Origin of the sequence: Streptomyces sp. V1I1 (assembly GCF_030817355.1) — a bacterium.
GTDB lineage: Bacteria > Actinomycetota > Actinomycetes > Streptomycetales > Streptomycetaceae > Streptomyces.
Genome location: NZ_JAUSZH010000001.1, coordinates 5,703,628 through 5,929,382, shown reverse-complemented (window position 1 = coordinate 5,929,382; position 225,755 = coordinate 5,703,628). Strand labels below are relative to the sequence as shown.

Annotated in this window: 205 protein-coding genes, 4 tRNA genes, 10 pseudogenes and 1 riboswitch (2 of these 220 only partly in view); of the genes and pseudogenes, 110 read left to right on the top strand and 109 right to left on the bottom strand. The window is 70.0% G+C overall.

Translation table 11 applies throughout. From position 1 onward, the window contains the following. The 4 genes from QFZ67_RS27755 to QFZ67_RS27740 form a co-directional block, all read left to right on the top strand. Positions 1-439: the end of an N-acetylmuramoyl-L-alanine amidase gene (locus tag QFZ67_RS27755; protein WP_373430248.1), read on the top strand. It extends 527 nt beyond the left edge of the window; only the last 439 of its 966 coding nucleotides appear in the window; the start codon falls outside the window, past its left edge; the stop codon is at positions 437-439. A gap of 150 nt (positions 440-589) precedes the next feature. Beyond that, complete coding sequence (locus QFZ67_RS27750) at positions 590-1,387, top strand: hypothetical protein (RefSeq protein ID WP_307663781.1); 798 nt, start codon at positions 590-592, stop codon at positions 1,385-1,387. A gap of 111 nt (positions 1,388-1,498) precedes the next feature. Then, a complete protein-coding gene (locus QFZ67_RS27745) occupies positions 1,499-2,509 on the top strand; it encodes an LLM class F420-dependent oxidoreductase (RefSeq protein ID WP_307663780.1) in 1,011 nt (336 codons plus the stop codon). A gap of 86 nt (positions 2,510-2,595) precedes the next feature. Continuing rightward, a complete protein-coding gene (locus QFZ67_RS27740) occupies positions 2,596-2,889 on the top strand; it encodes a hypothetical protein (RefSeq protein WP_307663779.1) in 294 nt (97 codons plus the stop codon). 263 nt (positions 2,890-3,152) lie between these two features. On the opposite strand, the gene QFZ67_RS27735 is transcribed toward QFZ67_RS27740, so the two are convergent. The 3 genes from QFZ67_RS27735 to QFZ67_RS27725 form a co-directional block, all read right to left on the bottom strand. Continuing rightward, positions 3,153-4,223, bottom strand: a complete 1,071-nt coding sequence (locus QFZ67_RS27735) for a prenyltransferase (RefSeq protein WP_307663778.1) — start codon at positions 4,221-4,223, stop codon at positions 3,153-3,155. Next, complete coding sequence (locus QFZ67_RS27730) at positions 4,220-4,954, bottom strand: class I SAM-dependent methyltransferase (protein WP_307663777.1); 735 nt, start codon at positions 4,952-4,954, stop codon at positions 4,220-4,222. The genes QFZ67_RS27735 and QFZ67_RS27730 overlap by 4 nt, the downstream gene beginning before the upstream one ends. Positions 4,955-5,234: 280 nt before the next feature. Continuing rightward, on the bottom strand, positions 5,235-6,563 hold the full coding sequence (locus tag QFZ67_RS27725; protein ID WP_307663776.1) for a glycosyltransferase family 4 protein: 1,329 nt from the start codon (positions 6,561-6,563) through the stop codon (positions 5,235-5,237). A 199-nt stretch (positions 6,564-6,762) separates the two neighbouring features. Between QFZ67_RS27725 and QFZ67_RS27720 the strand changes: the two genes are divergently transcribed. Then, entirely contained in the window at positions 6,763-7,389 is a 627-nt protein-coding gene (locus QFZ67_RS27720; RefSeq protein ID WP_307663775.1) for a TetR family transcriptional regulator, read from the top strand. A gap of 47 nt (positions 7,390-7,436) precedes the next feature. Here the strand turns inward: QFZ67_RS27720 and QFZ67_RS27715 are convergent, their stop codons facing one another. Beyond that, positions 7,437-7,898, bottom strand: a complete 462-nt coding sequence (locus QFZ67_RS27715) for a MarR family winged helix-turn-helix transcriptional regulator (RefSeq protein ID WP_307663774.1) — start codon at positions 7,896-7,898, stop codon at positions 7,437-7,439. 85 nt (positions 7,899-7,983) lie between these two features. On the opposite strand from QFZ67_RS27715, the gene QFZ67_RS27710 reads away from it, so the two are divergent. Next, complete coding sequence (locus QFZ67_RS27710; protein ID WP_307663773.1) at positions 7,984-8,997, top strand: VOC family protein; 1,014 nt, start codon at positions 7,984-7,986, stop codon at positions 8,995-8,997. Positions 8,998-9,153: 156 nt separating this feature from the next. Here QFZ67_RS27710 and QFZ67_RS27705 read toward each other — a convergent pair. The 5 genes and pseudogenes from QFZ67_RS27705 to QFZ67_RS27685 form a co-directional block, all read right to left on the bottom strand. Beyond that, positions 9,154-9,372 (bottom strand): annotated as a pseudogene (locus QFZ67_RS27705) (VOC family protein); the annotation flags it as partial. Further along, a pseudogene (locus tag QFZ67_RS27700) lies at positions 9,360-9,503 on the bottom strand (AraC family transcriptional regulator); the annotation flags it as partial. The pseudogenes QFZ67_RS27700 and QFZ67_RS27705, both read right to left, overlap by 13 nt. A 160-nt stretch (positions 9,504-9,663) precedes the next feature. Then, entirely contained in the window at positions 9,664-9,897 is a 234-nt protein-coding gene (locus QFZ67_RS27695) for a ferredoxin (RefSeq protein WP_307663772.1), read from the bottom strand. Beyond that, positions 9,897-11,357 carry an aldehyde dehydrogenase gene (locus QFZ67_RS27690; RefSeq protein WP_307663771.1) on the bottom strand — a complete coding sequence of 487 codons (1,461 nt, stop codon included), beginning with the start codon at positions 11,355-11,357 and terminating at the stop codon, positions 9,897-9,899. Before QFZ67_RS27690 ends, QFZ67_RS27695 begins: the two co-directional genes overlap by 1 nt. Before the next feature lie 285 nt (positions 11,358-11,642). Further along, positions 11,643-12,473: an alpha/beta fold hydrolase gene (locus QFZ67_RS27685; RefSeq protein WP_307663770.1), complete on the bottom strand. Its 831-nt coding sequence runs from the start codon at positions 12,471-12,473 to the stop codon at positions 11,643-11,645. A 58-nt stretch (positions 12,474-12,531) separates the two neighbouring features. Here QFZ67_RS27685 and QFZ67_RS27680 point away from each other — a divergent pair, with 58 nt between their 5' ends. Continuing rightward, a complete protein-coding gene (locus QFZ67_RS27680; RefSeq protein WP_307663769.1) occupies positions 12,532-13,005 on the top strand; it encodes a MarR family winged helix-turn-helix transcriptional regulator in 474 nt (157 codons plus the stop codon). 91 nt (positions 13,006-13,096) lie between these two features. Here QFZ67_RS27680 and QFZ67_RS39170 read toward each other — a convergent pair whose 3' ends face one another. Beyond that, complete coding sequence (locus QFZ67_RS39170; protein WP_099504217.1) at positions 13,097-13,171, bottom strand: 50S ribosomal protein bL37; 75 nt, start codon at positions 13,169-13,171, stop codon at positions 13,097-13,099. Between the two features lie 277 nt (positions 13,172-13,448). On the opposite strand from QFZ67_RS39170, the gene QFZ67_RS27675 reads away from it, so the two are divergent. Next, positions 13,449-14,486, top strand: coding sequence for an MBL fold metallo-hydrolase (locus QFZ67_RS27675; protein ID WP_307663768.1), 1,038 nt, complete (start codon positions 13,449-13,451; stop codon positions 14,484-14,486). Between the two features lie 88 nt (positions 14,487-14,574). On the opposite strand, the gene QFZ67_RS27670 is transcribed toward QFZ67_RS27675, so the two are convergent. Beyond that, a complete protein-coding gene (locus QFZ67_RS27670) occupies positions 14,575-14,823 on the bottom strand; it encodes an SCO4226 family nickel-binding protein (protein WP_307663767.1) in 249 nt (82 codons plus the stop codon). A 222-nt stretch (positions 14,824-15,045) separates the two neighbouring features. Continuing rightward, positions 15,046-15,118: riboswitch (cobalamin riboswitch) on the top strand. Positions 15,119-15,247: 129 nt separating this feature from the next. On the opposite strand from QFZ67_RS27670, the gene QFZ67_RS27665 reads away from it, so the two are divergent. The 6 genes from QFZ67_RS27665 (at position 15,248) to QFZ67_RS27640 (ending at position 22,299) form a co-directional block, all read left to right on the top strand. Next, on the top strand, positions 15,248-16,489 hold the full coding sequence (locus QFZ67_RS27665) for a prenyltransferase/squalene oxidase repeat-containing protein (RefSeq protein WP_307663766.1): 1,242 nt from the start codon (positions 15,248-15,250) through the stop codon (positions 16,487-16,489). Continuing rightward, entirely contained in the window at positions 16,489-17,145 is a 657-nt protein-coding gene (locus tag QFZ67_RS27660) for an SCO2322 family protein (protein WP_307663765.1), read from the top strand. Before QFZ67_RS27665 ends, QFZ67_RS27660 begins: the two co-directional genes overlap by 1 nt. Positions 17,146-17,854: 709 nt before the next feature. Then, a complete protein-coding gene (locus QFZ67_RS27655; RefSeq protein ID WP_307663764.1) occupies positions 17,855-18,940 on the top strand; it encodes an energy-coupling factor transporter transmembrane component T in 1,086 nt (361 codons plus the stop codon). After that, positions 18,937-20,730: an ABC transporter ATP-binding protein gene (locus QFZ67_RS27650; protein WP_307663763.1), complete on the top strand. Its 1,794-nt coding sequence runs from the start codon at positions 18,937-18,939 to the stop codon at positions 20,728-20,730. Before QFZ67_RS27655 ends, QFZ67_RS27650 begins: the two co-directional genes overlap by 4 nt. Then, positions 20,727-21,557 (top strand): ECF transporter S component, encoded by an 831-nt coding sequence (locus QFZ67_RS27645; RefSeq protein ID WP_307663762.1) that lies wholly within the window; start codon positions 20,727-20,729, stop codon positions 21,555-21,557. Before QFZ67_RS27650 ends, QFZ67_RS27645 begins: the two co-directional genes overlap by 4 nt. 316 nt (positions 21,558-21,873) lie before the next feature. Next, a complete protein-coding gene (locus tag QFZ67_RS27640; RefSeq protein WP_307663761.1) occupies positions 21,874-22,299 on the top strand; it encodes a transglycosylase SLT domain-containing protein in 426 nt (141 codons plus the stop codon). 137 nt (positions 22,300-22,436) lie between these two features. Here the strand turns inward: QFZ67_RS27640 and QFZ67_RS27635 are convergent, their stop codons facing one another. Then, positions 22,437-23,606, bottom strand: a complete 1,170-nt coding sequence (locus QFZ67_RS27635) for a steroid 3-ketoacyl-CoA thiolase (RefSeq protein ID WP_307663760.1) — start codon at positions 23,604-23,606, stop codon at positions 22,437-22,439. 264 nt (positions 23,607-23,870) lie between these two features. Here QFZ67_RS27635 and QFZ67_RS27630 point away from each other — a divergent pair, with 264 nt between their 5' ends. Then, positions 23,871-25,127 (top strand): cytochrome P450, encoded by a 1,257-nt coding sequence (locus QFZ67_RS27630; RefSeq protein WP_307663759.1) that lies wholly within the window; start codon positions 23,871-23,873, stop codon positions 25,125-25,127. Between the two features lie 211 nt (positions 25,128-25,338). Here the strand turns inward: QFZ67_RS27630 and QFZ67_RS27625 are convergent, their stop codons facing one another. Then, the gene (locus QFZ67_RS27625; protein ID WP_307663758.1) at positions 25,339-26,052 is read right to left on the bottom strand and encodes a TetR/AcrR family transcriptional regulator; all 714 of its coding nucleotides are present in this window, start codon (positions 26,050-26,052) and stop codon (positions 25,339-25,341) included. A 184-nt stretch (positions 26,053-26,236) separates the two neighbouring features. Here QFZ67_RS27625 and QFZ67_RS27620 point away from each other — a divergent pair, with 184 nt between their 5' ends. After that, positions 26,237-27,289, top strand: a complete 1,053-nt coding sequence (locus QFZ67_RS27620) for an alcohol dehydrogenase catalytic domain-containing protein (protein WP_307663757.1) — start codon at positions 26,237-26,239, stop codon at positions 27,287-27,289. A gap of 125 nt (positions 27,290-27,414) precedes the next feature. On the opposite strand, the gene QFZ67_RS27615 is transcribed toward QFZ67_RS27620, so the two are convergent. Together QFZ67_RS27615 and QFZ67_RS27610 are read right to left on the bottom strand one after the other, a co-directional pair. After that, positions 27,415-27,660, bottom strand: a complete 246-nt coding sequence (locus QFZ67_RS27615) for a DUF397 domain-containing protein (RefSeq protein WP_307663756.1) — start codon at positions 27,658-27,660, stop codon at positions 27,415-27,417. Next, a pseudogene (locus QFZ67_RS27610) lies at positions 27,635-28,467 on the bottom strand (Scr1 family TA system antitoxin-like transcriptional regulator). The gene QFZ67_RS27615 and the pseudogene QFZ67_RS27610 overlap by 26 nt, the downstream one beginning before the upstream one ends. Before the next feature lie 118 nt (positions 28,468-28,585). Here QFZ67_RS27610 and QFZ67_RS27605 point away from each other — a divergent pair. Continuing rightward, positions 28,586-28,945 carry an ATP-binding protein gene (locus QFZ67_RS27605; RefSeq protein ID WP_307665990.1) on the top strand — a complete coding sequence of 120 codons (360 nt, stop codon included), beginning with the start codon at positions 28,586-28,588 and terminating at the stop codon, positions 28,943-28,945. Between the two features lie 102 nt (positions 28,946-29,047). Here the strand turns inward: QFZ67_RS27605 and QFZ67_RS27600 are convergent, their stop codons facing one another. Then, positions 29,048-31,012, bottom strand: a complete 1,965-nt coding sequence (locus tag QFZ67_RS27600; RefSeq protein ID WP_307665989.1) for a bifunctional glycosyltransferase 87/phosphatase PAP2 family protein — start codon at positions 31,010-31,012, stop codon at positions 29,048-29,050. 318 nt (positions 31,013-31,330) lie between these two features. On the opposite strand from QFZ67_RS27600, the gene QFZ67_RS27595 reads away from it, so the two are divergent. From QFZ67_RS27595 to QFZ67_RS27580, 4 genes are all read left to right on the top strand, one after another. After that, complete coding sequence (locus QFZ67_RS27595; RefSeq protein ID WP_307663755.1) at positions 31,331-32,014, top strand: O-methyltransferase; 684 nt, start codon at positions 31,331-31,333, stop codon at positions 32,012-32,014. Between the two features lie 41 nt (positions 32,015-32,055). Then, positions 32,056-32,391 (top strand): antibiotic biosynthesis monooxygenase, encoded by a 336-nt coding sequence (locus QFZ67_RS27590; RefSeq protein ID WP_307663754.1) that lies wholly within the window; start codon positions 32,056-32,058, stop codon positions 32,389-32,391. A gap of 360 nt (positions 32,392-32,751) precedes the next feature. Then, positions 32,752-34,128, top strand: coding sequence for a beta-propeller fold lactonase family protein (locus QFZ67_RS27585; protein ID WP_307663753.1), 1,377 nt, complete (start codon positions 32,752-32,754; stop codon positions 34,126-34,128). A gap of 374 nt (positions 34,129-34,502) precedes the next feature. Next, positions 34,503-34,982: a GNAT family N-acetyltransferase gene (locus tag QFZ67_RS27580; RefSeq protein WP_307663752.1), complete on the top strand. Its 480-nt coding sequence runs from the start codon at positions 34,503-34,505 to the stop codon at positions 34,980-34,982. Positions 34,983-34,998: 16 nt separating this feature from the next. Here QFZ67_RS27580 and QFZ67_RS27575 read toward each other — a convergent pair whose 3' ends face one another. After that, positions 34,999-37,047, bottom strand: a complete 2,049-nt coding sequence (locus QFZ67_RS27575; RefSeq protein ID WP_307665988.1) for an MFS transporter — start codon at positions 37,045-37,047, stop codon at positions 34,999-35,001. A gap of 174 nt (positions 37,048-37,221) precedes the next feature. Here QFZ67_RS27575 and QFZ67_RS27570 point away from each other — a divergent pair, with 174 nt between their 5' ends. Then, entirely contained in the window at positions 37,222-38,166 is a 945-nt protein-coding gene (locus QFZ67_RS27570) for a peptidoglycan-binding protein (protein ID WP_307663751.1), read from the top strand. A gap of 150 nt (positions 38,167-38,316) precedes the next feature. Beyond that, positions 38,317-38,988 (top strand): HAD-IA family hydrolase, encoded by a 672-nt coding sequence (locus QFZ67_RS27565; protein ID WP_307663750.1) that lies wholly within the window; start codon positions 38,317-38,319, stop codon positions 38,986-38,988. 248 nt (positions 38,989-39,236) lie between these two features. Here QFZ67_RS27565 and QFZ67_RS27560 read toward each other — a convergent pair whose 3' ends face one another. Together QFZ67_RS27560 and QFZ67_RS27555 are read right to left on the bottom strand one after the other, a co-directional pair. Continuing rightward, complete coding sequence (locus QFZ67_RS27560) at positions 39,237-39,821, bottom strand: TMEM165/GDT1 family protein (protein ID WP_307663749.1); 585 nt, start codon at positions 39,819-39,821, stop codon at positions 39,237-39,239. A gap of 305 nt (positions 39,822-40,126) precedes the next feature. After that, complete coding sequence (locus QFZ67_RS27555) at positions 40,127-40,867, bottom strand: ABC transporter permease (RefSeq protein ID WP_307663748.1); 741 nt, start codon at positions 40,865-40,867, stop codon at positions 40,127-40,129. A gap of 230 nt (positions 40,868-41,097) precedes the next feature. Here QFZ67_RS27555 and QFZ67_RS27550 point away from each other — a divergent pair, with 230 nt between their 5' ends. The 5 genes and pseudogenes from QFZ67_RS27550 (at position 41,098) to QFZ67_RS27530 (ending at position 47,437) form a co-directional block, all read left to right on the top strand. Continuing rightward, positions 41,098-41,751: an HNH endonuclease family protein gene (locus tag QFZ67_RS27550; RefSeq protein WP_307663747.1), complete on the top strand. Its 654-nt coding sequence runs from the start codon at positions 41,098-41,100 to the stop codon at positions 41,749-41,751. 97 nt (positions 41,752-41,848) lie between these two features. Further along, positions 41,849-43,537 (top strand): alkaline phosphatase D family protein, encoded by a 1,689-nt coding sequence (locus QFZ67_RS27545; RefSeq protein WP_307663746.1) that lies wholly within the window; start codon positions 41,849-41,851, stop codon positions 43,535-43,537. 178 nt (positions 43,538-43,715) lie between these two features. Continuing rightward, positions 43,716-45,959, top strand: coding sequence for an FAD/NAD(P)-binding protein (locus QFZ67_RS27540; protein ID WP_373430247.1), 2,244 nt, complete (start codon positions 43,716-43,718; stop codon positions 45,957-45,959). An 85-nt stretch (positions 45,960-46,044) separates the two neighbouring features. Then, a complete protein-coding gene (locus QFZ67_RS27535; protein ID WP_307665986.1) occupies positions 46,045-46,506 on the top strand; it encodes a DoxX family protein in 462 nt (153 codons plus the stop codon). Between the two features lie 267 nt (positions 46,507-46,773). Then, positions 46,774-47,437 (top strand): annotated as a pseudogene (locus QFZ67_RS27530) (DedA family protein). On the opposite strand, the gene QFZ67_RS27525 reads toward QFZ67_RS27530, so the two are convergent. Next, a complete protein-coding gene (locus QFZ67_RS27525; RefSeq protein ID WP_307663745.1) occupies positions 47,391-47,666 on the bottom strand; it encodes a DUF2277 domain-containing protein in 276 nt (91 codons plus the stop codon). The pseudogene QFZ67_RS27530 and the gene QFZ67_RS27525 overlap by 47 nt on opposite strands. 130 nt (positions 47,667-47,796) lie before the next feature. Beyond that, complete coding sequence (locus tag QFZ67_RS27520; protein WP_307663744.1) at positions 47,797-48,984, bottom strand: serine hydrolase; 1,188 nt, start codon at positions 48,982-48,984, stop codon at positions 47,797-47,799. Positions 48,985-49,251: 267 nt separating this feature from the next. On the opposite strand from QFZ67_RS27520, the gene QFZ67_RS27515 reads away from it, so the two are divergent. From QFZ67_RS27515 to QFZ67_RS27470, 10 genes and pseudogenes are all read left to right on the top strand, one after another. Further along, on the top strand, positions 49,252-49,866 hold the full coding sequence (locus QFZ67_RS27515; RefSeq protein WP_307663743.1) for a peptidase inhibitor family I36 protein: 615 nt from the start codon (positions 49,252-49,254) through the stop codon (positions 49,864-49,866). Positions 49,867-50,081: 215 nt separating this feature from the next. Then, entirely contained in the window at positions 50,082-50,900 is an 819-nt protein-coding gene (locus tag QFZ67_RS27510; RefSeq protein WP_307663742.1) for a glycosyltransferase family 2 protein, read from the top strand. Next, positions 50,809-52,017, top strand: a complete 1,209-nt coding sequence (locus QFZ67_RS27505; protein WP_307659208.1) for an IS701 family transposase — start codon at positions 50,809-50,811, stop codon at positions 52,015-52,017. The genes QFZ67_RS27510 and QFZ67_RS27505 overlap by 92 nt, the downstream gene beginning before the upstream one ends. Before the next feature lie 119 nt (positions 52,018-52,136). Beyond that, positions 52,137-52,343, top strand: a pseudogene (locus QFZ67_RS27500) (glycosyltransferase family 2 protein); the annotation flags it as partial. Positions 52,344-52,542: 199 nt separating this feature from the next. Next, the gene (locus QFZ67_RS27495) at positions 52,543-52,860 is read left to right on the top strand and encodes an ArsR/SmtB family transcription factor (protein WP_373430133.1); all 318 of its coding nucleotides are present in this window, start codon (positions 52,543-52,545) and stop codon (positions 52,858-52,860) included. Between the two features lie 172 nt (positions 52,861-53,032). Then, a complete protein-coding gene (locus tag QFZ67_RS27490) occupies positions 53,033-53,662 on the top strand; it encodes an RNA polymerase sigma factor (protein WP_307663741.1) in 630 nt (209 codons plus the stop codon). Further along, positions 53,659-54,441, top strand: coding sequence for a hypothetical protein (locus QFZ67_RS27485; protein ID WP_307663740.1), 783 nt, complete (start codon positions 53,659-53,661; stop codon positions 54,439-54,441). Before QFZ67_RS27490 ends, QFZ67_RS27485 begins: the two co-directional genes overlap by 4 nt. 229 nt (positions 54,442-54,670) lie before the next feature. Then, a complete protein-coding gene (locus tag QFZ67_RS27480; protein ID WP_307666132.1) occupies positions 54,671-54,868 on the top strand; it encodes a hypothetical protein in 198 nt (65 codons plus the stop codon). Next, entirely contained in the window at positions 54,786-55,616 is an 831-nt protein-coding gene (locus tag QFZ67_RS27475) for a tetratricopeptide repeat protein (RefSeq protein WP_307665985.1), read from the top strand. The genes QFZ67_RS27480 and QFZ67_RS27475 overlap by 83 nt, the downstream gene beginning before the upstream one ends. A 91-nt stretch (positions 55,617-55,707) precedes the next feature. Then, positions 55,708-56,637 carry a hypothetical protein gene (locus QFZ67_RS27470; protein WP_307663739.1) on the top strand — a complete coding sequence of 310 codons (930 nt, stop codon included), beginning with the start codon at positions 55,708-55,710 and terminating at the stop codon, positions 56,635-56,637. Between the two features lie 246 nt (positions 56,638-56,883). Here QFZ67_RS27470 and QFZ67_RS27465 read toward each other — a convergent pair whose 3' ends face one another. The 3 genes from QFZ67_RS27465 to QFZ67_RS27455 form a co-directional block, all read right to left on the bottom strand. Continuing rightward, the gene (locus tag QFZ67_RS27465; protein ID WP_307663738.1) at positions 56,884-57,939 is read right to left on the bottom strand and encodes a serine hydrolase; all 1,056 of its coding nucleotides are present in this window, start codon (positions 57,937-57,939) and stop codon (positions 56,884-56,886) included. Positions 57,940-58,430: 491 nt separating this feature from the next. Next, the gene (locus QFZ67_RS27460) at positions 58,431-59,405 is read right to left on the bottom strand and encodes an NAD(P)-dependent alcohol dehydrogenase (protein WP_307663737.1); all 975 of its coding nucleotides are present in this window, start codon (positions 59,403-59,405) and stop codon (positions 58,431-58,433) included. Positions 59,406-59,690: 285 nt separating this feature from the next. Next, positions 59,691-59,762 (bottom strand) — tRNA-Val (locus tag QFZ67_RS27455). Between the two features lie 202 nt (positions 59,763-59,964). On the opposite strand from QFZ67_RS27455, the gene QFZ67_RS27450 reads away from it, so the two are divergent. From QFZ67_RS27450 to QFZ67_RS27430, 5 genes are all read left to right on the top strand, one after another. Further along, positions 59,965-60,777: a DUF4097 family beta strand repeat-containing protein gene (locus QFZ67_RS27450; RefSeq protein WP_307663736.1), complete on the top strand. Its 813-nt coding sequence runs from the start codon at positions 59,965-59,967 to the stop codon at positions 60,775-60,777. Between the two features lie 71 nt (positions 60,778-60,848). Next, positions 60,849-62,225, top strand: coding sequence for a hypothetical protein (locus QFZ67_RS27445; RefSeq protein ID WP_307663735.1), 1,377 nt, complete (start codon positions 60,849-60,851; stop codon positions 62,223-62,225). A gap of 266 nt (positions 62,226-62,491) precedes the next feature. Continuing rightward, positions 62,492-63,061 carry a DUF4383 domain-containing protein gene (locus QFZ67_RS27440; protein ID WP_307663734.1) on the top strand — a complete coding sequence of 190 codons (570 nt, stop codon included), beginning with the start codon at positions 62,492-62,494 and terminating at the stop codon, positions 63,059-63,061. Between the two features lie 62 nt (positions 63,062-63,123). After that, positions 63,124-63,768, top strand: a complete 645-nt coding sequence (locus QFZ67_RS27435; protein WP_307663733.1) for a FadR/GntR family transcriptional regulator — start codon at positions 63,124-63,126, stop codon at positions 63,766-63,768. 73 nt (positions 63,769-63,841) lie between these two features. Continuing rightward, entirely contained in the window at positions 63,842-64,066 is a 225-nt protein-coding gene (locus QFZ67_RS27430; protein ID WP_307663732.1) for a zinc ribbon domain-containing protein, read from the top strand. A 30-nt stretch (positions 64,067-64,096) separates the two neighbouring features. Here QFZ67_RS27430 and QFZ67_RS27425 read toward each other — a convergent pair whose 3' ends face one another. The 3 genes from QFZ67_RS27425 to QFZ67_RS27415 are packed head-to-tail and all read right to left on the bottom strand — an operon-like array spanning position 64,097 to position 68,612. Beyond that, on the bottom strand, positions 64,097-64,966 hold the full coding sequence (locus tag QFZ67_RS27425; RefSeq protein WP_307663731.1) for an HAD family hydrolase: 870 nt from the start codon (positions 64,964-64,966) through the stop codon (positions 64,097-64,099). After that, entirely contained in the window at positions 64,963-67,449 is a 2,487-nt protein-coding gene (locus QFZ67_RS27420) for a phosphoribosyltransferase (RefSeq protein ID WP_307663730.1), read from the bottom strand. Before QFZ67_RS27420 ends, QFZ67_RS27425 begins: the two co-directional genes overlap by 4 nt. Then, positions 67,446-68,612 carry an HpcH/HpaI aldolase/citrate lyase family protein gene (locus tag QFZ67_RS27415; RefSeq protein WP_307663729.1) on the bottom strand — a complete coding sequence of 389 codons (1,167 nt, stop codon included), beginning with the start codon at positions 68,610-68,612 and terminating at the stop codon, positions 67,446-67,448. The genes QFZ67_RS27420 and QFZ67_RS27415 overlap by 4 nt, the downstream gene beginning before the upstream one ends. 177 nt (positions 68,613-68,789) lie before the next feature. Here QFZ67_RS27415 and QFZ67_RS27410 point away from each other — a divergent pair, with 177 nt between their 5' ends. Next, on the top strand, positions 68,790-69,674 hold the full coding sequence (locus tag QFZ67_RS27410; protein WP_307663728.1) for a TerD family protein: 885 nt from the start codon (positions 68,790-68,792) through the stop codon (positions 69,672-69,674). A 6-nt stretch (positions 69,675-69,680) separates the two neighbouring features. On the opposite strand, the gene QFZ67_RS27405 is transcribed toward QFZ67_RS27410, so the two are convergent. From QFZ67_RS27405 to QFZ67_RS27380, 6 genes are all read right to left on the bottom strand, one after another. Next, on the bottom strand, positions 69,681-70,418 hold the full coding sequence (locus tag QFZ67_RS27405) for a Tellurium resistance (RefSeq protein WP_307663727.1): 738 nt from the start codon (positions 70,416-70,418) through the stop codon (positions 69,681-69,683). A 108-nt stretch (positions 70,419-70,526) separates the two neighbouring features. Further along, positions 70,527-71,663, bottom strand: a complete 1,137-nt coding sequence (locus QFZ67_RS27400) for a DUF475 domain-containing protein (protein ID WP_307663726.1) — start codon at positions 71,661-71,663, stop codon at positions 70,527-70,529. Between the two features lie 75 nt (positions 71,664-71,738). Further along, on the bottom strand, positions 71,739-72,314 hold the full coding sequence (locus QFZ67_RS27395) for a TerD family protein (RefSeq protein WP_307663725.1): 576 nt from the start codon (positions 72,312-72,314) through the stop codon (positions 71,739-71,741). A 104-nt stretch (positions 72,315-72,418) separates the two neighbouring features. Continuing rightward, entirely contained in the window at positions 72,419-72,994 is a 576-nt protein-coding gene (locus QFZ67_RS27390) for a TerD family protein (RefSeq protein ID WP_307663724.1), read from the bottom strand. Between the two features lie 122 nt (positions 72,995-73,116). Next, complete coding sequence (locus QFZ67_RS27385; RefSeq protein WP_307663723.1) at positions 73,117-73,575, bottom strand: peroxiredoxin; 459 nt, start codon at positions 73,573-73,575, stop codon at positions 73,117-73,119. Between the two features lie 108 nt (positions 73,576-73,683). Further along, on the bottom strand, positions 73,684-74,121 hold the full coding sequence (locus QFZ67_RS27380; protein WP_266544289.1) for a DUF3052 domain-containing protein: 438 nt from the start codon (positions 74,119-74,121) through the stop codon (positions 73,684-73,686). Between the two features lie 459 nt (positions 74,122-74,580). Between QFZ67_RS27380 and aceE the strand changes: the two genes are divergently transcribed. After that, on the top strand, positions 74,581-77,313 hold the full coding sequence (aceE, locus tag QFZ67_RS27375) for a pyruvate dehydrogenase (acetyl-transferring), homodimeric type (protein WP_307663722.1): 2,733 nt from the start codon (positions 74,581-74,583) through the stop codon (positions 77,311-77,313). Positions 77,314-77,393: 80 nt separating this feature from the next. Further along, entirely contained in the window at positions 77,394-78,188 is a 795-nt protein-coding gene (locus tag QFZ67_RS27370; protein ID WP_373430246.1) for a potassium channel family protein, read from the top strand. A gap of 40 nt (positions 78,189-78,228) precedes the next feature. Here QFZ67_RS27370 and QFZ67_RS27365 read toward each other — a convergent pair whose 3' ends face one another. After that, positions 78,229-78,600, bottom strand: coding sequence for a peptidase inhibitor family I36 protein (locus tag QFZ67_RS27365; RefSeq protein WP_307663720.1), 372 nt, complete (start codon positions 78,598-78,600; stop codon positions 78,229-78,231). A 198-nt stretch (positions 78,601-78,798) separates the two neighbouring features. Further along, on the bottom strand, positions 78,799-80,400 hold the full coding sequence (locus QFZ67_RS27360; RefSeq protein ID WP_307663719.1) for an MFS transporter: 1,602 nt from the start codon (positions 80,398-80,400) through the stop codon (positions 78,799-78,801). A 115-nt stretch (positions 80,401-80,515) separates the two neighbouring features. Here QFZ67_RS27360 and QFZ67_RS27355 point away from each other — a divergent pair, with 115 nt between their 5' ends. The 3 genes from QFZ67_RS27355 (at position 80,516) to QFZ67_RS27345 (ending at position 83,470) form a co-directional block, all read left to right on the top strand. Then, positions 80,516-81,175, top strand: a complete 660-nt coding sequence (locus QFZ67_RS27355) for a TetR/AcrR family transcriptional regulator (protein WP_307663718.1) — start codon at positions 80,516-80,518, stop codon at positions 81,173-81,175. Positions 81,176-81,314: 139 nt separating this feature from the next. Then, positions 81,315-82,526: an alpha/beta hydrolase gene (locus tag QFZ67_RS27350; RefSeq protein WP_307663717.1), complete on the top strand. Its 1,212-nt coding sequence runs from the start codon at positions 81,315-81,317 to the stop codon at positions 82,524-82,526. A 74-nt stretch (positions 82,527-82,600) separates the two neighbouring features. Next, complete coding sequence (locus tag QFZ67_RS27345) at positions 82,601-83,470, top strand: DUF4429 domain-containing protein (RefSeq protein ID WP_307663716.1); 870 nt, start codon at positions 82,601-82,603, stop codon at positions 83,468-83,470. Positions 83,471-83,670: 200 nt separating this feature from the next. Here the strand turns inward: QFZ67_RS27345 and QFZ67_RS27340 are convergent, their stop codons facing one another. Then, the gene (locus QFZ67_RS27340; RefSeq protein WP_307663715.1) at positions 83,671-84,684 is read right to left on the bottom strand and encodes an aldo/keto reductase; all 1,014 of its coding nucleotides are present in this window, start codon (positions 84,682-84,684) and stop codon (positions 83,671-83,673) included. A 5-nt stretch (positions 84,685-84,689) separates the two neighbouring features. After that, complete coding sequence (locus QFZ67_RS27335) at positions 84,690-85,145, bottom strand: MerR family transcriptional regulator (protein ID WP_307663714.1); 456 nt, start codon at positions 85,143-85,145, stop codon at positions 84,690-84,692. 87 nt (positions 85,146-85,232) lie between these two features. Here QFZ67_RS27335 and QFZ67_RS27330 point away from each other — a divergent pair, with 87 nt between their 5' ends. Both QFZ67_RS27330 and QFZ67_RS27325 read left to right on the top strand, forming a co-directional pair. Then, a complete protein-coding gene (locus QFZ67_RS27330; RefSeq protein WP_307663713.1) occupies positions 85,233-85,694 on the top strand; it encodes a GNAT family N-acetyltransferase in 462 nt (153 codons plus the stop codon). A gap of 10 nt (positions 85,695-85,704) precedes the next feature. Continuing rightward, the gene (locus tag QFZ67_RS27325) at positions 85,705-86,523 is read left to right on the top strand and encodes a serine hydrolase (protein ID WP_307663712.1); all 819 of its coding nucleotides are present in this window, start codon (positions 85,705-85,707) and stop codon (positions 86,521-86,523) included. Positions 86,524-86,558: 35 nt separating this feature from the next. On the opposite strand, the gene QFZ67_RS27320 is transcribed toward QFZ67_RS27325, so the two are convergent. Continuing rightward, on the bottom strand, positions 86,559-87,239 hold the full coding sequence (locus tag QFZ67_RS27320) for a pirin family protein (protein WP_307663711.1): 681 nt from the start codon (positions 87,237-87,239) through the stop codon (positions 86,559-86,561). Between the two features lie 93 nt (positions 87,240-87,332). Between QFZ67_RS27320 and QFZ67_RS27315 the strand changes: the two genes are divergently transcribed. From QFZ67_RS27315 to fabF, 5 genes are all read left to right on the top strand, one after another. Beyond that, a complete protein-coding gene (locus QFZ67_RS27315) occupies positions 87,333-88,517 on the top strand; it encodes a CdaR family transcriptional regulator (RefSeq protein ID WP_307663710.1) in 1,185 nt (394 codons plus the stop codon). A gap of 89 nt (positions 88,518-88,606) precedes the next feature. Next, complete coding sequence (locus QFZ67_RS27310) at positions 88,607-89,518, top strand: ACP S-malonyltransferase (protein ID WP_307663709.1); 912 nt, start codon at positions 88,607-88,609, stop codon at positions 89,516-89,518. 17 nt (positions 89,519-89,535) lie between these two features. Beyond that, positions 89,536-90,537, top strand: a complete 1,002-nt coding sequence (locus QFZ67_RS27305) for a ketoacyl-ACP synthase III (protein ID WP_307663708.1) — start codon at positions 89,536-89,538, stop codon at positions 90,535-90,537. A 54-nt stretch (positions 90,538-90,591) separates the two neighbouring features. Then, entirely contained in the window at positions 90,592-90,840 is a 249-nt protein-coding gene (locus QFZ67_RS27300; protein WP_078077492.1) for an acyl carrier protein, read from the top strand. A 77-nt stretch (positions 90,841-90,917) separates the two neighbouring features. Further along, a complete protein-coding gene (gene fabF / locus QFZ67_RS27295) occupies positions 90,918-92,180 on the top strand; it encodes a beta-ketoacyl-ACP synthase II (protein WP_307663707.1) in 1,263 nt (420 codons plus the stop codon). A 115-nt stretch (positions 92,181-92,295) separates the two neighbouring features. Here the strand turns inward: fabF and QFZ67_RS27290 are convergent, their stop codons facing one another. After that, on the bottom strand, positions 92,296-92,790 hold the full coding sequence (locus tag QFZ67_RS27290; protein WP_307663706.1) for a DUF3145 domain-containing protein: 495 nt from the start codon (positions 92,788-92,790) through the stop codon (positions 92,296-92,298). 261 nt (positions 92,791-93,051) lie between these two features. Between QFZ67_RS27290 and QFZ67_RS27285 the strand changes: the two genes are divergently transcribed. Continuing rightward, entirely contained in the window at positions 93,052-93,969 is a 918-nt protein-coding gene (locus tag QFZ67_RS27285; protein ID WP_307663705.1) for an SGNH/GDSL hydrolase family protein, read from the top strand. 173 nt (positions 93,970-94,142) lie between these two features. Then, positions 94,143-95,384, top strand: a complete 1,242-nt coding sequence (locus QFZ67_RS27280) for a pyroglutamyl peptidase (RefSeq protein WP_307663704.1) — start codon at positions 94,143-94,145, stop codon at positions 95,382-95,384. A gap of 529 nt (positions 95,385-95,913) precedes the next feature. On the opposite strand, the gene QFZ67_RS27275 is transcribed toward QFZ67_RS27280, so the two are convergent. Then, positions 95,914-96,522, bottom strand: coding sequence for a LysE family translocator (locus QFZ67_RS27275; RefSeq protein ID WP_307663703.1), 609 nt, complete (start codon positions 96,520-96,522; stop codon positions 95,914-95,916). Positions 96,523-96,604: 82 nt separating this feature from the next. Between QFZ67_RS27275 and QFZ67_RS27270 the strand changes: the two genes are divergently transcribed. Continuing rightward, a complete protein-coding gene (locus QFZ67_RS27270; protein WP_307663702.1) occupies positions 96,605-97,330 on the top strand; it encodes a carbon-nitrogen hydrolase family protein in 726 nt (241 codons plus the stop codon). A 220-nt stretch (positions 97,331-97,550) separates the two neighbouring features. Here QFZ67_RS27270 and QFZ67_RS27265 read toward each other — a convergent pair whose 3' ends face one another. Further along, complete coding sequence (locus QFZ67_RS27265; RefSeq protein WP_307663701.1) at positions 97,551-100,826, bottom strand: Ig-like domain-containing protein; 3,276 nt, start codon at positions 100,824-100,826, stop codon at positions 97,551-97,553. A gap of 717 nt (positions 100,827-101,543) precedes the next feature. Next, positions 101,544-102,332, bottom strand: coding sequence for an EI24 domain-containing protein (locus tag QFZ67_RS27260; RefSeq protein ID WP_307663700.1), 789 nt, complete (start codon positions 102,330-102,332; stop codon positions 101,544-101,546). Between the two features lie 227 nt (positions 102,333-102,559). On the opposite strand from QFZ67_RS27260, the gene QFZ67_RS27255 reads away from it, so the two are divergent. Continuing rightward, positions 102,560-105,109, top strand: coding sequence for a M14 family zinc carboxypeptidase (locus QFZ67_RS27255; RefSeq protein ID WP_307663699.1), 2,550 nt, complete (start codon positions 102,560-102,562; stop codon positions 105,107-105,109). Positions 105,110-105,166: 57 nt separating this feature from the next. Here QFZ67_RS27255 and QFZ67_RS27250 read toward each other — a convergent pair whose 3' ends face one another. After that, the gene (locus QFZ67_RS27250; RefSeq protein WP_307663698.1) at positions 105,167-105,610 is read right to left on the bottom strand and encodes an organic hydroperoxide resistance protein; all 444 of its coding nucleotides are present in this window, start codon (positions 105,608-105,610) and stop codon (positions 105,167-105,169) included. A gap of 65 nt (positions 105,611-105,675) precedes the next feature. After that, positions 105,676-106,695, bottom strand: coding sequence for an NADP-dependent oxidoreductase (locus QFZ67_RS27245; RefSeq protein WP_307663696.1), 1,020 nt, complete (start codon positions 106,693-106,695; stop codon positions 105,676-105,678). A 90-nt stretch (positions 106,696-106,785) separates the two neighbouring features. Here QFZ67_RS27245 and QFZ67_RS27240 point away from each other — a divergent pair, with 90 nt between their 5' ends. After that, on the top strand, positions 106,786-107,229 hold the full coding sequence (locus tag QFZ67_RS27240) for a MarR family winged helix-turn-helix transcriptional regulator (protein ID WP_307663695.1): 444 nt from the start codon (positions 106,786-106,788) through the stop codon (positions 107,227-107,229). An 18-nt stretch (positions 107,230-107,247) separates the two neighbouring features. Here the strand turns inward: QFZ67_RS27240 and QFZ67_RS27235 are convergent, their stop codons facing one another. After that, the gene (locus tag QFZ67_RS27235) at positions 107,248-107,943 is read right to left on the bottom strand and encodes a hypothetical protein (RefSeq protein ID WP_307663694.1); all 696 of its coding nucleotides are present in this window, start codon (positions 107,941-107,943) and stop codon (positions 107,248-107,250) included. Between the two features lie 143 nt (positions 107,944-108,086). On the opposite strand from QFZ67_RS27235, the gene QFZ67_RS27230 reads away from it, so the two are divergent. The 4 genes from QFZ67_RS27230 to QFZ67_RS27215 all read left to right on the top strand — a co-directional run bounded on the left by QFZ67_RS27230 (position 108,087) and on the right by QFZ67_RS27215 (position 112,192). Continuing rightward, positions 108,087-108,644: a hypothetical protein gene (locus tag QFZ67_RS27230; protein WP_307663693.1), complete on the top strand. Its 558-nt coding sequence runs from the start codon at positions 108,087-108,089 to the stop codon at positions 108,642-108,644. A 136-nt stretch (positions 108,645-108,780) separates the two neighbouring features. Beyond that, a complete protein-coding gene (locus QFZ67_RS27225; protein WP_307663692.1) occupies positions 108,781-109,824 on the top strand; it encodes a rod shape-determining protein in 1,044 nt (347 codons plus the stop codon). Positions 109,825-109,892: 68 nt separating this feature from the next. Beyond that, positions 109,893-110,510 carry a LysE family transporter gene (locus QFZ67_RS27220; protein ID WP_307663691.1) on the top strand — a complete coding sequence of 206 codons (618 nt, stop codon included), beginning with the start codon at positions 109,893-109,895 and terminating at the stop codon, positions 110,508-110,510. A gap of 890 nt (positions 110,511-111,400) precedes the next feature. Then, entirely contained in the window at positions 111,401-112,192 is a 792-nt protein-coding gene (locus tag QFZ67_RS27215; RefSeq protein ID WP_307663690.1) for a VOC family protein, read from the top strand. Here QFZ67_RS27215 and QFZ67_RS27210 read toward each other — a convergent pair. The 5 genes from QFZ67_RS27210 to QFZ67_RS27195 all read right to left on the bottom strand — a co-directional run bounded on the left by QFZ67_RS27210 (position 112,146) and on the right by QFZ67_RS27195 (position 117,863). Beyond that, positions 112,146-114,137, bottom strand: coding sequence for an RICIN domain-containing protein (locus QFZ67_RS27210; RefSeq protein WP_307663689.1), 1,992 nt, complete (start codon positions 114,135-114,137; stop codon positions 112,146-112,148). The genes QFZ67_RS27215 and QFZ67_RS27210 overlap by 47 nt on opposite strands. 336 nt (positions 114,138-114,473) lie before the next feature. Further along, complete coding sequence (locus tag QFZ67_RS39165) at positions 114,474-114,662, bottom strand: TOBE domain-containing protein (RefSeq protein WP_373430132.1); 189 nt, start codon at positions 114,660-114,662, stop codon at positions 114,474-114,476. Between the two features lie 25 nt (positions 114,663-114,687). After that, a complete protein-coding gene (locus tag QFZ67_RS27205; protein WP_373430131.1) occupies positions 114,688-116,421 on the bottom strand; it encodes an ABC transporter permease in 1,734 nt (577 codons plus the stop codon). Positions 116,422-116,537: 116 nt separating this feature from the next. Next, a complete protein-coding gene (gene modA / locus QFZ67_RS27200) occupies positions 116,538-117,344 on the bottom strand; it encodes a molybdate ABC transporter substrate-binding protein (protein ID WP_307663688.1) in 807 nt (268 codons plus the stop codon). A 123-nt stretch (positions 117,345-117,467) separates the two neighbouring features. Next, positions 117,468-117,863: a molybdopterin-binding protein gene (locus QFZ67_RS27195; protein ID WP_307663687.1), complete on the bottom strand. Its 396-nt coding sequence runs from the start codon at positions 117,861-117,863 to the stop codon at positions 117,468-117,470. Between the two features lie 135 nt (positions 117,864-117,998). Between QFZ67_RS27195 and QFZ67_RS27190 the strand changes: the two genes are divergently transcribed. The 3 genes from QFZ67_RS27190 (at position 117,999) to QFZ67_RS27180 (ending at position 120,381) form a co-directional block, all read left to right on the top strand. Further along, positions 117,999-118,418: a molybdopterin-binding protein gene (locus tag QFZ67_RS27190; RefSeq protein ID WP_307663686.1), complete on the top strand. Its 420-nt coding sequence runs from the start codon at positions 117,999-118,001 to the stop codon at positions 118,416-118,418. Positions 118,419-118,492: 74 nt separating this feature from the next. Beyond that, positions 118,493-118,867: a hypothetical protein gene (locus QFZ67_RS27185; RefSeq protein WP_307663685.1), complete on the top strand. Its 375-nt coding sequence runs from the start codon at positions 118,493-118,495 to the stop codon at positions 118,865-118,867. A 137-nt stretch (positions 118,868-119,004) separates the two neighbouring features. Continuing rightward, complete coding sequence (locus QFZ67_RS27180) at positions 119,005-120,381, top strand: PP2C family protein-serine/threonine phosphatase (protein ID WP_307663684.1); 1,377 nt, start codon at positions 119,005-119,007, stop codon at positions 120,379-120,381. A 36-nt stretch (positions 120,382-120,417) separates the two neighbouring features. Here QFZ67_RS27180 and QFZ67_RS27175 read toward each other — a convergent pair whose 3' ends face one another. Continuing rightward, a complete protein-coding gene (locus QFZ67_RS27175) occupies positions 120,418-122,226 on the bottom strand; it encodes a fatty acyl-AMP ligase (RefSeq protein WP_307663683.1) in 1,809 nt (602 codons plus the stop codon). A 73-nt stretch (positions 122,227-122,299) separates the two neighbouring features. Next, positions 122,300-124,096, bottom strand: coding sequence for a fatty acyl-AMP ligase (locus tag QFZ67_RS27170; protein WP_307663682.1), 1,797 nt, complete (start codon positions 124,094-124,096; stop codon positions 122,300-122,302). A gap of 430 nt (positions 124,097-124,526) precedes the next feature. Between QFZ67_RS27170 and QFZ67_RS27165 the strand changes: the two genes are divergently transcribed. Continuing rightward, on the top strand, positions 124,527-125,825 hold the full coding sequence (locus QFZ67_RS27165; protein ID WP_307663681.1) for a beta-ketoacyl synthase: 1,299 nt from the start codon (positions 124,527-124,529) through the stop codon (positions 125,823-125,825). Here QFZ67_RS27165 and QFZ67_RS27160 read toward each other — a convergent pair. Continuing rightward, positions 125,789-126,598 carry a LuxR C-terminal-related transcriptional regulator gene (locus QFZ67_RS27160; RefSeq protein WP_307663680.1) on the bottom strand — a complete coding sequence of 270 codons (810 nt, stop codon included), beginning with the start codon at positions 126,596-126,598 and terminating at the stop codon, positions 125,789-125,791. The two genes, QFZ67_RS27165 and QFZ67_RS27160, sit on opposite strands and share 37 nt — an antisense overlap. Before the next feature lie 319 nt (positions 126,599-126,917). Here QFZ67_RS27160 and QFZ67_RS27155 point away from each other — a divergent pair, with 319 nt between their 5' ends. Next, the gene (locus QFZ67_RS27155) at positions 126,918-127,961 is read left to right on the top strand and encodes an AraC family transcriptional regulator (protein WP_307663679.1); all 1,044 of its coding nucleotides are present in this window, start codon (positions 126,918-126,920) and stop codon (positions 127,959-127,961) included. A gap of 71 nt (positions 127,962-128,032) precedes the next feature. Next, positions 128,033-128,167 carry a hypothetical protein gene (locus tag QFZ67_RS27150; protein WP_307663678.1) on the top strand — a complete coding sequence of 45 codons (135 nt, stop codon included), beginning with the start codon at positions 128,033-128,035 and terminating at the stop codon, positions 128,165-128,167. A gap of 24 nt (positions 128,168-128,191) precedes the next feature. Here the strand turns inward: QFZ67_RS27150 and QFZ67_RS27145 are convergent, their stop codons facing one another. After that, positions 128,192-128,638, bottom strand: a complete 447-nt coding sequence (locus QFZ67_RS27145; protein WP_307663677.1) for a hypothetical protein — start codon at positions 128,636-128,638, stop codon at positions 128,192-128,194. Positions 128,639-128,804: 166 nt separating this feature from the next. Between QFZ67_RS27145 and QFZ67_RS27140 the strand changes: the two genes are divergently transcribed. After that, on the top strand, positions 128,805-128,960 hold the full coding sequence (locus tag QFZ67_RS27140; RefSeq protein WP_307663676.1) for a DUF6131 family protein: 156 nt from the start codon (positions 128,805-128,807) through the stop codon (positions 128,958-128,960). 189 nt (positions 128,961-129,149) lie between these two features. Here the strand turns inward: QFZ67_RS27140 and QFZ67_RS27135 are convergent, their stop codons facing one another. Continuing rightward, positions 129,150-129,506, bottom strand: coding sequence for a PRC-barrel domain-containing protein (locus tag QFZ67_RS27135; protein ID WP_307665984.1), 357 nt, complete (start codon positions 129,504-129,506; stop codon positions 129,150-129,152). A 520-nt stretch (positions 129,507-130,026) separates the two neighbouring features. Between QFZ67_RS27135 and QFZ67_RS27130 the strand changes: the two genes are divergently transcribed. The 3 genes from QFZ67_RS27130 (at position 130,027) to QFZ67_RS27120 (ending at position 134,157) form a co-directional block, all read left to right on the top strand. After that, positions 130,027-131,676 carry a BTAD domain-containing putative transcriptional regulator gene (locus tag QFZ67_RS27130; protein WP_307663675.1) on the top strand — a complete coding sequence of 550 codons (1,650 nt, stop codon included), beginning with the start codon at positions 130,027-130,029 and terminating at the stop codon, positions 131,674-131,676. A gap of 47 nt (positions 131,677-131,723) precedes the next feature. Beyond that, positions 131,724-132,944, top strand: coding sequence for a tetratricopeptide repeat protein (locus QFZ67_RS27125; protein WP_307663674.1), 1,221 nt, complete (start codon positions 131,724-131,726; stop codon positions 132,942-132,944). 343 nt (positions 132,945-133,287) lie between these two features. Beyond that, positions 133,288-134,157, top strand: a complete 870-nt coding sequence (locus tag QFZ67_RS27120; RefSeq protein WP_307663673.1) for a DUF4394 domain-containing protein — start codon at positions 133,288-133,290, stop codon at positions 134,155-134,157. A gap of 1,598 nt (positions 134,158-135,755) precedes the next feature. Here QFZ67_RS27120 and QFZ67_RS27115 read toward each other — a convergent pair. Together QFZ67_RS27115 and QFZ67_RS27110 are read right to left on the bottom strand one after the other, a co-directional pair. Beyond that, the gene (locus QFZ67_RS27115; RefSeq protein ID WP_307663672.1) at positions 135,756-136,325 is read right to left on the bottom strand and encodes an NADPH-dependent FMN reductase; all 570 of its coding nucleotides are present in this window, start codon (positions 136,323-136,325) and stop codon (positions 135,756-135,758) included. 43 nt (positions 136,326-136,368) lie between these two features. Continuing rightward, entirely contained in the window at positions 136,369-136,608 is a 240-nt protein-coding gene (locus QFZ67_RS27110) for a hypothetical protein (protein ID WP_307663671.1), read from the bottom strand. On the opposite strand from QFZ67_RS27110, the gene QFZ67_RS27105 reads away from it, so the two are divergent. Beyond that, positions 136,553-137,455 carry an ABC transporter substrate-binding protein gene (locus QFZ67_RS27105; RefSeq protein WP_307665983.1) on the top strand — a complete coding sequence of 301 codons (903 nt, stop codon included), beginning with the start codon at positions 136,553-136,555 and terminating at the stop codon, positions 137,453-137,455. The genes QFZ67_RS27110 and QFZ67_RS27105 overlap by 56 nt on opposite strands. Before the next feature lie 415 nt (positions 137,456-137,870). On the opposite strand, the gene QFZ67_RS27100 is transcribed toward QFZ67_RS27105, so the two are convergent. The 5 genes from QFZ67_RS27100 to QFZ67_RS27080 all read right to left on the bottom strand — a co-directional run bounded on the left by QFZ67_RS27100 (position 137,871) and on the right by QFZ67_RS27080 (position 142,296). After that, positions 137,871-139,079, bottom strand: coding sequence for an ABC transporter permease (locus QFZ67_RS27100; RefSeq protein ID WP_307663670.1), 1,209 nt, complete (start codon positions 139,077-139,079; stop codon positions 137,871-137,873). Beyond that, complete coding sequence (locus tag QFZ67_RS27095) at positions 139,076-139,897, bottom strand: ABC transporter ATP-binding protein (RefSeq protein WP_373430245.1); 822 nt, start codon at positions 139,895-139,897, stop codon at positions 139,076-139,078. The genes QFZ67_RS27100 and QFZ67_RS27095 overlap by 4 nt, the downstream gene beginning before the upstream one ends. Before the next feature lie 5 nt (positions 139,898-139,902). Further along, a complete protein-coding gene (locus QFZ67_RS27090) occupies positions 139,903-141,108 on the bottom strand; it encodes a peptidoglycan-binding domain-containing protein (RefSeq protein ID WP_307663668.1) in 1,206 nt (401 codons plus the stop codon). Between the two features lie 26 nt (positions 141,109-141,134). Next, positions 141,135-141,629, bottom strand: a complete 495-nt coding sequence (locus QFZ67_RS27085) for a hypothetical protein (protein ID WP_307663667.1) — start codon at positions 141,627-141,629, stop codon at positions 141,135-141,137. A gap of 247 nt (positions 141,630-141,876) precedes the next feature. Further along, positions 141,877-142,296, bottom strand: a complete 420-nt coding sequence (locus QFZ67_RS27080; protein ID WP_307663666.1) for a hypothetical protein — start codon at positions 142,294-142,296, stop codon at positions 141,877-141,879. Between the two features lie 1,126 nt (positions 142,297-143,422). On the opposite strand from QFZ67_RS27080, the gene QFZ67_RS27075 reads away from it, so the two are divergent. The 3 genes from QFZ67_RS27075 (at position 143,423) to QFZ67_RS27065 (ending at position 146,670) form a co-directional block, all read left to right on the top strand. Then, positions 143,423-143,578 (top strand): DUF6131 family protein, encoded by a 156-nt coding sequence (locus QFZ67_RS27075; protein WP_307663665.1) that lies wholly within the window; start codon positions 143,423-143,425, stop codon positions 143,576-143,578. A gap of 146 nt (positions 143,579-143,724) precedes the next feature. Continuing rightward, positions 143,725-144,795, top strand: a complete 1,071-nt coding sequence (locus tag QFZ67_RS27070) for an acyl-CoA desaturase (RefSeq protein ID WP_307663664.1) — start codon at positions 143,725-143,727, stop codon at positions 144,793-144,795. Positions 144,796-145,395: 600 nt separating this feature from the next. After that, positions 145,396-146,670 (top strand): DUF6177 family protein, encoded by a 1,275-nt coding sequence (locus QFZ67_RS27065; protein ID WP_307663663.1) that lies wholly within the window; start codon positions 145,396-145,398, stop codon positions 146,668-146,670. Between the two features lie 189 nt (positions 146,671-146,859). On the opposite strand, the gene QFZ67_RS27060 is transcribed toward QFZ67_RS27065, so the two are convergent. From QFZ67_RS27060 to QFZ67_RS27040, 5 genes are all read right to left on the bottom strand, one after another. Further along, positions 146,860-147,267: a PIN domain nuclease gene (locus QFZ67_RS27060; protein WP_307663662.1), complete on the bottom strand. Its 408-nt coding sequence runs from the start codon at positions 147,265-147,267 to the stop codon at positions 146,860-146,862. Then, positions 147,264-147,497: a type II toxin-antitoxin system VapB family antitoxin gene (locus QFZ67_RS27055; RefSeq protein ID WP_175331083.1), complete on the bottom strand. Its 234-nt coding sequence runs from the start codon at positions 147,495-147,497 to the stop codon at positions 147,264-147,266. The genes QFZ67_RS27060 and QFZ67_RS27055 overlap by 4 nt, the downstream gene beginning before the upstream one ends. A 340-nt stretch (positions 147,498-147,837) precedes the next feature. Further along, positions 147,838-147,911: transfer RNA gene (locus QFZ67_RS27050), tRNA-Ile, on the bottom strand. Between the two features lie 201 nt (positions 147,912-148,112). Beyond that, positions 148,113-148,185 (bottom strand) — tRNA-Asn (locus QFZ67_RS27045). 5 nt (positions 148,186-148,190) lie between these two features. Further along, positions 148,191-148,263, bottom strand: a tRNA-Asn gene (locus tag QFZ67_RS27040). 173 nt (positions 148,264-148,436) lie between these two features. Here QFZ67_RS27040 and QFZ67_RS27035 point away from each other — a divergent pair. From QFZ67_RS27035 to QFZ67_RS27020, 4 genes are all read left to right on the top strand, one after another. Next, entirely contained in the window at positions 148,437-148,736 is a 300-nt protein-coding gene (locus QFZ67_RS27035) for a YtxH domain-containing protein (protein ID WP_307663661.1), read from the top strand. A gap of 65 nt (positions 148,737-148,801) precedes the next feature. Continuing rightward, a complete protein-coding gene (locus QFZ67_RS27030; RefSeq protein WP_307663660.1) occupies positions 148,802-150,247 on the top strand; it encodes an FGGY family carbohydrate kinase in 1,446 nt (481 codons plus the stop codon). Between the two features lie 91 nt (positions 150,248-150,338). After that, complete coding sequence (locus QFZ67_RS27025; RefSeq protein ID WP_307663659.1) at positions 150,339-152,072, top strand: ABC transporter ATP-binding protein; 1,734 nt, start codon at positions 150,339-150,341, stop codon at positions 152,070-152,072. Beyond that, on the top strand, positions 152,069-154,003 hold the full coding sequence (locus QFZ67_RS27020) for an ABC transporter ATP-binding protein (protein WP_307663658.1): 1,935 nt from the start codon (positions 152,069-152,071) through the stop codon (positions 154,001-154,003). Before QFZ67_RS27025 ends, QFZ67_RS27020 begins: the two co-directional genes overlap by 4 nt. A gap of 144 nt (positions 154,004-154,147) precedes the next feature. Here QFZ67_RS27020 and QFZ67_RS27015 read toward each other — a convergent pair whose 3' ends face one another. From QFZ67_RS27015 to QFZ67_RS26995, 5 genes are all read right to left on the bottom strand, one after another. After that, positions 154,148-155,407: an RNA polymerase sigma factor gene (locus QFZ67_RS27015; RefSeq protein ID WP_307663657.1), complete on the bottom strand. Its 1,260-nt coding sequence runs from the start codon at positions 155,405-155,407 to the stop codon at positions 154,148-154,150. Positions 155,408-155,502: 95 nt separating this feature from the next. Next, on the bottom strand, positions 155,503-157,407 hold the full coding sequence (gene dnaG, locus QFZ67_RS27010) for a DNA primase (protein ID WP_307663656.1): 1,905 nt from the start codon (positions 157,405-157,407) through the stop codon (positions 155,503-155,505). Between the two features lie 35 nt (positions 157,408-157,442). Beyond that, positions 157,443-158,705, bottom strand: coding sequence for an NAD(P)/FAD-dependent oxidoreductase (locus QFZ67_RS27005; protein ID WP_307663655.1), 1,263 nt, complete (start codon positions 158,703-158,705; stop codon positions 157,443-157,445). A gap of 129 nt (positions 158,706-158,834) precedes the next feature. Beyond that, a complete protein-coding gene (locus QFZ67_RS27000; RefSeq protein WP_307663654.1) occupies positions 158,835-160,187 on the bottom strand; it encodes a deoxyguanosinetriphosphate triphosphohydrolase in 1,353 nt (450 codons plus the stop codon). Positions 160,188-160,233: 46 nt separating this feature from the next. Beyond that, positions 160,234-161,145, bottom strand: coding sequence for a sirohydrochlorin chelatase (locus QFZ67_RS26995; RefSeq protein WP_307663653.1), 912 nt, complete (start codon positions 161,143-161,145; stop codon positions 160,234-160,236). 227 nt (positions 161,146-161,372) lie between these two features. On the opposite strand from QFZ67_RS26995, the gene QFZ67_RS26990 reads away from it, so the two are divergent. The 3 genes from QFZ67_RS26990 (at position 161,373) to QFZ67_RS26980 (ending at position 164,995) form a co-directional block, all read left to right on the top strand. Then, positions 161,373-162,059: a vancomycin high temperature exclusion protein gene (locus tag QFZ67_RS26990; RefSeq protein ID WP_373430130.1), complete on the top strand. Its 687-nt coding sequence runs from the start codon at positions 161,373-161,375 to the stop codon at positions 162,057-162,059. Positions 162,060-162,110: 51 nt separating this feature from the next. Beyond that, positions 162,111-162,692, top strand: a complete 582-nt coding sequence (locus QFZ67_RS26985) for a TIGR03086 family metal-binding protein (protein ID WP_307663652.1) — start codon at positions 162,111-162,113, stop codon at positions 162,690-162,692. 194 nt (positions 162,693-162,886) lie between these two features. Then, positions 162,887-164,995, top strand: a complete 2,109-nt coding sequence (locus tag QFZ67_RS26980) for a molybdopterin oxidoreductase family protein (RefSeq protein ID WP_307663651.1) — start codon at positions 162,887-162,889, stop codon at positions 164,993-164,995. Between the two features lie 7 nt (positions 164,996-165,002). Here QFZ67_RS26980 and QFZ67_RS26975 read toward each other — a convergent pair whose 3' ends face one another. The 3 genes from QFZ67_RS26975 to QFZ67_RS26965 all read right to left on the bottom strand — a co-directional run bounded on the left by QFZ67_RS26975 (position 165,003) and on the right by QFZ67_RS26965 (position 166,524). Next, on the bottom strand, positions 165,003-165,440 hold the full coding sequence (locus QFZ67_RS26975; RefSeq protein ID WP_307663650.1) for a gamma-glutamylcyclotransferase family protein: 438 nt from the start codon (positions 165,438-165,440) through the stop codon (positions 165,003-165,005). Next, complete coding sequence (cutA, locus tag QFZ67_RS26970) at positions 165,437-165,760, bottom strand: divalent-cation tolerance protein CutA (RefSeq protein WP_307663649.1); 324 nt, start codon at positions 165,758-165,760, stop codon at positions 165,437-165,439. The genes QFZ67_RS26975 and cutA overlap by 4 nt, the downstream gene beginning before the upstream one ends. A gap of 113 nt (positions 165,761-165,873) precedes the next feature. Beyond that, entirely contained in the window at positions 165,874-166,524 is a 651-nt protein-coding gene (locus QFZ67_RS26965; protein WP_307663648.1) for an NADPH-dependent FMN reductase, read from the bottom strand. 284 nt (positions 166,525-166,808) lie between these two features. Between QFZ67_RS26965 and QFZ67_RS26960 the strand changes: the two genes are divergently transcribed. Then, positions 166,809-167,315 carry a hypothetical protein gene (locus tag QFZ67_RS26960; protein WP_307663647.1) on the top strand — a complete coding sequence of 169 codons (507 nt, stop codon included), beginning with the start codon at positions 166,809-166,811 and terminating at the stop codon, positions 167,313-167,315. A 97-nt stretch (positions 167,316-167,412) separates the two neighbouring features. After that, complete coding sequence (locus QFZ67_RS26955; protein WP_307663646.1) at positions 167,413-168,042, top strand: class F sortase; 630 nt, start codon at positions 167,413-167,415, stop codon at positions 168,040-168,042. A 46-nt stretch (positions 168,043-168,088) separates the two neighbouring features. Here QFZ67_RS26955 and QFZ67_RS26950 read toward each other — a convergent pair whose 3' ends face one another. Both QFZ67_RS26950 and QFZ67_RS26945 read right to left on the bottom strand, forming a co-directional pair. After that, positions 168,089-168,877: a TSUP family transporter gene (locus QFZ67_RS26950; RefSeq protein ID WP_307665981.1), complete on the bottom strand. Its 789-nt coding sequence runs from the start codon at positions 168,875-168,877 to the stop codon at positions 168,089-168,091. Between the two features lie 90 nt (positions 168,878-168,967). Beyond that, on the bottom strand, positions 168,968-169,840 hold the full coding sequence (locus QFZ67_RS26945; protein WP_307663645.1) for a putative protein N(5)-glutamine methyltransferase: 873 nt from the start codon (positions 169,838-169,840) through the stop codon (positions 168,968-168,970). Between the two features lie 284 nt (positions 169,841-170,124). On the opposite strand from QFZ67_RS26945, the gene QFZ67_RS26940 reads away from it, so the two are divergent. Genes QFZ67_RS26940 through QFZ67_RS26925 form a run of 4 tightly spaced genes read left to right on the top strand, consistent with a single transcriptional unit; the run spans position 170,125 to position 175,245 of the window. Next, the gene (locus QFZ67_RS26940) at positions 170,125-171,291 is read left to right on the top strand and encodes an NAD(P)/FAD-dependent oxidoreductase (protein ID WP_307663644.1); all 1,167 of its coding nucleotides are present in this window, start codon (positions 170,125-170,127) and stop codon (positions 171,289-171,291) included. Between the two features lies 1 nt (position 171,292). After that, complete coding sequence (nirB, locus tag QFZ67_RS26935) at positions 171,293-173,893, top strand: nitrite reductase large subunit NirB (protein ID WP_307663643.1); 2,601 nt, start codon at positions 171,293-171,295, stop codon at positions 173,891-173,893. Next, a complete protein-coding gene (gene nirD / locus QFZ67_RS26930) occupies positions 173,890-174,273 on the top strand; it encodes a nitrite reductase small subunit NirD (RefSeq protein WP_307663642.1) in 384 nt (127 codons plus the stop codon). The genes nirB and nirD overlap by 4 nt, the downstream gene beginning before the upstream one ends. A 48-nt stretch (positions 174,274-174,321) precedes the next feature. After that, positions 174,322-175,245, top strand: a complete 924-nt coding sequence (locus tag QFZ67_RS26925) for an oxidoreductase (protein ID WP_307663641.1) — start codon at positions 174,322-174,324, stop codon at positions 175,243-175,245. Between the two features lie 48 nt (positions 175,246-175,293). Here QFZ67_RS26925 and QFZ67_RS26920 read toward each other — a convergent pair whose 3' ends face one another. Then, positions 175,294-175,518 carry a hypothetical protein gene (locus QFZ67_RS26920; protein ID WP_307663640.1) on the bottom strand — a complete coding sequence of 75 codons (225 nt, stop codon included), beginning with the start codon at positions 175,516-175,518 and terminating at the stop codon, positions 175,294-175,296. Positions 175,519-175,711: 193 nt separating this feature from the next. Between QFZ67_RS26920 and QFZ67_RS26915 the strand changes: the two genes are divergently transcribed. Next, positions 175,712-176,869, top strand: coding sequence for an alkaline phosphatase PhoX (locus QFZ67_RS26915; protein WP_307663639.1), 1,158 nt, complete (start codon positions 175,712-175,714; stop codon positions 176,867-176,869). A 16-nt stretch (positions 176,870-176,885) separates the two neighbouring features. Here QFZ67_RS26915 and QFZ67_RS26910 read toward each other — a convergent pair whose 3' ends face one another. From QFZ67_RS26910 to dusB, 3 genes are all read right to left on the bottom strand, one after another. Beyond that, a complete protein-coding gene (locus QFZ67_RS26910; RefSeq protein WP_307663638.1) occupies positions 176,886-177,878 on the bottom strand; it encodes a helix-turn-helix transcriptional regulator in 993 nt (330 codons plus the stop codon). Between the two features lie 553 nt (positions 177,879-178,431). Beyond that, positions 178,432-181,149, bottom strand: a complete 2,718-nt coding sequence (gene ppdK, locus QFZ67_RS26905) for a pyruvate, phosphate dikinase (protein ID WP_307663637.1) — start codon at positions 181,147-181,149, stop codon at positions 178,432-178,434. Between the two features lie 559 nt (positions 181,150-181,708). After that, positions 181,709-182,854: a tRNA dihydrouridine synthase DusB gene (dusB, locus tag QFZ67_RS26900; protein ID WP_307663636.1), complete on the bottom strand. Its 1,146-nt coding sequence runs from the start codon at positions 182,852-182,854 to the stop codon at positions 181,709-181,711. Positions 182,855-182,906: 52 nt separating this feature from the next. Between dusB and QFZ67_RS26895 the strand changes: the two genes are divergently transcribed. From QFZ67_RS26895 to QFZ67_RS26880, 4 genes are all read left to right on the top strand, one after another. After that, positions 182,907-184,361, top strand: a complete 1,455-nt coding sequence (locus QFZ67_RS26895; protein WP_307663635.1) for an MFS transporter — start codon at positions 182,907-182,909, stop codon at positions 184,359-184,361. A 96-nt stretch (positions 184,362-184,457) separates the two neighbouring features. Further along, positions 184,458-186,968 carry a LuxR C-terminal-related transcriptional regulator gene (locus tag QFZ67_RS26890; RefSeq protein WP_307663634.1) on the top strand — a complete coding sequence of 837 codons (2,511 nt, stop codon included), beginning with the start codon at positions 184,458-184,460 and terminating at the stop codon, positions 186,966-186,968. A 156-nt stretch (positions 186,969-187,124) separates the two neighbouring features. Continuing rightward, positions 187,125-187,859, top strand: coding sequence for a dioxygenase (locus QFZ67_RS26885; RefSeq protein WP_307663633.1), 735 nt, complete (start codon positions 187,125-187,127; stop codon positions 187,857-187,859). Positions 187,860-187,889: 30 nt separating this feature from the next. Then, positions 187,890-189,053: a hypothetical protein gene (locus QFZ67_RS26880; protein ID WP_307663631.1), complete on the top strand. Its 1,164-nt coding sequence runs from the start codon at positions 187,890-187,892 to the stop codon at positions 189,051-189,053. Here QFZ67_RS26880 and QFZ67_RS26875 read toward each other — a convergent pair. Then, positions 189,043-189,521: pseudogene (locus tag QFZ67_RS26875) on the bottom strand (hypothetical protein). The gene QFZ67_RS26880 and the pseudogene QFZ67_RS26875 sit on opposite strands and share 11 nt — an antisense overlap. 106 nt (positions 189,522-189,627) lie before the next feature. On the opposite strand from QFZ67_RS26875, the pseudogene QFZ67_RS26870 reads away from it, so the two are divergent. Further along, positions 189,628-189,813, top strand: a pseudogene (locus tag QFZ67_RS26870) (MFS transporter); the annotation flags it as partial. An 82-nt stretch (positions 189,814-189,895) separates the two neighbouring features. Here the strand turns inward: QFZ67_RS26870 and QFZ67_RS26865 are convergent. Next, on the bottom strand, positions 189,896-190,096 hold the full coding sequence (locus QFZ67_RS26865; RefSeq protein WP_307663630.1) for a DUF6243 family protein: 201 nt from the start codon (positions 190,094-190,096) through the stop codon (positions 189,896-189,898). Between the two features lie 206 nt (positions 190,097-190,302). Here QFZ67_RS26865 and QFZ67_RS26860 point away from each other — a divergent pair, with 206 nt between their 5' ends. Further along, positions 190,303-190,587, top strand: a complete 285-nt coding sequence (locus tag QFZ67_RS26860; RefSeq protein ID WP_307663629.1) for a hypothetical protein — start codon at positions 190,303-190,305, stop codon at positions 190,585-190,587. A 29-nt stretch (positions 190,588-190,616) separates the two neighbouring features. Here the strand turns inward: QFZ67_RS26860 and QFZ67_RS26855 are convergent, their stop codons facing one another. Together QFZ67_RS26855 and QFZ67_RS26850 are read right to left on the bottom strand one after the other, a co-directional pair. Further along, a complete protein-coding gene (locus QFZ67_RS26855) occupies positions 190,617-190,820 on the bottom strand; it encodes a hypothetical protein (protein ID WP_307663628.1) in 204 nt (67 codons plus the stop codon). Positions 190,821-191,064: 244 nt separating this feature from the next. After that, positions 191,065-192,447, bottom strand: coding sequence for a glycine--tRNA ligase (locus tag QFZ67_RS26850; RefSeq protein WP_307663627.1), 1,383 nt, complete (start codon positions 192,445-192,447; stop codon positions 191,065-191,067). A gap of 143 nt (positions 192,448-192,590) precedes the next feature. Between QFZ67_RS26850 and QFZ67_RS26845 the strand changes: the two genes are divergently transcribed. Genes QFZ67_RS26845 through QFZ67_RS26830 form a run of 4 tightly spaced genes read left to right on the top strand, consistent with a single transcriptional unit; the run spans position 192,591 to position 195,787 of the window. Next, positions 192,591-193,616, top strand: coding sequence for a metal ABC transporter substrate-binding protein (locus QFZ67_RS26845; RefSeq protein WP_307663626.1), 1,026 nt, complete (start codon positions 192,591-192,593; stop codon positions 193,614-193,616). After that, a complete protein-coding gene (locus tag QFZ67_RS26840) occupies positions 193,616-194,398 on the top strand; it encodes a metal ABC transporter ATP-binding protein (RefSeq protein ID WP_373430244.1) in 783 nt (260 codons plus the stop codon). The genes QFZ67_RS26845 and QFZ67_RS26840 overlap by 1 nt, the downstream gene beginning before the upstream one ends. 2 nt (positions 194,399-194,400) lie before the next feature. Further along, positions 194,401-195,294: a metal ABC transporter permease gene (locus QFZ67_RS26835; protein WP_307663624.1), complete on the top strand. Its 894-nt coding sequence runs from the start codon at positions 194,401-194,403 to the stop codon at positions 195,292-195,294. Positions 195,295-195,349: 55 nt separating this feature from the next. Beyond that, positions 195,350-195,787 carry a Fur family transcriptional regulator gene (locus QFZ67_RS26830; protein WP_307663623.1) on the top strand — a complete coding sequence of 146 codons (438 nt, stop codon included), beginning with the start codon at positions 195,350-195,352 and terminating at the stop codon, positions 195,785-195,787. 204 nt (positions 195,788-195,991) lie between these two features. Here the strand turns inward: QFZ67_RS26830 and QFZ67_RS26825 are convergent, their stop codons facing one another. Genes QFZ67_RS26825 through QFZ67_RS26815 form a run of 3 tightly spaced genes read right to left on the bottom strand, consistent with a single transcriptional unit; the run spans position 195,992 to position 197,928 of the window. Beyond that, positions 195,992-196,837: an isoprenyl transferase gene (locus QFZ67_RS26825; RefSeq protein WP_307663622.1), complete on the bottom strand. Its 846-nt coding sequence runs from the start codon at positions 196,835-196,837 to the stop codon at positions 195,992-195,994. Between the two features lie 22 nt (positions 196,838-196,859). Beyond that, positions 196,860-197,606, bottom strand: a complete 747-nt coding sequence (gene recO, locus QFZ67_RS26820) for a DNA repair protein RecO (RefSeq protein ID WP_307663621.1) — start codon at positions 197,604-197,606, stop codon at positions 196,860-196,862. 52 nt (positions 197,607-197,658) lie between these two features. Then, positions 197,659-197,928 (bottom strand): DUF1905 domain-containing protein, encoded by a 270-nt coding sequence (locus QFZ67_RS26815; protein ID WP_307663620.1) that lies wholly within the window; start codon positions 197,926-197,928, stop codon positions 197,659-197,661. 153 nt (positions 197,929-198,081) lie between these two features. Here QFZ67_RS26815 and QFZ67_RS26810 point away from each other — a divergent pair, with 153 nt between their 5' ends. Beyond that, positions 198,082-200,604, top strand: coding sequence for a SpoIIE family protein phosphatase (locus QFZ67_RS26810; protein ID WP_307663619.1), 2,523 nt, complete (start codon positions 198,082-198,084; stop codon positions 200,602-200,604). Positions 200,605-200,631: 27 nt separating this feature from the next. Here the strand turns inward: QFZ67_RS26810 and QFZ67_RS26805 are convergent, their stop codons facing one another. Together QFZ67_RS26805 and QFZ67_RS26800 are read right to left on the bottom strand one after the other, a co-directional pair. Further along, the gene (locus QFZ67_RS26805; RefSeq protein ID WP_307663618.1) at positions 200,632-200,847 is read right to left on the bottom strand and encodes a hypothetical protein; all 216 of its coding nucleotides are present in this window, start codon (positions 200,845-200,847) and stop codon (positions 200,632-200,634) included. Continuing rightward, positions 200,844-201,083 carry a hypothetical protein gene (locus QFZ67_RS26800; RefSeq protein ID WP_307663617.1) on the bottom strand — a complete coding sequence of 80 codons (240 nt, stop codon included), beginning with the start codon at positions 201,081-201,083 and terminating at the stop codon, positions 200,844-200,846. The genes QFZ67_RS26805 and QFZ67_RS26800 overlap by 4 nt, the downstream gene beginning before the upstream one ends. A 114-nt stretch (positions 201,084-201,197) precedes the next feature. On the opposite strand from QFZ67_RS26800, the gene QFZ67_RS26795 reads away from it, so the two are divergent. Both QFZ67_RS26795 and QFZ67_RS26790 read left to right on the top strand, forming a co-directional pair. Then, positions 201,198-202,031 carry a helix-turn-helix transcriptional regulator gene (locus tag QFZ67_RS26795; protein WP_307663616.1) on the top strand — a complete coding sequence of 278 codons (834 nt, stop codon included), beginning with the start codon at positions 201,198-201,200 and terminating at the stop codon, positions 202,029-202,031. After that, entirely contained in the window at positions 202,013-202,282 is a 270-nt protein-coding gene (locus QFZ67_RS26790) for a DUF397 domain-containing protein (RefSeq protein ID WP_307663615.1), read from the top strand. The genes QFZ67_RS26795 and QFZ67_RS26790 overlap by 19 nt, the downstream gene beginning before the upstream one ends. Here QFZ67_RS26790 and QFZ67_RS26785 read toward each other — a convergent pair. Further along, on the bottom strand, positions 202,233-203,075 hold the full coding sequence (locus QFZ67_RS26785; protein ID WP_307663614.1) for a hypothetical protein: 843 nt from the start codon (positions 203,073-203,075) through the stop codon (positions 202,233-202,235). The genes QFZ67_RS26790 and QFZ67_RS26785 overlap by 50 nt on opposite strands. A gap of 307 nt (positions 203,076-203,382) precedes the next feature. Here QFZ67_RS26785 and QFZ67_RS26780 point away from each other — a divergent pair, with 307 nt between their 5' ends. Then, positions 203,383-204,744 carry an FAD-dependent oxidoreductase gene (locus QFZ67_RS26780; protein WP_307663613.1) on the top strand — a complete coding sequence of 454 codons (1,362 nt, stop codon included), beginning with the start codon at positions 203,383-203,385 and terminating at the stop codon, positions 204,742-204,744. Positions 204,745-205,103: 359 nt separating this feature from the next. Here the strand turns inward: QFZ67_RS26780 and QFZ67_RS26775 are convergent, their stop codons facing one another. The 5 genes from QFZ67_RS26775 to leuA form a co-directional block, all read right to left on the bottom strand. Further along, positions 205,104-205,772 carry a response regulator transcription factor gene (locus QFZ67_RS26775; protein ID WP_307663612.1) on the bottom strand — a complete coding sequence of 223 codons (669 nt, stop codon included), beginning with the start codon at positions 205,770-205,772 and terminating at the stop codon, positions 205,104-205,106. Next, complete coding sequence (locus QFZ67_RS26770; protein ID WP_307663611.1) at positions 205,769-207,001, bottom strand: sensor histidine kinase; 1,233 nt, start codon at positions 206,999-207,001, stop codon at positions 205,769-205,771. Before QFZ67_RS26770 ends, QFZ67_RS26775 begins: the two co-directional genes overlap by 4 nt. 374 nt (positions 207,002-207,375) lie before the next feature. Then, entirely contained in the window at positions 207,376-209,466 is a 2,091-nt protein-coding gene (locus tag QFZ67_RS26765) for an MMPL family transporter (RefSeq protein WP_307663610.1), read from the bottom strand. A 238-nt stretch (positions 209,467-209,704) separates the two neighbouring features. Continuing rightward, a complete protein-coding gene (locus QFZ67_RS26760; protein WP_307663609.1) occupies positions 209,705-210,397 on the bottom strand; it encodes a TerB family tellurite resistance protein in 693 nt (230 codons plus the stop codon). Positions 210,398-210,848: 451 nt separating this feature from the next. Next, on the bottom strand, positions 210,849-212,609 hold the full coding sequence (gene leuA, locus QFZ67_RS26755; protein WP_307663608.1) for a 2-isopropylmalate synthase: 1,761 nt from the start codon (positions 212,607-212,609) through the stop codon (positions 210,849-210,851). 295 nt (positions 212,610-212,904) lie between these two features. Here leuA and QFZ67_RS26750 point away from each other — a divergent pair, with 295 nt between their 5' ends. Together QFZ67_RS26750 and QFZ67_RS26745 are read left to right on the top strand one after the other, a co-directional pair. Further along, positions 212,905-213,972 carry a M4 family metallopeptidase gene (locus tag QFZ67_RS26750; RefSeq protein ID WP_307663607.1) on the top strand — a complete coding sequence of 356 codons (1,068 nt, stop codon included), beginning with the start codon at positions 212,905-212,907 and terminating at the stop codon, positions 213,970-213,972. A gap of 25 nt (positions 213,973-213,997) precedes the next feature. Continuing rightward, entirely contained in the window at positions 213,998-214,264 is a 267-nt protein-coding gene (locus QFZ67_RS26745; RefSeq protein WP_307663606.1) for a protealysin inhibitor emfourin, read from the top strand. Here the strand turns inward: QFZ67_RS26745 and QFZ67_RS26740 are convergent. From QFZ67_RS26740 to QFZ67_RS26685, 12 genes and pseudogenes are all read right to left on the bottom strand, one after another. Next, positions 214,248-214,880: a TetR/AcrR family transcriptional regulator gene (locus QFZ67_RS26740; RefSeq protein ID WP_307663605.1), complete on the bottom strand. Its 633-nt coding sequence runs from the start codon at positions 214,878-214,880 to the stop codon at positions 214,248-214,250. The two genes, QFZ67_RS26745 and QFZ67_RS26740, sit on opposite strands and share 17 nt — an antisense overlap. A gap of 67 nt (positions 214,881-214,947) precedes the next feature. Further along, a complete protein-coding gene (gene era, locus QFZ67_RS26735) occupies positions 214,948-215,898 on the bottom strand; it encodes a GTPase Era (protein WP_373430243.1) in 951 nt (316 codons plus the stop codon). Positions 215,899-215,909: 11 nt separating this feature from the next. Further along, positions 215,910-216,307: pseudogene (locus QFZ67_RS26730) on the bottom strand (DUF916 domain-containing protein); the annotation flags it as partial. Positions 216,308-216,363: 56 nt separating this feature from the next. Further along, positions 216,364-217,447, bottom strand: a pseudogene (locus tag QFZ67_RS26725) (beta-xylosidase); the annotation flags it as partial. A 21-nt stretch (positions 217,448-217,468) separates the two neighbouring features. Further along, positions 217,469-217,822: a cytidine deaminase gene (locus QFZ67_RS26720; protein ID WP_307663603.1), complete on the bottom strand. Its 354-nt coding sequence runs from the start codon at positions 217,820-217,822 to the stop codon at positions 217,469-217,471. Positions 217,823-217,906: 84 nt separating this feature from the next. Continuing rightward, positions 217,907-218,608: a hypothetical protein gene (locus tag QFZ67_RS26715; RefSeq protein ID WP_307663602.1), complete on the bottom strand. Its 702-nt coding sequence runs from the start codon at positions 218,606-218,608 to the stop codon at positions 217,907-217,909. Positions 218,609-218,890: 282 nt separating this feature from the next. Then, entirely contained in the window at positions 218,891-219,244 is a 354-nt protein-coding gene (locus QFZ67_RS26710) for an MmcQ/YjbR family DNA-binding protein (RefSeq protein WP_307663601.1), read from the bottom strand. Beyond that, positions 219,241-220,524, bottom strand: coding sequence for a hemolysin family protein (locus QFZ67_RS26705; protein WP_307663600.1), 1,284 nt, complete (start codon positions 220,522-220,524; stop codon positions 219,241-219,243). Before QFZ67_RS26705 ends, QFZ67_RS26710 begins: the two co-directional genes overlap by 4 nt. Continuing rightward, on the bottom strand, positions 220,521-221,018 hold the full coding sequence (ybeY, locus tag QFZ67_RS26700; RefSeq protein ID WP_307663599.1) for an rRNA maturation RNase YbeY: 498 nt from the start codon (positions 221,016-221,018) through the stop codon (positions 220,521-220,523). The genes QFZ67_RS26705 and ybeY overlap by 4 nt, the downstream gene beginning before the upstream one ends. A 12-nt stretch (positions 221,019-221,030) precedes the next feature. Then, a complete protein-coding gene (locus QFZ67_RS26695) occupies positions 221,031-222,056 on the bottom strand; it encodes a PhoH family protein (RefSeq protein WP_307663598.1) in 1,026 nt (341 codons plus the stop codon). A 140-nt stretch (positions 222,057-222,196) separates the two neighbouring features. Further along, positions 222,197-223,306, bottom strand: coding sequence for a carbohydrate kinase family protein (locus tag QFZ67_RS26690; protein WP_307663597.1), 1,110 nt, complete (start codon positions 223,304-223,306; stop codon positions 222,197-222,199). A gap of 139 nt (positions 223,307-223,445) precedes the next feature. Then, positions 223,446-224,750: a glucarate dehydratase family protein gene (locus QFZ67_RS26685; protein ID WP_307663596.1), complete on the bottom strand. Its 1,305-nt coding sequence runs from the start codon at positions 224,748-224,750 to the stop codon at positions 223,446-223,448. A gap of 83 nt (positions 224,751-224,833) precedes the next feature. Here QFZ67_RS26685 and QFZ67_RS26680 point away from each other — a divergent pair. Then, a pseudogene (locus tag QFZ67_RS26680) lies at positions 224,834-224,956 on the top strand (IclR family transcriptional regulator C-terminal domain-containing protein); the annotation flags it as partial. 359 nt (positions 224,957-225,315) lie between these two features. Here the strand turns inward: QFZ67_RS26680 and QFZ67_RS26675 are convergent. Continuing rightward, positions 225,316-225,755: the final stretch of an adenosine deaminase gene (locus QFZ67_RS26675; RefSeq protein WP_307665980.1), read on the bottom strand. Its footprint extends 562 nt past the window's final position; 440 of the gene's 1,002 nt are visible here — the last part of the coding sequence; the start codon falls outside the window, past its right edge; the stop codon is at positions 225,316-225,318.

Genomic DNA, 225,755 nt, shown 5'->3' with positions numbered 1-225,755 from the left:
CGATCGTCCGTTCGGTCCTTGCGTGGACGAACGGGCGCGGATCGGCAACAAGGCCGGGGCCGACGCGGTCGTCTCCGTCCACGCGGACGGCTCGGGCGTCGGCAACCGCGGCTTCCACGTCATCCTTCCCGCCCTGGTCAAGGGCGGTGCGGCGGACACCGCGAAGATTGTCGCCCCGTCCCGCGACCTCGGCGAGCGGATCGCCGGAAAGTTCGTACGCGCGACCGGCAGCGCCCCCTCCAACTACGTCGGCGGCGGCACCGGGTTGGACGTACGCGAGGATCTCGGCGGCCTGAATCTGTCCACCGTGCCCAAGGTGTTCATCGAATGCGGCAATATGCGTGACCCGAAAGACGCCGTCCTGCTGAAGAGTTCGAGCTGGCGGCAGAAAGCGGCGCAGGGAATCGCGGACGGGATCGGCAGTTACCTCCAGAGGTAACAGTGCGATACCCGGCAGACGGCCGGAGCGGGCAGACGATAGATTCACCTCTACGATGGGGAGTCACCCCCGAGCTCCGCGCCGTGAACACCGCCACACCGGCGGCAGCGACGACCGCCCCCGATGAGACGACCGACGAAGGACTTTTACGTGAACATCCGCTCCCTGACCCGAGGTGACGGCGTGGTGATCGGAGCAGCGGTCCTGCTGTTCATCGCCTCGTTCCTCAACACGAGCGACTGCTCCGGCTCCCTCTGCGACGCTGTCCCGAACACCTGGGAGTTCTCGCCGATGGGGTGGGGCAGCTACTTCCCCGGCGTGGTCGGCGCAGCGCTGATCGTGGTCAACCGCGGGCTGCCCCAGCCCCGCAAGGTCGCGGGTCTGGACCTCGGACAGCTCGGTGTCGCGCTCACCGCCGCTTCCGCCTGGGTCATCCTCATGTGGATGTTCGAGGCGGAGGACGCGGGCGGTGCGCTCATCCTCGGCTTGATCGCGAGCCTGTTGCTGGTCGGCGCCGCGGTCGCCACTCCGCTCGTCCCGGCCCTCCAGGCCGCCCTCATCGGCGCCCCGAAGCCCGCGGCGACCCCGTACGGCGCGCAGCCGGGCGTCCCCGGAGCCGGCTACGGCTACCCGGGCGCCCAGCAGCAGCCCTACGGTGCGCAGCCGGGTCAGCCCCAGCCGTACGGCGCCCAGCCGCAGCCGGGTCAGCAGCAGGCACCGGCGGCGCCGCAGCAGGCCGGCGGCGCCGCCGACTTCACGCCGTTCTGGTTCGCGGTTCCGGTGGCCCGTCCGCTGTACGGCGAGGACGGTTCACCGACCCCGATCGCCGAACTCGCGCCGGGCACCTGGTACCTCGCGGTCGAGCAGCGCGGTCCGGGCCTCATCGCCCAGACGCAGGACGGCCGCCGTGGCGTCCTGCAGGACACCTCGGGTATCCAGCGCGGCTGACGCGCGCGACTGACGCACACGGTCGTTCAACGGCCCCTCGCCCTTCCGGGCGGGGGGCCGTTGCCGTACCCTGACGCCCCGTCAGAAACGTACCGCTGGAGGGGACCCGGTATGCGACTCGGCCTTGCTCTCGGCTACTGGGGCCGCGGCCCCGACCCCGGCCATCTGGAACTCGCCCGCGAGGCCGAACGGCTCGGCTACGACTCCGTGTGGACCGCGGAGGCCTGGGGCTCCGACGCCTTCACCCCCCTCACCTGGATCGCGGCGCACACCTCCCGTATCCGGCTCGGCACAGCGGTGGCCCAGATGGCCGCCCGCACACCCACCGCCACCGCGATGCACGCGCTCACCCTGGACCATCTCTCCGGCGGCCGGATGATGCTCGGGCTCGGCCTGTCGGGACCGCAGGTGGTGGAGGGCTGGTACGGCCGCCCCTTCCCGAAGAGCCCGCTGACGGCGACCCGCGAGTACGTGGACGTGATCCGCCAAGTCCTCAGGCGCGAGGCCCCTGTTGAGCTGGCGGGCCGCTTCCACTCACATCCGTACGCCGGTGAGGACGGCAGCGGTCTGGGCAAACCGCTCAAGCCCATCACGCATCCGCTGCGTGCCTCACTGCCCGTCCTGCTGGGCGCCGAAGGGCCGAAGAACATCTCCCAGACGACGCGCATCGCCGACGGCTGGCTCCCGTTGTACTGGTCGCCACTGCGCACGGACGTGTACGAGGCCTCCCTCACCGAGCTGCCCGATGGCTTCCTGATCGCGCCGATGGCCCGCGCCAAGGTCTGCGACGACGTCGCCGAGGGGCTGCTCCCGGTCAAGGCGATGCTCGGCTTCTACATCGGCGGCATGGGCCACGCGGCCCGTAACTTCCACGCCGACCTGATGGCGCGCATGGGATACGCGTCCGAGGCCGGGCGCATCCAGCAACTGTTCGCCGACGGCCGCCGCGAGGAGGCCGTACTCGCCGTCCCCGACGCCTTCGCCGACGAGATCTCACTCGTCGGACCGCGGCAGCGGATCGCCGAACGCCTGGAGCTGTGGCGCAAGGGCCCGGTCACCGACCTGCTGGTGACCGCCTCGGACCCGCACACCCTCCGGGTCCTGGCCGAGCTCAACTCGTAGACCCAAAAGACCCGGGGACTCCGGGACTCGGCCCTCGGGCGGGACCGAAAGGGTTTCACAGGCTCACAAGCGGCAACCCGGAGTGTATGAGCCTCAGTCAACGCAAGGGAACGAATCAGGCCGCGACGGTCGTCACGATCGTTGCCGATGTCATGGCCGTCATCATCGGCCTCTGGATCCTGATGTATCTGCTGGACGCCAACCGCGCCAACGACCTGGTGGGCTTCGTCCAGGATGCCGCCCGCTGGCTCGCCGGCTGGTCCTACGACCTGTTCACCTTCGACGAAGCATGGGCACGAGTCGTCGCCGGCTACGGCCTCGCCGCCGTGGTGTACCTCTTCGTCGGCCACGCGGTGGCGGGGCGCCTGCGGAGGCACTAGGGGGTGACCGGGGGCCCCACCCCGCCCGTTCCCGTAACCGGGGGCAAGCCCCCGGACCCGCCCCCCTACGCCCTGCGGGCGTGGGGAACCCCCAGTACGCCCTTCGGGCGTGTCCTCAATCGCCGGAGGGGCTGAAAATTCAGCCCCTCCGGCGATTGAGGAGCGGGGTCCGGGGCGGAGCCCCGGTTACGGGATGGGGGTACCTCCCAGGCGAAGCTCTGGGGGAGGGCGGGGTGGGGAACAGGCCCGCCGCAGGCGCACCCCTAGCAGCACTCCGGCGCCAGCCCCCGCGGCAGCCGCTCCCCGCCGAAGACCGCGGTGGTCGCCTCGTCCCCCCCGAGCGCGGCCACCGCCAGCAGCAGCGATCCCGCCGTCCAGGTGGTGAGCTCCTCCGGCCAGACGGCCCGGTTGCCCTCGAAGACGTAACCCGTCCAGTACAGGCCGCCGTCGGCCCGCAGATGCTGGACGGACTGGAGGATCTCCAGCGCCCGGTCGGACTCGCCCATCACCCATAGGGCCAGGGCCAGTTCGCAGCTCTCACCGCCGGTCACCCAGGGGTTGGGCAGCACGCACCGCACCCCGAGGCCGGGGACCACGAAGTCGTCCCAGCTCTGCTCGATACGGGACTTGGCCTCCACGCCCGTCAGCGCGCCGCCGAGGATCGGGTAGTACCAGTCCATGGAGTAGTGGCTCTTGTCGAGGAAGCGCTCGGGGTGCCTGCATATCGCGTGCGCGAGCGCGCCCGCCGCCAGCTCCCAGTCGGGCTGCGGCTCTTCGCGCTCCTCGGCGATCGCCAGCGCGCAGCGCAGCGCCTGGTGGACCGACGAACTGCCGGTCAGCAGCGCGTCGTTCACCGCGGTGCCGTCCGCCTCCCGCTTCCAGCCGATCTGGCCGCCGGGCTGTTGCAGCTCCAGTACGAACTCGATCGCGGCGAACACGGCCGGCCACATCCGGTCGAGGAACATCTCGTCGCCGGTGGCGAGGTAGTGGTGCCAGACGCCGACGGCGATGTACGCGCAGAAGTTCGTCTCACGGCCGCGGTCGGTGGGGCGGTCCACGTCGCCGTCGTGATACGCGGCGTACCAGGACCCGTCCTGGTTCTGGTGCCGCGCCAGCCACTCGTACGCACGGGCCGCGGCGTCGTGCTCGCCCGCCGCGTCCAGCGCCATGGCGGTCTCGGTGTGGTCCCACGGGTCGAGGTGATGCCCGCGGAACCACGGGATCGCGCCGTCCTCGCGCTGCGCGGCGAGTATTCCCGCGACTGTCTCGGCGGCTTCCTGCGCGGTGAGCACGCCGGGCAGGACGAGGTGTTCCGTACGGCCAGGAGAGGTCACTTGGCGGCCGCCGCAGGCAGATGCGGCTTGGTCGCGTACGCCACGAAACTCTTGCCGATCAGCGGGTTGAGCGCCTGCTCGGCGAGGCGGGTGGCCAGTGGCTTCTTCATGATGTCCCAGACGAGCAGTTGGTGGTACGCCTTGACCGGCAGGGCCTTGTCGTTGTCCACGCCGAAGGCGCACTTGAGCCACCAGTAGGGCGAGTGCAGCGCGTGGGCGTGGTGCGTGCCGTACGGCTTGAGTCCGGCCTCCTGCATCCTGCCGAGCAGCTCGTCGGCCTTGTAGATGCGGATGTGGCCGCCCTCTACCTCGTGGTACGCGTCGCTGAGCGCCCAGCAGATCTTCTCGGGGCCGTAGCGGGGGACGGTGACGGCGATGCGCCCGCCGGGCTTGAGGACCCTCACCATCTCGGCGAGCACGCCCTTGTCGTCCGGGATGTGCTCCATCACCTCGGAGATGATCACGACGTCGAACGACTCGTCGGGGAAGGGGAGGTTGAGGGCGTCGCCCTCCATTGCGGTGGCGGTCGCGCCCTCGGGCGCCTCCCCGGCGTCCTTCATCGCGGCGAACCACTTGGCGACCTCGCGGATCTCCTCGCCGTTCTGGTCGAGCGCCACGACCTGCGCACCGCGCCGGTAACACTCGAACGCGTGCCGCCCGGCGCCGCACCCGAGGTCGAGCACGCGGTCGCCTGCGGCAAGCGGAAAGCGGGAGAAGTCGACGGTCAGCACGTGATCCTGCTTTCGCAGTCGAGGGAACCAGTACGTGTTGCGGTGCGCGGCAATTGTGGACCGCGTCCACAACTGGGGCCGCGGAGCGGTCGGGAAACGCGGACCGCTGAGCGGTCACAGCCCCGCCGCGCGGATCGCCGGGACACCGGGACCGTGGACCCGTGTCCACTCATCGGGCCGCGGTACGCACGACGGGCCGTGACCTCGGGGTGCCGGGCCACCAGGCACCCCATCGGGCCGCGGAGCGGCCGGGAAACCGGGGGCACGGAGCATGCCGCCGTCACCGGGGCACCCCGGAACGCGTCGCGATCGCCTCGCGGTAGTGCTCCGCCGTGCCGATCGCAGCCTGGCGCCAGGTGAACCGGGCCAGCACCCGCTGCCGGCCCGCCGCCCCCAGCCGTACACGCAGCTCGGGATCGCCCAGCAACCGCCCGAGCGCCGCCGCCAGCGCCCCCGCATCACCCGGCGGCACCGCCAGGCACGTCTCCCCGTCCGGCCCGGCCACCTCCGGAATCGCACCCCCGGTCGTGGCGACGAGCGGCGTCCCCGTCGCCATCGCCTCCGCCGCCGGCAGCGAGAAGCCCTCGTACAGCGACGGCACACACGCGATCTGCGCGCCCCGTACCAGGTCGACCAGTTCCGCGTCCGTGATCCCCTTGACGAACTCGACCGCGTCCTCGAGCCCGTACCGCTCGATGAGCTGTGCGACCGGCCCGTCCTCCGCGCGCTTGCCGACGACGACGAGATGCGCGGCGGGGTTCTCCGTACGGAGCTTCGCCAGCGCCTCAACCAGGTGCACGAGGCCCTTCAGCGGGACGTCCGCGCTGGACGTGGTGACGATCCGGCCGGGGACCTCCGCGACCGCCGGGTTGGGCGACCACAGGTCCGTGTCGGCCCCGATGTGCACGACATGGACGCGATCGCTCCGCACCCCGAGGTGGTCCACGATCTCCTGCTGCGAGGAGCCGGAGACGGTCAGCACGGACGGCAGCCGCCGGGCCACCCGCTTCTGCATCCGCGTAAAGCCGTACCAGCGCCGCACCGAGGCCCGCCGCCGCCAGCCGTCCGCGGCGTCCAGCTCCAACTGGCGGTCGACCGTGATCGGGTGGTGGATGGTGGTGACCAGCGGCGCACCGAGGTCGGCCAGCAGCCCGTACCCGAGCGTCTGGTTGTCGTGGATGACGTCGAACTGCCCGCGCCGCGCCGCCAGATGACGCCGGGCGCGCAGCGAGAAGCTCAGCGGTTCGGGGAAGCCACCGGTCCACATCGTCGCGACCTCGACCGCGTCGATCCAGTCGCGGTACTCGCCGAGCTTCGGCGTACGGAACGGGTCCGGGCTCCGGTAAAGGTCCAGGCTGCCCAGCTCGGTGAGCGGCACGCCTTCGTCCAGTACGGGATAGGGCTGCGCGCCGATCACCTCGACGCTGTGGCCGAGCCGGGCGAGCTCGCGCGAAAGGTGCCGCACATAGACGCCCTGGCCGCCGCAGAAGGGGTTGCCCTTGTAGGTGAGGAGCGCGATTCGCAGCGGATCGTCACCACCGGACGGACGCCCGGACGACCCCCCGGACAGGCCCGGACGAGGGCCGGCCTCTATGGCCTCAGCGGTCACTCACGGCCCCCTTCTCACTGCGTTTTCGCCGGAGCGTAACCGCTCGCGCTAATCTAGAACAAGTTACAGACTTGATCGTTCAAGGAGCTTCGAATCTACCGGCAGGTAGTGCCGCTGTGAGGGCCGGATCAGGTGATTCGCGCCACGACGGGCACGCTGCCATGCTGTGCGATCCGGACTCGTGCGTGGAACGGGACATATGAGAGCGGAAGCCAAGTCTGCGGGGTCGGCGTCGCCACCCCTGACAGAACGCCAGGAGGCGCGTCGGCGCCGCATCCTGCACGCCAGTGCGCAGCTGGCCAGCCGGGGCGGATTCGACGCCGTGCAGATGCGCGAGGTCGCCGAGTCCTCGTCCGTCGCGCTCGGCACGCTCTACCGTTACTTCCCCTCCAAGATCCACCTGCTGGTCGCCACCATGCAGGACCAGCTCCAGCACATGCACACGACGCTGCGCAAGCGGCCCCCGGCCGGGGACACCGCGGCGGAACGGGTCGCCGAGACGCTGATGCGGGCGTTCCGCGCGCTCCAGCGGGAGCCGCATCTCGCGGACGCGATGGTGCGGGCGCTGACCTTCGCGGACCGCAGCGTGAGCCCCGAGGTGGACACGGTGTCCCGGCAGACGACGGCGATCATCCTGGACGCGATGGGTCTGGAGAACCCGACGCCGGAACAGCTCTCCGCGGTCCGCGTGATCGAGCACACCTGGCACTCGGCGCTGATCACCTGGCTCTCGGGCCGGGCGTCGATCGCCCAGGTGAAGATCGACATCGAGACGGTGTGCCGTCTGATCGACCTGACGGAAAAACCCGGCTCGTCCGGCGTTTGAGGAGCGGGGTCCGGGGCGGGGGAAACGGCCTTGACGCGCGGCCGTTCTCATCCGTCGAGTGCCGCCGCCATGTGGTCGAGGTCGGCGAGGAGATGGGCGAGACGTTGCTCCGGGACGGCGTCGGTCATGCGCTGGTCGATGGCGTAGACGGCTGAGCGTGCCGCCGCGAGGCGACGGTGGCCCTCCTCGGTGAGGTGGGCGGGCAGAGCGCGACCGCGGTCGGTGGTGGCCGGCCGGGTGATGAGGCCGGCGTCCTGCAGTCCGCGAAGGACGACGTTCATGGACTGCCGCGTGACGAAGGTGCCGCGGGCCAGCTCGGCGTTGGACAGGCCGGGTTGCTGGTCGAGGAGTTCGAGGCAGGCGTACTGCGGCACCGTCAGGCCGTACTCACGCAGCGCTCTGTCCATCGCGCCGCGCAGCGCCGCGGCGGCGCGCTTGAGGCGGTATCCCAGGCGCTCGGTCACGTCGGCGGCCGGCGAGGCCTGGCTGGAAGCAGTCCCATCATGCATGTCAGGAGTTTGACATGTAAGCGCGGCGCCGTCTATCTTCTGCATATGTCAAAGTCCTGACATGCAACACGATCGAGGAGTACTCATGACTGTCACCGCCGGCGGGCCGGACTTCATCGCTCTGCAGGTGCGCGATGTCGAAGCGGCTGCCGCCTTCTACGAGAAGCATCTCGGGCTGCGCCGGGCGCCTGCCTCGCCGCCCGGCGCCGTGGTGTTCGCCACCCCCTCGGACGGCAGGGTGCTGCGCCTGGCGTTTCCCGCCGACGACGGCCACTCGACGGTGAGCGCGGAGGTGAGGCAGGCGGAGGACTCGGAGGGCACCGTGCAGGCGGATGTCACCGTGCACACCGGGAATCCGGGCGAGGACGGGATGGGCACGGCATCTGCGGAATCGGATGGGATGAGCGCGGTGCGGGCGCAACTGGCCCGCATCCTCTCGCTCGACGTCGACGGCAGCGGGTTCCCACGGCTCGCCGAGGACGATCCCGTCGTGGCCGAGCTCATCGCGGCGTACCCGGGGTTGCGGCCGGTGTGTTTCTACTCGCCGTACGAGGCCGCGGCCTGGGCGGTCATCGGCCACCGCATCCGGATGGTCCAGGCCGCCGCGATCAAGGCCCGCATCGCCGAGCGCCATGGACAGCGCTTCGCCGTTGCCGGGGGGTCGCTGCACGCCTTCCCCACCCCGCCGGCGCTGCGCGGACTCAGCCGTGTCCCGGGCCTGCCCGAGACGAAGGTGAAACGGCTGCGCGTCCTCGCCGACGCGGCTCTCGCCGGTGATCTCGACGCCGCCCGGCTGCGCGCGATGCCAGTGGAAGACGCCCTCGCCCATCTGCGGACCCTGCCCGGCATCGGCCCCTTCTCCGCGGAGCTCATCCTCATCCGCGGCGCCGGACACCCCGACGTCTTCCCCCGCCATGAACGCCGGCTCCACGCTTCGATGGCCGAGGCCTACGGCGTCGGCGATCCCGACGCCTCCGATGCGCGCCAACTCGCCGGGATCAGCGACCACTGGGCGCCCTACCGCAGTTGGGTCGCACTCCTGCTGCGCACCCGCCGCGAGGAGAAGGCCGGGCCGGCCCGCGGTCGCTCGGCGCGGTAGTGCCCGCGGCGGTCAAGTCCGCCGGCACCGCAACGGGTCGTGTGACGGGCAGCGGCGACCCGCTTCGACAGACGGGCCTACGTCTTTCACGGCACCGTTACCGTTGCCGCGATCCGGCTCCGGCTCCGGCTCCGCCCGCAACCCGTCGGACAGTGATCAGTCCTTCGGCTGGGTGAAGCGGATGTGGTTGCCGAAGGGGTCGCGGAGGCCGCAGTCGGTTCCGTACGGGCGATCGGTGGGTTCCTCGGTGAACTCGACGCCCCGGCCCAGCAGCGTCTCGTACGTCTTGCGGCAGTCGTCCGTGCTGAAGATGAGATGGCCACCCATCACGCCCTTGGTCACCAGCTCGCGGACCTGCTGCGCCGTCTCCTGCGCGTGAAGTGCGCCTGCGACACATGGGCGATCCGGGCCAGGGCCGGGACGTCCAGAGGCTGTGCGTAGGCGCGGTCCATCGCATCCCGTGCCCGAAGCATGCGGCGGTTGGACTCTTCAACAGCGCGGCTCACGACGCCATCCCACCACGGCTCTCCGCCGTCCGCGACAGTCCGGTGCCCGATCCGCTCCGCCCCGTCCCAGCGCAAGGCGGTGCACCACGACGGCCCGCGCCCAGCAGTACTGCCAACCAGAGCGTGTCCGGCGAGTCACCTACGACCCACCGGACAGCCCCTAGTCCTCCGGCGGAAAGACCGGCTCCCCGCTCTCGAGCACTTTGATCGCGATCGCCTCCACCGGGCAGTTCTCCGCCGCCGCAAGGAGCTGCTCATTGGCATCGGTGTCCGCGGTCTGCGGATGCGACTGCCGTGCCGAGTCCAGCGCGAACCCGTCCGGCGCGTGGCTCACGCACATGCCCGAGCCGATGCACACGCTCCGGTCGACCTCGACGTGCCAGCGGTCACCCATCACTTACTCCCGTACTCGGCCGGCAGATGGATCATCTTGTGCTCCAGGTACGAGCCGTAGCCCTCGGGCCCGAACTCTCGCCCCAGGCCTGAGTTCTTGTAGCCACCGAACGGCCCGAGCATATCGAGGCTGAACGTATTGACGTTGTATGTCCCGGTTCTGACTCGCCGAGCGAAATCGACGCCGCGCTCGACGTCCGCGGTCCAGACGCTGCCGCTGAGCCCGTAGTCGGAGTCGTTCGCGATCTTCGCCGCCTCGCTCTCGTCCCCGTACGGCAGCAGACAGATCACCGGCCCGAAGATCTCTTCGCGGGCGATGCGCATCGAGTTGTCGACCCCGCCGAAGAGCGTCGGCTCGACGTACCAGCCCCGCTCCACTCCGGCCGGGCGCCCGCCGCCGGTGAGGATCTTGGCGCCTTCCTCCTGGCCGATCCTGATGAAGTCGAGCGAACGCTGCTGCTGGCGCCTCGCCACCAGCGGCCCGACCTGCGTCGCCGCGTCGAGCGGGTCGCCCACCACCAGCGCGGAGGCCGCCGCCCCGAACGCCTCGGCGATCTCGTCGTAACGGGTGCGCGGCGCGAGGATACGGGTCTGGGCCACACACGCCTGCCCGTTGTTCATCCACGCCGCGGGCACGATCCCGGCGACAGTCGACTCCAGGTCCGCGTCCGGCAGGATCACCGCCGCCGACTTGCCGCCGAGCTCCAGGGTGACGCGGGTGAGATTGCGCGAGGCGACCTCCATGACCCGCTTGCCCGCGACGACCGAACCGGTGAAGGACACCTTGTCGACGCCGGGGTGCCCGACCAGGTACTCGCTCACCTCCCGGTCTGCGGGCAGGATCGACAGGACGCCTTCCGGGAGCCCGGCCTCCTTGGCGATCTCGCCGAGGATGTACGAGTCGAGGGGTGACTCGGGCGAGGGCTTGAGCACCACGGTGCAGCCGGCCAGCAGCGCCGGGCCCAGCTTGGCGGCGGCCGTGAACTGCGGGACGTTCCACGGTATGACGGCCGCGACGACGCCCACCGGCTCCCGTCGTACGAGGATCGGCCCGAGCACTCCGGCCCGCCGCTCCTCGTGCGGATAGTCCCGCGCGACCGTGATCGCCGCGTCCCAAACCATCATCGCGCCGAGCGCCTGGGCGAGGACGCTCCAGGAGTACGGGGAGCCGTTCTGCGAGCTGATGGAGCGGGCGATCTCCTCGTGCCGTACGGCGATCGCGTCCTTGATCCGGCTCACCACCGCGATCCGCTCATCCAGCGTCGCCCGCGGCCAGGGCCCTTCGTCGAATGCCTTGCGAGCGGCGGCCACCGCCCGGTCGACGTCCGCGCGGGAGGCGTGCGGAACGCGCCCGATGACCTGCTCGGTGTGGGGCGAGACGACCTCGATGACGTCGCCGCCGAGGGGATCGGTCAACTCCCCGCCGATGAACAGTTTTCCGTGTTCCACAAGCTCGGTCATGGCTGCTGCCTCCCGCTGCCCGGCGCTTTCTGACACTGTTTCAGAACTGATATCAGTTCTAGTTATAGGGAGCAATGGCCACGACGAAAGAGCCCTCGACCAGCAGTTTCCCACCGGGCGGGCTTGAGCTGCGCAGGCCGTCATGGACCCGTGGGGCGGGCGCTTCCGGGCAGCGCCACGGCGGCGGACTCATTCGCGACAGGCGTTCACGCCGACAAACCAACTGACTAGCCGCGGACACATTGGCAGCGGCGGGCGACGGCCTGGTGTCGTCAGAGCCCTTCGTCAGCTCTCTTGAGCGAATAGGGCCTGCACGAAATCCCCAAGGATCTCGTTGAAGGCATCCGGTCGTTCCATGTTGGGGTAGTGCGCGGTGCCTTCGACGGTTGCCGCACGGCCGTTGGCGACGGTGTGTACGAGGCGTTCGGCCATGCCGATGAGGTCGTCTCCATCGATGCCGCCATTGATGGCCAGCACCGGGATCGTGATCTTCGCTGCTCGTGCCCAGGTATCGGTCACGGGCACGCTCCAGTCGCGTTCGGTGCTGGTGTGTTTGGCGATCGTCCGTATGGTCATCTCGCGCAGCCGTCGCACGACCTTCTGGTCGACGTCGCCGAGCGTGCGGTGCGGGCCGGCCGCGGACAGCAGTGCGGCGTTGATCCAGCCGTCGGTGTCGCCGGCGGCCAGGGCGCGGGCTTGCTCGGCGAAGATGCCCTTGGTCCAGGAGTCGTGGAACTCGCGCTCACTGGTTCCACCGCCGCTGACGACCAGAGCATGGACCAGATCGGGGTGCTCCAGTGCGGTGTCGACCGCGATGCTCGCGCCCATCGACAGTCCGACGAGGACCGCGGGGCCGACGTCGAGGTGGCGTAGCAGAGCGGCGAGGTCGTCGGTCTGACGGAATGGTCTGCTTGCGTTGGAGGATCCGCCGTGTCCGCGGGCGTCCGGTGCGATCACCCGGTAGTTCTGCGCGAGGACCGGCGTCTGGTCATCCCACATGCTGTGGTCCAGGTAGCCGCCGTGCAGTAGCACCAGCGGCCGGCCTACCCCGACGTCGCGGTAGGCGAGGTGGCCGTCCTCGGTCTCGAACGAGAACATGTCAGAAGCAGCAGTCATGACAACCAAGGTGCCATCTTCTTTGGGAGATTGGCAACCAAGGTGTCATCCTGGTGGGGTGACCGACGCCGACCCGCCCCTCACACCCGATGACCTCGCCCACCGGCTCACGGAGGTGTTCGACCTCGTGGGTCCGCTGTACCGACGCGTGCAGCGCAAAGTCGAACAGGCCGCACCGATCGAGGAGCTGTCCGTCGGCGTGCGCGCCGTCCTGGACCTGCTCCGCGAGAACGGGCCCATGACCGTCCCGCAGATGGGCCGCGCACAGGCGCTGAGCCGGCAGTTCGTGCAGCGCATGGTCAACGACGCCGCGGCGGGGCAGCTGGTCGAGATCACCCCGAACCCCGCTCACCAGCGGTCTTCGCTGATTCGGCTGACCGACCGGGGCAGGGCGGCTATCACCGCTGTGATTGCCCGCGAGCATGCTTTGCTGCGTGAGGTGGACGGGGACCTGACCGACGCCGACGTGACGGCTTGCGTACGGGTACTCACGAGGATGCTTGAGCTCTTCGACAACGTCGACGTGAACTGACTCGCATGCTGCGCTTCGGGACGGCGCTGCACGAACAACTGCGGCAGACCTCATCGACGCCGGGGAACCGGCGGCCGTGTGCTCGGTCGGCTCAGGCGTTGGGGCGCTTGCCGTGATTGGCCTTCTTCTTCTTGCGGCCGCGTCGCTTGTTCCCTCGCTTAGCCATGGCGCACATCTCCCTAATTCAGGACTTTCCACACCTCCGCCAGTCTAGATTCGGCCTGAGGTGTCCGCATCAGCGGTTTCGCGGCCACAGCGCCTACCGGCCGGCCCCTCTCCGGGCCGTGCGAGGTTGACCAACGCCGACAGCCCATGACAGTCAGCCGAGGCATCGCCGCAGGTCAGCCAACTCCCCAGGAACAACAGTCGACTTGGGCGACCATTGGAACCAGTTCTAGTTATAGTGAGCAATGGCCGTGCCGCCGAAGAGAGATGAGAGCCTCATGACGCAGGTGACCGACCACGGCGGGGGCGTCTGGTCCATCGAGGTGCCCATCCCGGACAACCCCCTCGGCCACACCCTGGTCCACCTGCTCGACACCGACCGCGGCCCCGTCCTCATCGACACCGGCTGGGACGACCCGACGTCCTGGGACACCCTCACCGCCGGCCTCGGCTCGCTCGGCGTCTCCGTCGCCGAGATCCACGGCGTCGTCATCACCCACCACCACCCCGACCACCATGGCCTGTCCGGGCAGGTCCGCGACGCGTCCGGCGCGTGGATCGCGATGCATGCCGCCGACAGCACGGTGGTACGCCGCACCCGCGAGGCCGAACCCGGGCTCTGGCTCGACTACTTGGCGGACAAACTCACCAGGGCGGGCGCCCCCGACGCGCACATCGAGCCGCTGCGCGCGGCCCGCGCCTCGGGCCGGATGCGTACCCTGCCGGGGCTGCGCGCGGCCCTGCCCGACCGGGAGATCGTCCCCGGCGAGCTCCTCGACCTGGTGGGCCGGCGGCTGCGCGCCATCTGGACCCCGGGCCACACCCCCGGCCATGTCTGCCTCCACCTGGAGGAGAGCCACCCGGCGAACCGGCCGGGCAACGGCCGACTCTTCTCCGGCGACCATCTCCTGCCCGAGATCACCCCGCACATCGGCCTGTACGAGGACCCGGACGACACCACCGTCACCGACCCCCTCGGCGACTACCTCGACTCGCTGGAGCGGGTGGGCCGCCTCGACCCCGCCGAGGTGCTCCCGGCGCACCAGTACGCCTTCCCCGACGCGGCCTCCCGGGTACGGGAGTTGCTCGCCCACCACGAGGAGCGCCTCACCGGCCTGCTCGCCCTGCTGGCCGAGCCGCTCACACCCTGGCAGGTCGCCGAGCGCATGGAGTGGAACCGGCCCTGGGAGCAGATTCCGTACGGATCACGGAACATCGCGGTCTCGGAGGCGGAGGCGCATCTGCGGCGGCTGGTGAAGCTGGGACGCGCGGAGGCGCTGTCGGGCAGTGTCCCGACGAAATACGTGGCGGCGTAGGCGTATCGGAGAGCAGGCGTTCCCAACGGTCCCGCGGAGCGCCGTACGGACGGCCGCCGGGGGGCCGCGGGACCGGCCTCGGTTGTTACTAGACAGACAGTGGCACGGGGTGGATTTCGCTGGCCGGGTGACCGGTTCGCTCGTGTATGCGCTTCACCGCTTCCGCGGAGGGCGCCTCGGACAGGCAGTACACGACTCCCGCGTCGGGGTCGGCCCACGCCCGCTCGAAGTGCACTCCTTCCTCCGCCTCGATCTCCAGGTCCGCCCGGTGTGCCGCCGAGAGCTGCTCAGCCGTGATGCCCTCCATGCCGTGGTGGACGTCCATAAACGTGGTCATCGCCCGCCACCTCCAGTTGTGTCGTCGGTCATGGGCTTCGGCACGGATGAGGAGGCGCGTCGTCCCGCCCTGGTGCCGGAGCCCTCCTCCCACCATCGTGCGCCCGCCACCTCCATGAGGCGACCCGGGTCGCCGCCTCATCCGTACTCGGGTATCCGCCCCACTCCCAGCCGGCGACCGGCCGGTAGATACAGTGGCCGAGTCGTCATCATGCCCGTACGGGGGGAAGCCGGTGCAAATCCGGCACTGACCCGCAGCCGTGAGCCGCCGTCGCAGGCGGTGAGTCGGAATGCCCCGTACGCGGTCGTGACCGGCTCGTTGCCACCGGAACCGCCGGTGGCAGGCACCGTCGAGGCATACGGAGCCGAGCCCTGGTGCCTCAGCGTGCCTGTGCCCGGCTCCCGCAGGAGAGGCCCAGCCCGCCATGACCACCGTTCGCCGCAGCGCCGCAGCGCTCGCCGCCTCCGCCGTACTCGGCATGGCCATCGCCTCGGCCGCCGCACCGGCCGCGATCGCAGCGCCGACCCCGACGCCCTCCACCGTGCCGCCGTCCGGCCTGTACGGCACGGGCGATCCGACCTACGACGGCGTCTGGCGGCAGTCGCTCGCGCTGCTCGCGCAGGACACGGTGGGCGTCAAGCCCGCCGCGAAGGCCGTGGACTGGCTGGCCGGGCAGCAGTGCGACAGCGGGGCCTTCCCCTCGTACCGCGCCGACGCGACCAAGCCGTGCGACGCGAAGCTGCCGCTGAACTCCAACGCGAGCGCGGCCGCCGTGCAGGCGCTCGCCGCGCTCGGCGGGCAGGAAGCCACCGTGAAGAAGACGGTCGGCTGGCTGAAGTCCGTCCAGAACGCGGACGGCGGCTGGGGCTACAACCCGGGCGGGGCCAGCGACGCGAACTCCACCTCCATAGTGATCGGCGCGCTCGCGGCGGCAGGTGAGAAGCCGGACGCAGTGAAGTCGAAGGGCGGCAAGACGCCGTACGAAGCGCTGCTGACGTTCGCGCAGCCGTGCGGCGGGAAGGACGGCGGCGCGTTCCTCTTCCAGCCGAAGCAGCCGGGGATCGTCGCCGACTCCACCGCGGCCGCGGTGCTCGGCGCGCACGGCAAGGGCTTTGTCGTGACCGCAGGCGCGAAGGACGCGAAGGGCACGGTCTGCGAGAAGTCGACGACCGTCGAGGGCGCGGCGCACAACGGCGCGGCGTATCTCGCGACCGCGCTCGCCAAGACCGGCCATCTCAACACCCCGCCGATGCCGGGCGCGACGGACCCGGCCGAGAAGCCGGACTTCGGCAACACGGCGGACGCGGTCATCGCGCTGACCGCACAGGGCCTGGGCGACCAGGCGAAGAAGCCGCTCGCGTGGCTGCAGCAGAACTCCGCGGCCTGGGCGAAGGAGTCGGGCCCGGCGGCGTACGCGCAGCTGATCCTGGCGGCGCACGCGGCCGGCGCGGACCCCAAGATCTTCGGCGGTACGGACCTGGTGGCGGCCTTGAACGCGACGGGCCCGGCACCGGAGAAGTCCGCGACTTCCGAGAAGCCTGAGAAGTCCGAGAAGTCCGACTCCGGCTCGGACGCCGGGGTGTGGTGGATCGTCGGCGCGTTCTTCGTCGCCAGCATCGGCGCGGGCATCCTGATCAGCGGCCGCCGCAAGAACCAGCAGCACTGATGCGTACGCGACTGCTCGCCCTGGTCCTCGCGCTCGGCACCGCACTGACGGTGCTGGGCGCGGGGCCGGCGCAGGCGGCCGGCTACCGCTACTGGTCGTTCTGGCAGAGCAGCGGCGGCACATGGACGTACGCGACGCAGGGCCCGGCGACGGCGAAGCCCGCGGACGGCTCGGTGAGCGGCTTCCGGTTCTCGGTGAGCGAGGACAGCGGGGATTCGGCGCAGCCGCGTACGACTGCGGACTTCGAGGCGATCTGCGGCGGTACGCGGCCGAAACCGGGCGCGAAGCGGATCGCGCTCGTCATCGACTCCGGCACGCAGGCGGACGCCCCGTCGGGCGAGGCGCCCCCGGCGTCACGGGTGGCGTGCGCGCAGGTGCGGCCGGACGCGACGACCGCGGAGGCGCTGGCGGAGGTGGCGAAGCCGCTGCGGTACAACAGCCAGGCGCTGCTCTGCGCGATCTCGGGCTATCCGAAGACGGGCTGCGGCGAGCAGGTCGCGGCAACGGAGCCGAAGGCCTCGGCCGCGCCCAAGGCAGACGCCGACGACGACAGCGGCCCGTCGGTGGGCCTGCTGGCCGGCTTCGGGGCGATCCTCGCGCTGGGCGCGGCGGCTGTGTGGCAGTCCCGCCGCCGCAGGTACCCCGGTCCGCGGTGAGCGGGCGTTGATGGTTGCTCTCCGGTGGGTGGCTTCGCGGGCGAACCCCGACAGGACCGCGCCCCGTACCCCCGCGCCGCAGGTACCCCGGTCCGCGGTGAGCGTGGGCCAGGGGGCGTTGACGGTTGCTCTCCGGTGGGTGGCTTCGCGGGCGAACCCCGACAGGACCGCGCCCCGTACCCCCGCGCCGCAGGTACCCCGGTCCGCGGTGAGCGTGGGCCAGGGGGCGTTGATGGTTGCTCTCCGGTGGACGGCTTCGCGGGCGAACCCCGACAAGACCGCGCCCCGTACCCCCGCGCCGCAGGTAGCCCGGTCCGCGGTGAGCGTGGGCCAGGGGGCGTTGGCGGCCGTTGTCCGGGGCTCATTTCTCGGGAAAGCCCCGAAGGCCCCGGCGGCAAGCTCCGACGCGCCCGCGGCCGTCCCGTCCCGGTGGGGAGGGGCCGTGCAGGGTGGTTCCCGCAGGGGATCGGCGGCAATCACCGGGTCACTGGACAACGGCCCGTACGCCGCCGACCCCGAGGAGTCCAGCCCGACGGGGCCGGTACCGGGTCCGACGTTGGCGTGGGCCAGAGGGCGTTGGCGGCCGCTGTCCGGTGGGTGGACTCGCGGGCGAACCCGGCCACCGGCCCCGGCGACCACCCCGGAACCCGCGCCCCGTACCCCCGCGCCGGAGGCGACCCGCGTACACCCCCGCAGGCTCCGGCTCCGGGTGCCCGAGGCGAATCGGAGCAACGCCGTTCACGCCGGGGCCTGGTGGCTGTGGGCCCTCGGGCTTGCCACCGCCGCGTCCCGGACCACCAACCCCCTCCTCCTCGGCCTCCTCGTCGGCGTCGCCGGATACGTCGTCGCCGCCCGCCGCACCGACGCCCCCTGGGCCCGCTCCTACGGCGCCTTCGTCAAGCTCGGCCTCGCCGTACTCGTCATTCGGCTGCTCTTCTCGGTCTTCCTCGGATCCCCGATCCCGGGTACGCACACCCTGTTCACGCTGCCCGAAGTACCGCTGCCCGACTGGGCGAAAGGCGTCCGCGTCGGTGGCCGGGTCACGGCCGAGCAGTTGATCTTCGCTCTGTACGACGGTGCCAAGCTGGCGACCCTGCTGATCTGCGTGGGCGCCGCGAATGCGCTCGCGAATCCGGCGCGGCTGCTCAAGTCGCTGCCGGGTGCCCTGTACGAAGTCGGCGTCGCCGTCGTCGTCGCCATGACGTTCGCGCCGAACATGGTCGCCGACGTCGTACGCCTGCGTACCGCCCGGCGTCTGCGCGGCCGGCCCACCGGCGGCATCAAGGCGATCGCCCAGATCGGACTGCCCGTCCTGGAGGGCGCGTTGGAGCGCTCCGTCGCGCTCGCCGCCTCGATGGACGCGCGCGGATACGGTCGTACCGCCCAGGTCCCGCCCGCCGTACGCCGGACGACGACCGTCCTCACCCTCGGCGGGCTCCTCGGCGTCTGTGCCGGCTCCTACGGACTGCTGGCCGCCGCGGGCGCGTCGTACGGTCTGCCGCTCCTCGTCGCCGGGCTGCTCGCCGCTCTCGCGGGCCTGCGGCTCGGCGGCCGCCGCTCCGTACGCACCCGCTACCGCCCCGACCGCTTCGGCCCGCGCTCCTGGCTGGTCGCGGGATCCGGCGCGGCCGTCGCCGCGCTGCTGATCAGGGCGGGTACATACGCCCCGGAGGCGCTGCACCCCGGCGTCGTACCGCTGACCGCGCCGACGCTGCCGCTGTGGCCCGCCGCGAGCGTACTGATCGGCCTGCTCCCCGCCTTCGTGGCCCCGCTCCCCTCGAAGGAGACCCCGTGATCCGTTTCGAAGACGTATCGGTGACGTACGGCAACGGCGACAGCGACGGTGACACCGACGCGCCCGCGATCCGTGGCGTCGATCTGACCGTCCCCGAAGGCGAGTTGGTGCTCCTCGTCGGCCCGTCCGGTGTCGGCAAGTCGACACTGCTCGGCGCCGTGTCCGGGCTCGTCCCGCACTTCACCGGTGGCACTCTCCGCGGCCGCGTCACCGTCGACGGCCGCGACACCCGCACCCACAAGCCCCGCGAACTCGCCGACCTCGTCGGCACGGTGGGCCAGGACCCGCTCGCCCACTTCGTCACCGACACGGTCGAGGACGAGCTGGCGTACGGCATGGAGTCGCTGGGCCTCGCCCCCGAGGTGATGCGCCGCCGCGTCGAGGAGACCCTCGACCTGCTCGGCCTGGCCGAGCTGCGAGACCGCCCGATCGCCACGCTCTCCGGCGGTCAGCAGCAGCGCGTCGCGATCGGCTCGGTGCTCACGCCGCACCCGAAGGTGCTCGTCCTCGACGAGCCGACGTCCGCGCTGGACCCGGCGGCGGCGGAGGAGGTGCTGGCGGTGCTGCAGCGTCTGGTCCACGACCTCGGTACGACGGTCCTGATGGCCGAGCACCGCCTGGAGCGGGTCGTGCAGTACGCGGACCAGGTCATCCTGCTGCCCGCGCCCGGGGAGCGCCCGGTGATCGGGGCGCCGGCGGAGGTCATGGCAGTGTCGCCGGTGCATCCGCCGGTGGTGGCGCTGGGTCGGCTGGCGGGGTGGGACCCGCTGCCGTTGTCGGTACGGGATGCGCGGCGTCGGGCCGGTGCGTTGCGGGAGCGCCTGGCGGATCTTGCCCCCACCCCGCCCCATCCCGTAACTGGGGCTCCGCCCCAGACCCCCGTACGGCCTTCGGCCGTGTCCTCAATCGCCGGACGGGCTGGATTTCCCGTCTGGCGATTGAGGCGCGGGGTCTGGGGCGGAGCCCCGGCAACGGCGCGGCGCAATCCAGCCCCGCCGGCGATTGATGCGCGGGGTCCGGGGCGGAGCCCCGGCTCGGGCGGACCGCTCGCCGAGGTTCGCGCGCTCGGCGTTCGGCGCGGGCGCATCGAGGCTCTCCGCCGCGTCGCCCTCACCGTCGCCCCCGGCGAGACCATCGCCCTCATGGGCCGCAACGGCGCCGGAAAGTCCACCCTCCTCGCCGCCCTCGTCGGCATGCTGGAGCCCACCTCCGGCACCGTCCTCGTCGGCGGCCGCACCCCCCACCGCACCGACCCCCGCGAGCTCATCCGCCAGGTCGGCCTCGTCCCGCAGGAGCCTCGCGATCTGCTGTACGCGGACACGGTGGCCGCCGAGTGCGCGGCCGCCGACGCCGACGCGCACGCCGCCCCCGGCTCCTGCCGTGCCCTGGTCGGCGAGCTGCTGCCCGGCGTGCCGGACGCGACCCACCCGCGCGACCTCTCCGAGGGGCAGCGCCTCGCCCTGGCGCTGGCCGTCGTGCTCACCGGCCGGCCGCCGCTGCTCCTCCTCGACGAGCCGACCCGCGGTCTGGACTACGCGGCGAAGGCCCGCCTCGTCGGCATCCTCAAGGCCCTGGCCGCCGAAGGGCACGCCATCGTCCTGGCCACCCACGACGTGGAACTGGCGGCCGAGCTCGCGCACCGGGTGGTGATCCTCGCCGACGGCGAGATCCTCGCGGACGGCCCGACCCCCGAGGTCGTCGTCTCCTCCCCCGCCTTCGCGCCGCAGGTCGCCAAGGTCCTGGCCCCGCAGCAGTGGCTGACCGTCGCCCAGGTACGGGAGGCGCTATGACCACGCCCCAGGCCCGCGCCGTACGCCTCGGCCCCCGCTCCATCGCCGCCCTCGCCCTGATCAGCGCGATCGGCGTCATCGCCTTCGGCTGGCCGCTGCTCGCCGACGCCGACTCCGGGCTCGCCCACTCCTCAGACGCCCCCTGGCTCTTCGCCGCGCTGCTCCCGCTCCTCGTGGCCGTCGTCGTCGCGACGATCGCCGACACCGGGATGGACGCCAAGGCGGTGGCGATGCTCGGCGTACTGGCCGCGGTCGGGGCGGCCCTGCGCCCCCTCGGCGCGGGCACCGCGGGCCTGGAGCCCATGTTCTTCCTGATGGTGCTGAGCGGCCGGGTCCTCGGCCCGGGCTTCGGCTTCGTACTCGGCTCGGTCACGATGTTCGCGTCCGCCCTGCTCACTGGCGGTGTGGGCCCGTGGATGCCGTTCCAGATGCTGTCGATGGGCTGGTTCACGATGGGCGCGGGGCTCCTGCCGGGACCGGACCGGCTGCGCGGCCGTGCAGAGCTGCTGATGCTGGGCGCATACGGAGCCGTCGCCGCGTTCGCCTACGGCACCGTGATGAACCTCCAGGGCTGGACGTACATCGGCGGCCTCTCCTCCGGCATCTCCTTCCACCCCGGCGATCCCGTCCACGAGAACCTGGTCCGCTTCCTCACCTACTGCGCGGCGACGTCGTTCGGCTGGGACCTGGGCCGCGCGGTGCTCACGGTCGTACTGACCCTCACCATCGGCCAGACCCTCCTCAAGGCGCTGCGCCGAGCCACCCGACGCGCCAACTTCGAGGCGCAGGTCACATTTCAGACCCCTGAGAGGGTCCCTCCGGGGTGAGCCGCCCCACACGGCTTTGGCCAGTACCAAGCGGGATAGTAGACACCATAAACCCGAACAAACCCGCCCATCTATTCCCTGACCTGCACGAATAGCACCTGTCAAGCCCCAGCGCCTTTCACCCCAGGTGCGAGCTCGGCTAGTAACAAGGGTCGTTGCGGCGGCGCGAGCAGCTCGCTAAAACTGGTCCAGTCGCAAGGCGCCCCGTGCTCGCCCCCGAGCCCAACGCGCCTTTCAGGCGGCCGGGTTCCCCCTCGTACACACGAGATTCCGGCATGCCCGCGTGACCGCCCTGTACCCGACGTTAGGTCTCTCTGTGTCTCGCTCGATCATCCGCCGCATCGCCAACCGTCCGAAGGCCGCCTTTGTCGGCTCCGCGCTCGTGGTGAGCTCCGCCGCCATGGTGCTCGGCGCCAACCCGGCCACCGCCGCTGAGGCTCCCGCCTCGCCGTCCGGGTCCCCCAAGGCGATCGCCCAGAAGATGATTGGCGACGAGGCGCAGTTCCAGTGCTTCAGCAAGATCGTGTCGCACGAGAGCGGCTGGGACGTGAACGCGTCCAACCCGTCCAGCGGCGCGTACGGCCTGGTCCAGGCGCTGCCGGGCGGCAAGATGGCCTCCGCCGGCGCGGACTGGAAGACCAACCCCGCGACGCAGATCGAGTGGGGCCTGGACTACATGAAGTCGCGCTACGGCAGCCCGTGCGGCGCGTGGGCGTCCTGGCAGGCCAAGGGCTGGTACTGATCCAGCCCGCCCCCTGGGGCTTCGCCCCGGACCCCGCGCCTCAAACTCCCCCAGACTTCGTCCGGGGGGACCCCCCACGAGGCTGAAATTCTCCGGCGATTGAGGACGCAGGGGGTCGTAGGGGGACGGCAGTCCCCCTACAGCCGCTGAATGATCGTGCCCGTCGACAGCGCCCCGCCCGCACACATCGTCACCAGCGCAAACTCCTTGTCCCTGCGCTCCAGTTCATACAGCGCCGTCGTGATCAGCCGCGCCCCCGTCGCCCCCACCGGATGCCCGATCGCGATCGCGCCCCCATTGACGTTGACCTTCTCCAGGTCCTGCTCGAAGACCTGCGCCCAGCTCAACACCACCGACGCGAACGCCTCGTTGATCTCGACCAGGTCGATGTCCTTCAGCGACATCCCCGCCTTGCCCAGCACCGCGCGCGTCGCGTCGATCGGCCCGTCCAGGTGGTAGTGCGGGTCCGCTCCGACCAGCGCCTGCGCGACGATCCGCGCCCGCGGCTTCAGCTTCAGCGCCCGCGCCATCCGCTTCGACGCCCACATGATCGCCGCCGAACCGTCGGAGATCTGCGACGAGTTCCCGGCCGTGTGCACCGCCGTCGGCATGACCGGCTTCAGCTTCGCCAGCGCCTCCATGCTCGTGTCCCGCAGACCTTCGTCCCGGTCTACGAGCCGCCACATGCCCTGCCCCGCCGCCTGCTCCTCCTCCGTCGTCGGCACCTGCACCGCGAACGTCTCGCGTTTGAAGCGCTCCTCCGCCCACGCCACCGCCGCCCGCTCCTGCGACAACAGTCCCAGCGAGTCGACCCGTTCCCGGGAAAGACCGCGGTTGCGCGCGATGCGCTCCGCCGCCTCGAACTGGTTCGGCAGGTCCACATTCCACTCGTCGGGGAACGGCTTGCCCGGCCCGTGCTTGGACCCGCTCCCCAGCGGCACCCGCGACATCGCCTCGACGCCGCAGCTGATCCCGACGTCGATGACCCCGGCCGAGATCATGTTCGCGACCATATGACTCGCCTGCTGCGACGACCCGCACTGGCAGTCCACCGTCGTCGCCGCCGTCTCGTACGGCAGCCCCATCGCCAGCCACGCGTTCCGCGCGGGGTTCATGGACTGTTCGCCGGCGTGGGTGACCGTGCCACCCACCACCTGCTCGACGCAGTCGGCGTGGATGCCGGTGCGGCCGAGGAGTTCACGGTAGGTCTCGCCCAGCAGATAGGCGGGATGCAGATTGGCGAGCGCGCCTCCGCGCTTGCCGATGGGGGTGCGTACGGCTTCGACGATGACGGGTTCCGCGGCCATGAGCTCGTCCTCTCCTCACACAGCCGCTGAGCGTCCCGGCACCCCGCGGCCGAACTAGTACGCGTTCTAGTTCTCTGTGCAGTCTGATAAGTGCTACCCCCGGTACGCAAGGGTCTTGCACGCCCCTGCTGCGGCCCTCACCCGCAACAGATCCCGCCGTGGCCCTTGCCACTTGTAGAACTCGTTACTACCTTTCGGTCAACTTCTGATGGGTCGTCAGACAAGCCGCTGTCACCGACACCACCGCCAGACCTGGAGTTGACCTTGAAGCTGCCGAAGGACTGCCCCCATCTGCCAAAAGGGTTCGACTTCACCGATCCCGATCTGCTCCAAGCCCGCATCCCCCACCCGGAGTTCGCCCAGATGCGGCAGACCGCCCCGGTCTGGTGGTGCGCACAGCCGGCCGGTATCTCCGGCTTCCAGGACGAGGGCTACTGGGTCGTTACCCGTCACGCCGACGTCAAGCACGTCTCCACACATCCCGAACTCTTCTCCTCCAACACCAACACCGCCGTCATTCGCTTCAACGAGTCCATCAGCCGTGACCAGATCGAGGTCCAGAAGATGATCATGCTCAACATGGACCCGCCCGAGCACACCCGCGTCCGCCAGATCGTGCAGCGCGGCTTCACCCCGCGGGCAGTCCGGTCCCTGGAGGACGCACTCCGCTCCCGTGCCCGCACCATCGTCGAGACCGCGCTCGCCGGCGCGAAGGACGACGGCAGCTTCGACTTCGTCACCAACATCGCCGTAGAGCTCCCCCTCCAGGCCATCGCCGAACTCATCGGCGTACCGCAGGAGGACCGCGCCAAGATCTTCGACTGGTCCAACAAGATGGCGGCGTACGACGACCCCGAGTACGCCATCACCGAAGAGATCGGCGCCGAGGCGGCGATGGAGATCGTCTCGTACTCGATGAACCTCGCCGCCGCCCGCAAGGAGTGTCCGGCCAAGGACATCGTCAGCCAGCTCGTCGCGGCCGAGGACGAAGGCAACCTCTCGAACGACGAGTTCGGCTTCTTCGTGATTCTGCTGGCGGTCGCGGGCAATGAGACGACGAGAAACGCCATCAGCCACGGCATGCACGCGTTTCTCACGCACCCCGAGCAGTGGGAAATCTACAAGCGGGATCGGCCGGAGACCGCGGCGGAGGAGATCGTGCGCTGGGCGACGCCCGTCGTCTCCTTCCAGCGCACGGCAACCCAGGACGTGGAGCTGGGCGGTCAGCAGATCAAGAAGGGCGACCGGGTGGGCCTCTTCTACTCATCCGCCAACAACGACCCCGAAGTCTTCGACGCGCCCGAGCAGTTCAACGCCACCCGCGACCCGAACCCCCACCTCGGCTTCGGCGGCGGAGGCCCGCACTTCTGCCTCGGCAAGTCCCTTGCCGTGATGGAGATCAACCTGATCTTCAACGCGATAGCCGACGTCCTGCCCGACCTGCGCCTCGCGGGCGACCCGCGCCGGCTGCGCTCGGCCTGGCTGAACGGCATCAAGGAACTCCAGGTCACGCACGGCTGACCTGCGATGCCGTGGGAGGCAGGGGCCATCCACCCACGTCAGGCCCTTGCCTCCCGCCGGGACGCCCGGGCTGACGGTGACGGTCTGAGCCGCCTCATGGCTCACCGCCCCACGCCAGACGCCGGCCGCGCCCTTCGCGCGGCTTACGCAACTGACCTCGACGCCTCCCCGAGCCTGCCGCCGTGCTGATCGGCTGGAGGGACCGGACCGGTCAGCGCGCTGGGGCCTGCTGACCGGTCCGGTCCTTCAGGTCTCGCTCTTGCAGCAGTCGTGCGGTCTGCTCGGACACCGGTGCGGCCACCAGTGCGGTGACCAGGTCGACCAGCCGGCTCGTGAACAGCCGGTCGTCCCTGCGCGGGCGGGCGGCGGCACGGGCGGCGAGTTCGGCGTGGCAGAAGCGCAGGGCGGTGAAGCGGGTGTGGAGCACCGTGGTCGACTCGGGACGCAGCAGAGGCTCCACCAGGCGCCGCCAGGCGTAGATGCTTGACCCCTCGTTCGGCACGACGAGCTCTACCAGGGGTTCGGGCCGGTTGAGCAGTTCGGCCACGATCTGCAGGAACTCACGGCCGCCGTCGGGATCGGCGAGTTTCGCGGCGGCCGGCAGCACCAGGGCAGCGGCGAGGGAGCGAAGATCGACGGTGCCACTGTCCTCGTACTGCTGCAGCAGTACCTCCCGGCGGGCATCCACCGCAGGGAGGTGTTTGTCGAGTACGGCCCGCAGCAGACCCGCCCGGTCGCCGAAGTGGTACTGCAGGGCCATCGCATTGCGCTGGTCGGCGGCCCGTTTGATCTCGCTGAGCGAGACACCGTCGACGCCCTTCGCCGCGAACAGCTGCTCGGCGGCGCGGATGAGTGTGCCGCGGGTGTCACGGGGCTTCCGGCTCCGGGGCGGCGTGGCCGGTTCGGGCGTCTCATGTGCTGTCACGGGTGCCCATCGTAGCGTCATCACGCCAGAGTGATACGGTCGCATTAAATGTTAATTCAAGCACCTTGATGCGCGTGGGAGACCCATCCATGTCCTCGGACTTCGAGACCGACCCCGACTTCCAGCGGCGACCCGACCGGATCGATGCCACCGGCGCCACCCTGCGCCTGGATGGAGGAATCCAGTGAAGGCACTGACTTTCCACGGCCGCCACGACATCCGTTACGGGGACGTTCCCGACCCGGCGGTCACCAGCCCCACCGACGCGGTCGTCCAGGTCACCACGGCCGGTATCTGCGGCAGCGACCTGCACATCTACGACGGCAACGGGTTCAGTCCGGAGATCGGCTACACCCCGGGACACGAGTGCGTCGGCGTGGTCGTCGACACCGGCGACCAGGTCACCCGCTTCAAGCCCGGCGACCGTGTCCTGGTTCCCGCCTCGGTCGGCTGCACCCTGTGCAGAACGTGTGCGAGGGGGCTCACCGGCAGGTGCGAGCGCGCCCAGGCCCCGACGGACCTGTGCTACGGAGTGAGCCCGCAGCTTCCGGGCAGTCAGGCCCAGGCCCTGGCGGTGCCCCACGCCGAGGTCAACCTGGTGCACTTGCCCGAAGGCATCTCCGACGATGCCGCCGTCGTCCTGACGGACAACGCCCCTACGGCCTGGTACGGCTGCCGCCGCGCCCGCATCCAGCCCGGCGAAACGGTCCTGGTCATCGGTCTCGGGCCGGTCGGCCTCATGGCCGCCCAATCCGCCTTCGCCATGGGCGCCGCCCGCGTGCTGGGCGCAGACCTGGTCGCGGAGCGCCGCGCCTTCGCCGCAACCCTGGGCGTCGAGCCGGTCGAGGGCGAGGACGCACGGACGGCCGTACGGGAGATGACCGCAGGACGCGGACCGGACGCCGTGATAGAGGCCGTGGGCTCGGACGCCACCATCCAGCTCGCCCTCAAAGCCGTCCGGCAGGCCGGCCGGGTCAGCGTCATCGGGGTCAGCCATAACAAGGCGTTTCCCATCCACATGGGAATGGCCCAGGTCAAGGAGTTGGAGTTCGCCATCGGACTGTGCTCGACTCATTACGAACTCCCTGCCCTGATCGCCCTCACCCAGGCCGGACGGATAACGCCGGAGGTCGTGGTCTCCCACCGCCTCGCCCTCTCCGAGGGCACCGCGGCGTACGAACTGTTCGACAGCCGCGCCGACGGTGTCCGCAAGGTCCTTCTCGACCCTGCCTGCTGATCCATCTCGGTGCTGCCGCCGCGTCACGCACCCCCGTGCCGGCGGCAGCGCCACACCTCCGACCGCCCGTCACACGCCGGGAAGCAGCCGCCTGCGCTGCTCACCCCGCCCACACGCGGCGACCACTAGAGCGCGTCGACGAATGTCGCGAAGACGGCGGGGGCGAGGGTGAGGGCGGGGCCGGAAGGATTCTTCGAGTCGCGTACGGCGACGGTGTGGAGGGTCTCGGCGATCTCGACGCAGTCGCCGCCCTGGTCACTGCTGTAGGTCGACTTGCGCCACGCCGCACCGCCGAGCGGGGCGCACTCCACGCAGGACCCGCCGGTGTCGGTGCTGTAGCTGGACTTACGCCACCTCGTGCTGCTCCCCATAGCGTTCCTCCATCGTGCGCCGGATCAGCTCCGCCGAATCCTGGATGGACAGGGCGGCGGCCTGGAGGTGATCGTAACGGCGCGAACGGGCCCCGAACTCATCCGGGTTAGCGCTTGGATGCCCGGCCTCATAGCCCTCGCTATAGACGATGGCCGGGTCGCTTGCGAATCGGAAGAGGTCGAAGGAACCCGGCAATCCAGCGTGCGCCCCGACCTTGAACGGCAGTACCTGAATGTGCACCCGGGAGTTGGACTCGAAGCTCAACAAGTGGGCCAGTTGGTTCCGCATGACCTCCGTGCCTCCAATCTCCTGACGCAGCACCGTCTCGCCGAGAACCACCCAGAGCACCGGCGGCTTTTCCTTCTCCAAGATGCGCTGCCGCGCCATCCGGGCGGCTGTTCGGTTGTCCAGATCACTCTGGTCCACGACGCCGAGCACATCCCGCGCGTACCCCTCGGTCTGCAGCAGCCCGTGCACCAGCTGCGGTTGGAAGACATAGATCTCACTGGCCCGCGCCTCAAGCTCCGCCACCTGCTGGAACCACGCCGGGAGTTGGCTCCGCAGTACCAGCCCCAGCAGGCGCGTCAATAACCCGCCCGCACCCAGCGCAACGTCCACCGCTCGCTGAACTCCGCCGTCGGCAACTTCCGCGCCGTCTCGATCTGGCCGACCAACGACCCCGTGTAGTTGATGATCGCGCCCAGCTGCTTCTGCGTAAGCTCCGCCGCCTCGCGGTATCGCCGCAGCTCGTAACCGTAGTAGTCCAGCGGCGACGCGCTCGGGTCGAGGACGTTGATATGGGTCATGGCGGCATCCCCTCGTTCAACTCCGCCAACGGCAGGGCACGTTGTATCCGGCCCGTAGCCGAGAGGAGTCAACACAGCTCACGCTCGTACCGTGAACGAAGAACTTTCCCAGTACGGCATGCGCTTCACCGTCGGCGAGCACTCCGCGCGGCACGTCCGGCGGATCGTCCGCAGCTACCTCGGCGTGTGGGGCATGCCCGAACTGACCGACGCCGCCGAGCTAACCGTGACCGAGCTGCTCGCCAATGTCGTACGCCATGTGCCCGACCGGCACTGTGGGTTGCTGATCCTGCGGCATCCGGAAGGCCTACGGGTCGAGGTCTCCGACCGCGCGCTGGAGCTGCCGCTGGCCCGCGACGCGGGCGGCGACGAGGAGTCGGGCAGAGGGCTTGCTCTGCTGGATGCCGTCGTGGACAAGTGGGGCGTGGAAACAAGACGCGGACCAGGCAAGACGGTGTGGTTCGAGGTGGGACAGTAGCGCCCAAGTGGCGGAACCGGCGCCGCGGGCGGATGCTGGCTTGAACGCGACGATCCACCCCAGGGGGTGCGGGCACAACCCGTACTCCCTGGGCCGCGCGTGCTACTTCGGCGCGGCCGGGACCGGGGTTTCGACACGCGCCCGTGCGGGCGGCACCGCGCCCTGTGGCACCAGGAGATCGCGCCGACCGGCCAGTACGTACGTGAGGCCGAAGCCCGCACCCACCACCGCTGCTCCGCCCGCCGCGTCGAGTACCCAGTGGTTCGCGGTGGCGACGATCGCGCAGACGGTGAAGAGCGGGTGGAGCAGGCCGAGGAGCTTCATCCACAGCTTGGGCGCGAGGATGAAGACGACCAGGCCGCACCAGAGGGACCAGCCGAAGTGCAGCGAGGGCATGGCCGCGTACTGGTTGGTGACGGCGGTCATCGCGCCGTAGTCCGGGTTGGCGAGGTCCTGCGGGCCGTGGACCGTGTCGATGAAGCCCATGCCGGGCATCAGGCGCGGCGGGGCCAGCGGGTAGAGCCAGAAGCCGAGGAGCGCGAGGACCGTCGCGAAGGCGAGCGAGGAGCGTGCCCAGCGGTAGTCGGCGGGGCGGCGGACGTACAGGACGCCGAGGATGGCGAGCGGGACCACGAAGTGGAAGGACGTGTAGTAGAAGTCGAAGAAGGCTTCGGCCCACTTCGCGTTCACCACCGCGTGGTTGACCCAGTGCTCGATGTCGAGGCCGAGGGCTCGCTCGACGGAGATGATCTGACGGCCGTGCTCCTCGGCTGCGGCGACGCCGCCGGTCGCGGCGGCGCGTATGTGCGAGTAGACGGAGTAGCCGACCCGGATCACCAGGAGTTCGAGGAGCAGGTTGGGGCGGCTGAGGACGCGCCGCCAGAAGGGCAGCAGCGGTACCTGAGCCCAGCGGGCCGGGGCGGGCGTTGCGTACTCGGTGGGGACGGGCCTGCGGAAGTACGGCGAGGTGCGCGGCAGGAAGGGCACGGCGCAGGCCGCGGCGAGGGCGGCGATCAGCAGGACGTTGTCGCGTACGGGGTAGAGCACCGCCATGTTGGGCAGCAGCATCTTCCCGGGCAGGGTCATCGCCAGGATGATCAGGACCGGCCAGAGCATGCGGTCGGAGGCGCGCTTTCCGACGCGGCCGACGACGGCGAGGAGCACCCACAGGAGCTGGTGCTGCCAGGCGGTGGGCGAGACGGCGACGGCGGCGCAGCCGGTGAGGGCGACGGCGAGGAGAAGCTGGCCGTCCTGGGCGTACCGGACGGCGCGGCGCAGGCCGAACCAGCAGACGACCGCGGCGAGGGCGACGTACAGGGCTATCTCGAGCGGGCCCTCGAGGCCGAAGCGGAGCAGCGCGCCGTGCAGGGACTGGTTGGCGAGGCTGTCCGGGCGGGCGCCGAGGCCCGCGCCCGCGACATGGTGCACCCAGTAGGTCCAGGAGTCGCTGGGCAGCGCGGCCCAGGCGAGCGCGGAGAGGGCGGCGAAGGTGCCTGCTGAGCTGACGGCGGCGCTTCTGCGGCCGGTGAACCAGAGCAGTGGCGCGAAGAGGAGGACGGTCGGCTGAAGGGCCGCGCCGAGGCCGATCAGTACGCCCGAGGATCTCTCCCCCCGCGCGGCGAAGCAGCCGAGGAGGACGAGCAGGACCGGGATGATGCTGGTCTGGCCGAGGTAGAAGCTGTTGCGTACGGGCAGCGACAGCATCAGCAGGCTGATGGCGATGGGCGCGGCGAGCAGGCCGCTGCGGCGCGAGACCGGGCCGGGCAGGGCGCGGGCGACGACCAGGCCTATGCCGACGACGAGCAGGAGAGTGCCGAAGGTCCAGGCGACGCCGAGGCTCTGCTCGGCGGAGCGGGCCAGTGGTTTGAGCACGAGTCCGGCGAAGGGCGTGCCGGCGAACTTGTCGGCGTCGTACAGCGAGCCCTTCACATGCAGGACGCCGTGCTGGCCGATCCAGGTCTCCAGGTCGGCCAGCCGCTCACCGGGCGGCTGCCGGAGCACCGCCGCCGTCTGGCGTATCGCAAGTACGGCGGCTACGAGCCAGAGGGCGGCCCTGGCCGCGCCCATCCTCGTGTCCGTCGTCGCACTCCCGCGCACGCTGTGCTCCGCGTTCGCCACGTCGCGCCGCGCCTCCCCTACGTTCCGCGTTTACGTTCCGCTACGTTCCGCGTTTCTGGTTCATAGAGCCTCGCATTGCTCCATGAAGGAGACTCAGGCAACCCCCTCTTCGCCTGACTGTCACCCCGTTTTGGCTGAATATCTCTCGGGACATCTTCCGGGACGGCACCGGAACTGCGAGTTCCGCAGCGCCGACGGCGCAGGCCAGTCCTGCCACCGCCGCTGATTCCCGTGCCGCCGCCGGTCGACTGAAATAGGTTGGGGCGTATGACCAAGGAGCAGCCCCAGGACCAGTGGAACGCCGTCGACAACTACGTCACCCACCACCTCGCGCCCGCCGACGAAGCCCTCACCGCGGCCCTCGCGGCGAGCGAAGCGGCCGGTCTCCCACCCATCCAGGTCGCGCCGAACCAGGGCAAGTTGCTGTATCTGCTGGCACAGATGCAGGGCGCGCACACGATCCTCGAAATCGGCACGCTGGGCGGCTACAGCACGATCTGGCTGGCCAGAGCGCTGCCGGAGAACGGCAGGCTGATCTCCCTGGAATACAACCCGGCCCACGCGGAGGTGGCCCGCGCGAACATCGCCCACGCGGGCCTCGACAAGATCGCCGAGGTCAGGACGGGCCCGGCGCTGGAGACGCTGCCGAAGCTGGCGACGGAGCCGGGCGCGGGCCCGTTCGACCTGGTCTTCATCGACGCGGACAAGCAGAACAATCCGCAGTACGTGGAGTGGGCGCTGAAGCTCAGCCGGCCCGGCAGCGTGATCATCGTCGACAACGCGATCCGGGGCGGCGCGGTGGTGGACGCGGACAGCACGGACCCGGCGATCGTCGGCACACGGCGGATGTACGAGCTGCTGGCACAGGAGCCACGGCTGGACGCGACGGCGGTCCAGACCGTGGGCGCGAAGGGGTACGACGGGTTCCTGCTGGGGCGTGTGGTGGCCTGAGGGGCCGTCGGCGGGCGTCTGCCGTACGGCAGGATGGGCTCATGAGCATCGTGAAGATCAACGTCCTGACCGTTCCCGAGGAGCAGCGCGAGGTGCTGGAGAAGCGCTTCGCGTCCCGTGCGGGCTCGGTGGAGAACTCCGACGGCTTCGAGTGGTTCGAGCTGCTGCGCCCGCTCGAAGGGACCGACCAGTACCTCGTCTACACGCGCTGGGCCGACGAGGCGTCCTTCCAGGCCTGGATGGAAGGCTCGATGCGCGCCTCGCACGGGGGTGGGGGCGGAGGCGGCGAGGGTGGCGAGCGGCCGAAGCCCGCCGCCAGCGACTCCACACTGTGGTCGTTCGAGGTCGTGCAGCAGGCCGCACCGAAGCAGGGCTGACATTCGCGGTCATCACGCGCCTCCGGCCAGCGGCGCCGGGGGCGCGTCGCTGTCCGCCCGCGGGCGGGCGACGACGGTGACCGCATGGGGTACTTGACTCCTCCGTACGGCCCTCATTCACGGGGTTCGAGCAGACGCGAGCTGATCACGGCGCTTAGCGTCGGCTGCGGCGATCATCAGCGCCGCGGCGATCCCGGACGTCCATGACAGGGCATCGATCGCCGCCTTCGTTCGGAGCACGGGAAAACACTTCGGTGTCGTGCACTGCAGGAGGTCTTCATGTCGGGTATCGCAGTATGGGGGGCGCCGGAACGGGGAAGCCCGGGGCGAAGTCGTGGGGGCGGGGGTTCGTGGTGGGTCATGGTGCGGGCCTGGGTGGCGGGAGTGGCGGTCCTGGCCGGCCTGGCCGTCCCGATCACCCTGGCCACGCCCGCCGCCGCGCAGACCAGAACCGTCGTCTACGTCGCCAACTCCGGCTCGAACGACGTGTCGGTGATCGACACCGCCACCAACACCGTCACCGCCACCGTCCCCGTCGGCACCGGCCCCGATGGGGTGGCGGTCACCCCGGACGGCTCCCGCGTATACGTGACCAACACCGGCGCGGACAGCGTGTCGGTGATCGACACCGCCACCAACACCGTCACCGCCACCGTCACCGTCGGCCCCGTCCCCCGAGGCGTGGCGGTCTCCCCGGACGGCTCCCTCGTCTACGTCACCATCGGCGGCGCGAACAGCGTGTCAGTGATCGACACCGCCACCAACACCGTCATCGGGGACCCCATCCCCGTCGGCGCCGGCCCCGATGGGGTGGCGGTCTCCCCGGACGGCTCCCGTGTGTACGTCGCCAACCTCGGCGCGGACAGCGTGTCGGTGATCGACACCGCCACCAACACCGTCATTGCCAACGTCATCGTCGGCCTCGTCCCCCGAGCCTTGGCGGTCTCCCCAGACGGCTCCCTCGTCTACGTCACCATCGGCGGCGCGAACAGCGTGTCAGTGATCGACACCGCCACCAACACCGTCATCGGGGACCCCATCCCCGTCGGCCCCGTCCCCCGAGGCGTGGCGGTCTCCCCGGACGGCTCCCGCGTCTACGTCACCAACAGCGGCGCGAACAGCGTGTCGGTGATCGATACGGCCACCAACACCGTCACCGCCACCGTCACCGTCGGCACCGGCCCCCTTGGTGTGGCGGTCTCCCCGGACGGCTCCCGCGTCTACGTCGCCAGCACCGCCACGGAGGACGTGTCGGTGATCGACACCGCCACCAATACCGTCATCGGGGACCCCATCCCCGTCGGTGACCGCCCCGATGGTGTGGCGATCGGGACCATCACTACTGAGCGGACCCCGACCAAGCTGACACTCAAGGCGGAGAAGAAGAAGGGGAAGGACACCCGGGGCAACGACGGCCTCACGCTGAAGGCCAAGCTGACCGCCGAGGGCCAGCCTCTGGAAGGCAAGACCATCGACTTCACCACCAACTCCACCTCGCTGTGCACCGACACGACCGACAGCAGGGGCAAGGCCACTTGTAAGGTCCCAGGCAAGCAGGACAAGGAGACCTGCTACACCGCCACCTTCTCCGGCGACGACACCAACGAGCCCTCCACCGCCACCGTCTGCAAGAAGGGCGACAACGGCAAGCCCGACCCCGGGTCAGGACTGCTCGACCAGAGCAGCGTCCGTGACCAGGTGCAGGCCGCCATGGCCTCGGCGGGCTTGCAGGGCTGAGACCTCGCCCGATGGCGTACGGATCAGGTATAGAGAGTCGCATGACGACCTGGTCCGTACGCCATCGGGCGCTTCGACACCGCAACCGCCCTGGCGGCAGGGCCCTGGACGGCACTTCGTAGAGTGAGCGACCCTGTATGCGGGTCCCGCAACCACGACTGGTCCGGGAGCCGCTTGACGCGCGGGAGGGGGCTCCTCTGCTGCGCCTGCTACTCGTCGTCGTCGGCGCTGCTCGCCACGATGCAGACCAGCTCCGCCATCCACACCGAGCACGCAGCCCGCCGGCACGTGGCACGTGGCACGTGGCACGTGGCACGGGTTGAGCGGCGGAAATCGTTGGCCGCGGGGGCTGTCCGTCCGGTACAGAGACCGGTATGACCACCTGGACGCTGGCCCCCGAGGCCTTCGACTCCCCCGACGCGAGCGCCCTGCGGCGTGACTACTACGACGAGGTCGCGAGCCGCTACTGGAAGCGGCCCGCGACCCCCCGGGAGATCGACGAGGGGCTCGCCGGGGACGGCGTCGAGCAACTCACGCCGCCCACCGGCCAGTTCGTCGTCGGACGGTACGGCGGCAAGGCGGCGGCCTGCGGCGGCATCCTGCTGCTGGACGCCGAGCGCGCCGAGCTCACGCGGGTGTATCTGCGGCTGGCCTTCCGCGGCAAGATGGGCGCCGGGCTGCTGCTGCGGACGCTGGAGGACGAGGCGCGCGGGCTGGGCGCGCGGCGCATGGTTCTCAATACGCGGCTCGACCTGATCGAGGCACGCACGCTGTACGTCCGGCACGGCTACGCCGAGATCCCGGCGTACTGCTCGGGTCCGTACATGGAAATCTGGTACGGCAAGGAGCTGTGAGGCGGCAGGGCGGAGTTCACGCCGAGTGGTCGCGCCTGGGCTGCGGGCCGTTCGGCCGCTCCTGGTCCGAGCCGCACAGCTCCGCGGTCAACTCCCGGACCAGTTGCACCAGATCGGTCGGCCGCTCCGGTCCCCACCAGTCGCCAAGCAGCTCCGCGAGCGAGTCTTCGCGGGCCTTCGCCAGCCGTACGGCCGTCTCCATGCCCCGGTCGGTGAGCATCAGATCCAGGCCCTCGCGGCGGGCGAGGCCGCGTTCCTCCAGCTGGCGGGCGGCCTCGGTGATGACGCGCAGCGGCACGAGCGTGGAGTCGGCGAGCAGCGCGGGCTCGACGATGCCGTGGCGGCGGATGCGCAGCAGCAGCCAACTGGCCGCGGGCAGCAGGTCGTACCCCGCCCTCTCGGTGATCTTCTCGTAGATCTTGCGCCGGCCCTCGCGCGAGCCGAGGACCGACAGGGCCCGCGCCACCTCCTCGTGGGAGGAGCGGTGGACCGGGTTGGACGCCAGGGTCTCGGTGGGATCGGGCGCGGTGACCGAGCCGCGCAGCTTGTCCTCCTTGAGGAAACAGGAGACGAGGAAGGCGACGACGACCACGGGCACGGCGTACAGGAAGACGTCGGTGATGGACGACGAGTACGCGTGGAGCACCGACGGACGCAGCGCGGGCGGCAGTTCGGCGATCAAGCGCGGGTCGGCGGCCAGCTGGCCGGGGCCGACGCCGGAGGGCACGGACCGTCCGGCGAGCGCGTCGGTCAACATGTCCTCCAGCCGGCTGGTGAAGATCGAGCCGAAGATGGCTACCCCGAACGAGGCCCCGATGGAGCGGAAGAAGGTCGCGCCCGAGGTGGCGACGCCAAGGTCCTCGTAGCTGACGGCGTTCTGGACGACGAGTACGAGCACCTGCATGACCAGGCCGAGACCGGCGCCGAAGACGAAGAAGTACGCGCTCATCTCGCCGGTGGAGCTGGACTCGTCGAGCCGGTGGAGCAGCAGCAGGCCCACGGCGGTGATGGCGGTGCCCGCGATGGGGAAGACCTTCCAGCGTCCGGTGCGGCTGACGAGCTGCCCGGACAACGTCGAGGTCAGCAGCAGGCCGAGGACCATCGGCAGCATGTGCACACCGGAGATGGTCGGTGAGATGCCGTGCACGATCTGCAGGAACGTCGGCAGATAGGTCAACGCGCCGAACATCGCGAAGCCGACGATGAAGCTGATGACGGCGACGAGCGTGAAGGTGCGGATCCGGAACAGCTTGAGCGGCAGCACCGGTTCGGCGGCGCGCTGCTCGACGTACACGAAAACCACGAGGAGCACGGCGGCGAGTACGGCGAGGCCGATGATCTGCGCCGAGCCCCAGGCCCAGGTGATGCCGCCGAGGGAGGCGACGAGGACCAGGCAGGTGGTGACGGAGGCGATGAGGAAGGTGCCGAGGTAGTCAATGGTGTGGCGGGTCCGGCTGGCCGGGATGTGCAGCACGGCGGCGATGACGAGCAGCGCGACGATGCCGATGGGGAGGTTGATGTAGAACACCCAGCGCCAGCTGAGGTGTTGGGTGAAGAACCCGCCGAGCAGCGGGCCGAGGACGCTGGTCGTGCCGAAGACCGCGCCGAACAGGCCCTGGTACCTTCCGCGTTCGCGTGGCGAGACGATGTCGCCGACGATCGCCATGGACAGCACCATGAGGCCGCCGCCGCCCAGGCCCTGGAGCGCGCGGAAGCCGATGAGCTGCGGCATGTTCTGGGCGACGCCGCACAGCGCGGAGGCGATCAGGAAGATGACGATGGCGGCCTGGAAGAGCTTTTTGCGGCCGTACTGGTCGCCGAGCTTGCCCCACAGAGGGGTGGCCGCGGTCGAGGCGAGCAGGTACGCGGTGACGACCCAGGACAGATGGTCCATGCCGCCGAGATCGCTGACGATGGTCGGCAGGGCGGTGGAGACGATGGTCTGGTCGAGGGCGGCGAGCAGCATGCCGAGGAGCAGTGCGCCGATGGCTGCCAGGACGGCCTGCCGGTTCTGGCCCTCGCCCGGGGCCGGATTCACGGCCTGAGTGCTCACTTCCTGAGCCATGCCGATCTCCTCGGTTACGCGGCCCTCCATCACTCTCCTCCCCATCCTGGGCGTTGCGACCGGTTACGGCCTGGCGAGCGGGCGGTGCCGGGCGGCACCGGGCTGCCGGGCGCCGTTGGGAGTCGCGAGGGGGCTCTGCATAATCGCTCGCAGCGCAAGGGGAGGGAATCAGCAATGACCGGACAACTGTGTCCTGAATGCGGTACGCCGCGAGATACCGAGGGCAGAGCCGGGCCCGGCTGCGCCTGCGCGGAGGGGGCTGCGGACGCGGTACGGGCGGAGAGGGATACGGAGAGGGAGGCGGGGAGGGATGCGGAGGTCGCGGCGGCCGAGGATTTCGATCCGCTGCGCGTACGGCCATACGTAACGCTGCAGAACGTGGCCGAGAGCGGTCCCGCGCCGGACGGGGCGACGGTGCCGCTGCCATTGCCAGTGCCAGTGTCGCTGCCGCTGCCGGACGCGGTGGATGTGGCGCCGCACGACGAGCCGGCGGCTCTCGACCCCGTGGACCTCACCCCAGTGCGGCACCGCGGGCGCCGGCGGTCGCACAAGGGGTTCATGGTGGTCGCGGCGGCGGTGACGGTGGCCGGGACCGCGGCGTTCGCCGGAGGGCTCTTCTCCGGGGACGACGAACGCGAAAAGGCCCTGCCGGACAGGGGGACGAGCGCGCCGACCGTGAGCGCACTGCCGGACACACCCACGTCATCGCCATCCGGGTCCGCGTCCGCGTCCGCGTCGGCCGACGCCTCGGCCTCGCCGTCCGGTGCGGCGTCGGCGGGGCAGTCCTCGGCGAGTACGTCCGCCGACTCCTCCGCAGCTGCAAACCCGTCGGCCCCACCGCCCTCGACGGCGCAGGCCACGGGTTCGGTGTCCGAGGAGCCACAGACGCCGGGGTCGGGCACGCTGCGCAGCGGGGACAGCGGACCGGAGGTCGTGGAGCTCCAGCAGCGGCTGGCCAAGGTGCTGCTGTACGTGGGCCCGATGGACGGACAGTACGGACAGTCGGTCGAGGACGCGGTGCGGTCGTATCAGGACAGCCGGAACGTCAAGGGTGATCCCAAGGGGGTCTACGGACCGAAGACGCGCCGGGCGCTGGAGGCGGAGACGAGCGAGCCGTGAGTCTCCGGTCGCTTCGGGCGGGAAGCGAGGCGGGGTAGCGCCGACCGGTCTGTTTTTGTATCGTGGTTGAACAAAGTGGTTCCGCCCGCACTCCCTGACCGGCGGGCGGAACCGCCTTGTCTCTCTTCTCCCGCGCCTTGGAGTACGCCGATGCCGGCAACCGTCCTGCCGCCCGTTCTGACCGCCCGTGCCCTCATGCTCGACATGGACGGCACCATCGTCAACTCGGACGCGGTGGTGGAGCGCTGCTGGCGCGTCTGGGCGGCCGAGCACGGCCTGGACCCGGACGAGGCACTGAAGGTCGTCCACGGCCGGCAGGGGTACGCGACCATGGCGGCGCTTCTCCCGGACCGGCCGATGGAGCAGAACCACGCCGACAACCGCGTGATGCTCGCCCAGGAGACCGCGGACACCGAAGGCGTCGTCTCCGTCGCGGGCGCCCCGGCCTTCATGGCGGCGATCGCCGCGCTCCCGCACGCCCTGGTGACCTCGGCGGACGAGGCGCTCGCCCAGGCCCGGATGACCGCGGCCGGCCTGCCGATGCCGCGAACCCGGGTCACCGCCGAACGCGTCGGCGTGAGCAAGCCGGACCCGGAGGGCTTCCTCAAGGGCGCGGCGGAGCTGGGCTTCGCCCCGGCGGACTGCGTGGCCTTCGAGGACTCGGAGGCGGGCATCGAGGCAGCGAGGTCGGCGGGGATGCGGGTGGTGGGGGTGGGCCCGCGCGCGTCGGCACTGGCCCCGGACGTCCACGTCCAGGACCTGACGGTGCTGCGCGTGGAGTCGACACCCGACGGCACTATCCGCCTCCACGTCACGAAGTAACCGGGGCTCCGGCCCCGGACCCCGGACGCCCTTCGGGCGCTGTCCTCAATCGCCGGACGGGCTGAAAAGTTCTGCCCGTCCGACGGGCCCCGGCCGGACGGGCCGGCAAATCCAGCCCCGTCGGCGATTGAGGCGAGGGGTCTGGGACGGAGCCCCAGTTCGGGAAGGGGCGGGGCGGGGAACAAGCCCGCCGCAGGCGCCCCGCCCCGCCCGCACCCCAGCCGCACCCCCAGCCGCCCCGCGCAGCCCTACCCCGCCAGCGCCTCATAAAGGCTGAACCCCGCCAGCGCCAGCATCACCCCCGCCGCCACCCTCGTAATCAGCCGCAGCGGCACGTACTTCATCAGCGTCCGCCCGCCCAGGATCCCGATCCCCGCCACCGCCCACAGCGCCAGCACCGCACCGATCCCCACCGAGAGCGGGTTGTCGTAGCGGGCCGCGAGGTTCGCCGTCATGATCTGGGTCAGATCGCCGAACTCCGCGACCAGGATCAGCATGAAGCCCGCCCCGGACACCTTCCAGAAGGACTGGTCGGCCGGGGCCTTGACCTGCTCCTCCTCGCCGTCGTCCTTCTTCATCAGCAGCATCAGCGCGCCTGCGAGGAAGAGCAGGCCGACCACCGCCTGCACCAGCCGGTGCGGCAGCAGGGTCAGCACGCTGCCCGCCGCGACGGCGAGCGTGACATGGACGGCGAAGGCGGCGGCGACACCCGCGAAGACGTACGAGGCGCGGTAGCGGGTGCCGAGCATCAGACCGGCGAGGGCAGTCTTGTCGGGGAGTTCGGCGAGGAAGACGACACCGAAGGTGACCGCCATGACGGTGAAGCTGATCACGGTTGGGATTCCTCAATCGGTCGGGCGCGGCCCTGCCGAGAGTCCTGAGCGTTTCAGGGGTCGCTTCGGCACGGCAGCACCATGAATGGATACATGGGCACTGCGGCCGAAGGTCTCGCTGACGGGCCTCACCGAGGTCTCGAAACCGAGGTCTCAACAAACCGAGGTCTCGAAACCGCCGAGTTCTCGAAACTCGAAAAGGTCCGCCTCCGGGCGCCGGCCGGGCACGTGGCCCAGCAGTATGTCGACGATCCGGCGAAGAGCTACTCCCCTTCTGCTCCGTCAAGGGTACGGCACCCCGGCCGTCAGGCCGGATCGCGGTAGAGCCGCCCCCGCGCCACCAGCTCCAGCACCAGCGACACCGCCACCGCCTGCACCGCCATCAGCGCGACCAGTACAAACAGCTGCACCGCGCCCGCCAACAGCGGTGACGCCCCGCCGAGCAGCATGCCGACGAACGCGCCCGGCAGTGTGACCAGACCCACGGTCCTGGTCTGATCGAGCCCCGGCAGCAGCGCGTCGGACGCGGCCTCGCGCGCCACCTCCATCCGGGCGTCCCGGTCGAGCAACCCGAGCGCCATCCCCGCCTCCACCTCGCCGTGCCGCAGCTTCAGCTCGTCCAGGGCCCGCCGCCCGCCGAGCACGGTCGCGGTGAGCGCGCCGCCGATGAGGATGCCGGTCACCGGGATCAGTGCGATGCCCTTCAGCGGGACCATGCCCGTGAGCAGCAGGGCACAGACGACGGGCACGACGCCCGCGGCGATCGGCAGCCAGGCCCACAACCAGGTCTTGTTCGCGGTGATGCGCCGGCCTGCCGTGCGTACCGCGACCGCGTACATCAGCAGCAGAAACGCCAGCAGCAGCGGTACGGAGCGGACCACCCAGCCGATCACCAGGGAGACGGCCCCGAGTTGGACCGCGGCCCGCACGCCGGCCACGGCGATCTCGCGCCCCCGTCCCAGCTGAGCGACGGCTGCCACCGTCGCCGCGACGGCCAGCAGCACGGCCAGCACGACTCCGAACGTGACATTGACCGACAGCAGCACCCGGCAACCCTACGCCGCCGCATGCCATCTGCCGGGGCGTCATAACCCTTGATATCCGGAGAATTTCATGGGTGTCCAGGTCGGCCCGGGGAGTTCCGGGGCGTCAGAACACTTGATGTGACGTGCCCATGTCGCCACCCTGTTACCTGGCGCCCACCCCCAAGAAACCTGGCGCCGCCAACATGGCCACGCCCGAACGGCCAAGTTCCCCCCACATCAAAGGAGTTCGCATGCCTGGTGTCTACGCGCGTCGCTTCCGCCGTATAGCCGTACTCGCCGCAACCTCCGCCCTCGCCGCCACCGGTCTGCTCGCCACCGCCCCCACCGCGCAGGCCTCCCCGCCCACCCCGATCAGCGCCGCCACCGCCCGTACCTACCTCGGCCAGCTGACGGTGCAGGCGGAAGGCTCCTCCACCGGCTACAGCCGCGACAAGTTCCCGCACTGGATCACCCAGTCGGGCGCGTGCAACACCCGTGAGGTCGTCCTCAAGCGCGACGGCCAGAACGTCCAGCAGGACTCCAGCTGTGCGGCGGTCAGCGGCACTTGGTACTCCGAGTACGACGGCGCCACCTGGTCCCTCGCCTCCGACCTGGACATCGATCACGTCGTGGCGCTCGCCGAAGCCTGGCGCTCCGGCGCGAGCAGCTGGACCACGGCCCAGCGGCAGTCCTTCGCCAACGACCTCACCCGCCCGCAGCTGATCGCCGTCACCGACAACGTCAACCAGGCCAAGAGCGACCTCGACCCGGCGGAGTGGCTGCCGCCGCGGACCGCGTACCGCTGCACGTACGCCCGGATGTGGGTGCACGTGAAGCACCACTGGAACCTGACCGTGGACTCGGCCGAGAAGAGCGCGCTGCAGTCGGTGCTGAACGGCTGCTGACCAGCGGCTTACACTCCGGCCACGATCCGGCCGGAACCTGTTCGCCCCCCTCTGTCGTTCCGTACCGTACGGTGCGGTGCGACAGAGGAGGGCACACATGACCGGGCTGCGCCTGGGACCACTGCTGCGGTACGTCGACTGGGAATCCGGCGGGAGCGCGACCGTCTGGGTCGAGGCCGACCGGCCGTGCACGGCCGAGGTCCGGTGCGCGGACGGCGCAATGGGGACTTCGCACACATTCCAGATCGAGGGCCACCACTATGCGCTGGTCCCCGTCACCGGACTGACGCCCGGCACGGCGACGGAGTACGAGGTGCTGCTCGACGGCCACCGGGTCTGGCCGCTCGAAGACTCCCCATTCCCGGCGAGCACGATCCGTATGCCCGACGTCCCCTCCCCCGGCGTCACCGTGTCCTTCGGCTCGTGCCGCTGGTCGTCAGCGCCCGCCGACGAGCACGACCCGATCGGCCCTGACGCGCTCGACACCCTCGCCGCGAAGCTCGCCGCCGAGCCCGATGCCGTACGGCCCGATGTGCTGCTCCTGCTGGGCGACCAGGTGTACGCCGACGAGACGTCCCAGGCGACCAAGGAATGGATCGCCACCCGCAGGGATCTGAGCGAGCCTCCCGGCGCGGAGGTCACGGACTACGAGGAGTACACCCGCCTCTACGACGAGTCCTGGCTGGACCCCGAGGTGCGCTGGCTGCTCTCCACCGTCCCCAGCTGCATGATCTTCGACGACCACGACGTGATCGACGACTGGAACACCAGCGCCTCCTGGCTGGCGGAGATGCGGGCCACCCCGTGGTGGCAGAAGCGGCTGCTCAGCGCCCTGATGTCGTACTGGGTCTACCAGCACCTCGGCAATCTCTCCCCGGCGGCGCTGGAGTCGGACGAGCTGTACGCGGCGGTACGGGCGTCCGACGACGGGACCGACCGGCTCAGACGCTTCGCCGAGGAGGCCGACGCCGACCCCGCCCGTGTGCGCTGGAGTTACCGCCGCGACTTCGGCCGGACTCGGCTGCTGATGGTGGACACGCGCGCGGGCCGCGTCCTGGACGAGCAGCAACGGTCGATGCTGGACCGGGGCGAGGCCCGCTGGCTGCGCGACCAGGCGCTGGCCGGGCGGGGGTCGTACGACCACCTGCTCATCGGCGCCTCGCTGCCGTGGCTGCTGCCGCCGCTGATACACGACGCGGAGAGCTGGAACGCCGCGCTGTGCCGCGGCGAGCGGGGCGAGAGATGGGCACGGATCGGCGAGGACCTGCGCAGACGGGCCGACTTGGAGCACTGGGCCGCCTTCCCCGACTCCTTCGAGAAGCTGGCGGCCCTGATCGCGGAGGTCGGCAGCGGGGAGGACGCACCGGCGACGGTATGTGTGCTGTCGGGCGATGTGCACCATGCGTACGTCGCCGAGCCCGAGTGGCCGGACGCCGCGCAGCCCGACTCCCGGGTGCTGCAGCTGACCTGCTCGCCCGTGCACAACTCAATACCGCGCTCGATACAGCTCGGATTCCGCTTCGGCTGGAGCCGGTTGGGGCGGCGGCTCGGCCATGCGCTGGCCCGCCACGGCCGCCTGCGCAGGCCGGCGGTGGACTGGGGACGGACGGGCGGTCCGTGGTTCGGCAACCAGCTGATGACGCTGACGCTCCGGGGCCGTTCGGCGACCCTGCGGCTGGACCAGGCGCGGGTGGTGGGGGCGGGCTCCGACTCTCGCGCGCGGCTGGTGACGGCGGACGAGCGGGAGCTGACTGCGAGCCGTGATCCTTCCCACAGCGGAGGGTGATCCTCGGCCCCAGGGGTTCGACTCCCGGCGCACCCCCGGCATGATGAGCCGGACGCTCAGCTTCCATGCAGCCCCACTTGCCCCGGGAGTCACCGCTTTGTCCGACGTACGCGACGTTTGGTCCGCAGTTCCGCGCACCGGTGCCTCCGCCCGTGCCCGCGCCATCGCGGTCGTCGGCGTGGGCCCGCGCGGCACGTCCGTGCTCGAACGGCTCTGTGCGTCGGCCCCCGAACTGACCCCGGACACGCAGCTGACGATCCACCTCGTCGACCCGGCGCCCCCGGGCCCGGGCCGCGTCTGGCGCACGGACCAGTCCGCGGAGCTGCTGATGAACACGGTGGCGTCGCAGGTCACGCTGTTCACGGACGACAGCGTTGCCTGCGAGGGCCCGATCCGCCCGGGCCCGAGCCTGTACGAGTGGGCGACGGGGATCGCGGGGGAGAAGCTCGGCCCGGACGAGTATCCGACGCGGGCTTGCTACGGACGCTACCTGGAATGGGCATTCAGCAGGTCGGTGGCGTCGGCCCCGCAGTCGGTGACGGTGGAGGTACACCGGGCACGGGCGGTACGGCTTGAGGACGACCGGGAGGGGGCTGTGGGGGACGGGGCACCGGCGGCAGCCGCGCGGACCTGGCCGGAGGCGCAGGCGGGAGCCGCGCGGACGCGGCCGGAGGCGCAGACGGCTGCCGCGCGGACGCGGGCGGAGGCGCAGGCCACGGCAGCCGGGACGCGGGCGGGCGCACGCGGCACCGTGCCACAACCCCGCACCGCAGGCGACGCCACTGCGCCCGGGGCCACGGCACCTGACGCGCCCGCGGCGACCGCACTCGACGAGCTCGCGGCCACGGGAACGGACGCGCCCGCGGCCACCACCCCGCTCCAGACCCTCACGCTCGATGACAGCACCACCATCACCGGGCTCTCCGCCGTGATCCTCGCGCAGGGGCATCTGCCCGTCGTCTCCCGGCAGACCCAGGCGCACCTCACCGAGTACGCCGCCCGCCACCCCCGCCTGCGCTACTTCGGGCCCGCCAACCCCGCGGACCTCGACCTTTCCCCCATAGCCCCGGGAGAATCGGTCCTGCTGCGCGGCCTCGGTCTCAACTTCTTCGACCACATGGCGCTGTTGACGACCGGCCGCGGCGGCGCGTTCGTACGCGGTGACGACGGCACGCTCACCTACACCCCCTCCGGCCGCGAACCGCGGCTCTACGCGGGATCGCGGCGCGGCGTCCCGTACCAGGCACGCGGCGACAACGCGAAGGGCTCGTCCGGGCGGCACGAGCCGCTGGTGCTCACGCCCGACGTGATCGCCGTCTTCCGCAAGCGCGCGGACGAGGGCGACCCGCCCGACTTCCTCACCGAGATATGGCCGCTCGTGGCCAAGGAAGTGGAGACGGTCCACTACGAGGCGCTCCTCGCGGCACGCGAACCGGAACCCGAACGTGGCCCGGAACGCGGCCCCGGACCCGGCCCCGGCCCCGGCCCCGACGGCCTCGCCCTCCGCGGCTTCCGGGACCGCTACCTCGACGCCCCCCACGGCAGCCCCCAAGAGACCGCCGTACTCGACGAGTTCAGCATCGCGCACCAGGACCGCTGGTCCTGGGACCGGATTTCGCGTCCGTACGCCGACGAGCGCTTCGCCTCCCCCGCCGAGCACCGCGCCTGGCTCCTCACCCATCTGCGCCAGGACGCCGCCGCGGCCGCGCTCGGCAATGTCGAGGGCCCCCTGAAGGCCGCCCTCGACGTACTGCGCGATCTCCGCAACGAGCTGCGCCTGATCGTGGACCACGCCGGCCTCTCCGGCAGCTCCCGCCGCGACCACCTGGACCGCTGGTACACCCCGCTGAACGCGTTCCTCTCCATCGGCCCGCCGCGCCGCCGTATCGAGGAGATGACGGCCCTGATCGAGGCGGGCGTACTGGACGTGATCGGCCCGCGCACCACCATCGGGATGTCCGACGAGGTCCTGGACGGAGCCTTCACCGCCGAGTCGCCGGACGTGCCCGGATCTTTCGTCACGGCGACCACGCTGATCGAGGCGCGGCTGCCGGAACCGGACCTCAGGCGGACCTGCGACGAGTTGCTGGGACGGCTGCTGAAGACGGGCCAGTGCCGGCCGCACACGATCGACGGTTACGAAACCGGAGGGCTGGACGTAACGCAGCGCCCGTACCGTCTGATCAACCGTCAGGGCCGCCCGCACCCACGGCGCTTCGCGATCGGGGTGCCCACCGAGGGCGTGCACTGGGTGACCGCGGCCGGGGCCAGGCCGGGCGTGGACTCGGTGACGCTCTCGGACGCGGACGCCGTGGCGCGCGCTGCCCTGCGCACCCTCGGACCGTCGCGCAGGAGCACAGAAGCGGAATCCGTGGTGGAAATCGGCCGCCGAGCAACTGTTGAACTTGCAAGTATTGATTAGGCCCGCCTAACCTGGGGCCTCCCTCGTCGGTTCACGTCCCCAGACCGAAGGAGTCCCCATGCCCAACCCCTCCCCCACCCCGTCGCTGTCCGGCCGTCTGAACAAGGCCCAGCCGTACGCCCTCAGCCTGTTCCGGATCGTCGTCGGCCTGCTCTTCGCCTGCCACGGCGCCGCCGCGCTGTTCGGCGTCCTCGGCGGCGCGGCGGGCGGCGGCGGCACCATCCCGGCCGGCACCTGGCCCGGCTGGTACGCCGCGGTGATCGAACTGGTCGGCGGCACCCTGGTGCTGCTCGGCCTGGGCACCCGTACCGCCGCGCTCATCGCGTCGGGCTCTATGGCGTACGCGTACTTCACGGTCCACCAGCCCAAGGCACTCTTCCCGCTGCAGAACAGCGGCGAGGGCTCCGCGCTCTACTGCTGGGCCTTCCTGCTGCTGGTCTTCACCGGACCGGGCGCACTCGCGCTGGACCGGGTGTTCGCCCCGCGCGGCGAGAGCCGGCCCGCGGACGAGGAGCGCAAGGAGCAGACCACGGCGGTCGCGCCCTGACGGTCCCCGCCTGACCGTACCGGCCTGACGGTCGCGGCCTGACGGTCCCGGCCTGACGGTCCATCAGCACGTCGAGCGCCCGGCCCCGCACGACGAGGGACCGGGCGCTTCGTGCCTCCCGCGTCCGCCGGTGGAAGTGAGGCGGACAACATCTTCGACCCCTGGCGATCTCGAGGTGAACCCCAGGCGTACGCTGTACAGCTGTACTGCCGCCCCTGCCGCTCCCCTGCGACGTCGCGGCGTATTTTACGAAACTGGGGAGTTCGGGTGCTCGAGAGTGTGGGGTCGCTGACCGGCAGCCCATGGATCTACGCGGTGGTGGCCCTTTCCGTACTTCTCGACGTCTTCCTGCCCGTGCTGCCCCAGCGGAGTCCTGGTGATCACGGCGGCGACCGCGGCCGCGGCGGGCTCGACCACCGCCACGGCCACCGCGTCCGTCGAGGCCGCGGCCGGCCGGGTCCCGCAAGAAGTGCCCTCGCTCCTCGTCCTGGTCCTGTGCGCGGCCACCGCGTCCGTGCTCGGCGACCTCGTCGCGTACCGCCTCGCCTGGCGCGGCGGTGACCGCCTGGACCGGGCGATCGCCCGCTCGCGCAAGCTGACCAACGCGCAGGAACGTCTTGGCACGGCCCTCAGCCGCGGCGGCGGCGCGCTTGTCGTGATCGCACGCTTCGCCCCGGCCGGCCGCTCGGTCGTCTCCCTGGGCGCGGGCGCGGCACACCGCAAGGTGAAGGAGTTCCTGCCCTGGTCGGCCCTGGCGGGCGTGGCCTGGGCGGGCTACAGCGTGGGCCTCGGCTACTTCGGCGGCGCATGGCTGGGCGCAAGCTGGATCGGCGCGGCCATCTCGGTCCTCGCGCTGTTCGCGGCGGGCGCGCTGGCGGCCTACGTCATGCGGCGCCCGACACAGACGCCGGCTCACGAACCGGCCTCTTAGCGGCCCCTCCGGACCCTCCGGACCCGCGCACTTCGAGCCCGTCGAGCAGCTTGCGGGTCGCCTCGGCTATCTCGTCGACGGCCTGCTCGAAGACTTCGCGATTGTGCGCGGCGGGGGCACGGAAGCCGGACACCTTGCGTACGTACTGCAGGGCGGCGGCGTGGATGTCGTCCTCGGTGGCCTCTTCGGGGAGGACGGGCGGGCGGAGAGTCTTAATGCTGCGGCACATGTATTCAGTGTGCCTCGCGGGTCTGACAGTGCCGCCGGAAACGGGCGGGACCGCACGCTGACCTGCGGAGACGGCGGGACCGCGCTCTGTGAGTGCGGCCCCGCCCGCCGCCGCGGGACACCACCGCCGCCTACACCCCCGCCGCGGCCCGCACGAGCGCCGCCGCCAGCCGCTCGTTCTCCGGTGCCGCGCCGCCCGGGAAGGCGAACCGGCGCCGGACGTAGCCGTACGCGATCCCGCTGCCCGGATCGGCGAACGCCTGGGCCCCCGCCGCGCCGCTGTGGCCGAACGCGTCCGCGCCCAGGAACGGGTACCGCATCCCCAGCGCCTGGAAGCCGAGGCCGAAGTGTTCCGCCTCCCCCGTGACCACATCGGCGCCCACCGTGTGCGGCCGGGCGAACTCCGCGATCGTCTCCGGCGTGAGCAGCGGAGCCCGGCCGTCGACCTCGTTGATCGCCGCCGCGTACATCGCCGCCACCCCGCGCGCGTTCCCGACGCCGCCGGCCGAGGCCTGGCCAAGCTCGCGCACGGCACGCGTGTTGATGAAGTCCAGCAGGTCCGTGGGCGGCTCGGCGTGGGAGTTGAAGGCGATCGCAACAAGGCTCTTCGGATTCGGCGCATTGGCTTCCAGTTCGGCGCGCTGCTCCGGCGTGGGCTGCATCGGCAGGACGTCCAGGTACCGCGATTCGAGCGCCTCGGGCAGACCGAGGTGGAAGTCCAGCCCGTACGGAGCCCTGATCCGCTCCTCGAACAGCTCCTGGATCGACAGCCCGGTGACCCGGCGCACCACCTCGCCGGTGAGGGCGGCGATCACAAGGGCGTGGTAGCCGTACGCCGTGCCCGGCTCCCAGAACGGACGCTGCCCCGCGAGCCGTTCGGCAAGAACCCGGTCGTCGGCCAGCTCCGCCGAGCTGAAGCCGCCCTCGACGCCGATCACCCCGGCGCTGTGCGCGAGCAGCTGCCGCAGGGTGATTCGGCCCTTGCCTTCGGCCGCGAACTCCGGCCAGTAGTGGGCGACTTCGCGGTCGAGTTCGAGCACACCGTCCTGCACGAGCAGCGCGACGACAAGGTGCGCCGCGCCCTTGCTGACGGAGAAGACGCCGGTGAGCGAATCGCCCGCCATCCCGTCCCCGGCCCACAGATCGACAACCTGCCGCCCGTTCAGGTACGCCACGAGCTGCGCGCCGGATGTGGTGATCCCTTCGGCGAGTACGGCGGCGAACTCCTCCCGTACGGCCTCGAATCCGTCCGCGACGGTCCCCTGCACTCCTGCCCCAAACACCTCGGACACCTCAGGCACCTCGGACACCTCGGTCATTGACCCTCCCCAGTGATCACCAACAGTCATCGGACGCCAACCCGCGAGGAGTCCGCAGAAATTCCCCCCAGCCCCCTCCACGGCCGCCGGACGACGCCGGCACAAGGGGCACTCCGGCCTCTTGAGCCACTAATACCGCCCATGGCGTCTTCTAGACATCTAAGGAGGAAGCGGTTGCCCCGTTCTCCCGGCGCCCTGAAAACTCGTTGGCATGCCCGGCCGCAACAGCGCGGGCATCAGCTCGAGAATCCGCTGGGGGAAAGTCACATGGCATTGCGCAAGCTGACCACTTCGCTGTTCGCGGTCCTGGCTCTCATCGCAGCAACGGTGCTCGGCCTCACCGGCCCGGCCACCGCCGCCACCGCCGCCACCGCCGCCACCTCCGCCGCCACCTCCGCCACCTCCGCCACCTCCGCCACCGGCCAGGAATTCGCCGCCCAGGCGAAGCGCGCGGGACTGACCGGTGCCGAGACGAAGCAACTGCAGACGACAGTCGACGGCTACCTCGCCACCCAGGGCGGGACGCAGGTCGCCGCCAACAAGATCGCACTGCCGGGCAAGGGCGAGATCGTGGTCGCCCTGCCCGGAGAACGCCAGGCCCGCGACCTGACCGGCGCGAAGAGTGCCAGGGCCTGTCCGTACGAGAACTTCTGCATGTACACCGGCACCAACTACACCGGTACGCAGTTCAACCTGTGGAAGTGCCAGACGTACGACCTGTCGAACTGGAACTACCCCGGCTCCTGGATCAACAACCAGACCCCGGGCACCAGGGCCAGGTTCCTGGACCGCAACTACAACACCATCTACACGACTCCCGGCGCCTACTCCTACAGCAGCTACTACGACTGGGCTCCGGTCTGGCACGTCATCCCGTGCTAGGCAACGCTCGATGAGTCCGGCCCGGTCCTGGCGCGCGGACGCCGCCAGGACCGGGCCACAGCTGTCGCGGAGTCAGACCCTCCACGGCGGCAGCGGGCAGAGGCCGCGTCGCCGGACGACCGGCGGGCGGCCGAGGCGAGTCATACGCCAGACCGTGCGCGCCAGCGCATCTAGCATCATCAGCACCCTCGCTCGCCGGCTACTGGAGTACCGCTATGTCGTTGCCACGCATCGGAGTCGTCATCGTGACCATGGGCACTCGCCCGCGGGAACTGGACGCTCTGATCGCCTCAGTGGCCAAGCAGGACGTGCCTCCAGCACGTGTTGCGCTGGTCGGCAATGCGACTCCACTCACTGACGTGTCAGCTGACGTGACCAAGATCCCGCTCGAAGAGAACCTGGGCTGTCCCGGCGGGCGCAACGTCGGACTGCAGGCCCTGCTCGAGTCAGGCGACGTGGACGTCATCATCGAGCTGGACGACGACGGACTGCTCATTGCCGACGACGTGTTCCGCAAAGTGCAGCGCCTGTATGCGGCTGATCCCGCGCTCGGGATCACGTCGTTCCGCGTTGCCGATGAGCACGGGGAGACTCAACGGCGCCACGTGCCGCGGCTGCGCGCCGACGACCCGATGCGCCGCGGGCTGGTGACCGCCTTCCTCGGAGGTGGCCATGCCCTGTCGGTGCCGATGCTCAACGAAATCGGCACCTGGCCGGGGCACTTCTTCTTCGGGCATGAAGAGACGGACCTGGCCTGGAGGGCCCTCGACGCCGGCTGGAAGATCCTCTACGAACCCGAACTGGTCCTCCAGCACCCCAAGACCTCCCCGGCCAGGCATCCGGTGTACTACCGCTTCACCGCTCGCAACCGGGTCTGGCTCGCTAGTAGGGCTTTGTTAGGTGGGTCTTGTCGCGTTGGGTGTCTGGTAGTTCGCTGTTGGTATGAGGGTCGGGGAACTCGCTTCGTGTCGTGTCCGGTTGGAGGAGTTCGGTGGGGAGGTGTTCGCGCCGCTGGTGCGGCGGGATCAGCGTGAGAAGGGTGCCCTGTATCTGCGGGGGCTGCTGCTGGACGGCCGGCGTAAGTCGATGCAGCCGATGGCCGGGCGCCTGGGGGTGGACCACCAGCAGCTTCAGCAGTTCATCACGTCCTCCACCTGGGCCTTTGACGCGGTGCGGGCCCGGTTGGCGTGGCGGGCCGTGCGGGTGGTCCGTCCTCAGGCGTGGGTGGTGGACGACACCGGGTTCCCGAAGGACGGCATCTCGTCGCCCGGGGTGGCCCGGCAGTACTCGGGCACCCTGGGCAAGGTCGGTAACTGCCAGATCGGCGTCAGCGTCCACGCCGCTTCCGACACCGCCTCGTGTCCGCTGTCCTGGCGTTTGTTCCTTCCCGAGAGCTGGGACACGCCAGAAGCGGCCAGCCGTCGGGAACGCTGTCGCATCCCTGATGACGAGCATCACCGCCCGAAGTGGCAGCTGGCGCTGGAGATGCTCGACGACCTGGCCGGCACCGGGCTGAAGCCGGCGGTGCTGGTCGCGGACACCGGATACGGCGCCAACGCCGACTTCCGCCGCGGCCTGGAAGACCGCGGCCTGGCCTACGTCCTGCAGGCCAAGGCCGAAATGACCGCCCACAGTGAGGATGCCGAACCCCACCAGCCTGCCTATGGCGGCCTGGGGCCCAGGCCCCTTCCGCGTTACCGCACCCGCCCGGTGTCCTTACGGGATCACGTGCTGGCCGCCGGACGACGCCAGGGACGAACCCTGACCTGGCGCAGGGGCTCCAAAGCCGCGATGAGCTCGCACTTCGTTCTTGTGAGGATCCGTCTCGCGGGGCGGCGGCCCAAGCCCGCCACCGACGGCACGATCCCGCTGACCTGGCTCATCGCCCAGTGGCCCGAAGGCGAGGACGAGCCGGTCAAGTACTGGATCTCGAACCTGCCCGCAGACATCCCCGCCCGCGACCTTGTCCGCATCGCGAAACTGCGGTGGCGCATCGAGCACGACTACCGCGAGCTGAAGACCACCCTCGGCCTCGACCACTTCGAGGGCCGCTCGTTCACCGGCTGGCACCGGCACGTCACCCTCGTCACCGCCGCCCACCTGTTCCTGACCGAACAGCGGACCTGCCCAAAAGCCCCTGCCAGGGCCTGACCCTCTACCAGGCCCTGGATCTCCTCCAACACCTCCTGGCCACCTGGACCGGCACCTGCCCCACCTGCCGACAACCCACCCCCTGGCAGCCCTACGACACCACCTAACAAAGCCCTACTAGGCGCCGGCTTCCCTTCCCCCTGATCCCGGTCTATCTGGGCGTGTGGATTCTGCTCAACTTGGCCCGCATCCGTTCCGTTTCCGGGCTGAAGGCATGGGCCGCCGGGTTTCTGGAGGGGACTCGCACTCCGTGCGGCCCCCGCAAGCCGATGAAGTGGGGGACTGTGTGGCGTATGACCCGGTTGGGCCGGCCTCCGCTCATCTGACTGATCATTTCTCGATGAGGAGTCGTCGCCGGAGGCTCTCGATCTGCTCGTGGGAGGGCTGAGCGCTACGGGCGGAGGGACGTCAGGAACGGGGAGTCGGTGGCTGGCCCGCCGGCAGCGGACCCTGTCCCGGAAGACGGCGGGCGCAGGGCTGCTGCTGATTCCCTCGGCTTTCACCGGACCGGGCCTCCTCACCCGGGTGACGCTGCCGGAGCCGCCGCAACTGGCCTACCCGGCGCGCGGCGTCGGCTCACTGTGGGAACCCCGGCCCATCACCAGGACCGACGCCATCGCCGCCGTACTCGGCCGCTCGCGGACCCTGCTGCTGGCCGAACTGGAAACTCCGGCCTCCACCACCGAACTGGCCCACCGTACGGGGCTCTCCCCGGCCGGGGTGTCCCAGTACCTCACCGCGCTGCGCGACGCGGGTCTGGTCAGCGCCCACCGAGCCGGCCGCTCAGTGCTCTACGCCCGCACCTCTGCCGCCGAAGCGATCCTCGCCGCCGCCTGCCCATAGGACTCTGTCGGGGTTCCCCTCGCTGATAGTGCCGACTGTCGCCTCGGGGGTGCCGCATAGTCGCCGCTGGATGAGACGCTCTGGCGCACGCCCGGTGACCAGGGTTGGCGGCGCCCGGCACTGTGACGGGCGTCACGGGGAACTCGCAGCCGTCTGGGTGGCGGAGATAGGCATGGATCCAGGATTTCGGGCCCGCATCCGGGCGGGAGACGAGGGGGCCTTCGGCGCGCTGTTCCGCGAGCACGGCCGGGCGGTGTACAACCACTGCTTTCGCCTGACCGGGGACTGGTCGGTCGCCGAGGACTGCACCTCGCTGGTGTTCCTCGAGGCGTGGCGGCTGCGCGAGAAAGTCGAGCCGCAGGGCGGCGGCCTGTTGCCCTGGCTGCTGGGGATCGCCACCCACGTGATCCACCGCCGACGGCGGGTCGCCCGGCGGTACCGGGCGCTCATGGAGCGGATGCCCGCTCCCGGCCTGCTGCCGGACTTCGCCGATGAGGTGGTCGGCCGGCTGGAGGACCAGGACAAGATCGCGGCGGTGCGCGCCGCACTGGAGAGGCTGTCCCGCGCCGATCGTGAGGTCCTGGCGCTGTGCGTATGGGCCGGCCTGGACTATGCCGCGGTCGCCGAGTCCCTGGGCGTGCCGGTGGGCACAGTCCGCTCCCGCCTGTCCCGTGCCCGTAGACGGCTGGAGAAGCTGGCCGGCAACAACTTCGGCCCGGACAGGGAACCGGCCGCCGCCGATTGGCAGCACGCAGGTGACCGCACCGAGGCGGTCCCGCCGAGCGGAGGAGAACCACGGTGACCCGGGACCAGAACGACGATGTGCAGGTGCTGCGTCGGACGCTGACCGTGCCCGCCGATCGGGACTTCCCCGCCGGCCGTCAGCAGCAGCGTGAGGAACACCTGATGAGCAGCTGGCTGGAGATGGCCCGCCAGCAGGGCAAGGACAGACGCCGGCGTCTGGCGGTGCGGGTAGCCGCCGCCGTGGCAGTGGTCGCCGCCGTGGCCGGCATCGCGGTGACGATCGGCCAGGCGCCCGGCACCTCGGCGGGCCATGGCACCACGGCCCAACACACGGCCCCTGGGGCCGGATACTTCCCAGAAAGGATCACCGCGGTGGCCTACACCCTCGACCGTGAACCGCACGGAGTCGTCAAGGTGACTATTCGCGATACCGGAGAGACCAGGCCCGCCCTTGAGCGCCTCCAGCGCGATCTGGCTCGCATGGGAGTGCGGGCCCGGGTTTACCAGGGCGACCCCTACTGCCCGGTCAACGAAGAGAAGAACACCTCGGGCGACGATGACATCGCCCTGAAGGTGGTGAGGTTCACGCACGAGGACGGCAAGTTCATCGGGTCCATCCACCCGGAGAAGATCCCCGCGGATCACTCCCTCGTCATCGTCTTCCCTGTCATCGGGGACGACGGCGTCTACCACGACGACCTTGCCTTTGACGTTATTGAGGGTGACGGACCGGACTGCTGGCACATGCCTTCTCCGGGAGCCCTTGCAGAGGACCACGTAGTTGGGGAGGACGGCCGCATGAGGTGGGTCCCGCCGACCGATGAGGCCAAACGCTGACGGACACAATGTGTCCGGGCACCACGTGTCCGCGAGCCGGTGCCACGGCGAGCTGGGTCTCCGATCCGGACGAGGAGTTCCGGGCCGCGGTCGCCGCCGGGGACAGCGGACGCCGCTCTCTACTGCCTCCTCCCAGTCGACAGCACCTCGCACCGCCCCTGGCCGGAGGGCGTCACTCATTTGACTGCGGGCCCGAACCACATCTCGTGCATCCCGGTTCCGGCGCTCAATGGGGTCACCTGGCCGCTGCGCTGGTACCGCCCGCGGACGCGCGGGGCACACCCTGCTGCTCCGCGGCACCTCGGTCGCCCTCCAGGGGTACTACGCGACCAGGCACTACGGCACTGGCGCGAAGGCCCGTTACTCGATGGGCATGTGGCAGGGCGTCGGACACGTCGACGACAAGGACGGACGCGTTCCCTCCTGACCTGGATCAGAGTCGATGTCCCAGGAAGACGGCCCGCATTCTTCACGACATGGGGTGGTTCCAGCTCGATCAAGGTGCGGTGAAGCGTGCCATCGAGTGCCTCCGACGGGCTCAGGCCGGTTGTGTCCGGGTACTTGGGGAGGACCATCCGGACACGCTCATGACGCAGGGGCATCTTGCCGAGGCGTACCGGACGGCGGGTGAAGCGGGACGGGCGATCGCGCAGGGCGAGCGGGCACTGGCCGGTTGTATCCGCGCGCTCGGCGAGGACCATCTGCAGACACTCACCCTGCGTGGCTATCTCGCCGACGCGTATCGGGCGGCAGGCGATGCGGGGCGGGCGGTCGCGTTGTTCGAGCGGGTCCTTGCCGACTGCCTCAGACTGCTGGGTGAGGACCATCAGGGAACGCTCGACGCGCGGCTCGGCCTCGCCTTCGCATGCCGGGCCGCGGGTGATGCGCGACGGGCCATTCCGCTGGGCGAGCGGGTCCTCGCCGACTGCATACGGGTGCTGGGGGAGGATCATGCGGACGCGCTGATCGCGCGCAGCTATCTCGCTGATGCGTATCGCGCGGCGGGTGAGGTCAAGCGGGCCATCCCGCTGTACGACGAGGCGTACGCCGATTGTGTTCGGGTCCTGGGCGAGCACCACCCGGTGACGCGGATCGTGCGGGGCAACCGCGACGCGGCAAAGCGGCGCAGACTTCCGTATGAGCAGGCAACTTTCCGGAGGGTCCTGCTCCGGTGACGGCGGGATGTCCGCCAGGCCGCCGGCCCGACGTGAGGCCGTAGGATCCTGCCGCCATCAATGATTCATCGACAGTACTGGGGGATCAGTCATGTCCAACCACCGTCTCAGCCGCCGGGGGCTCCTGGCCGGTACGGCCGGAGCGGCGCTCGTCACCGCCGCAGCCGGCACGAGCCGGGCCGCCGCGGCAGAGGTTCCGCCGCCGGACCCGCAATGGGCCAGACCGCCGCACCAGGTTGAGGCAGAAATGTTGGTCGATTACCTGCGTACGCTCCCCTGGAGCGAGCAGGCGACGGTGAACCGCTACAAGACGGCAGGGGAGTTCCCGGACGAGAACTCCTCGGCCAAGTGGGGCGCGGCCGGGCACCCCGAGCAGTTCTCCGTCTTCGCGCAATGCTCGTCGTTCCTCACGATGGTCCTCGAGCGCACCTACGGCGCGGACTCGGCGTACGGATGGGCGACGAAGGAGTACTTCAGCCAGTACTTCCACACCGAGCCCGGCAAGCTCTTCCCCACCGCGGAGAAGTTCCGTACGGGCTTCGCCATCTCGGCGGACATACCGCACTTCACCGGGGTCACCAAGCCGGTCAACCTGCGCCCGGGCGATCTGGTGGCCTTCGACTACGACCCGGAGAACACCACGGAGCCGTACACCGGTCACATCGTGATGGTGAAGGAGCGCAAGGGGACCTGGGCGTCCTCCGTGGACAGCCAGGTGGGCGGCAATGTCGTCCCGTACGTCTTCGAGATCGTCGACTGCACCAGCAATCCGCACGGCGACCCGGCCGCATCCGATTCCGCCGAGGCGATCTATCGCGCCTTCCCGGACACCCGGATCGAAGAGCACGTGGGCGCGACGCCGGAGTGGACCGAGCACAATGGTGCCGGCTACGGCCACATCGTGTTCTACGCGGACGCGGCCACCAAGCTCTTCGCCGGCTACCGATGGGGCGTCAACTCGTCCACGGCCCACACCGTGGCCGAACGCCCCATTGCCGCCGCGCGCGTCTACCCTGGCTGACCAGCTGACCAGCTGACTGGCCGCGCGGCCGCCCCGACGGCCCGACGGCCCGACGGCCTGACGCCTGCCAGTGCCACGAGCTCGATCGTCATGCTGACTGCGAAGGCCCCCGGCCGTGATCGGCTGGGGGCCTTCGCACTGGTGGGCGCGTACGGTTTCGAACCGCCGACCTCTGCTTTGTACGACTGATGTCAGCGAACGCCTGGTCACCAAGCCGTTGAATCAGCCCTGCCGGCCCAGCAGCCTTCATAGGAGGCCGGGACGGCCGGTAGCCGGGGGAGCCTTGAGGTCGTGGTGGATGGCCTTTGCCACGGCCTCAACCGTTTCCATGCCATAGTCCCACCCCACCTCCGGCGACTCGTCTTCAGGGACCCTGTTGTTTTCGGTGAGGACCACGAGGCCATAGTCGTAGGCATGACCGGTGACCGCACTCATGCTGTTGACCTTCCAATCTCCGCGGTCCCAGGGGTTCTTGAGCCTGTTCTGGGAACGCTGAAGCCACCCGTTCTTGACCTGTACGGCAGCGTCCGAGGGAGCCCCGGCGGGCGTTCCCCACCGCTGATCCTCCTGCACGTCACGCATGAGGTCCAGGATGTAGGTGCGCTCTTCGGCGTTCAGGACCGAGTTGTCCTCAGCGGTGAGCAGCTCAAGCAGTTTGGCCTGGTCCCTTGCAGTGACCTGAGTCAGGCCCATGAAGCCTGCGTCGTTGAGGATGGTGTTCTTCATTCCGGCCTTGTCCAGGAAATTCTGGATATTTTTGTGGCCCAGGCTTTCCCACAGGGCGTACGTCGCGTCGTTGTCCGAGCTCACGATCATCTGTCTGGCCAGGTCCTGCTCCTCCTCGGACAGGTCGACTCCTCTGTCCAGGAGCAGAGCCCCCAATATTATCGGCTTGACTGTGCTCGCGGAGTCGTAGTGCTTGTCCGCGCCGTACGTGCAGGAGGTACGGGTGTTTCGGTCATACAGCACCACCGAGGCCTGACTGGCGCGATTTTCCAGCGACTTCGCTATGTCTCGAGTGAGAAACTGTGCCAGTCCGGGGTTTTCGGACGTGCACTCAATCAGCCTGCCCTTGAGTCGCTGGGATGTGAATTTTATGCTCCGGGTCTCATGGGAGACGGTTGCCCTGGAATCAGGAGCGACGGTTGCCGTGGAGGCGGGAGCGACGGTTGCCGTGGAAGCGGGAGCGACGGCCGAAGTGGAGACCGCAACGACAACTACTCCTAAAGTCACCTTTGAAGCTATCTCACTGAATGCCAATTCTTTCCCTTTCCGTATTTTCCGGCCCACCAGTGTGGACACGGAAGTAGACCCGGCCCGATTTGATCCGCAGCAAGGTTTGGTAAGTATCGGTTTGGCAATTCGGTGTAGTTCGGCGCCTGTGGACTGACATTACAAGCTTGGGATGGGTCTGGCCTGTGGGGTAAGCCGATAGGCCTACCGATAGGCCCCCATGGCAGCCGATGAGGTGAAAGTGGTCCGCCGATTGGACCCTATTCGCTGGGTGAGTGACCGCCGCCGTTGATGCCAGAACTGGATGCCAAAGGCCCCCAGCCGTGATCGGCTGGGGGCCTTTGTCCTGGTGGGCACGCTCGACCTCGGCACCACCGGCGCGCCACTGATCGGTGACCTTGTCCTATGAGCCCGACCAGCGCAAGGAACTGTGCCAGTGGTGGAGGCTGTCAGGAGCTGGCCCTGGCTGGGCGTGTGTCCGCCGGCCGGTTCAGATATCAGGAGGAGCGAGGAAGACGGGGCGCCCTCAGGTGCATGGACGGCTGGGCCTCAGCGGACCGTCACACGGTGATGACGACCTTCGCACGCGCGTGCTCAACTTCGAGGTACCGGATGGCCTCGGGTACTTCGCTCAACGGGTAGGTCCGGTCAATGACCGGGGTAATTCTTCCGGACTCGGCGAGTTCCCTCAGCGTCGCCAGGTTCTCCTTGCTCGGCGTCGCCGTAAGTACGAGCAGCCGATGGCGGACGAAACGTGACAGCGCCTGCCCCCTGAGGATGAGACCCATCGGCCCGACAAGACTGCCGCCGTCGGACACGCCCCCACCGGACAGAACGAGCGTCCCCGCGGGGGTCAGCGCGCGCCGGCACTCGGTCAACGAACGGTTCCCCACCAGGTCGAGAACGACGTCGTACCGCTGTCCGTTCCGAGTGAAGTCTTCCCCCGTGTAGTCGATGACGTGGTCCGCGCCGAGCGACCGGACCAGGTCCACGTTTCGCGTACTGCACACGCCGGTCACCTCCGCGCCGAACGACTTGGCCATCTGCACGGCGAAGGTCCCCACACCACCTGACGCACCGTTGACCAGGACCTTCTGTCCCGGCTGCACTCCCCCCAGATCACGAAGGCCCATGAGGGCGGTGTTCCCCGCCAGCGGCACCACGGCCGCCTGCTCGAACGTCAGGCTGGCCGGTTTCGGCTCCACCACGTCGTCCGAGGCACACACATACTCGGCAAATGCTCCGTCGGCTTCGCCGAATACCGCGTCACCGGGACGGAACCGTTTCACGTCCTTGCCCACCGCTTCCACCCGACCCGCGAAGTCCGTGCCCCGGATCTTCGCCTTCGGCCTGCCGAACCCGAGCACCAGGCGTGCCATGTACGGGTCGCCCCGCATGACGTGCCAGTCGCGCGCGTTGACCGCCGCCGCCTGGACCCGTATCAGCACCTCGTGGCCGGCGACCACCGGCTTGTCGACCTCCCTGAGCTCCAGAACGTCAGGTGAGCCGTACCGGTCCTGGACGATCGCCTTCATCAAGCCTCCGTAACGCACGAGTTCGGTGCGAATGGATCGGCTGACCGGAAGATCAGCACTACTCACGACGGTAGGCGAGCGACATCGATGCGGGCATCAGGGACAAACCCTAGGGTCCTCACCGGACCGGGGGTCCGGCCGGCCGAGCCCGCTGGGGAAGATCCAGAAGCAGCATCCGGCACGTAGGTGGCACGACGCCACTCCCCCGCCGCAAGGGCGGAGGAACGATCAAGGCCCAGGCTTCCGGTTTGTCGCCGGTGGCCTGGGCCTTTGTCTTGAAGCAAGTGGGCGCGGACGGTTTCGAACCGCCGACATCTGCTTTGTAAGAGCAGCGCTCTACCCCTGAGCTACGCACCCGTGGATGAGGGAACAGCGTACATGGCGCAGGGGGCCGCCCTGCAAACCTGTTCCCCCCGCCTCCCCCTCCTCCTCCTGGGTACGGGGGCTACCCCCACCCCCGAGGCGGTGGTCGCCCGGATCGTTCCCCCACCTGCGAACTCCTACCTTGGGGGCACATCGGCAGAACTGCTCTGCCGAACTACCTGAGGGAACGATCACCGTGCCCGCATTCCGCACCCGCACCCGCACCCGCACCCATCGCACCACCCGTACTCGGACTCGCGCTCGCGCGCTCGTCGCCGCCGGCGTCGCCCTTGCCGCGGGCGCCCTCACCGGGTGTGGCAGTGCCGATGCCGGAGACGCCCCCGTCGAGAGCAAGTCGTTCCCCCTCGCCGGGAAGGCCCTAACCATCAACTCCGACGACTCCGCCATCGAGCTCGTGACCGCCGACGTCAAAGAGGTGCAGGTGACCCGGCAGGTCGACGGGTGGGTGTTCATGGGGAACGGGCCCGAGGCCTCCTGGAAGATGAAGGACGGGACGCTGACCCTGCGGGTGAAGTGTGATGCCGTGGCCAGCGACTGCGAAGCGCGGCACACCGTCAAGGTGCCGCGCGGGGTTGCCGTGACCGTGGAGGACGACAACGGGAGCGTCACCGCCAGTGGGTTCGACACCGCGCTGAAGATCCGGTCCGACAATGGCGGGGTGACCGTGCGGGACTCCAGCGGACCGCTCCGGGTCGACAGCGACAACGGCGCCGTCGTCACCGAGCGCGTCAGCTCCAAGACCGTGAGCGTCCGGTCGGACAACGGGTCCGTGCGGCTCGGGCTCGTCGCCGTGCCCGATCGGGTGGAGACCGTCAGTGACAACGGCGGGATCACCATCGAGTTGCCGGGCGCCGGGGCTCCATACGCCGTGACGGCCAAGAGCGACAACGGCGGTGTGGACGTCGACGTGCCGACCGACGACAGCAGCTCTCACGTCGTCAAGGCCCGCAGTGACAACGGCAAAGTCACTGTGCGAAGCGCGAACTAACAGGCCCGTGTGTTCGTCACTACCTGGTGGGAGAATGAACCGGGCAGGGCGACACGGCACGGGAGAGGGATGTGACGGCGACACACGCGCGGCCTCATGCAAGAGGGCAGGCGAGTGCCGTCCGGGATGTCCTCGCGCTGATGCTGCTGCCCGTGCCGTTGATCGTCGCTGCGCTGCCGGGCGCGTTCGCCGGCGGCGGGACGCGGCGCTGGTTCGGCGGGCGCGGGGAGAGCCAGCGCGCGGATGCGCAGGCCGCGAAGGACGCCGCCGCCGCTGCCTTCTACGAGCTGGACACCGCCCAGCGCGATCTGCGGATCTCGATCGAGACGATCTCGGCGGTGGACAGTTCGCCGGGGGCGCGCCGGGCCGTGGACGACTTCGCCGCGCTGGGGCGGCGGATCGACGAGGTGAGCCATCGGTACATCACCGCCGTGGACGCGCACGACCTCGACCGGGACGGCCTCGAAGCCTCCGTCGCCGCGCACGCGCGGGGTGAGCTCACCAGTGCCAAGGACGAGCTCGTACGGGTCAAGGGGGACCTCGACCGGTTTGCGCAGGGGCTCGGGCCGCTGCTCGACAAGGCGGAGACGCAGCTCGCCCGGCTCGCTCCCGCCGTGGAGCGGGCGCGACAGGCGCTACTTTCCGCGAGCAACGCTCTCGATTCGGCGCGGGGCTCCGGTTTGCGAGCGGACGATCTCGCGGCTCGCCTCGCCGCCCTCGCCCCCGAGCTGACCATGCTCAATCAGGGCGCCGGGCGGCACGGCGTGGCCGAGACCCTCCAGCGCGCCGACCGCGTGCTGCGCGACGCCGAAGCCGTACGGGCCGAGGCCGAGCGGCTGCCCGAGCGCGCCGCCGAGACCGACAAGCGCCTGGTGTCCCTCCGTACACGCGCGGAGGCCCTCACCAACCGCGCCGGATCCGTCGAGCCCGTCCTGAGCGAGCTGCGGCGGCGCTTCTCCGCCGCCTGCTGGCAGGATCTCCAGCCCGTCCCCGAGCAGGCGGCGATCAGCGTCCGCCAGGCCGAGGAGAAGCTCCGGGAGGCGGCCAAGGCGCGCGACGAACAGCGGTGGGCGGATGCGACGGCCCTGCTCAGTACGGTACGGGCGCTGCTGAACACCACCGATGAGGCGGTCTCCGCGGCCGGCGACCGGCTGCGGCGGCTCAATGCCGTGGCCAAGGATCCGCAGCAGGAGATCGACCGGACCCGATTCGCCATCCGCGACGCGCAGCGCCTCGCCATGGCTGGGCGCAACACCCCGGATCCGCGTCATGCGCGGCCGCTGGATGACTCGGTGGCCCGGCTGGAGCGGGCCGTCGCCGGGCTCGAGGGCCGGCATCCCGACTACTGGCACTTCCTGATGGAGACCGAGGCGGTACGGCGCGCGGTCGCGCGTGTGGTCGAGCAGATCCGCGAGGAGCGCGGCGCGGGCGGCACCGCCGGCGCCTGAGACCCCGCGCCGCCTGGGTCCCGGGACACGCGGCCCTCCGGGCGGGCCCGAGGCTTCCCGCCGCCGGGCACCCGGGACGCGGCCCTCCGCGTGGCGCCCCCAGGACGCGGACCTCCGCGCGGCACCCCCTGCCCGGCCGCCCCGGACGCGGCAGACCCCCCGCGCGGCACCCCCTGCCCGGCCACCCCGGGACGTCCCCCTGGTTGTCCGGCTCCGCCCTCGGGCGGATCCTTGGGGGTACGAGTACGTACAAAGGGAGCCCAGACATGGCAACACACGTACCGCACCCCGAAACCACCCGCCGCATCAGGCTCGACGAACATCTCCCCGTCGACCATCGCCTCAGCCAGGTCTACCGCGTGGGCGCAGGTCTGATGGGTCTTGTGCTGCTCGCCTTCGGCATTCTCGGGCTGATCAACAAGATCGGCTTCTTCGACATCAGCGGTGACACCGTCGCGGGGCTCAACACCAACGGCGCACTGAGCGTCCTCTCCATCTGCGTAGGGGCGCTGCTCTTCGTCGGGATGATCATCGGTGGCAACTTCGCCTCGACCGTGAACATGATCCTCGGCGTCGCCTTCATCCTCAGCGGCTTCCTCAATCTCGCCCTGCTGGAGACCGACTACAACTTCCTCGCCTTCCACATCCAGAACGTGCTGTTCAGCTTTGTGGTGGGCGTGATGCTGATGTTCTTCGGGATGTACGGGAGGGTCAGCGCGACGCTGCCGCACGACAACCCGTACTGGAAGGCCCGCCACCCCGACCAGGCGGACCAGGAGCAGCGCGCCCAGCGGCGCGAACGGGGTGAGGTGCTACGAAAGGGAGCAGGCGAGTAAAGGCCGGCACGAGCAACACCGGCTACGCCGCCTACGCGGGCCGCGGGGTGCACGGGGCCGCCGTGGAGGCTCTCGCCCGCCGGATCTTCGACGGCACCTACGCCGAGGGCGACCCACTCGTTCTGCCGCAGCTGATGGCCGAGCTGGACGTCAGCCAGGCTGTACTGCGCGAAGCGATCAAGGTACTGACGACGAAGGGCCTGATCGACGCCCGTCGGCGGCGCGGCACGTCCGTACGGCCCCGGGACGACTGGAACCTCCTGGACACCGACGTGCTGCGCTGGACGCTCGCCGCCGGTGCGTCGGCCGGCTTCTTCGCGGACATGCTGGAACTGCGCCGCTCCATCGAACCGGCCGCCGCCTCGCTCGCCGCCGAGCACCGCAGCGAACAGGACCTCGCGGCGCTCGACGCGGCGCTCGACGCGATGAGGGCGGCCGGGGACGATCCGGTGCTCGGCGTGCGCTCGGACGCGTCGTTCCACACCGCCCTGCTGGCCGCCTCACGCAACCGGTTCTTCGCGCAGATGCGCCGGGTGATCATCCCCGTGCTCATCGAGCGCGATCGGCGCGTGCACCTGGCGGGTACGCCTGAGGACCCGGTCGGCGTGCACGCGGCGGTGGTGGAGCGGGTACGGGAGGGGGACGTGGACGGCGCGTACATGGCCACGCTCGAACTGCTCGACCTCGCGATGCGCGAGCATCCGTAGCGCGAGCATCTGTAGGGCGACCACCTGTAGCGCGAGCACCCGGCAGCCGCCGCACTGCCGATAACCTGAGGCCATGCCTCGTTACGAATACCGCTGCCGCAGCTGCGGTGACACCTTCGAAGTGAACCGGCCGATGGCCCAGTCCTCCGACCCGGCGAGCTGCCCGGCCGGCCACGAGGACACCGTCAAGCTGCTCTCGGCCGTCGCCGTCGGCGGTACGAAGTCCGCGTCCGCGCCCGGCGCAGGAAGCGGCGGCGGTGGCGGCGGGGGTTGCTGCGGAGGCGGCTGCTGCGGCTGAGGCGGCTCGCCCTGGCCGCCCCGACCGCCCCTACCGCCCGGCGGCGGCGAGGCTGAACCGGCGCAGGATCTCCTCGCCCGCAACGACACCCGTCTCGCCGAGCACCTCTACGTTCGGGGCGATCCAGCCGCTGTCGGCGAGCTCTCCGTGGCCCGGCCGCCAGGCGCGGTCCGCGTCGAGCAGGAGATCGGCGTCGAGGAGGGAGTCCCCGGCGGCGAGGATCTGCGTGGCATCCGTACGGCGGGCCACTTCGCGGACCGCCGCGCTCTTGGTGAGCGGCTGGGGCACGGCGTAGATCTTGCGGCCCTGGAGCGAGACGGTCCAGCCGCGGCCCTCCGCCCACTCGGCGAGCTCCTTGACCCAGCCTTCGGGCAGCAGGCTGCGCTCGACGACGAGATACACGAAGAGGCCTTCGGCGATCCGCTCCTTGAGCAACCATGCGGGGTCGGCGGCCGCGAGGAGGTGGTCGCGTACTTCGGCGAGCGAGGCGCACTCGTCGGCGAGGCGTGCGGCGACCTGCCGATGCCATTCGAGGTCGGACACTCCGTCGACGAGGAGGTGCCCGCCGTTGGCGCAGATCGCGAACTCGGGGGCGGGGCCCGGGAGATGGATGCGGTGGTACTGCTCGCGGGTGCGGGTGGTGGTCGGTACGAAGACGGTGTCGGCGGCGAGCTGGGTCAGCAGCCCGGCCGCGGTCTCCGTGAGATACGACAGCGGCTTGTGTTCGTACACCTCGACGCAGAGCAGGCGGGGTGCGTCCGCGTCCGGCATGGGGAGCTGGAGGGCGGGGGCGGAGTAGATGAGTGTGCGGTCGAGGTCGCTGGCGACGAGCGTCTTCCTCTGCGTACGGGTCTGCGGCTGCGTACGCGGCTGCGGCTGCCTCTGCGCTGCGGTGCTCACAGGGCCGACACCGCCTTGCCGTCCGCGCCGGTCGCGCCGCGGGTGTACTGGGGGTGGATCAACCCGACGCAGGTGTAAGGAAGTTCGTCGACCTCCTCGACCGGTACGCCGCGCTGCTCGGCCAGCAGTCGCACATGGTCGAGGTCGGCGCCCGCGCCGCGCTTGGCGAGGATCTTCCAGGGGACGCGGCGCAGCAGTACGCGCGTCGTCTCGCCGACGCCCGGCTTGACCAGGTTCACATCGTGGATGCCGTACTCCTCGCTGATCCGCTCGACAGCGGCCCAGCCTTCCCAGGTGGGCGCGCGGTCCGCCGACAGAAGCTCCTTGACGTCGGCGTCGACGGCGGTCGCGACCTCGTCGAAACGGGCGGCGACGGTGTCCAGGAAGTGTTCCGAGACATCGCTGCCGGCGAGCTCGCGGTAGAACTTCGCGCCGTGGAAGTCGTTCGGGCCGACCAGGTCGGCGCGGAGCACCGTACGCGATATCAGGCCGGAGACCGTGGAGTTGAGGCAGGCGGAGGGGATGAGGAAGTCCTCGCGAGTGCCGTAGGTGCGGACACAGCCGCCGGGGTCGGCCAAGACGGCGATCTCGGGGTTGAAGCCCCCGAACTCGGCGAGCGCGTCGGCCAGTTCGCGGGTGATCGCGCCCTTGCCGGTCCAGCCGTCGACGAACACGACGTCGGCCGGGTCGTGGTGCTGCTGGAGCCAGCGCAGGGCGTTGGTGTCGATGCCGCGGCCGCGGACGATGGACACGGCGTAGTGCGGCAGGTCCAGGCCGTGCCGGTGCTGGGCCCAGCGGCGCATCAGCACGCCGATGGGGGTGCCGGCGCGGGCCAGCGATACGAGTACGGGACGCGGGGACCTCTCGGCGATGACGGTCTCGGTGACGGTTCCGACGGCGCGGGCGATTCGGGCCGCGGAGGTCTCCAGCGCGGCCTTGAACAGCGCCTGGTACTGGGCGCTGGGCTGGTACTCGACCGGCAGCGACTCCGCGTAGTGCGCGCCGCTCTGTATGGCCTCCTCGCGCTCCTCCGTCGGGGCCTCCAGCTCGGTCTCGGACAGATCCTGGAGCAGCCAGCCGACCTCGTCCGCCGCGTAGGAGGAGAACTCGGGGCCGCGGAGGGGCTCGGGCAGCATGGCAGCTCTTTCGGATACGTATTCGGGTACGTAACTGGGGACATAGCTCGGCACGACGGCCAGCACGACGTTCGGGGTGTGTGCGGCGAGCTGGGCCAGCAGGCCGTCGGGGGCGTGCAGTTGGGGGGTGTCGGCGGCCGAGTCGACGACGGCTACGACGGCGTCGAAGCCGGCGCCGGCGACGTTGTAGGCGTACCGCTCGCCGGGTCCGTCGGCGGGGTTGTCGTGGGCCGGGAAGACGAGGCGGCTGCGTATGGCATAGCCGGGGTCGTCGACGGCGAGGACGGGCGAGCGGGTGGTGGTGGAGTACCGCACGTCGGCGTCGATGACCTGCTCAAGGGCGGTCCCGAGGCGGAGAGGCACGTACATCAGCTCCTCGAACCCGAGCACGAGGACGCGACGCGAGCGGCCCGTGGCCGCGTCGCCGAGCGCGTCGGCGATGCGCGCGGCCATGCCCGGCAGCGCGTGCTCCAGCTGCTCCCGGTGCCGGGGCGTAAACCCGTGCCGTCCCCCGTCGGGCACCTCACGGGGCCACCCGAGCTCGACGCGCACGGCGCGGCGGGGGGTGGCTTGCGCGGCGGCCTGTCCCGCCGTGCCCGGCGGGACACCCGCCGCCCCGCCGACCGCCTCATGCTCCGCCACCAGCGCCTGGCCCTTCTCCAGCACGCCCTCCGGGAGCCGTAGCGTGCCCGACGCCAGTGCCACCAGGTCCACCCGCGCGCCCAGTTCCCGCGCGAGGGCCGACAGACGGTCGCGGTCGTCGTCCGAGCGCATATCGACCAGCGCCACGATCACGTACCGGTCGCGCGGGTACCGCTCGTGCAGGTCGCGGATCGTGTTGAGCACGGTGTTGCCCGTCGAGAACTCGTCGTCCACGAGCACCAGTGGGCCGTCCCCCGCCAGCAGCCGCGGGTCCTCCGGCAGCAGCAGGTGTGACGTCGCGTGCGAGTGGGACTCCTCGAAGCCGCCCGCCCGTTCCACGCCCTCGACCGGGCGGCGTGTGGAGTGCAGATACGGCGCGAGGCCCAACCCGTCCGCCACCGAGTGGCCAAGGCCGGTCGCCGTCTCCGCGTAGCCCAGGACCACTGCGCGTGACGCCGCGTCGGGGCCGAGCAGCTCCCGCACCCGCTCACCGAGCCCGTACCCCGCGCCGTACACCACCGCAGGTGACTGCGGCACATGCTTGCCCAGCACGTTCGATACGAGCAGATGCGCGCGCTTGGGATTGCGGCGCAGCGCAAGCCCCAGCAGGCCGCTCAGCGTCTCGTCTCCCACGAGCCCGACGCCGAGCCGCTCAGCGACCCACGTTCCCGACCACACCACGGTATCTGTCTCTCCCCTCGTCATTCAGCCGAGATTCCGGCCGTGAGCAGCTCCACGAAGCCGACCTCCTCCTTGGCCACCCCGAAGACCTCCGCACGCATCAGCGTGCGCTCGGCCCAGGCCCGGTGCGGCTTCACTTCATTCATTTTGTTCGTGTACGCGGAACGCATCACGCCTCCGCCGCCCCGCTCCGGCCGCAGGATGTCCTGCGCGTCGCTGAACTCTTCGTGACTGACGACTGACAGTGCGTGCACGGGCAGCACATGCGAGGGGTGAATGCAGGTCTTGCCCTGCAGCCCGTTCGCCCGGTCCAGCCCGATCTCGCGGAGCAGGCCGTCCAGGTCGTGCTCGATGAGCGCGGTGCGCAGTTCCTCCGCCCGGCCCTCCATGAAGGGGCTTCGGCGCAGCTGGGGCTTGAACATGCGCTCCTGGAGCCGGAAGTACTCCCAGACAGGGCCGGTCACGGTGTAGCCGGTGCCGTCCGCCCGTCCGAGGACGTTCACCACGTCGGCGATGACCGCGGCGACGATCTGGACGTCGTACGCGGTCATGTCGGGCGACCGGCGCAGCCCGTACGCCGAGCAGAAGTCCGTGACGCCGAGTCGCAGCGCCAGCACCCGCTCGCGGTACTTGTTCAGCGTGCGGGCGATCCCCGCGAGCGTCTCCGTCCTCGTCTCCAGGTGGAGCAGCTCCGGAGATTCCAGCACGGGCATCGCGAAAAGCCGCTGCCCGCTCGCCGATTCCGCGAAGGTGAGGGCCTCCAGAAACGGAACACCCCGCTCCTCCGTGAACTTCGGTAGTACGAATCCGGACAGTCTCCGGACCGAGGGGCCGAGCCGCTTCACCAGGCTCTGAATCTGCCCGGGCTCACGGACCCGGATGAAGAGCAGTGGCAGCTCCACGCCGCGCGAATCGAGGTCGGCGAACTGCCGGACCAGGTTGTCCTCGGCGGCGGCGACATCCGCGTCGTCGATGGAATCCTCCAGGCAGAGGACCATGGAGACGACTCCGCGGCCCACCTGCTTGAGCGCGTCGTCAGCGAGCTTCGGCCGGGTGGCCGGGCTGTAGAGGGTGGCGCCGAGCGCGGTGGCGAGCGTACGGGCAGGAGACGCGGCAGTGAATTCGCACGGCTCCTGGTGGAACAAGCTGTCGCGGACGGCAGGCGAAAGATGCCCGAAGTGACGCATTTGTTTCCCCCGTACTGCCTTGGCGGCCCGACTGACGTGGCCGGTAATAGTACGTACGACTCTGTGTCAAGAGTTCCCCAAGCCCATGAATTCCAGGTAACCCGCTTGCACCATGCCCATGTCCCGGCCGGAGAACAAGGGCCCCCGCGTTGTCCGCACGGCCACTGGGAAGGCAGGATGACGCTCATGACGCACGCGATGCTGAAGGGCTCGAACGTCCCTCTCGATGCCACGGCCGTACGGGCCGTGCTGCGCTGGACCCCGGGCGCCGGGGTCCCCGATGTGGACGCCTCCGCCCTGTTGCTCGGCCCCGACGGCCGCGTGCGCTCGGACGAGGACTTTGTCTTCTACAACCAGCCGCGCCATCCGTCGGGCCTGGTGCGGCGGCTGCCCAAGAAGCGTGTCGCCGAGCATCTGACGGACACGGTCGAGGCGGATCTCTCCTCACTCGACGCGTCGGTCGATCAGGTGGTGCTCGCCGCGTCCTCGGACGGCGACACCTTCCAGCATGTACGGGATCTGCGGATATTGCTCTACGACGCCGCCCTGGCCGACAGCGAGCCGCTGACCGTCTTCGATGTGAAGCCGGAGACGGGTGAGGAGACGGCGATCATCTGCGGCGAGCTGTACCGGCGCGGGGAGGGCTGGAAGTTCCGCGCGGTGGGGCAGGGCTACCCGACCGGTCTGGTGGGTCTGGCGACGGAGTTCGGCATCTCGGTGGACGAGGCGGAGGCGGCCGCGGAACCGTCGCCCCAGCCCGAGCCCCAGCCGGCCGCGCACACGGCACAGCCCGGGTACGGTTTTCCACACCCAACCGCACCTCAGCCACCAACGCCCCCGGCCCACGGCACGCCGGACGGCCCGCAGCCGGCATACGGGTACCCCCAGCCCGCGACCCAGCCGGCCGCGGCCCCGGCTGCCTACGGATACCCGCAGCCCGCCGCGACCCAGCCCGCCGCGTCGTCGGCCTACGGCTACCCCCAGCCCGCCGCCGCGGCGGCGTACGCGCCCGACCCGAACTTCCGGCTGCCCCCGATGGGCCCCCAGTTCGTACGGCCGTAAGCGCGGCTAGACCCGGTTCTTGTACCCGCGTCCCCACTGCAGGCCCCACCCGTACAACCGGTCCAGCTCCGCCTGGAAGCCGTACACGAACTTCACCTCACGGCGCACGACCAGCTCGCCCTTCACGTTCTCCATGGAGAACACGGCACAGGAGCGGGCCTGCGGCGCGCGTTCGTCGAGCTCTATCTCGACCCGCGGGCCGTTGCTCGGGTAGAGCGTCACATGCGCGTGCGTACGGTCGAAGGCCGGCGTCTGGTCGTAGATGTAGGCGAAGAACAGCAGCCGCTTGATCGACTCGCGGTGGTCGAGATTGACGTAGATCGTCTCGCCGGATGGGGAGCCGAACCGGTCGTCGCCGCTGAGCTTCACATACGGCGGCTCGTTGATGCTGCCGAAGAAGCTGCCCAGCGGCTGCACCACGCCCTTGCTGCCGTCCACCAGCTCATACAGACAGCCGAGGTCGAGGTCGACATTGACCACACCTTGGGTGTGTGCCTGGACCACATCGGGCTGGAAGAGCTTGAAGGGGTGCCGCAGCAGCCTGCCGCTCTGTTTGGACCTGCCCTCGATGTCGGACGTACGCATCCGCCAGGAGAGGTTGACGCGCAGATTGCCGGTGGCCGCGCCCTGTTTGGTGAGCGAGACCGTCGGGTGCCGTTTGGTCAGCTCGATGGAGTTCGTCGCGGCGCTGCCCGAGTCGAACTGCGGTGCCCTGCCCCGCCACAGGCTGTCCCAGAAAGCCATGCCCCACCCCCACATACATCGGTGAACCCCGCAGTGAACCCCGCGGGGCGGCACCGAGGCCGTGCCTCGGAACCGCCCCGCTCAGAGCGTTCCTCAATCCCCGCAGGGTCACACCTTCGCGGAGTCGCCCTGTGGTTCGATCGATTTCGCCTCGGCCTCCGCGATCGCCCTGTTGCGCCGCACCGATGACCAGAACGACCAGGCGATCAGCACGACGCCGACCAGGCCGGTGATGATCTCGCTGATCTGGTACTGGATGGTGACGAGGAGGATCACCGCGAGCGCGCCGATCGCGTAGTGCGCGCCGTGCTCCAGGTAGACGTAGTCGTCCAGGGTGCCCTGGCGGACCAGGTAGACCGTGAGCGACCGCACGTACATGGCGCCGATGCCGAGGCCGAGCGCCATCAGCACGATGTCGTTGGTGATGGCGAAGGCGCCGATGACACCGTCGAACGAGAACGAGGCGTCCAGGACCTCGAGGTACAGGAACATGAAGAACGCGGCCTTGCCGACCAGCTGGGTCGCGGAAACCTTCTTGCCGCGCTTCTTGGCCTCTTCCTCGGCCTCGTGCTCGCGCTCCTCCTCTTCCTCGATCCTGTTCTCGAAGTAGCCGGAGAGACCACCGACGACCAGATACGTGATCAGGCCTGCGACGCCGGAGAGCAGCACCGTCGCCGCCTTGTCGGCGTGCCCGGCGTGCTGGTGCGCCTGGGTCGCGAAGGTCATGGCGCTGACGAGCAGCACGATGAGCGCGATGCAGACCGACAGCATGTCGATCTTGCCGAGCTTGGCCAGCGGCCGCTCCAGCCAGCCGAGCCACTTGATGTCACGGTCCTCGAAGATGAAGTCGAGGAAGATCATCAGCAGGAACATGCCACCGAACGCGGCAATCGACGGGTGAGCGTCGGTGACCAGCTGCTCGTAGCGCTCAGCGTCGTTGAACGCCAGGTCGACCGCCTCGATGGGGCCGATCTTGGCGCTGATGGCAACGATCACGACGGGGAAGACCAGTCGCATGCCGAACACGGCGATGAGCACACCGATCGTGAGGAAGATCTTCTGCCAGAAGGCACTCATCTTCTTCAGGATTCCGGCGTTGACCACCGCGTTGTCGAAGGACAGCGAGATCTCAAGGACGGACAGGATCGCAACGATGCCGAACGCGGTCCACCCGCCGAACAAGACTGCTGCGACCAAGCCGAGCGCGGTGACCGCGAACGACCAGCCGAAGGTTTTCAGAACCACTGGAACCCAATCGTGTAATGGGGGCGCCCCCGGACGGAGTCTGGGAGAGGGCCTCCCCTCGCGCCGTACGCGGCTTTACGAAACATTGACCCCGAAGTCTAGAGCGATGCCTCGCAGCCCCGACGCGTACCCCTGCCCCACCGCTCGGAATTTCCATTCGCCGCCATAGCGGTAGAGCTCGCCGAAGATCATCGCGGTCTCGGTCGAGGCGTCCTCGCTCAGGTCGTAGCGCGCGAGCTCCTGGCCGTCCGCCTGGTTCGCCACCCGGATGAAGGCATTGCTGACCTGGCCGAACGTCTGGCCGCGGTTGTCCGCCTCGTGGATGGAGACCGGGAAGACGATCTTGTCGACGTTGGCCGGCACCTTGGAGAGGTCCACCAGCAGCGACTCGTCGTCCCCCTCCCCCTCACCCGTGAGGTTGTCACCGGTGTGCTCGACGGAGCCCTCGGGGCTCTTGAGGTTGTTGTAGAAGACGAAGTACTCGTCGCCGAGCACCCTGCCCGACTCGCACAGCAGCGCGCTGGCGTCGAGGTCGAAGGGCGCTCCGGTGGTGGAGCGTGCGTCCCAGCCGAGTCCGACCAACACCTGTATGAGGTTCGGTGCGGCCTTGGAGAGGGAGACATTGCCTCCCTTGGCGAGCGTGACGCCCATGTTCTTGGTCCTCCCCGGATGGCGGTGATGGTGAGACAGGCACGTCCGGCGCCGCACGGAGAATGTGCGGCGCCGGAAGCGGAAATGCTGCTGGTGCTGCTGGCTCAGACGTTCACGCCGAAGTCCTGCGCGATGCCGCGCAGGCCCGAGGCATAACCCTGGCCGATGGCTCGGAACTTCCACTCCGCGCCATTGCGGTAGAGCTCGCCGAAGACCATCGCGGTCTCGGTCGAGGCGTCCTCGCTCAGGTCGTAGCGCGCGAGCTCATTGTTGTCGGCCTGGTTGACGACGCGAATGAACGCGTTGCGCACCTGACCGAAGGACTGCTGGCGGCCCTCGGCCTCGTAGATCGAGACCGGGAAGACGATCTTCTCGACGTCGGCCGGGACCGATGCGAGATTGACCTTGATCTGCTCGTCGTCGCCCTCGCCCTCACCCGTGATGTTGTCACCGGTGTGCTCGACGGAGCCGTCGGCGCTCTTGAGGTTGTTGAAGAAGACGAAGTTGCCGTCGGTGGCGACCTTGCCCTCGGCATTGGTCAGCAGGGCGCTGGCGTCGAGGTCGAAGTCGGTGCCGGTGGTGGTCCTGACGTCCCAGCCCAGGCCCACGGTGACCGCGGTCAGGTTGGGCGCGGCCTTGGTCAGCGAGACGTTGCCGCCCTTGCTGAGGCTGACTCCCACGAGTCCCTCCAGGTGTTGTCAGGGGCAGCGCCCCCGTCGTGCGTTCGATGTCGGATCAACGAATGGATCCTAGTGACCGGTTCCCACTCAAACAGCCTTTAGCGCAGGGATCGCCCGAAGAATCAGAGGGTGTCCAGCGCCTTGACGTAGTCGTTCAGGTCGCGGGCGTCCGGCAGGCCGTTGACGACCGTCCAGCGGACCACGCCCTCCTTGTCGATGATGAAGGTTCCGCGTACCGCGCATCCCTTCTCCTCGTCGAAGACGCCGTACGCGCGCGAGGTCTCGCCGTGCGGCCAGAAGTCCGAGAGCAGCGGATACTCCAGGCCCTCCTGCTCGGCGAAGACGCGCAGCGTGTGGATCGAGTCGGTGGAGACGGCGAGCAGCTGGGTGTCGTCGTTGACGAACGCCGGCAGCTCGTCACGGAGCGCGCACAGCTCGCCCGTGCACACGCCGGTGAAGGCGAAGGGGTAGAAGAGGAGCACCACGTTCTTCTCGCCGCGGAATTCGGCGAGGCTCACGGTGCGGCCGTGGTTGTCCCTCAGCTCGAAATCCGGCGCCTTGGTGCCGACCTCGATCGCCATAGCGTGCATCCCTTCGACTCGGACAGTCCGTTTCCAGTGGTCTCTCACCCTACGCAGAAGGCCCCCGCCGACCTACGTCGGTGGGGGCCACGGGCCTGCTGCTGCGGCTCAGCGCTTCGACTTCGCCGCCTTGGGAGTCACCAGCCTGCTGCCGGTCCAGTCCTTGCCGGCGTTGATGCTCTTGGTCTGGGAGAGTCCCGCGGTCTGTGCGGCCTCGTTGATGTCGCTGGGTTCGACGTACCCGTCACGGCCGGTCTTGGGCGTCAACAGCCAGACGGCTCCGCCCTCGTCGATCAGACCGATGGCGTCAACCAGTGCGTCCGTAAGGTCGCCGTCCTCGTCCCGGAACCACAGCAACACGACGTCTGCGACGTCGTCGTAGTCCTCGTCGACGATTTCCTGGCCCGTCACGGCCTCGATGCCCTCACGGAGCTCCTGCTCGACGTCGTCGTCGTAGCCGATCTCCTGGACCACCTGTCCGGGCTCGAACCCCAGCCTTGCGGCTGGGTTGGTCCGCTCCTCCGCGTGGTCCGCGGTCGCGCTCACGGCTTGCCTCCTGATCGTTTTCGGAAAATGCTGCGGCCTCGCGCGTACGCGTGGCATTGGCCGTAGTCCACACGGGCGGGACGGATCGCGCAAGTACCCGGCCGTCCAGACCGCCGAAACGGTGACGTTTGCGGCCGTCTCGACGCAACTCCAGGCACGCTCGACGCCTTCTCCTGATTCATGGGACACCATTCGGCCGTCTTTGCGGCATTCTGCCCCTTCGGTGTGCCAATCGGAACCGAACAGTGAAACGAAACGCATTGACGGGTTGGGCGTAAGGTTGCGATTTGACCGGACCCGGAACAGCGGTTCGGGCCGCATCTCCCGGAGAACGGGGGTTACCCCTCGGTAGAGATGACGTTTGCCTTCCCGCGGTACACGATGGGAGGCGGCGCGACACCGAGCAGACATCCCGTACGTCCCGTAGACGCACAACCCATCGAACAGCGAAGGAATAGCGTGGCTTCCGGATCCGATCGCAACCCGATCATCATTGGCGGCCTTCCCAGCCAGGTCCCGGACTTCGATCCTGAAGAGACCCAGGAGTGGCTGGACTCCCTCGACGCCGCCGTCGACGAGCGGGGCCGGGAGCGCGCCCGCTACCTGATGCTCCGACTGATCGAGCGGGCCCGCGAGAAGCGCGTGGCCGTGCCCGAGATGCGCAGCACGGACTACATCAACACTATCGCCACCAAGAACGAGCCGTTCTTCCCCGGCAACGAGGAGATCGAGCGCAAGATCCTCAACGCGACCCGCTGGAACGCCGCGGTGATGGTCTCCCGCGCCCAGCGCCCGGGCATCGGCGTCGGCGGCCACATCGCCACGTTCGCATCTTCCGCCTCCCTCTACGACGTGGGCTTCAACCACTTCTTCCGCGGCAAGGACCAGGGCGACGGCGGCGACCAGATCTTCTTCCAGGGGCACGCCTCCCCCGGCATCTACGCCCGCGCCTTCCTGCTCGACCGCCTCAGCGAGGCCCGGCTCGACGCCTTCCGCCAGGAGAAGTCCAAGGCCCCCGACGGCCTGTCCAGCTACCCGCACCCGCGGCTGATGCCGGACTTCTGGGAGTTCCCGACCGTGTCCATGGGCCTCGGCCCCCTCGGCGCGATCTACCAGGCCCGGATGAACCGCTACATGGAGGCGCGCGGCATCGCCGACACCTCCCAGTCGCATGTCTGGGCATACCTCGGCGACGGCGAGATGGACGAGCCCGAGTCGCTCGGACAGCTCTCCATCGCCGCCCGCGAGGGCCTGGACAACCTGACCTTCGTCGTCAACTGCAACCTGCAGCGCCTCGACGGCCCGGTGCGCGGCAACGGCAAGATCATCCAGGAGCTGGAGTCGCAGTTCCGCGGCGCCGGCTGGAATGTCATCAAGCTGGTCTGGGACCGCTCCTGGGACCCGCTGCTCGCGCAGGACCGCGACGGCGTGCTGGTCAACAAGCTGAACACGACGCCCGACGGCCAGTTCCAGACGTACGCCACCGAGACCGGCGCGTACATCCGCGAGCACTTCTTCGGCGACGACCACCGGCTGCGCGCCATGGTCGAGAACATGACCGACGACCAGATCCTGCACCTGGGCCGCGGCGGCCACGACCACAAGAAGGTCTACGCGGCGTACGCGGCGGCCAAGGCCCACAAGGGCCAGCCGACCGTGATCCTCGCCCAGACCGTCAAGGGCTGGACGCTCGGCCCGAACTTCGAGGGCCGCAACGCGACCCACCAGATGAAGAAGCTGACGGTCGACGACCTCAAGCGCTTCCGGGACCGGCTGCACATCCCCATCACCGACAAGCAGCTCGAGGACGGCGCGCCGCCGTACTACCACCCGGGCCGCGAGTCGGAGGAGATCCAGTACATGCACGACCGCCGCAAGTCACTGGGCGGGTATGTCCCGACCCGGGTCGTGCGGTCCAAGCCGCTGGTCCTGCCCGAGGACAAGACGTACGCGGCGGTCAAGAAGGGCTCCGGGCAGCAGTCGATCGCCACCACCATGGCGTTCGTACGGCTGCTCAAGGACCTGATGCGGGACAAGGAGATCGGCAGGCGCTTCGTGCTGATCGCGCCGGACGAGTACCGCACCTTCGGTATGGACTCGTTCTTCCCGAGCGCCAAGATCTACAACCCGCTGGGCCAGCAGTACGAAGCGGTGGACCGCGACCTGCTGCTCGCGTACAAGGAGTCGCCGACCGGGCAGATGCTGCACGACGGCATCTCCGAGGCCGGCTGCACGGCATCGCTGATCGCGGCCGGCTCTGCGTACGCCACGCACGGCGAGCCGCTGATCCCGGTGTACGTCTTCTACTCGATGTTCGGTTTCCAGCGCACCGGCGATCAGTTCTGGCAGATGGCCGACCAGCTCGCACGCGGCTTTGTGCTGGGTGCGACCGCGGGACGCACCACCCTGACCGGTGAGGGTCTGCAGCACGCGGACGGCCACTCGCACCTGCTCGCCTCGACGAACCCGGGCTGTGTCGCGTACGACCCGGCCTTCGGCTTCGAGATCGCGCACATCGTCCAGGACGGTCTGCGCAGGATGTACGGCCCGGACGCCGAGGACATCTTCTACTACCTCACCGTCTACAACGAGCCGATCCAGCACCCGGCCGAGCCGGCCGACGTGGACGCCGAGGGCATCCTCAAGGGCATCTACCGCTACCAGGCGGGCGAGGCAGGCGCGATCCCCGCGCAGATCATGGCGTCCGGTGTGGCCGTGCCGTGGGCGGTCGAGGCGCAGCGGATCCTCGCCGAGGAGTGGAATGTGCGCGCCGATGTGTGGTCGGCGACGTCCTGGAACGAGCTGCGGCGCGAGGCCGTCGACGTGGAGCGGTACAACCTGCTCCACCCGGAGGAGGAGCAGCGCGTCCCGTATGTGACGCGGAAGCTGTCCGGCTCCGAGGGCCCGTTCGTCGCGGTCTCGGACTGGATGCGCTCGGTCCCGGACCAGATCTCGCGCTGGGTGCCCGGCACGTACCAGTCGCTGGGCGCGGACGGCTTCGGCTTCGCCGACACGCGCGGCGCCGCCCGTCGCTACTTCCACATCGACGCACAGTCGATCGTGCTCGCGGTGCTCACGGAGCTGGCGCGGGAGGGCAAGGTCGACCGCTCGGTGCTGAAGCAGGCGGTGGACCGCTACCAGCTGCTGGATGTGGCTGCGGCGGACCCGGGCGCTGCCGGCGGCGACGCGTAGTTTTCGTAGCGCTGTGAAGGGCGGCGGGACCCAGGCGGGTCCCGCCGCCCTTCGGCTTCCATACGATGCGTGGCATGACGATGGGTGGCATGAAGCAGCGAACAGCGCAGGTCCGGTGGGAACAGCGCATGCAGAAACCCCTGCTGGCGCTCGCCGTGGCGTTCGGCGTCGCGTACGCCGTGCCGATCGTCGCGCCCGACGCGGGCCGCTTGGTGCACACCGTCTGCACGGTCACAGAATGGGTGGTGTGGGGCGCGTTCGCCTTCGACTACCTCGTACGGCTGGTGCTGGCGCCGGGCAAGCGGCTGTTCGTACGCAGCCATCCGCTGGACCTGGTCGCGGTGGTGCTGCCGCTGGTGCAGCCGCTGCGGCTGCTGCGGGTCGTCTCCACACTGCTGCTGGTGGGCCGGCGGGCCAGGATGGCGCCGCAGGTCACGCTGACGACGTATGTCGGGGGCGCGGTGGTCGGGCTGATGATGTTCGGCTCGCTGGCCGTGCTGCATGTGGAGCGGGACGCGCCCGGCGGGAACATCAAGACGCTGGGTGACGCGGTGTGGTGGTCGTTCACGACGATGACGACGGTCGGATACGGCGATCACGCGCCGACGACGGGACTCGGGCGGGTGCTCGCGATCGGGCTGATGCTCTCGGGGATCGCGCTGCTCGGTGTCGTCACCGCCAATATCGCGGCGTGGTTCATCTCCCGCTTCGAGCGGGACGACGCGGAGGAGCGCCGGCAGACGGCGCTCCTCGAAGCGCTCATGCAGGAGGTCAAGGACCTGCGGGCGGAGGTCGGGCGGCTGTCGGGAGCGGACGCCGGGGCCACCGCTCCCGTACCGGCGCCGGGCCCTGTGCCCGAGCAGTCCGTCGGCTAGCTCTCCCCTGGTTCTCCCCCAGCTTCTCCCTTGGCTCTCCCTAGCGCTCCCAGATCTTGAACGCCCTTACCCCGTACGGCGATTGGGGCACCCAGGTGCCGCCACCCGGGTAGGTGTCGAACTCCCCCGTCTCCTCGCACTCCGCCGACTGGTACGTGGTGACGGGCCGCCCGGTCCGGTTGGCGAGCGCCTGCGCGGTGGTGCCCGGCGGCAGCGGCACACAGCTCTCGATGTCCGTGCCGGACAGTTCATGGGCCTGGCGGGCGCCCTTGAAGTTCCCCTTCTCCCAGAGGCAGAGCTCGCCCGCCGCGCACTCCCCGAGGCGGGGCTGCGCGGCGGTCGCCGTCTGCGGCGCCAGTACTGCTGCGGCCAGGACTCCGGCCGTGACTCCGGCCGTGACGATCTTGCGCATATCGTTCAACCCCCGTGTCGTACTGATCACTTGCTGATCACTTGACCGCACCCTGACCTGCGGCGGACGGGGCGGGGAAGGGGGTACGGCGCACATCACCCGGATAGGTGACAGCCCCGCCGGGCGGGCCGGGCGGGGCTGTCGTACGCACGCGGTTGACGTCAGGCCGACGTCAGATGTGGACGTCAGACATGGCCGTCAGATGTGGGCCGCACCCGCCTCGGCGTTCGCGCCGCGCTTGGTCAGCAGGGCGACGAACACCGCGACGGCCGCGACACCGGCGGCCACCAGGCAGGCCAGGCCCATGCCCGACATGAAGGTGTCGTGGGCGACGCCGACGATCTTCTCGGCGATGGCGGGCGGGGTCCCGGGCGCCACCGGCGGCACACCCACCTGAACGGCTTCCGACGCCTGGTCCAGCTGGGCGGGGGTGAGCGGCGGAAGCTTGGCATCGATCCAGTTCCCCGCGAGGTCGTTGTCGACCTTGGAGGCCATGACCGCGCCGAGCACCGCCGTACCGAGGCTGCCGCCGATCTGCATGGCGGCCTGCTGCAGACCGCCCGCGACGCCGGAGAGCTCCATCGGGGCATTGCCGACGATGACCTCGGTGGCGCCGACCATGACCGGAGCGAGGCCGAGGCCGAGCAGGGCGAACCAGACGGACATCGGCAGGCTGCCCGTGTCCGTGGACAGGGTCGACATGCCGAACATGGCGACCGCCGTGAGCACCATGCCGCCGGCCAGCGGGATGCGGGGGCCCGACTTGGTGATCAGCGCGCCCGCCAGCGGGGAGCCGACGATCATCATGCCGGTGAGCGGCAACAGGTGCAGACCGCTGTCGACGGGGCTCATGCCGTGCACGTTCTGCAGATAGAAGGTGACGAAGAACAGGCCGCCCATGAAGGCGATCGCCATCAGCACCATCAGGACCGTGCCCGCCGCGAGCGGCACGGAGCGGAACAGCTTCAGCGGGATGAGCGGCTCCCTGACCTTCGTCTCCCAGAAGGCGAAGAGAGCGAAGCAGACGACGGATACTGCGATGAAGCCCCACGTCTGCCCGTCGCCCCAGCCCCACGCCGGGGCCTTGATCAGCGCCCAGACCAGGCAGAACATGGCCGCCGACAGCAGCGCGATACCGAGGATGTCGAAGGACTTCGGCGCGTTCTTCGCGCGGTGGTCCTTGAGGATCAGCGCGCCGAGCACGACCGCGAGGATGCCGACCGGGACGTTGATGAAGAAGACCGACTGCCAGCTGACGTGCTGGACGAGCAGGCCGCCGAGGATCGGGCCGCCCGCGGTGGAGGCACCGATGACCATGCCCCAGATGCCGATCGCCATGTTCAGCTTCTCGGCGGGGAAGGTGGCGCGCAGCAGGCCGAGCGCGGCGGGCATCAGCAGCGCGCCGAACAGGCCTTGGAGCACACGGAAGGTGACCACCAGGGCGATGCTGTCGGACAATCCGATGGCCCCCGACGCGGCGGCGAATCCGACGACACCGATGAGGAACGTCTGCCGGTGGCCGAAGCGGTCACCGAGCTTGCCGGCGGTGATCAGGGTCACGGCGAGGGCGAGGAAGTAGCCGTTGGTGATCCACTGGACGTCGGCGAACGTGGCACCGAGGTCCTTCTGGATCGCCGGGTTGGCGATCGCGACGATGGTGCCGTCCAGCGCGACCATCATCACGCCGATGGCCACGGCGAAAAGCGTCAGCCAGGGGTGGCCGCGCAACCCCTTGACCGGTGCCGGGGCGGCGTCCTGGGGATCCTTCTGCGCCTTTTCGACGGCGGTCTGACTAGTCATGTCCGGAGGCTAATGTCAGCGACTGACAGTTGACAAACCAATTCACAAGTCGGTAACTGTCACGTAGCTCACAGGTAGGCTGAGCCGGCCGAAGCGTCGAGAAGAGGACCATGAAGTGACGGTCGAGCGGACAGGGCTGCGGGAGCGCAAGAAGCAGCGGACCCGTGACGCGCTGGTGCGCGCCGCGCTGGAGCTCTTCACGACCAAGGGGTACGAGCAGACGACCGTCGACGAAATCGCGGACGCGGTCGAGGTCTCCCAGCGCACTTTCTTCCGGTACTTCGCCAATAAGGAGGAGGCCGCGTTCGCCGTCCAGCAGCTCGCCGAGTCCCACTTCATCGCGGCGGTGCGCGAACGGCCCGCGCAGGAGGGGCCGTTCGAGGCACTGCGGAACGCGGTGCTGGGGGCATGGGACACGATCGGCGAGGCGATCGAGGCGATCATCCCCCTCGAACTGCATATGCGCAGCTACCAGCTGATCGAGTCGACGCCCGTGCTGCTCGCCGTCCATCTGCGGCGCTCCATGGAGGTCGAGGAGGAGATCGCCCGCCTGATCGCGGACCGCGAGGGCCTGGACGTGAACACGGACCCGAGGCCACGGGTCGCGGTGGCGGCGTTCAGCGGGGTGATGCGCGTGACGGGCCGGCTGTGGGGCCAGGGCGAGGACGCGAGTATGGAGGCGCTCAGGAGCCTGACGGAGACGTACCTGGATCGCCTGGGCCCGGCGCTGGCGGAGAACTGGGGGGCGCGGGCTGCCCGTTCGGGCAACACGTAGGCACCGGCCGCGGTCCGCGCCGGAGCGTACGCCTCGCGCGCACGGAACGTGACGGTCTTCCCCTCATTCCACCCAGGAACACGTGATCTGTCTCACGGTCTTCGTGAGGCCCCTCACGCGTCTCCTAGGGTGTCCCGCAGTGACTTCCTTCGACTCCTCCCCCACCTTGACCGCCTGGCGCGCCCTCCTCGCCCTCGCGGTCGTGTTCATCATGCTGGCGACCACCGGCTGGACCGCCGTACGACATCAGGGCGGTCCTCGTAACGCTCTCGAGGCCGAACTGGCCGGCTGGGCCAAGGGCCGGATAGGGGAGCGGGCGCTGCCCGGGGCCGACTCGGCACCGCATCGGCTGGCCGCCTTCTTCGGCTCGCTCGGCAGTGCCCAGCGGGCCCGACTCGCCGACCGGTACCCGCTCGTCGTCGGCAATCTCAACGGCGCCCCGGTCACCCTGCGCTACCGCGCCAACCGCAAGGCCCTCGCGCACTCGCACGCGCTGGAGCGCAAGCGCGTGAACGACCCCAACCTCACCGCGGACGGCCACCGCGAGGCCATCCGCCGTATGCACCGCTTCAAGGCGCTGATGAGCGCCGACCGGCAGATCCTCGCCTTCGACCCGTCCGGGCCCGGCAAGGTCGCCGAAGTGCTCGGCGACCTCGACCACGCCCAGCGCGTCTCGGTGATCGTCCCCGGCGTCGACACCAATCTGCTCACTTTCCAGAAGACGACCCGCAAGTACACCGCGCCGGTCGGCATGGCACAGTCGCTGTACGCGGCCCAGCGGGCCGCGTCCCCTCGTACGCGTACCGCCGTCATCGCCTGGGCCGACTACACCGCGCCCGTCGGCGTCGGCATGGACTCGGCCATCGGCCGGCTCGCCGCGGGCGGCGCGATCCGGCTGACCGCGCTTGCGAACGCACTGCCCGGCGACTCCAGGGTCGCGCTGTTCTGCCACAGTTACGGCTCCGTCGTCTGCGGGGTCGCGGCCCGCGAACTGCCCGACCGGGTGGACGACATAGCGGTGGCCGGCAGCCCCGGCATGCGCGCCCAGAACGTCGCCGGACTGCACTCGAACGCCCGGGTCTGGGCGATGCGGGACAGCGACGACTGGATCCAGGAAGTACCGCATCTCGAAGTCGGCGGCCTCGGGCACGGCGAGGACCCGGTGACACCGGCGTTCGGCGCCCGGGTGCTGTCCGCGGCCGGCGCGGTCGGCCACGCAGGCTATTTCGAGCCGGGTACGGAGAGCGTCAGCAACTTCGCGGAGATAGGGGTCGGTTCGTACGCCAGCGTGAGCTGCGCGAGCGAAGATGACACATGCCGCAGTGGTATTTACGGCAACAAGGTGGCCTGACGCGCGTAGAGCGTCGCGGATCGGGCCTCGCACCGATGCAGACGCGCGGGCGCACGCCGCCTACGATGAGGCGTATGGGTGATGTGCTGGCCGGAATTCAAGCCACCTGGGAGTTCGAGACCGACTCCGTGCTCATCCGCTTCGAACGGGGGCTCCGCACGCCGAAGCTGTTCCAGACGCTTCGCGAACGCCGTATCCCCCACGAGGCGTTGGCGTCGGTGACACTCTCCCCGGGCAAGCGCGGCACGGTGGTGCTGCACGCTGTGCCCAGACCCGGCGCGGATCCGCTGATGGAGGCCGCGGCCGGGCAGCTGAAAGAGGGCTGCGACCCGTACCGTCTTGTGCTGCCCGCGGAGCGGGAGACGCTCGCCGAGTACTACGCCGACGAACTGCGGGGCCTGCTCCCCGCGGACGCGGACAAGCCCGCCGAGCGGTACGCCGTAGCCGCGCCCGAGGCCCCGCTGGGCTTCAAGGCGTACGACGGAAAGGCCTCCTTCGACGGCTCGCACGTCGCATTCCGCTGGTCCTGGACGGGCGCGTCGTCCGCCAAGTGGAAGGCGGGCGACCAGAGTTACCCGGTCGGGGAGCTGAGCGGGGTCGAGTGGCGCTCGCCGGAGGCGTTCGACGGGTATCTGCGGCTGCTGCTGCGCGGCGACGAACCCGGCGACGAGGGGGCCAGGCCCGCGCAGGTGGACCAGGACCCGGCCGCGGTGCTGTTCGGGCTGAGGTACGGACCGGTGCACGAGTCGCTGCCGTTCGCGGCCGCGGTGCTCGAATCCGTACGGAATACCGGCTCGGCGCCTGCGCCGGCGCTGCGGGCGGGGCGGAGAGACCCGGCCGACATCGCGGAGCGGATACGGCACCTCGGGGAGCTGCACCAGGCGGGTCTGGTGACGGACGAGGAGTTCAGCACGAAGAAGGCGGAGCTGCTCGCGCAGTTGTGAGGGCCACCGGGGGCGGGCCGGCGGGGCGTTGCCCGTATTCGCCGGCCCGTTCTCGGTGTCACCGCCTTCTTCACGCCCGGGCCGTCCTCGGTGTCACCGCCTTCTTCACGCCCCGCCCGTCCTCGGCGTACGGGCTACTCGCGGGCCGCCCGTCCTCGGCGTACGGGCTACTCGCGGGCCGCCCGTCCTCGGCGTACGGGCTACTCGCGGGCCGCCGAAGTCGACGACATGTCCGGGTACCTGTCCCCCGCCACCAGCCCGGCGATCGGCTCCAGCACCGCCAGCTCGTCGGCGGTCAGGGTGAGCCGGGTCGCGCCGACGTTCTCGAGCAGCCGGCTGGTCTTGCGGGTGCCGGGGATCGGGACCACGGCGAGCGAGTGCACATCGGCCCGCTGGTGCACCCAGGCGAGGGCGACCTGCGCGGCCGTCGCCCCGTGCGCCGCCGCGATCTTGTGGACCGGTTCCAGCAGCGCCGCGTTCGTCTTGGCGTTGTCGCCGGTGAAGCGCGGCTGGTACTGGCGGAAGTCGTCCTGAGACAGGTCCTTGCCGGCGTCCGTGAACGCGCCGGTCAGAAAGCCCCGGCCGAGCGGCGAGTACGGCACGAAGGCGACACCGAGTTCCGCCGCCGCGCCCACCGCGCTGTGTTCCACGTCCCGGCTGAACAGCGACCACTCCGACTGCAGCGCGGCGATGGGGTGCACGGCGTGCGCCTCGCGCAGTTCCGCGCCGGTGACCTCGCTCAGCCCGAGGTGCCTGACCTTGCCCTGCTCGACCAGCTCGGCCATCGCGCCGACGGACTCGGCGAACGGCACGGCCGGGTCGCGTCGGTGCATGTAGTACACGTCGATGACGTCGGTCTTCAGCCGCCGCAGGCTGTCCTCGACGGCCTGCCGGATGTACGCGCCGTCGTTGCGGACACCCCGGTAGTGCGGGTCGTCGGTCCGCTCTATGGCGAACTTCGTCGCCAGCGTGATCTCGTCGCGGTGCGCTCCGACGAACGGCGCGAGGAACTCCTCGTTCGCCCCGCGTCCGTACACGTCCGCGGTGTCGAAGAGCGTGACGCCCGCCTCCAGCGCCGCCTCCAAGGTGTCCCGGGCGGCCGCCAGGTCGGTCTCTCCGTAGAACTCGCTCATGCCCATGCAGCCAAGGCCCTGCACGCCGACCAGGGGTCCGCCGCTCCCGAGCCGCGCCTGTGCGATCTTGCTGTTGCTCATCAGATTCAGAGCCTCTCCGACGCCCGCCGGGCGTCCGCGTAAAAGCCGATCTTGTGGTCCAGCACGGCGAGCGTGTCCTGGAGCTCCGCGATACGCGACCGGACATCGCGCCGCGTCTGTTCCAGCAGCTCCTGCCGTGCCTCGAAGGTGTGCTCGCCCTCCCGCACCAGCTCCGCGTAGCGGACCATGTCCGCGACCGGCATCCCGGTCAGCCGCAGCTTGCCGACAAAGGCGAGCCAGTCCAGGTCGCGGTTGGTGAAGCGCCGCTGTCCGGTGTGCGACCTGTCGACGTGCGGCATCAGCCCGATCCGCTCGTACCAGCGCAGGGTGTGCGCGGTGAGGCCGGTGAAGGCGACGACCTCGCTGATCGTGTAGCGGTCCTGCCCCTCGGGGCGGGGATGCGCACGTGGCGCAGAGGCGCAGATGTCCGTCCGGTCCGGCTTGGTCTCGATCAGCGTCATGCCTTCAACGCTAGAACCCTGGAGTGCACTCCAAGCAAGCAGAAACCGATGGCAGTTTTCGTGTGCCCCCGATTAGCCTCCGGTCGCATGAGCCTCGCCCGCCGCGCCACCCCAGCGGACGCCGAAGAGCTGGTCCGCCTCCGCAAGGTCATGCAGGACTCGCATATCGGACCGAATCCCGACGTCAGCTGGCAGCCCGCCGCCGTCGACACCCTGCGCAAGAAGCTCGCCGACCCGGCCGGCGACCTGACGGCGTTCGTCGTCGAGCGCCCCGGCGGCCTGGCGGCGTGCGCGGTCGGCACGATCGAATACCGGCTCGGCGGTCCGGGCAATCCGCATGGCATGTCCGGCTATGTGTTCAGCGTGGCAACCGACCCGGACATGCGGCGCCGCGGCTACTCCCGCGCCTGCATGGAGGCGCTGCTGGCCTGGTTCCGCGAGCGCGGCGTATCCAAGATCGACCTGCGCGCCTCCTCCGACGGCGAGCCGCTGTACTCCTCGCTCGGCTTCGTCCGCACCCCCGATCCCGCGATGAGACTGACCCTCTAGGCTCGTACACATGCAGAGCCTGGCGATGATCGAGAACTGGCCGGTACCGACCGCGGCGGCCGCCGTCGTACGAGCGGACGGCACGGTCGCCGGTTCGTACGGCCCCACCTCGCACCGCTTCCCGCTCGCCTCCGTCACCAAGCCGCTCGCGGCCTACGCGGCGCTCGTGGCGTACGAGGAGGGGGCGGTCGAACTCGACGAACCGGCGGGCCCCGAGGGCTCGACGGTCCGTCATCTGCTCGCCCACACCTCGGGCCTGGCCTTCGACGAACACCGCATGACGGCCCCGCCCGGCACCCGCCGGCTGTACTCCAACGCGGGCTTCGAGGTGCTCGCCGACCACATCGCCAAGGCGACGGAGATCCCGTTCGCGGAGTATCTGCACCAGGCGGTGCTCGAGCCGCTGGGCATGACGGCGACCACCCTGGACGGCTCGCCGGCGAAGGACGGCGTCTCGACGGTCGATGACCTGGTGCGCTTCGCCGCGGAGGTGCAGGCACCGCGTCTCCTTGACGCCCGCACCGTGCTGGAGGCGATGACGGTTGTGCACCCCGGCCTGTCCGGGATCCTCCCCGGCTACGGGCACCAGAAGCCCAACGACTGGGGGCTCGGCTTCGAGATCCGGGATGCCAAGTCCCCGCACTGGACGGGCAGTTCGTCCTCGCCGCACACCTTCGGGCACTTCGGCCAGTCGGGCACGTTCCTGTGGATCGACCCGGACGCGCGGGCCGCGTGCGTGGCGCTCACCGACCGGGCGTTCGGACCGTGGGCCATCGAGGCGTGGCCTTCGTTCACGGATGCGGTGCTGGCCCAGCTGCGCCGAGGGTGAACCGGGGCTCCGCCCCGGACCCCTTCCCCCACGCCTCAAACGCCGGCTGGGCTTGAATTCGCTTCGTTCAGCTCCCAGAGCAGGACCTCGGCAGCCTCCGCCGCAGCCAGCACCAAGCCGTCCGCGTCCGTGATACGCGCCGCGTCACCCGGCCCCAACTCCGCGTCCCCCAGCCGTACTTCGCCCCGCACCACATGGACGTACACAGCCGCCGCGTCCGGGACCGCCGTGCGTTCGCCCGGGGCGAGGCGGCGGACATGGAGCATCGCGCCCGCCTCGGGCAGCGCGTACGGCGTCGAGTCCGCGATGCCGGGCACGATCTCGTACGAAGGGTCGCCGCCCGGTGACAGTGGCGCGAGCCACGTCTGTACGAAGACCAGCGGCGCGTCCCGGTCGTTGCGCTCCACATGCCGCACCCCGCCCGCCGAGCTGAGCCGCTGGACGTCCCCGGGCCCGACCACCGTCGCATGGCCCGCCGAGTCGCGGTGGGTGAGCTCGCCCTCGACGACCCAGGTGACGATCTCGGTGTGGCTGTGCGGATGCTCGTCGAAGCCCGCGCCCGGCTCGAGACGCTCCTCGTTGCAGGCGAGGATCGCGCCGAAGCGGAGGTTGTCGGGGTCGTAATGGCGGCCGAAGGAAAAGGCGTGCAGGGACTCGATACCCGAGGCGGGGTCGCCGCCGCGGAAGCGGTCGGCGGAGCGCCGTACGTCAATCACGGGTCCACCGTAGACCCGTGCGGCGTCTGCCAGGGAGCGAAGAAGGAGGCCCCGCCACTCCGTGCACCCGTCCCGATAAGGCAGTCTTGTCCCGTGCCCGAACCTGCAGCGAATGTCCCCCACCCGCATCCCGCGACCCTGCGCCGCCTGGAGCAGTCCTCCGGTCGGCTCGCCGCGAACGCCATCGCACGCATGGACGCGACGCTGCCCTGGTACCGGGCGATGCCCCCGGAGAACCGGTCGTGGATCGGCCTGGTCGCCCAGGCCGGCATCGCCGCGTTCACCGAGTGGTTCCGGCATCCGGAGACCCCGCAGGCGATCTCGACCGATGTCTTCGGTACGGCTCCGCGCGAGCTGACCCGAGCGATCACCCTGCGCCAGACCGTCGAGATGGTGCGTACCACCATCGAGGTCATGGAGTCGGCGATCGAGGAAGTGGCCGCCCCCGGCGACGAGTCCGTGCTGCGCGAGGCCCTCCTCGTCTACGCGCGCGAGATCGCCTTCGCGACCGCCCAGGTGTACGCACAGGCCGCCGAGGCACGCGGCGCCTGGGACGCCCGCCTGGAATCCCTCGTCGTGAACGCCGTACTGTCCGGCGAGGCCGACGAGGGCGCGGTCTCCCGCGCCGCCGCGCTCGGCTGGAACTCGCCGGAGCATGTCTGCGTCATCCTCGGCACCGCGCCCGACGGGGACAGCGAGCTGACCGTCGAGGCGATCCGCCGGGCCGCCCGGCACGCCAAGCTGCAGGTCCTCACCGGAGTCCTCGGCGACCGGCTCGTCGTCATCGCGGGCGGCAGCGACAACCCGCTGCACGTCGCCAAGGGGCTGATCGGGCCTTATGCGGCCGGACCCGTGGTCGCGGGCCCCGTCGTCCCCGACCTGCTCGCCGCGACCAGGTCCGCGCAGGCCGCAGCGGCCGGGCTCAAGGCGTGCTCGGCCTGGCAGGACGCGCCCCGCCCGGTCCTGGCGGACGATCTGCTGCCGGAGCGCGCGATCGCGTCAGACCCTGCCGCGCGTGAGCAATTGGTGGAGGAGATCTACAGACCGCTGGAAGAAGCGGGGTCGGCGCTACTGGAAACACTGAGCGTCTATCTGGAGCAGGCGAGCAGTCTCGAGGGCGCCGCCCGGATGCTCTTCGTCCACCCCAACACCGTGCGCTACCGGCTGCGACGTGTGACCGACGTCACCGGCTGGTCACCCTCCGATGTGCGCTCCGCGTTCACTCTGCGAATCGCGCTGATCCTGGGGCGTCTGGCCGACGGGGATTCGCAGTCCTAGACTTTTGTCGAAGACTAACAATTCCCCTGACGGTTCTTGGTCCCTGTCCCCACGGGCGGTTTGAGCCGTCCACAAGAGAGAGTGTGAGGGTGCTCGTACTCGTCGCTCCCGGCCAAGGCGCTCAGACGCCCGGCTTCCTTACTCCCTGGCTCGACCTCCCCGGCGCCGCCGACCGCATCACGGCCTGGTCGGACGCCATCGGGCTCGACCTTGCCCACTACGGCACGAAGGCCGACGCGGACGAGATCCGCGACACCGCGGTGGCACAGCCGCTCCTGGTTGCCGCCGGCCTGCTGTCGGCCGACGCGCTGGGTGCTGTGCGGCCCGGCGCCGTCGCGGGCCACAGCGTCGGCGAGATCACCGCGGCCGTGTTCGCGGGTGTCATCGACGACGCCGCCGCGCTCGGTTTCGTACGCACGCGCGGAATGGCGATGGCCGAGGCCGCCGCGGTCACCGAGACCGGCATGGCGGCCGTCCTCGGCGGCGACCCCGAGCAGGTCGTCGCCCATCTCGAAAAGCTCGGTCTGACGCCGGCGAATGTGAACGGCGCCGGTCAGATCGTCGCCGCCGGCACCGCCGAGCAACTCGCCGCGCTGGCCGAGGACAAGCCGGAGAAGGCGCGCGTGATCGCTCTGAAGGTGGCCGGCGCGTTCCACACGCACCACATGGCGCCCGCGGTCGCGACCCTCCAGGAAGCCGCCGCGGACCTCACGGTCTCCGACCCGGTCCTGCCGTACGTCTCGAACAAGGACGGCCGCACGGTCTCCACCGGCGACGAGGTCATCGCCCGGCTGGTCGGCCAGGTCGCCAACCCGGTCCGCTGGGACCTGTGCATGGAGACCTTCAAGGAGCAGGGCGTCACCGGTCTGATCGAGGTCTGCCCCGGCGGCACGCTCACCGGCCTCGCCAAGCGCGCCATGCCGGGCGTGCAGACGCTCGCGCTCAAGACCCCCGACGACCTCGACGCGGCCCGCACGCTCGTCGCCGAGCACTCTTCCTGACAAGGAGCCGTAAGAGCATGTCGAAGATCAAGCCCAGCCAGGGCGCCCCGTACGCACGCATCATGGGTGTCGGCGGCTACCGCCCGACCCGGGTCGTGCCCAACGAGGTGATCCTCGAGACGATCGACTCCTCCGACGAGTGGATCCGCTCCCGTTCGGGCATCGCCACCCGCCACTGGGCCTCCCCCGAGGAGACCGTGAGCGCGATGTCCGTCGAGGCGGCCGGCAAGGCGATCGCCGACGCCGGGATCAGCCCGCAGCAGATCGGCGGCGTGATCGTCTCCACCGTCTCGCACTTCAAGCAGACCCCGGCCATCGCCACCGAGATCGCGGACAAGATCGGCGCGATCAAGCCGGCCGCGTTCGACATCTCCGCGGGCTGCGCGGGCTTCGGCTACGGACTGACCCTCGCCAAGGGCATGGTCGTCGAGGGCTCCGCCGAGTACGTGCTCGTCATCGGCGTCGAGCGGCTGAGCGATCTGACCGACCTGGAGGACCGCGCGACGGCCTTCCTGTTCGGCGACGGCGCGGGCGCGGTCGTCGTGGGCCCCGCCAAGGAGCCGCAGATCGGCCCGACCGTGTGGGGTTCCGAGGGCGACAAGTCCGACACCATCAAGCAGACCGTGCCGTGGGACGACTACCGCAACGGCACCGTCGAGAAGTTTCCGGCGATCACGCAGGAGGGCCAGGCGGTCTTCCGCTGGGCCGTGTTCGAGATGGCGAAGGTCGCCCAGCAGGCGCTGGACGCGGCCGGAATCAGCGCGGACGACCTGGACGTCTTCATTCCGCACCAGGCCAATATGCGGATCATCGATTCGATGGTGAAGACTCTGAAGCTGCCGGAGCACGTCACGGTCGCCCGTGACGTGGAGACCACCGGCAACACTTCGGCCGCCTCGATCCCGCTCGCGATGGAGCGGCTCTTGGCGACCGGACAGGCGAAGAGCGGTGACACCGCGCTCGTCATCGGCTTCGGGGCGGGTCTCGTCTACGCCGCGACGGTCGTTACCCTCCCCTAAGCAACCGGATCTTCCGGACGCCACACCCTCTGATACAAACCGAAGGAGCGCCACATGGCCGCCACTCAGGAAGAGATCGTCACCGGTCTCGCGGAGATCGTCAACGAGATCGCCGGCATCCCGGTCGAGGACGTCCAGCTGGACAAGTCCTTCACCGACGACCTGGACGTCGACTCGCTGTCCATGGTCGAGGTCGTCGTCGCCGCCGAAGAGCGCTTCGACGTCAAGATCCCGGACGACGACGTCAAGAACCTGAAGACCGTCGGCGACGCCGCGGACTACATCGCGAAGCACCAGGCCTGAGCCTGAATGCGTTTGTCGCCACCTGACGGTGGCGCCGTGACAATTCAGCACCCCCTACACGTGGAGAAAGAATTCCTGTGAGCTCGACCAATCGCACCGTGGTCGTCACCGGTATCGGCGCAACCACACCGTTGGGTGGCGACAGCGCATCGACCTGGGAGGGTCTGCTCGCCGGGCGTTCCGGAGTGAAGCCCCTCGACAGCGAGCGCTTCGCCGACCTCCCGGTCCGGATCGCCGCGCCCGCGGCGGTCGACCCGGGCGAGGTACTGCCGCGCCCGCTGGCCCGCAAGCTGGACCGCTCGGCGCAGTTCGCGCTGATCGCCGCGCGCGAGGCCTGGGCCGACGCCGGCTACACCGCTCCCGCGGGCGAGGACGAGAAGATCCTGCCCGAGCGTCTGGGCACGGTCATCGCCTCCGGCATCGGTGGCGTAACGACACTGCTCGACCAGTACGACGTGCTCAAGGAGAAGGGCGTACGCCGCGTCTCCCCGCACACCGTTCCGATGCTGATGCCGAACGGCCCGTCCGCCAACGTCGGCCTTGAGGTGAACGCCCAGGCGGGCGTGCACACTCCGGTCTCCGCGTGCGCGTCCGGCGCCGAGGCCATCGGTTACGCCGTCGAGATGATCCGCACCGGCCGTGCCGATGTGGTCGTCGCGGGCGGCACCGAGGCGGCGATCCACCCGCTGCCCGTCGCGGCGTTCGCCAACATGATGGCGATGTCCAAGAACAACGACGAGCCCGAGAAGGCTTCTCGCCCGTACGACAAGGCCCGTGACGGCTTTGTGCTCGGCGAGGGCGCGGGCGTCGTCATCCTCGAGTCGGCCGAGCACGCCGCGCGGCGCGGCGCGAAGGTCTACTGCGAGGTGCTGGGCCAGGGCCTGTCCGCGGACAGCCACCACATCGCGCAGCCCGAGCCGAGCGGCCGCGGCATCGCGTCCGCGCTGCAGAACCTGCTCGACTCGACGGACCTCAAGCCGTCCGAGGTGGTACACCTCAACGCGCACGCGACGTCCACCCCACAAGGTGACGTCGCCGAGATCAAGGCCCTGCGCAAGGTTCTGGGCGACGAGCTCGACCATGTCGCGGTCTCCGCCACGAAGTCGATGACGGGCCATCTGCTGGGCGGTGCGGGCGGCATCGAGACGGTCGCGACAGTGCTGGCGCTGTACCACCGCACGGCCCCGCCGACCATCAACGTCGACGACCTCGACGAGGAGGTCGACGCGGACGTCGTGCGCGACGAGCCCCGCAAGCTCCCTCAGGGCACGATCGCGGCGATCAACAACTCGTTCGGCTTCGGCGGCCACAACGTGGTCCTGGCGTTCCGGACAGTCTGAGTCTGCGGCTGATCTCCGGCTGACTCCGACTGACTCCGGCTGAGCTTCTGTTCGTACGCGAAAGGGCCCCCACCGCGCGGTGGAGGCCCTTTCGCGTGTGTCCTCTCGCGTCCGGTCAGACGACCTGGTGGAGCCAGCGGACCGGCGCGCCCTCCCCCGCGTACCGGAAGGGCTCCAGTTCGTCGTCCCACGGCTTGCCCAGCAGCTTCGCGATCTCCGCCTCGAGCTCCGTCTCACCCTGCGCCGAGCGCGCCAGCGCGGCGCGCAGCCGGTCCTCCGGGATCAGGATGTCGCCGTGGATCCCGGTGACGGCGTGAAAGATGCCGAGCCCGGGCGTGGCGCTGTAGCGCTCGCCCTCCGCCGTGGGGCAGGGCTCGGCGGTCACCTCGAAGCGCAGCATCTGCCAGCCGCGCAGCGCCGAGGCGAGTTTGGAGGCCGTGCCCACCTCGCCCTGCCAGGAGAACTCGGCTCTCCAGGTGCCGGGCGACGCGGGCTGGCGGATCCAGTCGAGCTGGACCCGCACACCAAGAACACCCGCCACCGCCCATTCGACGTGCGGGCACAGCGCGCGCGGCGCGGAGTGAACGTACAGAACGCCACGTGTCGTCACCGGGACCTCCAGTGTGGGACGAGGATCGCCTTTCCCAGCGGCCTCAGTAAACAGCATCGGGAGTCAAACTCCACAAAAGGGACAGTATGTGACGTGATGTAATTTACCGGAGCCGATGGGCACGATGCCTCTGGGTCGACGGGAAAAAGCTACCGTGAGCAGGTGGCCAAGAGGTGACGTAATGTCGGTCCGGGAGCCCGTACGCACCAAGCTTTCACTCGGCAGGACGTCACGGACCGGTGATACGGAGGGGATCTGGGCATGCGGGAGACGAGCCGGAAGCGCCGTTCGCGCAGCGCGGCGGCAGCGCTGACGGCGGCGGTCCTCCTCGCGACCGGCGTCCTGGCCGGATGTGACTCCGCGTCGGATACGCGAGGCAACGGCTCCCCCGCCAAGCGGCGGCCGTCGCCCAGCCCCACCCCCGTATGGGACCGCAGCCCCGACTCCATCGCCGCCGTCGGCGACTCCATCACCCGCGGCTTCGACGCCTGCGTGGTGCTCTCCGACTGCCCGGAGGTGTCCTGGGCGACCGGCACGGACGCCACGGTGCGCAGCCTGGCGATGCGGCTGATCGGGCAGCCCGCGGTTACGGAGCGCAGTTGGAACTTCGCCCGCTCCGGGGCCGATGTGGCGGACCTGGCCGAGCAGATGACGCAGGCGGCGGCCAAGAAGCCCGAGCTGGTGACGGTGATGGTCGGCGCGAACGACGCCTGCGCGGACACGGCGGACCGGATGACTCCGGTCGAGGAGTTCCGGAGTTCCTTCACGGCGGCACTGCGGCAGTTACGGCGCAGTGCACCGAAGGCTCAGGTGTACGTGTCGAGCGTGCCGGATCTCAAGCGGCTCTGGTCGACCGGGCGCGGCAATCCACTGGGCCGGCAGATCTGGAAGCTGGGCATCTGCGCCTCCATGCTGGGCAACGCGGAGGACGAGAGCGTGAAGGCCCAGCAGCGGCGGGACCGGGTGCATGAGCGGGTCGTGGCGTACAACGAGGTGCTCAAGGACCTCTGCGGGAAGGATCTGCGCTGCCGGTACGACGGCGGCGCGGTCTTCGACTACCGGTTCAAGGGTGAGCAGTTGAGCCGCTGGGACTGGTTCCACCCGAGCAAGAACGGGCAGGGGCGGCTCGCGGAGATCGCCTACCGCAACGTCACGGCGGCGAAGCCACCACGGTCGTGAACCGGGGCTTTGCCCCGGCCCCCGCGTACCGGACCCCGCGTACCGGGCTGCTTCGCCGGGCAGCCGCCGGGCGGTGGCTGCTGGGGGCGGAGCGGCCGGAGCGGCGGGAGTGACGCGGTAGCCAGGGGCACGGCACGGACGCGATACTTCCGCCACCCGACGGAAGGATTCCCGTGTCCCGAATACGCGTGCGCCTGGACGTAGTTGGCGTCGCCCTCCTCGTACTCGCCCTCACCGGCTCACCGCTCGCCGCGGCCGATCCGGCGCCTGCGCCCGCTTCGCCGTTCACCGTCGAGGAGCAGCGGCTCGACAAGGCCGTGCCCCAGGAGATCCTGCGGCGCAGCGGATTCGACACCGTGGCGCCGCGGTTCGCGCAGGCGCTGGAGGGGACGCGGTCCTTCCGGCAGGCCGAGCGGGCTGTCGTACGGCAGGGCGCGCAGCTGTGGGACCGGGCGGTGGACCGGGCGCAGGGCCGCGGCCCGGCGCGGGGCGATCTGAGCCGGGACGACGACCGGCCGCTGTACTGGGCGCGGCTCGGGATGACCCGCGAACTGCGGCAGTGGCAGCCGGAGTTCGGCCTGACGGACACGGAACGGGCGCGGCTCCTTGACCGCCTCGAGCGCTCGTCACGCGGCCAGGACTCGATGGACCTCCCCGCGGGGAGGGGCTTCAAGCGGATCGTGATGACGGGCTTCGACCCCTTCACGCTGGACCGCGACATACGAATAAGCAACCCGTCCGGGGCGACTGCGCTGGCGCTGGACGGCACCTGGATCCGCACGGCGGACGGGCCCGCCCGGATCGAGACGGCTGTCTTCCCCGTCCGCTGGCAGGACTTCGCGGACGGCACGGTGGAGCGGACGTTGCGCACGCAGCTGCCGAAGGCCGACCTGTTCACGACGGTGAGCCAGGGGCGGGTGGGCCGTATCGACATCGAGCGCTCCAATGGCGCGTGGCGGGGCGGGTTCGGGGACAACGAGAACGTCTCGCGCACGGAGACGGTGCCGGTGACCGATCCGGCGTCGCAGCCGCAGTGGACGACGACGACGCTTCCGTACAAGGCGATTGTGGCGGCGCAGACGGGGCGCTTCCCGGTGTACGACAACACGACGGTGACGGAGATCCCGCAGGGCGGCACGACACCGGTGGTCAGCCCCGGGGGCCCGACACCCGGCTCGACGGCGCGCGCGGGCGGCGGCGGCAACTACCTCTCGAACGAGATCGCGTACCGGGCGACGCTGCTGCGGGACCGGTTGGGGCTGGAGATTCCGGGGGGCCATGTGCATACGCCGGTGCTGCAGTTCGGGACGGGGAACACGACGGAGATCACGGACCCGGAGTTCGTGCGGAACCGGGTGGACATCATCGGGCAGGTCCGGGCGATTATCCGCGTGGCGGCGGAGACGTCGGGCTGAGGGGGCCGGGGGCCGCCTGCGGCGGGGCTTGTCCCCACCCACCCGCCCTTTGAAGTGGGGGCGGCCCCACACCCCGGGCGCGGCAGCTTCGCGCCGCGTGAGGACGGCGGCGGCCCGCCCGCGCCAAGCACGGCCGGTCGGTCCGCTCGCCCGCTCGCCCGCTCGCCCGCTCGCCCGTCGCAGACTTGCCCACTGACATGGGGCGGCCCCACACCCGAGGGCGGCAGCTTCGCGCCGCAGGAGACGCGGCAGTAGCTTCCGCCGCCCGCGCCAAGCGGGCCGGGGACCCGCGCCCTTGAAGTGGGGGCGGCCCGGGGGTGGCAGCGCCGAGCGGGCCCGGGTTCGCCTGCGGCGGGCTGGTGTTGGGGTGGAGCCCCGCACCCCGGGCCCCGCGGTGGCGACGCCGGCTGCGAGCGCTTCGGCCCGGGGAACCGGCCAACGGGGTGTGGCTGAGCTCCCGTATCCCCGGAGGCGGCAGCTTCGCGCCGCCCGGACACAGCCCCGGCTGCGCGGGCGGGGTGAAGCAGGCTCAGCGGGCGAAGCCCAGAGTGACTCCCAGGCCCACCAGGACCGAGCCGATCGCTCGGTTCAGGGTCTTTTGCCAGCGCAGCATCGCCGTGCGCAAGCGGGAGTTGGAGAAGAACAGCGCCACCGCGCCGAACCACGCCAGGTGGGCGAAGGACATGAACAGGCCGTAGCCCGCCTGTTGCCACAGGTGGGTGTCCGGGCCCACCACCTGGGTGAACGTGGAGACCACGAAGAGCGTCGTCTTCGGGTTGAGCGCATTCGTGAGGAAGCCGGTGCGCAGCGCGCCCAGGCGCGTCAGGCCCGGCTTGGACTCCAGGTCCACCGCCAGATCGGGGCGCGCCCTGAAGGTGCGTACGCCGATGTAGACCAGGTACGCCGCGCCGACCAGTTTGATCGCCGTGAACAACTCCGTCGACGACGCGATCAGCAGGCCGACGCCGAGCATCGTGTACGTGACATGGACCAGGACGCCCGCGGCCACACCCACCGCCCCGAGCAGCCCCGTCGTACGGCCGTACAGATAGCTGTTGCGCACCACCATCGCGAAGTCGGCGCCCGGGCTGATGACGGCGAGGACGGTGATGACGGCGACTGCGATCACTTCGGTCATGCGCCGATGCTCGCCAGCGCCGCCCCCACGAGCAATCGACTACGGCTTTCTCCCGGATGGTGAGACGGCGATGATGGGACGCATGAAGATCGCAGCTGCGCAATTCGCGTCCGTGCCGGGCGATGTCGACGCCAATGTCCACGCCATGCACGGCCTCATCCGCGCGGCGTCCGTTCAGGGCGCGGATCTGGTCGTGTTCGCCGAGCTGGCCGTGACGGGGTACGAGCTGGAGCTCATCGCCAAGGACCCGGCGCTCTGGGTCGAGGAGGACGATCCGCGGCTCGACCCCATACGCGAGGCGTGCCGCGAGGAGCGCATCGCCGCCGTGGTGAACTGCGTCGCCGCCCGCACCGGCGGCGCGCGGCCCGCCATCGCCTCGCTCGTCGTCGGCCCGCGCGGTGAGCTCCTCACCCGCTACGACAAGCAGCATCTGCACGGCCCTGAGCTCGACATCTTCGAGGCGGGCACGGCCGACGGCCGGTTCACCCTCGACGGCGTCCGTTTCGCACTGGCGATCTGCTACGACAACCGTTTCCCGGAGCTCGCCGAGCGAGCGAAACAGGACAACTGCCAGGTGTACGTGGCCAGTTCGGCGCTCGATGTGGAGAACGACTCCTTCGAGGCGGTCTACCCGGTCCGGGCCAGGGACAACGGCCTGTACGTGGTTCTCGGCAACGCCGTGGGGCTCAGCGACGCCGGTGACTGCCGCGGCGGCAGCGCCGTCTGGGGCCCGGACGGTGCGATGACCGCCGACGCGGGCACCGCGGCCCCCGGCCTCGCGGTGGCGGAGCTTCCCGTCCAGTCCTAGTACGGCAACGGTCTTTGCCTCAACGGTTGGGTAGTTTCTGGCGAGGGGGACTGGAGTTTCGTGGGCTGTGGCCTCGTTGTCGGTGCTGCCTTGGCGTGCCCGAGCGTTCGTGGCGCAGCGAACCGGGCGCGGCGCGTCAGCACGCTGCGCCCTGCCCCGTGAACCCGGGCAGGGCGCAGCGTGACGGCCACGACGGCCGCGGCGTGTTCGGCTGCGTGCTCTAGTGCACGAGCTTCACGCGTTCCGTCTGCGCGTAGTCGATGCGCGTCTCGGCTCCGGTCGTCAGCGGGTATCTGACGAAAGCGGACCCCTCTCCTGTGAACGGCCCGCCGGGCGCGTTGCTGAGCAGGCCCAAGGGCGAGCCCCTGCGCACGATCAGCGTGTCGCCCTGCGGCGGCGCGGCCGTGTTCGGGGGACCCGAGTCGACGGACAGCAGGGCGCTGACCGTGTTCTTGGCGGTGAGGTCCACCGTGTCCTTGCCGCCGCGCGCGGTGACGCCGATCCGCTCGGTCTCGCCGGTGGTGATCTCGAGGCCCAGCAGCCCCTCGACCCGGAGCAGGGTCAGCAGGTCCACGGTCCCGAGGATCGAATCGGCCCCTGTAGTGCCCACGATGGTGACCTCGTCGTCGCCGCCCTCGGGGTTGATCGCCACGTCGCCCGTCACTCCGGAGAGGTTCAGCACCTGCGGCGAGTTCGTCCGGGTCAGACGCCCTCCATTCGCGCTCGTCGGTGTGAACGTCAGCGACTCGTCGCCTTCTCCGCCCTGAATGGCCAGACCGTTGCCGGCCGCGTCGAGGTTCACCACTGGGATCCCGCGGATACCGACGAAGCCGCCCGGGATATCGGGGTAACCCGTCACGGTGCCCTGGTCGACGTCGACGAGAACGTCCGCGGTCGCGCCCGACAGCGTGAGCGACTGGTTGGCGATGGTCACCGGCAGGGACGGTGACGCCGGGCTCACATTGCCGGCGAGGTCCTCGAACCGCACGGCCATGTCGTATGTCCCGTCGTCGAGCGGATCGCTGACGATCTCGTACTCACCGCCCGAGGTGACGGTGTCCTTCCCGACCACGGACGGTCCCCCCGCCGGCGGATCGGCCGTCAGCCGCACCAATGCGTTCGGCTCGACCGACGAGCCCTGGAAGGCGGGCTTGGTGATCGTCGTGATGTTGTCGATGTCGTTGCCACCGGTGTCGCTCGACGACAACAGGTCGGGGGCACTGAGCGGTGCGGCCGGTGCGGTCGTGTCGAGCGTGATCGCCAGCGCGTGCGCGCTCTCCTTGCCCGAGCCGGTGTCGTGGAGGATGCCGGCGCTGTCCGGGTCGTCCGACGGGTCGACGATCAGTACCTCGGCGGTGATCAGATGCTCCCCCTCCACCAGGACGGGGTCCAGGTCGATCTCGTACACCCCTGGCTTGAGAGTCGGGTCCACCGGCTGTGCGAGGCCGACGCGCTGTCCGTCACGCTCCACGGCCACCTTGTAGCCGGGGACGTCGTCCTCGAGAGCGGCTGTGCCGTTCTCCGGCGACAGCTCGATGCCCGCGGCCTGCAGCTCCGAGTCGTCGACTCTGAGGAGGATCTCCGGTCCGGCGACATTGGTGACGTCGTCGTTGTCGATCCGGCCCGAGTCCGACTCGCGCTTGAGGTCGAGGCCAAAGGGTTCGGGGGCCGCGCGGTTGACGATGGTGAGGTCGTAGGTCGCTTCCGGCGGATCGGTCGGTGATGCCTGACCCGGCTCGGTCGGGTCGCTGATGCCGCTGTCGCTGACCGCGATGAAGTACGGCTGGTCCTTGACGACCGGGATCGCGAGCTTGCTGGTCGAGCTGCCCGGCCTGGTCTCCGCGATGGTTCCGGTGCCGACCTCGTTGCCGAACCTGTCGTACGCGCGCACCTGGAGCTCGGAGATCACCTCGTTGAAGGCGATTCCGGCGTGCAGGTGTCCGGTGTGGCGGGCCTCGACCCTGAAGAAGTCGACGTCGGTCGCGCTGTGCAGGGTGAGCCGGCCCTGGTTGAACCTGTCGTTCGAGCCGAGTGCGGCGGCGACGGCGGTGTCGGTCGCCTCGTTCGGTTCGAATGTGTCGGGGAAGGCTCCGAGCATCGAGAACGTGTCGTAGTAGGTGGTCTGCGCTCCCGCGGCCGGGTTACCGCCCGCCGGTGGGGTGGCGTTACCGGTCCAGGTCGCGTAGCCGATCCCGTCGACCGTCCACACGCCGTTGTACTCGCCGATGCGCAGGGTCTGCTGGGTGGAGCCGGCGGCGCAGCTGAAGCGGCAGGGGGCATTGAGGTCGGGGTCGAAGGGGGAGTCGCTGACCCGGAAGTCCTGCGCCCAGGTCTGCCCGCCGTCCCGGCTCGTAGTGCCGTAGAGCTCCAGCAGAAAGTTGTTGCTCCCGTTCGGCCCGGTGCCGCCGTTGGTCTCGCCGCTGCGGTTGTCGTACCAGGTGACGACCGCGTTGCCGTCCTGGTCGATGTGGGCGGTGGGCATCACGGCGAAGGTCTGGCCCGGCCCGTGGTCGACCCTGCCCCGGGTGAAGGTCTGCCCGTTGTCCGTGGAGCGGGCGATGACGACGTCGGCGTCGTCGCCGTTCCCGAAGGCGTCGTTGGGGTCGTCGTTGGCGACGACGTAGACGTTCCCCGGCCGGGCCGGGTCGGGGAGGATCCAGGGTTGCATGCTGCCCTGGAGCCAGAAGTCGGCCCCCGGGATGTCACCGCCCGGGGTGTCCTGCACGTTGCAGGTGACGGTGGCCTGCCCCGCCCCGAACGCCGCGGTCTTCTGCGGGACCGTACCGGCGGCGAAATCGGCCCCGCCGGAGCCGTCGCGGAGGAGCTGTGTGGTGCCCTGGCCGGGCGCCCCGTCGGCCCCCTCGTTGCACCCGTTGGCGTGGTAGGCAACGTAGAGGTCGCCGTTCGGGCCGACGGCCGCGTGGGAGGGCCAGACGTTCCCCTCTCCGGCCGTGGAGAGGACGCTCGGCGGCGACCAGATCGTGCTGCCGTTCTCCAAGCGGGAGAACTGGATCTGCCATGGGGCGCCGAGGTGTGTCCAGACGATGTAGAGGTTGTCCCGGTATGGGCTGGTGGGGTTGGCGTCGGCCACCAGCCACTGCTTGTCGTGGTTGTTCGGGCTGTTCCCGCTCACCTGGTCGGGGGTGTAATTCTGGTTCCCCGTCGTCGTCAGGTCGGTGATCTGAGCGACCCCCACCCCGAAGCGATTGGCGGTGGTGTTCAGATCGTCCGAGAGATGAGTGACGAACAGGCGCCCCTGTGAGTCGAAGGCGAGGGACGGGTCCCCGGAACACGCGAGGGTCGACGACCGCGTGATCGGGAAGCCGTCTTTACCGAAGTTGTTGTCGATGCGGACGGTACATCCCCGCATGACGGCGACCTGTGACGGCTTCCGGGGATTGGCCGTCGCGTTGTGCGGCTCGAAGCCGGTGTCGACTGCTTGGTCTTCGCCCGCCCATGCGTGCGCGGGTCCGAGGAACACAAGCGTCTGCAGCACCAGGAGAATGCTGCTGACGATGGTGAGGGCACGCCGTTGAATGTGGTTGTTCAGCATGCGTACCGCTCTCTGATTCTGCTCATCCCTCTCCTTCTGGCCCGGCCGCCGCGCCTGCACCCTGACGGCCTGTGTATCTCGCCAGAGGACTGTGGCACCGCGCTGCCGCTCGCCGGGAGAACCCGCGACCGAGTCACGGGAATTGGCCAAGATCCCCGCCAGAACCACCCGTACGGAGCACCCCGCTGGCCGGTGCGGGAGCGACGCCGGCACGAGGCCGCCGACGAGGCGGTGTTCGATGCGGAGGGGCGCCCACGCGCGCGGCGGCCAGGAACAGGATCACGGCCTGCGCTGCTCCGGCGCCGCAGGAACTGGCGGCATGGTCCGTTGCTGTATGCCTTGTCGGCCGCGACGCTGGGGCACGGCTTTTTGCGGGGCCGGCCCGGATCGATCGGGCGTGTTTTAGAAGTCCCTCCCCCAGAGCTTCGCCTGGGAGGTGCCCCCAGCCCGCGACGCCTGGCACGCACTCCCCCAGCTACCGCTGGGCGGTGCCCCCACGCGATGTTGTCGGAGTCGCCCAAGTACTCCCCCAGAGCTTCGCCTGGGAGGTCCCCCCATTCGTACGAGGGCGATCTCCCCCAGACTTCGTCCGGGGGTGCCCCCACCGCCTTGCCATTGAACGCACCAGACGCCGTTTGGCGGTGGCATGTCGCGAGGTCGTCAGTCCTTGTGCAGGGTGTACCGGGCCGGACTCGCCGGCTCGGCCTCCGGGTCCGGCGCCACCAGGTCCCGCACCATCAGCGTCGCCCCGGCCACCGCCCCCGGCATCAGGAACACGGCCAGGAACGGCACGAGGAAGGCCAGCGTCAGCGGCACTCCGAAGCCGAGGGTCAGCAACCGACGGCCCCGCAGCAGCCCGAGGCGGTCCTTGAGCTCGACGCCGCGCCGCTGGAGGGCGACCGCGGTGAGCTCCTCCGCAAGGAAGAAGCCCGACACGCAGAAGCCTATGGCGGGGATGACGGTCTGGCCGACGACCGGGATGAAGCCGAGGGCGAAGAGCAGTACGCCGTAGAGCACGACCCGCGCCAGGACCCGCAGCGAGTCGCGCGCGGAGATCCACAGCTCCCGCCAGAGCGGCAGGCCGGACTCGGGGACGTCGCCGCCCTCGGTCCGGTCGACCTGCTCGGACAGCGACTCGTAGAAGGGCTGGCCGACCAGCAGCGTCACCGCGGTGAAGGTGATCACCGCGAGGAACAGCCCGAAGCAGAAGACGAGCGCGGTCAGGAAGCCCCGGAACAGGCCCTGCCAGGGCGAGGACCAGTCGTCGGCGAAGGGTGTCGTCCAGGCGGCGAAGTCGTCGGCGCCGTAGCCGAGGCCGACCAGCGCGGCCGCGTACAGCACCAGCGTCACCAGCCCGGGCAGCAGCCCGAAGCCGAACCACTTGCCGTGCCCGCCGACCCAGCGCTGGCCCTTCATCAAGTAGCCGAAGCCCACCCCAAGATCACGCATGGGTACAGTTTATCGGGGTGCCGGAGCCGGCGTGGGGCCGAGCCCGGCCGGACCGGGCCGCGGGCACGATCGGCCCGGCGGGTGGTGCGCGAAGAGCCGGAGCCGAACCGGGGGTTACGCCCAAGCAGCTCTTGTTGTCCGGCAGTTGACCCTGTAGACCCCTGCGTACCACTAATCGTTGTGCTGATCGATTCCGATCGATTCCGACACTCCGGAGGCACGTACGCATGGGCTTGCCCCGCCCCCTTCTCATCGCCACCGCCGCCCTCGCCGGGGCGGTGCTTCTCGCGCCCGCGCCCGCGACCGCACTCCCCGGTCGCGACGGCCCACAGCCCCATCCCGTACGCGAAGGCGGCGGGCGCGACGCCGCAGTCGCGAAGGCTCCCCTCTCGGCCGCCGCCAACGCGCTGCGCACCGCGGCCCCCGAGCTCGCGAAGAGCGGCGGCTACCCACGGCGTACCGTCCTGGATGCGCCGCCCGTGAACCCGGCCGACAAGTCGATCAAGCTGGGGCTCGAGCCGTACCACGCGCTCGCCCCGCGGCTGAACGCCCTGCAGAAGCTCGGCGACCGGGTCAGCGTCGAGGTGGCCGGGCACTCCGCCGGCGGGCACGAGCTGTATCTCGTCACCGTCACCGCGCCCGAGACCTCCCGGCAGGCGCGCGAGCAGGAGCGGATGCGGGAGCTGATCGAGAACTCCCCGGCCGCCGCCGCCAAGGACAAGCGCGTCAAGTCCGCCTACAAGACGCCGGTGTTCATCAACAACAACATCCACGGCAATGAGTGGGAGGGCACCGACGCCGCCCTGAAGCTCATCGAGGAGCTGGCGAAGGCGAAGGACGGCACGACTGCCGACCTGCTGTCCAGGAACCGTATCTACCTCAATGTGACGGCCAACCCGGACGGCCGCATCGCCGGCACCCGCGCAAATGCCAACGGCTTCGACCTCAACCGGGACTTCATCACCGGATCCCAGCCCGAGGCGCGCGCCATCCGGCAGATCGCCATCGACAAACAGCCGGCTCTCATGCTCGATCTGCACGGTTACGTCAACGGCACACTGATCGAGCCGACGACTCCGCCGCACGGCGAGAACTACGAGTACGACCTCTTCCTCAAGAATTCGTACGCCAACGCGCTGGGCATGGAGAAGGCGGTGAACGGCCTCGGCTACACCCCCGCCAAGGACGGTGTGCAGCCCGCCGTCATCCCCTTCCGGGACGAGAAGGAGGGCTGGGACGACTGGCCGCCGGTCTTCACCCCGCAGTACATGCCGTTCCAGGGCGCGATCGCCTCGCACACCATCGAGTTCCCGATGGCGGTCAACAACGAGGAGTACGACTCCCTGCCCGTCGCCGAGCTGCGCCGCCGGGCCGCGATCAACACGGCCGTCGCGGGCGCGGCGATGCGCGCGACGCTCGACTACACGCGTACGCACCGCACGGCGGTGATCGCCGACCAGATCGAGACCTTCCGGCGGGGCGCGGCGGGCGAGGCGCAGCGGCCGGTCTCGGAGGAGACGGTGCCTGGCGTGCCGGGCATCGGTCCCGAGGACGTGTACACCACGACCTTCCCGCGCGCGTACGTCATTCCGGCGGGGCGGGGCCAGAGGTCGGCGACCGCGGCGGCCCGGCTGGTGGACCATCTGGTTGCCAACGACGTACGGGTGGAGCGGGCGGTGCTGCCGTTCAGGCTCGCGGGCCGCAGCTACCCGGCGGGATCGTACGTCGTCGACATGCGCCAGCCCAAGCGCGGCATCGCCAATGTGATCCTGGCCGAGGGCCGGGACATCAGCGCGGACGTGTCCACGATGTACGACATCTCGGGCTGGAGCCTCGGGCTGCTGTGGGGCGCGACCGTGGACAAGGCCGCCAAGGGCAAGCTGCATGTGGTGGGCCGCCCGGTCCATGCTGCCGCGCCCGCCGGCTATGTGGCCCCGTTCGGGGAACTGCGGCTGCGGCTCGACGACCCGAAGGAGCTCGCCGCCCTCAACTCCCTGCTCGCGCAGGGGGTGAAGGTGCGGCGCGCCACTGACGGCTCGGCGATCGTGCCGGGTTCGGCCCGCGGTGTGGCAGGTGTACTCGCCGACCGTCTCGGGGTCGCCTTCTTGGCCACGAAGGAGAAGGGCACGGGCGCGCTGAAGCGGACCAGGGTCGCCGCGGCGGTGACCCCCGGTGAGCTGTTCGCGCTGCGCGAGATGGGCTTCGAGGTGCAGCCGGTGTCGACGGCCGCTCTCAACGCGGGCTTCGACTGGTCGAAGGCGGATGTGCTGATGGTCTCGGGCGGTCTGGAGTACGGGCGGCTGACCCCGGCCGCCCGCGGCGCGCTGGACGCCTTCCTCGGGGGCGACGGCGGTGTGGTGACCCTCGGCTCGGACGGCGCGGCCTTCAACGCCGATGCGGGTCTGATCGCGGTCAAGCCGGTGGCGGGCAACGGCGACGCCAACGGCGTGGTCCGGGTGGCCAATGCGGCCGGCAGCCCGGTCACCGGCGGCGCGCCCGCGCACACCTTCGTGTACTCCCCGCTGTGGTTCACCGACCTCGGCCCAGGTGTGCGGGTGGAGCAGTCGTACGGCCCGGGGAACCCGCTCGTCGCGGGCCACTGGCGTACGACGGAGGACGGCAAGGGCGGCCCGAAGGACGCGGCCGGCCGGGCGTCGATCGTCAGCGGTACGAGCGCGAAGGGCACGCCGGTCGTGCTGTTCGGCACGGAGCCGCTGTTCCGCGACCACCCGAAGGGCGTGTTCGCGCAGGTCGGCCGGGCGCTGATCACACGCTGAGTACGCAGCGAGGGCCGCACCCCGGACGGGGTGCGGCCCTCCTGTACGCAGTGCCGGTCAGACCGCGAGGTCGACCGTGATGTTGCCGCGGGTCGCCTTGGAGTACGGGCAGACCTGGTGGGCCTTCTCGAGCAGGTCCTTGGCGGTGGCGGCGTCCACGTTCGGGATGTTCGCGGAGATCCTGACGGTGATCCCGAAGCCCTCGTCGTTCTTGCCTATGCCGACCTCGGCGGTGACCGTCGAGCCGGAAATATCTGCGTTCTCCCGGCGGGCGACGACACCCAGAGCACCCTGGAAGCAGGCGCTGTAACCGGCGGCGAAGAGCTGCTCCGGGTTGGTTCCCGCACCGGAACCGCCCATCTCCTTCGGCGGATTGACGACCAGGTCGAGCCGGCCGTCGTGGGTGACGACCCGGCCGTCGTGGGTGACGACCCGGCCGTCACGGCCGTTCTCCGCGGTGGCGGCAGCGGTGTACAGGACGTCGGACTGCTGGATGGACATGAAGAGGTTTCCTGTCGCTGGTTCACCCCGGCTCGCGCCCACGACCGCGGTGGCTGAGGCCGAGCCTAGCTGGTCAGCGAAACGATCATCTTGCCGGTGTTCTCACCGCGCAGCAGACCGAGGAACGCGTCGTAGCCGTTCTCGATGCCCTCGACGACGGTCTCGTTGTACTTGAGCTCGCCGGAGGCGATCCAGCCCGCGACCTCACGGACGAACTCCGGCTGGAGCGCTGCGTGGTCGCCCACGAGCACGCCCTGCAGGCGCAGCCGCTTGCCGATGACCATGGCGAGGTTGCGGGGTCCCGGGGTCGGCTCGGTGTTGTTGTACTGGGCGATCATGCCGCAGATAGTGGCGCGGCCGTGCACCTTGAGCGAGGAGATCGCGGCCTCGAGGTGGTCCCCGCCCACGTTGTCGAAGTAGACGTCGATGCCGTCCGGGGCGGCTTCCTTGAGCTGCTCCCCGACGGGGCCGTTCTTGTAGTTGAAGGCCGCGTCGAAGCCGTACTCCTCGACGAGAAGCTTGACCTTCTCGTCGGAGCCCGCCGAGCCGATGACGCGGGAGGCACCCTTGAGCTTGGCCATCTGGCCGACCTGGCTGCCCACCGCGCCGGCCGCGCCGGAGACGAAGACCGCGTCGCCCTCCTTGAAGGAGGCGACGTCGAAGAGCCCGGCGTAGGCGGTCAGACCGGTCATGCCCAGCACGCCGAGGTAGGCGGAGAGCGGGGCGAGCGAGGCGTCGACCTTGGTGGCGTGCTTCGCGGGCATCGCGGCGTACTCGCGCCAGCCGAGCCCGTGCAGGACGTGGTCACCGACGGCGAAGCCCTCGGCTCCCGAGGCGATGACCTCGCCGACAGCGCCGCCCTCCATGGGGTGGTCGAGCTTGAAGGGCGGGGTGTACGACTTCACGTCGTTCATCCGGCCGCGCATGTACGGGTCGACCGAGAAGTACAGATTGCGGACGAGGATGCGACCCTCGCCCGGCTCGGTCACCGGCGCTTCACGCAGAGCGAAGTCCTCCGCCTTGGGCCAGCCGTGCGGGCGGGCGACCAGGTGCCATTCACGACCGGACGCGGGGAGTGCGGACATGCTGCGTTCCTCCTAGAAAAGCTTCACTATGTGAAACAACCATGCTCATGGATATTTCATGTTGTCAAGTAACTGGGTATCCTGTTCGCCATGGCCACCCCACGAACAGACACCCTGACCGTCGAGGTCGTCGAGCTCATCGGCACCGTTGTGGCCCGCTACTACGCGGAGTACGAGCAGGCCGCGGCCAAGCACTCACTCACCGGCGCGCAGGCGCGGGTGCTGGGACTGCTGACCCTTGAGCCGATGCCCATGCGCCGCGTCGCACAGAAGCTGAGATGCGAGCCGTCGAACATCACCGGCATCGTCGACCGTCTGGAGACCCGCGGGCTGGTGGAACGACGGCCCGATCCGAACGACCGCAGGGTGAAGCTGGCCGCGCCGACGAAGGACGGGGCCGACACCGCGCGGCGGCTGCGGGAGTCGCTGGACTTCGCGCGCGAGCCGCTGGCCGGGCTGTCGGACGAGGAGCGGACGATACTTCGGGACCTACTCAAGCGGATGCTGGGCGAAGGGGCTCCGGCCGTGCCGTAGCCCTCGGTCACCCGACTTCTAGATGCACCAAAAGAGGAACTGGTTGCAGGTCTGGGTCGGCGTCGGGGTCGGCGTGGGGCCCGGGGCCTTCGAGGGCTCGGCCGAGGCCGATCCGCTCGGCTGCCCCGAGTTCGACGGCTCCGTACTGGCGGGCGGCTGCACGGCGGAGGGCGCGGCCGACGGCCTGCCGCCGCCCCGGCTCGTGGCAGTCGGCTTCCCGGTGCCGCCGCTGCCCGGGCCGCCGGTGCCGGTTCCCGTCGGGCGTGCGGAACTCGACGCCGAGACGGGCGATTCCGTCACGGGGTCGGGACCCTCGGGGGTGACATCGACATCCGTGGGCTCCGGAGCGGGCTCCGTCTCGACGTCCGGCTCTTCCTTGACGGCGGTGGCCGCGCCGTCGTCGCCCGGATTCTCCATGGCCAGCTCGGCCAGGCTCAGCGCACCCGCAGCGAGCACCAGGCCGAAGGTGCCGAGCAGCACCTTGCGGCCACGCCGCTTACGGGCCCGTCGCCCGGCCGCGGCCCTGCGCCGGGAACTGTTCTGGCGATGGGCACGCCGATGGCCCGCCGGCTCGGACACCTCGTCCAGTTCGAGGACGTGCTCCGCCGCGGGCGCAATGGGGCTCTGATACCGGAGCTCCTCAACGGGTGTACCGCAGCCGGCACAGGCCAGAGCGCCGTTGAGGTGCCGACGGCACTGGTTGCAGTAATCCATGGCGCCCGCAGGCTATGCGGCGCAGAGGGACCAGCGGTGAATGAGTCTGTGAGGATTTTGTGTGGAACCCTCATCTTGGCTACGGGTCAGCTTCTCGTCAGTGACGGCGCGTTCGCCCCGGACAGCGGGGCAGGATGTCGGACATGACCCCTGCCGCACCGTTCGGGCCCCGCGAATTCCAGCTGGTACTGCTACGCCGGATGGCTGACCATCAACCCGGTCTGGTCGAGGACGCCCGCCACGAACTGGGCGCGTCCCTCGCCGAGATGCGCGAGGCCAACCGCCGCTGGCAGGCCATGGTCCGCTCGCCGAGGGGTCGCGGCGCGCTTGCCCGCTACCGCTCGGTGCTCGGGAAGCCGGAGCAGGTCATACGTCGGCGGATCGGCGACCTCGAGTGCGACGCGCTGCTGTGGCCCGTACCGCTCTGGCCCGATCTGCGCTTCGAGGTGCTGGCGGCGGACGGCGGGGCGGTGTGGAACGAATGGCTGGTCCGCGCCCCGGGGGCGACGGGACCCGAGTTGCGTACGGCCGATGACCTGGTGCCGTGGTCGTGCACGGTGGACGAGGTGGCAAGAGCGTTTCCTCCCGCCAGACCCATGGAGGGCTCGGCGCCGACGCGATGGCAGCTGGCGTTCACCCTTCCCGACGGCGAGCAGGGCGTCGCGGAGTTCTGCTGGGGACTGCTTCAGAGACTGCTGTAACCGGGAATTGACGCCCGATCGGCCGAACGAATCTGACGGATCGTCTGCTCCATACCCCCGACCGGCTCACCCAGCGCGCGCACTTCCCGTTGCGATCGCACGATGCCATCAAGTACCGCACTCGGGAGGATCCGCCGTGACCGTCAGCCTTGAGCAGTTGCGCCGTTGCCATGTCGCCGTCGACCTGGGAGCCGCGAGGACCAGGGTCTTCGTGAAGGGGGCCGGGCTCGTCGTCGACGAGCCGAGCGTCGCCGCCGTGAACACCCGCACCGGCGCGTTGATCGCGGTCGGCGCGCTCGCCGAGAAGATGACGGGCCGTACGCCCGACTACATCCGCGTCGCCCGTCCCATCGCCGGCGGCACCATCGTCGACATCGAGATGGCCCAGCGGATGCTCCGTCTCCTCCTCGGCGAGAAGCTCCGCCGCCAGCTGCGCCGCAAGCCGCGGCTGCGCGCCGCCGCCTGCACCCCGCACGACAGCGACCCGCTCGCCGAGCGCGCCGCCGTCGAGACCCTCGTCGGCCTCGGCGCCCGCCGGGTCGAGCTCGTCGACACCCTGATCGCCGCGGCCGTCGGCTGCGGGCTGCCCGTGGAGCAGCCCACCGCGACCATGATCATGGTGTGTGGCGCGGCGACCACACAGGTCGCCGTGCTCTCGCTCGGCGCGATCGTCACGGCCGAGCGGATCCCGGTGGGCGGCAACGCCATCGACCACGCGGTGATCCAGCACCTGCGCCACCAGCACGAACTGATGCTGCCCAGCCAGTCCGTACGCCCCCTCCAGCTGGCACTGAGCGGCAACGGCCTCAACACCCACGGTCCGGCGTCCACCGAGATCCACGGCCGGGACGTGGCGACCGGACTCGCCCGCTCGGTGCGTGTCGACACCGCCGCCGTACGAGACGCCATCCACACCCCGCTCACCTCCGTGCTCGACGGCATCGGCAAGGTGCTGCGGGACTGCCCGCCGGACCTGGTCGCCGATCTCGCCGACCGCGGGATCATGATGGTCGGCGGGAGTGCGCTACTGCCCGGCCTGGACCAGATGCTGCGCGATGCCACCGGAATGCCGGTACACATCGCCGACCGGCCCGACGTCTGCGCCGTACTGGGCCTCGGCGCGATGCTGGAGGGCAAGATCCAGCCGCTGGTCCTCAATCCGCTCGCCGAAGCCAGCTGAGACCGCCGGTGGGCGGGGGCGCGTAAATCGGTCGCGCCGATCGTGGCCCGGGACCGACGCTGTGCGCCATGAGTATGTGGACGACGGCGATGGCGGGCGCGGCGGCGGGCCTGGGTGTGGCTATGCCCGTGGGGGCGATGGGCGTACTCCTCATCCAGGAGGGCATGCGCGACCGCCGCGGTGCAGTGGCCGCGGCGGCCGCGGTCGCCGTGGTCGACTTCGCGTACGCCGCCGTCGCAACCGCACTCGGGCCGCTCGTCGCCTCCGCGCTCTCCGGCGTCGAGGCCTGGGTCCGGCTGGTGTCGGCCACCGTGCTGGCGGTGATCGCGGTGCGCGGGCTGCTCGCCTCGCGGCACGCGGGGCCCGAGCCCGAGGGCGAGAGCGCGGGCATCGGACCGGTACGGACGTTCACCCGGTTCGCCGCGCTCACCCTCATCAACCCGACCACCGCCCTGTACTTCGCCGCCCTGACCACGGCTCAGGGCGCGGCCCTGAGCGGAGGCACGGCCGGCGCGGTGTTCGTCGGCGGCGTCTTCGTCGCCTCGCTGGCGTGGCAACAACTGCTGGTCGCGGTCAGCGGTTTGGCGAGGACGCGGATCTCGGACACCGCTCGGGCGTGGACGTTCCGGATCGGGTACGGGCTGGTCGCGGTGTACGCGGTCAAGGTGGCGCTCCCGTTGCCGTAGGGCGCGCCTTCCTCGTGGTCGGGGTGCGGGGGCTTCGGCGGTGCGGGCGTCCGGGGCGTGGGGCTCGTCCATGGCGCGGGCGTCCGGGGTGCGGGTTGCTTGTCCCCCACCCCGCCCCTTCCCGAGACTCGGGCGGTGCCCCAGACCCCCTGTGGGTGTGGGGGGCTGACGCCCCACACCCACAGGCAGCGGCAGCTTCGCGCCGCCACCGCCACCTCCAGAGGCAACGGCAAAACACCCCCGCCCACGCGGCAGCGTCGCGTCGCGCGGGTACAGCGGGGACGCAGCCCCGCCGTGCGGCAGCTTCACGCCGCGCCCTCCAGGCCGACGTGTACGGCACGCGGTGGCACAGGCCCTTCACCGGCAGGGGGACGCGCAGGGGTCGTGTTCTGGACGTAAAGCGGCGCAACTCGCGCGAAGCGCGGTGAGGAAAGCAGTCCAGAATACGAGCCCCGGAGCGGCCCCACGCCCGCACCCCGCCGCCCCCGCACGCCCAAGACCCGCACCCTGCCGCGGCCGCGCACCCCGCACGCACCCCCGACCCGCACGCCGCGGCCGCGCAACCCGGACGCACCGCAGACCCGCACCGCAGACCCCGCGCAACCCCGCACGCCCAAGACCCGCACCGCAGCCCCGCGCAACCCCGCACGCCCAAGACCCGCACCGCAGCCCCGCGCAACCCGGACCCGCACCCCGCACCCCGCGCACCCCGGCCGCCCCGCCGCCCCGCACCCCGCCGCCCCGCACACCCCGGACGCACCGCCGCTCCGCACCTCGGCCCCCGCACCCCCAAACGCCCAAGCCCCCCTCCCCCGCTCGGCGCGCGGCGCCGCGAACTCGCGAATAGCGTGAAAGGGACGAAATTTCCTCGACCGGGAGGCTTGGTTCCCATGGCCGCGCAACCCGAAGGCACCCCCTGTTGGACCGACGCGATGTTCCCCGATCTGGAAGCCGCGAAGACTTTCTACAGCGAGCTGTTGGGCTGGACGTACGGCGAAGGCTTGGAAGAATTCGGCTACTACACACAGGCGTACTCCGACGGCAAGGCCGTGGCCGCCCTCTCCCCGCAGATGCCGGGCATGGAAAGCACTCCGGCCGCATGGAACCTCTACTTCGCCACCCCGGACATCGCCGCGACGACCACGAAGATCCGTGACAACGGCGGAGCGCTGACGATGGAGCCGATGGAGGTAGGCGAGTTCGGCACCATGGTGACGGCCCAGGACCCCAGCGGCGCGTACTTCAGCGCCTGGCAGGCCGCCGGCCACGAGGGCTTCGAGAAGACGGGCGAGCCCGGCTCGTTCGCATGGGCGGAGGTCACCACCCGCGACGCCGCGAAGGCGGACTCCTTCTACCCGGCCGTCTTCCCCTTCGAGGTGCAGCGGATGGCCGACGAACACATCGACTTCTGTGTGTGGAACGTCAACGGCCGGCCGGTGGCGGGCCGGATGAAGATGACCGACGACTTCCCGCCCGAGGTCCCGCCGTACATCAATGTGTACTTCGCGGTGCCGGACTGCGACGCCGCGGTGGCCACCGTCAACAAGCGTGGCGGGCAGGTGCACTTCGGCCCGATGGACAGCCCGTTCGGCCGTTTCGCGGCGGTCGCGGACCAGCAGGGCGCGGCGTTCTCCGTCATCGATCTGCAGACGACGCAGGGCGAGATGCCCGAGATGACCTGACGCGCTCCTCATCCCCGTGCGCGTGAACGGCCTCCCGCGGGCGGGGAAGTGACGGCACCGGACTCTGCAGGTCCCGGCCCGCGGCGTCGAGCAGCCGCCCCGGAGCCGCGGGCCGCGGCCCGGGCGGGGCGCTGTCCGAGCCGGACCCGGACCCGCCATTGCTGGCGCGGCGGACATTGGACTTGGGCACGTCCCCGTACGGAGACGTGCTCTCCGGATCCGGCACCGGACCGGGATCCGGCACCGCACCCCCGCCCACGGGCCGCGGGGGTTTGCCGCCCGACGGGGAGGTGTTGACCTCCTCGGCGGGCGGATTTCCCGAATCGGCGCTCGGCCGGATCTTGGGCGAGCCGGCGGCAACGTTGTCAGTGGCCCAGCGCTGCGCCGGCGAACCGTCCCGGACCTTGACCACCACCGTCGCCCCGGCCTCCGCGGCGGTGGGGACGACGGCAAGACCGTCGTTCCAGCGGGGAATCACATCGCCCTGGATCGTCAGGTCGTAGCGGACGTCCGCGGCGTTGCCCGCCGATGGGTCCGCACAAGCGCCGAGGACGACCACGCCGTCCAGCTCATGGGAGTTCAGACACAGTTCGGGGGCGGCGGCGCTGCGCAGCAGTCCGTCGTTCTCGTACACCCACTGCTGGGTCACGGAGCTGGAGCAGGGCGCCATCGTCGCGTCGGCGCCGATCTGCACCCTGCGGTCGCGGATGTCGAGGCACAGGCCGGAGTCGAAGTTGCGCAGTCTGGTGCTGAGCGGGCCCGTGGGGAGTGCGGCAGAGGTGGTCGACGGCTGCGAGGGCTGTGGAGGGGGGCTGGAGGGCAGCTGGGATCCGGGGGCGGGGACCGCGCTGACGGAGCCGCTCGGGACAGCCGGTCCCGCATTACTGCCGTCGTCCGGCCAGATCTCGGTGACGACGGCCGCGACGACGAGCAGGCCGGTCACGATCCCGAGGCCGGTGATGGCGGCCCCGCGTCCGCGCTGGGACAGCGACAGGGGGCGGCCCTGGAAGGTGACGCGGGGCAGCGAGCGGGGACGTCCGCCCCGCGAGTGACGGCCGGCGCTGCGGACCGCGCTGCGCACCGCGTCCGCTCTGGCCACCCGGGAGCGGGCGTTGTTGCGGGCGGGCCGCGAGTCGAGATAGGGCTGGGCGGCCGGGCCGAGTACGCCTTCGGCCAGCAGGAGGGCGAGCCTGCCGTCGACGTGGTTGAGCTGTTCGGCGCCGTAGCGGCAGTGCTGACACTTCGCCAGATGCGCCTGGATGTCGGGAATCAGTGGGCCGCCGCGGCGCAGGGATATGTCCAGCAGCCGGTTGAAGTGGCGGCATTCCTGGGACGGGGCGAGTTCCAGATGGGCCCGCAGGCAGCCCGCCCGCAGGATTTCACGCGCCTGTTCGAGCTGGGCCGCCGCACTACGGGGATCAACGGCCAGCAATCCGGCCGGTACGGATATACCCTCGCCCTCGACCTCGACGTGCCAGAGCAGACATTGGGCGGGGCCCGGGATTGCCTGGAAAGCCCGCGCGATCAGCCCCCGATTCTCCGGGATGGTGAACATGTCGACGGGTACGGTGCGGCCGGTGTCCGGATTCTGGAGTTCGGGCAGCGCGGTGACGCGCTCGTCCGCCGCCCACGTCTTGCCGATTTGACGGGCAGTCAGCAAAAGAAGCGGACGAAGCGCTGCGGCCGTCCGGGCCTGCCGCAGACTTTCCAACACCTTGCGGGAGGCCGCCGTGGCGAGCATGGACGCCGCCTGGGCCGAAGGGGTGCAGATCGACGTGTAGTCGAACACAGGTTGCCAGTGCCTCGCCAGCAGCACTGCTACGGCACGGGCCTCGTCGTTCCCCCCGCCGGTCCGCAGTGTCGCCGCGAGACCTTCGTCGGAGTCCCCGGAGCTGAGACCGGTGCGGGGAGGAGGGACGGGACCCGGAGTACGGGGATTCTGCATAGACGTCTTTCCATCCAGGGCATTGCGGTGGGGGGTTGAACATGGTTCCGGTCCGGCCCGGGTTAACGGGCCGGACATTTCTGTCAGTTGAAAGGGTGCGCGCCTGCTTGGTCTATACCTCGGTGAAATTCGAACGGCTGAACAAAATCGGCCTGTCGAGACATGAGGAAGCTCACCCTTACACAACCCACAGGTGTGGAACAAGAGTTCCGGAACCGCGACCATTCCCGACGCTGTCGAGAAAAGGAAAGAACCGCTCGACTTTTGTTCAGAGTTGACTGGCTTCTACCGTGGAGTAGCAGTGCGCGCCCGTCCCCGGCTCGGCCGCCACAGCTCTCACAGCGTCACAATGACGGCCTCGGTCGCCTTGACGCTGGTCCATACGGAAGTCCCGTCGGCGAGGCCCAGTTCGGCAGCCGCCTGCGGGGTGATCTCGGCGACGAGGTCGGGCGCCTGCGGCGAGCCGATCAGGATGCGCAGCCGGCTGCCGGTGGCGGTGATCTCCCGTACGGTGCCCGGCCACACATTGCGCGGGCTGCCGCCGGGCCTGTCACGGTGTACGGCGACCGCTTCCGGCGCGATGATCGCGAGAGCCTCGGTGCCGACGGGCAGCGGATCGGCGACGACGAGGAGCCCGCCGCCGGGGAGCGCGAGGCCGTCCGCCGTCGCGGTGCCGGGCCAGGCGTTGCGGCCGAGCATCCGGGCGACCCACGGGGAACGTGGGTGGCGCGGTGACCTCGGCGGGCGGCGCGTCCTGCAGGGCGCGGCCCTCGTCCAGTACGAGCACCCGGTCGGCGAGCGATACCGCTTCCACCGGGTCGTGGGTGACCAGCAGGCAGACGCCGCCGAAGCCGTCGAGGTGCGTGCGCAGGGTGTGGCGTACATGCGCGCGGGTGGTCTGGTCGAGTGCGGCGAGGGGTTCGTCGAGGAGCAGCAGCCGGGGGCGGGCGGCCAACGCGCGGGCCAGCGCGACGCGCTGGGCCTGGCCGCCGGAGAGCTGGGCGGGCCTGCGGTGCGCGAGGTGGCCGACGCCGAGCCGGTCGAGCCAGCCCTGGGCGGTGCGGCGGGCCTCGGCGCGTGGGACGCCGTGGGCGCGCAGCCCGTACGCCGTGTTGCTCAGGGCGCTCAAGTGCGGGAAGAGCGCGCCGTCCTGGGGCACCCAGGCCACACCGCGGCGGTGCGGGGGCAGATCGGTCACATCCGCGTCACCGAGGCGGAGCGCGGCGTGGGCGCGTGGGGTCAGTCCGAGGAGGCCGCGCAACAGGGTGGTCTTGCCCGCGCCGTTGGGGCCGACGACGGCGATGGTGGTGCCGGGTTCGGCGTCCAGGGTGAGCTCGTTGAAGCCGGTGACCTCGGCGTGCAGCGGCCAACTCTCCTGCATTTCAGGGAGGTTGAAGTCCTTGGCCGGCTCGACGGGGGGCTGCTCGGCAGGGGGCTGCTCGGCAGACGCTTCCTCCGGGCGCTGCCTGCCGGGTGCCTGGCCCGGCGCCCCGCCGGACCAGCGGCCGCGCAGCGCGATGAGCACCGCCATGGCGATGGCGAGCAGCAGCAGGGACAGAGAGGTTGCCGCTTCCGGCTGGTCCTGGAGCAGCAGATAAACCTGGAGGGGCAGCGTCTGCGTGGTGCCGGGCAGATTGCCCGCGAAGGTGATGGTCGCGCCGAACTCACCCAGGGCCCGCGCCCAGGTGAGAGCGGCTCCGGCGACGAGTCCGGGGGCCACCATGGGGAGAGTGACGGTGAAGAACACCCGTAGCGGCGAGGCTCCGAGAGAGGCCGCGGTCTCCTCGTAGCTCGGTCGCAGCCCCGCCAGGGCGCCTTCGAGACTGATGACGAGGAACGGCATCGCGACGAACGTCGCAGCGACGACGGCACCCGAGGTGTGGAAGGGCAGGGTGATGCCGAAGGTGCCCTCCAGCCAGGGGCCGAGCAGTCCCCGGCGGCCGAATCCGAGGAGGAGCGCGACGCCTCCGACAGTGGGCGGCAGCACCATCGGCAGCAGCACGAGGGACCGTACGAGCGCCTTGCCGGGGAAGTCGACGCGGGCCAGCAGCCAGGCCAGCGGCACCCCCAGCAGCAGGGAGACACCGAGCGCCCAGAACGAGACGAGCAGCGACAGTTGCAGCGCCTCGGTGACGCCCGGGCTGGTCAGATGTGCACCGAGGTCGCCCCAGGAGGTGCGGACGAGGATGCCGATCAGCGGCATCAGCAGCAGCGCGATGGCGAGCAGCGCGGGCACGGCGAGCGCGACGGGGGTGCGGGTGCCGCGGCTGCGTAGGCGTCTCATCGGGGGTTCCTCGGGGACCTGGTCGGGGTCGAGTTTCGTTCGTGGGCTGCCCGGCCCCCGTACCGGGCAGCCGGCTGCCGGCGGTTACGGCTGTCGGCGGTTACGGCTGTCGGCGGTTACGGCTGCTGGAAGCCCGCGTCCTGAAGGATCTTCTGCGCCTTGGGCGTGCTCAGCCACTTCACGAACGCGGCGGCGGCCTCCGCGTTCGTGGACGTCTTCAGAGTCGCCGCCGGGTAGGAGGCTACGGCGTTCAGGTCGTCGGGGATCTCGACGGCCTCGACCTTGCCCTTCGCGCTCGTGGCGTCTGTCTTGTAGACGAGCCCGGCGTCGGCCTCGCCGAGCTCGACCTTGCTCAGGACGGCGCGGACGTTGGGCTCCTGGGAGACCGGTTTCACGACGATCTTCTGGGCGTCCAGGATCTTCTTGCTGTAGCGGCCGACCGGCACCTCGGGGGCGGCGAGCACGACCTTCAGCTTGGTGTCCGCGAGGTCCGCCAGCGAGCCGACCTTCTCCGGGTTGCCCTTGCCGGTCGCGATGACGAGCCGGTTCTTGGCGATGACGGTCGGGGCACCGGTGTCGGACTTCAGCCCGTCCATGGTCTTGGTGTCCGCGGTGACCAGGGCGTCGGCGGGGGCGCCCTGCTTGACCTGGGCGGCCAGTTCCTGGGACCCGGCGAAGGAGAACTTCACCGTGGTGCCGGGGTGGGACTTCTCGTACGTGGCGCCCGCCGTCTTGAAGACATCGGTCAGCGAGGAGGCGGCCAGCACGGTCAGCTCGGCCTTCGGCGCGCCGGCGGCGGACCCGGTGGCCTTCGCGCCGCTGTCCTTCTTGCTGTCGTCGCTGCCGCAGGCGGCCAGTGGTACGAGCAGTGCTGCGGTCAGGACCGCGGCGGCGGTACGGTGCCGGGCAAAGGCATACGACACGAGGGCTCCTCTTGGTGAAGCGGTGGGAACAGGCCGCGTCAGGGACGGGCGACGCCGCTGCAAGGGATGAGTGCTGAGTGAGTGTCGGAAGACGGTCTCAGGGTCGGTTCAGGGGGGCGGTTCTCAGACGCGGTCGATGTGCACGCTGGTCGACTTCACGCGGGCGGTGGCCTGCATGCCGACCTCCAGCCCCAGCTCCTCGACGGCCTCCCTGGTCAGCAGGGAGACCAGCCGGTGCGGGCCGGCCTGGATCTCGACCTGCGCGGCGACATCGCCGAGCTTGACCGCGGTGACGATGCCCGGGAAGGCGTTGCGGGCCGAGGTGTACGAGACGTCCTCCTCGCCGGTCCCGCCCTGGGCTACCTCGATCGAGAAGGCCGCCAGGTCACGGCCGTCGATGAGGCGGCGGCCGCTTTCGTCGCGATGGGTCGCGACCTTGCCGGCGTCCGCCCAGCGACGCGCGGTGTCGGGGCTGACGCCCAGCAGACGCGCCGCCTGGCCGATTGTGTAGGACTGCATATGCGACAAGGTAGGCGCCATCAGCCAGCATTTACAAGACATTGAGAACCGCTTCATAGCAAATGCCAGACCCCTTGGAGGAAGCCCCAAGCGCGCTGCCCGGCTGCTGCCGGGGCCCGTGGCTACGGTGGCCCCATGAGCCTGAGCATCCGCAATCAGATCCCCGGCACGGTCGTCTCCGTCACGCCCGGCGAGGTGATGGCCGCCGTCAAGGTCCGTCTGGAGGGCGGCCAGGAGATCACCGCCGCGATCACTCTGGAGGCCGTCAGGGAACTGGGCCTCGCGCCGGGCTCCGCCGTACGCGCCCTGGTGAAGTCCACCGAGGTCTCGCTGGCCACCGGCGCGGTGGAGGGCCTGAGCATCCGCAACCAGATTCCCGGCACTGTCACCGACGTCGCCGCCGGCGGCGCGATGGCGAGCGTCAAGGTCGGCGTGGTGGGCGGCGAGCTGACCGCCGCGATCACGAAGGACGCCGTCGCCGACCTGGGTCTGGCCGCCGGGTCCTCCGTAGTGGCACTGATCAAGTCGACCGAGATCTCCCTTGCCACGCCCTGATCGCGGCCCAACTACCCCTGCCCGGCCGTGGAGCCCCCCGGGAATGCGAAGGCCGCATAGTAATATTGGCTCTCATGTCGAAGCCTGATTATCTGCTTGTCGATGTCGCCGCCATGGTGGAATCGGAGCAAACCAATCAGATGTCTCTCACCGTGGTGGTCCACGGTGCTGTCATCACCGGACGACTGGCTCCCGAAGCCATGTGGAGGCAGCGTGTCGCCGAGGTCCTGAAAGATTCGGACCGACTGGGACCGTTCTCCACCATCTTCGTGGCCGCCGGGGCCGGCCCCCGCAGCGAGCAGGCTGAGCCACCCACACACCTGCACTTCCATGTCGCGAGAATCCTTCAGGGAAGCCTCGGGATTCCCGAGACCGGAGGGATGTACCGCATTGCCATCAAGGATGTGAGTGCCTGGACGGTGGGGGACTTCAGTTACTCCGACCACTGAGAATTCCCTCTCAACGGCGCCACCGGCCGCGGACCCGTCCATGCGGCAGCATGGAGACAGGGACAGTCCCGGCGGCTGCGCAGCGTGACGGCCTGTAGTCGGCTGTGGCGGGCCGGCGAATGGGGAAGAGGTGCCGGATGGGTTCGGATGTGGACGACCATGACGGGCCGGCTGCGGACTCCCATGAGCTGGACCGGGCGGTGCAGCAAGCCCTGGACCGGCTGACGCTCCTGACCAACGCCGGCGACGCCCTGGCCAGCACCCTCGACCTGGACACGGGGCTGCGACGCCTCTGCCACACGCTGGTGCCGGGCCTCGCGGACTGGTGCGCGGTGGATCTGCTCGACGAGCGTGGCCGCCTGCGTCGGCACGTGATCGAGCACCGTGAGTCCGACCTGGTGTCACCCGGCCTCTACGAAGGTGAACTGCCACCTGTGTCCGAGGATTCGGCCGCCTCACTGGCCCGCGCCCTGCGGGGGGCTGGGCCGCTGCTCGTAACGTCATTCTCCGCGCCGGAAGCTGCGGCCGATCCTCTGCATGCCAGGGAACTGGAACTCTTCGACCGCCTGGGAGCGGACACGGTGGTGATCACGCCCCTGCGCTCCCGCCGCCAGGTCCTGGGCGCGTTGACCCTGGCGCGCACGGAGAGTAATGGGGCACTGGACGAGGACACTCTTCCGCTGGCGGAGGACCTGGCACATCGCGTCGCGCTCGCCGTCGACAACGGACGCCTGTACGCCGAGGTCCAGAACACGGGGGAGCGCATCCAGCGCTCCCTGCTGCCCGATCTGCCGACGCTCGGACTGCTCGAGTTGGCCGCCCGCTACCAGCCGGCTCTGGCCACCTCCCAGGTCGGCGGAGACTGGTACGACGCGTTCGTCCTGCCCGGCGGTGCCGCGGCCCTCATCATCGGAGACGTCGCCGGCCACGACTTGCAGGCCACGGTCACCATGAGCCACATGCGCAACATGTTGCGCGGCATCGCCTGCGACCGCAAAGAGCCACCCGGCAAGATCCTTGGCCGCATGGACGCGGCCAACAGCATCCTCTACCCACACCAGACCCTGACCTGCATTTACGCGCTGGTCGAGAAACCGGCCGAGCACGAGCCATGGGCGCTTCAGTACGCCGCCGCCGGCCATCCCGCCCCGCTGTTGATCACAGCTGAAGGCGACACACGCTTCCTGACCGACGGCCGCAGCATGCTTCTGGGAGTGGATCCCACCCAACGACGCCCCGACGCGACCGAAGTCCTACCGGCGAACGCCACCATCCTGTTCTACACCGACGGCCTCATCGAACGGCGCACTGAAGACCTCGACCGCGGCGCGGCCCGGCTTCGCCAGCACGCCGCCGCCCTCGCCCAAGAACCCCTGGGAGCCTTCTGCGACGAGTTCCTCACCGGACTCGCTCAAGACAGCAGCGACGACGTCGCCCTCATCGCCGTTCGCACACCGGCATCCGACGACCGCGCCGCCACCGCCACCGCCACCGCCACCGCCACCGCCGACTGAACTCAACAGCCGGCGGCGCTACTCGACCCCGTCCCCTCATTCGATGAGGGCGGCCTCGAAGGAACCCCCCAGGTACCGGTCCCGGCTGTCGCGACGTTGCAGCTTGCCGGTCGTCGTGAGCGGCAGCGTCCCCGGCTTGAGGAGGACGACATCGTGCACCTGGATGCGGTGTCCTGCATGGACGGCGCGCCTGATCTCCTGCTTGATCTCCTGGGCGGTCACCGGCTCATCACTCCCGCCGCCGGCTGCCGCCGTCGTCTCGGCGAGCACGATGAGCCGTTCATGCGCGCCGTCGTCGACCGACACCGCGCAAGCACCGAACTCGCGGACTGCCGGATGGCTGGCCTCAACAGTGGCTTCGATGTCCTGCGGGTAGTGGTTGGCACCGGCGATGATGATGACGTCCTTCGCCCGACCGGTGATGAACAGCTCCCCGCTGTGCAGAAATCCGAGGTCTCCGGTACGGAGAAACCGCTCGCCCGGCTGGTCGGGAAGGGTCCCCATGAAGGTCTCGGCACTCTCCTTGGGAGCGTTCAGATAGCCCGCTGCGACGCTCGGGCCGGACACGAAGATCTCGCCCACCTCGTCCTCGTCGCAGGGCTTGCCTGTCTCCGGGTCGACGGCGACAGCCATGCTCAACGGATGGATCGGGCCGCAGCCGACCAGCTCCCGACTGTCCGGTGCCGACGCGGCTGGGCGCACTTTTCCGGCGGTGAGCGCCTCGGAGTCCGCTCTCAGGACTTCCGGGCCCTGGCCGACCGGCACGGCCGTGACCATCACTGTCGCCTCGGCGAGGCCGTACGCGGGGGACAGTGCCTCGCGCCGGAAGCCGGCCTCTGCGAACGCCGCGCTGAAGCGGTCGAGGGTATCGGCGCGGACGGGCTCACCTCCGACCAGAGCCATCTCCCAACGGCTGAGGTCGAGTTCCCGGCGCTGAGCGTCGGTCACCCGGCGGACACACAGGTCGTAGGCGAAGTTCGGCGCGCAGCTGTCCGCGCGTCCGAGCCGGGAGATCGCCCGCAGCCACGTGAGCGGACGCTGTACGAACGTCATCGTCGGCAGCAGTGTGACGTCCCGGCCGGAGAAGAGGGGCTCGAGGACGTTGCAGATGAGGCCCATGTTGTGGTGCGGCGGCAGCCACGACACCGACGACGGGCGGGGCAGCCCGGCGTCGTCGGCAAGGCGACGCGTGTTGTCGTATATCAACGACAGATTGTTCAGCACATTGCTGTGAGTGATCGCGACGCCTTTCGGCACTCCCGTGGATCCCGAGGAGTACTGCAGGTAGGCGACCATCTCAGCGGCGGTCACCGGCGGGGTCCATTGCCGGGCCAGGTCCAGGGATACCTCGTCGGTCGCCACCCGGCCGAGTCGGGCGAGCCCCTCGGTGCCGGTGAGGACGGGCTCGGCGGCGGCAAGCAGGGGGCCGGTGGACAGGAACAGCCGGGACTCGGAACTCGCGGCAATCGACTCCACCCGAGTCCATTTGGCATTGCCCCGCGTGCCGTCGAGCGGAGCTACCGGCACCGGGATCAGACCCGCATAGATGCAGCCCAGGAAGGCGGCGTGGAACTCCAGGCCGGGCGGGTAACTCAGCAGCGCGCGTGCGCGTGCGGTTGGAGCCTGCTTCAGCAGCGTCACGGCGATCGCCCGCGCACAGCGGTCGAGTTCGGCCAGGGTCAGTGAGTCGGATTCATCGACACCATCGCCCAGGAACACAAAACTCTTCCGGTCGGGCTCGGCTGCCGCACGAGTGCGGCACAGGTCGACCACCGTCGTCAGTGCGCCGTGCTCACCGGCCACCCTCTCGGGCAGGCAGACACTGTGCTGATGATTGGTTCGCATGAGACCACTCCAAACGGAGGAAGGAGGAAGAAGGCGGCGGCAGTTCGCGCGCCCTCCCTGCATGGAGCGAGGTTCAGACCGTCTCGAACACCCGCGCCCGGTACCTGGACCGGCACCGCGAGCGCTGCAGCTTGCCGCTGGTGGTGAACGGCAGCGAACCGGCCTTGACCAGGAGTACCTCGTCGGCCCGGAGGCCGTGCCCCGCGAAGACGGCCTCCCTGACGGCTTCTTCGACCTCGCCCGCGCCGACGGTCGCGCGGGCACCTGACGGAGCGTCCGGGGCGGGGTCGGCCACGACGCGGTACCGGCTGTTGATCTCAGCCAGAACGACGAGGCGGGTGCGTCCGCCGTCCTCGACGGTGAATGCGCAGCAGCAGCCTTCCCGTACGGCCGCGTGGCTTCCTCCCGCGGTCGCCTCGATGTCGTACGGGTAGTGCTGCATGCCCTCCACGACGATGAGGTCGTCCACCCGGCAGGTGACGAAGAGCTGACCGCCGTCCAGAAAGCCGAGGCTGCCGGTGCGCAGGAACTGGCGTCCCTCGTGGCCGCGCACAGTGGCGTTGAACGTACTTGCCGTCTCCTCCGGGGCGTTCCAGTACGCGGCACCGATACTCGGTCCGGAAGCCAGGATCTCCCCTGTCTCGTCCGGGGCGCACGGTTCGCCGGTGGCCGGATCCACCACCGCGATGGTCATGGACGGGTGCAACTGGCCCAGGCCGACCAGCCGGCGGGCCTCGTCCTCGCTACCGGCTCGCTGCACCTTGCCTTTCGCCAGCGCCACCGCCTCGAACCGCCGGATCACCGGTTCGGGCTCCACCGGCCCGCCGCTGAGCATCACGGTGGACTCGGCGATGCCGTAACTCGGGAAGAACGCCTCGCGGCGAAAGCCGAACGGGGCGAGCAGGGCACTGAACTGGTCAATCATCTCTGCACGCACCGGCTCGTCCCCGACCACCGCGATCCGCCAGCCGCTGAAATCGAGGGAACGCAGCTGCTGCTCGGAGACGCGCCGCACGCACAGCTCGTACCCGAAACCGGGTGCCGAACTGATGCCCGCTCCGTGGTCCGATATCGCGCGGAGCCAGTTGACCGGATGCTGCGTGAACGCCGATGGCGGCATCAGTACGGCGTCGTACCCGACATAGAGCGGCTGCAGGACCCCGGTGATCAGTCCCATGTCGTGGAACACGGGCAGCCAGGACACAACGGGCGGCAGCCGGTCGAAGTCGTCCGTGTCCCGGGAACCGTTGGCCAGGATCAACGAGAGGTTGTGCAGGACGTTGCCATGGGTGAGCTCCACACCCCGGGGCGGACCGGTCGTGCCGGAGGTGTACTGCAGGTACGCGATCGTGTCCGGGCCGATGCGGGGGGCATTCCAGCCGTGTGCGTCCGTCCCACTGATCTCGTCAGTCGCCACAGAGGTCGGCCGGCGTGGTGTGGACATGTCCTTCAGCAAAGTGTCGACACGGTCCAGCCTGGACCCGTTCGACAGCATCAGATCCGGCTGGCAGCTGTTGACGATTGCCCGGAAGCGCGTATACCGGTCGTCGACGCCGACGCGCAGCACCGGAGGAGCCGGCACCGCGATCAGGCCGGCATACAGGCAGCCGAAGAAGGCGGACACGAAGTCCAGACCCGGCGGGTAACTCAGCACGGCCCGGGCGCCCGGCGGGGCATGCCTGCTCAGACGCACGGCGATCGCCCTTGCACGGGCGTCGAGTTGGGCGAGGGTGAGCGAGTCGGACTCTTCTAGGCCGTTCTCCAGGAAGGCGAACATCCGTCGATCCGGGTCCCTGGACGCGCGATAACTGCAGAGCTCGACCAAGGTCGTCGGCTCGAGTCGGGATTCTGTGATGGCATCCTCTGACATCGTGGTCCTCCTGTTCGGCTCGGCCATTGCCATTGCCCCGCCATTCCCCCACTGGCCGCCAGGACTTGGCTATTTGCCCAGCCATTGCTGTACGCCTGCGTCATGGTCGTTCCACTCGGAGAGATGCTAAGCCGGCGGAGAAATATCGAGTATCCGCCGGCGGATGGCGTCCACCCCCTACCGGAGGCGAGTGCCGATTAGCCCGTAAGACGGATGACGACCAGCCTCCGGTCGCCCTCACGGATCCGTCGGCCGGCCGTTATGGAAAGCGCCTCGTGCTGGCTACCGTAATGACGACGGCCAGTGGACGACGAATGGCCCGCGTTCAATCCCGCATCCAGTCCCGAGTTCAAGCCCGAGTTCAAGCCCGTACCCAAGCCCGTGTCCGAGGGAGAACATTTCCCTAGAAGGCTTCAGAAAGGGAACCGTGATGTCCTACGAAGCATCTGACGACTACTTCTTGGGTTATCCGAAGCTCCCCGATCTCCCCGGTCCCCCGGACGGGGAAGTCCTCGGTACAACCGGCGTTGTGGTCACCGGTTTAGGAATGACCACGCCGCTGGGCGCCGACGTCCACTCCTCCTGGACGGCGCTGCTCGCCGGCGAATCCCCGATCACCGTGCTCGACGAACCCTGGGCCCGCGATCTGCCCGTACGGCTGGCAGGCCGACTGAGTCAGGAACCGACCGAGGTACTGGACCGGGTCGAGGCCCGGCGGATGGACCGCTGCCAGCAGGTTGCGATGGTGGCGGCCCGGCAGGCATGGGCCGACGCCGGCGCGCCCACGGTGGCGCCCGAGCGGTTGGCCGTGGTGATCGGCACCGGCCTCGGCGGCGGGAAGACCCTGGTAGACCAGCATGACGTGTCATCGGCGAAGGGGCCGGGACGAGTGTCGCCCTTCGCCGTGACGATGCTGATGCCCAACGGCCCGGCCGCCGCCGTCAGTCTGGATCTCGAGGCCCGCGCCGGTGCCCACGCGCCGACCAGCGCCTGCGCCTCTGGAGCGGAGGCAATCGCCATGGGGCTCGCCATACTTCGTGCCGGGCGGGCCGACGTCGTTGTCGCCGGCGGCACAGAGGCATGCATCGGCCGGCTGTCCATGGCGGCCTTCGCCCGCATGGGAGCCCTGTCCAGCCGTCATGACGAACCTCAGAGCGCATCGCGGCCGTTCGACAGCGCCCGGGACGGCTTCGTCATGGCCGAGGGCGCCGGCGCCGTCGTACTGGAACGAGCCGAATCCGCAAGAGCTCGTGGCGCGCGGGCGTATGCCACGCTTGCCGGTACGGGGATGAGCTCCGACGCGCACGCCATGACAGCTCCTTCAGCGGACGGTCAGATCAGTGCGATCCGCCAGGCCTTGAGCTCCGGCGGCCTCGGCCCGCACGACATCGTTCACGTCAACGCTCACGCTCCCGGTACGCCCGTCGGTGACCGTATCGAGGCGTCGGCATTGCTGGAATCGATCGGTCCGCATGCTCTGGTGACGGCGACCAAGTCGATCACGGGCCATCTCATAGGCGGGGCGGGCGCGATCGAGGCCATCTTCACGGTCCTGAGCATCTTCAACGACGTGATTCCCGCGACCAGGAACCTCGACGACAAGGACCCCGAGGTGAAGGTGGACATCGTCACCGGAAGTCCTCGGCACACCAAGGTCACCGCGGCCATCTCGAACTCGTTCGGTTTCGGCGGTCACAACGTGGTCCTCGCTTTCACCAAGCCCGCCTGACCAGCGGCGCGGGACGGGCCGAAGGGAGAGGGGGCTTGAGCGGCTGGGGGATCCTGGGAGCCTGCGGAGGCCCGTGCGGCCTGCGCAGGCTGGGGCGAGTGCACCAGACCGCTCCGCTGAGCCATCAGCGCCGCGTGCATCCGGTTCGGCAACTCGAGTTTGGCGAGGATGCGCGAGACGTGGGACTTCACGGTGGCGGGCGTTACATGCAGCTCGCGGGCGATCTCTTGATTCGACCTCCCCATGGCCATACCGGTCAGGACTTGGGTCTCCCGGCCGCTCAGGGTGGCCAGGGCGACCGCGTGAGAACGCTCCTGTGGCGGCGGAAGGATCTCGAACCGATCGATCAGCCGTCGGGTCATCGTGGGGCAGATGAAAGCCGCGCCGCCGGCGACCGCGCGGACGGCTGAGGTCAGCTCCTCCTGGCTGGCGCTCTTGAGCAGAAACCCGCTTGCGCCCGCCTTCAGCGACCCGAACAGATGGCTGTCGAGGTCGATGCTGGTCAGGACGACGATTCCGGGTACGTAGCCGGGTGCGAATCCTGATGCTGCCGCCCCCGAAGGCTGGGCGAGTTTACGGATGAATTCGTATTCGGCGTCGACGAGTACGACCTGCGGTCGCCGCAGCTCGACCATTCGCAATGCCTCATCGCCGACCCTCGTATCGGCGACCACGGCGATATCCGGTGCCTCTCCGAGTGCATGCCGGAAACCGCGGCGCACAAGGTCCTCATTGTCGACCAGCATTACTTCCAACGTGCTGAACTCGTCCATCAATCACTCCGCCTGTGCGATTCGGAAGTGTGGTCCCCATTCCACTCCGTGGTCTCCTGACCGGTGTGGTTTAACGGGTACTGCTCAAGAATGCTTTCCGGTACAGCGGTTGCACACGCGATGGTTGCGGGGCGCGCCGAGCCCTGCTGGTGACCGTGGCTGATACCGCATACGCCCCCTGGCCGGCACGCACATCCCGGATAGGCTGAATGACAGCCTGCGGCGGGATTCGCCGCATCGATCCCTTCCGATGCTAGGGGGATTGGCAGTGCTGGTTCTAGGCAATGGCGGCCATGCTGTTGGCCGTTCCGGACACGGGGTGGGGGTCGACGAAGTCTCCACACCTCCACGGCTGTTCCCGCGAGGCATCGCCGGCGTACGCGCGATGGTGGATGTCGGGGTCGAGCGCGGAGTTCCCGTACCGGCATGCCTCGACGGCAGCGGTGTGGACGAGAACACTCTCGCCGACGATGCCGCACACGTCCGCGCCTGGCAGGAGCTCGTTGTGGCGCAGAACCTGGTCCGCGCCACAGGCGACGCTCCCGGCCTGGGGCTGGAGGTCGGCAGCCGGATTCCGCTGCGCACGTACAGCGTGTGGGGCTTCGCACTGCTGGCCAGCCCGACGCTGCGCGAAGCGGCAGCTGTGGGACTGCGCTACCTGGAACTCACCTTCACCATGGTCGGAATCCACCTTCAGGAGGACGGGGACGAGGTCCACCTCGTCCTGGACGACGGGTTTGTGCCCCAGCCCGTCCGGCACTTCTTCGTCGAGCGGGAAATGGCCAACATCCGCACCATCCTGGACACCATTCTGGGTCGGCCCTTCACCCCCCTCCGGCTGGATGTGCGCTTCCCACGGCCTGAAGAGCCCGCAGCGTACGAGGCGTTCACCGACGCGCCGATCGCCTTCGGGGCGCCGCGCAACGCGATCGTCACCCTCGCCGCGGTACTGGAGCAGTCGCTGCCGCAGGCGGACCGCCACACGATGCAGGTGTGCGAACGCGAGTGCAGCCTCCTGCTGGCCCGGCGCGCCCACACCGAATTCGCGGCGCGGGTACGGGAACTGCTCATGCAGTGGCCGGACGGGATCCCCGACATGGGTGTTGCCGCAGCCGCGCTGCACGTCTCCACCCGCACACTGCACCGGCGTCTGGCTGTGGAGGGCACTTCCTACCGGCGTCTCGTCGACGGAGCGCGGCACGCTCGCGCTGTCGAGATGCTGTCCACCCTCGGACTGGGAGTGGACCAGATCGCCGTACGGCTCGGGTACGCCGATGCGGCGGCATTCATCCGCGCGTTCCGCCGGTGGACCGGCGCGACCCCGGGCGCCTACCGCACCAGGGTGCCGACCCGGCCGTACTGACCATTTCAGGACCAGGTCCGGAGCGTACGGGCAGCCGCCCAGGAGCAGCCCGACTTGGTGCCCGGGTCGGCGTGGTGGATGTGTGCACCGCGGCCGTGGCCGCGCTGCCGGTCAGCGGGGCCGGGGTGTCCGCGATATACCGGACCGGAGCACTGGCCGTCTTCGCGCTGGGGGCGAGGAGGGACATCGGTGGCGCCTGCCAGTGAGCGATCTGCGCGTGCGAGGGCGGCCTACCGGGGGGCGGATCGGTGCCCGAACCAGTGCGGCCTGCTCCGACGACCCCCGTCCGTAGCGACAGGGCGATCGCCTTGGGGTGAATCGTTCCCCCGCGCATTCGGCGTCTCCGCGCGGGCGGACTCTCGTTGGTCGATCAAGTCGTCGCGACCCTGGCCGGCCGCAGCCGTCTCGCGGCGCGACTGCTTGAGTCCGCGGCGCCCGGTGCTGCCCCGGCGAGAGGTGCGGCGTGCGCCGGTCAGGAGCAGGCTCAGTCCGAACAGGGCCGCCGCCCCGACGATCATGCCGGAAAGGAAAAGCGTGCCGGTGGAGCCGGTCACGTCGAAGCCGAATACCGAGAACCCGCCGGTGAGCTCATGCGCGCTGCCGCTGTTGGTGACAACACCGGCCACGCCGACGACTACCGCGGCGAGCAGGATGATGAGTCCGAGGATGACGATCATGACGCGCTCCAAGGATCTGCTTCGTATCTCCCTACGGTAGATCTGCACCGTCAAGGAAGCCACTGTCACAGGCGGGCCGTCGGCATCCGAACACCGTGCAGGGGTTTGCCGCGAAGCGGGCGGGGGACCAGCAGGACAGGATCACTCCGCGAGATCGGAGGACACCATGATCGTCCTCGGAATCCTCCTGCTCGTCATCGGTTTCATCGCCAACATCGCCATCCTGTGGACCATCGGGGTCATTCTGATCGTCATCGGGGCCGTCCTGTGGATCCTGGGATCGCTCGGTCACGCGGTCCGCGGACGACGGCACTACTGGTAGAGGGTGCGGGCCCCTGCGGTTCATCCCGATCCGTTCCTGGCAGCACGACCCGGCAGTCGGACCGCTTTTCGCCTTGCCGCACGTCGGCACGACCGCCCTGCCCCGGCGCCGACACGCGCAGAAGGCGTGCGGCCACCCGACGGCGCTTTCGGGCGATGACGCCGATGCCTCCTTCGTAGGAGCGGACTCTCAGCGCCGGGCGAGCTGCCGCTCACCGCCGGTGCCCGGCTGGTAGGTCAGGCCGTAGTGCCGGAAGATCGGTTCCTCCTCCTCAGCGGGCAGGACGTCGTCCGTGCCGATGGAGGGGCACTCCTTCACCAACGCCTTGTCGTGGACGACCCTGACGTAACCGGGTCCGACAATCGCGCCGTCCAGCGGTACGAAGACCAGGCGGTGACGCGTCGGCAGACCGGTCTGAACAGTGGCCATGGCCGGCTCGTCAGTGCTGGTGTCCACGTAGATCGCTTCCAGCTTGCCGATCTTGTGGCCGTCGCGGTCGACGACGTCGTAGCCGCGCCACTCGCGGATATCGCCCACCTGGATCATCCTGGATCCCTTCACGAGGCCCCGCGGCTCGGGGCTGGCCCGTTCGACTGGCAGCAGCAGTGGCACCGGGCCTCGCATGTCCCCCGCCCCCAACGCATCGTCACCGCCCATCGTTTCACCGTAGTACGGATCGGTCCCCGGCGGGATGAGTGCTGCCCGTTTGTGGAGCAGGTCGCCAACCGTCGGCATAGTCGGTGGCTGACAACGAGTCTTAGTCAGGCGCGAACGTCGCGCTGCTGCACTTCCCTTGAGCACCGCCGCCACGGCGGCGAAGTCGTTGTCCACCAGCAGCGCGGCCAGCCGGCCGCGCAGGGATCGGGACATGACCTGCTCTTCCCGTGCGCATCGTCACGCAGATGCGCACGATCACTCTCCAACCCCCACTGGACGGCGAATCGACAGGCACTGAACGGCCGGCGGGCTGGCGGCGGCTGTGCGGCACTGGGCCGGAATGTGCCTTCCGGACATGCCGCTGATGAGAGAAGGGTGAGGAGTTGTGAAACGGCGAGGCGGGGGGCTCATGCGCATTCAGGTACTCGGGCCGGTCTGTGCCTGGCGGGACGGCACACGCCTCGACCTCGGCTCGCCCCAGCGCCGTGCGACTCTCGCCCTGCTGGCCGTGTCCCGTGGACAGCAACTGCCGTTCTCCGGGCTCGCGGACGCCCTGTGGGGCGAGCGGCCCCCGGCGAGCGCGCCGAACGTCATCCAGACCCACATCAAGCACTTGCGCCGGCTGTTGGAGCCGGGGCGGCGGCCGCGCGCCCCCAGCGCGGTGCTGCCCCGGCTCGGCGACGGCTACGCGCTGCGCGTTCCGTACGACGTCATCGATCTGCTGCGCTTCCGGGACCTGGTCGCCGCGGCGGAGGCCGCACGGCGGGACGGCGGCCAGGAGCGGGCCGCGGCGCTGCTGGCCGACGCGCTCGGGCTGTGGCAGCAGCCGCCCCTCGCCGACCTGCCGTTCCTCGCCGCCCACCCGATGGTCGTCGCGCTGGCCGGGGAGCGTCGTGGCGTGGTGGCCCAGTACGGCGAAGTCATGATCGCGGCGGGAAAGAGCCCCAGCGTGCTCCCCGTCCTGGAGGAGGCCGCGGCCGCGCAGCCGCTGGACGAGGGCGCCCAGGCCCGGCTCATCCGGGCGTACCAGGCCGTCGGGCGACGCGACCAGGCGGTCGCCGTCTACCGGCGAAGCCGCCGCCTGCTGGTCGATGAACTCGGCGTCGACCCCGGCCCCGAGCTGTCCGCGGCCTATGTCTCCGTGCTGCGCCGCCGCACCAGGCCTCCTCCCGGCCACGGGCGTGTCCCCGACCAGGACGCGGCCACCGGCCCGGTACCGGTGAGCGTCGCCGGCGCGCTCCCCGCGCAGTTGCCCGCGGATGTGCCCGACTTCGCCGGCCGGGACACGGAGCTGTCGGCCCTCGACCGGATGCTGACCGGAGCGAAGGGAAGCCCAACGGCGGTGGCCGTCTCGGTGGTCTCCGGCACGGCCGGGGTGGGGAAGACCGCGCTGGCCGTCCACTGGGCGCACCGGACGCGGCACCGGTTTCCCGACGGCCAGCTCTACGTCAACCTGCGCGGCTACGATCCGGACCACCCCATGCCGCCCGGTGACGCCCTCACCCGGTTCCTCAGCGTCCTAGGGGTTCCCGGTGACGTGATCCCGCTCGACGTCGACGACCGCGCCGGCCGGTACCGGACCGAGATCGCCGACCGGCGGATGCTGGTGGTCCTGGACAACGCCCTGTCCGAGGAGCAGGTCCGCCCGCTGCTTCCCGGCTCGCCGTCCTGCACCGTCGTGGTCACCAGCCGGGACAGCCTGGCCGGCCTGGTGGCCCTCCACGGCGCCCGCCGCATCGGCTTGGGCCCGCTCCCGCTGCCCGACGCGGTCGCCCTGTTGCGGACGCTCATCGGCGCGCGGGTCGAAACCGAGCCGGGGCCGGTCGCCGCCCTGGCCGAACAGTGTGTACGGCTCCCGCTGGCGCTCCGGGTCGCGGCCGAGCTCGCCGTCGCCCGCCCGTCGCTGCAGCTGGTGGACCTGGTGGCGGAGCTGGCCGACCAGCAGCGGCGACTGGATCTCCTGGATGCGGGCGGCGACCGGCGCGCGGCGGTGGAGGCGGTGTTCTCCTGGTCGTACCAGCGTCTGCCCGCCCCGTCGCCCGCACCTTCCGCCTGCTGAGCCTGCACCCCGGGCCGGAGGCTGACGCCCATGCCGTCGCCGCCCTGATGGGCGACGCGCCGGGCGAGGAGCGGGCCGCCGCCGGTGACGGCCCGGCCCAGGTTGCCAGGAAGCTGGGGCTGCTGGCCCGCGCCCACCTCCTGCAGCCCGCCCGGCCCGGCCGGTTCGGCACGCACGACCTGCTGCGCGCCTACGCGTACCGCCTGACCCGTACGCATGACTCCGAGGCCGACCGGCAGGCCGCGCTGACCCGCATCTTCGACCACTACCTGAGCACGGCCGCGGCCGCCATGGACGCCCTCTACCCCGCCGAGCGGCACCACAGACCTGCTGTCGCGCTACCGGCGTACGTCTCTCCGATCGCCGGCGACCCGGCCGCGGCACGGGCTTGGCTGGACACCGAGCGCCCCACCCTCGCCGCCATCTGCGCGGTCGCCGCGGCCCGCGGCAGCCCCCGGCACGCCGTCCGCCTGGCCGCCCTCCTGTTCCGCTACCTCGACGGAGGTCACCACTCCGAGGCGCTGGAGATCCACCGCCACGCTCTGCGCGCCGCCGAGGCGATCGGTGACCGGAGGGGACAGGCCCACGCACTGACCAACCTCGGTGTCGTGCACTGGCGGCTCGCCGACGCCGGATCAGCCGCAGACCACCTCGTACGAGCCCTGGAACTGCACCGCGGGACGGAGGACCGCGCGGGGCAGGCCAGAACCCTGTCCAACCTCGGCAATCTCCACTGGCGGCTGGGCCGCCTCCGCGACGCCGCACGCGACCATCAACAAGCCCTCACCCTCTACCGGGAGACCGGGGACCAGGTTGGCCAGGCACGCACACTGACCAACCTCGGCAATGTCCACCTGCGGCTGGACCAGTACGAACACGCGACCGATCACCAACAGCAGGCCCTCGCCCTCTTCCGACAACTCGGGCACCACGGCGGCGAGGCGTACGCGCTGTCCGGCCTCGGCGACATCCGTCTGCAGCAGGGCGCATTCGCTGCCGCGGCCGACCATCAGCGGCGCGCCCTCGAACTGTTCCGTGGGAACGGGGAGGGCTACGGCGAGGCGTCGGCGCTCAACGGCCTCGCCGAGGCGCTCAACGGCAGCGGCCACTACGACGAGGCGCTCGTCCACCACTCCACCGCCGCGACGGTCGCTACCGTCACCGGCGAGCACGACCAGCTGGCACGCGCACACGCGGGCGCCGCGCGCGCCCGCCAGGCTCTGGAGACCTGGGCCGGAGCCGCCGCGTCGACCGCGTCGGGCCTATGAACACGCAGAGCCGTACGTCCAGTCGGCGTCCAGCAGGTGTCCAGTCGACGCGGCCGGACTGAGCCGCTGCCAACGCCCTGACGGTGGACGTGGAGTGCGACAACGGCGGCTACCGCGCCGTCTGCGCGGCATTCATCAGCGGGAGCACGCCGTTCGTGTGGTGTGTTCCCGATCTGCCGCCTGCCTCGAGTGCCCGCAAGACGCCGATGTGAGTAGTTCAATCACCGTCCAGTGGACGTCCAGTCCTGCCAAATAGCTTGTGGTCGCCGGCTGATGGTTCGGCCAAGCGGACCAGGCCGCACTGCCTCTGCCACACCACACGCTCACCAGGAGGGAAGAGCCGATGAAAGCAGGGATCAGCAAGAGAATGGCTGCGGCGGTCGCGGTCGCATCCGCCATGGCGGCACTCGTTGTGGGAGCTCCGAGCAACGGCTGGGCCCAGGCCCAGGCCGACAGCCTGCGGGCGTTCGGGATCTCGAGTGACGGCACGTTAATGGCCACGTTCACCACCGACAGACCCCAGGTGCTCGACTGGGTCAGGGCCGTCACCGGGCTCAGTGGCGACACCGCCCTGATCGGGATCGACTTCCGCGTGCAGAACGGCCTCATGTACGGCGTCGGCAACCAAGGCGGCATCTACACGATCAAGACCCCGCCGGCGACCACGGACGTGGTTGTCACCAAGGTCTCCCAGCTCAGTGTTCCGCTGTACGGCACGAACTTCGGGGTCGACTTCAACCCCGCGGCCGACCGGCTGCGGGTGATCAGCGACAACGGCCAGAACCTGCGTCACAACCTCGCCAACGGCACCACGACCGAGGACACCACACTGACCACCCCCCCGGCGACCGGGCCGACCAGGGGCGTCACCGCCGCTGCCTACACGAACAACGACTTGAACGCGGACACCGCGACCACGCTGTTCGACATCAACACGGCCACGGACCAGGCCGTCATCCAGTCACCGGCCAACAACGGCACGCTGGCCCCGACCGGCGCGCTCGGCGTGGACGCCGGCCTCAATGCGGGCTTTGACATCTTCAGCGACCTGACCAACGGCAAGACGACCTCGGTGTCGGCTTTCGCCACTCTCACTTCGGCGAGTGGCTCGGCGACGCTCTACAGCGTCAACCTGTTCACCGGGGCCACGGTCGGCGTGGGGCAGTTCCCGCTGCCCATCACCGACATAGCCATCGCACTCGACACGAACTGAGACACTTCCGGTCCACCGACCGGTAATGGTGAGCCCGCCCCGACACCCACCCCCGGGCGGGCTCACCACCGTCCCCAGGTGACCTCACTCCGGCTTCACAGGAGCAGAGTTCGCCGCCGTCATCTCCCTGGCTCACGGCGAAGCGGCCAGGCTCCGGCGGTCCCGGACAGTCGGCAAGCTCTCCACGTTGGCCTCGGAGGATTCGTTTCAGCGAAGAGAGTCACCACGCCGAAGATGACGGTCAGCACCAGGAAGTGAACGCAGCCGACTCGGATTGAGCCATGGCTGTCGGCCAGGGCACCGAACCAGGGGCGCTGGCGTGACCAGCCAAAAGCTCCAAAGAGTTGCGTGCCCCACGTTTCAGCCGTTGATTGAACGCTGGCTCGCTGTGGCCCGTTGACCTCGGTAACCGGTGACCCGCCTACAGACCGGCGAGTGAGTGAGGTTCGCACATGCCAAGGATCCTTCCGAAAGGCGCCGAGAGCCGTCTCCCGGCCGCCGGCTGCTGCCCAGCCTGGCGGGCCGACCACGGTTCCTTCCAGCAACTCACGCACTGAGCGGTCGAGCCCATGGACTACTGCGTTCCCTGCCGCCGCGCCCTCAACGGCACCGTGACATGCCCGGAGTGCGGGACATACGACTCCGATATGGCACCGCCGAGCGATCGGAGCGGCGATGCTCCGGCAGTCGAGGCGGTGCTGGAGGTCCTGTTCAGCGAGGGACCGGTCTCCTCCGAGGCCCCCGACATCCCATGGTCCCCCACTCCCCAAACCGATGTGCCCGAAGCCCGGCGCGGCTGTCCGCCGCGACGGAGGAGGAAGTACGGCGGTCGGACTTTGGCCGCAGCCGCCGTCGCCATGCTCGGCAGCCTGGCCGCTTCATCGCTGGTGCTCCAGCACACCGCCGGCCACCCACGAACAGCGCCGAGCCCGGAGCGAGTCCAGGTCCACGTCACCAAATCGCCGAAAGCCTCACGTCCACCGGAACGTCCGGCCACGCACCCGGCCAGAAGCAGCGTCCGGAACCGGAACGGTGGTGCGACTCAGCGCCCTCGCGCACCGGCCACTCACCGCGAAGCACCGGCTTCCCCAACTCCCGCAGCCTCCACCAGTCCGCCGCCCGTGAAAGCCGGGCCTACGCCCCGCCCCTCCAGTGTCCGCCCCAGCCCATCGGCCTCGCCGACGGCGCCCCCTTCCGCAAGTCCTACCGGCAGTATCAGCGCCTCGCCCACGGGCAGTCCCGCGCCGAGCACCACGAGTGTGCCTTTGCCCGATGCGCAGGGACGGGGCCGACCTGGTGAAGCAGGCGCGCTCCCCGTACTACGCGAGCGCAACTCCTCGTCTCGGACCTGATACCGCGACATGAGCCGTACGTCCCGCCGCAGATCCTCCGCGTTCCTCACGGAGGATCTGCGGCGCCTCGGGAACGCGGATGCGGCGGCCTTCAGGCGTACCGCACCGGCGCGCTCGCCCGGTCCTATTGATCGTTTCAAGGCATGCGCTGAACGTGCCCCGCAGGGCCCGTCCCGACTGCGTCCCGAACGCGTCCCGTGGAACGGGGCCAGTACGACACCGCGGCAGCGGCCGCAGCATGATCCTCTAATGCGCGGTGGTGTACGGGCGGTCGCGCCGGGCGTCGTGGAGAACCGAGCCCCACCACAGGAGCTGGTCGAGCAGTACCTTCGCGGCGCCATTGGGGCCCTCGGGGTCCCTGAGGATGCCGTCGGGGCCGAAGAGCTCGTAGTACCTGGGGAAGGCGACGTAGTCGCGGACCGTGTGGGCCTGCAACTCGCCGAAGACCTGGCGCAGCTGCTCCACCGCCAGGATGCCGCCGCTCCCCCCGCTGTAGCCGACGAAACCGACCGCCTTGGCCTGCCACTCGGTGTAGTGCCAGTCGATGGCGGCCTTCAGCGAGGCCGGGAAGCTGCGGTTGTACTCCGGCGTCACCACGACGATCGCGTCGGCCGCCGCAATCCGCCGGGTGAGGCCCGCCATCTCGGCGGGACGGGCCATGTCGGGCTCGAGCGCCGGCGGCACGGGCGGCAGCTCGAGCGGCAGGGGCGTATCCGCGAGATCGATGAGGTCCACAGTGAACTGGCCGTGCTGCTCGGCCTGGCCCGCGACCTCGGACTCGGGTACGCCGAGGAAGACCACGGTCGCACCGCCCATTGGCGGCCGGAAGACGGGCGGCGGCGCCTCGCCCTCCTCGGCCTCACGGCCCGAACTCGTCGTGGCCTTCCAGGGTGATCTGTCCGGCGCCGCGAAGGACACCGGGCACGCACAGCTCAACGGCGCCCGGCTGGCCGTCGAGCGCGTCAACGCAGCGAGCGGCCGCCCGCTGCGGCTGAAGCTGCGCCTGTACGACGACGGGGGCGAGCCCGAACGGGGCCCGGGACCTGGCCGAGCGGCTGACGGCGGACGAGCGTGTACTCGCCGTTCTGGGTCCCACCACCGACGCTTGTTTCCTCGCCGCGGAGGACACCTACACCAAGGCCGTGATGCCCGTCCTCTCTGTTTCGGTGGGGGTCGCGCCACAGGTCAGGGAAACCCTGTCCACTCTCCGCTCGCATGCGGCGCTGCGGCCCACCGATCAGCTGCTCGCCGCCCCCTGCAACGCCTATCTCGCCCGCTCCGCCGACGCACGCAAGGTGTTCCTCGTGGACGACCGGGCCGAGGGCGACTTCGCCTGGGCCCTCTGCGACGACCTCCAACGGGTGCTGCAACGGCAGGGGAGGGAGGCGACCGTCACGAGTGTCGCCGCCGGAACGCTCGACTCCGCCGCGCTCGCCGGCAAGGTCATGGCGGATCGCGCGGACGCGGTCGTGTTCAGCGGAAGCCAGGAACGCGCGGGCGCCTTCGCGTCGGCGCTGCGCGAGGCGCGGTTCACCGGAGCCCGGGTCGCGACCCAACGGGCCTTCGGCACGCGGTTCCTGAAGTCCGCGGGTGCCGCCGCCGAGGACTGGGTGTTCGCCACCACCTTCATCGATCCGACGTCCACTCCGGCGGCCCGCTCCTTCACCGCGGCGTACCGCGCGCGGTTCGACGAGCGCCCTGGCTGGTACGCGGCGGAGGCGTACGACGCCGTGCTGTTCCTGGCCGAGGTCTGTACGAGAAAGGGCTCTCCCCTGGCGGAACGGGGCGCGATCGTGCGTCGCATGCCCGGGGTCGACTACCGCGGCATCAGCCGGACGATCAAGTACATCGCGGACAAGGGCTACAACAGCGACGCGCTGTTCCTGTTCCGTACCGTCGACGGAGAGTTCGACTTTCTCGGGCAGTACAAGGAGGCGGTCTCGTGAGCCGGACGCATCGACGGAGGTGGGGCGGATGTGGCCACGGCAGGCCGGAGCGTCGTCGTTTCGCATCGGGCGCTGAAGATCCGGAGAGTGCGTTCAGGGACGGGCCGGCCGTCGTGTACGCCCATGCGGCGAGCTACGGCGACCTCTGGGCAGTTGGCGCCCTGCTTCGGCACGACGGCGAACTGCCGGGGGAGAGCAGAGCCCTCGTGCACTCTCCCCCAGCAGGCGGGGCTGCCGCAGAGAAGTGGCTGCGCGAGCACTGCACCGAAGGCAGCTTGCAACTGGTCCGAGTCGAGAATCCGCACGCGGCTGTACGGGAAAGCCGTCCCGCGCCACCCGCACCGTCTCCACCGGGACATCCCCCGGCACCTTCGCCTGCATCGACAACGACAGCACCGTCAGGGACCCCACCATGTCAGCTCGAGGCGAGGGCCACCGTCGGAGAGACCCGCGCCGCGCGCATCGCCGGATACAGCCCGGCCACGGCCCCGATGACCAGAGTGCCCGCCGCTGCTGCCAGCACGGCGGTCGTCGGCAGGGCGACCGGCCAGCCCCGGTGCTCCGCGTACCCGATGGTGATCAGCAGTCCGAGGACCGCGCCACCGCAGCCCCCGAGCCCGGACAGCACCAGGGATTCGGTGAAGAACTGGTTGCGGACCTGGCCCCGGGTGGCACCGAGTGCCCTGCGCAGTCCGATCTCGCCACGTCGTTCCAGCACCGCGATGACCATTGTGTTGGCGACACCGATGCCGCCGACGAGCAGGGCGACCGCTCCGATACCGAGCAGCAGCCCGGTGAACGCCTCCTCGGCGGCTAGCTTCGCCGCCAGCGCGTCCGACGGCCGGGCGACCCGTACCGCGTCGGGCTGTTCCGGATTGACCGTACGGGCCAGCACATTGCGGACGTCGGTCACCGCGTGCTCCTCGGCCCGGAGGTAGACGGCCGTAGGGTGCCCGTCGAAGCCCAGGTTCTGCTGCGCGGCCTTGAACCCGACCAGCGCCGAGCTGTTCAGCTCGGGTGCGAGCACGACCGGTTCCAGGATGCCGATCACCGTGAAGGAACGACCGCCGATCAGTATCTGGACATCCGGATCAGCGCGGACGACGCCCAGCCTGCGGGCGGCGGCGGAGCCGAGCACGACCGCCGGATACCTGCCCGTGGCCTGGTTGAGCCAGACTCCACTCGACGTACGTACGCCCAGGGTGGCCAGGAGGTCGGGGTGGGTCGCGGCGACCTCCAGGGCGTTTGTCTCCTCCTTCGGGATCAGGTCCGAGCGGTACACCTTGGCGTCGACCGTCCCGACGGCACTCGCATCGGTCACCGGTGGCACCCGGCGCACCATCCCGGTCACCCCGGTGGGCAGCTTCGCCGCACCGCCGGTCAGGGACTCCCCCGCTTCGACGTGCAGCAGATTGGTCCCCAGTGTGTCGAGGGTGGCCTGGAGCTCCGCGCGGCTGGACGTGGAGATGCCCATCACGGCCACCATCGCGGCGATACCGATGGAGATCCCGGCCGCCGAGAACACGGCGCGCATGGGTTTCGCGCGCAGCCCGGACAGGCTCAGCCGCAGGACGTCGAGCGGTCCGAGGCGGGCCGGGCGCAGCGCAGGTCGGGAGGGTGTCATCGGGCGGCCTCCTGCGCGGTGCCGGGGGCGGTACCGGCGGTCGCACCTGGGGCGGTACGGCCACCGTCGGGCGGGCGATGACCGCCGTCGGGCGCGGGGCGACCGCCGTCCTCGACCATCCGCCCGTCGTGCATGGTCACCCTGCGCGGCAGCCGGGCGGCGAGTTCCGTGTCGTGGGTGATGACGACGATCGTGGTGCCGTCGGCGTTGAGCTCCCGCAGCAGTTCGACGACGCTCGCCCCTGACGCGCTGTCGAGGGACCCGGTGGGTTCGTCCGCGAGGAGCAGGGAGGGCCGGCCTGCCACCGCGCGGGCCAGGGCGACCCGCTGCCGCTCTCCGCCGGACAGCTCGTGCGGGCGGTGCCGCAGCCGGTGGCCGAGGCCGACCCGGCGCAGGCTCTCGACGGCGGCCGCGGTCCTGGCGCGCCGGGACAGCCCGGCGTACAAGAGCCCCTCGGCCACGTTGTCGACCGCGCTGACCCCGGCGGTAAGGAAGAACTGCTGGAAGACGAAGCCGATGTGCTCCGCCCGGAGCGCCGAGAGTTCGCGGTCGGACAGCCGGTCCACGGCGTAGCCCGCGATGGCGACGCGGCCATCGGTGGGCCGGTCGAGGGTGCCCATCAGGTTGAGCAGGGTCGATTTCCCGGATCCCGAAGGGCCGACCACGGCGAGCAGTTCGCCCGGCAGGACGCGCAGCGACAGGTCGCGGACGGCGTGGACGGGCGGGCTCCCGGGGTAACTGCGGGTCACCCCGGTGAGCTCGATGACGGGATCGGTGGGCGGTGCCGACCCGGCGGCCGGTTCATTCACCTCAATGATGGCGTTCACAGCGCGGGCATCCCGACCTTGAGTCCCTCGGTGATTCCGGTTCCCGACACCTCGACCCTGCCTCCGCTGAACATCCCGGTGGTGACCTGGATGATGCGTGTGGTGTCGCCCTTGACGACCTGGACGCCGTATCCGCCTTCCCGCAGGGCGAGCAGCGCGGCGACGGGTACGGACAGGACGCCCTGGCGCCGTTCGCTCTCGACCTCGATACGGACCGGGGCGTAGGTGAGGGTGCCCGGGGCCTTCTGGTCGAGGAGGGCGATCTTTACGACGACGGTCTGGTCGCCACCCTCGGGGTCCTTCCCGCCGCCGCCTCCGTCGCCGCCTCCGTCGCCGCCGTTCCCGCCGCCGCCTTTGTTCTTGTCGTCGTCGCCTCCCCCGCCGCCCACCACCGTGCCGACCGAGGTGACCTTGCCGGCGACGGGTTTGTCGCGGCCGGGGAGAGTGACCAGCACCCTCTTGCCCACGGGCAGCAGCTGCTGCTGGGACATCTTGGCCTTCACGGTCACGGCCCGTTCGGCCTTGGTCGTGGCCAGGACGGGGCTGCCGCTCTGCGTCTCGTCACCGGGTTTGCGGTCGGCCGCACCCGCCCGGACGGACTGCGGCGCGAACAGGACACGGCCGAGTTCGAGCCTTCCGGTCTTCGGCAGACCGAGGTCGCGCTGCCAGCGTTTCACCGCGTCGGCCGTGTTGTCGGTGAACTCCTCGTCCACGGTGAAGCCGCTGTAGCCGAAGGCGGCGAGGTTGCTCTCCAGCTGGCGTACGTCGCCTCCGTCGGACATGTCCGGTCCGAAGGCGCGGTAGGCCGGGATCTTTCCGTACAGGAGCACCACAGGTTTCTCGTCGACTCGGTAGAGGACGCCGCCGCGGGAGACCGTCTCGCCGGGGCGGACCACCCAGGTCACGGTGCCGGTGAGGCGGTTGGGCAGATACACCTCGTCCGCGTACTCCAGTGTCCCGTCGAGCTTGTCCGTCGCGGCCAGGTCGCCCCGGGTGACCGGTGTGGTCGCGGTCTCCGAGAGCCGGGCCGGCGGCTCGTCGCCCGGCCGGTCGCGGAGCACCACGGCGGCGACCGTGCCTGCGGTGAGTACGACGGCGATGGAGACCAGCAGCACGCGGGAGCGCCGCGGGCGGAGGGCGTGGTCGTCGGCCCCGGTCACGGTGTCGGTGTGTGCCTGGGGCCGAGCGTGGACTTCGGTCATGGCTTCGTGCTCGCCGCCACCGTCTTTCACTGCCCCTCATCCGGAAGCGGACCGGCCTCCTTGTAGCACTCCTTCGACGCCTTCTCGTGCTCCGCCTTCTGGTTCTCCTTGACGTTGCCCATGTCGAAGCCCTTGGCGCGCATGCACTTCTCGACCTTGAGGCGCCAGACCTTGCGCTCCTCGCTCTCCTTGCCGCCGGAGGCCGCGCCGCCACCGCCGCTGCCGCCCTGGTCCATGAACTGCTTGCAGGCGTTCCGCGCCTTGTCGATCTTGGCCTGGTCCTGCGTCTCGGTGACCTGGATCGACAGGTTTCCGTCCTTGGCCGGGTCGTCGACCGTGAGGCCGTTCTCGCGCAGGCAGCGGACGAACTTGAGGACGCCGTCCTCCGGCTCGCCGCCACCCGGCTTCTTCGCGCTGCTGCTGGGCGCCTTCTTACCGCCGGTGGAGGGGATGTCGCTCTTCTCGTCGGACCCGCAACCTGTGAGCACAACGAGCGGGAGCAACGCGGCGACGGAACCCATCGCGATTCGATGTAATCGTTGCAGTTTCAACGTCGACTCCTCGTCCAATACTCTCTGGAGAATTCCGCACTTCGGGTGCGACAGTCATTATTGCCGAGGGCCACCGAGAGGCCGATGAGAGGTTCATGAAATTCATCTGAGAAGAAAGGGACGAAATCATTCCGGTGCCGGTGCACAAAAAGATCGAATTCATGGACTGTCCGGGCAGTCCACGAATTCGATCTTCAGCAGTTGCGAGCGGCCCTGGTCAGCCGCCGATCGAACCGCCCCAGATGGCGTACGTACCCGACGGGCACCACATCGTGTGGTTGAAGGTGCCGTAGTAATACGTCGGGAAGATGTACCGGTAGCCGTTGGAGCAGTCGATGTAGACCCGGTAGCCGTTGCCGGAACAGGTCATGTACATGTATTGGCCGGACGTGTAGCCGTTCCAGCAGCTGGCCATGGCGTTGACGTCGCCCTTGGCGGCAGCCTTGACACCGGTGGACTTGTCGAGCGACTTCGAGGCGACCTCGGTCTTCGTCTGACCCTGGGCGTTCTGCGCAACGGAGACCGCCTGACCGTTGCCGGTCGAGGCCGCGCTCGCGGCGGGCGCCAGGCCCACCCCGGAACCGAGCATCAGCAGGGCGCCGGCCCCCACAAGACCAAGATTCTTTCGAATACTCATTTCTCCCCATTCACTGCGTTGGTTTTGCACCAATACCAGTCGGCATTTGACTTGCACCAATGCCCACTCGCCGAGCGAACGCCCTGATTATTTCCAGAGCTTCAGAAGCATGTCAATTCTCATACACCTCTCATGATCGCCCCTATGCGGTGAATAAGTCATTCCGCACAATCGCCCGGCCGTCGAGCGAAGATCACCCGGAATCACATATGCGCCGGTCACCACACCGGGCGGCAATATTGAGTCGTGCATTCCCTTTGAGACACTGCGTCAATCAGCCATTAATTAGTGGTCAGCTTCGGAAGTCTTCGGGGGTTGATCATGCTGCCAAGTCGACGGAGGATTCTTCCTCGTGATCGGTGGTGTGCCGGTCGAGCCTGGCCGGCCGATCGCTCGGCGAGACCACCTGCGCCGGACAACGGAGAAGAAAGCTCCACCTGCCGAGGATCTCGTTGGCGGCCTTCGTCCGGCGAAGAGGGCTGGTTCCCGTCGGCTGGCCGAGAGCGGATGTTGCCCTCGGGGCTCTCGGCGGATCGGTGCACACCCTGACAGAGCGACCGGTTCGCGGATCACGTATCCCGCACGGGCTTGGCACGCCCACGGCGCAGCCCTGAGCGGGGACGGAACGGGTAGCCGTACGGGTGCGATCGAGTGTGTGGAGAACTCGCGCTGTGGAAGTTACCGACTGGTTCTTGACATCCAGTGAACGCGGTAATGCCGCGACCCGCCTGGACCGTCGCCGAGCGGACCGAGCGGCCTGGTCGGACGGTAACCAGGTGCGGCCCCTGGTCCATGGCGCGTCGTACTTTCCCGGCTTCGGCTTCTTGGGCACGACCTCACCTGCCTGTGGGGTGCATGCACGGTACGCACGCGTTGCCGGTGGTGCGGAAATTCCCCCATCTACGCTCGAAGTGGTCATATCAGACCCACGGACAGGCGTTACTGGCGGTGCTCATGGATCTTCAGTCTCGGACTGCCCCAGCCGGACGTCAGGGCTGGTCGGTCGCCCCCACTGACCATGATCGCAATGCTGCTGCCGGGACGCGCACGCGCCGACCCGGGTTTGCCCCGCAAAAAGGTGGGGAGCCGTGAGTAGAGAGGGGGTCGCCCGTCACCGGAGGACGTCATGATCATCCTCGGAGTCATTCTTCTCGTCATTGGCCTCTTGGCCGGCATCGGTATTCTCTGGACCATCGGGATCATCCTGGTCGCGATCGGGGTTCTGCTGTGGATTCTGGGAGCGGTAGGACACGCGGTGGGCGGACGACGGCACTACTGGTAGCTGCAACTTCCATCAGGGCATACGTCTGAGCATCTCGACGATGCCCTTCCCGCGCATCGAATGTCAGCATGGATCGGTCCTGCTCCGTCGCGCCGAGAACCGCCCCTCGGGCCACATCCCCCAGCTGACGGAAAGTACTGGTCACGATGACAACTCGCGCTCCCGTTCGTCCGCCGCCCTCCCAGGCGTCCGGCAGTGACTTCGCCAGACTGTCGAAGGAGATCGCCGACGCGGGGCTGATGGGCCGCCGATCCGGCTACTACACGGCACGGATCGCGACGGTGGGCGCGCTCTACACCGGCGGCTGGGTCGCTTTCGTGCTCATCGGGGCCAGCTGGTGGACGCTGGCCGTGGCCGTCCTGCTCGCCCTGGTCTTCGGCCAGGTCGCCCTCCTGGCTCACGACGTGGCTCATCGACAGGTATTCCGGCTTCGCAAGGCCAGCGAGCGGTTCGGCCGGATCGCCGGGAACGCCGGGATCGGGATGGGCTACGGCTGGTGGCAGGACAAGCACACCCGCCACCACGCCAATCCCAACCACGAAACCCTCGACCCCGACCTGATCCCCGACCTGCTGGTCTGGTCCCAGCAGCAGGCCCACGCCGCTAAGGGCCTTCCCAGGCTCATCGGCCGCTCCCAGGCCTTCCTCTTCTTTCCTCTTCTCACGCTGGAGGGCTTCAACCTGCATGTGATGGGCGTGAAGGCCCTGGCCAGCCGCTCGCTAAAACACCGCGCCCAAGAAGGCACCCTGCTCTTTGCCCACTTCGCGCTCTTTCTCACTGCACTGTTCCTCGTGCTGCCGCCAGGTATGGCCATCGCCTTCCTCGCCGTTCACCAGGGCCTGTTCGGCCTCTACCTCGGCTCCATCTTCGCCCCCAACCACAAGGGCATGCCGATTCTGACCGGCGAAGACCGCCCCGACTTCCTCCGCCGTCAGGTCCTCACCTCACGCAACGTGCGCGGTGGCCGATTCACCGACATCGCGCTGGGCGGTCTCAACCACCAGATCGAACACCACCTGTTCCCCAGCATGCCCACCCCCCATCTCCGCGACGCCCGCCCCATCGTCCGCCGCTACTGCGAGGAACTAGGCGTCCCCTACCTCGAGACCGGCCTCATCGCCTCCTACCGGCAAGCCCTCACAAGCCTCCACCAGGCAGGTATCCCCATCCGCGACGCGCGCCACCGCTCAGCCAATGCCTCATCCGGCCTGAGCTGAATACTCGTCATTGCCTCCAGTCGGCGAAGACGAGCCGAGTGGAGAGAGCAGCCCGCCTCCCATGGCCGGCCCCAGCAGTAACGGGACCGACTGCACGACCGGACCACAGCCGATCATCCGGATCCGCTCCACGAGGTCCCTGCTAAACGACTTGGCGTCAGCACCTGCGGTCGATGTGGACTCACGACAGACCGGATGAAGGCTTGGCCGGGGTGTGCGGCGGTCCGGCCACGCCAGTGGCCAATCACCGCCCGCACATTCGACCGTGCTCTGGACTTGCCGTCCGACCCCGCGGCTCGTTCTCGTCAGGACCGTGACGCCGACCGAGGTGCCCGCCACAACGGCTCGTCAGAGACTCACGGACCACTCCTCGGGCTCGGCGGAGACAATCCGCGTGCCGTGGACGACGGTGGCGCCGGGGTGTCCTTCTACTGCCCGGCGCGGTTCGGCCGGTGTTCCAGCAGGTCCGAGAGAGGGCCCGAGAGCATGCCTGGCGCCCGAAGGTGTTGCAGGTGACATCGCCTGGCGGTATCGGTTCACGGCCCGCCGCCCTCGCCCGGGAGGTGGTGCTGGACGATGCCACGTTGGTGATCTGCGCCCGTGACGGCGACATGCGCGCCTTCGAGGTGCTGGTGCGCCGAACACACCGCCGGGAAGGTCGAACGGCTGCTGGGCGCCGAGGCGGTAGGAGCACCCGCGGCTCCGCTGTGGTGGACGGAGGCCCGCGCGTCCACCGCCATCCCCGAGGCCGAAGGCCTGGCCGGATCGTTCGCCGGCCGGCTCACGACCGTGCTCGGCGGCGCCACCTGGCCTCCGGATGCCGCACAGACCGCCGTCGTACCCATCAACTCGGACATCACCGCGCTGCCGGCGGCCGACGACGCCCTGCCCACTGTGGACGTACTCACCAGCTCCACCGCCGTGGTCCTCTCCGAGCGACCACTGGTCGCCATGACCACGTGGCTCTCCGAGATTCTGAGCGTGTGCACCGAGAGCGAAAAGGCGCTGCACATCGTCACCCCGTCACATGCCCGGCTCACCATGGCCACCCGCACCGCGCTGAAAGGCGCGCCGAACCGCTGGGTCGTTCAGGACGAGGAGTGTGGCTACTACGACGGCCTCTCCGGCGCCGTACTGCGCTGGCATGACGGCACGTTCGCCCCGGTCCACACCAGCGCCGGTGCCACAGCCGTCGCCTCGGCCTTCACACAAGGCACCGAGACAGATGGACGGCAGCTGATCCTCTCCTTCAGCACCTGGCACGCCCCCAACGAGCATCTCGTCCTCGGCCGTGCACTGGAAGCCGCCTGGCAGGCACTCACCGGCTCTCCGCCGGCCGGCTGGAGCACCGCCGAGCCGATCAGCCTTCCCTGGTCCACCCGCCAGTTGACGGACTTCGCACGTGCTCGCGCCCCCCGACCAACGTGGCTCCTCGCAGTCGGCGCCCCTGGCCGCCCGGCCATCGCCACCCTGCGGATCATCCGGACCAAGGACGGCATCGAGGAGGAGATCACGCTCGTCACAGGTTACGGCCCCGACGAAGACCTGCCGCTGGTCGCGATCGAGCCCCTCGCAGAGTCGCTCGCCACCCAACACGGCCTGACGTCCATGATCGCGTCCTTGCGCCCAGCACGCCGTGACCTGACCGTCCCTCCCCATTCGGAGGCACCGCCGATCCCAGTCTCCTTCACACTCGGGCCCGACAGCGTCAGCGACGTCGGCCTCCCCCACGCCCGCCGCCCACCGCTGAACCTCCGCCCAGTTGAGCTCGGTCCCGACAGCCGCCCCGGACTGCACTACCACCTCGGCGATGGCACCGACGCACAGGCCTGGGACACACTCCAGCTGCTCACACGTCACCTCCACACTCGATAAGGGAGGATGGCGCCCGGTGAACCGGAGGAACCGGGGGGCGGTTGAGGGAACTCGCGCCTTCATAGCCCGTGACTGGTCGGGACTGAATTAGAAGTCGGTGGTGGCAAGCACACACGATGGCCACCCCACTGGCCAAGTGGCCGTGCGCCCCTCCGCCAACCAGAAGCCGTCGGCTGAAACGCGTCGTGGTCAGGCGCGGACGTCGCGCTGCTGCACTTCCTTGAGGACCGTGGCCACAGTGGCGAAGTCATTGTCCACATGGAGCACGGTGTGACCGTGGTGGACCGCCGTCGCGCACACCAGGAGATCGATGGCTCCTGCAGCACGGTGCTGTCCGCGCTGGGTGAGCTTGTACTGGGCGGTGTCCACCCAGCGCCACGCGCTCTTCGGGACCGGCGAAAGCTGGCACAGAGCATCCAGCTCCCCGGCCAACTCGTCGCGATGCGACGGGCTGGTGGCCGAGTACAGAAATTCGGTGCGCGTGGGCTCGCAGATACGCAACACCCCGGCGGCGATGTGCCCCTCCCAGGGGCGCATCGCCCCTGGGGTACGGAACAGATGCCACAGCGCAGAGGTGTCTACGAGATACGTGATCACTCAAAGGCCGCCCGACGCGCGCGCTTGGCAGCGTCGTACGCAGCTGCGGCCTCCTCGAACTCGCCGCGCTCGCCCCGCTCAGCCAACTTCTCCGCGGCCTCAAGCCTCCTGATGCGAGCCACATAGTCCCGCAGAGCCGCGTTGACGGTCTCCTTCTTGGTCGTCACGCCCATCAGGCGCATCGCCTCGGCCAGCGCCTCGTCATCAAGGTCGATCTGGGTAACGGACATGCTCACCACCCCACCCGAGTGTCCACGATGTACACACTCAAGGTACATCACCAACGCTCCCTGCGGGAGATCCCGCGAGTAGCGGCGAAACGAAGCCGGATCAGCGAGCCCGCCTAAGACTCCAAGCCCTGATTCCACCGCACGCGACGGCATCCACCCTGATCACTTTTTAGGCCACATGCGACTCATCGACCATCAGACACATTTCGGACACGCCGCATCCACTGCGCGTCCACTGGATCTTGGTCCGGGGCTAGAGTGAGGGCCTTCACGAGGTTCACAAGGGCCCTCACTACTGCATTTATGCAGGTCAGAACGTTTCTGCACGGGCGATTTGAAGTGGGGCGGGTGGGACTCGAACCCACGGCCGACGGATTATGAGTCCGCTGCTCTAACCGGCTGAGCTACCGCCCCTAACGGCGCGTCGCGCACAAATGTGCGCGCCGTCTGCCGCAGCATAGCCGCTCATACGATCTCCTGCCTCGGATGGTCGGCAACGCACAATCATGAGGACTGCGCTGCCCCCTGCCCGGTTCCAGGAGCCGTCCCGAAGCCGTCCCGAAGTAGTCCAGGACACGAAAAAGGACCCCCCAAGGGGCCCTCTTCCGGTATCTGCTCCCCCGGCTGGACTCGAACCAGCAACCCTCCGGTTAACAGCCGAATGCTCTGCCAATTGAGCTACAGGGGATCGCGCTCCCCCGACTGGACTCGAACCAGTAACCTGCCGGTTAACAGCCGGCTGCTCTGCCAATTGAGCTACAGGGGATTGCTGCATGTGCGCCGAACGTACCTACCCCGGGCTCCCCGGGGGGCGTGCGCTCGCCGCGACACATACATTAGCGCAAGCAGGGGGGTGCTCCGCCAATCGGTAAAGCCCCGGGTGATCACGGGCCTGACCGGGTAGGCGGCGAGCACCGACGCAAGGGAAGGGTGGCAGCCATGCGGTACAAGCTCACGTTCCTCGCCGGACTGGCCCTCGGCTACGTGATCGGCACGCGAGCCGGGCGCGAGCGCTACGAGCAGCTCAAGAAGTCCGTTCGCGAGATCTCCCAGAATCCTGCCGTGCGCAATGCCGCGGAGTCCGCGGCCCACAACAGCCGCGAGGTCGCGGGCAAGGCCTTCCACGCGGTGAGCGAGAAGGTCGGGGACCGGGTGCCCGACTCGGTGGCCGAGCGGGTGCGGTCCCTGCGGGAGCGGAGCGCGAGCGGTGAGGACGACTGGGGCACCAGTAATACGTGACCACCAGTGCTACTAACCGACGGGCGTGACGTGGTACCTCCGCGCGTGCGGCAGAATCTTCAGTCATGGGGATAGTCGCCGGCTTGGACAGTTCGTCTGCATTCACGCGCATCGTCGTCTGTGACGCGGACACGGGTGCCGTGCTGCGCCAGGGGTACGCGCCGCACCCCGTCGAGGCGAAGGCCACCGAGATCGATCCGCAGGTATGGCTGCTCTCGCTCGGCGAGGCCGCGGCCGGCGGGCTGCTCGAAGGTGTGCAGGCCATCGGCGTCTCCGCGCAGCAGCACGGTCTGCTGACGCTGGACGCACAGGGCAATCTCGTACGTCCCGCGCTGCTCGGCAATGACAAGCGGGCGCAGGCCGCCGCGGCGGATCTGATCGACGCGCTCGGCGGGCGGCAGGCCTGGGCCGAGGCTGTCGGCTCGGTGCCGCAGTCCGCACAACCGGTGGCGAAGCTGCGCTGGATGGCGCGTTCCGAGCCCGAGGCGGCGCAGCAAGTCGCGTCCGTCATGCAGCCGCACGACTGGCTGGTGTGGCAGCTGCTCGGCCGGCCGGCCCGCAGGACCACGGACCGCGGCGGCGCTTCCGGCACCGGTTTCTGGTCGGCGGGCACCGGCTCGTACCGGCCCGACCTGGTGGAGATGGCGCTCGGGCACCAGTGCGCGCTGCCCGAGGTGCTCGGTCCGGCCGATGCCGCCGGTACGACGCCCGAGGGGCTGCTGATCTCCGCCGGGACCGGCGAGACGATGGCGGCGGCCTTCGGGCTTGGCGTCGGGGTCGGCGACGCGGTGGTGTCGCTGGGGGCCTCTGGCTCCGTGATGGCCGTGCACCACCAGGCACTGGCCGATCCTGGCGGGATGATTACGTCGTTCGCCGATGCCACCGGGATGCATCTGCCGGTGGTGCACACGCTCAATGCCGTACGGGCGCTGCGCGGCACGGCCGAGCTGCTGGGCCTGGAGGATCTCGACGAGCTCTCCGCGATGGCAATGAAGTCGACGCCCGGTTCGTCCGGGCTTGTGATGCTGCCGTATCTGGAGGGCGAGCGCACTCCGCAACTGCCGCACACCGCCGGGACGCTGAGCGGTCTGCGCCGCGAGTCGATGAAGCCCGAGCATCTGGCGCGGGCCGCCTTCGAGGGCATGCTCTGCTCGCTCGCGGACGCCATGGACGTGCTGCGCGGGCGCGGGGTCGAGGTGCGCAGGGTGTTTCTGCTGGGTGGCGCCGCCGAGCTGCCCGCCGTACAGACCGCGGCGCCCGCGATCTTCGGGGCGCAGGTCGTCGTGCCGCAGCCCGCCGACTACGCGGCGCTGGGCGCGGCCCGGCAGGCCGCGTGGGCGCTCGGGGTCTCGCAGGGGACGCTGTCGCCGGCCGCTCCGCCGGCCTGGCAGGGCGCCGCGGCTCAGGTTTTTGAGCCGGGCGAGGAACTGGCGGTGGGTCAGGCGGTGCGCCAGCAGTACGGCGCGACGCGGGATCAGATCCACCCCGGGGCGTTCAACCCGACATCTTGACCCTGCCTTGAATTAATCCCTTGATGTTCCCGGGGCGGAGTGTCGCAAGATGGGGTGACCCCTCGATCTTGCCGACTCCGAGAGACAGCGCGTGCTGATACGACTTCTACGGACGTATCTCAGTCCGTACCAGAAACCCATCGCCCTACTGGTGGCCCTCCAACTGCTGCAGACCAGCGCCACCCTCTATCTGCCCACCCTCAACGCGGACATCATCGACGACGGTGTCGTGAAGGGGGACACGGGCTACATCCTCCGGGTCGGCGCGGTCATGATCGCCGTGAGCGTCGTCCAGGTGATCTGCAACATCGGAGCGGTCTTCTACGGCGCGCGAACCGCCTCCGCGCTCGGGCGTGATGTCCGGGCCGCCGTCTTCGACCGGGTGCAGAGCTTCTCCGCACGCGAGGTCGGGCACTTCGGGTCGCCTTCGCTGATCACCCGTACGACCAATGACGTCCAGCAGGTGCAGATGCTGGTCCTGATGGCGTTCACGCTGATGGTGTCGGCGCCGATCATGTGCGTCGGCGGCATCATCATGGCGCTCGGCCAGGATGTGCCGCTGTCGGCCGTGCTGCTCGCGGTGGTGCCGTTGCTCGGCATCGCGGTGTCGCTGATAGTCAAGAAGATGCGGCCGCTGTTCCGGACGATGCAGGAGCGTCTGGACACCGTGAACCGGGTGCTGCGGGAGCAGATCACGGGCAACCGCGTCATCCGCGCCTTCGTACGCGACGAGTACGAGAAGGAGCGGTTCCGCGGGGCCAACACCGAGTTGACCGATGTGTCCCTGTCCACCGGCCGACTGATGGCGCTGATGTTCCCGACCGTCATGACGGTGGTGAATGTGTCGTCCATCGCCGTCATCTGGTTCGGCGCACACCGCGTCGACAGCGGTGCGATCCAGATCGGCGCGCTGACCGCGTTCCTCGCGTATCTGATGCAGATCGTGATGGCTGTGATGATGGCCACCTTCATGTTCATGCAGGTGCCGCGCGCCGAGGTCTGTGCCGAGCGGATCGAGGAGGTGCTGGCGACGGATTCGAGCGTGGTGCCGCCGTCCGCGCCCGTACGGCAGCTGCGCAGCCACGGGCATCTGGAGGTGCGGGACGTGGAGTTCCGCTACCCGGGGGCCGAGGAGTCGGTGCTGCGCAGCGTCGATCTGGTGGCGCGGCCCGGCGAGACCACCGCGATCATCGGGTCGACGGGCAGCGGGAAGTCGACGCTGCTGGGGCTCGTACCGCGGCTGTTCGATGTGACGGGCGGCGAGGTGCTCGTCGACGGGGTGGATGTGCGTGAGCTCGATCCGGCGCTGATGGCGAGGACGGTGGGGCTCGTACCGCAGAAGCCGTATCTCTTCTCCGGGACGGTGGCCACGAATCTTCGGTACGGAAAGCCCGGCGCGAGCGACGACGAGCTGTGGCAGGCGCTGGAAGTCGCGCAGGCCGACGACTTCGTACGGAATCTTGAAAGCGGGCTGAACGCGCCGATCGCGCAAGGCGGCACCAATGTCTCCGGCGGGCAGCGCCAGCGCCTCGCGATCGCCAGGACCCTGGTGCAGCGGCCCGAGATCTACCTCTTCGACGACTCCTTCTCGGCACTGGACTACGCGACGGACGCGGCGCTGCGCGGGGCGCTGGCGCGCGAGACCGCCGAGGCGACGGTGGTGATAGTCGCGCAGCGGGTGTCGACCATCCGCGACGCCGACCGCATCGTGGTCCTGGACGAGGGGCAGGTCGTGGGGACCGGCAGCCATCACGAGCTGATGGAGAGCAATGAGACCTATCGGGAGATCGTGCTCTCGCAGCTGACGGAGGCTGAGGCCGCATGAGCGGGCCGGGCGGACGGATGATGATGGGACCGGTCGAGCGGTCCATGGACTTCAAGGGCTCGGGCAAGCGGCTGCTGCGGCAGCTCGCGCCGGAGCGGGCGACGCTGTGGGTGATGCTCGCGGCGGGTGTGCTGAGCGTCGCGTTCGCGGTGGTCGGGCCGAAGATACTGGGGCAGGCGACCGACCTGGTCTTCGCGGGGGTCGTCGGCCGGGAGATGCCGGCGGGGACCAGCAAGGAGCAGGCGATCGCCGACCTTCGGGACAAGGACCAGGGCGGGCTCGCCGACATGCTGTCCGGCGTGGACTTCACGCCTGGCGACGGCATCGACTTCACCGCCGTGGGCCATGTGCTGCTGGTGGCGCTGGTGGTGTATCTGGCCGCGGGTCTGCTGATGCTGGTGGCGACGCGGCTGTCGATCCGGGTGATCAACCGGACCGTGTTCCGGATGCGGGAGGACGTACAGGCGAAGCTGTCGCGGCTGCCGCTGTCGTACTTCGACCGGGCCAAGCGCGGCGAGGTGCTCAGCCGGGCGACGAACGACATCGACAACGTCTCGCAGACGCTGCAGCAGAGCATGGGGCAGCTGATCAACTCGCTGCTGACCATCGTGGGCGTGCTGGCGATGATGTTCTGGATCTCGCCGCTGCTCGCGCTGGTCGCGCTGGTGACGGTGCCGGTGTCGGTCTTCGTGGCGACTAAGGTCGGCAAGCGTTCGCAGCCGCACTTCGTGCAGCAGTGGAAGACCACCGGCAAACTCAACGCCCATATCGAGGAGATGTACACCGGCCATGCGCTGGTGAAGGTCTTCGGGCGACAGAACGAGTCGGCGCAGGCCTTCGCCGACCAGAACGAGAAGCTGTACGAGGCGGGTTTCAGGGCCCAGTTCAACAGCGGGGTGATGCAGCCGCTGATGTTCTTCGTCTCGAACCTCAACTATGTGCTGGTGGCGGTCGTCGGCGGACTGCGAGTCGCGTCCGGCGCGCTGTCCATCGGCGATGTGCAGGCGTTCATCCAGTACTCCCGGCAGTTCTCGATGCCGCTGACGCAGGTCGCCTCGATGGCGAACCTGGTGCAGTCGGGCGTCGCGTCGGTCGAGCGGATCTTCGAGCTGCTGGACGCGGACGAGCAGGAGGCCGACGCTCCGTCCGCCTCGGCCTCGGCCGAGCGGCCAGGACAGCCGCTGGGGCAGGTCTCGCTGGAGAAGGTCGCCTTCCAGTACGACCCGGAGAAGCCGCTGATCGAGGATCTGTCGCTGAGCGTGGAGCCGGGTCATACGGTCGCGATCGTCGGCCCGACGGGTGCGGGCAAGACGACGCTGGTGAATCTGCTGATGCGGTTCTACGAGGTCACGGGCGGCCGGATCAGCCTGGACGGCGTGGACATCGCGAAGATGTCGCGGGAGGAACTGCGCTCCGGCATCGGGATGGTGCTCCAGGACACCTGGCTGTTCGGCGGCACGATCGCGGACAACATCGCGTACGGCGCGTCCCGCGAGGTGACGCGGGAGGAGATCGAGGAGGCGGCGCGCGCGGCGCACGCCGACCGTTTCATCCGTACGCTCCCCGACGGCTACGACACGGTGATCGACGACGAGGGCTCGGGCGTGAGCGCGGGCGAGAAGCAGCTGATCACGATCGCGCGGGCGTTCCTGTCCGATCCGGTGATCCTGGTGCTCGACGAGGCGACGAGCTCGGTCGACACCCGTACCGAGGTGCTCATCCAGAAGGCGATGGCGCGCCTGGCCCACGGGCGTACGAGCTTTGTCATCGCGCACCGGCTCTCCACCATCCGGGACGCGGATGTGATCCTGGTGATGGAGAACGGCGCGATCGTGGAACAGGGCACGCATGAGGGGCTGTTGGCGGCGGAGGGGGCGTATGCGCGGCTGTACGCGGCGCAGTTCGCGCAAGCGGTGGTGGAGGTGGAGTGATCCGGGGGGGCGGTGCGCCTGCGGCGGGCGTTCCCCTACCCTCCCCCTACGCCCTGGCGGGCGTGAGGGGACCCCCACCTCAATCTCCCCCGGACGAAGTCTGGGGGAGATTGAGGTCTGGGGGTCTGGGGGCGAAGCCCCCAGTCAGTCCAGGTAGCCGCGGAGCTGGTCCGCGAAGGCGTGGTCGCGGAGCTTGTTGAGGGTCTTGGACTCGATCTGGCGGATGCGCTCACGCGTCACGCCGAAGATCCGGCCTATCTCTTCGAGCGTCCGCGGCCTCCCGTCGACCAGCCCGTAGCGCAGCTGAACGACCTTGCGTTCGCGCTCGCCGAGAGTGGAGAGCACCGCCTCGAGGTGCTCACGCAGCAGCAGGAAGGCAGCCGACTCGACGGGCGACGCCGCGTCGCCGTCCTCGATGAGATCCCCGAGGGCGACGTCGTCCTCCTCCCCCACCGGCGCGTGCAGGGAGACCGGCTCCTGCGCCAGCCGCAGCACCTCGCTGACCCGCTCCGGCGGCAGGTCCAGCTGGACGGCGACCTCCTCGTGGGTGGGTTCGTAGCCGCGCTCCTGGAGCATCCGGCGCTGGACCCGGACGACCCGGTTGATCAGCTCGACGACGTGGACCGGGACGCGGATGGTGCGTGCCTGGTCGGCGAGGGCCCGGGACATGGCCTGGCGGATCCACCAGGTCGCGTACGTGGAGAACTTGTAGCCGCGGGCGTAGTCGAATTTCTCGACCGCCCTGATCAGGCCCAGGTTTCCCTCCTGGACGAGGTCGAGCATGGTCAGCCCGCGGCCTACGTAGCGCTTGGCGACGGAGACGACGAGCCGGAGGTTCGCCTCGATCAGCCGGCGCTTCGCCATCCGGCCCATGACCACCAATTTGTCGAGGTCGACGGCGAGTTGGGAGTCGTCGATGTCGGGGGTCTTGCCGAGCCTCTCCTCGGCGAACAGACCGGCTTCGACGCGCCGCGCCAGTTCGACCTCCTCGACGGCCGTGAGCAGCGGAATTCTGCCGATCTCCCGCAGATACTGACGGAACAGGTCGGATGTGGGCCCGCCGCTGTCGATGCGGCCGGCCCGTCGTTCCGGAGGCTCGGGCACTTCCACTGGATCCTCGACGACGGTCTCCGGGACCGCTTCGGGAACGGTCGCGGTCTCGGGGTGATGTACGGCCCGGCTCTGCGCGGGAACCTGCGCGGAGACGGCCGCGACAGCATCGGTCTCGGTCAGGGTCTGGGTCTGCACGGGGGCGACCTCCAGGGTGATCGCTGCCGGTTCGGGGGCGTGCGGCAGCGGGACGGAGGCGGCCGGGCCGCTTTCCGTCCCGTACACGATGAACGGATCCGCGGGGGTAAGAGGCCCACTGTGGGTGGACCGGCCGCGCTCCGGGGACTCAGGCACCGCACCCCAGTGTGGGGTACGACACATCACCGCCACGAGGGGCGTGCGGCTACTTTTTGAGTCCAGTGCGTGACCGGGCGGTTACCCAAGCGGGGCTAGAGGGCGTCCGCGCCCTGGTTGCGCAGGGACTGGGCGTACTGCTGGAGCACCCACAGTTCGTTCTGTACGGCTGTGTGGTGCTCGGGGTCGGCGTGCGGGCCGAGGCGGGCGAGGTTGCCCTGGACCTCGCGGATGCGGCGGTCGACCGCGCGCAGCCGGACCTGGACGAGCTGGGTGCCGGCGTAGGTCTCGTCGACCGTCCTGGCGTGGACCGCTTCGACGGCGAGCTCGGTGACCAGGGCGCGCACGGTGTCGTTCGGGGCGGCGTCGCGCACGCGGGCGAGGTAGTCGGGGGTGTCCTGGGTGCCCTGTTCGGCGCCGCCGGCCTCGGTGATGGTCTGGCGGACCGCGGCGTACGGCGGGGCGGTGAACTCGTCCACGCCGTAGGCGTCGAAGGCCGGGGAGACCAGATCCGGGTGCTGGAGGGCGAGCTTGAGCAGTTCGCGTTCGGTGCGGTGGGCGGGGCTGCGGAGGTTGAGGGCGGGGCCCGCGAGGGTCCGCGGGGCGATCTGGGTCTCGTACGACTGCGGATTACGGGACGGGGTCGCGGGGCCGCGGCCGCCGCGATCGCGGGCCCAGCGGGCGAGCTGGGCGACCCGCTTGACCACGAACTGCGTGTCGAGGATGCCGAGGATGCCGGCGAGCTGCACCGCCGACTCGTGCTGGATGGCGATGTTCTTGATGCCCGCGACGATCGGCGCGGCCTCGTCGAGCGCGGCGGCCCGGCCCGCGGGCGTCTCCAGGTTGTGGCGCAGCACGCTGTGGCGGATCGCGAACTCGAAAAGCGGCGTGCGCGTTTCGACCAGCTTCTGCACCGCGTCGTCGCCCTCGGCCAGGCGCAGTTCGCAGGGGTCCATGCCGCCGGGCGTAATGGCGATCGAGGTCTCGGCGGCGAACTTCTGGTCGTCCTCGAAGGCGCGCAGCGCCGCCTTCTGCCCGGCCGCGTCACCGTCGAAGGTGAAGATCACCTCGGCCGTTGCATTGTCCATCAGCAGCCGGCGCAGGATCTTGATGTGGTCGCCGCCGAAGGCCGTGCCGCAGGTGGCGATGGCGGTGGTGACCCCGGCCAGATGGCAGGCCATGACATCGGTGTAGCCCTCGACGACGACGGCCCGGCTGGTCTTGGCGATCTCTTTCTTGGCGAGATCGATGCCGTACAGCATCTGGGACTTCTTGTAGATGCCCGTCTCAGGGGTATTGAGGTACTTCGGCCCGTTGTCGCTCTCGTACAGCTTGCGTGCTCCGAAGCCGACGACATCGCCCGAGATATCGCGGATCGGCCACATCAGCCGGCCGCGGAAGCGGTCGATGGGGCCGCGGCGGCCGTCCTGGGAGAGGCCGGAGAGGATCAGCTCCTTGTCGCTGAAGCCCTTCCCGCGCAGAAAGCGGGTGAGGTGGTCCCAGCCCTGCGGGCTGTAGCCGACGCTGAAGTGCTGGGCGGCGGCCTGGTCGAAGCCACGCTCGGCGAGGAACTTACGGCCCGTCTCGGCCTCGGGGCCGGTCTCCAGCTGCTCGATGTAGAACTGCGCGGCGACCTTGTGCGCCTCGACCAGGCGGATGCGCTCGCCCCGCTGGTGGGTGGGGTTGTACCCGCCCTCCTCGTAGCGCAGGGTGATGCCCGCCGTCGCGGCGAGGCGCTCGACCGTCTCGGAGAAGGAGAGATGGTCGATCTTCATCACGAAGGCGATGGTGTCGCCGCCTTCCTGGCAGCCGAAGCAGTGGAAGAGACCCTTGCTCGGGCTGACCTGGAAGGAGGGGGACTTCTCGTCGTGGAAGGGGCAGAGCCCCTTGAGGTTTCCGCCGCCGGCGTTGCGCAGCTGGAGGTACTCGGAAACGACGGCGTCGATCGGGACCGCGTCCCGGACCGCCTTCACGTCGTCATCGTTGATCCTGCCTGCCACACGCGGAAGTCTACGGTGGCGCTGTGACACTCCCGTCAGCTGTTGAGGGAAGTGAGCGGTACGGAAGGGTCGGCGAGGGCTTCCGGGTCCACCGGGGCCCCGGAGCGGATCAGCTGCTGGATCGGGTCGGTGACGTCCCACACATTGACGTTCATCCCGGCGAGCACCCGGCGGTCCTTCAGCCAGAAGGCGATGAACTCCCGTTTCCCGACGTCGCCGCGGAGCACCACCTGCTCGTACGAGCCGGGCGGTGCCCAGCCTGAGTACTCCAGGCCCAGGTCGTACTGGTCGGAGAAGAAGTACGGGATGCGGTCGTACGAGACATCCTGGCCGAGCATCGAGCGCGCTGCGGCCGGGCCACCGTTGAGGGCGTTCGCCCAGTGCTCGACGCGCAGCCTGGCCTCCAGCAGCGGGTGGTGGGCGGCCGCGACGTCGCCCGCCGCGTAGATGTCGGGGTCGGAGGTGCGCAGTCCGGCGTCGACGGCGATGCCGCCGCCGTGCGCCCGGTCCGCGAGCGCGAGGCCGGCGGCTTCGGCGAGGGCGGCCCGCGGGGCCGCGCCGATCGCGGCGAGGACGTCGTGGGCCGGGTGCTCCTCGCCGTCGTCGGTACGGACGGAGAGGACCATGCCGTCCTGGCCGGTGATCTCGGTGAGGCGGGCGCCGAAGTGGAAGCGGACACCGTGCTCGCGGTGCAGTTCGGCGAAGACCTGGCCCAGCTCGGGGCCGATGACCTGGTGCAGCGGGGTGGCTTCCGGTTCGACGACGGTGACTTCTGCGCCGTAGCCGCGGGCGGCGGCCGCGACCTCCAGGCCGATCCAGCCCGCGCCCGCGATGACCAGATGGCCGTTGTCGCGGCCGAGCGCGGTGAGCACCTGGCGCAGCCGGTCCGCGTGGGCGAGGCGGCGCAGATGGTGGACGCCGGCCAGCTCGGTGCCGGGGATGTCCAGGCGGCGCGGCTCGGCTCCGGTGGCCAGCAGCAGCTTGTCGTAGTGCAGTACGGTGCCGTCGCCCAGGCGTACGGACTTGGCGTCCCGGTCGACGGCGACGACGGTCTGGCCGAGGTGCAGTTCGACGTCGGCCTGGGCGTACCAGGCGGGTTCGTGGACGAAGACGCTGTCGCGCTCCTCCTTGCCCGACAGATAGCCCTTGGACAGGGGCGGCCGTTCGTAAGGGTGGTCGCGTTCGTCACCGATGAGGATCACGCGGCCGGTGAACCCTTCGGCGCGGAGGGTCTCGGCGGCCTTGGCTCCGGCAAGTCCACCGCCGACGATGACGAATGTCCGATGTGCGTCGACCACTTGATGCCTCCTCTTTGCTTTTACGCTGCGCAGCCTTCAGCGAGCGTCCCGCACGCAGCGTTATGGCGGAAGAGGGAGTGACCCCTGGGCGTGTCATCCCGGACGCGCCGCGGGGGCTCTCCCAGCTGCTCAGCGGCGGGCCGTGAGCTGGGCGTGCAGGGTGCGGGCGGAGGCGTCCGTGAGCGAGGCGAGCTGGTCGACGATCACCCGCTTGCGCGCCCGGTCGTCGGGGGCGGCGTCGAACAGAGCACGGAATTGCGGGTCGAGGCTCTCGGGGGCGCGGGCGGTGAGCGCCTCGGCCAGTTCGGCGAGCACGATGCGCTGGTCGGCGCGGAGCGCCTCCTGTTCGGCGCGCTGCATCACATAGCGGTCGGCGACGGCCTTGAGGACCGCGCATTCATTGCGGGCGGCACGCGGAACGACCAGCTCGGCGGCGTACCGGGTGAGCCGCCCGGAGCCGTATCTCTGGCGGGTCGCGCCCTCGGCGGCGAGGCAGAAGCGGCCGATGAGCTGGCTGGTGGCGTCCTTCAGCCGGGCCTGCGCGACCGCCGAGCCGTCGTAGTGGTGCGGCCACCACTCCTGGTCGATGAGCCGGTCCAGGGCCTCGGCCAGCTCCTGCGGATCGGTGTCCTCGGGTACGTACCGCCCGATCGCCACCTGCCAGATGTCGCTGCGTTCAGGTTCGGCGAGGAGGAGGTTGGGGTCGATATGGCCGGCGTGCAGTCCGTCCTCGAAGTCGTGCACGGAGTACGCCACGTCGTCGGACCAGTCCATGACCTGGGCCTCGAAGCACTTGCGGTACTCGGGGGCGCCCTCGCGGGCCCACTCGAAGACCGGCAGGTCGTCCTCGTAGACCCCGAATTTCACCGAGTCGGGGTCGGTGGGGTGTCCGCCGCGCGGCCAGGGGTATTTGGTGGCGGCGTCCAGGACTGCCCGGGTGAGGTTGAGGCCGACGCTGACGAGCTCGCCGGTCCCCGCTTCGGCACCGGCTGATGTCATCGTGCGGTGGACGAACCGCTTGGGCTCGATACGGGTCAGCAGCCGCAGCGACTGGGCGTTGCCCTCGAAGCCGCCGCAGTCCTTCGCGAAGTCGTTCAGTGCCTGCTCGCCGTTGTGTCCGAACGGCGGGTGGCCCATGTCGTGGGCGAGGCAGGCGGCCTCGGTGAGATCGGGGTCGCAGCCGAGCGCCGCGCCCAGTTCCCGTCCGACCTGGGCGCATTCCAGGGAGTGGGTGAGCCGGGTGCGGGGGCTGGCGTCCCAGGCCTGATTGCGGGTGCCGGGGGTGACCACCTGGGTCTTGCCGGCGAGCCGGCGCAGCGCGGAGGAGTGCAGCACGCGCGCGCGGTCGCGCTGGAAGGCGGTGCGGCCGGGGCGTTTGTCCGGCTCGGGGGCCCAGCGTGCGGTGGCCGCCTCGTCGTAAGCGTCGTCGGGGGCGTCGTATGCGCCGGGGCCGGATGAGGTGGTGCCGGTGGTGCCTGCCATGCACCGAAGGTAACCGGAGCCGGTGGCAGTCGGGCGATGTGGTGGGCTACGCAGGGGCGAGTTCGCGCCGCTGCGTAGCGTGCGCAGCGCTCAGGGCCTCGTCGTAGCGCTGTAGCAGCAGCCGGGCCAGGGCCGGGTGCGCGCCGAGCGGGGCGGCGGCGATCCAGGGCCCGGCGGCGGCGCTGCGGGTGGCGAACAGACCCGGGAACGCGAAGTAGGAGGCGACGGCGATGCGGTGGCGGCCCCGGGCGGCGAGCGCGCGCAGGGCCGCGGGGACGGTGGGCCGGGCAGCCGACGCGTAGGCGGGAACGACCGGCACTCCGCCGAGCCGCTCGCTGAGCAGTTCCGCGGTGCGCCGGGTGTCGGACGCGGAATCGGGGTCGCGCGAGCCCGCGGCGGCCAGGACCACTCCGGTGCTGCGGCTGGTGCCGTCCTCGGGCCGCCAGCCCGCCTCCGCCAGCCGGGAGCAGAGCGCCTCCACGAGGAGGGGGTGCGGGCCGAGCGGGGCGGCGATGCGTATGTCCGCGCCGGGTACGGCCGCGGCTGCCTGCGGCAGATCGTGCTTGACGTGGTAGCCGCGGCTGAGCAGCAGCGGTACGAGGACGGCGCGGGCGCCGTCCGTATGCCGCTCGCTGTGGAGCGCGGCGAGGGTGCCGGGCAGCAGCGGCTCGTTCAGCTCGATGTGGCCGAGGCGGACGTCGAGTCCGGGGCGCAGCTCGCGGACTCGGTCGAGGAGCTCGGTGACGGTGCGCAGGGCGCGTGGGTCGCGGCTGCCGTGCGCGACGGCGACGAGGGTGGGCCGTTCGGTCGGGGGCATACGCCTGCGGGTTCCGTTCAGTGTGACGTGGCTGAGTTGGCTGCCGAGCTGGTCGGAGATGCGCAGGAGCAGCTGCGCTGTGCTGTCGAGGGGCGTGGCGTCGAGGGGCAGGGACTCGCGAAGGTGCGCCGGCTCCGTCATGAAGCGATCCTGACGTGCCGAGATTGCCGGGTCGTTGCGTGAGGGTGACGGGTGTTTTCCACGGGCTCACCGGCGCCCCGGCGGCGTTGTCAGGCCCGTCACCTACTGTGATCGACATCGGAACCGGAACATCCGGGAGGCGGTGCCGCCATGGGCCGGATCGAGATGGAGAGCGGCGGATACGCCCCCGACCGAACCGATCCGGCCCAATCCACGTCTGACCAGGCGTGAAGGTGAGACTACGACTTCCCAAAGCACCCCGGACCCGGCGCGCCCAGCGGCGGGTCGCGCAGGCCGTCATGCTCGCCTGCGTCTTCGCGCTCGCTCCCGCGACCTGGATGCATGCCGTCGCCGACAGCCGCATCCGCACCGTCGCGCAGGTCCCCGCGCAGGATGTCGCCGTCGTCTTCGGGGCCGGTCTCTGGAAGGGCCGCCCCACGCCCTATCTCGCGCACCGGCTCGACGCCGCCGCCGAGTTGTACCGTGCGGGCAAGGTCAAGGTCGTGCTCGTCACGGGCGACAACAGCCGCGTGGAGTACGACGAGCCGGACGCCATGCGCACGTATCTCACCGCCCGCGGCGTGCCGGACAAGCGAATCGTCAGCGACTACGCCGGGTTCGACACCTGGGACTCCTGCGTACGCGCCAAGAAGATCTTCGGGGTCCGGCGCGCGGTCCTGGTGACCCAGGGCTTCCACATCCGGCGGGCCGTCGCGCTCTGCCGGGCGGCTGGGGTCGAGTCGTACGGCGTCGGGGTCGCCGAACCCCACGACGCGACCTGGTACTACGGCGGGACGCGGGAGATGTTCGCGGCCGGCAAGGCGGCGCTGGATGCCGCGTTCACGCCGGATCCCCGGTTCCTGGGGGCCGAGGAGCCCGGTGTGAGGGAAGCGCTGGCCGCAGCCGCCCGGTGACACGCGGCGACAGACTCGCGCCGGCATCCGCGGCGCGCGACAGTGAACCGTATGGAAAACCACGTAGCAACCCTGCTCAGCCGGCACGCCGAAGCGCTCGCGCTGTTCACCGAACGCGTGCACGCGGTACGGGCCGATCAGTGGGACGACCCGACGCCCTGCACCGAGTGGTCCGTACGCGATCTCGTCAACCATCTCACCTCGGAACAGCTGTGGGTGCCGGACCTGGTGACCGACGGAGCCGGCATCGATGAAGTGGGCGACGCGTACGACGGCGATGTGCTCGGCGCCCACCCGCGGGCGAGCTGGGACGCGGCCGCGCGCGCCGCGCGGAAGGCGTTCGGGGAGCCGGGGGCGCTGGAGCAGACCGTGCTCCTCTCGTACGGCGAGACGCCGGCGGTGGCGTACTGCGCGCAGATGATCACGGACGCGGTCGTGCACAGCTGGGACCTGTCCCGTGCGATCGGCGCGCCGGAGCGGCTGCCGGATGTGCTGGTGAGCTTTGCGCTCGACGAGGTCACTCCGTACGCCTCGGGCCTGTCGAAGTCCGGTCTTTTCGCCCCGCCGATCGAGCCGCCGCCGGGCGACAGCCACCAGGCCAGGCTGCTGGCGCTGCTCGGACGCCGCGCGTGAGGAGGGCCGCGGGTTCCTCACAGGGTGCCACGGGTACCTCACGGGGTGCCACGGGTACCTCACGGGGTGCCACGCTTACCTCACAGGGTGCCACGGGTACCTCACGGGGCGGCGGGGCGCGGGCGGAGATGGGCGTACCCGGACCGTAATCCGGCGCGCCCGCCCGCGTAACACGGGCGTCCCAACCTGGCCGTATGCCCGAAACCACCACCGAGGCTGCTGCCCCGGTCACGCCGACCCACTGTCCCTACTGCGCCCTGCAGTGCGGGATGAGTCTGCGCGGTGGACCCGAGGCGGTCGAGGTGGTGGAGCGCCCGGACTTCCCGGTGAACCGGGGCGCGCTGTGCGGCAAGGGCCGCACCGCGCCCGCGCTGCTCTCCTCCCGGGTGCGTCTGACCGAGCCCCTGGTCCGTCGCCCCGCCACAGGCAGGCTCGAGCCGGCCACCTGGGAGGAGGCTCTCAGTACGGTCGCGGCGGGACTTCGGCGTACGAGAGCGGTGTACGGCCCCGACGCGGTCGGCGTCTTCGGGGGCGGGGGCCTGACCAATGAGAAGGCGTATTCGCTCGGGAAGTTCGCGCGGGTCGTGCTGGGCACCTCGCAGATCGACTACAACGGGCGCTTCTGCATGTCGTCGGCGGCGGCCGCGCACCAGCGGGCGTTCGGGCTCGACCGCGGGCTGCCGTTCCCGCTGGAGGACATTCCGCGCTCCGGGTGCGTGATCCTCGTAGGCTCGAATATCGCCGAGACGATGCCGCCGGCGCTGCGCTATCTGACCGAACTGCGGGAGAACGGCGGCAAGTTGATCGTCGTCGATCCGAGGCGGACACGGACCGCGGAACAGGCCGACCTGCACCTCGCGCCCCGGCCGGGGACGGATCTGGCGCTGGCGCTCGGGCTGCTGCACCTGGTGGTGGCCGAGGGGCGTACGGACGAGGAGTTCATCGCGTCGCGCACGAGCGGCTGGGGGGAGGCGCGGGCCGCGGCGATGGCGCACTGGCCGGAGCTGGTGGAGCGGATCACCGGGGTGGGCGTGCCCCAACTGCGCGAAGCGGTGGGGATGTTCTGCGACGCGGAGTCGGGGATGGTGCTGACCGCGCGCGGTCCCGAGCAGCACTCCAAGGGCACGGACACGGTGAGCGCGTGGATCAACCTCTGCCTGGCGACGGGCCGCGCGGGCCGGCCGCTGTCCGGCTACGGCTGCCTGACCGGCCAGGGCAACGGCCAGGGCGGCCGCGAACACGGCCAGAAGGCGGACCAGTTGCCGGGCTACCGCAAGCTCGACGACCCGGCGGCGCGGGCGCATGTCGCCCGGGTGTGGGGGGTTGAGCCGGAGTCGCTGCCGGGCCCGGGGCGCAGTGCGTACGAACTGCTGGACGCGCTGGGCGGGGACGTGAAGTCGCTGCTGCTGATGGGCTCGAACCCGGTGGTCTCCGCGCCCCGAGCCGGGCATGTGGAGGAGCGGCTGCGCTCGCTGGACTTCCTGGCGGTCGCGGACGTGGTGCTGTCGGAGACGGCGGCGCTCGCGGATGTGGTGCTGCCGGTCACGCAGTGGGCGGAGGAGACGGGCACGACGACCAATCTGGAGGGCCGCGTCCTGCTGCGCCGCCAGGCGGTGACGGCCCCACAGGGCATACGGAGCGACCTCGAAGTGCTGGGCGGGCTAGCGGCTCTGCTGGGCCACGAGAAGGGCTTCCCGGCGGACCCGGAGGAGGTCTTCGAGGAACTGCGCAGGGCGTCGGCGGGCGGCCCGGCGGACTACTCCGGCATCACGTACCGAAGGATCACGGAGGAGGACGGGGTGTTCTGGCCGTGCCCCGAGGAGGTCTCGGGAGACCACCCCGGCACGCCCCGGCTCTTCCTCGAACGGTTCGCGACCCCCGACGGGCGCGCCCGCTTCGTCGCCGTGGCGCATCGGGCCGCCGCCGAAGAGGTCGACGAGACGTATCCCGTACTGCTCACCACCGGGCGGGTCGTCTCGCAGTACCAGTCCGGGGCGCAGACCCGGCGGGTCGATGAGCTCAATGCCGCCGCCCCCGGGCCTTTCGTCGAGCTGCATCCGTTGCTCGCCGAGCGCCTCGGGGCCGTCGAGGGCGAGCCGCTCGCCGTCGTGTCACGGCGTGGGCGGGCCGTCGGGCCCGCCCGGATCAGTGCGGGGATACGGCCCGACACCGTCTTCATGCCGTTCCACTGGCCCGGCGAGGGCCGGGTCAACTCGGTGACGAACCCCGCGCTCGACCCGACCTCGCGGATGCCCGAGTTCAAGGTGTGCGCGGTCCGGGTGGAACGCGCGCACGAGACGTAGCCCCAGGTCAGCTGCTCAGCCGGCCGCACCAGTCGCCGCCCCGGATCCGCGTGCCCTTCGCCCGCAGCTCCCCGGCCACCCCCGGCGCCGCGACGTACACCCATGCCCGTACGGCCGCGCCGTCCGGGCGCAGGACGTCGCGCGCCAACCGCTCGTACAGATTGCGCGGGTGGCCCGGCGCGATGTACTCCTCCAGGTGGTCGAGTACGGCGAGCAGCTCGCCGTACTCCCCCGGGGCCGCCGTCACCAGCTCCCCCGCGACCGTGCCGCCACCGGCGTCGAGGACGGCGTACGGATAGCCGGGGCCCTCGTACAGCACCGCGCCCGCGAGGAGCCCGGGCTCCTCCGTCGCCGTTCGGCCGTGCAGGAACAGATCGTGGTTGCACTCGCCCGGGCGCAGCGTGCCGTAGACGAAGAACGGGAGCTCTTGCGCGGACGTCGTCACGGCACCATGGTCTCCGCCTCGATCCACGCCAGATACGCGGGGCTGCCGCCCACCACCGGCGTCGCGATGATCTCCGGCGTCTCGTAGTCGTGCGCGGCGACCAGATACGCCTCCAGCGCCGTATAGCAGGCCTGCGTCGTCTTGAAGAGGACCTGCCACTCCTCCGCGGTCTCCACCGCGTTCTTCCAGCGGTAGACGGACGTGACCGGCGCGGAGATCTGCGCGCACGCGGCGAGCCTCGCCTCCACCGCGCCGCGCGCCAGCTCCTCCGCTTTCGCGGCGCTGTCAGTCGTGGTCAGTACGGTCAGCGCCTGGGCCACTGACGTGCTCCTTCGGGTCGCGGGGTCGGGTCGTGGGGTCGGGTCGCAGTCGGTCAGGCAGCCACCGTACGCACTCGCTCGCCCAGCAGTCCGCTCAGCATGGTCCGCGGCCCTCAACCGGCGTACGGGTGGCTGTATTTGGCGTTCCGCAGGGCGTGCCCCCACCAGGCGAGCTGGTCGAGCATCGTCTTGGCGGCGGCGTCGCAGGCGGCCGGGTCCTTGTGCCGCCCCTCGCCGTCGAAGTGGGCGCCGGCGTGGTGGAAGGAGACCGTGTCGCGGACGGTGACGGCGTGCATTTCGGCGAAGACCTGGCGCAGCTGCTCGACGGCGCGCAGACCGCCGGAGATTCCGCCGTACGAGACGAAGCCGACGGGTTTGGCCTGCCACTGGGTGTAGTGCCAGTCGATGAGGTTCTTGAGGGCGGCGGGGAAGGAGTGGTTGTACTCGGGGGTGAGGACGACGAAGGCGTCGGCGTCGGCGAGCGTCGGGGAGACCTTGGCCAGTTCGACGCTGACGGCGGGGCCGGGGCTGTAGGAGAGGGCGGTGGGCAGGTCGGCGTCGGCAAGGTCGATCAGTTCGACGGTGAAGTCCTCGCGCCCGGCGGCGCGGGAGAGGAACCAGTCGGCGATGACGGGGCCGAAGCGGCCTTCGCGGTTGCTGGAGAGGACGACGGCGAGCTTCAGCGGCGCGGTGCTCTCGGGCGCACTTTGAGGCGCGGTTTCAGGCGCGGTTTCGGGCGCGGTTCCAGGCGTTGTGAGGTCCATGAGGATGAGACTCGTACCTCAAGCACGATTGAGGTCAAGTCGTGCCCGGCGAGCGGGTACGGCCGGCCGGGGGCCCCTTCACCCGTTCAGCATGCCCGGGGCCGACCACACCTTCTGATTCTCCGTCACCACCGATGACCTGCGACAACGCCTCGTGTCCAGCACGACACGCCGAGTCGGGCCATCGAATCTGATTGCCCATCAGCAGGCGTGGGTTGCGGGCTGCGCCTTACCTCAAGGTGAGGACGATCAGTCGCACCACCGCGCTTCACCGGAGGACCGACATGCGCACCACCGCCCGCCTGCTGACAGCCACCGCGCTGGCAGCCGCCACGATAGGGCTCGGCGCCCACGGGGCGTACGCCGGGGACTTCGCGGTACTGGAGGCGTTCCCGTCGACCGCTGTGCCGGGCGCCACCATCACCGTGAACACCACCGCCTGCGGTCCCGGCGGCCACGGCGTCGGAGACGCGCGGTCGCTGGACGCGGGCGAATTCCGTTTGTCTGCGGGTAAGCACAAGGAGGTCGTAGTCGGCCGGTTCACAGTCCCGCACGACACCGAGCCGGGGACCTACGCCATCGAGGTGAGCTGCAAGAACGGCAGGCGGGCCACTGGTGACCTGGCGGTGCGGCACCACAACCGGCCGAGCGGCCATGTGCACTCCGGCGTCGGCGGCAGCGTCGGCCCTGACACCACCCAGATCGCGGCGGGCGTGGCCGTACTGGCCGCGGCCGCCGTAGGCGGGACCCTGCTCCTGCGCCGTCGGGCGAGCGGCGCGCAGGACAGCTGACGGGCCGGTTCCCACCGTCCCCTCGTACCCGCCGTATCCCCGCTCCCGTCAGGTCCCAGGACCTGACGGGAGCGGGCGAGATTTATCCGGAGGACCGATGAGCGCCAAGGGCAGCGGCTGGGTCATAACCGTCGCCGTCTGCGCCGGCCTGTGGCTGGTCCAGAACGGCTCCGAGAACGTGACCCCGCCGGTCCCGTCCGCCGCGGAGGCCTTCGCCGCCGGTCCCCACCACCACACCGACGCGGCCGCCGCCCCACTGCCGCCGTCCCCGCCGGTACGCCTGCTCATACCCGAGATCAGGGTCGATGCCCCGGTCACGCGCCTGGGCCTGGACGGCAAAGGCAGCCTGGAGGTGCCACCGGCCTCCGACCGCAACCTCGCGGGCTGGTACCGGGACGGCACATCCCCCGGCGCCAAGGGCACGGCGATAGTCACCGGCCACGTCGACAACGCGAAGGGCCCGTCGGTCTTCTACAACCTGGGCGCGCTGAAGAAGGGCCACCGGATCGAGGTGACCCGGCAGGACGGCCGGACGGCGGTGTTCACGATCGACGCGATCGAGGTGTACGGGACGGCCGCGTTCCCGAACGAGAAGGTGTACGGGTTGAGGGGCCGGGCGGAGCTGCGGGTGATCACCTGCGGGGGCGGCTTCACGAAGAAGACGGGCTACCAGGGGAATGTGGTGGTGTTCGCCCACCTCATCGGGGTACGGCCACCGCCGGCATGATCGTCCGCAGTACGGCGCCGATCCACCTGGGACCGCTGGTAGCCCGCTACGCCGTCCACTGGTCGAAGGCGAGCTTCGCGACGAGCGAGAAGACCACGACCAGCAGCACTCCGCGGACGAACTCGCTGCCCTTCCTGAGCGCCATCCTGGCGCCGAACATGCCGCCCGCCAGGTTGAACACCGCCATCAGCGCAGCCAGTTGCCACATCACCGTGCCCTGGTAGGCGAACATCGCCAGGGCCCCGCCGTTGGTGCAGACATTCACGATCTTGGCGGTGGCAGACGCGGTCACCAGGTCGAGATGGAGAACGGCGGTGAGCGCAAGCACCAGGAACGTGCCGGTGCCGGGCCCGAACAGACCGTCATAGAAGCCGATTCCGCCGCCGACGAGCACGATCGCGGCAATCATGCGGGCGCGGCCGACGGTGTGCCCGTCGGCGTCCGATGCGGTGCCGAAGGTGGGACGCAGCATCACAAAGGCCGCCACGCCGAGCAGCACCACCATGATCACGGGCCGGAGTACGTCGCTACTGATCCCGGCCGCGAAGAACGCGCCGCCCATCGAGCCCGCGAGGGCCGCGAGCCCGATCCGTACCGCCGTCTTCACCTGCACCGGGGCCTTGCGCACATAGGTGATCGCGGCGCCCGACGTACCGACGATGGCGACGGCCTTGTTGGTGCCGAGGATCTGCGCGGCCTGGACGTTCGGCAGGCCGAGCAGCATGGCCGGCAGGAGCAGCAGCCCGCCGCCGCCCACCACCGCGTCGATCCAGCCCGCCGCGGCGGCGGCGAGGCAGAGCACGACGAGCGTCGTCAGCGATATGTCGGGCGTGATCGCGACCCTACGGAGGAGATGCGTGTGGTGTCCATCAATCCCGGGAGAGTTGAGCGACGTCTGAGGTTGGGGGGAGCGGGCGGCGGGGCCTCAGGACCGCGGACCAGGCCCGGGGATCAGGCCCGCGGACCAGGCCCGGGGCGGGTCAGCGGGCCTGGTTCCGATGACGACGGTGGCGTACAGCTCCTCGGAAACAGCCACCTGCGGCACCAGCCCGCCGCGGGCGAAGGCCTCGACGGCCCCCGGCGCCTGCCGCTCGCTCGTCTCGACGAGCAGGCATCCACCGGGCGCCAGCCATCGCGGCGCCTCACCGGCCACCCGCCGTAGCACGTCGAGCCCGTCCGCACCCCCGTCGAGCGCCACCCGCGGCTCGAATTCGCGCGCCTCCGGGGGCAGCAGCTCGACCTCCTCGGTCGGTACGTACGGCACATTCGCGGCCAGTACATCGACCCGGCCCCGCAGCGCGGCGGGCAGCGGCTCGAAGAGGTCGCCCTCATACACCTGCCCCCCGACGGCCCCGACATTGCGCCGGGCGCACCGCACCGCGGCCGGGTCGACATCGGCGGCGTACAGCTGGGCCCCCTCCAACGCCGCCGACAGCGCGACGCCCACCGCACCGGAACCGCAGCACAGATCGACGACGACAGCCCCCCGCCCGGCGAACCCGGCAGCCTGCGCCACGAGGAACTCGGTACGCCGGCGAGGCACGAAGACCTCGGGCTCGACGAGCACCCGCAGACCGCAGAACTGGGCCCACCCGAGGACATGCTCAAGGGGCAGCCCGGCGACCCGCCGGTCCACCATGGCGGAGAGTTCGGACTGCGTACCTGCTGTGGAGATGAGCAGTCGCGCCTCGTCCTCGGCGAATACACAGCCGGCTGCGCGCAGCCTGGTGACGATGGCGGAGACGCGCAGCCTGGTGACGATGGCGGAGAGAGGAGGAAGTGACGGTGAAGCCGACATGGAAGCCTTTCGGGAAGCCTGAGGGCGCTCCCGCGGGGCGGTCACCTATGTCGGATCGACCGCGCGGCCGTGAGATGAGAGCACCCAGCCTGCTACTGCGGTAATGGGTCTCACCTCCTACGACGGTCCACTGCTGGAGGCGGCAACACTACCCGAGCCGGGCGAGCCGCGGGGCGCGCATCCCCGTCCCCTCACACACCCGCCCCCGGCACGCTGAGGGCAGCGTTCCTCACGGGAAACAGACGAGCACCTGGCGGGTAACACCGAAGCCGCAGGCTGCGGGCATGGCTTCAGAGATAGTGGTGATCGGCGGCGGGACGGCGGGCGCACAATTGGCGCGCCGGCTCGGCTACGCGGGCGTCTCCGTCACCGTTCTCGGTGAGGAGCCGCACGCCCCGTACAACAGGGTGCTGCTCGCGGAGGTCCTCGCCGGGCGGTACGGCCCCGAGGTCATCGCCCTGCCCGAGGTTCCGGTGCGGCGCGGCGTGCGAGCCACCGAGGTCGACCGGGACCGGCGTCTTGTGCACTGTGCGGACGGCACCTCGGTGGCGTACGACCGGCTGGTGCTGGCGACCGGTTCCAACCCGGTACTGCCGCCCCTGCGCGGGATCGCCGACGGGCTCCCGGACGGGGTGCACCCCTTCCGTACGCTGGACGACTGCCTCGCCCTGTCCGAGGCCGTACGCCCCGGCATCAGCGCGGTCGTCGTCGGCGGCGGGCTGCTCGGCGTCTCCGCGGCCCGCGCGCTGGCCGAACGCGGCGCCCGGGTGGTGCTGACCCAGCAGGGCGAGCACCTCATGGAACGCCAGCTGGACGTCTCCGCGTCGAAGCTGCTGCGCGCCCACCTCGAAGCGATGGGCGTGGAGATCCACACGGAGTGCCGGGTCAGGGGACTTCGCGGTACGTCCGTCGAGCTCGCCGACGGGTACGTCCTCGACTCCGAGCTGGTCGTGCTCGCCTGCGGGGTACGTCCCCGGGCCGGGCTGGCGCGCGACGCCGGTCTGGAGGTCCGCCACGGCATCGTCGTCGACGACGAGCTGCGCACATCCGACCCGTACATCCACGCCATCGGCGACTGCGCCGAACACGCGGGCATCGTCCACGGCCTGGCGGGCCCCGCGCTGGAACAGGCGGACGTCCTGGCCTCCGTACTCACCGGCACGGCCGCCCGCTACACCGGCACCCGCGCGCTGACCCGGCTCACCCTGTCGGGCCCCGGCCCGCTCGATCTCGCCGCGTTCGGCGATCCGACCCCCCACCCCGGCGACGACGTCGTCCAGCTCACTGACGCCACCCGCGGCGCGTACCGCAAGGTCGTCGTCCGCGGGGACCGGCTCGTCGGCGGGGTACTGCTCGGCGACCTCCGCACCGTCGGCGAGCTGGCCCGCACCTGGGAGGGCGACGAGCCGCTCCCCTCCACCCCGCTGTTCCACCTGCTTGGAGGCGCCTGAGATGTCCACCCCCACGACTCCCACCACGAGTCCCACCATCGTGGTCGTCGGCCACGGGATGGTCGGCCAGCGATTCCTCGAAGCCCTCACGGAGCGCGGTGTTGCCGAGCGGGCGCGGATCGTCGTGCTGTGCGAGGAGCCCCGCGCCGCCTACGACCGGGTCCAGCTGACCTCGTACTTCTCCGGCCGTACGCCCGAGGAACTCTCCTTGGTCGAAGGCGACTTCATCGAGCGCCACGGCATCGAGCTGCATCTCGACGACCCGGCGGCCACCATCGACAGGCAGGCGCGCACGGTCACCTCACGCGCCGGACGGACCTTCACGTACGACACGCTCGTGCTGGCCACCGGTTCGTACCCCTTCGTACCGCCGGTGCCCGGCAAGGACAGCGACGGCTGCTTCGTCTACCGCACCATCGAGGACCTCCTCGCGATCGAGGAGTACGCCAAGAACTGCACGACCGGCACCGTGGTCGGCGGCGGGCTGCTGGGCCTCGAGGCGGCCGGGGCCCTCAAGGGGCTGGGACTGGCCACGCACATCGTCGAGTTCAATCCGCGGCTGATGTCGATACAGGTGGACGAGGGCGGCGGCGCCGCGCTGCGCCGCACTGTCGAGAACATGGGCCTGATCGTGCACACGGGCGTCGGCGGTAAGGAGATCACGGCGGGCGAGGACGGCGCGGTGACCGCGATGGCGCTGTCGGACGGCTCGTCCATCGACACCGACCTGGTCATCTTCTCGGCGGGTGTGCGGCCCAGGGACCAGCTCGCCCGTGATTGCGGCCTCGAGATCGGCGAACGCGGCGGCATCGTCGTCGATGAGCAGTGCCGTACGTCCGATCCCGCCGTCTTCGCGATCGGCGAGTGCGCGCTGGCGTCGGACGGCCGGGTGTACGGCCTGGTCGCGCCCGGCTACGAGATGGCCGAGACCGCGGCCGCCGCGCTGGAGGGTGAGGTCAAGGCCTTCACCGGCGCGGACTTGTCCACCAAGCTCAAGCTCCTCGGCGTGGACGTGGCGTCCTTCGGCGACGCGCACGGCACCGCCGACGGCTGCCTGGACGTCGTGTACTCCGACTCCCGGTCCGGGGTCTACAAGAAACTTGTCATCAGCCGCGACGGCGAGCTGCTCGGCGGCGTCCTGGTGGGCGACGCCGACTCCTACGGCATGCTGCGCCCGTTCACCGGCTCCGTCCCGCCGCTCTCGCCCGAGCAGCTCGTGCTGCCCGCGGGGATCGGCGCGCCGGCCGCGCTCGGCCCCTCCGCGCTGCCCGACGAGGCGGTGATCTGCTCCTGCCACAACGTCACCAAGGGCACGATCCGCGGCGCGGTCACCGAGCACTCCTGCACCACCGTGCCCGAGGTGAAGAAGTGCACCAAGGCCGGTACCGGCTGCGGCAGTTGCGTCAAGGTGCTCGGACAGCTGGTCAATGCCGAGCTGGAGGCCTCGGGCGTCGAGGTCGACAAGGGCCTGTGCGGCTGCTTCGGCCAGAGTCGCCAGGAGCTGTACGAGATCGTGCGGGCGCTGCGCATCACCTCGTACCAGGAACTCCTCGACCGGCACGGACGGGACGGCGCCCGCGGCGGCAACGGCTGCGAGGTCTGCAAGCCGACCGTCGGCTCGATCATCGCCTCCCTCGCGCCCACGATCGGCGCATCGGGCTATGTCCTGGAGGGCGAGCAGGCCGCGCTCCAGGACACCAACGACCACTTCCTCGCCAATATGCAGAAGAACGGTTCGTACTCGATCGTGCCGCGTATTCCGGGTGGCGAGATCACCCCGGAGAAGCTGATCGTGATCGGAGAGGTGGCCCGTGACTTCGGTCTCTACACAAAGATCACGGGCGGCCAGCGCATCGACATGTTCGGCGCACGCGTCGATCAACTGCCGCTGATCTGGGCGCGGTTGGTGGACGCGGGCTTCGAGTCCGGGCATGCGTACGGCAAGGCGCTGCGCACCGTGAAGTCCTGTGTGGGCCAGACCTGGTGCCGCTACGGCGTGCAGGACTCAGTCCGGATGGCCATCGATCTGGAGCTCCGCTACCGGGGTCTGCGCTCCCCGCACAAGCTGAAATCCGCGGTCTCGGGCTGCCAGCGCGAGTGCGCGGAGGCGCAGTCCAAGGACTTCGGGGTCATCGCCACGGCCAACGGCTGGAACCTCTACGTCGGCGGCAACGGCGGCGCGACCCCGCGCCATGCGGATCTGCTCGCCCAGGATCTCTCCGACGCGGAGCTGATCCGGCTCATCGACCGGTTCCTGATGTTCTACATCCGCACCGCCGACCGTCTTGAGCGCACCTCGACGTGGCTGGAGCGGATCGAGGGCGGTCTCGATCACATTCGGGACGTGGTCGTCCACGACTCGCTCGGCATCTGCTCCGAGCTGGATTCGCTCATGGCCGACCATGTCGCGGGCTACCGCGACGAGTGGTCCGAGACGATCAACGACCCGGAACGGCTGCGCCGCTTCGTCTCGTTCGTCAACGCGCCCGACGTCCCGGACCCGACGGTGAAGTTCGTGCCCGAGCGCGACCAGGTCAAGCCCGATCTGCCGCTGCTGTCCATCCGTCCGCTGGAAGCCCTGGAAGGTACCGCCGCCCGATGACAATCGCTCCCGAAAAAACGGAAACTCAGGTCCAGCTCCGCCTGGGCGAGGAGTGGATCGCGCTGTGTGCGCTGTCCCTGCTCACCCCCGGACGCGGTGTCGCCGCACTGCTGCCCGACGGCCGCCAGGTTGCGGTCTTCCTGGACCGCGAGGGTGCTGCCTTCGCCATCGACAACCGCGACCCCTTCTCCGGCGCCCAGGTTCTCTCCCGCGGCCTGGTCGGTTCGTCGTCCGGCCACCCGTTCGTCGCGTCGCCGCTGCTCAAGCAGCGCTTCGACCTGGCGAGCGGGCGTTGTCTGGACGACGAGTCGATGTCGGTGACGGCGTACGAGGTGCGGCTGAGCACAGACCTGGTCGTCGGCAGTGGCTCCGCGGCCTGATCGTTCGTAGGGTGGACCTACCAAGGTTCCCTAGCGAGGGGTTCAGCCATGTCGGGCTGGAACGCGGGTGACATCCCGGACCAGGGCGGACGTACCGCCGTGGTCACCGGAGCCAACAGCGGAATCGGACTCGTCACTGCCCAGGAGCTGGCCCGCCGCGGCGCGCGAGTGATTCTCGCGTGCCGCAGCGAGGCCCGCGGCAAGCAGGCGCAGGAGTACATAGCCCGCCAAGTCCCCGGCGCCGACGTGCAGTTCCGGCCGCTGGACCTGGCGGAACTGTCCTCCGTACGGGAGTTCGCGGCGAGCTACCCGTACGAGCGCCTCGACCTGCTGATCAACAACGCCGGTGTGATGGCCCTGCCGTACGGAAGGACTGCCGACGGCTTCGAGACGCAGTTCGGCGTCAACCACCTCGGGCATTTCGCGCTGACCGTGCTGCTGCTGCCGAAGCTGCTCGACACCCCGGGCGCGCGGGTGGTGGTCGTGTCCAGCTTTATGCACGCCCTGGCCAATATCGACATGGGCGATCTCAACAGTGAGCGTCGCTACCGCCGTTGGGTCGCCTACTCCCGCTCCAAGACGGCGAACCTGCTCTTTGTGCACGAGCTGGCCAGGCGGCTGGGTGCGGCGGGCTCCGACGTCGTCGCGGCCGCCGCCCATCCGGGCTATGCGAACACCAATCTGCAGACCGCGGGCGCGCGGCTGGAGGGCAGGAAGACAACCGAGCGGTTCATGCAGGCCGGCAACCGGATCATGGCGCAGTCCGCGGAGTCGGGCGCGCTGCCGACGCTGTACGCGGCCACCGCGCCTGGGGTGCGGCCGGACTCTTTCACCGGGCCGAGGCTGGGCTGGCGCGGCGCGCCCGCGCCGTCGCAGCGGGCGAAGTGGACGCGTAACGATACGGCGGGCGAGCGGCTCTGGGTGGCGTCCGAGCAGCTCACGTCGGTGACGTACGAGGGCCTCAAGGCCTGAGGCCCTCGCCGCGGCCGGGGGGTCGGCTCGCGGCCACAGCCTCCAGGTCTACATGCCTCTCTTGGTGCCGGTCACGGAGATCCATGCGCCCGGCCCGTACGCAATGTGGATGCTGTCGGCTCCGCCGCCGTGCTTCACCCAGATGAGCAGGGCACCGCTGCCGTGGATCTCGTACGAGAACCGGCCTTCCTCTTCGCTGTCGATGCGGCGCTCCTCGTCGGCCGCATGCACCGACATTCCACTTGACCCCGGCACAACCCACGTAACGGACATACCCAGACGGTACGCCCGATCGGTTCGGGCCCCCCGGTGACGGCGCCGGATGGCCGAAACCCCGCGGACTCGACCGCTGTACGTCACCTCTTGTTGACGTAGAGTCAATTCGGCACTCTTAGGTTCCGGAAGCGCGCGACCTCGCGGCGCCGACCGGTGCCACGGGCGGTCACCAGCACCCCTGGAGTGACAAGTGGAACGTCGTAACTTCCTGCGCGGAGCGGTCATCGGCACTTCCGTCGCCGCCTTCGGCGGCACCCTGATGCGCGGTGCCGCATACGCGGCCCCCGCCCAGAACGGCCCCAGCCCGTACGGCTCGCTGGGCGCGGCCGACGCCAACGGCATCCAGCTGCCGAGCGGGTTCACCAGCCGGGTGATCGCCCGCTCCGGGCAGACCGTCTCTGGCACTTCCTACACCTGGCACAACGCCCCTGACGGCGGCGCCTGCTTCGCCGACGGCAGCGGCTGGATCTATGTCTCCAACTCGGAGATCAACCCCGGCGGCGGCGCCAGCGCCGTGAAGTTCAACTCCTCCGGCACCATCACCAGCGCGTACCGGATCCTCTCCAACACCCGGCAGAACTGTGCCGGCGGGGCCACCCCGTGGAACACCTGGCTGTCCTGCGAGGAGGTCTCCCTCGGCTACGTCTACGAGACCAACCCGTGGGGTGGCACCAGCACCCGCAGAGACGCCATGGGCAAGTTCAAGCACGAGGCTGCCGCCGCCGACCCGGTACGCCAGGTGATCTACCTGACCGAGGACGAGTCCAACGGCTGCTTCTACCGGTTCATCCCGAGCACATGGGGCAATCTCTCCTCCGGCACCCTCCAGGTGCTCGTCGCCGGCTCCGGCACCTCCGGCTCCTTCACCTGGCAGAACGTGCCCGACCCGGACGGCTCGCCCACCGCGACCCGCAGCCAGGTCTCCGGCGCCAAGCACTTCAACGGCGGCGAGGGCTGTCACTACGCAGGCGACACCGTCTGGTTCACCACCAAGGGTGACAACCGCGTCTGGCAGCTCAACCTCGCCAACAGCACCTACGAGCTGGCCTACGACGACAGCCTGGTCAGCCCCGGCCCCGCCCCGCTGACCGGCGTCGACAACATCACCGGCTCCTCCTCCGGCGATCTCTTCGTCGCAGAGGACGGCGGAAACATGGAGATCTGCATCATCACGCCGAACGACGTGGTCGCGGTCTTCCTGCGGATCACCGGCCAGTCCTCCTCCGAGATCACCGGACCGGCCTTCTCTCCGAACGGCCAGCGGCTGTACTTCTCCAGCCAGCGCGGTACGAGCGGCTCCTCGTCCGGCGGCATCACCTACGAGGTGACCGGGCCCTTCCGCTCCTAGCCCGCGGCGTCCGCGCCTAGCCCGCGGCCTCCGCAGTGGCGCCGCCCCGCAGCAGGGCGGCGCCCAGCGGAGTGAGGGTGTGCAGTACGGCGTTGCCGTGGCGCAGCGTCACCACCAGGCCCGCCTCGCGCAGGACCGCCGCGTGCTGGCTGGCGGAGGCGAGCGACACCCCTGCCCTGCGGGCGAGTTCACTGGTCGTACAGCCGAAGCGGATGGCCTGCAGGATGGCCGAGCGGGTGTGACCGACGAGCTTGCCGAGCGAGGGGCCGCCCGTCTCGCTGAAGGCGGGGGCGCAATTGTGGACGGCGGGGTAGACCAGGACCGGCGGGAGCGCGGCGTCACGGTAGACCACCGGAGTGCCGCGGCAGAAGAACGACGGCTGGAGCAGCAACCCCCGCCCATCCAGGTGCAGTTCGCGCTCCACGGGATAGTCGGCTTCCAGCACCGGCGCCCGCCAGCGCAGCACCGGCGGCAGTGAGGCGAGCAGTTCGCCCGCGCCGCCGTCGAGCAGCGCCCGGCCGCGTACGGCGCGGTCCGCCTCGACCCTGGCCTGGATGTGCGGCCAGTACGGCTCGATGGCGGCGCGGTAGTAGCTGCGCAGGACTCCTACGAGCCGGGCGAGCGGCTCAGGATCACCTTCGGCAAGCGCGGCGAGCCGGCCGGGCAGCACCGCAGCGCCGCCCCGTCCCGCGGCCGCGAGAGCCAGCTCGGAGTGCAGCCGTTCGGGCGGCGTCGCCCGCAGCGCCTCCAGCCCCGCATCCAGCCCGCTGCCCCCTTCGGGAGGCGTGAGAAAGTCCGGGAAATACCCCTGCGGCGGAACCATCGGAGCAAGCAGACGTGTTTCACCATTCAACCGGGCGCGGGTTTCCGATCGCCATTCCCCGAACACGAGCGCACGCCGCCGCTCGCGCAATCGATGAAAGCTGAGAATCGTTTCCCACAACTCATCCGGTCTGACCGCCATCCGCACTCTGGCTAGGTCGTCCCCAGTGAAATGGATACGTAGCACCGAACCCCCACATGTTGCATCCGCAATCGCCCCCATCACTGAGTATGCATGCCATCACAGGACGTTACCACGGTGTTTCAGCCACAGTTGAAACGCCTCGCGAGGGGTGGGTGGCAACCGAAAGGCTGTACGACGTCGGGCAGGAAACCTTCTGTCACCGATGGACGTGCGAAGACCGTGGGGGGCTTTGCACGACCGGCGGCGGGCGACAGATGGTGCGGCTCCCTGTCCGGCACGGGTAATGGGGCGTGGTCGGTGGGTGGGGATCCGCAGGCCGCGCCCCGCCCGTTGTTTTGCGTAGCGAATGGCAGAAATTCGATTGCCCGCCTGCGGCCCGGAAACGGTCCGGCGGACAACGGTCCATAATTCAACCGGGGACATTGCGTCGGCATGGATTTTGCCGAAAATCCGGAAGAAGACATGGAAGGGGCGGGCGCCCCGCACAAGGCGCCCGCCCCTTCCCCTTCGGTGTTCCGGAGCCGCCACCGGGTCGGTGAGGGTCGGTGTACCGACTGGGGGCGAACCCCCAGACCCCGGCGACGGCTCCGGCGTCTTATCGGGAGTCGCTGCCCCGCGCCTTCGTGGACACAGACGCGGCGCGGCCGGCCTCCAGGCGCGCCACCGGGATGCGGAACGGCGAGCAGGACACGTAGTCCAGACCCACCTCGTGGAAGAAGTGCACCGACTCGGGGTCGCCGCCGTGCTCGCCGCACACGCCCAGCTTCAGGTCGGGGCGGGTGGCCCGGCCGGCCTCGACCGCGCTGCGGACGAGCGAGCCGACGCCGTCCTTGTCGATGGTCTCGAACGGGGAGACCCCGAAGATGCCCTTCTCCAGGTACGCCGTGAAGAACGAAGCCTCCACGTCGTCGCGGGAGAAGCCCCACACGGTCTGAGTGAGGTCGTTCGTGCCGAACGAGAAGAACTGGGCTGCCTCGGCGATCTGACCGGCCGTGAGCGCGGCGCGCGGCAGCTCGATCATCGTGCCGATGGTCAGCCTGAGGTCAGTGCCGGTGGCTGCCTGCACCTCGGCGATGACCCGGTCGGCCTCCTCGCGGACGATCTCCAGCTCCTGGACGGTGCCCACCAGCGGGATCATGATCTCCGGCCGCGGGTCGCCCTTGGCGTTCTTGCGCTCGGCCGCGGCCTCGGCGATCGCCCGTACCTGCATGGCGAAGAGACCGGGGATGACCAGACCCAGACGTACACCGCGCAGACCCAGCATCGGGTTCTGCTCGTGGAGCTTGTGCACGGCCTGAAGGAGGCGCAGGTCGTTCTCGTTGGCGTCCTTGCGGGACTCGGCGAGGGCGACGCGCACCGACAGCTCGGTGATGTCCGGCAGGAACTCGTGCAGCGGCGGGTCGAGCAGCCGGACCGTGACGGGCAGCCCGTCCATCGCCTCGAAGAGTTCGACGAAGTCCTTCTTCTGGAGCGGCAGGAGGGCGCCCAGCGCCTGCTCGCGCTCGTCGTCGGTGTCGGCGAGGATGAGCCGCTCGACCATCTCGCGGCGCTCGCCGAGGAACATGTGCTCGGTGCGGCACAGGCCGATGCCCTGCGCGCCGAAGCGTCGTGCGCGCAGCGCGTCCTCGGCGTTGTCGGCGTTGGCCCGTACTCGAAGACGGCGTACTCGGTCCGCGTAGGCCATGATCCGGTGCACGGCGGCCACCAGTTCGTCGGCGTCGTCGGCGCCCGCGTGCATCCGGCCCTCGAAGTACTCGACGACCGGGGAAGGCACGACCGGCACCTCACCGAGGTAGACCTTGCCGGTGGAGCCGTCGACGGAGACGACGTCACCCTCCTCGATGACGGTCCCGTTCACGGTGAGCCGGCGCCGCTTGGTGTCGACCTCGAGTTCCTCGGCGCCGCAGACACAGGTCTTGCCCATGCCGCGGGCGACGACGGCGGCGTGCGAGGTCTTGCCGCCGCGGGAGGTCAGGATGCCCTCGGCGGCGATCATGCCGTCCAGGTCGTCGGGGTTGGTCTCACGGCGGATGAGGATGACCTTCTCGCCGGAACGCGACCACTTGACCGCGGTGTACGAGTCGAAGACGGCCTTGCCGACGGCCGCGCCGGGCGATGCGGCGATGCCGCGGCCGAGCAGCTCGGTCTTCGCCCGGTCGTCGAAGCGGGGGAACATCAGCTGCGCGAGCTGTGCGCCGTTGACGCGCTGGAGCGCCTCGGCCTCGTCGATCAGGCCCTGGTCGACGAGCTGGGTGGCGATACGGAAGGCGGCACCGGCGGTGCGCTTGCCGACCCGGGTCTGCAGCATCCACAGCTGGCCGCGCTCGATGGTGAACTCGATGTCGCACAGGTCCTTGTAGTGCGTCTCGAGGGTCTCCATGATCTGCATCAGCTGGTCGTACGACTTCTTGTCGATCGACTCCAGCTCGGCGAGCGGCACGGTGTTGCGGATGCCCGCGACGACGTCCTCGCCCTGCGCGTTCTGCAAGTAGTCGCCGTAGACGCCCTGGTGGCCGCTGGCGGGGTCGCGGGTGAAGGCGACGCCGGTGCCGGAGTCGGGGCCGAGGTTGCCGAAGACCATGGAACAGATGTTGACGGCCGTGCCGAGGTCGCCGGGGATGCGCTCCTGGCGGCGGTAGAGCTTGGCGCGGTCGGTGTTCCACGACTCGAATACCGAGCGGATGGCGAGGTCCATCTGCTCGCGCGGGTCCTGCGGGAAGTCGCGCCCGGCGTCGCGGGAGACGATCTTCTTGAACTGCTTGACCAGCTTCTTCAGGTCGGCGGCGTCGAGGTCGGTGTCGACGGTGACCTTCTTGGCGGCCTTGGCGTCCTCGAGCGCCTCCTCGAAGAGGTCGCCGTCGACGCCCAGCACGGTCTTGCCGAACATCTGGATGAGGCGGCGGTACGAGTCCCAGGCGAAGCGCTCGTCGCCGGCCTGCTGAGCGAGCCCGGACACCGACGCGTCGGAGAGGCCGATGTTGAGGACGGTGTCCATCATGCCCGGCATGGAGAACTTGGCGCCGGAGCGTACGGATACGAGGAGGGGGTTGTCGGCCTGGCCGAGCTTCTTCCCCATCGTCTGCTCAAGGGCGTCGAGGTGGGCGCTGACCTCGTCACGCAGTGCCGCGGGCTCCTCGCCACTGTCGAGGTAGACCTTGCACGCCTCAGTGGTGATCGTGAAGCCCGGAGGGACGGGCAGCCCGAGGTTGGTCATCTCGGCGAGGTTCGCGCCCTTGCCGCCGAGCAGGTCCTTGAGGTCCCTGTTGCCCTCGGTGAAGTCGTAGACGAACTTCTGATCTTTGTTTTCCGACACGGGTCTCGACTCCTCGAGGACTCGGTGGCTGCCCTGACGGCGAGGAACATACCCAGATCAAAGGCGTCTGGGTACGTCCACCTGGACGTCATACGGCTGTAACCACTCCTCCGCCACCAGATCGAAAGTAAATGGCGAGGGGATGGACCATCGGTGTGTTTTCAAGACTCGAAGTCATCGATACGGAAGGTGATGGTTACCGCAGGTTCCACCACCCATGGCAACGAGTCGCTCGATCGAATAAACCCAACAGGGGTGGCACTGCGTGCCACTCTTCCGAGAGATGCAGTCGCCTCCAAATCGCTCATCTGAGCGCCACCCCTATCAAGGGTGGCGAGAATCACGCGCCCGACGAGCGTCCAGTCCCATCATCCGGACCCGCGTAACACCCCGCAACACGCGGCTCCGTCCGTACTGTGTCGCCCGCCCAGAACGCGAACCGCGAACCGCCGAGGGTGACACTCAGGGCCACCTGAGCCGCGTCTTCCGCGCGCCGACCCGCATCAGATGAGCGGGCTACGGGTGCACGCATCCTCACAGGGCGGACCCCGTCCACCCGTCAGCCGCCCGACGTGTCCAGTTCCGCCTCCGCGCTCACGCCCGCGCAGTCGTACGGGTCCTTCAGCCAGCCGTCCGGCAGGACCACCCGGTTGTTCCCCGACGTACGCCCCCGCGGCCCGTCCGCACCCACCGGCCACGGCTGGTCCAGGTCCAACTCCCCCAGATGCGCGTCCAGTTCCGCCAGCGACGACGTGATCGCCAGCTTCTTGCGCATCTCCGAGCCCACCGAGAAGCCCTTCAGATACCAGGCCACATGCTTGCGGAAGTCGATCACGCCGCGCGTCTCGTCGCCGATCCACTCCCCCAGCAGCTCCGCGTGCCGCCGCATGATGACCGCGACCTCCTTCAGCGTCGGCGTCGCATAGGCGTCACTACCCTCGAACGCCGCCACCAGATCGCCGAACAGCCACGGCCGCCCCAGGCACCCGCGCCCCACGACCACCCCGTCGCAACCCGTCTCGCGCATCATCCGCAGCGCGTCGTCCGCCGACCAGATGTCGCCGTTGCCGAGCACCGGGATCTCCGGGACGTGCTCCTTCAGCCGGGCGATCGCGTCCCAGTCCGCCGTACCGCCGTAGTGCTGCGCCGCCGTACGCCCATGCAGCGCAATCGCCGTCACGCCCTCCTCGACCGCGATCCGGCCCGCGTCGAGATACGTGATGTGGTCGTCGTCGATGCCCTTGCGCATCTTCATCGTCACCGGCAGATCACCCGCGCCCGTGACCGCCTCGTTCAGGATCGCTCGCAGCAGCGGCCGCTTGTACGGCAGGGCCGAGCCGCCGCCCTTACGCGTCACCTTCGGGACCGGGCAGCCGAAGTTCAGGTCGATATGGTCGGCCAGATTCTCGTCCACGATCATGCGGACGGCCTTGCCGACGGTCGCCGGATCCACTCCGTACAGCTGGATGGACCTGGGCGTCTCGGTCGCGTCGAAGTGGATGAGCTGCATGGTCTTCTCATTGCGCTCGACCAGCGCCCGCGTCGTGATCATCTCGCTGACGAACAGCCCCTTGCCGCCGGAAAACTCACGGCAGAGGGTGCGGAAGGGCGCGTTCGTGATGCCGGCCATGGGCGCGAGCACCACCGGGGGCTGCACGGCGTGCGGGCCGATCTTGAGCGTCGAGGACGGGGCGAGCGGGGTCATTCGCCTATTGTCGCGCACTGCCGGAGGCGTCGGTCAGCCGTACTATCCGCGTATGCCCGAGCTCACACACCGGCGGCAACTGCTCGTGCTGGCGATCTGCTGTATGAGCCTGCTGATCGTCAGTCTCGACAACACCGTCCTCAATGTCGCGCTGCCCTCCATTCGCAAGGAACTGGACGCCTCCGTCGCCGGGATGCAGTGGACGATCGACGCATACACTCTGGTCCTCGCCTCGCTGCTGATGCTCTCCGGTTCCACCGCCGACCGGATCGGCCGGCGCAGGGTCTTCCAGGCCGGGCTCCTCCTGTTCACCCTCGGCTCACTGCTCTGCTCTCTCGCCCCCAACCTCGAATCGCTCGTCGCCTTCCGGATGGTGCAGGCCACCGGCGGCTCCATGCTCAACCCGGTCGCGATGTCGATCATCGCCAACACCTTCACCGACCCGCGCGAGCGCGCCCGCGCCATCGGTGTGTGGGGCGGCGTGGTCGGCATCTCCATGGCCGCGGGGCCCCTCGTCGGTGGAGTGCTCGTGGACAGCGTCGGCTGGCGCTCGATCTTCTGGCTCAATCTGCCCATCGGCCTCGCCGCAGCGCTGCTGACCTGGCTTTATATCCCGGAGTCCCGCGCTCCGAAACCGCGCCGCCCCGACCCCGTCGGCCAGCTGCTGGTCATCGCGCTCCTCGGCTCGCTCACGTACGCGATCATCGAGGCGCCCTCGGCCGGCTGGACCTCGCCCCTCATCCTCGGCTTCAGCGCGCTCGCGGTCCTCGCGCTCGCAGGACTGCTGCTGTACGAGCCGCGGCGCGCCGAACCGCTGATCGATCTGCGTTTCTTCCGCAGCGCGCCGTTCAGCGGGGCCACCGTCATCGCGGTCTGCGCCTTCGCCTCGCTGGGCGGGTTCCTCTTCCTCAACACGCTCTATCTGCAGGACGTCCGCGGCCTGTCCGCCCTGGACGCAGGGCTGTACATGCTGCCGATGGCCGCGATGACCCTCGTCTGCGCGCCTCTGGCAGGGCGGCTCGTCGGCAGCCGCGGCCCCCGTCTCCCCCTGCTGATCGCAGGCATCGCCATGGCCGCGACCGGCGTGTTGTTCGCCGCTTTCGAGGCCGAGACCTCCGATGCGATGCTCTTCGCGGGATACGTCCTGTTCGGCCTCGGCTTCGGCATGGTGAACACGCCGATCACCAACACTGCCGTCTCCGGCATGCCCCGCGCCCAGGCCGGGGTCGCTGCCGCCGTCGCCTCCACCAGCCGGCAGATCGGGCAGACCCTCGGCGTCGCCGTCATCGGAGCCGTACTGGCCGCGGGGGTCTCGTCCAGCTCGTACGTGGAAGGGTTCGTCGCCGCGAGCCGCCCCGCGTGGTGGGTTCTCACCGGATGCGGACTGTGCATCCTCGTGGTCGGCGCGCTGACCAGCGGCGCCTGGGCACAGGAGACGGCACGGCGCACAGCGGACCGCCTGGAGGTGCGGGACCTGGACCAGTCGCCGTCCACAGCGGCCGCATAGCCGACGCCGAGCCCGGGCCCGTACGGCAGTGGGGCGTGGCTCACCTTCGCCGGACACGGTGGTGCCGGCCATGGTCGGTGGGCAAGGATTCGGGAGATGAGTCCGAGTCGCACGTGCGAAACATGCGGGACCGAGCTGCCCGGCCGTGGCCGGCGTCCAGAAAGCAAGCCGGAGCAGGGCGGCCGGCCCGCCCGCTACTGCTCGGACGCATGCAGACAGCGCGCCTTCCGCCGACGCTCCGCCCGGCAGCACGGCACAGCCACCGCGGCCGCGCCTTTCCCCGACCGGGACCTGCCACGGGCGCTTGACTCCTTCGTCGGCCGCGGGCGTGAACTGTCCCGGCTGCGCTCCCTGTTGAAGTCGTCACGGCTGCTGACGCTCACCGGCCCGGGCGGGGTGGGCAAGACACGTCTTGCGCTGGAGTTCGCCGCCGGTCTGCGCGGCGCCGGGGACGGCCGGGTCCGACTGGTCGAGCTGGACTCGCTCCACGACGGCGGCCGGCTGGCCCAGGCCGTGGCCGCCGTGCTCGGCGTGGGCGAACGCGGCGGCAGAACCGGCGTCGAGGTGCTCGCCCATGCGCTGGGCGACCGCTCGACGCTGCTGATCCTGGACAACTGTGAGCACCTGGCCGAGGCGTGCGCACAGCTGGCCGCGGCCCTGCTGAGCCGGTGCCCCCGGCTGCGTATCCTCGCCACCAGCCGCGAGGTGCTGCGCGTGCCCGGCGAAGTCGTGTTCCGGGTCGGCGAGTTGTCCCTGTCGCCGGCCGGTGAGGACGACGACCCGGCGGCCGTGCTCCAGGCGGACGCCGTACGGCTCTTCGTGGAGCGCGCCGCCGGCCGCGCCCCCGGATTCACACTGGACGCCGGCAACGCCCGTACGGTCGCGGAGATCTGCCGGCGGCTGGACGGCATGCCGCTGGCCATCGAGCTGGCGGCACGCCGCACGGGCGCCCTCCCGCTGACCGACGTCCTGACCGGACTGGACGACCAGCTCGCCCTCCTCACGGACGGCAGCAGAACCGGGCCGGGGCGGCACCGCGAGCTGGCCGCCGCGATCGACTGGAGCCATCGATTACTGGATCCCGAGGAGCAGACGCTCTTTCGCCGGCTCGCCGTTCTCGTCGGCGGATTCGACGCCGAGGGCGCGGCCGCGGTCTGCGCGGACGGCGAGATGCAGCCGCGGCACGTCCTGCGGGTGCTGTGCGCGCTGGAGGCCAAGTCCTTGATCGTACGGCTGCCGGGCGACGCCGAAGGGACCGACGCCGAAGGCACCGCGAGATTCCGGCAGTTGAGCGCCATCCGCGCCTACGCTCTGGACCGCCTCGCCGAGTCCGGCGAACTGGACAGCACCTGGCAGCGGGCCGTCGACTGGCTGACCGGGCTGATGCCGCCCGCCGCGGACCAGCTGTTCGCCGACCAGGCCGGCGGGCCGCTGACCGAGGAGCGGGACAACCTCGCGGCGGCCGTCGCCCACACCGCCGACCGCGACGGCGCACCGGACATCGGGCTGGCGCTGGCGCTTGCGCGGGTGCGCTTCCAGCAGGAGCAGCTGACGGCCGCCCGCGTGCTGCTGACGGAGGTGCTGAAGCGGGACAACAGCTTCCGGCACGGCGGTGCGCCCCTGGCGCTCGCCGCACGCGCGGCGTGCCAGCAGGCGGACCCGGCGGCCGCACTGCGCTTCGCGGAGCAGGCGGTTTCCGTCGAACGGCGGCGTGACAACCCCGCGGGGCTCGCCAACGCGCTGGACGCGCGGGCCGCCGCCAAGCTGGGCCGCGGCGAGTTCTCCGAGGCGGTCATCGACTTCGCGGAGTGCCTGGCCGTCGTCGTCACGCTCGGCCGCCCCCGGGACGAGGCGTGGTGCCGGCATCACCTGGCCTGGGCGCTGCTGCATGTCGGCAAGGCGGCCGAGGGCGACGCGCTGATGGCTTCCTGCCTGCCCCTGCTGAGGGAGCAGCAGCCCTGGTGCCAGTCGACGGCCGCGCTGCACACCGCCGGTGCGATACGGCTCGCGCTGGGCGAACTCGAAGCGGCGGAGGGGCTGTTCGCCGAGGCGTTGCGCGCGGTGCCCGGCGAGAGCTTCCACGCGCTGTATCCCCTCGAAGGACTCGCCATCGTGGCGGCCGAGCAGGGCGACATGAAACGGTCGCTGCGGCTGTTCGCCGCCGGCGCGCAGGCGCGACAGCGACTGGACACCGAGCCGGAAGCCGCGTGGCAGCGGCAGGTCGAGGCGGCGACGGCCCGCGCGAAGGCGGCGCTGCCCGCAGCGGCGCGGGACGGGGCGCTGGCCGGTGGACGCCTGCTGCGCTGGGAGCGGCTGCTCGCGTACGCGCTGCGGGCGGGCGATGCCGCCGGAGGTGTCGGTGACGCCGGCGCCGAGTCCCCGCTGACCGGTCGGGAGACGGCGGTGGCGGCGCTGGTCGCCGAGGGGCTGACCAACCGCGAGATCGCCGCGCGCCTGGACCTGTCGGCGAGCACCGTTGCCACACACCTCGACAACGTCCGCGACAAGCTGGGCATGAGGTCGCGGACACAGATCGCGCTGTGGGTGGCCGGAAAGGAACGGCTCGGCGCCCCGGACGGCGCGCTGCGCCGGGACGAGGTTTCGTAACGCCGCGAACCCGCCGGTCATCTGATCGATCCGCTCGGTCACGACAGCGGCCAGGCTGAGCCGGAACAGGGCATTCCAAGGACTCGTAGGCGTGGATCCCGGTCCTTCCCCCCACGGAATGCCCTGCCTGGCGATTGAATCCGGCAAGGAGACGCGATGCGGCATGACCACGATGCGGACGGCGAACACACCAGCTCACGAAGGGCGTTCATCCGAACGAGCTCGGTGGGAGTGACCGCCGCCGCCCTCGCGGCGACGGGAGCCGCGCCCGCAGCCCCCGCCCCAGCCTCCGCCCTCGCCCCCGCGGGCCCCGTGACCGCGGTGACCGCGGCACTTCGGGCGGGGCGCCCCCTGGCCGTCACGCCCGCCTGCGACGGTCACGAGACCCCGGAGTCGTCGGAGGGCCCGCTCTTCAAACCGCAGTCCCCCGAGCGGGGGGACTTCATCACCCCGGCCATCCGCGGAGTGCGGCTCGACTTCACCGGTGTCGTCTACGACACCGCCTGCAAGCCCCTGCCGGGGACGCTCATCGAGTTCTGGCAGTGCGACCAGAACGGCGACTACGACACCGCCGGCTTCTCGCTGCGCGGCCACCAGTACACCAACAGCAGGGGCGGCTTCCGGCTCAGCACGATCATCCCCCGTGACTACTGGGGCCGTTGGGGCCGACGAGCGCCCCATATCCACACCCAGGTCCAGGCCACCGGCGGACCGGTGCTGATCACGCAGCTGTACTTCCCGGACGACACCCAGGCGTACGGCAGGGACTTCGCCGCGCTCAACGCCGCCGACGGACTCATCAACCGGGCCTGCACGATCGCGCTCGCGGGCCCGCAGGACGGCGCTTACACCGGCGCCTTCGACTTCGTCATCAAGACCTCGGTCCAGTAGCCGACCGCCGATCACCGAAGGATTTCCGTGATGCATACGAGCAAGCCATCCGGGCGCCCGCACGTCGGCCGGTCGCCCGTTCTGGCGGCGCTGGCCGCCGGCGCCATCGCGACCGGCGGCCTGGTCGTCGCCGGCACGGGCTGGGCCGGTCCCGCACCCGCCCCCACCGGGTCGGACGCCTCCGCCGCAACGTCCCGCGTCGCCGGACAGTGGCAGCAGACGCCGGTGCCCGTGACGAAGGGCGACCTCACCGCCGTGGCCGCGCTCAGCGACAAACAGGCGTGGGCCGTCGGCTACCGGCTGAGCGCGACCAAAGTGGAGGCGCTGGCCCTGCGCTGGAACGGTACCTCCTGGGCCCAGGAGTCGACGCTGCCGAACGACAGCTTCCCGCAGGCACTCGCCGTCCGCTCGGCCAAGGACATCTGGGCGGTCGGCGCCAACACGGCGCACTGGGACGGCACTTCGTGGACCACGCGCAACCTGGACCGGGACCCGGCCGGCCGGGTAGTGCCCGACGCGGTGGCGACGACGTCCGACGGAAAGGCATGGACGGCCGGCCGGGCGGTGCCGCAGTCCATCAAGAACGCGGTACCCGCCATCCAGTCGTGGGACGGCTCGGCCTGGCGCCGGCAGTCCCTGCCCGACGTCGGCAAGGGCGAACTCACCAGCCTCGCCGCCGTCGCGCCCGACGACATCTGGGCGGCGGGCACGGTCTACGGCACCGGCACCACCGATCAGACCGCCCTGCTGCTGCACTGGGACGGCACGTCCTGGAAGCGCGTCGACGCTCCCGCGGGCAAAAGCGGTGAAGACCCCTTCGTCAGCGCCATCACCGCACTGGGCGCCGACGACATCTGGGCCGTGGGCGGCGTGAACTCCAAGGGGCCGGACCGCCCCTACGCGCTGCACTGGGACGGCAAGAAGTGGGCCGCCGTCACCACACCCGACATCGCCGACGGTCGGCTCCGGGCGGTCGGACGGGCCGGGGACGGAGCGCTGTGGGCGGTCGGCGGCAAGGGCGCGGTCTCCGTCGCCCTGCGCTGGAACGGGCAGCAGAGCCGCTGGGAGCAGGGCGCCGACCCCGCTGTGGTGGTACGGGGATTCAGCACGGTCCCGCAGAGCGCCGACCTGTGGACCGTGGGCATCGCCAAGCAGGGCGACCTGGTCCCCGCGGTTACCCGCTTCACGGGCTGACGTCGGCGACCGCGAGCGCCTGAAGCTTCTCCAGGCGCTCGCGGGAGTCGTCGTCGAGGGGGACGTAACTGACCAGGCGGAGACCGGCCGCGGGCCCGAGCCACAGGTTGTTGTGCTCGAGGTGCAGCAGGCCGACATGGGCGTTGCGGATGTACTTCGTCCTGCCGCCCTGGTCGATGACCTCATGGCGCGCCCACACCTCCCGGAACTCCGGCGAGACCGACTCCAGCCGGCCGAGCAGCGATTTCCAGGCGGCTCCGCGAGATGCTCGGCCATCGAGGCGCGGAACTTCGCGGCCATGGTCCGGCTGACGTCCCCCAGATCGGCGACCGCCGCCCGCCAGTCGTCATTCGTGAAGGCCAGGATCATGCAGTTGCGGTCCTCGGGCGGCAGGGCGTCGAGGTCGCAGAGCAGCCGTCCGTACGTGCGGTTGTAGGCGGGATGTCGTACCGGCTGTTCTGGATGCATGCCGGGATCGGTTCGAGCTGCTCCAGCATCTGCCGCAGCGCCGGAGTCACGGTCGGGCAGGGTGTGCCGGGCGCCGGGTCGGCGGTGCCGGCCAGCGCGAAGAGATGGGGTGATGGTGACGACACAGCAGTCCGCGCTGGCACTGGGCGTGGCCACGCTGGGCTCGCTGTTCCTGGCGCTGGCCGCGGAGGCGGGGATGCGCCAGGCGCTGACCGTCACGCTGCTGGTGCAACTGGCGATGATCGCGCTGACGGCGCTGCTGAGCCTGCGCCTGCCGGGCACGGTGGACTGAACCGAACTGAACCGAACTGCACAGCACCCGGACACGGCCGTGGGCCCGGACCGCATCGCGCGGTCCGGGCCCACGGTCCTGATCAGGCCAGCTCCTCCTGCGGCGCATCCTGCGTGCTGCCGCCCTGGGCGCGCTCGCGCATCTTGCGCACCAGGTCCTGCTTCTGGTCGGCGGCCGCCTTGCGATCGGCGTTGCGCGCGGGACCGTTGCCCTGCTGGTCGGCTCGGGACAGCTTCTTTCGCTGTCCGCCCACGCCGAGGAGGTTGTTACGGCTCTTGGCCACGGGGTTCTCCCATCGTGGTGAGAAGTGACTCGGGAATCGTCAGACGGGGGCGGGAGTGGACCCGCCGCCCTCTCACTCGTAGATCTGGAAGAACGAAGACATGCAGGTGACGGTACCTCGCCGGGGGGCCTCGCGATACCAGTTTTCGGTCGAGGCCCGGGCGCTGCACTGCGCGAGGCGGGACCAGCCGCTGGCTGTAGCGGACCGTGAAGGAGCTGGCGAAGATCACCAATGGCACGGAGCACCCGGCCCCGGTGAGGCTGCGCTTCTGGCTGACGACGCTGTTCGACGCGAAGCGGCACGAGGCCGGTGACGAGGGCGTACGCGCCGAGCAGTTCGCGTTCACGGAGCCGAGCGTGGCGGCGCAGGCGGTGTTCGACGCTACGGCCCGTTTCCATGATCCGGCGTATGCGCCGGAGTGGCAGAAGCCCACGATCGACGGCGAGTTCGCGGCGGTTGCCGATCTGGTGCTGCGCGGCCTGAGCGCCTGAAGCCAGGCGCCCAGGCCGGAGCGTTCAGCTCACGCGCTCGGGTCGACCGTCGCCTGGTGGGCCTCGGCGAGGTGTTCTTCGGCCTTGAGCCAGGGCAGGAACTGCGCCCCTTTGCGCCAGCCGCAGGTGTCGCAGGTCAGCGTCCGCTGCATGCCCGACTTCTGTACGTGCACGATGTGTTCGCGGCCGTGCTGATCCCATCTGCTCACCTTGCTGGTGGTCATGGACGGCATCGTGTCCTCCTGGTGACGACTGCGCCCAGTGTGCAGCAGGGACAACATCAACAGGAGACTCTTGTCGCTCTGTTGCCCCATGCGTAGCCCAGCGGGCGTTCAACGGGCGCTCAGACGCCACCTTCCAGGCGCTGTAGGCGGCATGGAAAGGCCGGCCGGGCTGTGGCCCGGCCGGCCTTTCGTACGTCCCAGACGTCCCAGACATCCGCAGACGTCCGCAAACATCCGCAGGCGTCCGCGGGTGTCAGCAGCCGAGCAGGCGGCTGCCGAGGTAGCCCTGGATCTGGTCCAGGGAGACGCGCTCCTGCTTCATCGTGTCGCGCTCGCGCACGGTCACGGCGTCGTCGTCGAGGGTGTCGAAGTCGACGGTGACGCAGAACGGCGTGCCGATCTCGTCCTGGCGGCGGTAGCGGCGGCCGATGGCGCCGGCGTCGTCGAACTCGATGTTCCAGTTCTTGCGCAGGTCGGCCGCCAGGCCCTTGGCCTTCGGCGAGAGCTGCGGGTTGCGGGACAGCGGCAGCACAGCGACCTTGACGGGCGCGAGGCGCGGGTCGAGACGCATCACGGTGCGCTTCTCCATGACGCCCTTGGCGTTGGGGGCCTCGTCCTCGTTGTACGCGTCGAGGAGGAAGGCGAGCATGGCGCGGCCGACACCGGCGGCAGGCTCGATGACGTACGGCGTCCAGCGCTCGCCGGCTTCCTGGTCGAAGTACGACAGGTCGTGGCCGGAAGCCTTGGAGTGCGCGGAGAGGTCGTAGTCGGTGCGGTTGGCGACGCCCTCCATCTCGCCCCACTCGTTGCCGCCGAGCTGGTAGCGGTACTCGATGTCGGCGGTGCGCTTGGAGTAGTGGGAGAGCTTCTCGGCCGGGTGCTCGTACCAGCGCATGTTCTCCTCACGGAGACCAAGGTCGCGGTACCAGTTCCAGCGCTGCTCCATCCAGTATTCCTGCCACTGCTCGTCCTCGCCGGGCTTGACGAAGAACTCCATCTCCATCTGCTCGAACTCGCGGGTGCGGAAGATGAAGTTGCCGGGCGTGATCTCGTTCCGGAACGACTTGCCCATCTGGGCGATGCCGAACGGCGGCTTCTTGCGGGAAGTCTGCTGGACCTGGCCGAAGTTGGTGAAGATGCCCTGGGCGGTCTCGGGGCGCAGGTAGGCGATGGAGCCGGAGTCCTGGGTGGGGCCGAGGTGGGTGGCGAGCAGGCCGGAGAACTGCTTGGGCTCGGTGAAGGTGCCCTTGTTGCCGCAGTTGGGGCAGTTCAGGTCGGCGAGGCCGTGCTCGGGGGCCTTGCCGTGCTTCTCCTCGTACGCCTCCTCCAGGTGGTCGGCGCGGAAGCGCTTGTGGCAGGAGGTGCACTCGGTGAGCGGGTCGGTAAAGGTGGAGACGTGGCCCGACGCCTCCCAGACCTCACTGGCAAGGATCACCGACGAGTCGATACCGACGACGTCCTCGCGCGAGGTGACCATGTAGCGCCACCATTGACGCTTGATGTTCTCCTTCAGCTCGACACCCAGCGGCCCGTAGTCCCAGGCGGCACGCTGACCACCGTAGATCTCGCTGCAGGGGTAGACGAAGCCACGGCGCTTGCTCAGGTTGACAATGGTGTCGATCTTGTCGGCGGCCACGGTGCTCTCTTCATTACGACGACGACGAACGGCGAATGCTTCAGGTTACCGGCGGCCGCACCCCCTGGATCAAATCGGTTGGGGCAGCGGGAGCCCGGCAGCTTTGTTGACAATCGTTTCCAGTTTTGTTGAAAATGACTGTCATGAACGTACGCCGCCTCATACCCACCACCGTCGCCGCCGGAGCCGTCGCCCTCGGCCTCATGGCCGTTTCCGCCTGCTCCAGCTCCAATGCCGCCGACGGCGGCAGGAACGGCGACAAGCTGAAGGTGGTGGCGTCGTTCTACCCCATGCAGTATCTCGCAGAGCAGATCGGCGGCGACCACGTCTCCGTCTCCGTTCTCACCGAGCCGGGCGTCGAGCCGCACGATCTCGAACTCAAGCCCCGCCAGACCGCCGAGCTGAACGAAGCCGGCTACATCCTCTACCTCAAGGGCATCCAGCCCGCCGTCGACAAGGCCATCGCCCAGTCCGAGGCGAAGAACAAGGTCGACGCCGCCACCCTGGCCAAGCTCGAGCACCATGGCACGGAGGGCGGCCACAGCCACGAGGGCGAAGAGCCCGGCCACGAAGAGCCCGGCCAGGAAGAGTCCGGCCATGAGGAGTCCGGCCACGACGAGCATGCCCACGAGGGCGAGGGCGAGGCCGGCGCCGACCCGCACATCTGGCTCGACCCCGTGAAGTACGCCGAGGTCGCCAAGGGGGTGGGTGCCTCCCTGGAGAAGGCCGACCCGGACCACGCCGCGGACTACAAGAAGAACACCGAGGCGCTGGTCGGCAAGCTGAACGGGCTGAACACCGCGTTCCAGCAGGGCCTGAAGAACACCACGACCAAGACCTTCATCACCACCCACTCCGCCTTCGGCTACCTCGCCGAGCGGTACGGCCTGGACCAGGAGGGCATCGCGGGCCTCGACCCCGAGTCCGAGCCGAGCCCGGCCCGTATCAAGGCACTGCAGGACATCGCCGAGAAGGACAAGGTCACCACGGTCTTCTTCGAGACGCTCGCCAGCGACAAGACCGCCAAGACCCTCGCCAAGGACGCCGGACTGAAGACGGACGTCCTCGATCCGCTCGAGGGGATCACGGACAAGTCCAAGGGCCGCGACTACGTCGAGGTGATGCAGTCCAACCTCGACGCGCTGCAGAAGGCTCTCGGCGCGAAGTGATATCTGCATCGGAGGCATCCGTGAGCGAGCCCGTCATATCCATCCGCGGGGCTCAGGCCACGCTCGGCTCGCGGCCCGTGCTGCGCGGCATCGACCTCACCGTCCAGCGCGGTGAGGTCGTTGCGCTGCTCGGGGCCAATGGCTCGGGCAAGTCCACCGCCGTGCGCTCCCTTATCGGCCAAGTGCCGCTCACCGGCGGCGAGATCGCCCTGTTCGGCACGGAGCTGCGGCGCTTTCGCGCATGGTCGCGCGTCGGTTACGTACCGCAGCGCACCACCGCGTCGAGCGGTGTGCCCGCGACGGTGCGTGAGGTCGTCTCCTCCGGGCGTCTGTCCCGTACGAGGCTGGGCCGGCTGTCGAAGGCCGACCGGGCGGCCGTGCAGCGCGCCATAGAGCTCGTCGGGCTCGCCGACCGCGCCAAGGACTCGGTGAACGCCCTCTCCGGCGGCCAGCACCAGCGGGTGCTGATAGCGCGTGCGCTGGCGTCCGACCCGGAACTGCTGATCATGGACGAGCCGATGGCGGGCGTGGACCTGGTCAGCCAGGAGATCCTGGCCGGCACGCTGCGCGAGCAGGTCGCGGCCGGGACGACCGTGCTGCTGGTGCTGCACGAGCTGGGCGCGCTGGAGCCCTTGATCGACCGCGCGGTGGTGCTGCGCGACGGCTGTGTGGTCCATGACGGGCCGCCGCCGGAGGCTGTGGGCCAGCACGCGCTGCCCGGCCACGACCACGTACATCCGCATGCGGCCGACGAGCCGCTCCGCACGGGACTGCTGACCTGATCATGGAAATCCTCGAGACGGCCTTTATGCAGCGGGCGCTCATCGCGGCCGTGCTGGTCGGCATCACCGCGCCGGCCGTTGGCATCTATCTGGTGCAGCGCCGACAGGCGCTGATGGGCGACGGCATCGGCCATGTCGCGATGACCGGCGTCGGTCTCGGCTTTCTGCTGTCGACCAACCCGGTGTGGATGGCGACGATTGTCTCGGTCGTCGGCGCGATCGCGATGGAGCTGATCCGGGCGTACGGACGCACCCGCGGCGACATCGCGCTGGCGATGCTCTTCTACGGCGGCATGGCGGGCGGTGTCCTGCTGATCAACATCTCGGACGCCGGGTCCACCGCGAATCTGAGCTCGTTCCTGTTCGGCTCGCTGTCCACGGTCTCCGACGAGGACCTCACCGCGATCGTGCTGCTCGCCGCCTTTGTGGTGCTGGTCTCGCTGGGGCTGCGCAGGCAGCTGTTCGCTGTCAGCCAGGACGAGGAGTTCGCGCGGGTGACCGGTCTGCCGGTGCGTGCGCTGAATCTGCTGATCGCCGTGACCGCGGCGGTCACGGTCAGTGTGGCGATGCGTGTGGTCGGGCTGCTGCTGGTCAGCGCGCTGATGGTGGTGCCGGTGGCCGCGGCCCAGCAGATTTCGCGGTCGTTCAGGGCGACGTTCACGGTGGCGGTGGGGATCGGCATCGCCGTGACGCTGGCCGGAACCGCCACCTCGTACTACCAGGACGTACCCCCTGGCGCGACGATCGTCCTGCTGGCCATAGCGATCTTCGTGACGCTGACCGCGCTGGCGACGCCCCTGGCAAGGCGGCGTGCGCGAGCTTTGGAGGCGAGCGAGGCCGAGTGCACCATGGAGGGGCCGGGCGCACGACGGCCGGGTGACGACGTCAAGGTCTGACCCCGGGCCTGGCAGAATGGCCCGACATGTGTGCGGGCAAAGCGAGGAGGCACCTGTGACGACGGCGCCAATCGGCGGGAACACCGCCCCGGTGCGAGGCCGGTCGACCCGGCAGCGTGCCGCGGTGGCTGCGGCGCTCGACGAGGTGGATGAGTTCCGCAGCGCGCAGGATCTGCACGACATGCTCAAGCACCGCGGCGACTCGGTGGGTCTGACCACGGTCTACCGCACGTTGCAGTCGCTCGCGGACGCGGGCGAGGTGGATGTGCTGCGCACGTCCGACGGCGAGTCCGTCTACCGGCGCTGCTCGACGGACGACCATCACCACCATCTGGTGTGCCGGGTGTGCGGTAAGGCGGTCGAGGTCGAGGGGCCGGCGGTGGAGCAGTGGGCGGAGACGATCGCGGCGCAGCACGGTTATGTGAATGTGGCGCACACGGTCGAGATCTTCGGCACGTGCGCGGAGTGCGCGGCGGCGGCCGCCGCCAAGTAACCGGGGCTCCGCCCCGGACCCCGTGTCCTCAAGCGCCGGACGGGCTTGATTTCTCAAGCCCGTCCGGCGCTTGAGGACAGAACCGGCCCGGCCCGTGCCGGGTGCGCGGCGCGAAGCTGCCGCTCGCGGGTCTGGGGCGTCAGTCCCCAGACGTCCCGTCAGGGTTTCGGGAAGGGGCGGGGTGGGGGAAACTCACCGCTCGGCTCACGCAGACGTGCCCTCGGGCCGCCCCCGCATCGCTTCCAGCTCCTCGTTCGGGATCGCCCCGCCGAACCGCCGGTCCCGCTGCGCGAACTCCAGGCACGCCCGCCACAAGTCCCGCCGGTCGAAGTCCGGCCACAGCACGTCCTGGAAGACCATCTCGGCGTAACTGCTCTGCCAGATCAGGTAGTTGGAGGTGCGCTGCTCGCCGCTCGGGCGCAGGAACAGGTCGACGTCCGGCATGTCCGGGTAGTACAGGTACTTCTGGATCGTCTTCTCGGAGACCTTCGACGGGTCGAGCTTGCCGGCCTTCACGTCCGCAGCGATGGCTGCCGCGGCGTCGGCGATCTCGGCGCGGCCACCGTAGTTGACGCAGAAGTACAGCGTCATCGCGTCGTTGTTCTTGGTCTGCTCCTGCGCGACCTGGAGCTCCTGGACGACGGACTTCCACATCTTCGGCATCCGGCCCACCCAGCGGATACGGATACCGAGCTCGTCCATCTCGTCACGGCGGCGGCGGATGACGTCGCGGTTGAAGTTCATCAGGAAGCGCACCTCGTCGGGCGAGCGCTTCCAGTTCTCGGTGGAGAAGGCGTACAGGGAGAGGTTCTTGACGCCCATCTCGATGCAGCCCTTGAGGACGTCGAGGACGACGCCCTCGCCGACCTTGTGGCCCTCGGTGCGCGGCAGGCCCCGCTCCTTGGCCCACCGGCCGTTGCCGTCCATGACGCATGCCACATGGTTCGGCACCAGCTCGCCGGGGATCTTCGGCGGCCGCGCGCCGGAGGGGTGCGGCTCGGGGACCTTGTACTCGCGGCGGGACCGGCCCAGGATTCCGCGTCGTGCCATGCGGTTCACATCTCCTATCTCTCTACTTCTCGACGTACCTCAGCGAGCGCAGGCCGCGCTCCAAGTGCCAGTGCAGATAGGCGGACACGAGCCCGCTGCCCTCCCTGACGTGGCGCGCCTCGCACGCGTCCGCCGTGGGCCAGTCGCCGGTCAGCAGCGCGCTGAGCAGACCGATGGCCTCCGCAGAGGGTACGACGCTGCCGGGCACCCGGCAGTCGCCGCATATGACGCCGCCTGCGGCGACGGAGAAGAAACGGTTGGGCCCGTGCATGCCGCATTTCGCGCAGTCGTCGAAGCTGGGCGCATAGCCGTTGACGGCGAGGGAGCGCAGCAGGAACGCGTCGAGGATGAGATGTGGCGCGTGCTCGCCGCGGGCGAGGGTGCGCAGGGCGCCGACGAGGAGGAGGTACTGCTGGACGGCGGGCTCGCCCTCGTGGTCGGTGAACCGCTCGGCGGTCTCCAGCATGGCGGTGCCTGCGGTGTAGCGGGCGTAGTCGGTGACGATGCCGCCACCGTACGGAGCGATGGTCTCGCTCTGGGTGCACAGGGGGAGCCCGCGGCCGACGAGTTCGCTGCCGCGGGCAAAGAACTGCACGTCGACATGGGAGAAGGGCTCGAGCCGCGCCCCGAACTTGGACTTGGTCCGCCGCACGCCACGGGCGACCGCGCGGACACGCCCGTGCCCGCGCGTGAGCAGCGTGATGATGCGGTCGGCCTCGCCCAGCTTCTGGGTGCGCAGGACGACGCCGTCATCACGGAACAGGCTCATGCGGCCATTGTCCCGTACGGACCGCTGTCGGTTGACCGGGACCGGTCAGCAGTCAGTCGCTCACCCTCTCCTCCAGACGGACCGTCACGCTGTCCCCCGCCTCCTTGCCGATCGCCTTGCGTACGTCGGCCTTCACGGGCAGCTTGTGCGTGCCGTCCCCCAGGGCCATGAACGAGCTCTGGAACGGATGGCCGTCGATCGTCCCCCGGACCTTGACCAGCCCCCGGGTGCCGAAGTACTCAACCGACTCGGGCCACACGACATAGGTCCAGCCGCCCTTCGCGGGGCTCTTCTGCAGCGTTGCGCTGAATTGTTCGTCCATGCAGGTAGGACGGTGCCGGGTCGGCAAACTCATCGCTCCCCTCCGGGTTTCGCGATGAACCATTCCATACGAGAATTGGACATACACCCCTGACGAGCAGGCCACGCCACCATCGCAGCGATCGGGGCCAGCGTGTCGTCCACCGATACCAGGTTGAGTACGCACCCCTTCGGCACTACGAGCGCCGAAGGCGCGGCGGAGCGTGACAACGCGCTGACGGATGCCGTCCTCAAAGCCGTCGAGGTGACCGGGGCCCATGCGGCGAGTGTGTTCCTGATCTCGCGCAACCATCACACGCTGGTACTCGCCGCAGCGGCCGGGATGCCGCCCTCCCTGCTCGGCGGCTGGCGGCGGATTCCTGTGAGCAGTCCCATCCCCGTGGCAGAGGCGTTCCGCTCCAGGCGGACGGTCCATCTGGTCGACGCCGACGAGACCATGCGGCGATTTCCCCAGCTCGCGGTCGCATTGCCCTACCCCTTCGGCTCCGCCTCCGTACCGGTCACGGCGGGGCAGGAGACCTTCGGGTCCATGGCCGTGGTGTGGGCCTCCAAGTCCGGAGGGGAAGGGCTGACCAAGGCGCAGCGACGGCATTTGCGCACCGCGGCCGGCCGCCTCGGCGCATCGCTCGCCGAGCTGAACGCGCGCGGCGCCGACATCGGGTGCGACATGGAGACCGTTCCGGTGGAGGTCCCGGTACCTTCCGCCTCGGCGGTGCGGGTAGGCCTGTTCGACTGGAACCTCGGCACCGGAGCCCTCGAAGCGGATGCCACGTTGTGTGCGATCTTCGGCCTCGCCCCGCACGAGTACGACGGGCAAGCGGCCACGCTGGCGGCCAAGGTGCATCCCGCGGACCGTCCCGGTTTCGAGGCTGCCGCCCGTACTGGAGTCGAGGAGGGCCGCATCCTCGCCCAATGCATGCGCGTGCCGGAGAAGGGCGGAGGTCACCGCACCGTCGAGCTGTGGGGCCGGGTACCTGAGACCGCCGCCGACGGGGAGCCGCGGCCCCACCTGGTGGGCGGAGTCCTGGACCTCGGGTCCGGCATGGCCGCCGTCGCGGCGATCGAACGGCTCACGGACGGCTTCTTCTCGCTCGACCGAGAGGGGTGTGTGACCTACGCCAACCACAGCCTGGTGCGGCTGATGCGCGTACGCCGGGAGGATCTGGTGGGCCGACGCCCCTGGGACGTCCTGCCGTGGCTGGCCGAACCCGCCTACGAAGACCATTTCCGGGCCGCCAGGGTCTCCCAGCAGCCCGTCTCCTTCCTGGCCCAATCCCCCGACCAGTGGCTCGTGTTCTCCCTCCGCCCGGATGCGCAGGGCATGACCGGCTGGGCAGCGCCGACCGGACAACCGGTCCCGGCCGGGACCGAGCCCGGATCACCGCCCGCGGAGACAGGAGGGGCCGCCCCGTCCTCGGGGCCCGCGCCGGCCTCAGGGCCCGCACCGACGCGCCTGGGCGCCATCTATCGCGTCCTTCAGATGAGCAGCGCCCTGACCGAGGCGGTCACCGCGCGCGAAGTGTGCGATGTCGTCGCCGACCAACTCCTGCCCGCCGTCGGCGGTCATCGACTGGCGATCTACGTGGTGCACGAGCGGCACATGCGCCTGATGTCGCAGCGTGGCTACCGCGAGAGCTTCCTGGAGCGGTTCGAGGGCAGGCCGCTGCATCAAGGGGGGCCCGTAACCGGGTCGCTGACCTCCGGGGTCCCGCTGTTCATCGAATCGAGGGAAGAGTTCCTGCGGGCCTATCCCGAGCTCCACGCCGAGTCCAGCTCCTTTGCGTTCCTGCCCCTGATCGCCTCCAGCCGCCCAGTGGGTGCCTGCGTCCTGGGCTTCGACGAGGTCCACCGGTTCTCCAACGAGGAACGAAGCCTCCTCACCGCGCTGAGCGGTCTGATCGCCCAGGCACTGGAACGTGCCAGGCTCTACGACGCCGAATTCACCCTCGCCCGGGGCCTGCAGAACGCGCTGCTTCCACACCTACTGCCCACAATGCCGGGCGTCCGCGTCACCGGCCGGTACCTGCCCGGTACCCGCGGGATGGACATCGGCGGCGACTGGTACGACGCGATCCCCACCGACCGCGGCGTCGTGCTGGTCGTCGGAGACGTCGAGGGCCACAATGTCGCCGCCGCAGCCACCATGGGCCAGGTGCGCAGCGCGGTACGGGCCTTCGCCTCCGCGGGCCACCGTCCGAGCGATGTGATCGCCAGTACGAACCGGCTGCTCCTCGACCTCGCCCCCGGGCTCCTCGCCAGCTGCTGCTACGTCCTCATCGAACCGGGTCCGGGAGTCGCGCACGTGGTACGCGCGGGCCACTGCCCGCCCCTGCTGCGCAGGCCCGACGGGCACACCGAGTTCCTGGATCTGCCGGGCGGCCCGCTACTCGGAGTGGAGCGCACCGTCGACTACCCGGAATCGGAGCTGAATCTCCTGCCCGGCTCGGTCCTGGCCCTCTACACGGACGGACTGATCGAGACACGCGGGTCCGACATCGGTGTGGGCATGGACCGGCTGCGGACCTCGCTGGCCCATGCTCGTGTGGGGTCACTGGAAGAACTGGCCGACGCACTCCTGCGGGACGCCCGCCAGTCCCCGAACCGAGTGGACGACATCGCGCTGCTACTCACCGAATACGCCCATACCTCGCCTCCTACGCCCGCCACCGCCGGGTGAGCAGAAGCGGGCGCCGGACGGCCGGCGTCAGGTCACCTCGCCCCGGCTGCGGGCGTTCACGTACGCCGTCGTCGCGCTGATCCGCTCCGCCGCGGTCGCGGGCCGCACCGCGTCGGGCTCGCACTCCCACTCCCGGCCCCCGCCGACCGGTCTCAGCAGCAGCCGCGCGCCCGCCTCCCCCATGAGCCGGCCCACCTGGCCGGTGCGGATGTCGACGACGTAGGACCCGACGGGCGGCGTCACGGTGCGACTCCTCCTTCCTTCGGCAGTACTGCCGTGAGCATGCGGACGATGTCGACGGTGCAGCGCCCCAATTCGACCAGGGGACAGGGCACCTCGCGTGCGTACGAAGCGGGCTCCAGGCGCAGCGACGGCAGGGTAATGCCGGACCGCTCCAGGGCCGTACGCAATTTGTTCACAGCTTCCTCCGCCTCTTCGATGCATTCCACCGAGTGCCGCGGGTTTTCCTTGCGCGCCATGACTTCCCTTCCCCATCCGATTTCACGTTTCGCATTACAACGGTGACGGCCCGCAGCTACTCTCGACAGGGGTATGCGCACTACAACAGGGCAGCTGCACAAGGGGTTTGATCGATGGCCAACGGTTCACGGCAGGCGGCTTGGGAGTTCTTCGGTACCGAGTTGAAGCGGCTCCGGGAGGAAGCGGGATTCACCCAGGCGGCGCTGGGTGCGCGGGTTTTCGTGTCGGGTGGGTACATCGGTCAATTCGAACAGGCCATTCGGAAGCCGCAATTGGATGTGGCACAGCGGATCGATGAGACGCTGCAAACCGGAGGCTTTTTCGAGCGGATGTGCCGGAAGCTGATCAGTACTTCGCGGTACGCGGACTACTTCGCGGCCGCGGCGGAGCTGGAGGCGCTGGCGACGAAGGTGTGTGACTTCGCGCCAGCGGTGGTCCCGGGACTCCTCCAGACCGCGGAGTACGCTCAGGCAGTCATCCTGGCAAGCAATCCGCTCGCCACCGACGAGTACGTCCAGGAGACGGTCAAGGCGCGCATTGACCGCGCCCAGATCCTCAAGGACGCTGCACGGCCGATGTATTGGGGCATCCTGCACGAGACCACGCTGCGCATCCCGGCGGGCGGACCCGCCACGATGGCGCGCCAGCTGGACCACATCGCGGCGCTGGCGCGCGAGCGCAAGGCTCTGATCCAGGTACTGCCATATGCAGCGGGTGCGCACCCGCAGATGGGCAAGATGCTGAGGCTCATGGAGTTCGAGGACGCACCGCCAACCGCCTATACAGAAGCGGTGTATTCGGGGAATCTGCTGGACGATCCGGCCCTGGTGAAGCGGGTGCAGGGCACATACGATCTGCTGAGGGCCGCCGCGCTGTCGCCGGAGGCGACCCTGACCCTGATCGAGTCGGCGGCGGAGGACTTCAGACGATGCGCGAGTACGACCTGAGCACCGCCCGGTGGCGCAAGAGCACCTACAGCGACGGCGACGGCGGCGAATGCGTCGAGGTCGCCTACGACTTCCCCGGCGCCGCCTGGCGTAAGAGCACCCACAGCGACGGCACCGGCGGCGACTGCGTCGAAGTCCTCGACAACATCCCCGGCGTCGTCCCCGTCCGCGACAGCAAGAACCCCGACGGCCCCGTCCTCGTCATCGGAGCCGCCAGTTGGACCGCTTTCGTCGAGGGTGTTTGCCTCTAGAGCGCTCCATCTCCGTGTCCTTGTTGATGGCGCGGGCCAGGATCACCCCGATGAGGATCAGCCCGACGCCGAACCAGGACGCCGCGGCGTCGAAGATCAGGGAGACGACGCCCACCGGGATGATCAGGCCCGCCAGCGGGATCAGGAAGTTGCGCACCGGCGGCGGGGGCTCACCGGTGCGGTTCCGGCTGCGGACGACCTGTGGGTACCACTCGGTGAAGCTCAGCGCGGTGACGATCGCCGCGAGCTGGATGATCCACGCGGTCCAGAGGTTGTTCGGGTTGTGCAGGACAAGGTCGCCGAAGCCGCCCGCGATGGCCGCCACGAGGAAGGCCGCGCCCCAGACGCCGGTGATCACTTGGTTGGTGTGGAGGAACTCGGGCGACTTCCAGTACTCCGGGCCGACGCGTTCCCTTCCGTACTGCACCGTGAAGGGCACCCGTACGGCCATCGAGCCGAAGGCGACGACCATCAGCGCGAGGTTGGAGATCTCGCCCGCGTACGTCTCCAGCCATCTGTGGGTGCCCGGCGACGAGGTTGCTCCGATTCCGGCGAGCACGGCGAAGAAGAGGACGTCCAGCACTTCCAGGATCTTGAGCGAGGTGCCGCGGTAGAGCATCCGCGCCGTGACCAAGAGCGCCACCGACATGGCGAGGGCGAGGCCCACCGCCAGTCCGAAGCGGCCCGGGCCGACGACGACCGAGAAGATGATCCACGGGGACATCCCGACGATCGGGCTCTCGAGCGCGGCGGCGAGACGGCCGCCGGGTGCCGTGTTTTCGACAGCGTTCATTGCGGGGGCCCCTTCGCCCGGGCAGATCCTCCTGGTCCCCAGCTTCCCGCCTGATGCCCGGCGGCGCGATAGGAGGCCGGGGGCGGGGCCCTGCGGGCGGCCCGAGGGCGGGAGGTTAGGGTGTCCTTACCTCGCCCTCCCGGGTGCTGGGTCATAGATCAGGCTTATGGGTTCATAGGTACAGGGCGGGTACCGCGGTGGGAGCGCCGTTGCCAGGGTGGCGTACGAGAGTCGGCTCCCTCCGCACGCGCCAGGCCGTCTCACTCGCCGGGTCACGCCCGTGGACCTCGTTCGAAGGGAACCATTCATGCCCCGCCCTCTGCGGATCGCGATCGTCGGTGCCGGCCCCGCCGGGATCTACGCCGCCGACGCACTGCTGAAGTCCGAGGCTGCCGTCGAGCCCGGCGTCTCCATCGACCTCTTCGAGCGGATGCCCGCGCCGTTCGGGCTGATCCGGTATGGCGTCGCGCCCGACCACCCGCGGATCAAGGGCATCATCACCGCCCTCCACCAGGTGCTCGACAAGCCGCAGATACGCCTCTTCGGAAATGTCGACTACCCGAGCGACATCGGCCTGGACGATCTGCGTGAGTTCTACGACGCGGTGATCTTCTCCACGGGCGCGGACGCGGACCGGGCGCTCGACATCCCCGGCATCGAGCTGGACGGCTCGTACGGAGCCGCGGACTTCGTGTCCTGGTACGACGGCCACCCGGATGTGCCGCGCACCTGGCCGCTGGAGGCCGAGAAGGTGGCCGTGCTCGGCGTCGGCAATGTCGCCCTGGACGTGGCCCGCATCCTGGCGAAGACGGCGGACGAGCTGCTGCCGACCGAGATCCCGCCGAATGTGTACGACGGCCTGGCCGCCAACAAGGCCCTCGAGGTGCATGTGTTCGGGCGGCGCGGCCCCGCGCAGGCCAAGTTCAGCCCGATGGAGCTGCGGGAGCTCGACCACTCGCCGAACATCGAGGTGATCGTCGACCCCGAGGACATCGACTACGACGAGGGCAGCATCGCCACGCGCCGGGCCAACAAGCAGGCGGACATGGTCGCGAAGACGCTGGAGAACTGGGCGATCCGGGATGTCGGCGACCGGCCGCACAAGCTGTTCCTGCACTTCTTCGAGTCGCCGACCGAGGTCGTCGGCGAGGACGGCCGCGTGGTGGGGCTGCGTACGGAGCGGACGCGGCTGGACGGCACGGGCAATGTCACCGGCACGGGCGAGTTCCGTACGTGGGACGTGCAGTCCGTCTACCGTGCGGTCGGCTATCTCTCCGACGAACTGCCCAAGCTGCCCTTCGACTTCCTCACCGGCACGGTCCCGCACGAGGGCGGGCGGGTCGTGGAGGCCGGCGAGCACCTGCAGTCGACGTATGTCACGGGCTGGATCAAGCGCGGCCCGGTCGGCCTGATCGGCCACACCAAGGGCGACGCGAACGAGACGGTCGCCAACCTGCTGGACGACCACGGCAATGGGCGGCTGCACGAGCCTGCCGCGCCCGGCGAGGAGGCGGTCGTCAACTTCCTTGAGGCGAAGGGTGTTTCCTACACCACGTGGGAGGGGTGGCACCGGCTGGACGCGGCGGAGCGGGAGCGGGGTGCGGCGGAGGGGCGTGAGCGCGTGAAGATCGTCGAGCGCGAGGCGATGCTGCGGGCGAGCGGCGCCTGACCCGGCGGGGGGTGCCTGGGGCTCGGCCCCCGGACCCCCGCGCCTCATACGCCGGCGGGGCTGAACATTCGGCCCTGACCGGGGCTCCGCCCCGCGCCCCGCGCCTCAAACTCCCCCAGACTTCGTCCGCGGGGCCCCACGAGGCTTGATTTGCCCGGGCGGGCCTCAAGTTTCGGCCGGACGGGCGGAACTTCAAGCCCGTCCGGCGATTGAGGACACTCCCCCTACGCCCGGAGGGCGTGGGGGGGGACCCCCAGAAGGGCGTACCGGGGGTCTGGGGGCTTGCCCCCCACGCGGCGGAGCCGCAAATCGATACAGCGGGAAGGGGCGGGGTGGGGAAAAGGCCCCGCCGCAGGCGGCTACGCGTCGCCCGGGACCACCAGCCCCGACTCGTACGCCACGATCACCAGCTGCGCCCGGTCCCGCGCCCCCAACTTCCCCATGATCCGGCTGACATGCGTCTTCGCCGTGAGCGGGCTCAGGCCGAGCCTCTCCGCGATCTCGGTGTTGTTCAGGCCCCGGGCCACCAGCGCGAGCACCTGGCGTTCGCGGTCCGAAAGGCCGTCCGGTCCGCCGGTGGCGGGGGGTTCGTCCGGGATGCGCAGGACGCGGGCGATCAGGCGGGACGTAGGGCCGGGCGAGAGCAGGGACTCCCCCGCCGCGACCGTCCTGATCGCAGCCAGCAGGTCGGCCGGTTTGGTGTCCTTCACCAGAAAGCCGGACGCCCCGGCGCGCAGCGCTTCGAGGATGTGCTCGTCGGTGTCGTACGTGGTGAGGACCAGGACCTTGACCTCGGCGAGGTCGTCGTCGGCGGCGATCAGGCGGGTCGCCTCGATGCCGTCGAGTTCCGGCATGCGGATGTCCATGACGACGAGGTCCGCGCGTTCGGTGCGGGCCAGTTCGACGGCTTCCGCGCCGGTGCCCGCCTGGCCGACGACCTCCATGTCGCGGGCGGACTCGACGAGCATCGCGAACGCGGCGCGTACGAGCGTCTGGTCGTCTGCGAGCAGTACGCGGATCACGCTCATGCGAGGGCCTCCGATTGCTGGAGCGGCAGGACCGCGGCGACCTCGAACCCGCCGCCGTCGCGCGGGCCGGCCGCAAGTGTCCCTCCGACGCTACGGGCACGCTCGCGCATGCCGACGATGCCGTAGCCGGAGCCTTCGGTGGCGCCCAGGGCGGTGCCGTCGTCGGTGATGGTGACGCGCAGGTGGCCGTCTGCCGCCTCGACCGCGACGCGTATGCGGACGCCGGGGCCTCCGTGCCGTACGGAGTTGGTCAGCGACTCCTGCACGATGCGGTAGGCGGCAGCCTCGACGGCCGGCGGGATGTGCGCCTGCTCGGTGCGCACGTCGAGATCGGCCTGTGCGGCGCGTACGAGACCGGGCAGCGCGGTCAGATCCGGCAGCGGTCCGGCGGCGTCCGGGCCGTCCGCCCGAAGGACCTCCAGGGTGGTGCGCAGTTCGCCGCGGGCGGTGCGGCAGGTGTCGGTGATGTCGTCGAGCGCCTTGGCGACGGCGGCACGATCGAGCCGGTCGGGGTCGACGGTCAGGACGTGGGAGGCGACGGAGGTCTGCACGCCGATGAGGGTGATGGAGTGGGCGAGGAGGTCGTGCAGGTCGCGTGCGATACGCAGGCGCTCCTCGGCTACGCGGCGGGCGGCCTCTTCCTCCCGGGTCCGTTCGGCCCGCTCGGCGCGGCCGACGACGGAGGCTATGTAACGGCGGTAGATGCGCACGTCGACGCCGAAGACGAGGACGGCGAGGATCCATCCGGAGGTGCGCAGCGCCTCGAGACCCTGGTGCGCGTCGACCTGGAACATCACGGTCACGGTGGTGCCGATGACGGCGGTGCCGATGAGGAAGGTGTGCAGGGGGCGGGCGGTGGCGGCGACGGTGTAGAGGGCGAGGAGGGAGCCGTGGAGGGGCGCGAGGTGATTGTTGTCGGCGGCGTGATACGGAATGACGCAGACAACGACGGCCAGCAGGACGGGAATTGGCCGGCTGCGTCGCCAGGCCAGGGCCACGATGCTGCCGCCGAGGAGCGCCCACCCGAGCGCGTCGGGTCGGCGGCCTTCCTGGACGGTGAGCGCGAGCACGACCGACAGGACGCCGATGGCCGCGGCGAGGAGGGCGTCGTTGCGGAAGCGGTGCGTCGCGGCGAGGGGGTCGCGGCTCACGGCGGTGAGGACGCGCTCGCCGAGGCGGGGGCGGTGGCCTTTGGGCGGGGGTTGGGTGCTGGGCTGTGGCTGCTGCACGGGTCCATCTTCCGGTAGTTGCCGCTGGAGGGAGCGCGGCGGGCGGGCGCTGCGCCTGCGGAGGGCCTTTCCCCCACCCCGCCCCTTCCCGTAACTGGGGCTCCGCCCCAGACCCCGGCACGCCCTTCGGGCGTTGTCCTCAATCGCCGGACGGGCTTGATTGTTCGGGCCGGCCTTTTCAGCCTCGCCGGCGTTTGAGGCGCGGTCCCGGACGCGAGATCCAGCCCCGTGGGGGTCCCCCCGGACGAAGTCTGGGGGAGATTGAGGCGCGGGGTCCGGGGCGGAGCCCCAGCTCGGGAAGTGGGGGTCCCCCCACGCCCGCCAGGGTGTAGGGGGAGGGTCGGGAACGCCCGCCGCAGGCGCACCGCCCCCGCTCAGGCGCGCGCGGCCGGCTCGCGGCGGCGCGCCGCATCCGACGGCGGAACCAACCGCGTCGGCCGACGCGACAGCCGCCCCGGCCACCACACCCCCCGCCCCAGCAGCAGACTCGCCGACGTCACCAAGTACGTACGCACCAGGAACGTGTCCAGCAGGACCCCGACCGCGACCACAAAGCCCATCTCCACCATCGTCACCAGCGGCAGGTTCATCAGCACGGCGAACGTCGCCGCCAGCACGATGCCCGCCGAGGCGATCACCCCTCCCGTCGTACGCAGCGCCGTCAGCGCCGCGGTCGCGGGTTCCGCGCCCGACAGGGACTCCTCGCGCATCCGGTGCATCAGGAAGATGCCGTAGTCGACGCCGAGCGCGACGAGGAACACGAAGGAGAGCAGCGGCAGTCCGGGGTCGACGCCCTTGAAGCCGAAGACCGGTTCGAAGAACAGCCCGCCCAGGCCCATCGCCGCGCCCCACACCGCGACCACCGCGACTACGAGGATCAGCGGGGCGACGATGCTGCGCAGCAGGGCGATCAGGATCAGCAGGACAGCCGCCAGCACCAGGGGGATGACGATCAGGCGGTCCCGGGCGTTGGTGTCGTCCAGGTCGAGTTGCTGGGCGCTGGGGCCGCCTACGTACGAGCCGTCCAGCCCGCCACGCAGCGCCTTGATCGTCGCGGTTTCGCCCGCCGTCTCCGGCGCGTCCTCGGCGAAGACGGCAAACTCGGTCCAGCCGTCCGCGCTGCGCCCCCGTTCGGCCCCGGCCACGCCCTCGGTCGTGCGGGCCTGCGCCAGCGCCTCGTCCGCCCCGGACGTGGGCGTGATCACGCTGATCGGCTGGCTGCTGCGGTCCGGATACGCCGCGGCCAGCGTCCTCATCGCGGACACCGACCCGGGCCGGTCGGTGAAGCTGTCCTCCTGCGTGAGCGTGCCCGGCAGGCTGAACGCGCCGAGTGCCAGCGCCCCGAGCAGCACCGCCCCGGAGGCGAGGACGGCGACCGGCCGCCGCCCCGCCGAGCTGCCCATCGCCGCGAACAGCGAGCGGCGCTGCTTGGGCTCGCTCCCGTACGCAGGAATGAGCGGCCAGAAGACCCGGCGCCCGAGCAGCACCAGCACCGCGGGCAGCAGCGTCAGCATCGCGGCGAGCGCGCACACCACGCCCACCGCACCGACCGGCCCGAGCCCGCGTGCGCTGTTGAGGTCGGCCGCCAGCAGGCACAGCAGTCCGGCCGCGACGGTCCCCGAGGAGGCGAGGACGGCGGGGCCGCAGCCGCGCAGGGCGGCGCGCATCGCGTCGTACGGTCTCGCGACGCGGCGCAGCTCCTCGCGGTACCGGGCGACGAGCAGCAGGGCGTAGTCGGTGCCCGCGCCGAAGACGAGGACGGTCATGATGCCCGCGCTCTGGCCGGTGACCGTGAGGTCGAATCCCTGGACGAGGCCGTAGATCACGACCCTCGTGGTGAGCGCGGCGACACCGACGACGAACAGTGGGACCAGCCACAGGAACGGGCTGCGGTAGGTGAGGATCAGCAGCACTGCGACGACGAGCCCGGTCGCGATCATCAGCGTGCCGTCGATGGAGTCGAAGACCTCACCCATGTCGGTCTGCAGGGCGCTCGGCCCGCCGACCTCGACGCTCAGCCCGTCGCCGCCGCTCACCGTCTCCCGTACGTCCTCGACGAACGCGGCCCGCGCCGCCTCGTCGTCACCGGGCTCGGTGCTGGAGACCGGGACCATCAGGGTCGTCCCGTCCTTGGAGGGGACGACCACCGGCCGCTGTCCGCCCGCGAGTTGGTGCGCGGCGGCGATCTCGCCGACCTGCCGGTCCGCCGCGGCGCGGTCCGCGGCCCTCAGCCCGCCTTCGCGGTGGTAGACGAGGACGAGCTCGGTGGTTTCGCCGCCGGGCAGCTGCTGCTGGACCTTGGCGACCTGGGTGGAGTCCGCGCCGGCCGGGAGGTAGTCCACGACATTGTTGCGCTGTACGTCGCCGGGCTTGCCGGCGAACGGGCCGGCCAGGGCGATGACGGCGATCCAGAGCGCGAGCACCGCCCAGGGCACCGCGCGTCGTTTGCTGATTCCGGCCGCCATCGCGGCCTCCCTCCGGTAGGGGCGTCTGGGTCGTGTCCAGACTCCCGTCGGGGAGGGGCGGATTCGTCGCGCCCACGGCTGAGTTGAGCACTACTGCGGAGGTTGATCCAGGGGTGGTTCTACTCCCGCGGGAGTACTGCGCCCGGCGCCCGGCGCAAAACGGACGCGCCCCTCGGACGCGCCCCTCGGACGCGCCCTTCAGATGCGCCCTTCGAACGCGCCCTTCAGACGCGCCCGGCTAGAACGGCGTACGCGCCGCCGCCAGCAGCCGCGCCGTATCGTCCGCGCACAGCCGCAGCGCCGCGCCCACCGTCGTCAGCACGTCCCGCTCCGCCGGGCTGTACGGCCCGTCCGCGAGGGCGATCCGCGCGCCCTGCAGCAGGATCGACTCGCGGCCCGCGGGGGCCAGATGCGGCGCGAGCGGTTCCAGCGCCTCGTGGAGCTCGATGGCGAGCGCGGCGCCATAGGGCCCGGCGTCGGTGACGAAGCGGCCGGTGTCTGCGGCGAGCGCCTCGATCAGGCCCGTGAGCTGGTCCTCCGTGCAGTCGTCGAGGCCGGCCGCGCGGACGGTGGCGACGGCGGTCTCGCGGACCGAGCGGGAGGAGGTGCCGCCGGAGGCGAGGACGGCGAGGGCGACCGTGTGGACGGCGTCACGGAGCATCGCGGAGAAGCGGGCGGTGGTGGGGTGGTCGAGGCTGTCCATGCCGAAGTGGCTGTGGCAGGCGGCGCATTCGACGACCGGGCCCGCCGAGCCGCGCGGCAGCAGGGGCACACCGAGGACGGTGAAGCGGCGGCGGCCGGTGCGCCGGCGGTAGTTGCGATCGCCTCCGCAAGCGGAACAGAAGAACTCACCGTCGCCCACAGTGTTCCAGGCGGTATGAACGCCGCAGACCAGCACTTTTCGGCCGAATAGTCCTCGGGCTGGCTGCACGTCCCACCTCCGTAACTCCCCCGTAGCCCTTTGGGCACGGGGGCGCCCCCACGGCAACGTTGCCGCGTTGACGTGATGTTAGCCACAGCGATGATGCGGCGTCAGCACCCGGGAAGCAGTACGGCTGGACATGGCCGATCCTCGCCCTCGCGGGGAGCCCGGCAACCGGCAACGTTGTCCTGTGCGTCAACACCCCATTGGCCTGCCCTGTAGCCCCAGCGCCTCACACCCCCAGGGGCCCGACAGCCCCTTCAAACGCACATGCGAAACCAAGCAGCACTGAGTGGAATTCGTCCCGGAGACCGCCCCTTCGAGGGGCCGTGATTCGCCCGGACGATTCGCCCCACGATTCGCCGGACGGGCTTGAACTTCAAGCCCGTCCGGCAATTCGGGACGAACCGGCCGCCAGGCGGACCCGGTCAGCCGTTGCCGCGCCCCCGCGCCCCGCGTCCTAGCGCGCGGCCCGGTTCACCGCGGAGATGACCGCCTTCAGCGACGCCCGCGTCGTGTTCGCGTCGATGCCCATCCCCCACAGCACCTTCCCGTCGATGGCGCACTCGATGTACGACGCCGCCTGCGCCGACGCACCCTCGCTCATCGTGTGCTCCTGGTAGTCCAGCAGCCTGGCGTCCACGCCCACCGCGCTCAGCGCCTCGAAGAACGCCGAGATCGGGCCGTTGCCGGAGCCGGTCAGCACGGTCTCCACACCGTCCACGACCGCCTCGACGGTCAGCGTGTCGATGCCGTCGGTGTCGGTGGTGGTCTGGCCGGAGCGCAGTTGGATACGGCCCCACGCGTTGTCCGGGTTCGGCAGGTACTCGTCCTGGAAGACCGACCAGATCGCCTTCGGCGTGACCTCGCCGCCCTCGGTGTCCGTCTTCGCCTGGATGATCTTCGAGAACTCGATCTGCATCCGGCGCGGCAGGTCCAGCTTGTGGTCGTTCTTCAGGACGTACGCGATACCGCCCTTGCCGGACTGCGAGTTGACCCGGATGACCGCCTCGTAGGAGCGGCCGACATCCTTCGGGTCGATCGGCAGATACGGCACGGCCCACTCGATGTCGTCGACCGTCTTGCCCTGGGCGGCCGCGTCGGCCTCCAGCGCGTCGAAGCCCTTCTTGATGGCGTCCTGGTGGGAGCCGGAGAAGGCGGTGTAGACCAGATCGCCCGCGTAGGGGTGGCGCGGGTGGATCTCCATCTGGTTGCAGTACTCGCTCGTACGGCGGATCTCGTCGATCTGCGAGAAGTCGATCTGCGGGTCGACGCCCTGCGAGAACAGGTTCATGCCCAGCGTCACCAGGTCGACATTGCCGGTGCGCTCGCCCTGCCCGAACAGACAGCCCTCGATCCGGTCCGCGCCCGCCATGATCGCCAGCTCGGCGGCGGCGACAGCGGTGCCGCGGTCGTTGTGCGGGTGCACGGACAGGCAGACGTACTCACGGCGCGACAGATTGCGCGACATCCACTCGAAGCGGTCGGCGTGGGTGGACGGAGTCGAACGCTCCACCGTGGCGGGCAGGTTGAGGATGATCTCGCGTCCGGCCTCCGGCTGCCAGACGTCACAGACGGCCTCGCAGACCTCCAGCGCGAAGTCCAGCTCGGTGTCTGTGAAGATCTCCGGGCTGTACTGGTAGCCGAAGATCGTCTCGTCGGTCAGGATCTTCTCGGCGTACTCCATCACCAGTCGCGTGCCGTCCACGGCGATCTGCTTGACCTGCTCCTTCGAGCCGCGGAAGACAACCCGGCGGAAGGTGGGCGCGGTGGCGTTGTACAGGTGGACGGTGGCCCGGTGCGCGCCGCGCAGCGACTCGACGGTGCGCTCGATCAGCTCCTCGCGCGCCTGGGTCAGGACGGAGATCGTCACGTCCTCGGGGATCGCGCCCTCTTCGATGATGGAGCGTACGAACGCGAAGTCGGTCTCGCCGGAGGACGGGAAGCCGACCTCGATCTCCTTGTAGCCCATCCGTACGAGCAGGTCGAACATCTCGCGCTTGCGGGCCGGCGACATCGGGTCGATCAGGGCCTGGTTGCCGTCGCGCAGATCGGTCGACAGCCATCGCGGGGCCTTGGTGATCCGCTTGTCGGGCCAGGTGCGGTCGGGAATGTCCACGGCGTCGTATGTGCCGTACTTGTGGATCGGCATCCCGGACGGCTTCTGGGTGTGGGTCGCGTTGGTGACGGGCGTGGGGCGACCGACAGAGTTGTCAGACATTGCGTAGGGCTCCTCGGGGTCCATCAAGTTGGACGGCCGACTGAGTCGAAGCAGCACCAGATCCCGCGGGGAGGGGGTCGGCCTACGACTACAGGCCCTCGCCGCGGCAGCTAAGGAGAAGCAGCCCGAAACGCATGATGCAGATCACCATAGCTGAGGCTCGCGACAAGCGGACGTCCCGTATCAGTATGCGGGACACGCTTCAGTTACGGGTAAACGGTGATCCATCACTCCATTTCGTCAATCATGGTGGCAACTAGTGACAGCTTCATGACCCAGTGCCACAGTCGCCCGCATGGACGCCAACGCCCGCCGGGTCAACCCGGTCTTCTGCACCATCGTGCCGCCACATGTCCTCGACAAACTGGCCCGCGCCGAGAACCCCGCGATCGCCGAGCCCGCCGCCCGAACGCTCGAGCACGACGCCCTCCAGCGCACCCGCCGCCGGATCACCACGGTCCGCGGCCTGGCTCCGAGCGTGAGCGGCATCGCCTCGGACAAGCCGAACCGCACGATCTACGACGCCCAGCACCGCGAGACCGTACCGGGCAGGAAGGTGCACTCGGAGAGCGACAAGCCCACCAAGGACGCCACGGTCAACCGCGCCCACGCGGGCCTCGGCGCGACCTTCGAGCTGTATCTCTCGGCGTACGGCCGCCGCTCCATCGACGACTCCGGCCTGCCGCTGAACGCGACCGTTCACTACGGCGAGAAGTACGGAAACGCCTTCTGGGACGGCGAGCGGATGGTCTTCGGCGACGGCGACGACGATCTGTTCCTGGACTTCACGCTGCCGGTGGACGTGATCGGGCACGAGCTCACCCACGGTGTCACGCAGTACACCGCGAACCTGGAGTACTTCAGCCAGTCCGGCGCGCTGAACGAGTCCATGTCGGACGTCTTCGGCTCGCTGATCAAGCAGTACTCCCTCGGCCAGAGCGCCGACCAGGCCGACTGGCTGATCGGCGCGGGCCTGCTGGGCCCGAACGTCACGGGGGTCGCACTGCGCTCGATGAAGGAGCCGGGTACGGCGTACGACGACGACGTCCTCGGCAAGGACCCGCAGCCCGCGACGATGGAGGACTACGTCAAGACCGGTCGCGACAATGGCGGCGTCCACATCAACTCGGGGATCCCGAACCACGCCTTCTACCTGGTCGCCACCGCACTGGGCGGCAGTGCGTGGGAGCGGGCGGGCCAGATCTGGTACGACGTGCTCACCGGCGGCGAGCTCACGACGACGGCGCAGTTCACCGACTTCGCGGCCCTCACGGTGGCCGCCGCGCGCTCGCGCTACGGCGAGGGCGCGGAGCAGGAGGCTCTGCTGAAAGCGTGGTCTCAGGTCGGGGTGCCTACCAACTGAGCCGTTCTCGTACTAGACAGGACCCATGCGTATCCAGGTAAGGCGCACGGGAGGATTCGCCGGCATCGAGCGGTTCGCCGAGGTGGACACCTCGGGGCGGACCGATGCGAGCGAGTGGCATGCCCTGGCCGAGCAGGCGGTGGCCGACGGCCGGGGCACGCCGCCGGTCGGGGTGCCGGACGGGTTCAGCTACCAGATCACGGTCGACGGGCGGACGGTGTACTGCTCCGATCCCCGGCTGTCCGAGGCGCAGCGGGAGCTGATCTCGCGCATCCTCAAGGAAGGCTCCTGAGGGGCACGGGCGCCGACACCGAAGCGGCCTCCACGCCGTCCCCCTGAGCGATCGCGAAGTCCCGGACGAGGGCCGACAGGGTCTCGTCCGGGGTGTGTGGGCCGGTGAAGTACCCGGCCCGCTCCAGCTGCGCGAGGCCGTGCATCTGGCACCACAGCTGCCAGGCGCGCAGTGAGTCGTCTCCGTCCCGGAAGCGGCCGGCGGCGGTGCAGCGGCGGATGACGCCGTGCGGGACGCGCAGCATGCCGGTGCCCGTCTCGCGGTCCTCGTCCGTCAGCTCGAAGCCGGCCGGCTGGGATCCGCCGAACATGACGGCGTAGACATGCGGTTCGGCGCGGGCGAACTCCTGGTGGACGCGGCAGATCGCGTACAGGTCGGCGACCGGGTCGTCGCTGGGCACTACGACGTCGGTGCGGGCCTTGAAGCGCTCGAAGCCTTCGCGCATCACTTCGCGGACGAGCCCCGGCATCGAGCCGAAGTGGGTGTAGACGGCCATGGTCGACGCGCCGACCTCTTTGACCAGGCGCCGGGCGCTCAGCGCGGCGGGGCCCTGTTCGGCGAGGACGCGGGCGGCCTCGTCGAGAAGTCGGCGGCGTACGGAATCAGCGGGTGACACGGCAGCAGAATAACGCCGTTATGGACCAGAACCTCGGCCTGCGCGGGCCAGACCCGGCTTGCGCGAGTCAGAACCCCAGCTTGCGCAGCTGCTTCGGGTCACGCTGCCAGTCCTTGGCGACCTTCACATGCAGGTCCAGGAAGACCGGCGTGCCCAGCAGCGCCTCGATGTGCTTGCGCGACTTCATGCCGACCTCCTTCAGGCGCTTGCCCTTCGGGCCGATGATGATGCCCTTCTGGCTCGGGCGCTCGATGTAGAGGTTCGCGTGGATGTCCAGCAGCGGCTTGTCCGCAGGGCGGTCCTCGCGCGGCAGCATCTCCTCCACCACCACCGCGATCGAGTGCGGCAGCTCGTCCCGTACGCCTTCCAGCGCGGCCTCGCGGATCAGCTCCGCGACCATGACCTGCTCGGGCTCGTCGGTGAGGTCGCCCTCCGGGTAGAGCGGGGGGCTCTCCGGGAGCAGCGGGACCAGCAGATCGGCCACCAGCTGGACCTGCTTTCCGCCGACCGCCGAGACCGGGACGATCTCCGCCCACTCCATGCCCAGCTCCTTGCCGAGCCGGTCGATCGCGATCAGCTGTTCGGCGAGGGTCTTGGAGTCGACCAGGTCGGTCTTGGTGACGATCGCGACCTTCGGGGTCTTCTTGATCCCCGCGAGTTCCTTGGCGATGAAGCGGTCGCCGGGGCCGAGCTTCTCGTTCGCGGGCAGGCAGAAGCCGATCACGTCGACCTCGGCCCACGTCGTGCGTACGACATCGTTGAGGCGCTCGCCGAGCAGCGTGCGCGGCTTGTGCAGGCCGGGGGTGTCGACCAGGATCAGCTGCGCTTCGGGACGGTGCACGATGCCGCGCACCGTGTGCCGGGTCGTCTGCGGCCGGTTGGAGGTGATCGCCACCTTCTGGCCGACGAGAGCGTTCGTGAGGGTGGACTTGCCCGCGTTGGGGCGGCCTACGAAGCAGGCGAAGCCGGCCCGGTGGGGGCCGTTGTTCTCATCAGTACGAGCGCTCATGGCGCCCATTCTCCCTGATGTCATGCGCCCCCGAGTACGCGCGGCCGCCGACGCCGCAGTCGCGCCCACACACCCGCCCCCGCAAGGGCCGCCGCCAGCACCACCGCGACCAGCCACGGCAGCGCGAAGAAGTGGCCCCGGCCGACTCGCGGACGTCCCGCGCGCTGGCCGTGAGCCGGACCTCGCCCCATTCGAGCTGAGGCGCGCCCGACCAGCGTTCGGTGAGGCGGATCTTCTGACGCGGCAGCAGTTCGGAGGGGATCTTCGTCAGCTCGCGGCTCGGCAGATCGCGGCCGAAAAGGCCCTCGGCCTTGAGCGCGACCTTGGGGTTGAGGGTCACATTGCCGCGGTTGTGGAGCGTGTACGAGATCAGCGCGCTGCTCTCGCCGGTGCCCGGCACCAGGGGCTGCTGATGGGTGAGTTCGACGTTCTTCCCCGGCCCGCTGTTTTCGCTTGTGGCTCGGTTCGCCGCGGTCAGGTGAGCGTGAGGGTCAGTACGCCGGAGTACGCGCCGGGGGCGGTGTACGCCGGGACATTCAGCGAGACCCTCGCGTCCACGGTGAACTCGCCTCCGGTGAGCGCCCCGTTGGGGGTGGAGGCCAGGGTCGCGCGCGCTGCCGACGGCTCCCGCCGAACCGGCGACACAGGTGCTGGGACTGCCCTGCTCGGTGGCGCAGGCCGGCGTCCAGCCGAGCTTGCCGGCGTCGATCTTTCCACCTGGCCCGGTGAAGTCGGTGACCTTGCCGGTCAGGGACCAGCCCGCGGGCCGCCGCGGAAGTCCTTGACCGTCACCGTCTTCAGATCGCCGGTTGACGCCCCGCCCGTGCCGAAGTCGACCGCCGAGAGAGCGACGGTGTCACCGGCCTGGGACATGGACAACGTGCCTGCCGCGACGGAGGAGTTGAGCTTCTGGCTGTTACCGGGCAGTGGGGTGTCGTCGATGACGGTGTACGCCGCCGGGCCCGCGCCCTTCTCCGTGGACCAGGCGACGCCCTCGTACGCGACGATGCCGGTGGTCGCCTTGTCGTTGACCTTGAGGTGTGCGGTGAAGCCGCCGTTGGCGTCGGACTTGAAGGGTCGTCCTGTCGGCGGTCTCGGCGGCTCCGGCCCGTCCGACGACGGTGATGTCGGCGAGCGGAGTGAACTTGGCGCCGGTGACGGTGACCTGGTCGCCGGGCTTGCCGGAGGCCGTGGCGAGCTGGATGGAGCGCTCATTGGCCCCGGGCCGGTCCGTCGCGACGATCGTCTCGGAGACGGGCGCGGGCGGAGTGACGACCGTACAGGGGGTGTCCAGCTCCATGATGTAGCTGGTGTGGATGTTGTAGTCGCCGGGCGAGAGAGTGATCGAGCCGGGCGCGGTGACCGTGAAGGTGCCGGTCATCGAGAACGGCGGGAACGCGCCCTTGCCGGGGACTGGCGGATTCTACTTGGGGCCGGTGACGGTGACGCTGCCTGCCTGGGCGCCGCCGAGGGCGACCTTGCCGCTGGGCGTCATGATGTCGGCCGGGAGCGCGATGTCGACCGGGTTGCCGGCGGCCGGTTTGGTGACGGTGTACGTGCTGTCATGCCTGCCCGGGCCTCAGCCCGCGGCGACCGTCGCCTTGAGCTCCCCGTCCGGCCCGGCGAGCAGCACCGGCGTCGCGGGCCCGCCCAGGTCGCGTACCGCGGCGCGGTCCTCGTCGGAAGCGGCATCCGCCTCGGAGACGACGGCTGCGGCCTCCAGGGACTTCGCGCCGCTGGCCACGGCCATGGCGACGGCGGTCTGCAACGCGCTCAGCTTCAGCGAGTCCAGCGCCACGGTCCCGGCGACGTACGTACGCCCGGTCTCGTCCCGTACCGCCGCGCCCTCCGGCACACCGTTACGGGCCCGGGCGCTGCGCGCCAGCGTGATGATCTTGCGGTCCTCGGGGCCGAGGTCGGTGCTCTGCGTCATGCCCCGAGCATAGATCGACGAGCGTGTACCGAAACGGCGAGGGCCCCGGAGCCGGGACCCTCGCCACTTGCCGTGCTGCCGAGGTCAGCTCTGCGCGCCCTTGGTGAACTTGTCGCCCGCCAGCTTGGCCAGCGCGTCGAAGTCCTTGTGGCCCGAGGCGTCGGCCGGAACGTGCGCGACCCGAGTCACGCCGGTGCCCTGGCGGGCCACCATGAGGTTTATCTCGAACTTCACCTCGGCCATCTCCGGGAACACCATCTTCACCCGGAAGGCAAGCGACTCCTCGCCCGCCTTCGGCGCCGTGATCTTCTCGGTCTTGACGTCGGCCTTCATACCCTCCATCTCGAAGGAGAAGCCCTTACAGGTGTCGAGCGCGGTGGAGATCGCCTTCACGAAGTCGGTGGCGCCGCTGCTGTCCTGATAGGTGAAGACCTGCTGGGCGAGCGACCTCTCGCCGCCCTCGAACTCCTGGTCCCCGCCGACCGTCGCCCCGGCGACCTTGTCGGCGAAGGTGCCGGCGATCGGCTGACACTCGGGCTTGTCCGCCTTCGGGTCTTCGTTCGAGGGCTCGGGCTTGGTGACCTTCCAGCCGGCCGGCAGGTCCTTGAGCTCCAGAGTCGCGGCCTTCATCTGCGCGGCGGTCAGCGGGGTGGGTGCCGGCGCCTCCTTGGCCTTGTCGTCGGCCTTGTCCTGCTTCTGGTCGGCGGCACCGCCGCAGGCCGCGGTGAAGCACAGCGCGGAGACGGCGAGGGCGGCGGCGGCGCCGCGGCGCATACGGATACGCATGAGGTGGTGACTCCCCTGAATCGGAATGGCTCGTGGGGAGCTTCCCCCCTCCCCGGTAACGGGCAGAGGATATACATAGGCCCAGCTCAGCCCACCGCCGGACCCTGAGGGACGCCCTTCTGGGGTCCCCCCACGGGCTTGAAGTGTCCGCCGAACCGGAACACTCGCGGTCCCGGACGCGAAATCCAGCCCCGCCGGCGATTGAGGCGGGGTCCGGGGCGGAGCCCCGAAAATCAGCCCCGCCGGCGATTGAGGCGCGCGGGGCCCGTGGCGGAGCCCCAGTCAAGGCCGGCTCAGCCGCAGCCGTTCCGCCCTCGGCAAACCCGCCACCACCAAGTCGTACGAGTCCTCGACAAGCTCCCGGACCATCCGGTCCGGAAGCTCACCGACCGTCACGGTGTTCCAGTGCCGCTTGTTCATGTGATAGCCGGGGACAACCGCCGGATGGTCCGCCCGCAGCTGGACCGCAATCTCCGGCTCGCACTTCAGATTCACCCTCAGCGGCTCCGCGTCCAGCGCGCTGAGAGCGAAGAGTTTGCCGAGAACCTTGAAGACGGACGTCTCGGGCCCGAACGGGAACTCCTCCACCGCCGCGTTGAATTCCAGGCAGAACGACCTGAGTTCCTGCGGGGTCACGTGGACTTCCTCTCCTCCGGCTCCGACAGCACCGTGACGATCTTGTTCCGGCGGCCGGCCGGCGACTCCGCCGTCAGCCGCAGCGTGCGCCCGTCCGGCAGGTCCACCGGCGCGGACGCCCCCGCGATCGGCACCCGGCCGAGCGCCTTCGCCAGCAGGCCGCCGACCGTCTCCACGTCCTCGTCGTCGAGTTCGTCGAGGCCGTACAGCTCGCCGAGGTCCCCGATGTCGAGCCGGGCGGTGACTCGGAAGCGCCCGTCGCCGAGGTCCTCGACCGGCGGCAGTTCACGGTCGTACTCGTCCGTGATCTCTCCGACGATCTCCTCCAGGATGTCCTCGATGGTGACGATGCCGGCCGTGCCGCCGTACTCGTCGATGACGACGGCGACATGGTTGCGCTCCTGCTGCATCTCGCGCAGCAGATCGCCCGCGTTCTTGGTGTCGGGCACGAACATCGCGGGCCGCATCGCCGTGGAGACCAGATCGGCCTCCGACTCGCGGTTGATGTGCGTTTTGCGGACCAGGTCCTTGAGGTAGACGACGCCGACGATGTCGTCCTCGTTCTCGCCGGTGACGGGGATGCGCGAGAAGCCGGAGCGCAGTGCGAGGGTGAGCGCCTGCCGGATGGTCTTGTAGCGCTCGATGCAGACCAGGTCGGTGCGGGGGACCATGACTTCGCGTACGAGAGTGTCGCCGAGCTCGAAGACGGAGTGCACCATGCGGCGCTCGTCGTCCTCGATCAGCGACTCCTGCTCGGCCAGGTCCACCATCGCCCGCAGCTCCGCCTCGCTCGCGAACGGGCCCTTGCGGAAGCCCTTTCCGGGCGTGAGCGCGTTGCCGATGAGGATCAGCAGCTGCGGGATGGGGCCCATGACGCTGGCGAGCGGGAGCAGGACGTACGCCGAGGCCGTGGCGGTGTTCAGCGGGTGCTGACGGCCGATGGTGCGCGGCGAGACGCCCACCGCGACGTAAGAGACGAGCACCATCACGCCGATCGCGACGAGCAGCGCCGTCCAGGTCGTGCTGAACTCCTGCAGGCAGACGTAGGTGACCAGCACCCCGGCCGCCATCTCGCAGGCCACCCGCACCAGCAGGGCGACATTGAGATAGCGGGTCGGGTCGGCGGCGACCTGCGCCAGCTTCGCGGAGCCGCGCCGCCCGGAGCGTACGGCCTCGGCGGCGCGGAAGCTGGAGACGCGCGCGATGCCCGCCTCCGCGCACGCCGCCAGCCAGGCGACGACGACCAGCAGAATCGCGCCGAAGAGCAGTTGGCCGGTCATGAGACGGTCGGCGCCGGGGAGGGACCGGTAAGGCCCTTCTCCGCCCGCCAGCCGTCGATGATGGCCGCCTGGAGACCGAACATCTCGGCCTTCTCGTCCGGCTCCTCGTGGTCGTAACCGAGCAGATGCAGCACCCCATGGACGGTCAGGAGCTGGAGCTCCTCGTCCATGGAGTGCTGCGTCGGAGCCTCTTCGCCCTGCTTCTGGGCGACTTCGGGGCAGAGCACGATGTCACCGAGGAGCCCCTGCGGGGGCTCCTCGTCGTCCTTGACCGGCGGGCGCAGCTCGTCCATCGGGAAGGACATGACATCGGTCGGACCGGGCAGGTCCATCCACTGGATGTGCAACTGCTCCATGGCCGCGGCGTCCACGACGATCACCGAGAGCTCGGAGAGCGGGTGGATGCGCAACCGCGCGAGCGCATAGCGGGCGACATCGAGGATCGCCTGCTCGTCGATCTCGGTTCCGGACTCGTTATTGACGTCGATCGACATGGCGCGCTCTGACTACTTCCCGTTTTGACCGTTTTGACCGTCGTACTTCTCGTACGCATCGACGATACGGCCGACGAGCTTGTGCCGGACGACATCCTGACTTGTGAGCCGGGAGAAGTGGACGTCCTCGACGCCGTCCAGGATTTCCTGGACCTGGCGCAGTCCGCTTTTCGTGCCGTTCGGCAGGTCGACCTGGGTGACGTCACCGGTGACGACGATCTTCGAGTCGAAGCCGAGTCGGGTCAGGAACATCTTCATCTGCTCGGCGCTGGTGTTCTGCGCCTCGTCGAGGATGATGAACGCGTCGTTGAGCGTCCTGCCGCGCATGTACGCCAGCGGCGCGACCTCGATCGTGCCCGCCGCCATCAGCCGCGGGATCGAGTCGGGGTCGAGCATGTCGTGCAGCGCGTCGTACAGCGGCCGCAGATACGGGTCGATCTTCTCGTACAGCGTGCCGGGCAGGAAGCCGAGCCGCTCGCCCGCCTCCACCGCGGGACGGGTCAGGATGATGCGGTTGACCTGCTTGGACTGCAGGGCCTGGACCGCCTTGGCCATGGCGAGATACGTCTTGCCGGTACCGGCGGGGCCGATGCCGAACACGACCGTGTGCTTGTCGATCGCGTCGACGTACCGCTTCTGGTTGAGGGTCTTGGGGCGGATGGTCCGGCCGCGGCTGGAGAGGATGTTCTGGGTGAGCACCTCGGCCGGTGTCTCGACCTCGCCATTGCCGCTCTCACTGGCTCTGAGCATGGCGATCGAGCGTTCCACTGCGTCCTCCGTCATCGGCTGCCCGGTGCGGAGCACGAGCATCATCTCGTCGAACAGGCGCTGGATCAGAGCGACTTCCGCCGCATCACCGACCGCGCTGACCTGATTGCCCCGGACATGGATGTCGGCCGCCGGGAAGGCCTTCTCGATCACGCGCAGCAGGGCGTCACCCGAACCAAGGACCGTCACCATCGGATGCTTGGCGGGGACGGTGAAGTGGGCTCGCGCCTGCCCCTGCGCTGGGGTCTGGGCTGTGGGTGTCTGAGTCATGGGCCGGCTCTGTGGCCTGCACATACCTCCCGTTGCAGGGTTCTCGCTGCTCGACAACCTCTGGGACACCAAGCCTACGACCTGGCACTGACAAGACCGAGGGCTTTTACGGCGGGGTGCCGCGCGAACCGCGCCGCGGCTCAGGCCGAACGGCCGAAACCGATGGTCGGCACGGCCCTGCGCAGCGGCCAGGGCCTGGTCGGGGCGGGCAGCAGCGCCTCGAGGAAGGCGTATCGGCGCAGGGCCGCGGGGTCCTGGTCGTCGCAGCCCTGGACGTACTGCCACCAGGCCGCGATCTCGGACCAGCCGGGCGCGGAGAGCGATCCGCCGAACTCCTGCACCGACAGGGCGGCGGTCAGCCCGGCGAAGGCGAGGCGGTCGGCGAGCGGCCAGCCGGCCAGGGTGCCGGTGACGAACCCGGCCACGAAGACGTCCCCGGCGCCGGTCGGGTCGAGCGCCTCCACCGCGATCGCCGGGACCTGGGCACTCTCTCCGGTCGCGCCGTCCACGGCGTACGCGCCGTCCGCGCCGAGGGTGACGACGGCGAGGCGCACCCGGTCGGTGAGGGCATGGGCGGCGGCGCGCGGGCAGTCGGTGCGGGTGTAGCGCATCGCCTCCTCGGCGTTGGGCAGGAAGGCCTCGCAGTGCTCCAGATCGGCCAGGTCGGCCGGGGCCCAGCGGCCGGACTCGTCCCATCCGACATCGGCGAAGACCCGGGTGCCCTTGCGCGCGGCCTGGGCGATCCACTCGTCCCGCCCGGGGGTCAGCGAGGCGATGGCGGCGCGGGCGGGCGGTGGGCAGTCGGGCGCGGACTCGGCCGGCGGGGCCTCGTGGCCGTGCGAGACCATGGTGCGCTCGCCCTCGTACGCCATGGAGACGGTGACGGGCGAGTGCCAGCCGGGGACGGTGCGGGAGAGGGAGAGGTCGATGCCTTCGCCCTGTTCGAGGGCGTCCCAGCAGTACTCGCCGTAGTGATCGTCCCCGAAGGCGGCGGCGAGCGAGGTCCGCAGCCCGAGCCGGGCGAGCGCGGTGGCCATATTGGCGACGCCGCCGGGGCTGGACCCCATGCCACGGGCCCAGGACTCGGTGCCGCGGACGGGGGCGGAGTCGAGGCCGGTGAAGATGATGTCGAGGAAGACGCTGCCGGTGAGGTAGACGTCACAGCCGGGGTCGGCCGGGGTCCGCAGCGCCGCAAGCGGGTCGAGGCAGGCGGCAGTGTGGTCCAGTTGCTCTCCGTGTCGAGTGGTCACCGTGCCGCTCCCGGTACGTGGTTCAGATCAGGCCAGTCTGCCTGATGGTCGCCGGGCGGGGCCGAAAATGCAGCCCCGTGGGGGCCCCGGACGAAGTCTGGGGGATTGCGGCGCGGGGTCCGTGGCGGAGCCCCGGCGGTTACCAGCGGGGGACCCGCGGCGCGACCCAGCCCGGCTCGGCGACCCGCATCGCCGCGGCGTCGTCGCGGTCACGCATCGTGCCGTCGTCGTCGAGCCAGCGCCGGTGGAGGCGGGCCAGCCGCCCGCGGTCGAGTTCGACGCCGAGGCCCGGAAGATCGGAGACAGCCAGCCGGCCGTCCTTGAATTCGAGGCGCTCGGTGATGACGTCCTCGGTCTGCCAGGGGTAGTGGCTGTCGCAGGCGTAGTCGAGGTTGGGGACGACCGCGGCGACGTGGGTCATCGCGGCGAGGCTGATGCCCAGGTGGGTGTTGGAGTGCATGGACAGGCCGACGCCGAAGGTCCGGCAGATCGCGGCCAGTTCACGGGTGTTGCGCAGCCCGCCCCAATAGTGGTGGTCGGAGAGGACGACCTGCACGGCACCCCGGGTGAAGGCCTCCGGTATCTCGGCGAAGGTCGTCACGCACATGTTCGTGGCCAGCGGCACGTCCGTCCCCGCCGCGACTTCCGCCATCCGGGCCGTCGTGGACGCCGGGTCCTCCAGATACTCCAGTACGTCGGCCAGCTCCTCCGCGACCCGCAGTGAAGTCTCCACCGACCACGCGCCGTTGGGGTCCAGCCGCAGCGGCTGCCCCGGGAACGCCTCCGCCAGCGCGCGGACCGCCGCGATGTCCTCCTCCGGCTCGAAGACACCGCCCTTGAGCTTGAAGGAGGCGAAGCCGTAGTCGCGGGCGAAGCGCCTGGCCTGGGTCACGATGCCCGCCGGGTCGACCGCCGCGCCCCAGTCGTCGGGCTCCCCCGCCCCGCCAGGGTGTCCGGCCCAGCGGTAGAAGAGATACGCGCTGTAGTCGACGGCGTCGCGCACCTTGCCGCCGAGCAGCGCGTGCACGGGCAGCCCGAGTGCTTTGCCGAGCGCGTCGAGGCAGGCGACCTCGAAGCCGGAGACGACCGAGAGCCGCAGCTTGTCCGCCGTCTGCACGCCACGCAGCCCCCCGACGTCGACGGCGTCCGCGCCGGTCGCCTCGGGCGAGTCGCCGCACACCAGGGCCGCGAGCCGGTGCAGCCCGTTCACATCGCTGACCTGGCAGCCGGGCAGCGCGTCCGCCAACGGGGCCGCCAGATCAAGGTACTTGGTGTCGCCGTAGGTCTCGCCGACGCCGGTGACGCCGCCCGCCGTGACCACCTCGACGATGAGGCGGGGGGTGTACGGCTGGTGCATGCCCTGCGTGTTGAGCAGCGGCGGGTCGGCGACGAGGATCGGGGTGAGCCGCACATCGGTGATCGTCAGGTCCTGCGCCGGCTCCATACTGTCTCCCTATGCAGACGACGTACACGTATGAGAATAGAGACTAGATACGCGAACAGAGGCCGTCAATGCGCAGGGTTGCGCGCACCCTCAGCCGGGTGGGCCGACGGCTGCCCGCGCATGCGGGTGCGCTTGGCAAGGCGCTGCTCGCCGAGCGGCCGGACGATCAACTCCCGCTGCCGGAGGGTGAGTTGGAGCGCCTCACGCGCGGCTGACGGAGGAGCATGAGCGGGGGGCGTGGCGGTGATGCGGACGTAGCCGGGGCTCCGCCCCGGGCCCCCGCGCCTCAATCGCCGGCGAGGCTGATTTTCGGGGCTCCGCCCCGGACCCCGCTCCTCAAGCTCCCCCAAACTTCGTCCGGGGGGACCCCCAAGGGGCTCCATTGGAGCCCGTCCGGCGATTGAGGACACTCCCCCTACGCCCTGCGGGCGTAGGGGGACCCCCAGAAGGGCGTACCGGGGTCTGGGGGCTTGCCCCCTGTTCGGGAAGGGGCGGGGTGGGGGCTGTATCCGAATTTGCGGCTCCGCCGCGTGGGCCCGCCGCAGGCGCACCGCACCGCCTCCGCCTACTCCGCGCCGCCGAACTCGTACGCCTCGACCTCCGCGATCAACCGCCCCCTCCGCTCCTCGTCGTCCTCCAGGAACGACGCCACAAACGAATTGCGCGCCAGCTCACGCAGCTGCTCGTCGCCCAGCCCCAGCGCCTCGTGCACCGCGTGGAACGTGTCCCCTACGTAGCCGCCGAAGTACGCGGGGTCGTCCGAGTTGACCGTGCACAGCAGCCCCGCGTCCATCATCCGCGCCAGCGGGTGCTGTTCCAGCGTGTCGACGACCCGCAGCCGTACGTTCGACAGCGGGCACAGCGTCAGCGGAATCCGCTCCCGTGCGAGCCGCTCGACCAGCTCCGGGTCCTCCATGCAGCGCAGACCGTGGTCGATGCGCTCCACACCGAGGACGTCCAGGGCCTCACGGATGTACGCCGGCGGGCCTTCCTCGCCCGCGTGGG

What these genes read in the sequence shown, in the direction of transcription:
- QFZ67_RS27745 (WP_307663780.1), top strand. Translation starts at nt 1,499, where the DNA reads ATGCGACTCGGCCTTGCTCTCGGCTACTGGGGCCGCGGCCCCGACCCC.
- QFZ67_RS27740 (WP_307663779.1), top strand. Translation starts at nt 2,596, where the DNA reads ATGAGCCTCAGTCAACGCAAGGGAACGAATCAGGCCGCGACGGTCGTC.
- QFZ67_RS27720 (WP_307663775.1), top strand. Translation starts at nt 6,763, where the DNA reads ATGAGAGCGGAAGCCAAGTCTGCGGGGTCGGCGTCGCCACCCCTGACA.
- QFZ67_RS27715 (WP_307663774.1), bottom strand. Translation starts at nt 7,898, where the DNA reads ATGCATGATGGGACTGCTTCCAGCCAGGCCTCGCCGGCCGCCGACGTG.
- QFZ67_RS27710 (WP_307663773.1), top strand. Translation starts at nt 7,984, where the DNA reads ATGACTGTCACCGCCGGCGGGCCGGACTTCATCGCTCTGCAGGTGCGC.
- QFZ67_RS27695 (WP_307663772.1), bottom strand. Translation starts at nt 9,897, where the DNA reads ATGGGTGACCGCTGGCACGTCGAGGTCGACCGGAGCGTGTGCATCGGC.
- QFZ67_RS27690 (WP_307663771.1), bottom strand. Translation starts at nt 11,357, where the DNA reads ATGACCGAGCTTGTGGAACACGGAAAACTGTTCATCGGCGGGGAGTTG.
- QFZ67_RS27685 (WP_307663770.1), bottom strand. Translation starts at nt 12,473, where the DNA reads ATGACTGCTGCTTCTGACATGTTCTCGTTCGAGACCGAGGACGGCCAC.
- QFZ67_RS27675 (WP_307663768.1), top strand. Translation starts at nt 13,449, where the DNA reads ATGACGCAGGTGACCGACCACGGCGGGGGCGTCTGGTCCATCGAGGTG.
- QFZ67_RS27670 (WP_307663767.1), bottom strand. Translation starts at nt 14,823, where the DNA reads ATGACCACGTTTATGGACGTCCACCACGGCATGGAGGGCATCACGGCT.
- QFZ67_RS27665 (WP_307663766.1), top strand. Translation starts at nt 15,248, where the DNA reads ATGACCACCGTTCGCCGCAGCGCCGCAGCGCTCGCCGCCTCCGCCGTA.
- QFZ67_RS27660 (WP_307663765.1), top strand. Translation starts at nt 16,489, where the DNA reads ATGCGTACGCGACTGCTCGCCCTGGTCCTCGCGCTCGGCACCGCACTG.
- QFZ67_RS27645 (WP_307663762.1), top strand. Translation starts at nt 20,727, where the DNA reads ATGACCACGCCCCAGGCCCGCGCCGTACGCCTCGGCCCCCGCTCCATC.
- QFZ67_RS27635 (WP_307663760.1), bottom strand. Translation starts at nt 23,606, where the DNA reads ATGGCCGCGGAACCCGTCATCGTCGAAGCCGTACGCACCCCCATCGGC.
- QFZ67_RS27615 (WP_307663756.1), bottom strand. Translation starts at nt 27,660, where the DNA reads ATGGGGAGCAGCACGAGGTGGCGTAAGTCCAGCTACAGCACCGACACC.
- QFZ67_RS27605 (WP_307665990.1), top strand. Translation starts at nt 28,586, where the DNA reads ATGCGCTTCACCGTCGGCGAGCACTCCGCGCGGCACGTCCGGCGGATC.
- QFZ67_RS27600 (WP_307665989.1), bottom strand. Translation starts at nt 31,012, where the DNA reads ATGGGCGCGGCCAGGGCCGCCCTCTGGCTCGTAGCCGCCGTACTTGCG.
- QFZ67_RS27595 (WP_307663755.1), top strand. Translation starts at nt 31,331, where the DNA reads ATGACCAAGGAGCAGCCCCAGGACCAGTGGAACGCCGTCGACAACTAC.
- QFZ67_RS27590 (WP_307663754.1), top strand. Translation starts at nt 32,056, where the DNA reads ATGAGCATCGTGAAGATCAACGTCCTGACCGTTCCCGAGGAGCAGCGC.
- QFZ67_RS27585 (WP_307663753.1), top strand. Translation starts at nt 32,752, where the DNA reads ATGGTGCGGGCCTGGGTGGCGGGAGTGGCGGTCCTGGCCGGCCTGGCC.
- QFZ67_RS27580 (WP_307663752.1), top strand. Translation starts at nt 34,503, where the DNA reads ATGACCACCTGGACGCTGGCCCCCGAGGCCTTCGACTCCCCCGACGCG.
- QFZ67_RS27575 (WP_307665988.1), bottom strand. Translation starts at nt 37,047, where the DNA reads ATGGCTCAGGAAGTGAGCACTCAGGCCGTGAATCCGGCCCCGGGCGAG.
- QFZ67_RS27570 (WP_307663751.1), top strand. Translation starts at nt 37,222, where the DNA reads ATGACCGGACAACTGTGTCCTGAATGCGGTACGCCGCGAGATACCGAG.
- QFZ67_RS27565 (WP_307663750.1), top strand. Translation starts at nt 38,317, where the DNA reads ATGCCGGCAACCGTCCTGCCGCCCGTTCTGACCGCCCGTGCCCTCATG.
- QFZ67_RS27550 (WP_307663747.1), top strand. Translation starts at nt 41,098, where the DNA reads ATGCCTGGTGTCTACGCGCGTCGCTTCCGCCGTATAGCCGTACTCGCC.
- QFZ67_RS27545 (WP_307663746.1), top strand. Translation starts at nt 41,849, where the DNA reads ATGACCGGGCTGCGCCTGGGACCACTGCTGCGGTACGTCGACTGGGAA.
- QFZ67_RS27525 (WP_307663745.1), bottom strand. Translation starts at nt 47,666, where the DNA reads ATGTGCCGCAGCATTAAGACTCTCCGCCCGCCCGTCCTCCCCGAAGAG.
- QFZ67_RS27520 (WP_307663744.1), bottom strand. Translation starts at nt 48,984, where the DNA reads ATGACCGAGGTGTCCGAGGTGCCTGAGGTGTCCGAGGTGTTTGGGGCA.
- QFZ67_RS27515 (WP_307663743.1), top strand. Translation starts at nt 49,252, where the DNA reads ATGGCATTGCGCAAGCTGACCACTTCGCTGTTCGCGGTCCTGGCTCTC.
- QFZ67_RS27510 (WP_307663742.1), top strand. Translation starts at nt 50,082, where the DNA reads ATGTCGTTGCCACGCATCGGAGTCGTCATCGTGACCATGGGCACTCGC.
- QFZ67_RS27505 (WP_307659208.1), top strand. Translation starts at nt 50,809, where the DNA reads ATGAGGGTCGGGGAACTCGCTTCGTGTCGTGTCCGGTTGGAGGAGTTC.
- QFZ67_RS27490 (WP_307663741.1), top strand. Translation starts at nt 53,033, where the DNA reads ATGGATCCAGGATTTCGGGCCCGCATCCGGGCGGGAGACGAGGGGGCC.
- QFZ67_RS27480 (WP_307666132.1), top strand. Translation starts at nt 54,671, where the DNA reads ATGGGGTCACCTGGCCGCTGCGCTGGTACCGCCCGCGGACGCGCGGGG.
- QFZ67_RS27470 (WP_307663739.1), top strand. Translation starts at nt 55,708, where the DNA reads ATGTCCAACCACCGTCTCAGCCGCCGGGGGCTCCTGGCCGGTACGGCC.
- QFZ67_RS27460 (WP_307663737.1), bottom strand. Translation starts at nt 59,405, where the DNA reads ATGAAGGCGATCGTCCAGGACCGGTACGGCTCACCTGACGTTCTGGAG.
- QFZ67_RS27440 (WP_307663734.1), top strand. Translation starts at nt 62,492, where the DNA reads ATGGCAACACACGTACCGCACCCCGAAACCACCCGCCGCATCAGGCTC.
- QFZ67_RS27430 (WP_307663732.1), top strand. Translation starts at nt 63,842, where the DNA reads ATGCCTCGTTACGAATACCGCTGCCGCAGCTGCGGTGACACCTTCGAA.
- QFZ67_RS27420 (WP_307663730.1), bottom strand. Translation starts at nt 67,449, where the DNA reads ATGACGAGGGGAGAGACAGATACCGTGGTGTGGTCGGGAACGTGGGTC.
- QFZ67_RS27415 (WP_307663729.1), bottom strand. Translation starts at nt 68,612, where the DNA reads ATGCGTCACTTCGGGCATCTTTCGCCTGCCGTCCGCGACAGCTTGTTC.
- QFZ67_RS27410 (WP_307663728.1), top strand. Translation starts at nt 68,790, where the DNA reads ATGACGCTCATGACGCACGCGATGCTGAAGGGCTCGAACGTCCCTCTC.
- QFZ67_RS27405 (WP_307663727.1), bottom strand. Translation starts at nt 70,418, where the DNA reads ATGGCTTTCTGGGACAGCCTGTGGCGGGGCAGGGCACCGCAGTTCGAC.
- QFZ67_RS27395 (WP_307663725.1), bottom strand. Translation starts at nt 72,314, where the DNA reads ATGGGCGTCACGCTCGCCAAGGGAGGCAATGTCTCCCTCTCCAAGGCC.
- QFZ67_RS27385 (WP_307663723.1), bottom strand. Translation starts at nt 73,575, where the DNA reads ATGGCGATCGAGGTCGGCACCAAGGCGCCGGATTTCGAGCTGAGGGAC.
- QFZ67_RS27370 (WP_373430246.1), top strand. Translation starts at nt 77,394, where the DNA reads ATGGGTGGCATGAAGCAGCGAACAGCGCAGGTCCGGTGGGAACAGCGC.
- QFZ67_RS27365 (WP_307663720.1), bottom strand. Translation starts at nt 78,600, where the DNA reads ATGCGCAAGATCGTCACGGCCGGAGTCACGGCCGGAGTCCTGGCCGCA.
- QFZ67_RS27360 (WP_307663719.1), bottom strand. Translation starts at nt 80,400, where the DNA reads ATGACTAGTCAGACCGCCGTCGAAAAGGCGCAGAAGGATCCCCAGGAC.
- QFZ67_RS27345 (WP_307663716.1), top strand. Translation starts at nt 82,601, where the DNA reads ATGGGTGATGTGCTGGCCGGAATTCAAGCCACCTGGGAGTTCGAGACC.
- QFZ67_RS27340 (WP_307663715.1), bottom strand. Translation starts at nt 84,684, where the DNA reads ATGAGCAACAGCAAGATCGCACAGGCGCGGCTCGGGAGCGGCGGACCC.
- QFZ67_RS27335 (WP_307663714.1), bottom strand. Translation starts at nt 85,145, where the DNA reads ATGACGCTGATCGAGACCAAGCCGGACCGGACGGACATCTGCGCCTCT.
- QFZ67_RS27330 (WP_307663713.1), top strand. Translation starts at nt 85,233, where the DNA reads ATGAGCCTCGCCCGCCGCGCCACCCCAGCGGACGCCGAAGAGCTGGTC.
- QFZ67_RS27325 (WP_307663712.1), top strand. Translation starts at nt 85,705, where the DNA reads ATGCAGAGCCTGGCGATGATCGAGAACTGGCCGGTACCGACCGCGGCG.
- QFZ67_RS27305 (WP_307663708.1), top strand. Translation starts at nt 89,536, where the DNA reads ATGTCGAAGATCAAGCCCAGCCAGGGCGCCCCGTACGCACGCATCATG.
- QFZ67_RS27300 (WP_078077492.1), top strand. Translation starts at nt 90,592, where the DNA reads ATGGCCGCCACTCAGGAAGAGATCGTCACCGGTCTCGCGGAGATCGTC.
- QFZ67_RS27285 (WP_307663705.1), top strand. Translation starts at nt 93,052, where the DNA reads ATGCGGGAGACGAGCCGGAAGCGCCGTTCGCGCAGCGCGGCGGCAGCG.
- QFZ67_RS27275 (WP_307663703.1), bottom strand. Translation starts at nt 96,522, where the DNA reads ATGACCGAAGTGATCGCAGTCGCCGTCATCACCGTCCTCGCCGTCATC.
- QFZ67_RS27270 (WP_307663702.1), top strand. Translation starts at nt 96,605, where the DNA reads ATGAAGATCGCAGCTGCGCAATTCGCGTCCGTGCCGGGCGATGTCGAC.
- QFZ67_RS27260 (WP_307663700.1), bottom strand. Translation starts at nt 102,332, where the DNA reads ATGCGTGATCTTGGGGTGGGCTTCGGCTACTTGATGAAGGGCCAGCGC.
- QFZ67_RS27255 (WP_307663699.1), top strand. Translation starts at nt 102,560, where the DNA reads ATGGGCTTGCCCCGCCCCCTTCTCATCGCCACCGCCGCCCTCGCCGGG.
- QFZ67_RS27250 (WP_307663698.1), bottom strand. Translation starts at nt 105,610, where the DNA reads ATGTCCATCCAGCAGTCCGACGTCCTGTACACCGCTGCCGCCACCGCG.
- QFZ67_RS27245 (WP_307663696.1), bottom strand. Translation starts at nt 106,695, where the DNA reads ATGTCCGCACTCCCCGCGTCCGGTCGTGAATGGCACCTGGTCGCCCGC.
- QFZ67_RS27240 (WP_307663695.1), top strand. Translation starts at nt 106,786, where the DNA reads ATGGCCACCCCACGAACAGACACCCTGACCGTCGAGGTCGTCGAGCTC.
- QFZ67_RS27235 (WP_307663694.1), bottom strand. Translation starts at nt 107,943, where the DNA reads ATGGATTACTGCAACCAGTGCCGTCGGCACCTCAACGGCGCTCTGGCC.
- QFZ67_RS27230 (WP_307663693.1), top strand. Translation starts at nt 108,087, where the DNA reads ATGACCCCTGCCGCACCGTTCGGGCCCCGCGAATTCCAGCTGGTACTG.
- QFZ67_RS27220 (WP_307663691.1), top strand. Translation starts at nt 109,893, where the DNA reads ATGAGTATGTGGACGACGGCGATGGCGGGCGCGGCGGCGGGCCTGGGT.
- QFZ67_RS27215 (WP_307663690.1), top strand. Translation starts at nt 111,401, where the DNA reads ATGGCCGCGCAACCCGAAGGCACCCCCTGTTGGACCGACGCGATGTTC.
- QFZ67_RS27210 (WP_307663689.1), bottom strand. Translation starts at nt 114,137, where the DNA reads ATGCAGAATCCCCGTACTCCGGGTCCCGTCCCTCCTCCCCGCACCGGT.
- QFZ67_RS27205 (WP_373430131.1), bottom strand. Translation starts at nt 116,421, where the DNA reads ATGAGACGCCTACGCAGCCGCGGCACCCGCACCCCCGTCGCGCTCGCC.
- QFZ67_RS27195 (WP_307663687.1), bottom strand. Translation starts at nt 117,863, where the DNA reads ATGCAGTCCTACACAATCGGCCAGGCGGCGCGTCTGCTGGGCGTCAGC.
- QFZ67_RS27190 (WP_307663686.1), top strand. Translation starts at nt 117,999, where the DNA reads ATGAGCCTGAGCATCCGCAATCAGATCCCCGGCACGGTCGTCTCCGTC.
- QFZ67_RS27185 (WP_307663685.1), top strand. Translation starts at nt 118,493, where the DNA reads ATGTCGAAGCCTGATTATCTGCTTGTCGATGTCGCCGCCATGGTGGAA.
- QFZ67_RS27180 (WP_307663684.1), top strand. Translation starts at nt 119,005, where the DNA reads ATGGGTTCGGATGTGGACGACCATGACGGGCCGGCTGCGGACTCCCAT.
- QFZ67_RS27175 (WP_307663683.1), bottom strand. Translation starts at nt 122,226, where the DNA reads ATGCGAACCAATCATCAGCACAGTGTCTGCCTGCCCGAGAGGGTGGCC.
- QFZ67_RS27170 (WP_307663682.1), bottom strand. Translation starts at nt 124,096, where the DNA reads ATGTCAGAGGATGCCATCACAGAATCCCGACTCGAGCCGACGACCTTG.
- QFZ67_RS27165 (WP_307663681.1), top strand. Translation starts at nt 124,527, where the DNA reads ATGTCCTACGAAGCATCTGACGACTACTTCTTGGGTTATCCGAAGCTC.
- QFZ67_RS27160 (WP_307663680.1), bottom strand. Translation starts at nt 126,598, where the DNA reads ATGGACGAGTTCAGCACGTTGGAAGTAATGCTGGTCGACAATGAGGAC.
- QFZ67_RS27145 (WP_307663677.1), bottom strand. Translation starts at nt 128,638, where the DNA reads ATGATCGTCATCCTCGGACTCATCATCCTGCTCGCCGCGGTAGTCGTC.
- QFZ67_RS27140 (WP_307663676.1), top strand. Translation starts at nt 128,805, where the DNA reads ATGATCGTCCTCGGAATCCTCCTGCTCGTCATCGGTTTCATCGCCAAC.
- QFZ67_RS27135 (WP_307665984.1), bottom strand. Translation starts at nt 129,506, where the DNA reads ATGATCCAGGTGGGCGATATCCGCGAGTGGCGCGGCTACGACGTCGTC.
- QFZ67_RS27130 (WP_307663675.1), top strand. Translation starts at nt 130,027, where the DNA reads ATGCGCATTCAGGTACTCGGGCCGGTCTGTGCCTGGCGGGACGGCACA.
- QFZ67_RS27125 (WP_307663674.1), top strand. Translation starts at nt 131,724, where the DNA reads ATGGGCGACGCGCCGGGCGAGGAGCGGGCCGCCGCCGGTGACGGCCCG.
- QFZ67_RS27120 (WP_307663673.1), top strand. Translation starts at nt 133,288, where the DNA reads ATGAAAGCAGGGATCAGCAAGAGAATGGCTGCGGCGGTCGCGGTCGCA.
- QFZ67_RS27115 (WP_307663672.1), bottom strand. Translation starts at nt 136,325, where the DNA reads ATGGGCGGTGCGACCGTGGTCTTCCTCGGCGTACCCGAGTCCGAGGTC.
- QFZ67_RS27100 (WP_307663670.1), bottom strand. Translation starts at nt 139,079, where the DNA reads ATGACACCCTCCCGACCTGCGCTGCGCCCGGCCCGCCTCGGACCGCTC.
- QFZ67_RS27090 (WP_307663668.1), bottom strand. Translation starts at nt 141,108, where the DNA reads ATGACCGAAGTCCACGCTCGGCCCCAGGCACACACCGACACCGTGACC.
- QFZ67_RS27085 (WP_307663667.1), bottom strand. Translation starts at nt 141,629, where the DNA reads ATGGGTTCCGTCGCCGCGTTGCTCCCGCTCGTTGTGCTCACAGGTTGC.
- QFZ67_RS27080 (WP_307663666.1), bottom strand. Translation starts at nt 142,296, where the DNA reads ATGAGTATTCGAAAGAATCTTGGTCTTGTGGGGGCCGGCGCCCTGCTG.
- QFZ67_RS27075 (WP_307663665.1), top strand. Translation starts at nt 143,423, where the DNA reads ATGATCATCCTCGGAGTCATTCTTCTCGTCATTGGCCTCTTGGCCGGC.
- QFZ67_RS27070 (WP_307663664.1), top strand. Translation starts at nt 143,725, where the DNA reads ATGACAACTCGCGCTCCCGTTCGTCCGCCGCCCTCCCAGGCGTCCGGC.
- QFZ67_RS27055 (WP_175331083.1), bottom strand. Translation starts at nt 147,497, where the DNA reads ATGTCCGTTACCCAGATCGACCTTGATGACGAGGCGCTGGCCGAGGCG.
- QFZ67_RS27035 (WP_307663661.1), top strand. Translation starts at nt 148,437, where the DNA reads ATGCGGTACAAGCTCACGTTCCTCGCCGGACTGGCCCTCGGCTACGTG.
- QFZ67_RS27030 (WP_307663660.1), top strand. Translation starts at nt 148,802, where the DNA reads ATGGGGATAGTCGCCGGCTTGGACAGTTCGTCTGCATTCACGCGCATC.
- QFZ67_RS27020 (WP_307663658.1), top strand. Translation starts at nt 152,069, where the DNA reads ATGAGCGGGCCGGGCGGACGGATGATGATGGGACCGGTCGAGCGGTCC.
- QFZ67_RS27000 (WP_307663654.1), bottom strand. Translation starts at nt 160,187, where the DNA reads ATGGCAGGCACCACCGGCACCACCTCATCCGGCCCCGGCGCATACGAC.
- QFZ67_RS26995 (WP_307663653.1), bottom strand. Translation starts at nt 161,145, where the DNA reads ATGACGGAGCCGGCGCACCTTCGCGAGTCCCTGCCCCTCGACGCCACG.
- QFZ67_RS26985 (WP_307663652.1), top strand. Translation starts at nt 162,111, where the DNA reads ATGGAAAACCACGTAGCAACCCTGCTCAGCCGGCACGCCGAAGCGCTC.
- QFZ67_RS26980 (WP_307663651.1), top strand. Translation starts at nt 162,887, where the DNA reads ATGCCCGAAACCACCACCGAGGCTGCTGCCCCGGTCACGCCGACCCAC.
- QFZ67_RS26965 (WP_307663648.1), bottom strand. Translation starts at nt 166,524, where the DNA reads ATGGACCTCACAACGCCTGGAACCGCGCCCGAAACCGCGCCTGAAACC.
- QFZ67_RS26960 (WP_307663647.1), top strand. Translation starts at nt 166,809, where the DNA reads ATGCGCACCACCGCCCGCCTGCTGACAGCCACCGCGCTGGCAGCCGCC.
- QFZ67_RS26955 (WP_307663646.1), top strand. Translation starts at nt 167,413, where the DNA reads ATGAGCGCCAAGGGCAGCGGCTGGGTCATAACCGTCGCCGTCTGCGCC.
- QFZ67_RS26945 (WP_307663645.1), bottom strand. Translation starts at nt 169,840, where the DNA reads ATGTCGGCTTCACCGTCACTTCCTCCTCTCTCCGCCATCGTCACCAGG.
- QFZ67_RS26940 (WP_307663644.1), top strand. Translation starts at nt 170,125, where the DNA reads ATGGCTTCAGAGATAGTGGTGATCGGCGGCGGGACGGCGGGCGCACAA.
- nirB (WP_307663643.1), top strand. Translation starts at nt 171,293, where the DNA reads ATGTCCACCCCCACGACTCCCACCACGAGTCCCACCATCGTGGTCGTC.
- nirD (WP_307663642.1), top strand. Translation starts at nt 173,890, where the DNA reads ATGACAATCGCTCCCGAAAAAACGGAAACTCAGGTCCAGCTCCGCCTG.
- QFZ67_RS26925 (WP_307663641.1), top strand. Translation starts at nt 174,322, where the DNA reads ATGTCGGGCTGGAACGCGGGTGACATCCCGGACCAGGGCGGACGTACC.
- QFZ67_RS26920 (WP_307663640.1), bottom strand. Translation starts at nt 175,518, where the DNA reads ATGTCCGTTACGTGGGTTGTGCCGGGGTCAAGTGGAATGTCGGTGCAT.
- dusB (WP_307663636.1), bottom strand. Translation starts at nt 182,854, where the DNA reads ATGACCCCGCTCGCCCCGTCCTCGACGCTCAAGATCGGCCCGCACGCC.
- QFZ67_RS26895 (WP_307663635.1), top strand. Translation starts at nt 182,907, where the DNA reads ATGCCCGAGCTCACACACCGGCGGCAACTGCTCGTGCTGGCGATCTGC.
- QFZ67_RS26890 (WP_307663634.1), top strand. Translation starts at nt 184,458, where the DNA reads ATGAGTCCGAGTCGCACGTGCGAAACATGCGGGACCGAGCTGCCCGGC.
- QFZ67_RS26885 (WP_307663633.1), top strand. Translation starts at nt 187,125, where the DNA reads ATGCGGCATGACCACGATGCGGACGGCGAACACACCAGCTCACGAAGG.
- QFZ67_RS26880 (WP_307663631.1), top strand. Translation starts at nt 187,890, where the DNA reads ATGCATACGAGCAAGCCATCCGGGCGCCCGCACGTCGGCCGGTCGCCC.
- QFZ67_RS26855 (WP_307663628.1), bottom strand. Translation starts at nt 190,820, where the DNA reads ATGCCGTCCATGACCACCAGCAAGGTGAGCAGATGGGATCAGCACGGC.
- QFZ67_RS26845 (WP_307663626.1), top strand. Translation starts at nt 192,591, where the DNA reads ATGAACGTACGCCGCCTCATACCCACCACCGTCGCCGCCGGAGCCGTC.
- QFZ67_RS26835 (WP_307663624.1), top strand. Translation starts at nt 194,401, where the DNA reads ATGGAAATCCTCGAGACGGCCTTTATGCAGCGGGCGCTCATCGCGGCC.
- QFZ67_RS26825 (WP_307663622.1), bottom strand. Translation starts at nt 196,837, where the DNA reads ATGGCACGACGCGGAATCCTGGGCCGGTCCCGCCGCGAGTACAAGGTC.
- recO (WP_307663621.1), bottom strand. Translation starts at nt 197,606, where the DNA reads ATGAGCCTGTTCCGTGATGACGGCGTCGTCCTGCGCACCCAGAAGCTG.
- QFZ67_RS26815 (WP_307663620.1), bottom strand. Translation starts at nt 197,928, where the DNA reads ATGGACGAACAATTCAGCGCAACGCTGCAGAAGAGCCCCGCGAAGGGC.
- QFZ67_RS26800 (WP_307663617.1), bottom strand. Translation starts at nt 201,083, where the DNA reads ATGGCGCGCAAGGAAAACCCGCGGCACTCGGTGGAATGCATCGAAGAG.
- QFZ67_RS26795 (WP_307663616.1), top strand. Translation starts at nt 201,198, where the DNA reads ATGGCCAACGGTTCACGGCAGGCGGCTTGGGAGTTCTTCGGTACCGAG.
- QFZ67_RS26790 (WP_307663615.1), top strand. Translation starts at nt 202,013, where the DNA reads ATGCGCGAGTACGACCTGAGCACCGCCCGGTGGCGCAAGAGCACCTAC.
- QFZ67_RS26785 (WP_307663614.1), bottom strand. Translation starts at nt 203,075, where the DNA reads ATGAACGCTGTCGAAAACACGGCACCCGGCGGCCGTCTCGCCGCCGCG.
- QFZ67_RS26780 (WP_307663613.1), top strand. Translation starts at nt 203,383, where the DNA reads ATGCCCCGCCCTCTGCGGATCGCGATCGTCGGTGCCGGCCCCGCCGGG.
- QFZ67_RS26775 (WP_307663612.1), bottom strand. Translation starts at nt 205,772, where the DNA reads ATGAGCGTGATCCGCGTACTGCTCGCAGACGACCAGACGCTCGTACGC.
- QFZ67_RS26765 (WP_307663610.1), bottom strand. Translation starts at nt 209,466, where the DNA reads ATGGCGGCCGGAATCAGCAAACGACGCGCGGTGCCCTGGGCGGTGCTC.
- leuA (WP_307663608.1), bottom strand. Translation starts at nt 212,609, where the DNA reads ATGTCTGACAACTCTGTCGGTCGCCCCACGCCCGTCACCAACGCGACC.
- QFZ67_RS26750 (WP_307663607.1), top strand. Translation starts at nt 212,905, where the DNA reads ATGGACGCCAACGCCCGCCGGGTCAACCCGGTCTTCTGCACCATCGTG.
- QFZ67_RS26745 (WP_307663606.1), top strand. Translation starts at nt 213,998, where the DNA reads ATGCGTATCCAGGTAAGGCGCACGGGAGGATTCGCCGGCATCGAGCGG.
- era (WP_373430243.1), bottom strand. Translation starts at nt 215,898, where the DNA reads ATGGGCGCCATGAGCGCTCGTACTGATGAGAACAACGGCCCCCACCGG.
- QFZ67_RS26720 (WP_307663603.1), bottom strand. Translation starts at nt 217,822, where the DNA reads ATGACGCAGAGCACCGACCTCGGCCCCGAGGACCGCAAGATCATCACG.
- QFZ67_RS26715 (WP_307663602.1), bottom strand. Translation starts at nt 218,608, where the DNA reads ATGCGTATCCGTATGCGCCGCGGCGCCGCCGCCGCCCTCGCCGTCTCC.
- QFZ67_RS26705 (WP_307663600.1), bottom strand. Translation starts at nt 220,524, where the DNA reads ATGACCGGCCAACTGCTCTTCGGCGCGATTCTGCTGGTCGTCGTCGCC.
- ybeY (WP_307663599.1), bottom strand. Translation starts at nt 221,018, where the DNA reads ATGTCGATCGACGTCAATAACGAGTCCGGAACCGAGATCGACGAGCAG.
- QFZ67_RS26695 (WP_307663598.1), bottom strand. Translation starts at nt 222,056, where the DNA reads ATGACTCAGACACCCACAGCCCAGACCCCAGCGCAGGGGCAGGCGCGA.
- QFZ67_RS26685 (WP_307663596.1), bottom strand. Translation starts at nt 224,750, where the DNA reads ATGGAGCCGGCGCAGGACCTGACGATCACCGATGTGCGGCTCACCCCG.